Below are 229360 nucleotides of genomic sequence, written 5' to 3' on the forward strand. Positions count from 1 at the left end.
ACAACGAGCAGCGCATCAAGGACCACACCGCGAAGGTGCTCGAGCTGCGGGCCGCCGGCGACACCGACGTGGCGATCTCCGCGACCGGCGACGTGCGCGTCGGCGCGGTCGACAAGGGCCGCCACCAGGGCGCCGCGGCGCAGCCCAAGCGCAAGAACCGCAAGGCCTGATCAGGGGCCTCCGGCGAGGGGGACGATGCGGTGACCGCCGCATCGTCCCCTTCGTCGTCTTTGGGGGCGTGTCGGTGGGCGGGGCCGCCCGGATAGACTGTCCGTCTACCAGCCTCGGAGGTGCGCGTGACTGAGACCCGTCCCTCGACCGGGACGCTCGGGCTCGGGTTCCTCCGCCGGGGGAGCCGGGAGTCGAGCGCGATCGACGGCGTGCTCGACACGTACCGGCGCATGTACCCGCGCGGACGGACCGGCCTCATCGAGCGCGCCTACCGCGTGGCCGAGGAGGCCCACCGCGGCCAGCAGCGCAAGAGCGGCGAGCCCTACATCACGCACCCCATCGCGGTCGCGCAGATCATCGCGGACCTCGGCATGCCCGACTCGGTCATCGCCGCGGCGCTGCTGCACGACGTGGTCGAGGACACCGAGTACCCGCTCGAGCGGATGGAGCAGGAGTTCGGCGACGAGGTCGCGATGATCGTCGACGGCGTCACCAAGCTCGACAAGGTCAAGTACGGCGACGCCGCGCAGGCCGAGACGGTCCGCAAGATGGTCGTCGCGATGGCCAAGGACATCCGCGTTCTCCTGCTCAAGCTGTGCGACCGCCTCCACAACGCCCGCACGTGGAAGTACGTGGCGCCGGAGTCCGCGCGCCGGAAGGCGCAGGAGACGCTCGAGATCTACGCGCCGCTCGCGCACCGCATGGGACTCAACGCGATCAAGTGGGAGCTCGAGGACCTCAGCTTCCAGACGCTGTACCCGAAGATCTACCAGGAGATCGTCGACGTCGTCACGGAGCGGGCGCCCGAGCGCGAGAAGTACCTCGCGCAGGTCCGCGCGGAGATCGAGAAGGACCTCCGCCAGATGAAGATCAAGGCGGAGATCACCGGCCGCCCCAAGCACTACTACTCGGTGTACCAGAAGATGATCGTCCGGGGCCGCGACCTCAACGACATCTACGACCTCGTCGGCATCCGCATCCTCGTCGAGACGGTGCGCGACTGCTACGCGGTCCTGGGCGCGATGCACGCCCGCTACCAGCCCGTCCCGGGCCGGTTCAAGGACTACATCGCGATGCCCAAGTTCAACCTCTACCAGTCGCTGCACACGACGGTGATCGGGCCGACGGGCAAGCCGGTCGAGCTGCAGATCCGCACGTACGACATGCACCGCCGCGCCGAGTACGGCCTCGCGGCGCACTGGCGCTACAAGGAGACGGCGAAGACCGGGCAGCCGTCCAAGGGCGGCGAGATGGGCTGGCTGCGTCAGATCGCCGACTGGCAGCAGGAGACCGCCGACCCGACCGAGTTCCTCGACAGCCTGCGCGGCGAGATCTCCAAAGCCGAGGTGTACGTCTTCACGCCGCGCGGCAAGCTGCTGTCGCTGCCGCAGGGCGCCACGCCCGTGGACTTCGCGTACGCGGTCCACACCGAGGTGGGCCACAAGACCATCGGCGCCAAGGTCAACGGGCGCCTCGTGCCGCTCGACTCCACGCTCGAGAACGGCGACACCGTCGAGGTGCTCACCACGTCGGACGAGAACGCGCATCCCAAGCGCGACTGGCTCGAGTTCGTGCAGTCCACCCGCGCGCGCAACAAGATCCGGCAGTGGTTCACGCGCGAGCGCCGCGAGGAGTCGATCGAGACCGGCCGCGACATGCTCGCTCGCGCGATCCGCCGCCAGCAGCTGCCGATGCAGCGCCTCATGAGCCGTCCCACGCTCCTCGCCCTCGCGAAGGAGATGCACTACGACGACGTCGACGCGCTCTACGCGGCCATCGGCGAGCACAAGGAGCAGGCGGCCGACGTCGTCGCGCGCATGACCGAGGCCGTCGGCGGCCAGGAGGGCGCGGACGAGGACCTCACCGAGATCACCCGCCCCGGGCTGCCCGCCGCGCGTCCGGCCCGCCGCGGCGACCCGGGCGTGTCCGTGCACGGCCTCACCGACGTCGTCGTCAAGCTCGCGCGCTGCTGCACCCCGGTGCCGGGCGACCCGATCCAGGGCTTCATCACCCGCGGCTCGGGCGTCTCCGTCCACCGCGCCGACTGCGACAACCTCGCGCAGCTGCACAACCAGAGCGAGCGCCTCATCGACGTCGAGTGGACCGGCCACAGCGCGGGCACGTTCCTCGTCCAGATCGAGGTCGAGGCGCTCGACCGCAACCGGCTGCTGTCCGACGTCACCCAGGTGCTGTCCGACCACCACGTCAACATCCTGTCCGCCAACGTGTCGACCACCCGCGAGCGGGTCGCGATGTCGAGCTTCCAGTTCGAGATGGCCGACCCCTCGCACCTCGGCGCGATCCTGTCCGCCGTGCGCCGCATCGACGGCGTCTACGACGCGCGCCGCGTCACCGGGGCGAAGCGGCCGTAGCCGGGGCGGGCGCCGCCACCTCGACGACCGCCGCCACCAGGGACGCCAGCCGCGCGTAGCCGCCGCCCGTGGCCGAGTCGTGCGCGAGCGCGTCCGCGAGCCCGCCCGGGCCGATGCGTCCCGCGGCGACCGCGCCGCAAACCGCCGCGAGCGCCTCGGCGGGCGGCTCCCACCGGAGCGCGTCGAGGCAGGCCCGCGCCGGGGGAGCGAGCGCGAGCCCGCCCTCGACCCGCACGCCCAGCCGCGCCGTGGCGCCCGAGTGCAGTGCGACCTCCGTGCCCGGGGGCCGGTAGAGACCCCGCAGCCCGACCGCGTGCCACTCGACCGGTGCATCGTCCACCCACCCGTGCACCCACAGCGCCGCGATCCCCGTGAGGACCACGTGGGACGGGACCCGGGGCGCCGCCGCGAGGGCGCGCAGGCCGGGGGAGTCGGGCACGTCCCGTGGCCGCGCCGCCCCGGGCCCGTGCGGCGCGACGATGCGCTGGCGGGAGAGGCGCGCGAAGGCGGGCCGGCCCACGTCCTCGGCGCGCAGCAGGATCACGGCTCCAGCGTCGCGCGCGGGCGCGTGCCCGGCCAGCCCCTGTGGACGGCGCCCCACCCGGCCGCGTGTACCTCTCCACGCCGGGCCACGCGCCGGGCGGCGGATCCGGGCATGGGGGCGTTCACTTCCGCCGTCCCGTGTGGAGCAGCGACCGGCGCGCGTGGAGAGGTCACCGCGACGAACGAAGCGAAGGGCCCCGCCACCTCGCGGTGACGGGGCCCCTCGGGACGATGCGGCGGCTAGGCCAGTCCCTCGATCTGCTTCAGCCACGCGTTGCGGGCGGCCAGCGACTCCTCGAGCTTCTTGGTGTTCTTGCCGGCGGCCTTCGCCTCGTCGATCTCGTCCTCGAGGGCGGAGATCGCCGAGTGCAGCTGCGCGGCGGCGCCCGAGGCGCGCGCCTCGAGCTCCGGGTTGCGCGAGTTCCACGCGGCGTCCTCGGCGTCGCGGACGGCCTTCTCGACCGCCGCCATGCGCTTGGACAGGCGCGCGATGTCGGCGCGCGGCACGCGGCCGGCGGCCTCGAAGCGGTCCTGGATCGGACGCAGCGCCTGCTTGGTCGCGGCGAGGTCCTTGATCGGCAGGAGCGCCTCGGCCTCGACGACCGCGGCCTCCTTCGCCTCGACGTTGCCCGACAGGGCCTCGTCCTCGGCGTCGGCGGCACCGCGGCGCGCCTCGAAGAACGAGTCCTGCGCGGCCTGGAACCTCTTCCACAGCGCGTCGTCGACCGAGCGGCGTCCGCGGCCGGCGTTGCGCCACTCGTTCATGAGGTCGCGGAAGCCGCGGGCACCGTGGTCCCAGTCGGTGGTCTGCGCGAGCGCCTCGGCGCGGGCCACCAGGTCCTCCTTGCGCGTCGCGACGTCCGCGTTGGAGCGGTCGAGCTCGGCGAAGTGGTGCTTGCGGGCCTTCTCGAAGGCCGAGCGGGCGTGCGTGAAGCGCGTCCACAGGGCACGCTCGACGTCCTTGGGGATGCGGGCGCCGGAGCGCTGCGCCTCCTTCCACTGGTCGAGCAGGCCGCGCAGCGTCGCGGTGTCGTTCTTCCAGTGGACCTTGTCCTCGGGCTTGGCCGCGAGGGCCTCGGCGGTCGAGACGATCTCCTCGCGGGTCGCGATGGCGGCCTCGCGGGCGACGCGACGCTCCTCGTGGATGCGGGTGCGGGTCTCCTCGGCCTCGGCCTTGACCGCGGCGTAGCGCTCGCCCAGCGTGTCGAGGTCGCCCACGACGCTCGGGGGAGCGAGCACGGCCTCGATGGTCGCGATCGACTCGTCGATGTCCTTGGGGGACAGCTCGGCGGAGGCGAGGCGCGCGTGGAAGCGCTCGACGGCGGCCTCCAGCTCGAAGAACGCGTGCGCGTAGGCCTTGAGCGCCTCGTCGTCGTCGGCCGGGCCGACCTCGACGCGCTCCTCCGCCACGATGACGAACGCCTTCCCGTCCTCGACGAGCCCGTGCGCGAGCGCCTCCTCGAAGCGCTCCTCGGGCACCTCGGCGGCGACCGGCACGGCGACCACGGTGTGCGTGGTCTGCTTCGCGACGGCGGCGGGCGAGGGGGCCTTGAACGCGCCGGGCTTCGGGGCCTTCGGCTTCGGCGCCTTGGGCGCCTTAGGCTTCTCGGCCTTCGGCTCGGCGGGCGCCTCCGCGGCGGGAGCCTCGACGGGCTCCTCGGCAGCAGCAGGCTCCTCGGCAGCAGCCTCGGCGGGGGCGTCCTCGGCGACGGGCTCCTCGGCGGGGGCGTCCTCGGCGACGGGCTCCTCGGCGGGAGCCTCCTCGGCTGCCGGCGCCTCCTCAGCTACGGGCGCCTCCTCGGCCGGGGACTCCGCGGCGGGCGCGGACTCCTCGGTCACGGCCTCGGCCGCGGGCTCGGGGGTGGACTGGGACGGGGCCTCGGCGGCCTCGGTCTTCGACGACTGGGCGTCGGGCGACTCGGTCATGAGACGGATACCTCGTTCACGATGAGAGAGATGGCCGGCGAACCGTCGGGGTCCCCGGTGATGGTGCCTCCTTCGGCAACACGGTCCACACTAGCGTTCCCGGACACCACCTGGCCGAGCACGGTGTATCCGCCGGCGGCGTCCGACGGGATGGTGGAGTCCTGGTACACGATGAAGAACTGGCTGCCCATCGACTCCCCGTCGCCGCCCACGCGCGCCATCGCGACGGTGCCCGCGGGGTAGAAGTCGTCCTCGGGAGCGTTCTCCACCGGACCGAAGCGGTAGCCGGGACCGCCGGATCCCGTGCCGGTCGGGTCGCCGCACTGGAGCACGAAGATGCCCGCGGTGGTGAGGCGGTGGCAGCCGGTGCCGTCGAAGTAGCCGTCCCCGGCCAGCGCGAGGAAGCTGGCGACGGCCTGCGGCGCGGCCTCGCCGTCGAGCTCGATCTCGATGTCGCCCTGGTTGGTGGCGAGGGTCGCGGTCCACGTGCGGTCCTCGGCGTAGGACGGGTCCGGCGGCTCGGGGGAGACGGCCCAGCCCGACTCGAGCGTCACCTCGTCGTCCGCGCTGGACGATGCGGTGGCGTCGGTGGTCGACGCGGCCGCCTTGGCCTGGCTGTTGTCGTGCATCGCGATGAGCAGCACCGCGAGCCCGCCGCCGAGCAGCAGCGCCCCGGCCGTGATGAGCGCGGTGATGCGGATGATGCGCTCCCGGTGCCGGCGCTTGGCCGCCGCGCGCGCCTCGTACGCCTGCTGCTTCTTGCGGGCCTGCGCCCGCGCCTGCTTGCTTGTACTCATCGAGCCTTCCCGTGCCGCGGATGTGCCAGGTCAGTCTAGGTGGGGACGATGCGGAACAATGGCGGGCATGGCACGCGTGCAACCCCTCTCCGGATTCCCCGAATGGTCCCCGCAGGAGCGCCTCGTCGAGGCGCACGTCCTCGGCACCCTGCGCGAGGTCTTCGCCCTCCATGGCTTCGGCGAGATCGAGACGCGCGCGGTCGAACCGGTCGAGCGGCTCGCGGGCGACTCGGAGGCCTCGAAGGAGATCTACGCGATCGGCCGCCTCAACGCGGACGAGCAGGCGGGACGCGAGGCCAAGCTCGGCCTCCACTTCGACCTCACGGTGCCGTTCGCGCGCTACGTCGAGGAGAACCAGGGCCGCCTGCAGTTCCCGTTCCGTCGCTTCCAGATCCAGAAGGTGTGGCGCGGCGAGCGTCCGCAGGAGGGCCGCTTCCGCGAGTTCTACCAGGCGGACATCGACGTCGTGGGCCGGGACACCCTGCCCGAGCACCTCGAGGCCGAGGTCGCGATCGTCATGGCCCGCGCGCTGCGCGCGCTGCCGCTGCCGGCCGCCCGCATGCACCTCAACAACCGCGGGCTGGTCGAGGGCTTCTACCGCGGCGTCGGCATCGTCGACGTCGCGGGGGCGCTGCGCAGCGTCGACAAGCTCGACAAGATCGGCCCCGACGGCGTCGCCGACGAGCTCCACGCCAAGGGCGTGAGCCCCGAGGCCGTCCACGCGATCCTCGAGCTCGCCGCGATCCAGACGCCCGACGGCTCGTTCGTCGACCTCGTCGAGGCGCTGTGGGACCACTCGCCGATCGTCGACGGTGCGGACGACGCCCGCGAGCAGTTCGACCGCGGCGCGCGCTCGCTCGCGACGCTCGTCGACGCGGTCAACGCGGCCGTCCCGGAGACCGCGATCGCGGACCTGCGCATCGCGCGCGGCCTCGACTACTACACGGGCGCCGTCTACGAGACGGTGCTCGACGGCCACGAGGACCTCGGGTCGATCTGTTCGGGTGGCCGCTACGACTCGCTCGTCGCCGGCGGCGGCTTCCCGGGCGTGGGCATGTCGATCGGCGTGAGCCGCCTCGTCAGCCGCATGCTCGGCGCGGGCCTCGCGACCGCGAGCCGCGCCGTGCCCCAGGCCGTCCTCGTCGCCGTCACGGACGAGGAGCACCGCGGCGCCTCGTCCGCCATCGCCGACCGCCTGCGCGCCCGCGGCATCGCGTGCGAGGTGTCGCCCAACGCCGCCAAGTTCGGCAAGCAGATCCAGTACGCCGACCGCCGCGGCATCCCGTTCGTGTGGTTCCCTGCGGCCGGCGACGGCACGTCGCCCGACGGCGAGGTCAAGGACATCCGCTCGGGCGAGCAGGTGCCCGCGGACGCCGACGCCTGGGCACCCCCGACCGAGGACCTGAAGCCGCGCATCGTCCGCGGCTAGACTGAGACCCGCTCTTCACAACCCCGCGCGCATCCGCGCGATAGAAAGGCCTTGACTTGCTCCGCACGCATCTCGCTGGAAACCTGCGCGCCGCCGACGCCGGCGCCACCGTCACCCTCGCCGGCTGGGTGGGACGCCGCCGCGATCACGGCGGCGTCGCGTTCATCGACCTGCGGGACGCCTCGGGCCTCGCGCAGGTGGTGCTCCGCGAGGAGATCGCGCACGCGCTGCGCACCGAGTACGTCATCCAGGTGACGGGCGAGGTGCGCCTGCGCCCCGAGGGCTCGGCCAACCCCAACATGCCGTCGGGCGAGATCGAGGTCGCCGTCACCGACGTCGTGATCCTCAACGAGTCCGCGCCGACGCCGTTCCCCATCGACGAGCACGTCACCGTGGGCGAGGAGGCGCGCCTCAAGCACCGCTACCTCGACCTGCGCCGCCCGCAGCCGCGCGCGAACATCGTGCTGCGCTCCGAGGTGAACAAGGCCGCCCGCCGCGTGCTCGAGCGCAACGACTTCCTCGAGATCGAGACGCCGACCCTCACGCGCTCGACCCCCGAGGGCGCCCGCGACTTCCTGGTCCCCGCGCGCCTGTCGCCCGGCTCCTGGTACGCCCTCCCGCAGTCGCCGCAGCTGTTCAAGCAGCTGCTCATGGTGTCGGGCATGGAGCGCTACTACCAGATCGCACGCTGCTACCGCGACGAGGACTTCCGCGCGGATCGCCAGCCCGAGTTCACGCAGCTCGACATCGAGATGAGCTTCGTCGACCAGGACGACGTCATCGCGCTGGGCGAGGAGCTCGTCCGCGAGCTGTGGTCGCTCATCGGCTACGAGGTCCCGCTGCCGATCCCGCGCATCACCTACAACGACGCGATGGCCCGCTTCGGCACGGACAAGCCCGACCTGCGCTTCGGCCTCGAGCTCACCGAGCTGACCGAGTACTTCACGGAGACGCCGTTCCGTGTGTTCCAGGCGGAGTACGTCGGCGCGGTCGTGATGCCCGGCGGCGCCTCGCAGCCCCGCAAGGTGCTCGACGCGTGGCAGGAGTGGGCCAAGCAGCGCGGCGCCAAGGGCCTCGCGTACGTGCTCGTCCAGGAGGACGGCACGCTCACCGGCCCCGTCGCCAAGAACCTCTCCGAGACCGAGCTCGCGGGCCTCGCCGAGGCCACCGGCGCGAACCCGGGCGACTGCGTCTTCTTCGCCGCCGGCAAGGCGGGCGCCTCGCGCGCGCTCCTCGGCGCTGCCCGCAACGAGATCGCGCGCCGCGTCGGCCTCATCGACGAGGACCGCTTCGAGTTCTGCTGGGTCGTCGACGCGCCGCTGTTCAAGCCGGTCGACGTGGACGACGACGACGTGGCCCTCGGCTCGTCGGCCTGGACCGCCGTGCACCACGCGTTCACGAGCCCCAAGCCGGAGTTCATGGACACGTTCGACACCGACCCGGGCCCGGCGCTCGCCTACGCGTACGACATCGTGTGCAACGGCAACGAGATCGGCGGCGGCTCGATCCGTATCCACCGCCAGGACGTGCAGGAGCGCGTGTTCGCGGTCATGGGCATCGGCCACGAGGAGGCGCAGGAGAAGTTCGGCTTCCTCCTCGACGCGTTCCAGTACGGCGCCCCGCCGCACGGCGGCATCGCGCTCGGCTGGGACCGCGTCACCGCGCTCCTCGCCAAGGCCGACTCGATCCGCGACGTCATCGCCTTCCCGAAGTCGGGCGGCGGCTACGACCCGCTGACCCAGGCGCCCGCGCCGATCACCCCGGAGCAGCGCGCCGAGGCCGGCGTGGACTTCGTGGCCGAGGACGAGGCCGCCGAGGCGTAGCCCTCACCTGACGTCGACAAGGGCGGGATCCCCATGCGGGGGTCCCGCCCTCGGCGTGTGTCCTGGGCGTGTCGCGCCGCGTTCGCCATTGACCCTCTCGCGTGTGTCAGCGTGAGCTGAAATGGGGGGCCGGGGCCTCGCGTGCCCAGCGGGAACAGCGTGCCGCCGGGGGTGGTATTTCAGCCAGGGCTGACACACGCATCCGAGGTCATCGCCTGAGCGCGGGTGCGGGCTCCGGTGCGGGTGGTGGCTCGGCGGCAGGCGCCGGGTCCGCCGGGACGATGCGCGCCCGCGCCGGCCTCGACGCCCACAGCACCCCGCCGATCACCAGCGCGCCTCCCGCGAGCTCGAGCGTGCCCGGCCGCTCGCCGAGCGCCGCCCACGCGGTCGCGATGCCCACCACCGGCACCAGCATCGAGAACGGCGCAACCGCGCTCGCCGGATGGCGGGCCATGAGCCACACCCAGATCCCGGAGCCCACGAGCGTGCCGAGCAGCACGGTGTACGCGAGCCCCAGCCACGCCGGGACGGCGGCGGCCGTCAGCGAGGTGGCCAGCGCGTCCCCGATGGTCGACGGCCCCTCGATCGCGAGGGACAGCGCGAGCATCGGTAGCGGCGGCACCACGCTCATCCAGAGCACGAGGTGCAGCGGCCGCTCCGCGCGCGCTTGACGGCTCGCGAGGTTTCCCAGCGACCACCCGAGCGCGCCGAGCAGGACCAGCAGGAACGGCACGAGCGGGGCCGCGGCGCCGTAGCCGAGCCCGACGACGACGAGCCCGGCCGTCGCGACGACGACGCCCGCGATCGCGCGGGCCCCGAGCCGCTCGCGCAGCAGCACCGCGCCGAGCACCACCGTGAACGGCGCCGAGGCCTGGAGCACGAGCGACGCGAGGCCGGTGGGGAAGCCGGCGTGCATGCCGAGGTAGAGGAAGAGGAACTGGAGCGTCCCGAAGCCGAGCCCGTATCCGAGCAGCCAGCGCACGGGCACCCGGGGCCGCGGCACGAGCACGAGCGTCGGGATCGCGATGAGCGCGAAGCGCAGCGCCACGAGGAACAGGGGCGGGAAGTGCGTGAGCGACGCGTGGATCGCGAGGAAGTTGAGGCCCCACAGCACCGCGACGAGGACGGCGAGGGCGGAGTGGCGAGCGGGCATGGCGCCAGTCTCGGTCCGCGCCTCATGTAGGACAAGCGCATCGTCTTGGACTCCATGTTTAGGATGCCTTCATGGAGGTCCGTCATCTCGAGCTGCTCCGCGACCTGCGGGAGCGCGGCACGCTCGGCGCCGTCGCCGCCGCGACCTACCGCACCCCGTCCGCGCTGTCCCAGCAGCTGAGGACCGCGGAGCGGGAGCTCGGCGTCGCGCTCGTCGAGCCCGCCTCGCGCGGGCTGCGGCTCACGTGGGCGGGGGAGATCCTCGCCACCGGAGCCGACGACGTGCTGGCCGCCCTCGCGCGGGTCCAGGCCGCGCTCGACGAGGGTCGCGGCGAGCCCAGCGGGACCGTGCGCATCGGCACCCTGCCGAGCGCGGGCGCGGCGCTCATGCCCGGCCTGCTGGCGGGTCTCGAGGGCACGCGCCTGCGCGTCGAGCTCGAGGACTTCGACCTCGCGGAGGCCGACTACGCGGGCCGCACCCTCGACCACGACCTCGTCATCGCGCACAGCCTCAGCGCCGACGTGCCTGCGGGCGCCGAGGGCCTGTTCTCGCGCGTGGTCGCCCGTGAGCCGATCGACGTCGCTGTGCCCGCCGGTCATCCGCTCGCGAACCGCGCCGCGCTGGCGCCGGCGGACGCGGTCGGCCAGCCCTGGATCGCGGTGCCGCGCGGCTTCCCGTTCGCGACCGTGCTCGAGGGCATCGAGGCGGCGACCGGCGCGACGCTCGACAGGATCGTCGAGATCCGCGACAACCGGCTGGTCGAGTCGCTCGTGGGTCGAGGTCTCGGGCTGGCGCTGCTGCCGCGGTTCTCGACCCCGCCGTCCCAGGACTACCGGCTCGTTCCGCTCGAGGGCGTGCGGGCGGACCGGGCGATCGTCGCGATCGGGCGGCCCGACCGCGTGGAGCGGCGCGCGGTGCGGGCGGTGCTCGACCGCCTCGCCGAGGTGGGAGCGGGCCTCAGCTGAGGGGCAGGGCCTCAGCTCGCCGGTCGCGGCCAGCGGACGAGCGCGAGCGCGCCGATCGCGAGCACCGCGGCCGGGACCCACAGCGCAGCCGCGCTCGAGGTGACCCCGGCGAGGACGCCCAGCCCGGCCGTCGTGACGATCGCCGTGCCCTGCAGCGCCATCGAGTTGAGCGAGAGCACCGTCGCGCGCTGTCCGGACGATGCGGCGGCATGGGTGAGCTCGTCGAGGAGCGGCCCCGCGATGCCGAGCAGCACGTAGAAGCCGACGAAGGCGACGGCCGCCGCGACCGGGGCCGGCAGGGACACCGCGGCCAGCGCGATCGCCGCACCGAGGATCCCGGCGAGCGCGGCGCGTGACGGAGCGCGGGTGAGGCGGGCGACCAGCGGCGCGAGCGCGGATCCCGAGGCCGAGCCGAGGAAGCCCGCCGTGACGAGCACCGCGTACGCGCCGGCGGCCGCGGACTCGCCTCCGAGCAGCGCCGCGAAGCGGGGCGGCGCGAGCAGCTCGAGACCGGACAGGGCCGCGCCCACCGCGGCGGTGACCAGCAGGATGCGGCGGAGCGCCGGATGCGAGCGTGCGAGGCGCAGGCCCGACCCGACGGTCGCGCCCAGCGCGCGCATCGTCCCTGGCTGCTCGGGCGCGGCGACACGGGCGGGGTCGCGCACCCAGACCAGCACGAGCGCGGCGTGCACGACCGACAGGGCCGCCGCGACGAGGAACGGCGTGGACAGCGCGATCAGCCCGTCGCCCTGGTCGGGCAGGGGGGAGAGCGCGACGAGCCCGCCGCCGACGAGGGCGCCGAGCGCGAGCGCGACGGACTCGGCGACCCCGGCGCGCGACAGGCCGGTGCGCAGGGACGCGTCGGGGTCGACCTCGTGGGTGCGGTCGACGAACCACGCCTGGAGGGGACCCGAGTCGAGCGCGCGGGCGATGCCGCCGAGCAGGTAGCCGAGCGCGAGCACGAGGGCGCCGCGTCCGAAGGCGAGGGTGAGGCTCGATGCCGCGGCGACGAGCGCGGCGGTCGCGAGGACCGGGCGGCGGCCCACGACGTCGGCGAGCCCGCCGGTGGGCAGCTCGAGCACGAGCGTCGCGGCGCTGTAGACGGCGACGATGAGGCCGATGGTCGGCAGGTCGAGGCCGCGCTCCCGCATGAGCAGCACCGTCACGGGGATGACGACGCCCGTGGGAAGCCAGCGGAGCGCGGTGAGCGCGACGAAGCGGCGTCGGACGGACCGGAGCGAGGCGGCAGGGGCGGGGGCGGCGGGCATCGCCGCCTAGTGTTGCAGGCTCATGCGCGCGTGGAGGCGACGCAGCGGTCCGGGCGCCCACCAGTTCCAGTCGCCGAGCAGGGTCATCGTCGCGGGCACGAGGAAGAGGCGGACCACCGTGGCGTCGAGCAGCACCGCGAAGGCGAGCCCCACGCCCACCTCCTTGATCATGAGCAGGTCCCCGAGCGCGAAGCCGAGGAAGACCAGCACGATCACGGCGGCTGCGGACGTGATGATGCGGCCCGAGCGCTGCAGGCCCTTGCGGACCGCGGCGTCGTTGTCCTCGCCGGCGTCGACGTACTCCTTGACGCGCGACAGCAGGAAGACCTCGTAGTCCATCGCGAGGCCGAAGCCGAAGGCGGCGATGATGACGGCGACGTACGTCTCGATGCCTCCCGTCGAGGTGAAGCCCAGCGTTCCCTCGAGGTGGCCCTCGCCGAAGATCCACGTGACCACGCCGAGCGTCGCCGCGAGCGACAGCGAGTTGATGACGAGGGTCTTGATCGGCACGAGCAGGGAGCCGGTCATGAGGAAGAGCAGCACGAGCGTCGCGACGACCACGAGGGCGCCCGCGAGCAGCGCGCCCTCGATGATCGCGTCGAGGAAGTCGATCTGGGTGGCCGCGACGCCGCCGACGTGCACCGCGACCGGCGCCTCGATCGCGCGGATGTCCTCGACGGCGTCGACCGCCTGGGTGCCGGACGGGTCCGTGGACTCGATGCGGATGCCGATGAAGGTCTCGCCCTCGCGCACCACGGCGTCGTCGACGGCGCGGACGCCGTCGACCTGGGCGACCTCGTCGAGCCACGCGTCGAGCTCCGACGCCGGCTCGAGCGTGTGGACCCAGATCGCGGGCTCGCCGAGGTCGGGGAAGCCCTCGCGGAACGAGGTGACGAACTCGCGGCGCTCGTTGCCGGGCGGCAGCGCCTCGATGTCGGAGTTGCGGAGAGTGAGGTGGAGGATCGGGCTGGCGAGCACGAGGAGCAGCGCGACCGAGCCGAGCGCGACGAGCCACGGGCGGCGCTGGCCCCACGCGGCCAGGCGCGAGAATGCGCCCTCCTCGCGGTCCACGTTCGACGTGGTCGCGAGGATGCGGCGCAGCCCCGGTACCCGCGACAGGACGCCCGGCCTCGCGATGCGGGGCGCCAGCAGGAAGAGCACCGCCGGCACGATGGTGAGCGCCGCGACCATCGCGGTGGTGACCACGCCGACGGCCGCGCCACCGATGCCCTCCATGATGACGGGGTCGAACAGCAGCATGCCGCCGACCGCGATCGCGACCACGATCCCCGAGAACGTCACCGTGCGGCCGGCGGTGGCCATCGTCGTCTCGATGGCCTCGGCGCGCGCGTCGCGCGGGTCGCCGCCGATCCGATGGAGCTCCTCGCGGAACCGGGACACGATGAGCAGCCCGTAGTCGATCGACAGGCCGATGCCCAGGACGGTGACGACGTTGACCGCGCTCTGGTCGAGGTCGAGCAGGAACGAGAACCCGTAGAGCACCGCGAGCCCGCCCGCGATGGACGCGATCGCGCCGGTGAGCGGGGTCGCGGCGGCGAGGAAGCCGCCGAACACGAAGACCATCACGACGAGCGCCGCCGGCAGCGCGATGATCTCGCCGGTGACGAGGTCCTGCTCGAGCTGCGCGGTGAAGTCGTCGAAGACCAGCGGGTTCGAGGAGGTGGCGACGGTCGCGCCGGGATTGGACGCCCGCATGTCGTCGACCGCCGCCGCGACGATGTCCGCGACCTCCTCGTGCACGGGCAGCGGGTCCTCGTCGCCGAAGTCGGCGAACGAGACGTCGATGAGGAAGCCCGTGCCGTCCTCGTCGACGAGGCCCGCGGCCTGCTCCGCGGCGGCCGCCGGGTCGGCGGACGAGGCGGTGGCCGGGTCGAACGCGGGGCCGGTCGCCGCACCGAAGGGCGACACGACGGTGGTGACCAGGTCGATCTCGGCGATCTGCGCGGCCGCGGCGTCCGTGGCCTCCCGGACCGCCGCATCGTCCAGCGCGACGTCCATGACGTACGAGGTGACGCCGGGGCCGATCGTGTCGTCCGCGGTGCGCTCGAAGGCCTCGTAGACCTCCCACGAGTCCGAGCCGTCGACGAGCGGCGGGCCGGTGGTGACGCGTTGGAAGAGGCCCTCGCCGTTCACCCCGACGGTGGCGAGCGCATAGAGCCCGAGCGTGCCGATCACCGCGAGCAGCACGACGAGGCGCGGCGCGCGGGCGATGAGCCGCCCGACACGGGCGAAACCCCCCATGTGCTCAGGCTAGGCCGCCGCACCGACAGCGGGAAGAGCGTGAGATACCGCACGGCGGCTGGACTCGCCCCATTTGTCTGGCTAGGGTCTCGGGCGCAAGGGCTGGTTGAGGACAGCCGTACGCAAGGCCGCGGGGGAGGGACCCGGGTCGAGACCACGGACGCGCTGCGATCCACGCCGTCCAGGATGAGGAGACCGACCTTGACCATCACGAGCACCCGGACGGGGGCGCGCGCGACCGGCATCGTCGCCGCGATCGTCGCCGCCGCCGTCATCAGCGCGACGCCGGCGACCGCCGCAACGTCCGCGACCACCGCGACCACCGCATCGTCCGTCGAGACGTCCGTCTCCTCGCTGGTGCCCATCCGCACGGAGATCACCCAGGGCCAGGCCCTGTGGGTGACGGGCAAGGCGCTCAAGCTGCGCAACGGCCCGTCGAACAGCAACCGCGTCAAGATCGTCGCGTACAAGGGCGCCAAGGTGAAGTTCACCGGCAAGCGCAAGGACCGCTGGGTCCAGGTCAAGGTCGCCGGTACCACCGCGTGGGCGCCGCGCAAGTACTTCACGACGGACAAGCCGAAGTGGGACGCCGTGCCCGTCGGCACCCTCGGCGCGAACCTCAAGCTGCGCTCGGGCCCGAGCAACGACTACGCGGTCAAGACCACCGCGTCGTTCGGCACGATGGGCCGCTTCACGCGCATCGAGCGCGACGGCTGGTGGCAGGTCAAGATCAACGGCACGTACGCGTGGACGCCCGAGCGCTTCCTCAGCGTCGGCGGCGTGTTCAACACCGACCGGATCCTCGACGTCGCGCACAGCCAGGTGGGCTACCGCGAGCCGTCGTGGCGCAACAACCCGTACAACGACTGGATCGACGGCAACTACGCGTGGTGCCACGTCTTCGTCGAGTGGGTCTTCGACCGCGCCGACTACGCCAACGGCGTGCCCTACAAGAAGCACTTCGACGCGTACGTGTCGACGCTGCGCAAGTCGGGCGTGCTCGACACGACCCCGACCGCGGGCGAGATCAAGAAGGGCGACGTCGTCCTCGTCGACTGGTACCCGTACAACGGGCCCACCCACACGGGCATCGTCGACCACGTCTCGGGCGACTCGATCTACCTGGTCGAGGGCAACACCACGTCCGGCACGGGCGACAACACGCGCGGCGTGTTCTACCGCAAGCGCGCGATGGTCGACATCTACGCGTCGTACCGCCCGTCCGACTTCGCGAAGTGGCGCGAGCTCCGCGTGAGCTGAGCCTCCTTCTCTCCCGGGCGAGTCCCGGACCGACCCCGAGCGCCGGGGCGGGGTGCGCGATGCCCCGCCCCGGCGCTCGTGCGTTGTCGGAGCGGGCGCGCCCGGCAGCCGGTCCGGGCTGTCGGAGGGACGGCCTACGCTGGCCCCATGGATCTGTTCGACGCGGCGCGCACCGACGCGTCGGGCGTGCCGGAGACGCTCGGCAACGCGCCCCTCGCGGTGCGGATGCGTCCCCGCGGCCTCGACGAGGTCGTGGGCCAGGCGCACCTCCTCACCGAGGGGTCGCCGCTGCGCCGCCTCATCGGCGACGACGCGCCCGCGACCTCCGTGGTGCTGTGGGGCCCGCCCGGCACCGGCAAGACCACGCTCGCGTACCTCGTGGCGGGCAACCGGCGCTTCGTCGAGCTGTCCGCGGTGACGGCGGGCGTCAAGGACGTGCGTGCGGTCGTCGACGACTCGAAGCGCCGCATCGCCACCGGCGAGCGCGAGACCGTCCTCTTCATCGACGAGATCCACCGCTTCACGCGGTCGCAGCAGGACGCGCTGCTGCCGGCCGTCGAGAACCGCTGGGTCACGCTCATCGGCGCGACCACGGAGAACCCGTCGTTCTCGGTCGTCGGGCCGCTGCTGTCGCGGTCGCTGCTGCTGGTGCTCCAGCCGCTCGCGTCCGCCGACATCGCGGCGCTGCTCGAGCGCGCCGTCTCCGACGCCCGGGGTCTCGGCGGCGCGGTCACGCTGGACGATGCGGCGGCCGCGCACATCCTGCGCGTCGCCGGGGCGGACGCGCGCAAGGCGCTCACGCTGCTCGAGTCGATCGCGCAGGCCGCCGGGCGGGACGGGGTCATCACTGCGGAGCTCGCCGAGGCGACGATGGACGCCGCGCTGGTGGCGTACGACAAGTCGGGCGACCAGCACTACGACGTCATCAGCGCGTTCATCAAGTCCGTGCGCGGCTCGGACGTCGACGCGGCGCTGCACTACCTCGCGCGCATGGTCGTCGCGGGGGAGGACCCGCGCTTCATCGCGCGCCGGCTCGTCATCCTCGCGGCCGAGGACATCGGCATGGCGGACCCGCAGGGCCTCGTGATCGCCCAGGCCGCCGCGGACGCGGTGAGCTTCATCGGCATGCCCGAGGGACGCATCGTGCTCGCCGAGGCGACCACGTACCTCGCGAGCGCGCCCAAGTCGAACCGCTCGTACCGCGCCATTGACGCCGCGATCGCGGACGTGCGCTCCGGCCGTGCCGGCGTGGTGCCCGAGCACCTGCGCGACGCGCACTACGCGGGCGCCGAGCGCATCGGGCACGGCAAGGACTACCAGTACGCGCACGATGCGCCCCACGGCGTGGCCGCACAGGAGCACCTGCCGGAGACGCTGCGCGGCGCGCGGTACTACGAGCCCACCGAGCACGGCTACGAGCGGGCGCTGGGGGAGCGGCTCGGGACCATCCGGCGGCTGCTCGGGAGGTAAGGCCCGGGGCGCCGAGGCGCTCTCACACGGGCAGGTCAGCGTCGGATCTACGAGGCGCCGGCAACGCATCGATAGGCGGCCGTCGCTCGTCCGCCGAGAACGACACTGGTCTACCCATGGCGCGCGACGATCTCTCGAGACCGACCACCATCTACCCATTCCGCAGGGGGAGAAGCCCTCACCAGTCCGCGGGGCGCGAGTCCTTCCCGTCGAGCCACAGCCGGTCGGAGGCGTCCGCGTGGGTGCCGCCCGAGCCGACGTGCTGGGGGTCGATCCGGTCGCCCTTGGTGATGACGTGGACCATCGCCATCGCGTGACCGCGGCCGAGGCCGTAGTCGTCCTTGAGCCACTCCACGATGGGCGTGGCCTTGGTGCCGGGGCCGAAGCCGCGCTCGGCGGCGAGCTCGACCAGCCGGCGGGGCGTGAGCCCGGTCTTCGTCTCGACCGCGTCGAGGTACGCCTGGAAGGACATAGCTACGATCGTAGGACCGTCGGCAGGCTCCCCGCAGAGGTCGAAATCACCCCGAAAACGTCGGTGCGTCCCCCATAGCAGGAGCGTGGCGGGCCTGCTATCCTTGATGAGCCCTCGCGGACGGTTGGCTGCTGTCGCCGCGAACTCAGCAAATACGATCATTTCTCCGGACGCATCCGCGCGCCCGGGGAGCTGTGAAGGAAATCATGACCTCTGTTCAGAAGGCACGTCGCCAGGTCCGCCTGTCGCGCAGCCTCGGGATCGCCCTGACCCCGAAGGCCGTCAAGCACTTCGAGAAGCGCCCGTACCCCCCGGGCGAGCACGGCCGCACCGCCCGCCGCAAGGAGAGCGACTACGCCGTCCGTCTGCGCGAGAAGCAGCGTCTTCGCGCGCAGTACGGCCTTCGTGAGAAGCAGATGACCTCGACCTACGCCGAGGCCAAGAAGGAGTCCGGTCTGACCGGTGAGGCCTTCGTCGAGCTTCTCGAGATGCGCCTTGACGCCCTCGTGCTCCGTGCGGGCTTCGCTCGCACGATCCTTCAGGCGCGTCAGTCGGTCCTGCACCGCCACATCCTCGTGGACGGCAAGATCGTCGACCGCCCGTCGTTCCGCGTGAAGCCGGGCCAGACCATCCAGGTCAAGCCCAAGGCCGTCACGCTCGAGCCGTACATGGCCGCCGCCGCCGGCGCGCACCGTGACGTGCTCCCGCAGGTGCCCGAGTACCTCAACGTCACGCTTGAGAAGCTCAGCGCGACGCTGGTCCGCCGCCCGAAGCGCGCCGAGGTCCCCGTGACCTGCGACGTGCAGCTGGTCGTCGAGTACTACGCTCGCTAAGGCGCACCCGTGAGGCTCTGAGGAGCCTCGCAAGAAGTGGCCGCGGTGCGCCGCCCTCCGGGGTGGTGCACCGCGGCTTTTTCTGCACGATGGCAGGGTGGGCCTGCGCGCCACGCGCATAGGCCCCGGACACGAGAAGGACCGAAGAACAGGCATGCAGACCTCTGAGATCGCCAAGCGGTGGGTCGACTACTTCGCGAAGCAGGACCACCACATCGCGCCGAGCGCCTCGCTCGTCTCGCCCGACCCGTCGCTGCTGTTCACGGTCGCCGGCATGGTGCCCTTCATCCCGTACATCATCGGCACCGACACGTCGCCGTACCCGCGCATCGCGTCCGTCCAGAAGTGCATCCGCACCAAGGACATCGAGGAGGTCGGCAAGACCACCCGCCACGGCACGTTCTTCCAGATGCTGGGCAACTTCTCGTTCGGCGACTACTTCAAGGAAGGCGCCATCAACTACGCCTACGAGTTCCTCACGGGACCCGAGGCGGAGGGCAACCTGGGCTTCGACCCCGAGCGGTTCTGGGTCACCGTGTGGAACGAGGACGAGGAGGCGATCTCCCACCTCAAGAACGTCGGCGTCGACGAGTCCCGCATCGTCAAGCTCACGCGCGAGGAGAACTTCTGGGACACCGGCCAGCCCGGCCCCGCCGGCCCGTGCGCCGAGTGGCACTACGACCGCGGCCCCGAGTTCGGTCCCGAGGCGGTCGGCGGCACGGTCGACCCGGGCGGCGACCGCTACCTCGAGATCTGGAACCTCGTCTTCGACCAGTTCCTGCGCGGCGAGGGCGCCGGCAAGGACTACCCGCTCATCCGCGAGCTCGACCAGAAGGCCATCGACACCGGCGCCGGCCTCGAGCGCATCGCGTACCTCAAGCAGGGCGTCGCGAACATGTACGAGACCGACGAGGTCTTCCCGGTCATCGCGAAGGCCCAGGAGCTGTCGGGCAAGACCTACGGCGCGGGCGGCGACGACGACGTCCGCATGCGCGTGGTCGGCGACCACGTGCGCTCCGCGCTCATGCTCATCGGCGACGGCGTGACCCCCGGCAACGAGGGCCGTGGCTTCGTCCTGCGCCGCCTGCTGCGCCGCTCGGTGCGCGCGATGAAGCTGCTCGGCGTCGACGAGCGCACGATGCCCGAGCTGCTGCCCGCGTCCATCGACGCGATGAGCGCCACCTACCCGGCGCTTGCCGCGAACCGCGCGAAGATCGAGGCGATCGCCTACAACGAGGAGGACGCGTTCCGTCGCACCCTCGTGGCCGGCACCGCGATCTTCGACACCGCCGTCGCGCAGGTGAAGAAGGCCGGCGACAAGGCGCTGTCCGGCTCCGACGCGTTCACCCTGCACGACACCTACGGCTTCCCGATCGACATCACGCTCGAGATGGCGGCCGAGCAGGGTATCCAGGTGGACGAGGCGAAGTTCCGCGAGCTCATGAAGGAGCAGAAGGAGCGCGCCCGCGCCGATGCGAAGGCCAAGAAGGGCGGCCACGCGGACGTGGGCGTCTACAACGGCATCAAGGAGGCCCAGGGCCTTACCGAGTTCCGTGCGTACCAGGAGCTCAACACCGCCACCGAGATCACCGCGCTCATCAAGGACGGCGTCTCCGTCCCGGTCGCGCAGCAGGGCGAGACCGTGGAGGTCGTCCTCCCGCAGACCCCGTTCTACGCGGAGTCCGGCGGCCAGGAGGCGGACTCGGGCGTCATCCGCTCGGCGCACGGCACGCTCGAGGTCATCGACGTGCAGCGCCCGGTCAAGGGCCTCATCGTCCACACGTGCAACGTGATCGAGGGCGAGGTCGCGCAGGGCGACGCCGTCTCCGCCGAGGTCGACCCCGAGTGGCGCATCGGCGCCCGCCAGGCGCACTCCGGCACGCACCTGCTGCACGCCGCGCTGCGCGAGGTGCTCGGCCCCGACGCGCTGCAGTCCGGCTCGTACAACAAGCCCGGCTACCTGCGCCTCGACTTCTCGTGGCCCTCGGCGCTGTCGTCGGAGACCCGCTCGGAGATCGAGGAGGTCACCAACCGCGCGATCCGTGCCGACCTCGGCGTGAGCGCGCAGTTCATGACGCTGCCCGAGGCGAAGGACTGGGGCGCGGTCGCGCTGTTCGGCGAGACGTACGACGAGACGGTCCGCGTCATCGAGATCGGCGGCCCCTGGTCGCGCGAGCTCTGCGGCGGCACGCACGTCGAGCACTCGAGCCAGGTGGGCATGGTCGCGCTGTCGACCGAGTCCTCGGTCGGCTCCGGCTCGCGCCGCATCGAGGCCTTCGTCGGCATCGAGGCTTTCCAGAAGCTCGCCGCCGAGCGCGCGCTCGTGTCCGAGCTCACCACCACGCTCAAGGTGCAGCCGGGCGAGCTCAGGGGCCGCGTCGAGAAGCTCCTCGAGCGCCTCGCCGATGCGGAGAAGCAGCTGTCGGGCTACCGCCAGCAGGCGATGCAGCAGGTCGCGGGCGAGCTCGTCGGCAGGGCCGTCGACGTCGCGGGCATCCGCGTCGTCACGCACGAGTCCACCAACGCCGCCGACGGCGACGACCTCCGCACGCTCGTGACGGACGTGCGCGGCCGCCTCGGCGACGCCGCGCCGGCCGTGGTCGCGATCGCGGGAGCCTTCAACGGCCGCCCCCAGATCGTGATCGCCACGAACCAGGGCGCGCGCGACGCGGGCCTGCGCGCCGGCGATCTCGTCAAGGCCGCATCGTCCGTCCTGGGCGGTGGCGGCGGCGGGAAGCCGGACCTCGCGCAGGGCGGCGGCCAGGACCCGGCGCAGATCGGCGCGGCCCTCGAGGCCGTGCGCGCCACCGTGGCGGCGCGTGCCTAGGGGCGCGCGTCTGGGGGTCGACGTCGGCACCGTCCGCATCGGCGTGGCGGCGTCCGACCCCGACGGCCTCATGGCGTTCCCCGTCGACACCGTGCAGCGGGGCGACGGGGACGCGCAGGCCGTGGCGGCGATGGCCGAGCAGCGCGGTGCGATCACCGTGTTCGTCGGGCTGCCGCGCAAGCTGTCAGGGCAGGAGGGGACGAGCGCCGAGGATGCGCGCGCCTTCGCCGCCCGCCTCGCGGAACTGTGCTCCGGCACAGTTCGTTTGATCGACGAACGCTTCTCGACCGCCACCGCGTCCCAGGCGATGCGCTCCGCGGGACGCAACGCCAAGAAGCAGCGGCAGGTCATCGACCAGGCCGCCGCCGTGGTGATCCTCGAGAATGCTTTGGATGTAGACAGGAACGGTAACCTCGAGGCTGTGACCATCGAGGTTCCGCGCAAGGGGAATGATGACTGACCTTTTCGAGGCCGAAGCGACCACCACGACGTCGCTTGACCTGCGACGGCTGCAGCGCCAGAAGCGGCGCGCCGCGCGCCGCCGGCTCACGCTCGTCGTGACCGCGGTCGCGCTCGTCGTGTTCGCGCTCGGCGCGTCCGTGACCTGGAACTTCCTCCAGGGCTTCGAGACGTCGACCAACGAGGTCGCCGACTACGAGGGCCCCGGCCAGGGCAACGTGCAGGTGGTCATCGAGAGCGGCGCGACCGGCACGGACATCGCCGCAACCCTGTACGACGCGGGCGTCATCGCGTCGACGCAGTCGTTCATCATCGCGGCGAACGACAACCCCGACTCGGCGTCGATCACGCCGGGCTACTACTTCATGCACAAGGAGATGAAGGCGGAGTACGCCCTCGCCGCGCTGCTCGACCCGTCGAACCGCGACGTGCGCTCCATCACCATCCCCGAGGGCAAGTCGCTCGACTACTACTACCAGTCGATCGCGAACCTCACCGGCACCACCAAGGACGAGGTGATCGAGGCCGCGGAGAACACCGACGCTCTCGGCCTGCCGGAGGAGGCGAACGGCAACCTCGAGGGCTGGCTGTTCCCGTCGACGTACGAGTTCAACCCCGGCGTCACCCCGCAGGAGGTGATGTCGAAGATGATCCAGCAGACCATCACCGTGCTCGACAAGTACGACGTCGCCGTCGAGGACCGCGAGCGCGTGCTCACCGTCGCGTCGCTGGTCGAGCGCGAGGCGAAGCTCGACGAGGACCGCGCGCAGATTGCGTCGGTGATCTACAACCGCCTCGACATCGACATGAAGCTCGAGCTCGACTCGACGGTCAAGTACCTCACGCAGACCGAGGGCGTGTGGACGTCCGACGACGAGCGCGCGACGGACTCCCCGTACAACACGTACATGTACGCGGGCCTCCCGCCTGGCCCGATCTCGGGACCGGGCGAGGCATCGATCAAGGCCGCGGTCAAGCCTGCCGACACGAACTACCTGTTCTTCGTGACGGTCAACCTCGACACGGGCGAGACCAAGTACGCGTCGGAGTACGCGGACCACCTGGCGAACGTCCAGGAGCTGCAGGAGTGGGTCGCCGCCAACCAGAGCGACGACTCCGACTCCTGACGTGACGGCGACCTCCGGCCCGCGTCGCGCGGGCGTGCTCGGGCACCCGATCGCGCACTCGCTGTCCCCGGTGCTGCACCGGTCGGCGTACCGCGCGCTCGGGCTGGACTGGGAGTACGACGCGTACGACGTCGAGGCCGGGGGGCTGTCCGGCTTCCTCGACGGGATGGACGATGCGTGGGCCGGGCTGTCGCTGACGATGCCTCTCAAGGTGGAGGCGGTCCCGCTCATGGACTTCGTCGAGTCGATGGCGAAGCTGGTCGGCGCGGTCAACACCGTGCTCGTGCAGGACATCGGCGGCTCACGGCAGCTCGTGGGCGCCAACACCGACGTGTGGGGCATCCAGGCCGCGTTCCGCGAGGCCGGCGTGACCGACGCATCGTCCGGGCTCATCATCGGCGGGGGAGCGACCGCGACCTCCGCGATGGCGGCGCTCGGCGCGCTCGGCGTCACCACGCCCTACGTGGCCGTGCGGTCCCGCGGACGGGCCGGCGGGCTGCTCCGCGCGGCCACCAAGATGGGCGTTCACCCGAAATTCATCTCCCTCGAGGAGATCCCTTCCGTCATGCCCTTCGTGGAGGCCGTCGTGTCCACGGTGCCGGCCGAGGCGGGGGAGCGGATCGCATCGTCACTTTCCGGAATTCGCGAGGGTTCCGTGCTTCTCGATGTCGTTTATGAACCCCTTGTCACACCATTGAGTATCCGATTTGTAGCATTTGACGGAATTGCGATCGGCGGCGAGCGAATGCTGCTCCATCAGGCCGCTGAGCAGGTACGACTCATGACCGGGCGCACTGCGCCTATTACGGAAATGGGAAATTCCCTGCGCGACGTGTTGAATTAGTAACACTTCAGCCCCGAGCCATCAATGCCGATGGTAGGTTCACGATCGTTCATCGAGCGCGTGAGGGGGCGCCTACATGAAGCAGCTGGGGACCATCCTGTTGGAGGATGGTGCGCTCACCGAGGAGATGCTCGCCGAGGGCATCGACGAGCAGCAGGCGCGGGGTCAGTCCCTGGGCCGCACGCTCGTCGAGATGGGTTTCATCTCCGAGGGTCAGCTGGTGCGCGCGCTCGCCTCGCAGGTCGGCATGGAGTTCGTCGAGCTCGCCGAGTTCCCGGTCGACCGCGCCGCCGTCTCGCTCGTGCCCGACACCGTCTGCCGCCGCCACGCGGCGCTGCCGATCGCGATCGACGGGGACTTCCTCAAGGTCGCGATGTCGAACCCGGGGAACGTGGTCGCGGTCGACGACATCCGGACGATGACGCGCAAGAGCGTCATCCCGGTGGTGGCGGCGCACGACGACGTCATGCAGGCGATCGACCGTTACTGCCGCTCGGACGCCGAGCTCAAGGACCTCCAGGGTGCTCTCGACGAGCAGGAGGAGGTCGACCTCTCGCAGATCGGCGACGTGATCGAGGACGACGCGCCCATCGTGCGCTTCGTCAACCTGCTCATCACGCAGGCGATCCAGGACCGTGCCTCGGACATCCACCTCGAGCCGGGCGAGAAGGACATGCGCGTCCGGTACCGCATCGACGGCGTGCTCCACGAGATGAACGCGGCGCCCAAGTCGATCCAGAACGGCGTGATCTCGCGCATCAAGATCATGTCGGACATCGACATCGCCGAGCGCCGCAAGCCGCAGGACGGCCGCCTCTCCGTCAACCACCAGGGCAGGAAGATCGACCTTCGCGTCGCGACGCTGCCCACGGTGTGGGGCGAGAAGGTCGTCATGCGCATCCTCGACAACTCCACCGCGACGATGGACCTCGAGGACCTCGGCATCCGCGAGCGGAACCTCTCGCTTTATGAGACGTCCTACGTGAAGCCGTACGGCATGATCCTCGTGACCGGCCCGACCGGTTCCGGAAAGTCGACGACGCTGTACGCGACGCTCAACCAGGTGTCGCGACCCGAGATCAACGTCATCACCGTCGAGGACCCGGTCGAGTACCGGATCCCCGGCATCAACCAGGTGCAGGTGAACGTCAAGGCGGGCCTCACGTTCGCCGGCGCGCTGCGCTCGATCCTGCGTTCCGACCCCGACGTGGTGCTCCTCGGTGAGATCCGTGACGGCGAGACCGCGCAGATCGCGATCGAGGCGGCGCTCACCGGTCACCTCGTGCTCTCGACGCTGCACACCAACGACGCGCCGTCCGCCATCACGCGACTCATCGAGATGGGCATCGAGCCCTTCCTCGTGGGCTCCGCGGTGGACTGCGTGATCGCCCAGCGACTCGCCCGACGCCTGTGCTCGCACTGCAAGGAGGCGTACACGCCGACGGGCTACGAGCTCGAGCGGTTCGGGTGGGTGGACGGCCAGCACCTGCCGGAGCTGTTCCGTCCGGCGGGCTGCTCGCGGTGCTCGCAGACGGGGTATCGGGGGCGTCTCGCGCTCCACGAGATCATGCCGGTCAACGAGGACCTCGAGCGTCTCGCGGTGGCGCGGGCGTCGTCCGCGGAGATCGGTCGCACGGCTCGAGACGCGGGCATGGAGACGCTGATCGAGGACGGCTGGGCGAAGGTCTGCGACGGTCTGACTTCCGTCGAAGAGCTTCTGCGAGTCGTGAAATAGGAAAAGTCTTAAGAATGGTAGATTCACGCCGATAGTTGGAGGGAATGCGCAGAATATTGCGCATTTTCGAGGGAGGACGCATGACTTCGGAGTTTCAGCCGGATGGTGGCGCATGGTTCGCGCCCCAGGATGGCGTTATGCCTGAGCGGCCTATCGCGGCCCAGCCGCAGGCGCCGTCTGCGGCGCCCGCCCCGGTGCAGCCCCAGGCTCCCGTGACGCCTCCCGCGGCGCCCGCCGCTCCGGCTGCCGGTGCGCCGGTGGCTCCGCAGGCTCCGGCTCCCGGTGCTCCCGCCGCCGCCTCGCCGGTGTCGCCCTCGCTACACCAGCCGGCCTCGCAGGCCATCCGCCGCGCGCCGTTCCTCGAGGAGCGCCGTCCGTACACGGGCCAGCCCGCGACGCCGCCCGCCGGCGCGCCGCAGGTGCCCGCCGCATCGTCCCCGGTCACGCCGCCCGCCGGCGCCCCGGTCGCCCCGCCCGCGGGTGGGCCCACCGCCATGCAGGCGCCGGTGCCGCCGAGCGACGCCGCCGCCGCGTTCGCCGCGGTCGCCCAGACGCAGGGCGCCTTCATGCCGGCGCCCGAGCCGGCTCAGGGGGCCCCGAAGGAGGAGCCCAAGCCGGCTCCCGCGCAGCAGGCTGCTCCCGGCCCGAAGGCCCAGCCGGTGGGCAAGCGCGTCGGCATGACGACCTCGCGCGATGCCGAGGATCTCGACATCAACGTGGCGCTGCGCCAGATGATGAAGCTCGGCGCGTCGGACCTCCACGTCACGACGGGCGCGCCGCCGATGGTGCGTCTCGATGGCGAGCTCACGCCGCTCGAGGGTTTCGGCAAGCTCAACCCAGAGGGCCTGCAGCGCACGCTGTACTCGATCCTCACGCAGAAGCAGCGCGAGACGTTCGAGGAGCACCTCGAGCTCGACTTCTCGTACGCGGTGGTGGGGGAGGCGCGCTTCCGCGTCAACCTCTACATGCAGCGCTCGTCGCTCGGTGCCGCGTTCCGTGTGATCCCCTACGAGATCAAGCCGCTCGAGGCGCTGGGCATCCCGCCGGCCGTCGCGGGCTTCGCGTCCAAGCCGCGTGGCCTGGTGCTCGTCACCGGCCCGACCGGCTCGGGCAAGTCGACGACGCTCGCGTCGCTTATCGACCTGGTGAACCGCCAGCGCTCCGACCACATCATGACGGTCGAGGACCCGATCGAGTTCCTGCACAAGCACAAGAAGTCGCTGGTCAACCAGCGCGAGGTCGGCGCGGACACGCTGTCGTTCAAGAACGCGCTCAAGCACGTGCTGCGTCAGGACCCGGACGTCATCCTCGTGGGTGAGATGCGTGACCTGGAGACGATCCAGGTCGCGCTGACCGCCGCCGAGACCGGCCACCTCGTGTTCGCGACGCTGCACACGCAGGACACGGCGCAGACGATCGACCGCATCATCGACGTGTTCCCTGCGGAGCAGCAGGCACAGGTGCGCACGCAGCTCGGCACGGCGATCCAGGGCGTGATGTGCCAGGCGCTGTGCAAGAGGTCCGACGGTCCGGGCCGTGCGGTCGCGGTCGAGGTCATGGTCGCCACGCCGGCGATCCGCAACCTCATCCGCGAGGGCAAGACCCACCAGATCTACTCGATGCTGCAGGCTGGCTCGAAGCAGGGCATGCAGACGATGGACCAGCACCTCGCGGCGCTGGTGAAGCAGGGACGCATCTCGTACGACACGGGCGCGGAGATGTGCCACCACCTCGAGGACTTCAACCGCCTGTGCGGTCGTGGTCAGCTGGCCGGGGCGGAGGCGCACTGATGGCTCCGGTGGCGACCGCTCAGGTCAAGAAGTTCAACTACGAGGTCCGCGACTCCCAGGGCAAGATCCAGAAGGGGTCCATCGAGGCGCCCTCCGAGGCTGCCGTTGCCGGTCGCCTGAAGGAGATGGGCCTCGCCGCCGTCTCCATCAACGAGGTCAACACCGGTGGGCTGAACGCCGACATTCACATCCCCGGCATCACCGATCGCATCAAACTCAAGGACGTCGCGATCCTCTCGCGCCAGCTTGCGACGATGATCTCCGCAGGCCTTTCGCTGCTGCGCGCGCTCTCCATCCTGGCGGAGCAGACGGAGAACCAAGCCCTCGCCAAGATCGTTCACGAGGTGCGATCGGACGTCGAGTCGGGATCGTCGTTCTCGGCCGCGCTCGGGAAGCACCCGAGGGCGTTCCCTCCGCTTATGGTCAACATGGTCCGTGCCGGCGAGGTCGGAGGCTTTCTGGACCGAGTCCTGCTCTCCGTTGCGGAGAACTTCGAGTCCGAGGTGGCGCTTCGCGGCAAGGTGAAGTCCGCGATGACCTACCCGGTCGTCGTTTTCGTGATCGCCATCCTTGCGGTCACGGGCATGCTGCTCTTCATCGTTCCGGTGTTCGCGACGATGTTCTCGGACCTGGGCGGCGAACTTCCGTTCCTGACGCAGATCCTCGTCGTGATGTCGGATGGCCTGCGAGTCGGAATCATCCCCTTCATCGTCCTGATCGCGATCGGCGTGTGGCTGTACCGCAAGAACCGGTACAAGGAAGGCTTCAGGGAGAAGGTCGAGCCCTTCTACCTGAAGGTCCCTGTCTTTGGAGGTCTCACCCAGAAGATCGCGGTGGCTCGCTTCACGCGCAACCTGGCGGCGATGCTGCGTTCCGGCGTGCCGATCCTCCAGGCGCTCGACATCGTGGGTGAGGCCAGCGGCAACATCGTGATCGAGCGAGCAGCGAAGGCTGTGCGTGAGTCGGTGCGCACAGGAAACTCGCTGGCAAAGCCACTCGCCGAGCACCCGGTGTTCCCGCCGATGGTCGTACAGATGATGGCGGTCGGCGAAGACACAGGCGCGCTCGACGACATGCTCGACAAGATCGCCGACTTCTACGACCAGGAGGTCGAGGCGACTACCGAGGCGCTGACGTCGCTCATCGAGCCGATCATGATCGCGGTCCTCGGAGGCATCGTCGGCTTCATGGTGATCGGTCTGTACATGCCCATCTTCGGAGTCTTCGACCTCATCCAATAGAGCTTCGCTTCGGCGTTCCTGAGGGAATTCCGAGGAGGAGGGGCCCGCACGGGTCCTCATCAACCCATAGAGATAGAAACTGATCAGGAGAAAACAATGATCGCTCGCATTCAGAAGAGCATGGAGAAGCGTGACGCAGGCTTCACGCTGATCGAGCTCCTCGTCGTCATGATCATCATCGGCATCCTCGCCGCCATCGCGATCCCGCTGTTCCTCAACCAGCGCAAGAAGGCCGAGGACTCGGCTGCAAAGGCGGACGTCTCGACTCTCGGCAAGGAGATCGCCACCTACTTCGTCGACAACGACGACGAGACCTTCACCATCGCTGATGGCACGGGTCGCTACGTGATGTCCGGTGGCGACATCACTGGCACGCAGGACCTTGGCAAGGTCTCCAAGAACGTCGAGCTGACCGACCTCGACGTCACCGACTCGCAGACCTGGTGCGTCGAGGTGACGAACGACCAGGGTGACAAGCAGGTCTTCTCGTACTCCTCGGCCAGCGGCCTGTACGACGGCACCTGCGCTGCCGGCCCGACCACCTGATATACGCGGTGATCGTCGTGTGGGGCGGAGCCGCTCAGGTTTCGCCCCACACGGCACCGTCGCTCGCTCAATCGACGCTCTGAGACACGAGGGGACCACGCCATGGACATGCGACAGCGGCGCGATGTCCGCGACCGCGGCTTCACTTTGGTGGAGGTCGTTGTCGCGATGCTGGTGCTTGCCATCGTGATTCTCGCGATCATCTTCGTCCAGGCGCGCGCCCTCACCACCAACGCAGAGAGCCAGTCGCGCCAGACCGCCACGGCAGCCGCCAATGAGGCGATGGAGCAACTGCGCGCCATGCCGTGGAACTACCTCCGCAAGGGCCTGTCCTCGCAGTGGAACGTCGGCGGCACGGACCCCTTCGTATCCGGCGCCAATGCCATCACGGTCGATGGCAAGACCTACGCGTTGCGCGTCGGGTCGACGGGGTCCGATCAAGATCTGTCCAACCCGTGGCCGCCGCTGTTCGATGCGACTGGATCGAACGTCCAGACGCTCGCGGCAGGATCCGGCAACGGGCGGACGGTGGATCTCCGCGCGTACACCTTTGAAGATGACGTCGCGTCTTCCTCGACAGTCGGCTTGCTCGTCGTGGCGTCGTGGACGAGCGATTCCGACGGCGCCGCCGAGCACACGATTCTGACGTCCACGGCCTACGCCCCCTCGGCGGGCTGCGGTGACCTCAACAACGCGCCCTTCCTCGCGTCCTGCCAGGCGCAGTTCGACGCCACTGCCGCAAGCGCGAACCTTGACATCGCAGCCACCGCGACCACCCTCAACGGCGCGACAGCGAAGCCGCTGCTCAACACTGCGGTGGCCTTCGACTACTACTCGTTCCAGGTGAACTCGAGCACCGCGGCCGTCCAGGTGAGCAGCCAGCAGGTCTCGAACGCGAGCGCCTTCGCGTCGCTCGGCGGCACGCTGTGGGACGACAACATCAACACCACCGCGCCCAGCGTGTGGGGCTGGACCCGTGGCTACACCGGCCTCTCGGTGCGGGCCTCGGACGACACCACCTCCGGTGCCGAGCCGCCGAATCCCGCAGCTGTCACGGGCTCGGGCGCGAACTCGAGCTACAGCTTCACGCGCGGCGACTTCACGCTTTCCGCTCGCTCCGATGACGGCCGTTCCGGCACGATCACGACCAAGACCACTGCCTCGTGCGCCACTGGGCTGTCCTACTCGGTGCCGGCAAACGCGCCATGTGCGTCATCGCTGGTTGGAGGTACGAGCGACACGGTGCCCTACATGTCGTTCTCGATCGACGGGAAGCAGGTGGACTTCACCAAGGTCACCGCGTCGTCGTCGACCGTCTACGACGAGGCCTGGGCCGGGCGGTTCGCCGCAGTCGCCGGCAACTCCTCCGTGGGCTGCACGTCCGTTTCCGGAACGGGGTCCGGGTGCACCTCTGCGGGTGCGCAGCAGGGCTTCGGCACCGTGACCATCGGCGACGTCAAGCAGACGAACACCTGGGACGGGGACGCTGCCAACGGACTCGTCATCATCTCCGGGTACAAGGACTCGGTGCAGGTGCAGCGAGGTGAGAGCGACCTGGCCACGGCACCCGTCTTCTCTCGCTCTGCAACCATCCAGTACTGGAACGGCAGCTCGTACAGCACGGCATCGATCGGTGTCTCCACCGCAGACACGTACGCAGTGCCGGATACCGTCTGGACCACGTCGGATGCAGTCATCACTGCGAGCGGCAACATCCTCGTGACGGGGTCCGTCACGTCGACGGACTCCACGGCGGACTGCGTCGGCGGGGACGGGTGCATCATCGACGCGGCGAACGGCACGATCACCGTCACCATGACCTACAAGATCGAGCCCACCAGCAGCCTCACGGGTTGGAGCATCACCGTCAAGACGACGCTCAACGGCTCGCAGGCGGGCGCCCGATTCGAGGAGTCGCCCAATGCGTAAGGTCATGGATCGCCGCCGCCGCCGTACGGACGAGGGCTTTACGCTCATCGAGCTTCTGGTCTCGATGATCATCTTCTCGATCATCATGGCGCTGCTGGTGAGCGTCATGATCCAGATGACCTACCAGGCGAACGATGCGCTCGGCCGGCAGCGCGCGGTCGAGCAGGCGCGCCTCGGTCTCTCGCAGATCGACCGGCAAATCCGTTCCGGGAACCTCATCCTCGACCCTGCGCTCGACGACGTATCTGTGGCAGGAGTACCTGCCAACTACTCCCTCCGTATCTATACGCAGGAAGGCGACGGGCCCGCCAAGTGCGTCCAGTGGCGCGTCATCTATCCCTCCGACACCGACCGCTTCGGCCAGCTCGAGTACCGGGAATGGGATCCTGCGGACACGAGCACGTCGACCGCGTGGTCGCGGGTGGCTTCGAACGTCGAGCGGCCTTCCGCGACCTTCGCGGCGACAGACTCGACGTCGTGGCCCCCCTTCTGGGTTGACACGACGCTGCCGACCGGAACCGAGGCGCAGAACATCCGAGTCACCCTGCGCATGGGCGACCCGAGCGCACGGGATGATGCCAAGTCGCAGGTGCTGACCTCGGTCGTGACCGGACGCAACACCGTCTTTGGATACTCACCTGACACATGCAACGCGGTACCGGCGCCGTGATGGGGGAATGATGATCAAGCTGAGGAATGCAGCGCGAGGCGACTCGGGTGTCGCTCTCGTGATGGCGATGGGCATCGCGCTCATCGGGATGACGGTGGCGATCATCGTCGTCACCGCTGTGGTGATGGCATCGAACGATTCCGGGCGCGACCGCGTTCGAACCGTTGAGGTGCACTCGGCGGAGGCGGCGATCGATGCCACGATGGCTGAGCTGCAGACGGGCGTGCCCTGCACCCCGAGCTTCTCGCCGGCGTCCTACGGCAGCGGCGTCACCAAGACCACTGTCACCGTCGACATCGAGTACTACGACGACGACGGTGCGGTCACGTGCACCGGGACCACCGCATCGTCCACTCCGACGCGTGCCGTCATCACGGCGACGTCTACGGCCGACAAGACGCAGGTGGGTATCCAGCCCGTGCGCAAGGTCCAGAGCGAGGTCCTCCTCACGCCCATCACGAACCCCGGCGCGAACGCTGCGATCTTCTCGGCGGCGGGATTCGACCCCAAGTCCAACTTCGAGGTCGAGCCTGCCGTCACGGGCGAGTCCGCGGACGTTTGGATCGACACGGGCTCGTGGGAGTGCAAGGGCAACAGCGGCAGCGGCGGCGGCAAGCGCACCGTCGGCTCGGTGTTCGTGCCCGCCGGCAGCCTCACGATCGATCTCGCTTGCGAGATCCAGGGCGACGTATGGGTGCAGAACGACCTCACCGTCACCAGCAACGCCTACGACGCGCCCATCACCGGCACCAGCGGCAACGTCACCGTGCGTAGCGGGACGTTCTCGCTTGCCAAGGCGATCGAGATCCCCGGAGCCGCGAAGCTCGGTGGCGCGGCTCCCTCGGGGCTCACGGCGGTCGGAGGCATCACCGACAACCTTGGCGCGGCCGCGATCCCTACGCTCTCCAGCGTCGGCCTGCCCCAGATCCAGTGGGACACGTCAGCCCAGAACGTGTGGGTGAACGAAGGCTTCACGATCAACTCGGCGGCGACTTTCGCGACGTACCTCAAGACCGGTTGGGGCAAGAGCGGCACCGTGAACGCGTGCTCCTCGTGGAACGACTCTGGGACCGTGACGTTGCCGGCGGGCAAGAACGTCTACGACCTGACCTCGTGCTCGTCGATCGATGCCAAGAAGATCGTGCTTGCCCTCAAGGGCGATACAGCGCTCATCATGAACGACCTCGACATCACGAACCAGTTCCAGGTCTCGTCCTCAGATGGCGACCCCCACCAGTTCTGGATCATCCTGCCGTACTCGACGCTGGCGGCGGGCAAGGGCAACATCGACTCGAACTCCACCTCGTTCGAGATCGTGTCGCCGATCACCTCCTTCATCTATGCTCCTGGCACGATCGACCTCAACCCGCACGGTGACTATCGCGGTCAGATCTACGGCGGTGTGGTCGCTCCCAAGAACAAGTTCACGATGGACTACTCGTTCGTGGGCGTGCCCGGTGTCGACCTGGCTGAGGGCACTAGCGCCATCATCGGGTACGACGTCGAGCTCGTGAACAAGCACGAGGTGTCCTGAGTGCTGATCCTCGCCGCGACGCTGCTGGGCCTGCTCTGCGGGTCCTTCGCCAACGTGCTCATCGCCCGCATCCCCGCGGGCGAGGGCTGGGCGAAGGGCTCTAGCAGGTGCCCGCGCTGCCGTCACGACATCGCCTGGTACGACAACATTCCCCTGTTCTCGTGGCTGTGGCTGCGGCGCCGTTGCCGCCACTGCCAGGAGCGCATCTCCGGTCGCTACCCGCTCGTCGAGGTATCCGTCGGGATCCTGTTCGGCCTGGTCGCCTGGCAGTTCGGCTCGAGCGCGGTGGCATGGCTTCTCGCGTTCAGCGCGCTGCTGACCGTGGCCCTCGCCGCGATCGACTTCGAGCACCACCGGCTGCCTGACCCGCTCGTCTTCGCGATGGCCGGAGCCGTGGTGGTGCTCCTGGTGACCGATGCGGCGCTCACCGGCGACTGGGCCGCGCTGGCCCGCGCCGGCATCGGTGCGCTGGCGTTGGGCGGTTTCTACTTCGTGCTGTGGTTCGCGTATCCCAAGGGTCTCGGCTTCGGCGACGTCAAGCTCGCGGTTCCGGTTGGCGCGGTGCTCGGGTACCTCGGCTGGGGCGCTCTGGCTGTCGGCGCGATCGGCGGGCCGCTCGTCGGTGGTCTGCTCGCCCTGGTGGCGGCGGTCCGCGCGGGTGGGATCAAGGGCGTGCGCTTCGCGTACGGGCCCGCGATCATCGGGGCCTTCTGGATCGCCGTGTTGTGGGGCCCGGTCATCGCGACCTGGTATGTCGACTGGGCTGCGGGGTGGGCCGTGTGAGATATCACCACTCCATTTGAGTTCGAGGCGCCCGGCGCCGATAGAAAGTGCATTCCCGGAGCAAAGGGGGAGAAGTGGCAATCAGGAGAGTCGGAGTCGACATCGGTGACACCCACGTGCGTGTCGCCGAGGTCGAGTTCTCCGGGAAGGGTGCCGCCGCGCGAGGCCGCGGCACGTTGACGGGATACGGAGAGGTGCCGCTTCCGCGCGGAGCCGTACAGGCGGGAGAAGTCGTCGACGTCTCCGGCGTCGGGAGCGCGATCAAGCAGGCGGTGCATGCCGCGGGCGTCTCGGTCAAGGAGGCGCACGTCGGCGTGGGCTCGGCGAACGTGGTGGTCCGTGAGATCGAGCTGCCGTCGTTGCCGATGGCTCAACTGCGCTCGTCCCTCCCGTTCCACGTGCAGGAGACGCTGCCGATGTCGGTCGACGAGGTGCTGCTCGACTTCTACCCGACCGGGGAGAAGGAGCTCGAGAACGCCAAGGTGCTTCGCGGCATCATGGTCGCAGCGCCGAAGGCGACGGTGACGCAGAACCTGCTCGCGGTCGAGGCGGCGGGCCTGCGGCCCAAGATGGTCGACCTGGGCGGCTTCGCGCTGCTGCGCAGCCAGCTGGCCGAGGACGCGATGACGGGAGTGATGGCGTTCGTCGACATCGGCGCACGTCTCACCACTGTGGTCATCACGAGCAACGGTCTGCCGCGCCTGATCCGCACGCTTCCGCAGGGCGGCCAGGACCTCACCGACGCGGTGGCAAGCTCCCTGCAGATCGGTGCGGTCGAGGCCGAGGAGGTCAAGATCCAGATGGGTCTCGGCGGCCGTTCGGCCCCGGGTCAGGAGGCAGCGGTCGAGCCGCTGTCCCAGAGCGCCCGCGCGTTGGTCGAGGGCATCCGCAACACCTTCGTCTACTTCGCGTCGTCGAACCCCGGCGAGGCGCCGGCTCACGTCATCATCACCGGCGGCGGCTCGCTGCTCGCCGGACTGGGCCAGTACCTCGCGTCGTCCACGAGGCTGCCGGTCCGCTACGGCAACTCCTTCGCCCGCGTCTCGCTTGGCAAGAAGGTCCGCCCCGAGGCGGTCCAGGGTCTCGAGGTCCGTGCCGCCACACCCATCGGTCTCGCATTCGGGGAGGCATCGTGAATCCCGTCTCCGCACCGGCGAACGCGCCGGTCATCAACCCGGTTCCCGGCTCGATCGGCGCCCCCGCGGCACCTCAGGTCAACCTGCTGCCACCGGAGATCGCCGCGCGCCGAAGCCAGGGGCGCATCAAGGCCCTGATCGTCATCATCTTCGGTCTCTTCCTCGTCGCCGTCGCAGCGGTGTACTTCCTCGTGCTCGGCATCCGCACCGCGGCGGACAACGAGCTCCAGGCGGAGCAGGATCGCCGTCTCGAGCTCCAGACGGAGCTGGCGAGCTACGGCTACATCAACGTGCTCGCCGACAAGTTCGAGAACTCGATCAAGGCTCGTGAGTGGGCGGGCTCGACCGACATCGACTGGGCGACGCATCTGACTGCATTGCTCAATGCGGTTCCGGAGGGCCTGACTTTCACGGACATGACGATGGCACAGGGCACCCCCGCTGGCGCGGTTGCCGGCGACGGTACGGCGTTCGCGAACGCGGACATGGGTTCGGTGGCCTTCACCGGTCGCGCGGAGAGCCCCGAGCTCACCGCGGACCTGATCGAGGCCTTCGACGCCCTGCCGGGCTTCAGCGACACGTGGGTGGAGGCTAAGCAGATCCAGGCGATCGACGATACGGACACGGTCTACTGGGAGTATTCCGGTGCCACGCGCATCACGTACACCGCGCTGTCTGGACGCACCGAGACCGAGCAGAAGAAGGCCCCTCAGTGGATCCTCGACGAGCTTGAAGCAGCCGACGGCGCAACGACTTCCGATGAGGAGGCCAACTGATGAAGACCAAGCAGCAGACCGGTATCTGGGTCTTCGCCGCGATCGTCCTCGCGATCATCGTGGCGGCCGCCGCGTACTTCACGCTCATCGGACCCGAGCTTGACAAGGCGTCGGCAGCGAAGGAGGAGGCGCAGATTGCCCGCGATGCCAATGATCTGACCGAGCTCGAGATCCAGCGGATGAAAGCCCTCGAGCAGGAGGTTCCGGACTGGCGCGAGCAGATCGCGAAGGTGTCCCTCGACCTGCCGCCGCGCACTGAGCAGCCCGCGCTTGAGCGGCTCATCGCTTCTAGCCTCGAGAAGGCGGACCTCCCGCTGATCGACTTCAGCACCGGGCGGCCCGAGGCGATCGATCCCCTCAGCCAGTCCGGCGCCGAACCGCCGACCGTCGCTTCGGAGACTGAGGAGTCTGACTCGGCCGCGACGACGGAGCCCACGGAATCGGGAACGACCGACGACGACCTCGACACGGACGGCACCACCGGAGGCGTGGCGGGTGACACGACGCAGCCGGCTGCCGAGGCGAGCGCTCCGTTCGAGGGGCTCCTGTCGATGCCGCTCACGATCACGACCGAGGGTGACCCCGGAGCCGTGCTCGACTTCGTCAAGTCGCTCGAGAACCAGCTCACCCGTTTCTACACCGTGACCGGCTTCACGATCGCGAAGGCGTCGCCGGCTGAGGAGACGCCCGGTCGCCCCGAGCTGACCGAGGAGCAGTGGACGGTGCAGATCTCCGGCATGGTCTTCTCGCTGCTCGACGACACCCGGTCGTTCGTCGACGACGAGACCAAGGAGCTCAAGGAGTACAAGTCCGGTTCGAAGGTGGACAACGTCTTCGAGCCGCTCGAGGGCACCGAGCAGGCCGACGCGGCCTGATCCGCTTCGCAGCGAACCACGGAGGGCCGTCCCGACAGGGGCGGCCCTCCTACGCGTCTACCCGGTCCGCGCATCGTCCCGTCTCACCATCCGGACCGACCGTCCACTCATGGAAGAATGACGCCCATGCTTCGATGGCTCACCGCAGGAGAATCGCACGGCCCCGCGCTGGTCGGCACGCTCGAGGGCCTTCCGGCCGGCGTCAACATCACCAGCAGCGAGATCCAGGACGCGCTGGCCCGCCGGCGCCTCGGCGCGGGACGCGGCGCACGCATGTCCTTCGAGAAGGATCAGGTCACCATCCTCGGGGGCGTCCGTCACGGCGTCTCCCAGGGCGGACCCGTCGCCGTCATGGTCGGCAACACCGAGTGGCCCAAGTGGGCGACGGTGATGTCCGCGGACCCGGTGGACGCCGAGGAGCTCACCGGCGCCCGCGCCGCGGCCCTCACGCGTCCCCGCCCCGGCCACGCCGACCTCGTCGGCATGACGAAGTACGGCTTCGAGGACGCCCGACCCGTCCTGGAGCGCGCCTCCGCGCGCGAGACCGCCGCCCGCGTCGCGCTCGGCCAGGTTGCCGAGAACTTTCTCGAGCAGGCCGCCGGCATCCGCCTCGTCGCGCACACCGTCCAGGTGGGCCCCGTCGCCACGCCGGAAGATGCGCCGCTCCCGCCCGTGGACGCCACGCCCGCGCTCGACGCCGACCCCATCCGCTGCTTCCACGCCGAGACCTCGCGCGCCATGCTCGCCGAGATCGACGACTGCCAGAAGGCCGGCGACACCCTCGGCGGCGTCGTCGAGGTCGTCGCCTACGGCGTACCCGTGGGCCTCGGAAGCCACGTGCACTGGGACCGCCGCCTCGACGCGCGCCTCGCGGCCGCGCTCATGGGCATCCAGGCCATCAAGGGCGTCGAGGTCGGCGACGGCTTCCGCACCGCCGCCCGCCGCGGCTCGCAGGCCCATGACGAGATCGAGTACGGCGAGGACGGCGTCCAGCGCCGCACCAATCGTGCGGGCGGCGTCGAGGGCGGCATGACCAACGGCGAGCCGCTGCGCGTGCGCGCCGCGATGAAGCCCATCAGCACCGTCCCGCGCGCTCTCGACACCATCGACACGTCGACGGGCGAGGCCGCCAAGGCGATCCACCAGCGCTCGGATGTGTGCGCGGTTGCCCCCGCGGCGGTCGTCGCGCAGGCCATGGTCGCGCTCACGCTCGCGGACTCGCTGCTCGAGAAGTTCGGCGGCGACTCCGTTGTCGAGGTGCGCCGCAACATCGACGCCTACGTCGCCCAGATCCCGGAGCACCTGCGCTGATGGCACCCCGCGCGGTCCTCATCGGCCCGCCCGGATCGGGCAAGAGCACGGTCTCGAGGGCCCTCGCGCGCCTGTGGGGCGTGCCACGACGCGACACCGATACCGACATCGAGGCGCGCGCAGGCAAGCCCATCCCCGACATCTTCGTCGAGGACGGCGAGGCGCGCTTCCGCGAGATCGAGCGCGAGGCGGTGGACGATGCGCTGCGCACCCACGACGGCGTCCTCGCCCTGGGCGGCGGCGCCATCCTCGCGCCCGAGACCCAGGAGCTCCTGGAGCGCTACGTGCGCGACGGGGGAGCGGTCGTCTTCCTCGACGTCTCTCTCGCGGCCGCTGCGCCGCGTGTTGGACTGAACGCCTCGCGACCGCTGCTCGTGGGCAATCCGCGCGCCCAGTGGGTCGCGCTCATGGACGCCCGCAGGCCCATCTATGAGCGCCTTGCGACCGTGCAGGTGCTCACCGACAAGACCAGCCCGACCGACGTCGCCGCCCGGATCGACGCCGCCGTCAAGGAGCGTGCATGACCGTCCACCGGACCATCACCGTCGCCACCGCCGCGCCCTATGAGGTGACGGTGGGGGAGAACCTGCTGTCGGAGGTGGTGGCCGCCGTCCCGAAGACCGCCGCCCGCGTGCTCGTCGTCACCGCGGCGCCACTGCGCCGGCACGTCGACAACCTCAAGGCGCTCCTCGACGCGCGCGGCCTCACCGTCGTCATCGCCGAGGTGCCCGACGCCGAGGAGGGCAAGACCGCCGAGGTCCTCGCCTTCTGCTGGCAGGTGCTCGGCAAGTCCGACTTCACCCGCTCGGACGTTGTCATCGGCTTCGGAGGGGGAGCGGTGACCGATCTCGCCGGTTTCGTCGCCGCCACGTGGCTGCGGGGCGTCGGCGTCATCCAGGTCCCCACCACGCTGCTCGCCATGGTCGACGCCGCGGTCGGCGGCAAGACCGGCATCAACACAGCGGAGGGCAAGAACCTCGTCGGCGCCTTCCACGAGCCTCTGGCCGTCTTCTGCGACGTCCGGGCGCTCGACACGCTCCCGCGCAACGAGCTGGTGCCGGGACTGGCCGAGGTCGTGAAGTGCGGCTTCATCCGCGACCAGGAGATCCTGACGTTGGTCGAGGGGAACCTCGACGGCCTCCGCGACGCGCAGCTCGATGTGGTGCGCCCCGTGCTCGTCGAGCTGATCTCCCGCGCGATCCAGGTCAAGGCCGACGTCGTCGCCGCCGACCTCAAGGAGTCCTTCCTCCGTGAGATCCTCAACTACGGCCACACCTTCGGCCACGCGATCGAGTACACCGAGCGCTACCAGTGGCGGCACGGCGCCGCCGTGTCGGTGGGCATGGTCTTCGCGGCCGAGCTCGCCCACCTGGCCGGACGCCTCTCGGAGGACGAGGTCGAGCGTCACCGCGCCATCCTGTCCGGCCTCGGCCTCCCGACCAACTACCCGGGTCACCGGTGGGACGCGCTGCTCACCGCGATGAAGCGGGACAAGAAGACCCGAGGCGACCTGCTGCGCTTCGTCATCCTCGCCGGCATCGGCAACCCGATCCGCCTCGAGGGGCCGGACCCGGCCCTCGTCCAGGGCGCGTACTCGGCGATCGCACAGTGATCGCTCGCAGCTTGGCGTTGCTGGAAACCTAGGCGCCGACCAGTTCGAAGGAAATCCTGTCGGACGGGCATAGTGTTCGGACTTGCGATTCTAGGCTGGGTTCCCGAGTGTAGAAGTGGACGGGCCGTTCTGTTGCCGAGACGATGGCGCAAGCAGCACCGGGCGAGTAGTCGTGGATGTGGGACCGCATCGCGGCTCGCAGGCCGTTCTGCCAGTTCGAATGGTGGGCCTCGTCCAGCGGTAGTGCCATCGATTGGAGCCAGCTCACGGCGAAGTCGTAGTCGGGGTCCCGAAGCCAGTCCAGTTTCAGCTCGTCCTCGTCGGACAGTGTGATGGCGCGTCCCGCCAGTGCTTCGTGCGAGCCGAAGTGTTCCCCTGTCGCGAATGCCACGGGAAGCGCTCTCCAAGTGTCGGGCTGATAGGTCGTCGGTAGAGTGACTACCACGATGCCGGTCGCGACCGCAGCCCCGGTCACGATTGCTCTCTGAGGTCCGCCGACGGGTGAGTGCGATCCGAGCACGCCTCCCGCTAGTCCGATGGTGAGCGGCACGATGGCAATGGTTGCCAGCGACACGTACTTCGCCGGGTAATACGGCAGCGCGCCGCTGAAGTCGCTCATTGACAGGGCAAACGGGAGCGCACCGATGATCACGCCCACAACCGTGGCGATACCGGTGTCGGCCGTGCGACGGCTTGCGCGTCGCGCGAACATGGCCGCAACGATGGTGGTGACGAGGATGATCGATGTCAGTGCGAGCGAGTGCGGATTCAACGCCCCTGAGTATGTCTCGACCTGGACGCGGCCTTGGTTGGTCGATCGAGAGCTCTGGGCGACGTTGATCAAGACCGGCGCCGTCCAGCCTGCAAGTGACCACGCAAGGAACAGTGCGCCAGCTCCGATCAACGCGACATCTTGAATCTGCGCCTCCCGCAACTGTGCTCGGAAGCGGAGAATATGCATCGCGAGCAGCGCTCCCGGGATGGCGGCAAACGGGGTCCAGCAGAGTGCTAGCACTGCGATTGCGCAAAGCAGCAGACCGACGGAGGCGCCGGGCGCGGTGCGGGCCGCTACGGCAACCCCGATGGCACTGAGGCTCGCGGCGATCACAAGGTGGCCGTTGATCTGGCCAAGATCGAAGAGCGAACCTGAGACCGGCATGGAAATTGCGCCGATGCTGGTGACCGCGGCGAGCACAACGGCCAGTTTCCTCGAGCCGCCGACTGCCATCGCGACGTGAGCCGCGACTAGTCCTGCGAGCAGTGCGCACAGGGCGACCAGCAAGGCCCATGCCGAAGCATGTGCCGCCAACGCCTCCGCGAGCGCACGGCTTGAACCATCGACGACATGCTCGCGCGGCAACATCGACAGAGACAACGCGTGTTCGATCGGGCGAGGGTTGTATGCGTCGCCCGCGCCGATGCCGCCAGCTACCCAGTAATGCCGGATCGACATGATGTCCACGGACGAGTCGATACGCGCCGCCCACGAGAGGCCGGTGCCTCCCGGAAGCAAGTTTCCCGCGGCCAAGCCCATGAGCCATAACACGACGCCGCTGCTCGCGGCAGCGAAAACGCTCCAGTCTGCAGCCGTTGACTCCCGCGGGTTCCTGCCATGCGCGATTGCACCCGCGAGGACACCGAGCAGCAGGTGCGTGGTCGCAATCGTGGTCCACAAGTCGATTCCGAGCGGAGCAACGACCGAGACCGATGCGAAGATCAGTGTTGGCCATCCGAGGACCGTGGCGGACACCGCGTATAGAAGTGGCGCGCGAATTACCAGTACTGCAATCCAGGATGCGATTCCGAGCGCAGTAGCGATCACGAGCGGTGTGCCGAACCACGCCAAGACAGAGGCGAGCGACGTGAGCGCAGACAGCGTCATCGCCGTACTTCGAAGATTCATGCGCCCCCCTTTGCTCGACTGCCGCGATGCTAGCGGCCCGCGCTCGCGCTTGAGCGCGCCCACGCCGCCCACGCGCGACGTGTGCATCGTCCCGCCGCGCGCCCAATCGCCACCCGCGCAACGTCCCCCGATACGCTGGCCACCATGAACGTCCTGGTCGTCAATGGTCCCAACCTGCGCAGGCTCGGCACCCGCGAGCCCGAGAAGTACGGCACCACCACCCACGACGAGCTCGCCGTGCTCGTCACCCAGTGGGGCGCGGACCTGCACCTCGACGTCGAGGTGCGCCAGTCCGACGACGAGGCCGACCTCGTCCACTGGATGCACGAGGCCGTCGACGCGGGCTGGCACGTCGTGCTCAACCCGGCGGCCTTCACCCACTACTCGTACGCCCTCCGGGACGCGTGCGCGCTCGTCTCCGCGGCGAACCTGTCCCTGGTCGAGGTGCACCTCACCAACCCGCACGCGCGCGAGACCTTCCGCCACACCAGCGTCATCAGCGGCGTCGCGACCGGCACGATCGCGGGCTTCGGGGTCGAGGGCTACCGGCTCGCTCTCGAGGCCGTCGCGCGGCGCGTCGGCTAGAATCGTCTGCGGACTATTCCCAGTTATCTCTGTAAGGACACCCCTGTGGCGACTTCGAACGACATCAAGAACGGCTCCGTGCTCAACCTCGACGGCAACCTCTGGTCCGTCATCGAGTTCCAGCACGTGAAGCCCGGCAAGGGCGGCGCCTTCGTCCGTACCAAGCTGAAGAACGTGCTCACGGGCAAGGTCGTCGACAAGACGTTCAACGCGGGCGCCAAGGTCGAGTTCGAGACCGTCGACCGTCGCGACATGCAGTACCTGTACTTCGACGGCACCTCGTACGTGTTCATGGACCCGTCGTCGTTCGACCAGATCCCCGTCTCCGAGGCGGTCATGGGCGACGCGACGGACTACCTGCTCGAGAACGAGTCGGCCGTCATCGGCTCGCACAACGGCAACCCGATCTTCCTCGAGCTCCCGGGCTCCGTGGTCCTCGAGGTCACCTACACCGAGCCGGGCCTCCAGGGCGACCGCTCGTCGGGCGGCACCAAGCCCGCCACGCTCGAGACCGGCAAGGAGATCCAGGTTCCCCTGTTCCTCGAGGCCGGCACCAAGGTCAAGGTCAACACCTCGACCGGCGAGTACCAGTCCCGCGTCAACGACTAGTGGCCGCCCGTACCAAGGCGCGCAAGCGCGCCCTCGACGTCCTCTTCGAGGCGGACCAGCGCGGCGAGAACATGCTGGCCGCCCTGGATCGTCGCGTCCTCGACTCGGGGCGCGAGACTCCGCTGCCGACGTACTCCATCGAGATCGTGCGCGGCGTCGTCGCGTGGTGGCCCGAGCTGAACTCGATCATCCAGCAGGCCTCGCCCGAGTGGCAGCTCTCGCGGATGCCCGCGGTCGACCGTGCGCTGCTGCGCATCGGCGCGTGGGAGATCCTGTGCAACGACGAGGTCGAGACCGCCGTCGCGATCGACGAGGCCGTGTCGCTTGCGGCCGATCTGTCGACCGACGACTCGCCCGGCTTCGTCAACGGGATCCTCGGGACGATCGCGCGCGAGGCGCCGGCGCTGCGGCACGCGGAGTAGTCCGACTGTTTGTTTGAGGAAGGGCCTGCGCCTCCTTTGGGAGGCGCGGGTCCTTCTTCTTTGCCCGCGCGGCGCCCTGTGGACAACTGTCCGGTTTGTCGGGTTCGTTGTCTGACCTGGATGGTGGACTTGTCGCATGGCCGAGACGACCGCCGCCGATCCGCTCGATGGGCTCCGTGCGCGCGTCGAGGCTTCAGGCGGGCTGCCTGAGTGGGACGCGGTGGCGCTCATGCGTGAGGTCGTCGGTCGGCGGCGCGAGACCGATCTGGTGGTCGCGCAGATGGCCGCCAGGCTCGCCGTGCGGTCCGGTCCGGGGCGCGCGGGGATCGCGAGCCGGCAGGGGTTCCGGGGGATCGACCAGCTGATCGCGTCCGAGACCGGCGGCACGGTGGCCGAGGCCGAGCGGCTGCGCGTCATGGGCACCGCGTTGTACGGCGGTCCGGACGATGCGCCGGGTGGTGCGTCGGTCCTGCCTCACCTCGCGTACGAGGCCAGGGAGGGCCGGCTGAGTGCGGACAAGTTCGTGCTGCTGCGTGAGGTGCTGATGAGGCATCCGGACGCGCGCGACATGGACGGCCTGCCGGTGGACGATGCGGTGCGGGCCACCCCGTTGGGGCAGGTGTCCCTGACACGGGTGGAGAAGATGGCCGTCGACAAGGCGGTGATCTCGCCGCTGAGGACCGTGCGGTCGCTGGTCGCGCAGCTCGAGGCGGGCCTGACGCCGCCCCCGGTGGGGGAGGAGCAGTACGAGGAGCTGTACCGCGCCCGGCTGGCGAGCGTGCGCGAGGAGGCCAACGGCATGGTCCGCCTCACCGCGATGCTCGACCCGCTGACCGCGGCACCCCTGCTCGCGGCGCTGGACGGGTACATGAAGAAGCAGTTCCGTGAGGCACGCGAGGACGGCGCGGACGACCAGCCGACTCCGGGTCAGATGCGTGCGGACGGGCTGGGCTGGCTCGGGCGGCACGCGAACGGGTGCCGCCAGCCCCACGACGCGGTCAAGACCACCGTCAACATCCGCATCTCGCTCGCCGACCTCCACACAGGTGACGGCTACGGAGAGATCGACGGGATCAGGCGTCCACTGCCCGGCAGCCTGCTGCGCTGGTACGCAGCGGACGCGGAACTCATCCCCACCGTGCTGGCCACGTGCGGCGAGGTCCTCGACCACGGGTACGCGGAGCGCCTGTTCACGGCTGCTCAGCGGCGGGCGATCGCGCAGCGCGACCGGGGTTGCGCGTGGTGCGGCGCGCCGCCGAGCCACTGCGACGTCCACCACATCCGCTACTGGGTCGACGGCGGCAGGACCGACCTCGACAACGGCATCATGCTGTGCGTGACCTGCCACCACTGGATCCACCGGGACGGGTGGGCCATCAGGTTCCGCCAGGGCAGCCCCGAGTTCATCCCGCCCGCCTCGATCGACCCCGACACGCGACCCCGACCCGGATATCAGGAACGCATCAGGCTGAACCACGCCGAACTGGTCGCGGCAAGCCGCGCCGGACCACCATGACGCGCCGCCGCGGGCGCCGCGGTCAGGTAGTGTGTGACCCGCAACCCAGACATCCTTTAAGGACCGTCCAGAGAGGCGGGGAAGGAGGTCGCCAGGTGACTGGCACCATCATGGGGGCGGCGGATATCTCGCGCGCCCTGACTCGCATCGCGCACGAGATCGTCGAGCGCAACGACGGCGCCGCCGACGTGGTCCTCATGGGCATCCCGACCCGAGGCCTCCCGATCGCGCACCGCCTGGCCTCCCGCATCGCGGACATCGAGCCCGGCTACGACGCCGAGCACGCCTGCGGGGCCCTCGACATCACGATGTACCGCGACGACCTCTTCAAGAATCCGACGCGCACCATCGGCACCACCTCGGTGCCCGACGCCGGCATCGACGATGCGGTGGTCGTCCTGGTCGACGACGTGTTCCACACGGGCCGCACCATCCGCGCCGCCCTCGACGCCATCCGCGACCTGGGCAGGCCCCGCGCCGTCCAGCTCGCCGCGCTGGTCGACAGGGGCCACCGCGAGCTGCCCATCCGCGCCGACTTCGTGGGCAAGAACATCCCCACCGCCCGCTCCGAGCGCGTCGACGTGCGCCTCGAGGAGATCGACGGCGAGGACGCCGTCATCCTGCGGAAGGGGGAGTGACGATGCGCCACCTCCTTTCCACCAAGGACCTCACGCGCGACGACGCGATCCTCATCCTCGACACCGCCGCCCAGATGGCCGCGACCCAGGACCGCGAGGTCCGCAAGCTCCCGACCCTGCGCGGCAAGACGGTCGTCAACCTCTTCTTCGAGGACTCGACCCGCACCCGCATCTCGTTCGAGGCCGCCGCCAAGCGCCTCAGCGCGGACGTCATCAACTTCTCCGCCAAGGGCTCCAGCGTCTCCAAGGGCGAGTCCCTCAAGGACACCGCCCTCACGCTCCAGGCCATGGGCGCCGACGCGGTCGTGGTCCGCCACTGGGCCTCCGGCGCCGCCTACCAGCTCGCCCACGGCGGCTGGCTCCACGGCTCGGTCCTCAACGCGGGCGACGGCACCCACCAGCACCCGACCCAGTCGCTGCTCGACGCCTTCACCATCCGCAAGCACCTGGTGACCGACCCGACCGGGAACGACCTCACGGGCCTTACCGTCGCGATCGTCGGCGACGTGCTCCACAGCCGCGTCGCCCGCTCCAACGTGCACCTCCTGCACACGCTCGGCGCGAAGGTGGTCCTCGTGGCGCCGGCCACGCTCGTGCCAGTCGGCGTCGAGCCCTGGCCCTGCGACGTGGTGCACACCCTCGACGAGGCGATCGAGACCTACGACATCGACGCGCTCATGATGCTCCGCGTCCAGCGTGAGCGCATGACCGGCGGCGGCTCCGCCTTCTTCCCGAGCCCCGCCGAGTACACGCGCCTGTTCGGCCTCGACGGCGACCGCCTGCGCCGCCTGCCCGACCACGCCATCGTCATGCACCCCGGCCCCATGAACCGGGGCCTCGAGATCTCGGCCGAGGCCGCCGACTCGCCCCGCTCCGTCATCGTGGAGCAGGTCGCGAACGGCGTCGCCGTCCGCATGGCCGCCCTGTACCTGCTGCTTGCCGGAGAGGAGGGCGCCCAGTGAGCCGCCCCATCGTCATCGAGAACGCGTCCCTTTACGGGGACACCACCGCCAGCCTCCTCATCGAGGACGGCGTGATCACCAAGGTGGCCGACGCCATCGACGCACCGGACGATGCGGTGGTCGTCGACGCCACCGGCCTCGTCGCCCTCCCGGGCCTCGTGGACCTCCACACCCACCTGCGCGAGCCCGGCCGCGAGGACGCCGAGACCATCGAGACCGGCTCCCGCGCCGCCGCGCGCGGCGGCTGGACCGCCGTCTTCGCCATGGCCAACACCAACCCGGTCGCCGACACCGCCGGTGTGGTCGAGCAGGTGTGGAGCCGCGGCCGCGAGATCGGCCTGGTGGACGTGTTCCCGGTGGGCGCCGTCACGGTCGGCCTCAAGGGCGAGCACCTCTCCGAGATGGGCGCCATGGCCAACTCGAAGGCGAAGGTCCGCCTCTTCTCCGACGACGGCGTCTGCGTCTACGACCCCGTCATCATGCGCCGCGCCCTCGAGTACGTGAAGACCTTCGACGGCGCCGTCGTGCAGCACGCGCAGGACCTCCGCCTCACCGATGGCTCGCAGATGCACGAGGGCGAGGTGTCCGCCGAGCTCGGCCTCGCCGGCTGGCCAGCCGTCGCCGAGGAGTCGATCGTCGCCCGCGACGCGCTGCTCGCCGAGCACGTCGGCTCGCGCGTCCACGTGCAGCACCTCAGCACCGCCGGCTCGGTCGAGATCATCCGCTGGGCCAAGGCGCGCGGCATCAACGTGACCGCCGAGGCGACCCCGCACCACCTCCTCCTCACCGACGAGAGCGCCCGCACCTACGACCCGTTGTTCAAGGTCAACCCGCCGCTGCGCACCCAGTCCGATGTGGAGGCGCTCCGGGAAGCGGTCGCCGATGGCACCATCGACATCATCGCCACCGACCACGCCCCGCACGCATCCGAGGACAAGGACTGCGAGTGGGCCGCCGCCTCGTTCGGCATGCTCGGCCTCGAGACCGCGCTGGGTGTCATCCAGAAGGCGCTCGTCGACACCGGCGCCCTCACCTGGCGCGACGTCGCCCGCCTCATGTCGGAGACCCCGGCCCGCATCGGCAAGGTCGACGCCGAGCACGGCCGCCCGCTCGCCGAGGGCGAGCCCGCCAACATCACCCTCGTGGACCCGACGGCGGCCTGGACCGTCGACGGCGCCCAGCTCGCCTCGCGCGCCAGCAACACCCCCTACGGCGGCATGGAGCTGCCCGGCCGCGCGGTCGCGACCCTGCTGCGCGGCGTCCCCACCCATCTCGACTCGCAGCTGGAAGGAGCGTTCGCGTGAGCGATCGTGCAGTACTCGTCCTCGAGGACGGCCAGACGTTCGAGGGCCGCGCGTACGGCGCGACCGGCGAGACGCTCGGTGAGATCGTCTTCAACACCGGCATGACCGGCTACCAGGAGACCCTCACCGACCCCAGCTATCACAAGCAGATCGTCGTGATGACGGCGCCGCACATCGGCAACACCGGCGTCAACGACGAGGACGACGAGTCGCGCCGCTACTGGGTCGCCGGCTACGTGGTCCGCGACCCCGCACGCCGCCCGAGCAATTGGCGCGCGCAGCGCAGCCTCGACGAGGACCTCGTCGCCCAGGGCGTCGTCGGCATCTCCGGCATCGACACCCGCCAGCTCACCCGCATCCTCCGCACCGCGGGCGTGATGCGCGCCGGGATCTTCTCGGGTGACGCCCTCGCGGGGGACGATGCGATGGTCGAGAAGGTGCGCCACAGCGCCCAGATGAAGGGCGCGCACCTCGCGGACGAGGTCTCGGTCACCGAGCCCTACACCGTCGAGCCCGAGGGGGAGCAGGTCGCCCACGTCGTGGCCGTCGACCTCGGCATCAAGGCGATGACCCCCCAGCAGATGGCCCAGCGCGGCATCAAGGTGACGGTCGTGCCCTCGACCACCCCCGCATCGTCCATCCTCGAGATGAACCCCGACGGCGTGTTCTTCTCGAACGGCCCCGGCGACCCGGGCGCCGCCGACGCGACCGTCGCGACCCTCCGCGAGGTGCTCGACGCGAAGGTGCCGTTCTTCGGCATCTGCTTCGGCAACCAGATCCTGGGCCGCGCGCTCGGCTACGGCACCTACAAGCTGCAGTTCGGCCACCGCGGCATCAACCAGCCGGTGATGGACCGCACCACCGGCAAGGTCGAGGTCACCGCGCACAACCACGGCTTCGCCGTGGACGCGCCGCTGGCGGGGGAGTCCGACTCCCCGAACGGCTATGGCAAGGTGCGCGTCAGCCACGTGTGCCTCAACGACGACGTGGTCGAGGGCCTCGAGTGCGTCGACATCCCGGCGTTCTCGGTCCAGTACCACCCCGAGGCCGCGGCCGGTCCGCACGACGCCTCGTACCTCTTCGACCGCTTCCTCGACCTCATGAAGGGCCAGCATGCCTAAGCGCGACGACATCAAGAGCGTCCTCGTCATCGGCTCCGGCCCGATCGTCATCGGCCAGGCCTGCGAGTTCGACTACTCCGGCACCCAGGCGTGCCGCGTCCTCAAGTCCGAGGGCATCCGCGTGGTCCTCATCAACTCCAACCCGGCCACGATCATGACCGACCCGGAGTTCGCCGACGCCACGTACGTCGAGCCCATCACCACCGAGGTGATCGAGCGCGTCATCGCCAAGGAGCGCCCCGACGCGCTGCTGCCGACCCTCGGCGGCCAGACCGCCCTCAACGCCGCCATCGCGGCGGCCGAGGCGGGCATCCTCGAGAAGTACGACGTCGAGCTCATCGGCGCCAACCTCGAGGCCATCCACCTGGGCGAGAACCGCGAGCTGTTCAAGGGCGTGGTCGAGCGCTGCGGCGCGGACTCCGCCAAGTCGGTCATCTGCCACACCATGGACCAGTGCCTCGCAGCCGCGGAGGAGCTCAACTACCCGGTCGTGGTGCGCCCGTCCTTCACCATGGGCGGCCTGGGCTCGGGCTTCGCGTACGACGAGGAGGATCTGCGCCGCATCGCGGGCGCCGGCCTCCACTACTCGCCGACCACCGAGGTCCTCCTCGAGGAGTCCATCCTCGGCTGGAAGGAGTTCGAGCTCGAGCTCATGCGCGACAAGCACGATAACGTCGTGGTCGTGTGCTCGATCGAGAACGTCGACCCCGTGGGCGTCCACACCGGCGACTCCGTCACGGTCGCGCCGGCCCTGACGCTGACCGACCGCGAGTACCAGCGCATGCGCGACATCGGCATCGCGATCATCCGCGAGGTCGGCGTCGACACCGGCGGCTGCAACGTCCAGTTCGCGATCCACCCCGACACGGGCCGCATCATCGTCATCGAGATGAACCCGCGCGTGTCGCGCTCGTCGGCGCTGGCGTCGAAGGCCACCGGATTCCCGATCGCCAAGATCGCGGCCCGCCTCGCGATCGGCTACTCGCTCGACGAGATCCCCAACGACATCACCGGCTCGACCCCGGCGTCCTTCGAGCCCACGCTCGACTACATCGTGGTCAAGGTGCCCCGCTTCGCGTTCGAGAAGTTCCCCGCCGCGGACCCGGTGCTCACCACCACGATGAAGTCCGTCGGCGAGGCCATGAGCCTGGGCCGGTCCTTCACCGAGGCCCTCGGCAAGGCGCTGCGCTCGATCGACAAGAAGGGCATGAACCTCCACTGGGACGGCCCCGTGCCCACCGGCGAGGCGCTCGACGAGTTGCTCGCCGCGATCCAGATCCCCACCGAGAAGCGCTTCGTCCAGGTGCAGCAGTGCCTGCGCGCGGTCGAGGCCGGCCACCTCACGCTCGAGGACGTCTTCGACGCGTGCAAGATCGACCCGTGGTTCCTCGACCAGATGCTGCTGATGAACGAGGTGGCGACGAAGGTCAGGACGGCGGCGACGCTCGACGCGGACCTCCTGCGCGAGGCCAAGGGCCACGGCCTGTCCGACCAGCAGATCGCGGACCTCCGCGGCCTCAAGGTCAACGAGGTCTTCCAGATCCGCAAGGCGATGGGCGTGCTGCCGGTCTTCAAGACCGTCGACACCTGCGCCGCCGAGTTCGAGGCCCGCACGCCGTACCACTACAGCTCGTACGACGCCGAGACCGAGGTGCAGCCCCGCGACCGCGAGGCCGTCATCATCCTCGGCTCGGGCCCCAACCGCATCGGTCAGGGCATCGAGTTCGACTACTCGTGCGTGCACGCGGCCCTCACGCTCAAGGACCGCTACGAGACCATCATGGTCAACTGCAACCCCGAGACCGTGTCGACCGACTACGACACCGCCAACCGCCTCTACTTCGAGCCGCTGACGTTCGAGGACGTCATGGCCGTCTACGAGGCCGAGAAGGCCGTGGGCCCGGTCAAGGGCATGTTCGTCCAGCTCGGCGGCCAGACCCCGCTGTCGCTCGCGCAGCGCCTCGAGGACGCGGGCGTCCCGATCCTGGGCACCACGCCCGAGGCCATCGACAACGCCGAGGACCGCGCCGCCTTCGGCCGCGTCCTCGACGCCGCGAACCTCCCGGCGCCCGCCTACGGCACCGCGCACGGCATCGACGAGGCGATCGAGATCGCCGAGCGCATCGGCTACCCCGTGCTCGTGCGCCCGTCGTACGTGCTCGGCGGCCGCGGCATGGAGATCGTCTACGACCGCGAGCAGCTCGAGGACTACGGCACGCGCATGGCCGACGTGGGCGACCACGCCACCGACGCGCCGCTGCTGGTCGACCGCTTCCTCGACGACGCGATCGAGATCGACGTCGACGCGCTCTTCGACGGCGAGGAGATGTTCCTCGGCGGCGTGATGGAGCACATCGAGGAGGCCGGCATCCACTCCGGCGACTCGGCGTGCGTGCTGCCGCCGTTCTCGCTGTCCAAAGCCGAGCTCGAGCGCATCCGCACCTCGACCGAGGCCCTCGCCCGCGGCATCGGCGTGCGCGGCCTCATGAACGTGCAGTACGCGCTCGTGTCCGACGTGCTCTACGTCCTCGAGGCGAACCCGCGCGCGTCCCGTACCGTGCCGTTCGTGGCCAAGGCCACCGGCATCCCGCTGGCCAAGGCCGCGTCCGAGGTCATGGCCGGCGCCACGATCGCGGAGCTCCGGGCCAGCGGCATGCTGCCCGAGCACGACGCCGCGACCATCGACATGGGCCAGCGGATCGCCGTCAAGGAGGCCGTCCTCCCGTTCAAGCGCTTCCGCACCCACGAGGGCATCGCGGTCGACTCGGTGCTCGGCCCCGAGATGCGCTCGACCGGCGAGGTCATGGGCTTCGACGAGACCTTCCCGCTGGCCTTCGCCAAGTCGCAGTCCGCGGCCTTCGGTGGCCTGCCGACCGGTGGCAAGTTCTTCGTGTCGATCTCCGACCGCGACAAGCGCTCGATCACGTTCCCGGTGGCGCGCATGCGCCAGCTCGGCTTCGAGATCCTCGCGACCGCCGGCACCGCCCAGGTGCTCCAGCGCATGGGCATCCCGTCGACCGTGGTGCGCAAGCACTCCGAGGGCCGCGGTCCGAACGGTGAGCCGACCATCGTCGACCTCATCCACGAGGGCCAGGTCGACCTCATCGTCAACACGCCGTCCGGCCAGGGCGCGCGTGCGGACGGCTACGAGATCCGCGCCGCGGCGACCGCGGCCGACATCGCGATGGTCACCACGACCCAGCAGCTGTCGGCGGCCGTCCTCGCCATCGAGGCGCTCCAGGCGGGCCCGTTCGAGGTGCTGAGCCTCCAGGACGCCGCGCGCGTCTAGAAGTGGCACGGCGCGTCGCGCATCATCCCTCGCAGGACGATGCGCGACGCGCCCGGGCGCGCCCGCGCGCCTGGCCAACATCGCAGGTAGAGTGACAACGGCTGCACATTTCGGGCAGCCCATGAGGGAGGTAGGGATGGCGTTCGGCGCCCGTCTCGCGACCGCGATGGACCAGCACGGTCCGCTCTGCGTGGGGATCGATCCCCACCCCGGGCTGCTCGCGGCGTGGGGCTTGGAGGACACCGCGGCATCGCTTGTCGCGTTCGGCGACGCGGTGCTCGAGGCGAGCGCGGGGGAGTGCGCCGCGGTCAAGCCCAACGCGGCCTTCTTCGAGCGGCACGGCTCCGCCGGCGTCGCGGCCCTCGAGCACGTGCTCGGCCGCGCCCGCGAGCTCGGGCTGCTCACCGTGCTCGACGCGAAGCGCGGCGACATCGGCTCGACCATGCAGGGCTACGCCGAGTCGTACCTGCGGCCCGGTGCGCCGCTCGAGTGCGACTCGCTCACGGTGTCGCCGTACCTCGGCTTCGGCTCCCTCGCCCCCGCACTCGACCTCGCCCGCGAGCACGGGAAGGGGATCTTCGTGCTGGCCCTCACCTCGAACCCCGAGGGACCCGAGGTCCAGCACGCCATCACGCCGGACGGCCGAGCCGTCGCGGCCGTGGTCGCCGACGAGGCGGCCGCGCTCAACAGCGGTGCCAGCCCCATGGGCGACGTCGGCCTCGTCGTCGGCGCGACCGTGGGGGACGCGGTGCAGCGTCTCGGCATCGACCTCGACCGGGTCAATGGTCCTATCCTCTCGCCCGGAGTGGGTGCACAGGGGGCCGGACCAGCGGAATTGTCCCTGGTCTTCGGGAACGCGCGGGGTCGCGTGCTCGTCAATCAGTCGAGGGGCGTGCTCAAGGCCGGCCCCACTGTCGAGAAGCTGCGCGAGGCCGTCATCGAGGCCTCGTCCGCGGCGAGGAGCATCCTGCGCTGAACGCGCGGGGGAAAGGGAGAGGCCATGGCCACCCCGGAACTTACTGATGAGCAGCGCGCGGCCGCGCTGGTGAAGGCCACGGCGGTGCGCTCCGCGCGTCGCGTCTTCAAGGAGCAGCTGACGCGCGGCGAGATGAGCCTCGCCGAGGCGATCCGCAAGGCGAAGGCGGACGAGGCCCTCGCGGGCATCCGCGTCCGCGACCTGCTGCAGTGCCTGCCCGGCATCGGGCCCAAGCGCGCGCAGCTGGTGATGGAGGAGATCGGCATCTCCCTCGCCCGCCGCATCCGCGGGCTCGGCCAGCACCAGGTCGAGGCACTCATCGAGCGCGAGCGTCGATGAGTCGACTCGTCGTCCTTGCCGGACCCACGGCGGTCGGCAAGGGCACGGTCGTACGCGCCCTGCGCGACATGGCCCCCGAGGTCTACATCTCCGTCTCCGCGACCACCCGCGCCCCGCGCCCGGGCGAGGTCGACGGCGTCCACTACCACTTCATCGGCCGGGACGACTTCGACCGCCGCATCGAGGCGGGCGAGTTCCTCGAGTGGGCGACGGTGCACGGCCAGCACAAGTACGGCACGCTGCGCGGCCCGGTCGACGAGCGTCTCGCCGAGGGCGAGCCGGTCCTGCTGGAGATCGACCTCCAGGGCGCCCGCCAGGTCAAGGAGACGATGCCCGACGCGCACTTCGTGTTCCTGTCGCCCCCGTCGTGGGACGAGCTGGTCAACCGGCTCGTGGGCCGCGGCACCGAGGACGAGGAGGAGCGCGAGCGCCGCCTCGCCACCGCGCGCGACGAGATGGCGGCCGTCGAGGAGTTCGATCAGGTCATCGTCAACGACACCGTCGAGCGCGCCGCGGCGGAGCTCCTGTCGGTGGTGCGCGGGACCCGGTAGAATGCCGGAAGTCTTTTTGAAATCAGAGGAGTGATTGTGGCCGGAACCGTCGCGAACCCCATCGGCATCACCAACCCGCCCATCGACGAGCTGCTCGAGAAGGTGGACTCGAAGTACGCGCTGGTGATCTACGCGTCCAAGCGCGCCCGCCAGATCAACTCGTACTACGAGGCGCTCGGCGAGGGCCACTTCGAGAACGTGGGCCCGCTCGTCGAGGCCGACACCACCGACAAGCCGCTGTCGGTCGCGCTCCGCGAGCTCAACCAGGGCGACCTGCTCGAGCTGGGCGACTCCGCCGAGCAGCAGTAGCCCGTGCGCGTCCTCCTGGGCGTCACCGGCGGGGTGGCGGCGTACAAGGCCGCCATCGTGCTGAGGCGCCTCAAGGAGGACGGGCACACCGTCCGCGTCGTCCCCACGCCTGCCGCGCTGCAGTTCGTGGGGCGCGCGACGTGGGAGGCCCTGTCCGGCCTCCCCGCCACGGCGGACACGTTCGACAACGTCCCCGCGGTCGAGCACGTGCGGCTCGGCCAGCAGGCGGACCTCGTGCTGGTCGCCCCCGCGACCGCCGACTTCCTCGCGCAGCTCGCCCACGGCGAGGCGCGCGACCTCCTGGGCAACGCCCTCCTCGCGACCCGCGCCCCCGTCGTGGTGGCGCCCGCGATGCACACCGAGATGTGGGAGAAGGCCTCCACGCAGGCCAACATCGCGACCCTCCGGTCGCGAGGCATCACGGTCATCGAGCCCGCCGTCGGCCGGCTCACCGGACCCGACTCGGGCCCCGGCCGCCTGCCCGAGCCCGACGACATCGTCGCGGCCGCCTACGCCGTCGCGCAGGGCGCGCTGCCGCCCGAGACCCTGTCGCCCGGCGGCCCCTGGGGCGACCTCGCGGGCATGCGCATCGTCATCACCGCCGGCGGCACCCGCGAGCCGCTCGACGCGGTCCGCTTCCTCGGCAACCGGTCCTCCGGCCACCAGGGCTTCGCCCTCGCCGAGGCCGCCCGCGAGCGCGGCGCCGACGTCACCGTCGTCGCGGCCAACGTCGCCCTGCCGTTGTCCGAGGGCGTGTCCCGCACCGACGTCGAGACCAGCGCGCAGCTGGCCGATGCGGTCCGTGCGGCTGGCGCCGACGCGGACGTCGTCATCATGGCCGCCGCCGTCGCCGACTACCGGCCCGCCGAGGTCGCCGACGTCAAACTGAAGAAGGACGGCTCGGGCGGCCTCACGCTCACGCTGGTCGAGACCGAGGACATCCTGCGCGGCCTCGTCGAGGAGGCCGTCCCGGGGCGCACCGTCGTCGGCTTCGCCGCGGAGACCGGGGACGATGCGGCGAGCGCGCTCGAGCACGCGCGCGCCAAGGCGCGGCGCAAGGGCGCCGACCTGCTGGTCTTCAACCCGGTGGGCGGGGGCCGCGGCTTCGGCGACGTGCCCAACGAGGTGACGATCCTCGACCGGTCCGGCGCCGAGGTCGCGCGGGCCGCCGGCTCCAAGCTGGCGGTGGCCCACGCGGTGCTCGACGCCGTCGTCGGTGCCCGCCACTAGGCTGACCGGCATGACCTCCCTCCGGCTCTTCACGTCCGAGTCCGTCACCGAGGGCCACCCCGACAAGATCTGCGACCAGGTGTCGGACGCCATCCTCGACGAGATGCTCCGCCAGGACCCGCTGTCGCGCGTCGCGGTCGAGACCATGGTGACCACGGGTCTCGTGCACGTCGCCGGCGAGGTGACCACCGAGGCGTACGTCGACATCCCGGGCACCATCCGCGGCGTCGTCAACGACATCGGCTACACGTCCTCGCACGTGGGCTTCGACGGAGACTCGTGCGGCGTCTCGGTGTCGATCGGCGAGCAGTCGCCCGACATCTGGATGGGCGTGGGCCACGCGACCGACTCCGACGTCGACGAGCTCGGCGCGGGCGACCAGGGGCTCATGTTCGGCTACGCGTGCCGGGACACCCCCGAGCTCATGCCGCTGCCCATCCACCTCGCGCACGGCCTCACCGCGCGCCTCGCGGAGGTGCGCCGCTCGGGCGAGGTCGAGGGCCTGCGCCCCGATGGCAAGGCGCAGGTGACCATCGGCTACGACGGCGACCGCGCCGTCACCGTCGACACCGTCGTGCTGTCGACCCAGCACGCCGAGCACATCGCCACCGCGGACCTGCGCGCCGCGGTCGAGGAGCTCGTCATCGCGCCCGTGCTCGCGCGCTACGACCTCGACGCGAGCGGCCACCGGTCGCTCATCAACCCGACCGGCCGCTTCGAGATCGGCGGTCCCAAGGGCGACGCGGGCCTCACGGGCCGCAAGATCATCGTCGACACGTACGGCGGCATGGCCCGCCACGGCGGCGGCGCCTTCTCGGGCAAGGACCCGTCCAAGGTGGACCGCTCGGCCGCGTACGCGATGCGCTGGGTCGCCAAGAACGTGGTCGCGGCGGGCCTCGCGGACCGCTGCGAGGTGCAGGTGGCGTACGCGATCGGCACCGCCCACCCCGTGGGCCTCTACGTCGAGACCTTCGGCACCGCGACGGTGCCCGAGGAGCGCATCGTCGCCGCGATCCGGGAGGTCGTCGACCTGCGTCCCGCGGCCCTCATCGCCGCCCTCGACCTGCGCCGTCCCATCTACCGCGGCACCGCCGCGTACGGCCACTTCGGCCGCGAGCTGCCCGACTTCACCTGGGAGCGCACGGACCGCGCCGACGACCTCGCCGCCGCGGCCAGCTGACCGTGGCCCGCACCGTCGCGCGCGTGTGCGTCGAGAGCGCCATGCCGCATCTCGACCGGCCGTTCGACTACGCGATCCCCGACGCGCTGGCGGACACCGTCGACGTCGGCTCGCGCGTGCGCGTGCGCTTCGCGGGCCGGCTGGTCAACGGCGTCGTGGTGTCGCTCGCGGGGGAGAGCGAGTTCGAGGGCCGGCTCACGCCCCTGCACTCGTCGTCCGCGGTGCCGTCCTACACCGCGGAGGCGATCGCCTTCGCCGAGCAGGTTGCGCGCCGCTACGGCGGCAGCCTGTGGGACGTGCTGCGGCTCATGGCGCCGCCCCGCGTCGCCGGGGTGGAGAAGCGCGACTGGGCCACCGTCGAGCACGACGAGCAGGCCTTCCGCGAGGCGCACGCGACCCTCGCGCCCGCAGCGGAGGCCGTCGCGCTTCCCGCCGGCGCGGTCGCGAGCGGCGCGCGCGTCGTGTGGGAGGCGGTGCCCGACCCGGCCCTGCGCCACGGGCTACCCGTCGAGGCGCTCCTCGCGCCCGCCGCCGAGGTCGCCGCGCGCGGCCTCACCTCGATCGTCATCCTCCCCGACGCCCGCGCCCTCGCCGCGGCGGCCGACGCCCTCACCCGTGCCGGCCTGTCCCGCTGGACCGCGCGCTCCGGCGGCCACTTCTCGGTGCTGCACGCGGACGACGGCCCCGCCGTCCGCTTCGGCTCGTACCTCGCGGCGATGCACGGGCACGCGCGCATCGTCCTCGGCACCAGGCCCGCGGCGATGCAGCCGGTGCCCAACCTGGGCCTCGTGGTGATGTGGGACGAGGGCTCGACCGTGTACGAGGACCCGCACGCGCCGTACCCGCACGCCCGCACCGTCGCCGCGATGCGCGCCGACGAGGCCGGCGCCGGCGTGCTCCTCGCCGGCTACGCGCCGTCGGTCGAGGCGATGGCGCTCGTCGCGCACGGCTGGGCCGAGCGCGCCGCCGTGCCGCGGGGCGACGTGCGGGCCGCGACGCCGCTCGTGACGATCATCGGCGACGAGCGTCGCGAGGCCGAGGGTGCCTCCGGCTGGCACTGGATGCCCGGCCAGGTGTGGCGACGCGCCCGCGCGGCTCTCGAGGACGGCCCCGTGGGCATCGTCGTACCGCGCGCCGGCTACGTGCGGGCGACCGCGTGCGCACGATGCGGCGAGTGGGCCTCGTGCACCGCGTGCGGAGGACCCCTGCGCAAGGAGTCGGCGACCAGCCCCCTCCACTGCGCGGACTGCGGCGCCGACCATCCCCACTGGCACTGCGCCGAGTGCGGCTCGCCCGCGACCAAGCAGCTGCGCCAGGGCGTCGAGCGCATCGCGGAGCAGGTGCGGGCCATGGCCGGCGACGTGCCCGTCACGCTGTCCGCCGGCGCGGTCGGCACCGTCGCGGACGGCGAGGTGACGTCCGGCATCGTCGTCGCGACCCCCGCCGCGCTCCCCGCCGTGACCGGCGGCTACGCGCGCATCGTCATCGTGGGCGCCGAGGTCCCCGCCGGCGGCGCCCTGGGAGCCGAGCTCCAGGCCATGCGCTGGTGGCTGTCGATCGCCGCCCTCGCGCGACCGCGGGGCGCCGGGGGAGAGGTGATCGCCGTCGGCGAGCTGCCGCCCGTCGTGCGCGAGGCGCTCGTCGGCTGGAACGCCGCCGAGGCCGCGTGGGACGCGTACGGCGAGCGCGCGGACCTCGCGCTGCCCCCGTTCCGGCGTGCGATCCGGCTGTGGGGCGAGGCCCCCGTCCTCACCCTTGCGCTGTCGGAGACCGTCGAGGGCGAGCGGCTCGAGCGCCACCGCGACGTCGCCGTCGTCGACGCGAAGGGCGGCGCCATCCTGCTGGTGACCCGACGGGCCGCGCAGGCCGTCGTCGACACCCTGCGGCGCCGCCAGCAGGAGTTCTCCAAGGCCGGCGACGGCGAGCTGCGCATGCGCGTCGACGCCCCCCTCGACCCCGTCTCCTGAGCGGGCGGGCCCCCGTCCCGCCACTACGATGGAGGGATGCGCCTGATCTTCGCCGGAACGCCCGAGATCGCCGTCCCGACGCTGGCCGCCCTCGAGGGCGCGGGCCACGAGATCGTGGCCGTGCTCACCCAGCCCGACGCCCCCGGAAGGCGGGGCCGCACCCTCCACCCGTCGCCCGTCAAGGCGTACGCCCTCGAGCGGGGCCTCGACGTGTGGACCCCGGAGAAGGCCTCCGCGCCCGACGTCGTGGACCGCATCCGGGACCTCGAGGTCGACGCCGCCGCGGTGGTCGCGTACGGGCAGATCCTCCGCCCCGCGCTGCTCGCGGCCGTGCGCCTCGCGTGGGTCAACCTGCACTTCTCGGTGCTGCCCGCGTGGCGCGGGGCGGCCCCGGTCCAGCGCGCGATCATGGCCGGCGACGACGTCACCGGCGCCAGCACCTTCGTCATCGAGAAGGGCCTCGACACGGGCCCGGTCATCGGCACGCTCACCGAGCGGATCCGCGCGACCGACACCGCCGGCGACCTGCTCGAGAGGCTGGCGACGCTGGGCGCGCCGCTCATGGTGCAGTCCCTCGAGGCCCTCGACTCCGGCATGGCGCGCCCCGCGCCGCAGGGCGAGGAGGACGTCAGCTACGCCCACAAGCTCACCCGTGACGACGCGTACGTCCGCTGGGACCTCGCCGCGCACGTGGTCGACCGCCGCATCCGCGGCTGCACGCCCGCGCCGGGCGCCTGGACCACGCTGCCCGACGGCTCCGTCGCCAAGCTCGGCCCCGTCTCGCCGCGGCTCCAGCGCACCGGCACCGCGCCCGGCCAGCTCCGCTTCGAGGAGGGCGAGGTGCTCGTCGGCACCGGCAGCGAGCCGGTCGCGCTCGGCTGGATCGCTCCCGCCGGCAAGAAGCCGATGGACGCCGCCGCCTGGTGGCGCGGCGCACGCCTGGGCGAGGGCGCCCAGCTGGGGGAGGCATGAGCCGCGCACGGGACGTCGCCTACGACTGCGTGATGGCGGTCTCCACCGAGGGCGCCTACGCCAACCTGCTCATGCCGTCGCTGCTCGAGCGGATGCGGCTCGAGGGCCGGGACGCCGGCTTCGCGACCGAGCTCGCCTACGGCACGCTGCGCATGCGCGGCCTGTACGACGCGATCGTCGAGAAGGCCTCCGGCCGCGACCCGCGCGACCTCGACCCCGAGGTGCGGGTCTCGCTGTGGCTCGGCGCCCACCAGCACCTCGCGATGCGCGTGCCCCCGCACGCCGCCGTCAACGAGACCGTCTCCCAGGTGCGCCGCGAGCGCGGCCAGGGCGCCTCCAAGCTCGCGAACGCGGTGATGCGCCGCATCACCGAGCGCGACGCGGAGGCGTGGCTCGCGCTCGTCGCGCCCGGCGACTCCCGCCACGCGATCGCGACCCGGAACTCCCACCCCGAGTGGGTGGTGCGTGAGCTCGAGGACGCGCTCGCCGCCGACGGCCACCAAGGCGAGGTCGTCGCGCTGCTCGAGTCGGACAACTCGCCGGCGCGGGTCACGCTCGTCGCGCGGCCGGGGCTCGTCGACCGCGAGGAGCTCATCCAGCAGGCCGGCGGAGAGGCGGGCGAGTACTCGCCGTACGCCGTCGTGCTTCCCGGCGGCCGGCCGGGCGACCTCGAGGCCGTCGCCGAGGGCACGGCCGCGGTCCAGGACGAGGGCAGCCAGGTCGTCGCCGCCGCCCTCGTCGCCGCGCAGCCCGTCGAGCCGGGCGAGCGCTGGCTCGACCTGTGCTCCGGCCCCGGCGGCAAGGCCGCGCTGCTCGGCGCCCTCGCCGCCGACGGAGCCGCCACGCTCGACGCCGTCGAGCTCCACCCGCACCGCGCCGACCTCGTGCGCCGCTCGACCCGGGCCGTGCCCGAGGGCGTCGTCACCATCCACACCGGAGACGGCACCACGTGGGGCGACGACGGCACGTACGACCGCATCGTCCTCGACGCGCCCTGCTCGGGCCTGGGCGCGCTGCGCCGCCGGCCCGAGTCCCGCTGGCGCCGCCAGCCCGAGGATCTCGACGAGCTCGTGCCCCTGCAGCAGCGCCTCCTCGCCAACGCCGAGCGCCTGCTCGCGCCGGGCGGGCTGCTCGCGTACATCACGTGCTCGCCGGTGCTCGCCGAGACCCGCGGCATCGTCGCCGACACCACGTTGCGCCAGATCGACGCGCGCGACGCCGTCGCCGCCGTCACCGACACGACGCCGCGCATGTGGGGCGAGGGTCCGCACGTGCAGCTGTGGACCCACATCCACGGCACGGACTCGATGTTCCTCGCGCTGCTCGAGAAGCCGGGCGTCTGACCCGCGCGCTACGCTCGCGACAGGCGCACTGAGGAGGGCGGATGCCGTACATCGACATGAGCCTCGAGCAGCTCGGGTCCTACCGGCCCGAGCTCGAGGCGCCGGCGGACCTCGACGCCCGCTGGGAGGCGACCCTCGCGGAGGCGCGGACCCACGCGCTCGACGTCGAGGCGACGCCCGTCGAGACGCCGCTCGCGCTCGTGGACGTCGCCGACGTGACGTTCTCGGGCTTCGGCGGCGACCGGATCCGCGCGTGGCTCGTCTCCCCCGCGGGCGCCGCCGGCCCGCTGCCCACCGTCGTCCAGTACTGCGGCTACGGCGGCGGCCGGGGCCTGCCCCACGAGCGCCTCTTCTGGGCGAATGCGGGCTACGCGCACCTCGTGATGGACACCCGCGGCCAGGGCTCCGCGTGGGGCCACGGCGGCCACACCCCGGACGCCTCGGGCGGCGGCGACGCGGCCGGCCCGGCCCACCCCGGCTACATGACCCGCGGCATCCTCGACTTCGACACGTACTACTACCGGCGCGTCCTCACCGACGCCGTGCGCGCGGTCGAGGCGGCCCGCTCCCTGGACGTCGTCGACGGCGACCGGCTCGCGGTCGCGGGGGCCAGCCAGGGCGGCGGCATCGCGATCGCCGCGGCCGGGCTCACCGACGTGGGCGCCGCGCTGGTCGACGTGCCCTTCCTGTGCCACATCGAGCGGGGCATCGACATCGCCGACACGGACCCGTACCAGGAGGTCGCCCGCTACCTGGCCGTCCACCGACGCCACGAGGCCGCCGTGCTGCGCACGCTGTCGTACATCGACGGCGTCCACCACGCCGCACGCGCCACCGCGCCGGCGCTCTTCTCCGCCGCGCTGCGCGACCCCACGTGCCCGCCGTCGACGATCTACGCCGCCTACGCGGCCTGGGGAGGTCCGAAGGAGATCGACGCGTACCGCTTCAACGGGCACGAGGGCGGCGAGGGCTACCAGCTCGAGCGTCAGGCGCGCTTCCTCGCGGAGCTGTGGGGCTGACGTGACGCCGGGGGACGCCGCCTACCTCGCCGCGCAGCGCGCGGACCTGCTGCGCTTCGCCCACGGCTCGGCCGCCGACGACGGCTTCGGCTGGCTCGGCGAGACCGGCCGCGTCGACCGCACCCGGCCGGTGGAGCTGTGGATCACGTGCCGCATGACGCACGTCGCGGCGCTCGGCATGCTGGCCGCGGAGCCGCCCGCGCCGGGCGGCCCGGACGCCGCGGCGCTCGGCGCGATGGCGGCCCACGGCGTGCGTGCCCTGCGCCGCCGGCTGCGCGACCCCGAGCACGACGGCTGGTTCGCCGCGATGGTGGACGGCGTGCCCACCGTCACCACCAAGCAGGCCTACGGCCACGCGTTCGTGGTGCTCGCCGCATCGTCCGCCGTGGCCGCCGACGTCACCGGGGCCCGCCAGCTGCTCGAGGACGCCCTCGAGGTGTCGCTCACCCACTTCTGGGACGAGGAGGAGGGCCTCTCCGTCGAGGAGTGGGACGCGGGCTGGCGCAAGCTCGACCGCTACCGGGGCGTCAACGCGAACATGCACACCGTCGAGGCCTACCTCGCCGCCGGGGACGTCACCGGGCAGCGCGAGTGGCACGAGCGTGCCGGACGCATCGCCGGGCGCGTCGCCGGCTGGGCGCGCGACAACGACTGGCGCATCCCCGAGCACTTCGACGCCGCGTGGCGGCCCATGCTCGAGCACCACCGCGACGAGCCCGCGCACCCGTTCCGTCCGTACGGCGCCACCGTGGGCCACGGCCTCGAGTGGGCGCGGCTGCTGCTCAGCGTGGACCTCACGCTGTGGGAGGACGCGCCGCCGGGGCTGCGCGAGGCCGCTGTCGCGCTCTACGACCGCGCGGTCGCGGACGGCTGGGACGCCGACGGCGAGCCGGGCTTCGTCTACACGACGGACTGGTCGGGCGCGCCGGTGGTCCGCGAGCGCATGCACTGGGTGCTCGCGGAGGCGGTCAACGCCGCCGAGGCGCTCCGTCAGGTGACCGGGGAGGCCCGCTACGCCGAGGACTCGGCGACCTGGTGGGCGTACGCGGACCGGCACCTCGTCGACCACGAGCACGGCTCGTGGCACCACGAGCTCGACCCGCAGAATCGCCCCGCGGGCACCGTGTGGCCCGGCAAGCCGGACGTCTACCACGCGTATCAGGCGGCGCTGCTGCCCGCGCTGCCGCTCGTGCCGTCGTTCGCGGCGGCGCTCAGGTCGGGGGGTCTGCGCCGCTAGGCTCGGACCCATGGGCATCCAGATCGCGCCGAGCATCCTGTCCGCCGACTTCGCGAACCTTGAGCGGGACATCCTCGCCGTGAGCGACGCGGACTGGCTCCACGTCGACGTCATGGACGGCCACTTCGTGCCCAACCTCACGCTCGGCCTGCCCGTCGTCGAGCGCCTCGCGCAGGTGTCGCCGCTGCCGCTCGACGTCCACCTCATGATCGACGACCCGGACCGGTGGGCGCCGCGCTACGCCGAGATCGGCGCGACGTCGGTCACGTTCCACCTCGAAGCCGCCGCGGACCCGCGCGCGATCGCCGCGGACCTGCGCAGCATGGGCGCCCGCGCCTCGTGCGCCATCAAGCCCGGCACGCCCGTCGAGGACGTGCTGCCGCTGATCGACACCCTCGACATGGTGCTCGTCATGACCGTCGAGCCGGGCTTCGGGGGTCAGGCCTTCATGGCGGACATGATGCCCAAGCTCACCACCCTCCGCGCGGCCGCCGAGGCCGCGGGTCGCGACCTGTGGCTCCAGGCCGACGGCGGCGTCGCGCGCGACACCATCCAGACCGTCGTCGAGGCGGGCGGCGACGTGCTCGTCGCCGGCTCCGCGATCTACGGCGCCGAGGACCGGGGCGCCGAGGTCGCCGCGCTGCGCGCGCTGGGCGAGGCGGTGCACCATCGCTGAGCCCCTGTCCCGCGCCGTCGAGCTGGCCCTCCGGGGTCCCGCGCACGGCCCCAACCCGCGCGTCGGCTGCGTCATCGTCGGCGCCGACGGCACGGTCCTCGGCGAGGGCTGGCACCGGGGCGCCGGCACGCCGCACGCCGAGCCCGCCGCGCTGGACGATGCGCGCGCCCGCGGCCTCGATGTCGCCGGCGCGACCGCGTACGTCACCCTCGAGCCGTGCTCCCACACCGGCCGCACCGCGCCGTGCACCGACGCGCTCACGGCGGCCGGCGTCGCCGCGGTCCGCTACGCCGTCGAGGACCCCAACCCCCTGGCCTCCGGCGGGGGAGCGGTGCTGCGCTCGCGCGGCATCGACGCCCGCCACACCCCGCTGCACGCGGCGTGGGAGGTCAACCGGCGCTGGCTCGGCGCGGTCGCGCACGGCCGCCCCTGGGTGATCGCCAAGTGGGCGCAGACCCTCGACGGACGCACCGCCGCCGCCGACGGCACGAGCTTCTGGGTCACGGGGGAGGAGGCCCGCGCCCATGCGCACGGCGTCCGCGCCGAGGTCGACGCGATCCTCGTCGGCACCGGCACGGTGCGCGCCGACGACCCGGCGCTGTCCGCGCGGCCGCCGCACATCGCGGAGCCCCACCAGCCGCTGCGCGCGGTCATGGGCCTGTCGGACACCTTCGGCGCCAAGGTGTGGCGCGACGAGAACGCGGTCGCGATCCGCACGCACGATCCGCACGAGGCCCTCGCGGCGCTCGAGAGCCGCGAGGTGCGTACCGTGGTGGTGGAGGGCGGCGGCACGATCACCACGGCGTTCCTGCGCGCGGGCCTCGTCGACGAGGTCCACGCGTACATCGCTCCCGCGATCCTCGGCTCCGGCACGAACGCCGTGGGAGACCTGGGAATCGGGACGATGGGCGGGGCGTTGAGGGGCCAGGATGTGACGGCGACCGCCCTGGGCGTCGATACGCTGGTCACCGCCTTCTTCCAGAGAGGACAGCAGTAGATGTTCACCGGCATCGTCGAGTCCCTCGGCACGGTCACCGCGGTGACCGGCTCCGAGGCGAGCTCGCGGCTCACCATCGAGGCCCCCGGCCTCACCGACCTCGTCCACGGCGAGTCGATCGCGGTCCAGGGCGTGTGCCTCACCATCGCCGACCACGCCGGCTCCACGTGGACCGCCGACGTCATGCGCGTCACGCTCGAGACCACCGCGCTCGGCGACCTGCGCGCGGGCGACCGCGTCAACCTCGAGCGCGCGACCCCCGCGGGCGGGCGCCTCGGCGGCCACATCATGCAGGGCCACGTCGACGGCGTCGCGACCCTCGTCGAGCGCGACTCGCAGCCCGAGTGGACCGACCTCACCTTCGAGATCCCCGCGGACCTCGCCCGCTACGTGGTCCGCAAGGGCTCGATCGCGCTCGGCGGCGTCTCGCTCACCGTCGCGGAGATCGACGGCACGCGCGTGACCGTGTCGCTCATCCCGACCACGCTCGCGGAGACCACCTTCGGCACCATCGCCGTCGGCGACCGCGCCAACGTCGAGGTCGACGTGGTCGCCAAGTACGTCGAGAAGCTCGTGGCGGCGCACGCATGACCGTCGACCCGATCGCCCTCGTCGAGCAGGCGCTCGAGGACATGCGCGCCGGCAAGCCGGTGCTCGTGTCCGACTCGCGCGACCGCGAGGACGAGGCCGACTTCATCATGGCCGCGGAGACCGCGACCACCGACTGGATCGCGTGGGGCATCCGCCACTCGAGCGGCTACCTGTGCGCGCCCATGCCCACCGAGCGCGCCGACGCGCTCAACCTGCCGCTCATGGTGCCCAGCAGCCAGGACCCGCGTCGCACCGCCTACACGGTGTCCGTCGACGCCTCGTCGGGCGTCACCACCGGCATCTCCGCGGCGGACCGCACCACCACGCTCAAGGTGCTCGCCAACCCGGACGCGACCGCCGACGACCTCATCCGACCCGGCCACGTGCTGCCCCTGCGCGCCGTCCCCGGCGGCGTCCTGCATCGTCCCGGCCACACCGAGGCCTGCGTCGACCTGTGCCGCCTCGCGGGGCTCTCGCCCGTGGGCGTCATCGGCGAGATGGTCAACGACGACGGCACGATGATGCGCCAGGGCGACGCCACCGCGATCGCCGAGCGCGACGGCCTCACGTTCCTCACCATCGCGGACCTCATCGACTACCGCCGCGCGGTGGGTGACCAGCCGCCGCCCATCGCGGCGCGTCCCGAGCGCGTGCTCCACGTGGGCGAGTCGCGCCTGCCGACCGCGCACGGCGAGGTGACGATCCACGCCTACCGCGACGCGCGCACGGGCGACGAGCACGTCGCGCTCGTGGTGCCGCCCAAGGACGGCACCGTGCCCGTGGTCCGCGTGCACTCCGAGTGCCTCACCGGCGACGCGTTCGGCTCGCAACGCTGCGACTGCGGCCCGCAGCTCGACGCCGCGGTCGCGCGCATCGTCGAGGACGGCGGCGCCGTCGTCTACCTGCGCGGCCACGAGGGCCGCGGCATCGGCATCGCGGCGAAGATCCAGGCGTACGCGCTGCAGGACGAGGGGCTCGACACCGTCGACGCCAACACGCACCTGGGGCTGCCGGTCGACCGGCGCGAGTACGGCGCCGCCGCGTCGATCCTCCACGACCTCGGCCTCACGCGGATCCGGCTGCTGACGAACAACCCGGCCAAGGTCGAGGGCCTGCGCGCGTCCGGCGTCGACTGCATCGAGCGCATCCCGCACCGCGTGGGCGCGCACCCCGAGAACGAGCACTACCTCCGCACCAAGGTCGAGCGGATGGGACACCTGTTGGGAGACAACGCATGAGCGGCGCCGGAGCACCCGTCGTCGAGGTCGACGCGAGCGACCTCACCATCGAGATCGTCGCGAGCCTGTGGCACACCGAGGTGATGGACGGCCTCGTCGCCGGCGCGATCCGCGCCGCCGAGAAGGCCGGCGCGGCGTACCGCGTCACCCGCGTGCCCGGCGCCTTCGAGCTGCCCGTCGTCGCGGAGGCGCTCGCCCGCAAGGGCGTCGACGCGATCGCGTGCCTCGGCGTCGTGGTCCGCGGCGGCACCCCGCACTTCGAGTACGTGTGCGACGCCGTGACCCGCGGCCTCACCGACGTGGCGCGCACGCACGCGACCCCGGTCGGCTTCGGCATCCTCACCACCGACGACGACGCGCAGGCGCTCGACCGCGCCGGCCTGCCCGGATCCAGCGAGGACAAGGGCGCCGAGGCCGTCGAGGCGGCGCTGGCGACCGCCCTGGTGCTCGAGGGCCTGTAGCGCCGTCGATTCCCAATGACGGAAGTGACGGGCGGGGTCGCCCGTGACGCTCGGGGCGGCCTCGTCCGCCACGCCCGCCACTTCCGTCCCATCCGCCATCGGGAGTCCTCGGGGCCGATAGGCTGGCGGGCGTGAAGACGTTCGAGAGCCTGTTCGAAGAGCTGCAGCGCCGCGCCCTGGAGCGCCCCGAGGGTTCGAGCACCGTCGCGATGCTCGACAAGGGCGTCCATGCCATCGGCAAGAAGCTGGTCGAGGAGGCCGCCGAGTCCTGGATGGCCTCGGAGTACCAGACGCCCGAGGAGGCGGCCGAGGAGATCTCCCAGCTGCTCTACTGGGCGCAGGTGATGATGGTGGCCAAGGGCCTCACGCTCGACGACGTCTACAAGAACCTCTAGGGGAGAGAAGTGCTCCGCATCGCCGTGCCCAACAAGGGCTCCCTGTCCGACCCCGCCGTGCAGCTCCTCAAGGAGGCCGGCTACAAGCAGCGTCGCGACCCGCGCGAGCTCGTGCTCGTCGACGAGCGCAATGACGTCGAGTTCTTCTTCCTGCGGCCGCGCGACGTGGCCGTCTACGTCGGGGCCGGCACGGTCGACGCCGGCATCACCGGCCGCGACCTGCTCATCGACTCGGGCGCCGACGCGGTCGAGCACCTCGAGCTCGGCTTCGGCGGCTCGACGTTCCGCTACGCCGCCGCGCCGGGCGTCGCCTCGTCGATCCTCGACATCGACGGCAAGCGCGTCGCCACCAGCTACCCGCGGCTGGTCGAGCAGCACCTCGCCTCGCACGGCGTGAGCGCGCACGTGGTCCGACTCGACGGCGCCGTCGAGTCGTCGGTGCGGCTCGGCGTCGCCGACGTCGTCGCGGACGTCGTCTCGACCGGCACCACCCTGCGGGCCGCGGGCCTCGAGATCTTCGGCGAGCCGATCCTCGGCTCCGAGGCGATCCTCATCCGCGCGCAGGACGCGCCCGTCGAGGACATCGCGATCCTCACCGGCCGCCTCCGCGGCGTCCTCACCGCGCGCCGCTTCGTGCTCGTCGACTACGACGTGCCGTCCGACCGGCTCGACGCGGCCATCGCGGTGAGCCCCGGCTTCGAGGCGCCCACCGTCACGCCGCTGCACGGCTCCGACTGGCACGCGGTCCGCGTGATGGTGCCGCGCGACGAGATGAACCACATCATGGACGCGCTCTACGCCGTCGGCGCGCGCGCGATCCTCACCACCGAGCTGCTCGCGGTCCGCGTCTGATGGCGGTCCCCAAGCACCAGCGCCTCCTCAACCTCATCATCGGCCTCTCGAGCACCCGGCACCGCCTCACGCGCGATCAGATCCGCGACACCGTCGAGGGCTACGAGCCGCTCCCGATCGGCGCCTCCGAGGAGGAGGTCCGCAAGGCCGAGCAGAGCTTCGAGCGCATGTTCGAGCGCGACAAGAAGGAGCTGCGCGAGCTCGGCGTGCCCGTCGAGACGGTCGAGGACCCGGTCCACGGCGACGAGATCGGCTACCGCATCCGGCCCGCCGAGGCCGCGATGCCGGTGCTCGACCTCACCGCCGCGGAGCTCGCGGTGCTGGGCGTCGCCACCGACTACTGGCGCGGCGCGGTGCTCGGGTCCGACGCGACCCAGGCCGTGATGAAGCTCGCCTCGTCGGCCGAGCACGGCCCGCGCGTCGAGCTGCCGTTCGCGGCCCTGCCCGCGGTGGGGAACGATGCGGTGGCCGCCCTGGTCGAGGCCGTCGCCGACCGCCAGACGGTCCGCTTCGAGTACTCCTCCTCGAGCTCCGGCGCGGGCACCCGCACGATCGAGCCGTGGCGCGTCGTGCTGCGCGCGGGCGTGCCGTACGTCATCGGCTTCGACCGCGACCGCGAGGCCGCGCGCACCTTCCGGGTGCAGCGCATCGGCGGCGCCGTCGTGCCCGTGGGGGAGCCCGGCGCGTACGACATTCCCGACGAGATCCCGCTGGGCGCGCTCGCCGAGAGCGGCGACGTCCGCACCGCGCGCGTCGCCGTGCGCCCCGAGTCGGGCCACGCGCTGCGCCGCCGCGGCACCGCCGCCGGCGTCGACGGCGGCTGGGACCTGTACGACGTCGAGTACGCCCACGCCGACGCGCTCGTCGCGGAGGTGCTGGCCCTCGCCGGGGGAGCGCGCATCGTCTCCCCGGACGAGCTGGCGAAGGCCGTGACGAGGGCCGCGTCCGCGGCGCTGGAGGTGGAGCGTGGCTGAGCAGGCGACCGACCGGCTGGTGCGGATGCTCGGCATCCTCACGTACGTCGAGCGCAACGGCGACACTCCGTTCGCGGAGCTCGCCGAGCACTTCGGCGTCACCGTCGAGCAGGTGCGCGCGGACCTCAACGCCCTGTGGGTCGCGTCCGAGCCCGGCGACTCGTGGTTCCCCATCGACTTCTCCGCCGACGCCTACGACGCGGACATTGCGGCGCTCGTGCGCAACGACGGCGTCTCCCAGGTGCGGCTGTCGCCCCGTGAGGCCGTCGCGCTCGTCGGCGCGCTGTCCACCATGGGAGCCGCGGGCGCGCTGCCCGAGGCCGGCACGCAGGTCCTCGACAAGCTCCGCGACGCGCTCCAGGAGCCGGTGACGGTGCTCGGCGACGACCACGTCCAGCCCGAGATCCGCGAGCCCCTGCTCGAGGCGATGCGGCGCTACCGCCTCGCCGAGGTCGAGTACGTCGACGCGCAGGACCGCCGCACCACCCGCGTCGTCGACCCGCACCGCCTCGTCGTGATCGACGGCCACGCGTACCTCGAGTGCTTCTGCCGCCGCGCGGAGGACTACCGCGTGCTGCGGCTCGACCGCATCGCGTCGGTCGCCGTCCTCGACGCGGCCGTCGAGCACCCGCCGACCGACACCGCGGGCTTCACCCTCACCCCGGCCTACCGCGCCACGGTGCGGATCGCGCGCTCGGGCCGCTACGCGCTCGAGGACATGCCCGGCGTGACCATCGAGGACGCCGAGGAGGACGTGATCGCCACGTTCGACGTCGCGGACGCGGCGTTCGTCGCCGGCCGCCTGCTGTCGGTCGCCCCGCACCTGCGCGAGGTGACCCCGAACCGCCTGGTCGACGAGCTTCACCGCCAGGCGCGTTCCGTGCTCGACGTCCAGGGCTAGACTGTCCGCCAGCACCCCGCCTTAAGGAGCATCATGGGACCCCGCGAGATCCTCATCATCCTGCTGATCGTGCTGCTGCTGTTCGGCGCGCCGAAGCTCCCGCAGCTCGCGCGTTCGCTCGGCCAGTCGCTGCGCATCCTCAAGGACGAGACGAGCTCCCTCACCGAGGACAAGAAGTCCGACTCCGAGAACGGCAACGACAAGCCCGCGACGTCGTCCTCGGACGAGCCGCGTGACGGCCAGAAGTAGCGCGCGCGGAGGCAATCCCGATGCTCGCATGCCGCTGGCCGAGCATCTGAGGGAGTTCCGCAAGCGACTCGTCCTCGCCGCCGCCGGCATCGCCGTCGGCATGGTGGCGGGCTGGTTCCTCTACACCCCCGTCTTCGAGGCGCTCCAGAGCCCCGTCCTCGAGGCCGCGGAGCGTGACGACGCGCTCGTCACCGTCAACTTCTCCGGCGTGGCGACCGCGCTCGACATGCAGATCAAGATGTCGCTGCTCATCGGCCTCATCGTGAGCGCGCCGTGGTGGCTGTACCAGCTGTGGGCGTTCATCGCGCCCGGCCTGCACCGCCGCGAGCGCCGCTACACGTTCGGGTTCCTCGGCGCCGCGATCCCGCTGTTCGCGTCCGGCGTGCTCTTCGGCTGGTGGGTGTTCCCGCGCGCCATCACGATCCTCACGGGCTTCACTCCCGAGGGCGCCGCGAACTTCCTCGACGCGCAGACGTTCATGACGTTCGCGATGCGCCTCATCCTGGCGTTCGGCCTCGCGTTCGTGTTCCCGGTCGTGATGATCGCGCTCACCTGGACCGGGCTCGTCAGCGCCCGCACGTGGCTGCGCGGGTGGCGCTGGGCTGTGTTCCTCATCTTCCTCGCCGCCGCCGTCCTCACGCCCACGCCCGACGCCGTGACGATGCTCTTCATGGCCGGCCCCATGGTGGCGCTGTACTTCGCCGCCGTCGGCGTCGGCGTCCTGCGCGAACGCGCCGTCCGAGGGAGGACGCCCGCGGCATGAGGACCGTCGGCATCATCACCAATCCGACATCGGGGTCGGGGCGGGGCGCCCGCAGGGGAGCCGAGGCGAAGGCCGCGCTGGCGGCCGGCGGCCACCACCTCGTCGACCTGTCGCGCGGCTCGTGGGCCGCGTCCCACGAGGCCGCGATGGCGCATCGTGACCAGCTGGACGCCCTCGTCGTCGTCGGCGGCGACGGCATGGCCCACCTGGGCCTCCAGGTGTGCGCCGCGACGGACCTGCCGCTCGGCATCGTCGCGGCCGGCTCCGGCGACGACATCGCCGCCTCCGTGGGCCTGCCGCGCCACGACATCCCCGCCGCGGTCGCGCGCATCGAGGCCGGGCTGCGGGGCGACGTCCTCCGCACGGACGTGGGCAGGGTGAGCGGCGGGTCGATCGAGGAGCCCGCCAGCCCCCGCTACTTCGGCGCGGTGCTGTCCGCGGGGCTCGACGCCGCCGTCGCGTCCTACGCCCGCGCGATCTCGTTCCCGCGCGGCCCGCTCAAGTACAAGGTGGCGACCGCGCGCGAGGTGCCGCGCTTCCGTCCGTACGGCGTCCGTGTCACCGCGGACGGCCGGGAGCGGACGATGCGCTGCACCCTGGTGGCGGTGGCCAACGCCGGGGTCTTCGGCGGCGGCCTCGTGATCTCGCCCGAGTCGTCCGTCACCGACGGCCGCCTCGAGCTCGTCACCGCCGACGGGATGGCGAAGCGGGACATCGTGCGGCTGTTCGGCAAGCTGCGCGACGGCAGCCACGTCACGGACCCGCTCGTGCACATCGAGCAGGTGGAGTCGGTGACGATCGTGCCGGACGAGTCCTTGGGTGCGCCCCTGCCGCCGGCCTTCGCGGACGGCGAGCTGGTCGGCGCGACGCCCCTCACGATCGCCGTCGTGCCGCGGGCGCTCACGGTCCTGGGAGGCAAGTAGCCTGGCGGCATGACCAGCCCCGCCGAGCGGTACGCGGCCTCGCGCGCGCGTGCCCGCCACGCCGACCTCGCCGAGTTCGAGGCCGAGCTCTCTTTCGCGCTCGACCCGTTCCAGCGGGAGGCCTGCGAGGCGGTCGCCGCGGGGCACAGCGTCCTCGTCGCGGCGCCCACCGGCGCGGGCAAGACGCTCGTGGGCGAGTATGCGGTCCGGCACGCGTACAACCGAGGCGAGAAGGCCTTCTACACGACGCCCATCAAGGCGCTCTCGAACCAGAAGTTCCACGACCTCGCCAAGGTCTACGGCCCCGAGAACGTCGGGCTGCTCACGGGCGACACCACGCTCAACCACGAGGCGGACATCATCGTGATGACCACCGAGGTGCTGCGCAACATGATCTACGCGGGCTCCGACACCCTCGACAGCCTGGGCGTGGTGATTCTCGACGAGGTCCACTACCTCGCGGACCGCTTCCGCGGCTCGGTGTGGGAGGAGGTCATCATCCACCTCTCCGACCGCACCTCGATCGTGTCCCTGTCGGCCACCGTGTCGAACGCCGAGGAGTTCGGCGCGTGGCTCGGCGAGGTCCGCGGCGACACCCGCGTGGTGGTGTCCGAGCATCGTCCCGTTCCGCTGTGGCCGCACGTCCTGCTGCGCGAGGGCATCTTCGACCTCTACGCGCCCGGCGTCGACCCGCAGGACCCGGGCCCGACGCCGCGGCTCAACCCCGAGCTCGAGGCGATCGCCAAGCGCTCGCGCTACGACGACGGGCGCGGGGGCGGCCGGCCCAGCCGCGGCGGGCGACGGCCCGCGGGCAGGCGCGCGCCGCCGCGCTTCGCGGTCGTGGACGTGCTCGACCAGCAGGGCCTGCTGCCCGCCATCGTGTTCGTCTTCTCGCGCGCCGGCTGCGAGGACGCGGTCGACCAGGTGCGCGCGTCCGGCATGGTGCTCACCACCGAGGCCGAGCGCCACGAGATCGCCCACATCATCGAGGAGCGGTGCGAGGGCGTCCCCTCGCAGGACCTCGGCGCGCTCGGCTACCACCGCTGGCGGGACCACCTCGAGGCCGGCATCGCCGCCCACCACGCGGGCATGATCCCGCTGTTCAAGGAGGTCGTCGAGGAGCTCTTCGCCGCCGGCCTCATCAAGGTGGTCTACGCGACCGAGACGCTCGCGCTGGGCATCAACATGCCCGCCCGCTCGGTGGTGCTCGAGAAGCTCGTCAAGTGGGACGGGCAGGCGCACAAGGACCTCACCGCGGGCGAGTACACGCAGCTCACCGGCCGCGCGGGCCGGCGCGGCATCGACGTCGAGGGCCACGCGGTCGTGGTCGAGCACCCGGGCTTCGACGCGCCGCAGCTGGGGCGCCTCGCGTCGCGACGCACCTACCCGCTCATCAGCTCGTTCCAGCCGTCGTACAACATGGCGGTCAACCTGGTCGCGCAGCTGGGCGCCGCGCGGGCCCGCGAGGTGCTCGAGATGTCCTTCGCGCAGTACCAGGCCGACCAGTCCGTGGTGGGCAAGGCCCGCAAGGCGCGCGACCTCGACTCGACGCTCAAGGGCTACGCCGAGGCCGCGGCGTGCGACAGGGGCGACTTCATGGAGTACGCGGCGCTGCGCGAACGCCTCAACCGGCTCCAGAAGCAGGCCTCGAAGGACGCCTCCCGCGCGCGACAGGAGGCCACGGCGTCGACGCTCGCGGCGCTGCGTCGCGGCGACGTGGTCCGCGTCGGCGGCGGGCGCCGGGCGGGGCTGGCCGCGGTGGTGGAGCCCGACGACAACCCGGTCGCGCCGCGCCCCGTCGTGGTGACCGAGCACGCGCGCGTCCACCGGCTCGCGATCTCCGAGCTGCACCACGGGCTCGAGAAGGTCGGGACGGTCAAGCTGCCGCGCCGCTTCGACTCGCGCAACGCCCGCTCGCGCCGCGAGGTCGCGCAGGTCATCGTGGACGCGCGCCGCGAGTTCGACCTCGCGCGCTCCAAGCGGCGCGCGCCGGCCGCCGACGAGGGGGCCGCGCAGGAGCTCGAGGTGCGCCGGCTCATGCGCGAGCACCCGTGCCACCAGTGCCCCGACCGCGAGCAGCACGCCCGCTGGGCCGAGCGCTACCACCGCACGCTGCGCGACAAGGACCGCGTGGTGAACGAGATTCAACGCGCGACGGGGTCGATCGCGCGCGTCTTCGACAAGCGGCTCCAGATCCTCGACGCGCTGGGCTACCTCGACATGGTCGACGGCGAGCCGGAGCTCACCCGCGCGGGCCTGATGATGCGGCGCCTGTACGCGGAGAACGACATCGTCATCGCGGAGGCGCTCCGCACGGGCGCGTGGGAGAAGCTCCACCCTCCGGCCCTCGCCGCGGCCGTCTCGACCCTGCTCTACCAGGGACGACGCGACGACGAGACGCGCCCGCCGCGCGTCCCCGGCGGTCCTGGGGGCGTCCTCGGCGGCGCGCTCAAGGACACGCTGCGGCTGTGGTCCAAGGTCGACGACATGCAGAAGGAGCGCGGCCTGCCCGACCTGCCCGCGCCGCACTGGGGGATCGTGGGGCCCATCCACGGCTGGGCCCAGGGCAAGGGCCTCGACACGGTGCTCAAGGACGCGGAGATCGCGCCCGGCGACATGGTGCGCTGGTGCAAGCAGGTGATCGACGCGCTCGACCAGATCGCGGAGGTCGCGCCGAGCGCGACGGTGCGCGCCGCGGCGCTGCAGGCCATCCAGGGCATGCGCAGGGGAGTGGTGGCCTACTAGCGCCCGGGGACTCCCACTGACAGATGGGGCTCATGGGAGCCGAGCGACGCGTGGTGCGGCCGCATCCGTCACGGGAGATTCCTCGCGTCACAGGTGTCATTGGCAGTCGACGGGCGCGACCTCGCATACCCTTGGCGGGTGCTGACCGGACTGAGGAACCTCCTGCTGGCGGTCGCCGCGGGAGCCGGTCTCAACCTCGCCTTCCCGGACACGGGCTGGTGGTACCTCGCGCCCGTGTCGATCGCGGTGCTGTGGTGGACCCTCGAACGCGTCGGCGCGTGGGGCGGCTTCCTCCTCGGCTGGGCGTACGGCACCGCCTTCATGCTCACCCAGGTGTGGTGGGCGAACGTCGCCGTCGGCCTCGTCCCGTGGATCGCGCTGAGCGTCGCGGAGGGCCTCGCGTGGGCCCTCGTCGGCGCGGCCTGGGCGCACCTGCGACGGTCGGACATCCTCGAGGCGCACCGCTGGGCCGAGACCGTGATGTTCGCCGGCATCTGGGTCGCCGCGGAGCAGCTGCGCAGCATGGTGCCGTTCGGCGGCTTCCCGTGGGGCCGCGTCGGCTACGCCTTCGTCGATGCGCCGGTGGCGCGCCTCGCCTGGGCGGGCGGCGTGCCCCTGGTGTCCTTCGCCGTCGTGCTCGCGGGCGCCCTCCTCGGCCTCGCGTGGGAGTCCGCGCGCCTGCGCCGCGGCATCACGGCGGCCCTCGCCCCGGTGCTCGCCATCGCCGTCCTCGGCACGGGCTACCTCGTGCCTCTCGACAACCGCGCGCAGGAGGGGACGATGCGCGTGGGCGCCGTCCAGGGCAACGTCCCCGACCTCGGGCTGGAGGCGTTCTCGCAGGCGCGGCTCGTCACCGAGAACCATCTCGCGGAGACCCTGCGGATGGCCGAGGAGACGGCGGACAACCCCGTCGACCTCGTCGTATGGCCCGAGAACGCCGCCGACATCGACCCCCGCGTCGACGACCAGACCCTCGCGGCCGTCGAGGAGGCCCAGGACGCGACGGGGGCGCCCCTGCTGCTGGGGACGGTGGACTACACGCCGGTCGACGGTCGTTACAACACCATGCTCCTCTTCGGCGGCAGCGGCGCCATCCTCGACACGTACTCGAAGCAGCGCCCCGCGCCGTTCGCGGAGTACGTCCCGCTGCGCAGCATCGCCCGCCAGGTCGCGCCCGTGGTCGACCAGGTCACGGACATGCTGGCCGGCACCGGCGCCGCCGTCATGGAGGTGCCCGTCGCGTCGCTCGACCGTACCGTGAGGGTCGCGACGCCCATCTGCTTCGAGGTGGCCTACGACGCGATCGTCCGCGAGGCCGTCGCCAAGGGCGCCGAGCTCCTCATCGTGCCCACCAACAACGCGTCCTTCGGCCGCACCGCCGAGAGCACGCAGCAGCTCCAGATGACCCGCATGCGCGCGATCGAGACGGGACGCTGGGCGATCCAGATCTCCACGGTCGGCGTGAGCGCGGTGGTCGACCCCAGCGGTCGCGTCGTGGACGACACCGAGCTGTTCACCGCCGACCACCTCGTCGAGCGCGTCGGCCTGCGCAGCGAGCTCACGCCCGCGGTGCGGGTCGGCTGGTTCGTCGGCTGGGGCATGGTGATCGTGCCCACCGTGGTCGTCCTGCTCGCGGTCCGCCGCCGCATCGCCGAGAGGTACGACTGGTGACCCGCACGCTCGTCATCATCCCGACCTACGACGAGCGGGAGTCGCTGCCGCGCCAGCTCGACGCGGTCCACGCCGCCGCGCCCGACGTCGACGTCCTCGTGGTGGACGACGGCTCGCCCGACGGCACCGGCGACTGGGCCGAGGAGCGGTCGGCCGCCGACCACCGCGTCCACGTGCTGCGCCGCACCGCCAAGAACGGCCTCGGCGCCGCGTACCTCGCGGGCTTCGCGTGGGGGCTCGACCGCGGCTACGACCTGCTGTGCGAGATGGACGCCGACGGCTCGCACCGCGGTGTCGACCTGCCCGCGCTGCTCGAACGCGCATCGTCCGCGGACCTCGTCATCGGCTCGCGCTGGGTGCCCGGGGGAGAGGTGGTCAACTGGCCGCGCCACCGGCTGCTGCTGTCGACCGGCGCGAACACGTACGTGCGCCTCGCGCTCGGCCTGGGCGTGCACGATGCGACGGCGGGCTTCCGCGTCTACCGCGCCGCCATGCTGCGCCGGCTCGAGCTCGACGACGTCGAATCGCAGGGCTACTGCTTCCAGGTCGACATGGCGTGGCGCGTCGTGCGCGCCGGCGGCACCGTGGTCGAGGTGCCCATCACGTTCGTCGAGCGCGAGGTCGGCTCCTCCAAGATGAGCGGCGCGATCATCCGCGAGGCCCTCGTCAAGGTGACGGCCTGGGGCCTCGCGCACCGCGTGCACCAGCTCGCGGAGCTGCTCCCGGGCCGGACCCCGCGCCACGATTGACCGCGCCGCATCGTCCCTCGTAGCCTGGCGGTGACCCCTCGACGACGACGGGAGCCGCCATGGGCAGGGACGAGGACGCGAGGATCGCGCTGAACGACTTCGCCGGCGGGGGAGCGGTGCCGATGCACGTGGGCGACGGGCCCTGCGGGGTCACGGCCCATCCGGGCGCGACCGTGGTGCCGAGCTCGCTCAACCTCGCCGCGACGTTCGACGTCGCGCTCGCCGACGGGTACGGCACGCTGCTGGGCACCGAGTCCCGCGCGGCGGGTCGCAACGTCCTGCTCGCACCCGGGCTCGACATCGCCCGTGCACCCTGGGCGGGCCGGCTCGGCGAGGCGCTCGGCGAGGACCCGCTCCTCGCCGGCACGATCGGCGGCCACGTCGCGCGCGCGGTCCAGTCCTGCGGCGTCGTCTCGGTCCTCAAGCACTACCCGGCGTATCACTTCGAGCGCGGCCGCACGGGCGAGGGGCCCAAGCCCCTGCGCACGCCCGCCCGCGACGTGGTGATCGACGCGCGCACGCTGCACGAGCTCTATGTCGAGCCGTTCCGACGCGTCGTGCAGGACTACGGCGCGCAGGGGATGCTGTGCTGCTACAACCGCGTCAACGGCGAGTACCCGTCGCAGTCGCGAGAGCTCCAGCAGATCCCGCGCCGGCTGTGGGGCTTCACGGGGTTCACGGTGCCGGACCTGGTGTTCGCGGTGCGGGACGCGCGCGCCGCGCTGGCGGCGGGCCTCGACCTGCCCCGGCTCGCGATCGAGGCGCCCGAGGAGCTCGATCCGTACGCGCCCCGGACGGGCGCGATGGTGGACGAGGTTCCCGACGAGGCCCTGGCGGACATCGGCGCCCACGTGCGGGCCGCCGCGGACGCGGTCGGTCTGGAGCCGCCCGAGGCGGGCCTCGACCCCGACGCGATCGGCACCGCGGCGCACCTCGAGCTCGCCGAGCGGATCGCCGTCGAGAGCGCGATCCTGCTGGCGAACGACGGCGTGGTGCCGCTGGCGGGCGGCACCCGCGTCGCCCTCGTGGGCGCCGAGGACCTGGCCCACCGCATCGTCCTCGGCGGCGCCGCCAGCGTGGTCATCACCGACACGCGGCTCGCGCCGGTGCGGGACGCGCTCGAGGCGCAGGAGCTGACGGTGGTGGCGGAGGCCGAGGGCCTCCCCTCGGTGCCGGCGCCGCCGCTGCGGGCCGGCGACGGGGTCGCGCTGTCGTGCGTGCTCACCGATGCCGCGGGCGCCCGCGAGGTCGCGATCGACGAGGCGGTGCTGCCCGCCGACGCCGCGGACGCCGCCGCGCCGTGGGAGGCGACCCTCACCGCCTCGCTGCCGCCGACGGGCGGCGCCCAGGTGATCGCCGTCGAGTTCGCCGGCGAGGTCGAGCTGCTGGTCGACGGCGAGGCGGTCGCGCGGGGCTTCCGGGACGCGTCGCCGCTGCTCGGGGGCCCGCACTACGTCCTCGACGCCGTCCTGGCCGCCGCCGAGCGGCACCGGACGCTGGAGGTGCGCTACCGCACGGGCCCGGCCTTCGTCTCGCCGGGCGTCGGGCTCGTGCCGCACCTGTCCCTCGGTCTCGTGCCCGTCGATCCGGCGCTCGACGCCGCGGTGGCGGCCACGGCGGGCGCGGACGTCGCGGTGGTGATCGTTGGCCGTCCCACCGGCGGCGGCATGGATGCCGAGGACCTCGGGCTGCCGGCGGGCCAGGCGGCGCTGATCGAGGCGCTCTCCGCCACGGGCCTGCCCGTCGTCGCGGTGACGCACGGCTCGGGGCCCATCGACATGCCGTGGCGCGATCGCGTCGCCGCCGTGCTGCACCTGGGCTTGGCGGGCGAGCGGATGCCGCAGGCGCTCGCCGCCCTGCTGACGGGCGAGTCCGAGCCCGGCGGCCGGCTGCCGATGACCTGGCCCGACGGCCCGCCCGACGTGCCCCGGGAGGAGTTCGGCGAGAAGGACCGGTTCGTCTACGCGGAGGGCGTCGACATCGGCTACCGCGGGCACGAGCGCGCAGAGGTCGCGCCCGCGTTCTGGTTCGGTCACGGCCTGGGCTACGCGGACATCGGGCTCGTCGACGCGGTTGCCGCGGGCGAGGGCGTCGAGGTGGTGCTCAAGTGCGGGGACGGGCGGGGCGGCAAGGCCGTGGCACAGCTGTACGCGCGCCCGGCGGACGGGGCGACGCTCAAGCTCGTCGGGTTCGCCGTCGCGCGGCTCGCGGCCGGCGAGCGGCGGGCCGTGCGGATCCCCGTCGACCGCGACGCGCTCGCCACCTGGGACGGCGCGGTGATGACGGCGCCCGCGGGCGTGTACGCGGTTCACGTGGGCTTCTCGCGCGGCGACCTGCGCGCCGAGGTCTCCGTCACGCTGGCCTGACGCGTCCGGGCATGAAGAAGGGACCCCCGCCAGGGCGAGGGTCCCTTCGATTCGAGTCTTAGCGGCGGCTGGCGCGCAGCAGCTCGAGGCGCTCCTCGAGCAGCTCCTCCAGCTCCGGGATCGTCCGGCGCTCGAGCAGCATGTCCCAGTGGGTGCGCTGCGGCTTGACGTCCTTGGGCTCCGGGCGGTCGCCGTCCCGCAGGAGCGCGAGCGCTCCGCAGTGGCATTCCCACGAGAGGGGGACGTCGGCCTCGACCGAGAACGGCATCGCGACCACGTGACCGTTGGGGCAGTCGTAGTGGACCTCGACGCGCTCGGCGAGCTCGGCGTTGTGGATCGACTCCATCGACTGGGTGCCCAGTCGCATTCCTCGAAGCGCACGATCGGCCATGGGCGTCCTCCTTCCGGCAGGCGGGCGCCTGCACGCGGACATAACGAGCGTAGCGCGTGAGTTGTTCCTGGTTCTCGCCGGGAACGGGGCGTTTCGCCCGCGCTAGACGCGCGCGCCGACGAGCACCCGCGGCTCGGGCGCGGCAGGTGCGGGACGATGCGGCGGGCGGCCCGCGTACGCGCCGACGCCCACCGCGACGAGGATGAGCGCACCGCCGGCGAGCTGGAGCGGCGCGAGCGACTGTCCCAGCACCGCCCAGCCGAGCGTCCCGGCCGTGAGGGGCGTGAGGAAGCTCAGCAGGCTGACGCGGCTGGCCGGGAGCCGCAGGATGCCGGAGAACCAGGCGAGGTAGGCGAGCGCCGTGCCGGGGATCGCGAGCCACGCGTAGCCGAGCAGGTTCGCGGCCGTGAGGGCCGGCGGTGGGCCCTCGAGCACGAGCGTCGGGACCGCCAGCACGAGGCCCCCCGCGACCAGCTGCCAGCCCGTGAAGGCGAGGAGCGGCGCGGGACGGCCCCAACGCTTGGTGAGCAGCACGCCGGCAGCGGTCGCGGCGGCCGAGCCCAGGCCCGCGAGCACGCCCCACGCGTCGAGGCGCGCTCCCGGCGTGAGCACCAGCATGGCGACGCCGATCACTCCCGTGCCTGCGGCGATGCGCGCCAGGGGAGCGACCCTCTCGCCGAGGACGCCGCTCGCGAGGGCGGTGACGAGGAGCGGGTGGACGGCCGCGAGGGTCGCGGCGACCCCGCCGGGGAGCGGGTAGGCGGACACGAACATGAGGGCGAAGAACGCGCCGATGTTGAGGGTGCCGAGCACCGCCGCCCTCCACCACCAGCCGCCGCGGGGGAGGAGCCGCGTGACGGCCAGCAGGAGCAGGCCCGCGGGCAGGGCGCGCAGCGTCGCCGTGAGCAGCGGACGGTCGGGCGGGAGGAGCTCGGTGGTGACGAGGTACGAGGTGCCCCACGTGATCGGGGCGAGCGCGGTGAGCGCGAGCGTGCGGTTCATGCGATCCATCCATAAATCTTGATGTCAAGATATCAGACATATCTCGACGTCAAGATATTCCGCTGGCAGGATGGGCCCATGACGGGAGACCAGGGGCGGCGACGGGACGCGATCGACCGGATCCTCGACGAGTGGGCCCATGAGCGCCCGGACCTCGACGTGAGCGCGCTGGCGGTGATCGGCCGGCTGTCGCGCTACGCGGCGCTCGTCCAGGCCCGGCTCGACGCGGTGTTCGCTGAGCACGGCCTGCAGTCGTGGGAGTTCGACGTGCTGTCGGCGCTGCGGCGCTCGGGGTCGCCGTACGAGCTCACGCCGGGCGAGCTCGACCGGGCGCTGCTCATCACCTCGGGCACCACGACGCACCGGGTGCAGCGGCTCGAGGCCCGGGGCTTCGTCACGCGGCGTCGTGACGACGAGGATCGCCGCATCGTGCGGGTGCGGCTCACCGGGACGGGCCTGGCGGCGCACGAGGCCACGCATGACGCGCACGCCGCGAACGAGACGCGCATACTGGCGGGACTGGACCCCGGCGAACGCGACGCGTTGCTGGGAGGGCTCCAGGCGCTCGGGCGCGTCCTCGGGGACGCGACCGACGAGGCGACGGCCCTGGGAGGCGACGCGCGATGAGGTTCCTCATGAACGTGGTGCACGACAGCACCGAGCCGGCCACCGAGGACGAGATGGCGGCGATCGACGCGTTCAACGTCGTGATCGAGGCCTCCGGGCAACGCGTCATGGCCGCGGGCCTGGCGGCGCCCTCGGACAGCGCCGTCGTGGACGCCCGCGGCGCGCGCTCGTCGGTGACGCATGGTCCGGCCGTCGAGGCGGACGACTTCGTCGTGGGCTTCTGGGTGATCGACGCGCCCGACAAGGACGCGGCCATGCTGCTCGCGGCCGAGGCGTCGCAGGCGTGTCATCGCAGGATCGAGCTCAGGGCGTTCCTGTAGCGGCTCACCGGCCTTCTGGGCGGCCGCTTCCGCACGCATCGTCCCGTTCCCGCATAGCGCCGATAATGCGCATTATGTCAGGTTACGTGTGGAGGGCCCCGGAAGGGGCCTCCCCTCGACTGGTCGGCGTGCTCGTCCCCGTCGACGAGGCTGCCGGTCTCACGCGCGCTGCGGCGTCGCCCGTGACGGCCGGCGCGTCACGGCACGCGATCCGGACCGTCCCGAGGCTCGCGCCCGAACGCGCGTCGGAGCGCCCAGCCCGAGCCGGCCACCGTCGCGACCACGATGACGATCGCCTGGACGAGGTCGACCGCGCCGTCGCCGGTGCATGCCGGGTCGCCGGACGCGCACGACCGCTCCGACGCGAGCACGAACGCTAGACAGCCCGCCAGGGCGATCCCCAGCGCGGCGAGCAGCCATCCCCACCGCACCCTCATGCGGCACCTCCTGTCGCCACGTCGATGGTGCCGGCCGTCGCCTCGTCCACGAGCACGCGGTCGCCCACGGGCGCCGCGAGGCCGATCGTGAGGGCGACCTGGCAGTCGGTGCTCCACAGCGCGACCAGCGGCGCCTTCGCCCACGCGTGCACCCGTACCTCCGTGTCGGTCTCGACGACCGCACGCTCGGGCTCGAGGCCGCACGCGTCGCCGAGGAGCACGGTGAGCTCGCGGTCGTCGGCGGACACGTCCGCCTCCATGATCGGCAGGTCCCGCGTCCACCAGGGGCCGAGCAGGACCACCGCGGCGACGCCGAGCGCGGCGACGATGCCGAGGCCCATCTTGACCGCATCTCCCCTGGTCATGACCCCAGGATGCCCGGTGCCGCTCCCCCGCGCCAGCCCCTTCGGAGCACCGGGTTCCGGGGCGCGGCGCACCGGCGGCGGTACTCTCGGGCCACAGGCGCATCCGCGCGACGACGAGGATGGAGGGCCCGCGATGACCGAGGACGACACCCTGACGGACCGCACGGCGGACGTCGTCGACATCTCGTCCCGGTGGCGCGAGCTGGCCGCCACCTTCAGGTCCGCCCGCGTCGAGGCGGGCCGGGACGACCCGGCGCTCCTCGTCGACCGCAGCAGCGCCGTGGTCCTCACGGCGCCGCACGGCACCAAGCACTACCGCGCCGGCGCGATGAAGAGCGCCGACCTCCACACCGGCTCGCTCGCGCTGCTCGCGGGCGAGGTGGCGAACGTGTCGGCCGTGGTCTCCGCGGGCGCGCGCACCGCCTGGGAGACGTGGGACGAGCGGAACGACGCCTTCGCGCGCCACCTGCGGGAGCTGCCCGAGCGCGCGCGGATGCTCATCGACATCCACGGCATGGGCGACCACCACGGGCCCGACTTCTGCCTGGGCACCGGGCCGCACCCGGGCCCGCTCGAGAGCCTCGCGGTCGACATCCTGCGCGCCGAGCTCGATGGCTTCGAGGTCGCGGTGGACGCCCCCTTCGACGCCCGCCCGCACTACACGGTGACCAGCCTCGCGCAGCGCCACCTCGGCATGGCCGGGTTGCAGATCGAGGTCGCCGCACGCTGGCGCAGCCCGCATGACGAGGCGGCCGCGCCCGCGGCGGCCGCGCTCTCGCAGGCCCTCACCGCGGTCGAGGAGCAGGTCCGCGAGGCCGCCTGAGCCCGCGCTACCCTGCCCGGGTGACCTCCAGCAGCCTCCCGAGCACCATCGCCGCGCCCGTGGAGCACACGCTCGAGATCAAGAGGTCGGTCTTCCTCACGCATCTGGCGCCCGCGCGCACCGTCGAGGAGGCGGACGCGGTCATCGCGTCGATCCGCAAGCTCCGATGGGACGCTCGCCACCACTGCACGGCCCTGATCGTGGGCACCCACGCCGACCGGCAGCGCAGCAGCGACGACGGCGAGCCCGCCGGGACCGCGGGCGTGCCGATGCTCGAGGTGCTGCGCCGGCGCGAGATGACCGACGTGGTCGCCGTCGTGAGCCGCTGGTTCGGCGGCGTCCTCCTGGGCGCGGGCGGCCTCGTCCGCGCCTACGGCAACGCGGTCGCTGGGGCGCTCGACGAGGCCGCGATCGTCCACCGCGCCCTCCGCACCCACGTCTCCATGGACGTCCCGCACGCGGACGCGGGCCGCGTACTCGCCTTCCTCCACCAGTGGGTGGGGACCCACGATGCGGTGCTGGACTCCCCCGCCTACGGCCAGGCGGCCACGCTGTCCCTGTGGGTGCCGCAGGACCAGGTCGACGCGCTGAACGCCGACCTCGCGGCCCACACCGGCGGCGCGATCGCCACCGAAGCAGGCGAGATCCGGGTGGTCGACGTCCCGGCTCGATAGGGTGGGCTCCATGCGACGTGTGCTCCTGGTGATCCCGCTGCTCGCCATCGCCGCGTGCTCCCCCACGCCTCCCACCGACATGCCCGACGACGTCGCCGCGCAGTTCGAGGAGCTCGAGACCGCCGTCGAGGACTGGTCCGAGGCGGACACGATCGAGGACGCGCACGCCGCTGCGGAGGCCTCCCGCAACCTCATCATGGGTCCCGGCGGACCTCTCTACGGCGACGCCGACGCCGACGGCGAGATCGCCGGCGCCAGTGAGATGGGGCTGCTGCCCGGCGACGCCGGCGAGCCCGGCCTGGTCCACGACCCCGCCGTCAACCCGTGCGTCGAGCGCGACGTCCTGGGCGGCACGTGGGAGCGCCCGCAGGCGCGGTGGGCCGAGGTCATCGACGCGATCGGCGCGTGGACCGAGTCGAACAACACGTTCCCGTCGCTCGCGTCGCACCCGCAGCGCGTGGTGGGGTGGGCGACGCTCACGCTCGCTACCGACGACCTCGACACCGCGCTCGAGTACTCGAGCCACGCGCAGCTCCACGTCGACGTCACCCGCGCGGCCTACGAGGACTGCGACGCCTGACGTCCCCCCTGGCAGCGGCGCCTCCCGCCGCCCCCGGCGCGCCGCATCGTCCCGCCGTCGCACCCCCGTGGCAAAGTAACAAGATGTAACAAGGCGTCATCAGGAGGCGACGATGGTCAACCCCTTCAAGCCGACCGCGGGCGCGGTCCCTCCCCTGCTGGTGGGCCGCGCCGCGCTGCTCGCGGAGGTCGACGAGGGGATCCAGTCAGGGCCGGGCCACCCGGCGCGCATCACGATCTTCACCGGCGCCCGCGGCACCGGCAAGACGGTCATGCTCACCGAGTCGGGCGACCGCGCGATGACGCACGGCTGGCTCGTCATCGACGAGTCCGCCTCCCCCGGCATGCTCGCGCGCATCGGCGAGGCCGTCGACCGCCTGCTCGAGGGGGTGAGCCCGCGCGCCCGCCGCCGCATCACCGGGATGTCCATCGGCGGTATCGGCGGCGTCGAGACGGAGCTCACACCGCAGCTCGCCGAGGGCGTCCGCCACCGCATCGGCCGGCTGCTCGACACGCTCGAGGCGGACGGCACGGGCCTGCTCGTCACGGTCGACGAGGTGCACGCGCGCTCGGACGACCTGCGCGAGCTCGCCCTCATCACGCAGCACCTCGTGCGCGAGAACCGGGAGTTCGCCATCGTGATGGCGGGGCTGCCGTCGGCCGTCTCGGACCTGCTGCGCAGCGACGCGCAGGGCCGCGTGCTCACGTTCCTGCGCCGCGCGGACAAGCACGTGCTCGCCGACGTGGAGGTCGACGAGGTCCACGACGCGCTCGTGCAGACGGTCACGGAGAACGGCCGCACGATCGACGAGGACGCCGCGCGCGCGGCGGCCGAGGCCACGCACGGCTACCCGTTCCTCATCCAGCTCGTCGGCTTCCACGTCTGGCGCGCCGCGGGCGACGGCGATCGGATCACGCGGGACCACGTCTCGACGGGCGTCGAGGCGGCGCGCGAGAGGCTCGGCACGCTCGTGACCGAGACCGCCCTCGCGGACCTCTCCCCCCGCGACCTCGAGATGCTCCGCGCGATGGCGCTCGACGGCGGTCCCTCCCGCATGGTCGACCTCGCGGAGCGCACCGGCATGGCCCGCCAGAACGCCGACACCTACCGGCGCCGGCTGCTCGACGCGGGCGTGATCGTGCAGGTCGCCCGCGGCCAGGTGGACTTCGCGCTCCCCTACCTCAGGGAGCACCTGCGCGCAGGGCGCTGACGCCCGGCCCGCAGGTCCCGCGCTCGGTCAGCCGCGCCCGCCGGCCTCGTCGTGCGGCACCACGACGTCGTCGGCCGCCTCGCCCGCGTCCGGGTACAGCGCGAGCACCAGGCCGAGCGCGACGGCGAGCCCCACCAGCTGGGCGCCGATGAACGGCGCGACCGACGCGGGAGCGATGCCGGCGAACGTGTCCGAGAACACGCGCCCGATCGTCACCGCGGGGTTCGCGAACGACGTCGAGCTGGTGAACCAGTACGCCGCGCCGATGTACGCGCCCACGGCGGGGGCTGCCAGCGCGCCGCGACCCGAGCGGGCCAGCGCGAAGATGATGAGGACGAGGCCGGCCGTGGCGACCACCTCGGCGAGCAGGTGGGGTCCCGTCGCGCGGTCCTTGGTCGACAGCAGGGTGTCGACGTCGAACATGAGGTTCGCGAGCACGGCGCCCCCGATGCCGCCGACGATCTGGGCCGCCGAGTAGGCGCCCACCTCGCCCAGCGACAGCCCGTGACCCGAGCGGCGGCCGAGGAACCAGTCCGCGAGCGACACCACGGGGTTGAAGTGCGCACCCGACACCGGGCCGAACATGAGGATGAGGACCGTGAGGCCGAGGGCGGTCGCGATCGAGTTCTCGAGCAGCTGCAGCCCGACGTCGTCCGGCGACAGCTCGGCGGCGGCGATGCCGGAGCCCACGACCACGGTGACGAGCAGCGCGGTGCCGAGGAGCTCGGCGAGCAGGGCGCGCAGGCGCGCGGCGGTCATGCGGCGCCCAGGGCGCGCGAGACGCGGTCGAGGGCGCCGGGCACGAGCGCGTAGTACGCCCAGGTGCCGCGCTTCGTGCGGCTGAGGAAGCCCGCCTCCGTGAGCACCTTGAGGTGGTGCGACACCGTCGGCTGGCTCAGCCCCACCGGCTCGGTGAGGTCGCACACGCACGCCTCTCCCCCGGCGGACGCCGCGACCATGGACAGCAGACGCAGGCGCGTCGGGTCCGCCAGGGCCTTCATCGTGTGGGCCAGCTCCTCGGCGGCGCCCTCGGAGAGGGGCTCGCCGACCAGCGACGTGCCGCACGACGCGGTCACGTCCGTGATCTCGATCTCGGTCATGACATCGACGATAGTCGATATTGACAGATATCGATAGAGGCAGGCAGACTCGCTTCCCGATCCGCACCGACGACTCCGGGAGCCCCGATGACCCTGCTCGACCTGACCGCCCGCCCCGCCGCGCGGCTCGCGAACGCCCACCTGCCCGTCGCGGTCGTCGGCGCGGGCCCCGTCGGGCTGGCCGCGGCCGCCCACCTGCTGCGCCGCGGCATCGACTTCGTCGTGCTCGAGTCCGGCGACCAGGTGGGCGCGAGCATCCGTGCCTGGGGGCACACGCGCCTGTTCTCGCCGTGGCGCCACCTCGTGGACCCCGTGGCGCAGGAGCTCCTCGAGGCCACCGGGTGGACGCTCGCCCGCCCCGATCGGGCGCCCACGGGGCACGAGCTCGTCGCGGAGTACCTCGAGCCGCTGGCCGCCGTCCCCGGCATCGCCGAGCGGATCCGACTCGGCGTGCGCGTGACCGACGTCTCCCGCGACGCCATGGACCGCACTCGGACCCGAGGCAGGGCCGCGGCGCCGTTCGTCGTGCGCACCCGCGACGGCGAGGGAGACGTCGCGGACGCGACGTACCGGGCCGTCGTCGATGCCTCGGGCACCTACCTCTCGCCCAACTCCCTGTCCTCGAACGGCCTCGCCCTGCCGGGCCTCGACGCGGTCGCGGATCGCGTGCTGCCCGCGCTGCCCGACGTGCTCGGACGCGACCGCGCCACGTTCGCGGGCCGCCACACCACGGTCGTGGGCGCCGGGCACTCGGCCGCCAACACCGTGCTCGCGCTCGCCTCCCTCGCGCGGGACGAGCCCGGCACGCGCGTGACGTGGGCGATCCGCACCGCAAGCCCCGACCGCGTCACGGACTCGGACGCCGACGGCCTGCCGGGCCGCGCGTCGCTCGGCGCCCGGGCGCGGCGCGCCGTCGCCGACGGCCGCGTCGCGCTGCTCGACGGATTCGAGACCGTGGGCGTACGCCGCGAGGGCGACGCCCTCGAGCTCGTCGGCCGCCGGGGCGACGACCTCCGCGCGCACCGCACCGACCTCGTGGTGAACGCGACCGGCTTCCGCCCGGACCTCGCGCCCTACCGCGAGATCCGGCTCGACGTCGACGAGGTCGTCGAGGCGCCGCGACGGCTCGCGCCGCTCATCGACCCCAACGAGCACTCGTGCGGCACGGTCGCACCCCACGGCTACCGCGAGCTCGCGCACCCTGAGCAGGGGCTGTTCATCGTCGGCATGAAGTCGTACGGCCGCGCCCCGACGTTCCTGCTGAAGACCGGCTACGAGCAGGTCCGCTCGGTGGTCGCGTGGATCGACGGCGACGTCACCGCGGCCCAGGCGGTCGAGCTGGTGCTCCCGGCAACGGGTGTGTGCTCGACGGACGCGGGCGACTGCTGCTGACTACCGGTGACGGCGGCGGTGGTTCTGCACGGCCGTCGTGACGGTCCCGACGATCCCCGCCGCGAGCAGCACCAGCATGAGGTAGAAGCCGGGCGCGAAGGAGCTGGTGGACGTGGTGGCGGCGCTGAGGGTGACGGCCGCCGCGGTAGCGGTGAACATGAACTCTCCATCGAGTCGTTCCGCGAGGACCGATGGATCGCACCGGCCTCGCTGCCAGGTGGGGACCTGACCCCAGCCTAGCCCGCGGCGCGGGGCACGATGGACGCCTCTCCCGGGTGTCGCATCGTCCCCCGCGAGACGCCCGGACACGCGAAAGGGCCGCTCCCCTGCGATGGGGAGCGGCCCTCGTGACGCTGCGTCAGGCGGCGGCGATGGATTCCAGCTGGGTCGCCACGTTCGACGCCCACTCGCGCACCGCGGTGAAGTCGCGGAAGTCTCCCTTGGGCGGGTTGAGCGCGCGGATGAGGGCCTTCTCGCCGACGTTGAGCTTGTCCCAGTCGAGCGCGCCCGGGAAGCGGGCGTGGTCGTGGGCCTCGATGTCCGTGGCGAAGCCGTCGGCCTCGTCGAGCGGCTGGCCGGGCTGGACGACCGTCTCCATGCCGACCGAGAACATCCACACGTCCTTGTCGCGCAGCTCGTCGCGGTGGTCCCGCACGAGCGCGGAGGCGTCGCGGCGCCACAGCCCGCCGTACACGGCCGAGCCGAGGACGACCGCCTCGTAGTAGTGGATGCCCTGCACGTCGCACGCGTCCTGCAGGTCGACCTCGAACCCGTGAGCACGGATCTCCTCGGCGATTCGCTCCGCGACCTCGCGCGTGGCTCCGTACTTCGATCCGACCGCTACCAGCACCTTCATGGTGACCTCCTCCGGGGTGAACGGCACCATCGTCCCGTGACACGGCCTCGCGCCGACAGGACGATGGTCCCCGACCACCTGTCTATTCGACCACGAGCACCAGGTCGCCGCCCGCGAGGGACTGCGATCCGCCGATCGCGAGCCGTGCGACCGTGCCCGCCACGGGCGAGGTGATGGACGACTCCATCTTCATCGCCTCGATGACCGCGACCGTCTGGCCCGCCTCGACCTCGTCGCCCTCGGCGACGCGCGGCGTCACGAGGCCCGTGAACGGGGACGCGATGTGGCCCGGCTTGGTCGCGTCCGCCCGCTCGCGCTCGACCACGTCCACCTTCGCGGACAGGTCGCGCACCTGGATCGGGCGGATGCCGCCGTTGTAGTTGAAGATCACCGTGCGCTCGCCGTGCGAGTCCGGCTCGCCGACCGCCTCGATGGTGGCGATGATCTTGACGCCGCGGTGCAGCTCGATCACGGCCTCCTCGCCCGACCCGACGGACAGGCCGTACAGGTAGTGGAAGGTGTCGATCACCGAGATGTCGCCGTAGTTCTCGACCGCCTGGTCGAAGTCCTTGGCCGGCCCGGGGAACAGCAGGTGGTTGAGGCGACGGCGACGGTCCGTGCCCGGCGTGCCGAGCACCTCCCTGTCCTCGTCGGTCAGCTCGGCCATCTTGCGCTCGACGTCGCGGCCCTGGAGGGCCTTGGTGCGGAACGGCTCGGGCCAGCCGCCGGGCGGGTCGCCCAGCTCGCCGGCGAGGAAGCCGATGACGGAGTCGGGCAGGTCGTACTTGTCCGGGTTCTCCTCGAAGTCCGCCGGGTCCGCGTCGTTCGCGACGAGGTGCAGGGCCAGGTCGCCCACCACCTTCGACGACGGGGTCACCTTGACGAGGTTGCCGAGGATGCGGTTCGCGGCCGCGTACATGTCCTCGATGGCCTCGAACTTGTCCGCGAGGCCCAGCGAGATCGCCTGCTGGCGCAGGTTGGACAGCTGGCCGCCGGGGATCTCGTGGTGGTAGACGCGGCCGGTCGGGCCGGGCAGGCCGGACTCGAACGGCGCGTAGAGGCGGCGCACCGACTCCCAGTACGGCTCGAGGTCCTGCGCGGCCTTGAGCGACATGCCGGTGTCCCGGGTGGTGTGCTCGAGGGCGGCGATGAGCGCCGACATCGGCGGCTGCGAGGTGGTGCCGGCCATCGCCGCGCTGGCGACGTCGACCGCGTCGACGCCGGCCTCGGCGGCGGCGAGCAGCGTGCCGATCTGGCCGCCGGCGGTGTCGTGCGTGTGCAGGTGGACCGGCAGATCGAAGTTCGCGCGCAGCTGCGACACCAGGATCGCCGCGGCCGCGGGGCGCAGCAGACCCGCCATGTCCTTGATCGCGAGCATGTGGGCGCCCGCCTCGACCAGCTGCTCCGCGAGGCGCAGGTAGTAGTCGAGCGTGTACAGCGTCTCGGACGGCGAGATCATGTTGCCCGTGTAGCAGAGCGTGGCCTCGGCGACCGCGGTGCCGGTGCCGCGCACGGCCTCGATCGCGGGACGCATCTGCTCGACGTCGTTGAGCGCGTCGAAGATGCGGAAGATGTCGATGCCGGTGGCGGCCGCCTCCTCGACGAACGCCACGGCGACCTCGTCGGGGTATGGCGTGTAGCCGACCGTGTTGCGGCCGCGCAGCAGCATCTGGATCGCGATGTTCGGCATCTTCGCCCGGAGGTCCTCGAGGCGGATCCACGGGTCCTCGGACAGGAAGCGCATCGCGACGTCGTACGTCGCGCCGCCCCAGGCCTCCATCGACAGCAGCTCGGGGGTCATGCGCGACACGTGGCCGGCGGCCGCGAGCAGGTCGTACGTGCGCACGCGGGTCGCGAGCAGCGACTGGTGCGCGTCGCGCATCGTCGTCTCGGTGACGGCGAGGGCGTTCTGCTCGCGCAGCGCGCGGGCGAAGCCCTCGGGGCCGAGCTCGAGCAGGCGCTGGCGCGAGCCGGCGGGCGGCTCGGCCGACAGGTCGATGTCGGGAAGCTTGTCGCCGGGGCGCACGAAGACCTCGGCGTGCTCGCCGTAGGGGCGGTTCACGGTGGTGTGCCCCAGGAACGACAGCAGCTTGGTCGAGCGGTCCGGCGTGGTCGCGAGGTCGAGCAGCTCGGGGTGCGTCTCGATGAACGACGTGGTGAAGCCGCCCGCCTGGAAGTCGGGGTGCGCGAGCACGGTGCGCAGGAACTGGATGTTCGAGGTGACGCCGCGGATGCGGAACTCGGCGAGCGCGCGCAGCGCACGGCGGTTCGCGGTCGCGAAGTCGTGGCCGCGGCACGTGAGCTTGACGAGCATCGAGTCGAAGTGGCCGGTGATCTCGTTGCCGGCCATGCCGGTCGCGCCGTCGAGGCGGATGCCCGCGCCGCCCGGCGAGCGGTAGGCGACGATGCGGCCGGTGTCGGGCAGGAACCCGTTCGCCGGGTCCTCGGTGGTGATGCGGGTCTGGATCGCGAAGCCGGAGACGCGGATGTCTTCCTGGCGGATGCCCATGCCCTCGAGGGTCTCGCCGGCGGCGATGCGCAGCTGCGAGCTCACGAGGTCGACGCCGGTGACCTCCTCGGTCACGGTGTGCTCGACCTGGATGCGCGGGTTCATCTCGATGAACACGTGCTGGCCGGCGCGCTCGCCCTCGGTGGCGAGCAGGAACTCGACGGTGCCCGCGTTGACGTAGCCGAGGCTCTTGGCGAACTTGACCGCGTCCGCGCACAGCGCGTCGCGGATCGCCGGGTCGAGCGCGGGGGCCGGGGCGATCTCGACCACCTTCTGGTGGCGGCGCTGGAGCGAGCAGTCGCGCTCGAACAGGTGGACCACGTTTCCCTCGCCGTCGGCGAGGATCTGGACCTCGATGTGGCGCGGGCCGAGCACGGCCTGCTCCAGGAACACGGTGGGGTCGCCGAACGCGTTCTCGGCCTCGCGCATCGCGGCGGACAGCATCTCCACGAGGTCCTCGCGGCGCTCGACGCGACGCATGCCGCGCCCGCCGCCGCCGGCGACGGCCTTGACGAAGACGGGGTAGCCGATGCGGTCGGCCTCGCCCACGAGGAAGTCGACGTCGCGCGACGGCTCCGACGAGTCGAGGACCGGCACGCCCGCCTCGCGGGCGGCCTTGAGCGCCGCGACCTTGTCGCCGGCCTTGGCGAGCACCTCCGGCGGCGGACCCACGAACGTCACGCCCTCCTCGGCGCAGCGCTTCGCGAAGTCGACGTTCTCCGACAGGAAGCCGTAGCCCGGGTAGACGGCGTCCGCGCCGGCCTGCTTGGCCACGTCGAGGATCGCGTCGATGTCGAGGTAGGCCTTGACCGGGTGGCCCTTCTCACCGATCTGGTAGGACTCGTCCGCCTTGACGCGGTGCTCGGACATCCGGTCCTCGTAGGGGAACACGGCCACGGTGCCGGCGCCGTTCTCGACGGCGGCCCTGAAGGCACGGACGGCGATCTCTGCACGGTTGGCCACGAGGACTTTGGCGAACATCTGCTTCCCTTCGTCGTTGGGGGACATCCTGCCAGGTTTCGGGACGGCAGTCAGCCGCCGTCCACCTGGTGAGACGGGCCGTGTCGGGGCCCCGTGCGCACGCCACGGCGGCCGTCGCCTCGCGCGCCCGATCCGGGTCGGATCGCGGCCGGGAGACGCGGCGAAGGACGCCACCGGCGCGGCCCGCGTGGCAGCGCGCGGGGGCGGCCGCCCGCCCCGTGGGGACGGGATCGACGGCGTGGCGGGACGATGCGCGGGCACGACCGCGCATCGTGCCCCGGGAATGCGGGAGGGGCGGGCTCAGCCCGCCTGGCTGCGGCGCGCGCGGCGCTCCGCGAGCTCGTCGACGGCCGTGACCCGGGCCGGGTCGTCCGCGCGGTCGGCGGGCAGCGACGACAGCGAGCCCTCGAGCTCGCGCCACACCTTGCCCAGCGCGATGCCGAACACGCCCTGGCCGCCCTGGACCAGGTCGATGACCTCGTCGTCCGAGGTGCACTCGTAGACGGAGGCGCCGTCGGACATCAGCGTGATGCGGGACAGGTCCTCGACGCCGCGCTCGCGCAGGTGCTCGACCGCGGAGCGGATCTGCTGGAGGGACACGCCCGAGTCGAGCAGCCGCTTGACGACGCGCAGGACCAGGATGTCGCGGAAGCCGTAGAGGCGCTGCGTGCCCGAGCCGGTGGCCGAGCGGACCGTGGGCTCGACGAGGCCGGTGCGGGCCCAGTAGTCGAGCTGGCGGTAGGTGATGCCGGCGGCCTTGCACGCGGTGGGTCCGCGGTAGCCCGCGTTCTCGTCGAGCGGCGGGAGGCCGTCGTCGAAGAGGACCCCCTGATCGAGCCGGGGAGGCGTGCGGTGGCCGGGTCCGTCGGTCATCTGTCCTCCTAGGTTCAACCTTCACTCAAACGTTAGGGCTGCCGGGATGCCGGGTCAACGACCGCGCGCCCGTGTCGCGCGACCTTGCCCCTATCCTCCCACCTGGTGGCGCACGACGGCGGAGAACGCGGCGATCGCGGCCTCGCCGAACTCGCCCGCGGCGGCCTCGGCCTCTCCCCCGCCGCGACGGCGCAGCGGCGCGGCATGGGCCTCGGCGCGGTCCGCCTCGCGGCGGGCCGCGAGCACGAGCGTGCGCAACGACCGCACGTCGCCCCCGGCGTTGAGGTACGCGGCGGCCGCCACGACCACGGTGAGCACGCCCGGCTCGTAGCCGTCCGGCACGGACGCGCCCACGATGCCCGCGTCCTCGAGCTCGCGCAGCGTCTCGAGGCTCACTCCCCCGCGCTCCGCGACGGCGGCCGCGGTGAGGTAGTCGTCGGGCGCCTCGCCGATCTCGGTGAGCGTCACCGGCTCGTGGAGCAGGCCGGCGTCGAGGGCGTCGAGCTGCTCGCGGATGACCGTGAGCGGACGGTAGTGGTCGCGCTGCTGGCGCAGCACGAAGCGCAGGCGCTCGACGTCCGCCGGCGAGTACTGCCGGTAGCCCGACGACGTGCGCTCGGGCGTGACGAGCCCGTGCGAGTCGAGGAAGCGCAGCTTCGACGTCGTGAGCGTCGGGAACTGCGGCTGGACCAGCCCGAGCACGTCGCTCACCCGGAGCATCGGCTCGTGCGAGAGCGCGTGGGGCCAGGTGCCGACGAGCACCGGGGACGGCCCGTGGTCACGGGCCTCCGGTGCGTCGACGCTCGCGGGCGCCGCCTGGGGACGTGCGGCCTGCGCCATCCGTCAGGCCTGCGAGCCCGGGTGGAACGTCAGCCGGTACTTGCCGATCTGGACCTCGTCGCCCGCCTCGAGCCTGCGCTCCGAGACGTTCTCCCGGTTGACGTACGTGCCGTTGAGAGACCCCTGGTCGCGCACGTAGAACGCGTGCCCGTCGCGGACGAACTGCGCGTGCTCGCGGCTCACGGTGACGTCGTCGAGGAAGATGTCCGACTTCACCGACCGTCCCGCGGTGGTGACGTCGACGTCGAGCAGGAAGCGCGCGCCGAGGTTGGGACCGTGGTGGACGATGAGCAGCGCGTGGTCGGGACCGAGCGCCTCGACGGCGGCCTGGTCCTGCGCGCTCAGGCGGTGCGGGGCCGCCTCGTCCACGGGGGCTGCGGAGTCGAGCGACATGGTGCGCTCGACGGGGCTCTCGTCATATGTCATGACGCCTCCTTCAGCTCGACCGTTCGCTGCTCATCCTAGGCCCGACGGGCCCTCCGGCGACACCTCGCCACGCCCGGCGTGCAGCGCCATCCGCGCACGCAGATCCAGGACATAGCCCACCCCGGAGTACCAGTAGAAGACCGCGGCGACGGACGCGCCGGCGATCGCGACGCCGTGCAGGTAGCCCCAGTCGGGGAACGCCACGCTCACGAGGTACGCCATGGGCAGGAACAGGTACAGGAGCGCCGTCGCGAGCTTGCCGACGAACGTGACCTGGGGCGAGGCGACGTGGTGGCGGTGCGCGATGAGGAGCACCGTGCCGACCATGACGTCGCGCGCGAGCAGCACCGCGACGAGCCACCACGGGATGATGTCGCGGAACGCGAGCCCGAGCACGACGGCGACCGTGAGCAGCCGGTCCGCGGCGGGGTCGAGGAGGCGCCCGAGGCGGGTGACCTGGCCCCAGCGGCGCGCGAGGTAGCCGTCGAGGAAGTCGCTGATGCCGGCCGCGGCGAGCGCGATGATCGCCCACGTGTCGCGGTCGGCGCTCAGGAGCGCGCCAAACACCGCGATCAGCAGCAGGCGGACCCCGCTGATGGCGTTGGGGATCGTCCACACCGCGGTCGCGGGGACCGGATGGACATGCCCGTGACGGGGGTGCTCGACGGCTTCCACGCCGCACAGTCTAGAGGGATGTCAGGATTCGGGCTCCTGCTCCATGACCTTGTCCACGGTGGCGGCGGCGATGCGGGTGGCCTCGTCCTCGCTGGCGCCGCGCGCGAGCTCCTTGGCCTTGATCTGCTCGAACTTGTAGTGCCGCGTGTCGGTCACCTTGTCGTCGCTCATGATCCACCTCCGTCGCTGGTCCAGGGGACGTCTCCAGCCTAGAACGGGCCCGCGCCCGGCGCGAGGCGCGCGCGGCCTCCGTGACACGGGTGTGGGGCCCCTCTAGCATGGAGGCGTGACCACCCCCGCCCTCGAGCCGCGCGACTGGGCCCTCTGGCGCGCCCTCGCGCTCATGGGCCGGCGCCTCGTGGCGGGCCTCGAGCAGCGGCTCCAGGCCGCCGTGGGCATCTCGGTGCCGGACCTCGACATCCTCATGGCGCTCGACGCCGCCCCCGAGGGGCGGCTGCGCGCGGGCTCGCTCGGCGAGATGCTCGGCTGGGAGAAGTCGCGCATCTCGCACCACGTGTCGCGCATGGAGGCCCGCGGCCTCGTCGCCCGCGTCACGTGCGTGGAGGACCACCGCGGCACGTGGGTGGAGATGGACGATGCGGGCCGCGAGGCCCTCGCCGCGGCCCTGCCGGTCTTCGCGGCGCACCTCAGGAACGGGCTCGTGGACGTGGTGCCCGAGGACGAAGCCGAGGTGGTCGGGCGCGTCGCGCTGCGGGTCCTCGACGCCTCGCCGGCGACCAGCTGCCAGGCCGAGATCGACCGCCTCGGCGTCGAGCTCGGGCTGCGCGCGGCGGATGTCGCCGGCACCGCGTCCTGACGCCGTGCGCCTGCCGTCGCGCGCCCGCTGAGCCCGTACTGTTGAGCCATGCCCGACCCGACGCACCGCACCGCCGACGTCGTCGTCATCGGGGCCGGGCAGGCGGGCCTCGCCGTCGCGTACCACCTCGGCCGGCGCGGCCTCATGAGCGGGCGCGACGTGCTCGTGCTCGACCGCGGCCCCGGCCCGGGCGGTGCCTGGCAGCACCGGTGGCAGTCGCTCACGCTGGGCGGCACGCACCACCTGCACGACCTGCCGGGCATGGCGGAGACCGGCCTGTCGTTCTCGACCGCGCCCGGCGACCGTCCGGCGCGCGACGTCGTGTCCGAGTACTACGGCAGCTATGAGGAGCGGCACGGCATCGAGGTGCTGCGCCCCGTCACCGTGGCCCGCGTCGAGCGCGCCGGCGACCGCTACCGGGTGCTCGCGGCCACCGGCTCCGCGGTGACGTCTGTGGACGCGCGGGTGGTGGTCTCGGCGACCGGCACGTGGACGAGCCCGCGCGTGCCGTTCATGCCCGGGCGGGACCGCTTCGGCGGCCTGCAGGTCACGACGGCCACGTACACGGGCGCCGCCCCGTTCGCGGGCCTCCGCGTCGCCGTGGTCGGCGGCGGCACATCCGCGCTCACGTTCCTCGACGAGGTGGGCGACGTCGCCTCCGAGGTGCTGTGGTTCACCCGGCGCACCCCGACCTTCCACGACGAGGAGGTCGAGCTGTCCCCCGAGCGGGGCCGCGTCGCGGTCGCGATCCAGGACGAGGCGGCGCGGGCCGGACGCCCGCTGCCCTCGATCGTGTCCGTCACGGGGCTTCCCCGGTCGGCGCTCGTGCGCCGCCTCGAGGCCGCGGGCCGCCTCGAACGGCTGCCGATGTTCGCGGAGATGACCGGGACGGGCGTCATCACCCGCGACGACGTCGAGATCCCGCTGGACGCGGTGATCTGGGCCACCGGCTTCCGCCCGGAGATCGCGCACCTGCGCCCGCTGGGCGTGGTGAACGATGCGGGCGGCATCGTCGTCGAGGACGGCCGGGTGCCCGGGGAGCCGGGCCTGTTCCTCGCGGGCTACGGCCCCCAGGCGAGCACGATCTCGTCGAACCGTGCCGCGCGCCTCACCGCCAAGGCCATCGCCGAGGTGCTCGGGCGCTAGCGTCGCACCCGGTACCGCAGGTGCAGCACGCGCTCGCCCTGCACCGCCTCGTCGGGATCCTCGAGGAGGTGCGGCGCCTGCACCGCCCCGAAGAAGCGCCTGCCGGAGCCGAGCACGACGGGGACGACGTCCATGCGGACTTCGTCGACCAGCCCCGCGCCGAGCGCCTGGCCGCCGACGTCGCCGGCGGCGACCTCGACGATGCGGTCGCCCGCCAGCTCCCGCGCCCGCGTCACCGCCTCCTCGATCCCCTCGACGAAGTCGAACGGGGACCCGCGATCCCAGTCCGCGGGCGCGCCCCGGTGCGTCACGACGACGACATGGTCGACGCCGCTCGGCGGGGTGGCGCCGAAGCCGTCCGCGAGGTCGAAGGACCGGCGGCCGACGACGGTCGTGCCGATCCGGTCCCAGTAGGCCCGCGTGTAGTCGTGGGACGCCCGCGACACCTTCAGCACTCCGGCGTCGTCCAACGGCACGTCCCCGGAGACGAGCCAGTCGAACAGCGGTCCGGGCCGGTCGTGCTCGTCGGCGATGAAGCCGTCGACCGACACCGAGCCGTACATGACAACCGCGCCCACGGTGCGCTCCCTCGCCTCGGGACGCCCTCAGGCTAGCCCCGCGCGGGCCGGAGGGGGCGCCCCTCTCGCCGTGCGCCCCCTCCGGTCCGCAGGACCGCTACAGGCCGGCCACCACCGCATCGGCCACGGGCCACGGCGTGCCGAACCGGTGCATCGTCACCGCGACCGCCTGCTCCCGGAGGAACGGCAGCAGCTCGACCTCGGGCGCGCCGGTGACCGGCGCGTCGTAGACGGCGAGGTCGATGCGCTGCGCGGGGGCGGCGCCGACGGCGCGCACGCGCGCCCCGTCGCCGGCGAGCCGCGCGACGAGCGCGTCCTCGGACTCGACGGTCACGGCGAGCCCGGCGTCCTCGAGCAGCGCGCGGAAGCGCGGCGTGAGCTCGACGGCGCTCGACAGGCCGCCCGTGCCGCCGGCGGTGAGCCGGGCCGCGCACACGCGCTGGAGCGCGGCCTTGTCGACGCCGTCCCAGCGGATCTCGGTGGCCGCGGGAGCGTGGCGCAGCGCGTTGCGCTCGGAGACGAGGCGGCTGCGGTCGACCGCGGCGCCGAAGGCCTGCGACCACGCGCGCGCGTCCGCCGCGGCGGCGGCTCGCACCCACGCGGGGGCGTCCTCGAGCAGCGGCATCCGCGCGGCGGTCGGCGGGGCGTCCACGTCGGCGCGCTCCCATCCGGTGAGCTGCACGAGGTAGGACGGGCCGCCCGCCTTCGCGGTCGGGCCCACGACGGACCGCTTCCAGCCGCCGAACGGCTGCCGCTGGACGATCGCTCCGGTGATGCCGCGGTTGACGTACACGTTGCCCGCCTCGACCGCGCCCAGCCACCGGGCGATCTCCGTCTCCTCGAGGGAGTGCAGGCCTGCGGTGAGGCCGTAGTCGACGCCGTTCTGCAGCGCGATCGCCTCGTCGAGGGTCGCGGCGGTCATGATGCCGAGCACCGGTCCGAAGCACTCGGTGAGGTGGAACCACGACCCGGGGGCGACGCCGGCGCGGACGCCGGGCGTCCACGAGCGGCCCTCGTCGTCCAGGCGGCGCGGCTCGACGAGCCACCTCTCCCCCGGCTCGAGCGTGGTGAGGGCGCGCAGCAGCTTGCCCCGCGCGGGCTCGATGACCGGGCCCATCTGCGTGGTCGCGTCGTCGGCGGCGCCGACCGTGAGCGAGCGGACCGCGTCCTCGAGCTGCGTGAGGAAGCGTCGCGAGGTCGCCACGGGGCCCACGAGGATGACGAGCGACGCCGCCGAGCACTTCTGGCCGGCGTGGCCGAACGCGGAGTGGACGACGTCGCGCACCGCGAGGTCGAGGTCCGCGCTCGGGGTCACGACGATCGCGTTCTTGCCGGAGGTCTCGGCGAAGAGGCGCAGGCCGGGGGCGACGCGGTGGAACAGGGCGCCGGTCTCGTAGGCGCCCGTGAGGATGACCTGGTCCACGTCCGGGTGGCCCAGGAGGGCGTCTCCGAGGCCCGCGTCGATGCCGTCGGCGGAGATGTCGACGAGGCGCAGCGCGTCGCGCGGGACGCCCGCCTGCCAGAGGATCTCCGCGAGCAGCGCGCCGCAACGGGCCGACTGCTCGGCCGGCTTCAGCACCACGGACGATGCGGCGGCCAGGGCCGCGAGCGTCGAGCCGGCGGGGATGGCCACCGGGAAGTTCCACGGCGGCGTGACGACCGTGACGTCGCGCGGCACGGGCCGCGCGCCCTCGAGCCGGTGCAGGTCGAGCGAGCGCTCCGCGTAGTAGTGCGCGAAGTCCACCGCCTCGGACACCTCGGGGTCGGACTGGTCGATGGTCTTGCCGGCCTCGGCCATCATCACGGCGACGAGGTCTCCGCGGCGCGCCTCGAGGGCGCGTCCGGCGGCGTGGAGGATCGCGGCGCGGTCCTCGGGGGTGAGCGCCTGCCACGAGGCCGCGCCCACCTTGGCCGCGGCGACCTCCGCGGCGACCTCCGCATCGTCCTCGACCCGCGCGGCCGCGAGGGTGTCGAGCCCGGCCCGCGTGGACGGCGCCGTGGCGCGGATCTCCCGCGCCCAGGCGCGGCTGGAGGCGAGCGACGGGTCGGTGTCGGCGGCGTTGGCGAAGCCCGTCGACGGGGCCGCGCCGCGGGCGGCGTCCCGGTGCGAGGCCGGGACCGCGTCCTCGGCGCGGGCGAGGGACGCGCGGAAGCGCGCCTCCTCGCGGGCGAACGTGGCGTCGTCCTCGAGGTCGTACAGCGCGGACATGAAGTTCTCGGGGCTCGCGACCTCCTCGAGGCGGCGGACCAGGTACGCCAGGGCGACGTCGAACTCGCCGGGGTGGACCACGGGCGTGTACAGACGCAGCGGGCCGGTGTCCTGCGCGACGGCGGCGGCGACGTGCTCGCCCATGCCGAGCAGCATCTCGAAGTCGAGGCCGTCGGTCACGCCGCGCTCGCGCGCGGTAAGCAGCGCGTGGGCGATGTCGAAGAGGTTGTGCCCCGCGACGCCGAGGCGCACGTGCGCGAGCCGCTCGGGGGTGAGCGCGAGGTCGAGGATGCGCTTGTAGTGGGCGTCGGACTCCTCCTTGGAGCCCCAGGTCGCGAGCGGCCACCCGTGCTGCTCGGCGTCCACGCGCTCCATCGAGAGGTTCGCGCCCTTGACCAGGCGCACCTTGATGGGCGCGCCGCCGCGCGCGACGCGGTCGCCGGCCCAGTCCTGAAGGCGGCGCATCGCGCCGAGCGAGTCGGGCAGGTAGGCCTGCAGGACGATGCCGGCGGTGAGGTCCTCGAGGCCGGGGCGCTCGAGCAGGCGGGTGAAGACGGCGACGGTGAGGTCGAGGTCGCGGAACTCCTCCATGTCGAGGTTCACGAACGCGCCGTCCTTGCGGGCGGCGAGCTCGTACAGGGGCGCGAGGCGCTCGACCACGGCGTCGACGGTCGCGTCGAACGCCCACGGCGAGTGCGGCGCGACCGCGGCGGACACCTTGAGGGACACGTAGTCGACGTCGGGCCGCTCGAGCAGCGCGAGCGTGCGCGCGAGGCGGCGGTCGGCCTCGGCGGCGCCGAGCACGGCCTCGCCGAGGAGGTTGAGGTTGAGGCGGCTCCCGCGGGCGCGCAGGCGCGCGAGCGCACGGCCCAGGCGGGCCTCGGTCGCGTCGACGATGAGGTGGCCGACCATCTCGCGCACCACGCGGCGGCACACGGCCACGACCAGCCCGGGCGCCACGTGGGAGGCGAGTGCGCCGGCGCGGAGCGCGACGCGCTGGTAGCCGGGCAGGAAGGCGTGGTCCCGGCGCACCATGCGTCGCAGGCTCGCGGCCGCGACGCCCGTGTCCTCGGGGCGGACGATGCCGTCGACGAAGTCCGTGAGGAACGGCAGGCCCTCCGGATCGCGGAGCATGCGCGCGAGCAGGCGCGCCGAGCCGTCGATCGGGTGGGACCGGGAGGCCTCGAGCCACGTCCGCACCTGCGCGACGGTGTCGTCGGCGGTGTGGGTGCGCTCGGGAGCCAGCGGGGACATGGTCATGGTGCTCCTTCTCTGAAGGCATCAGTGTCGGGCCGCCCAACCCCACAGCACCAGCGACCCAGTCTTACGAATATTCGTCAGTTCTGCTTATGCTTTCGGGGTGCTCGACCTCGTCCGTCTCGTCGCCCTCCGCGAGCTCGCGCTACGCGGCACGATCGCGGCGGCGGCGCACGCGCTGGGCTACACCGCGTCGGCCGTGTCGCAGCAGCTCGCGACCCTCGAGCGCGAGGCCGGGGTGCCGCTGACGATCCGCTCCGGGCGACGTGTGATCCTCACCCCGGCGGGCGAACGGCTCGTGGCCCGCACGCACGAGCTGCTCGACACCATGGAGCTCGCGGAGGCCGAGCTGAGCGCCGGCTCCGGCCGCGTCACCGGGACCGTGCGGCTCGCGGTGTTCCAGTCCGCGGCCCTCACCCTCGTCACCGGCGCGCTGCTGCGCCTCCGCGAGTCGCACCCCGGCGTCCGCGTCAAGGTGACGCAGACCGAGCCCGAGGAGGCGTTCGCCGACACGTGGGCGCGCGAGTACGACCTCGTCGTCGCCGAGGAGTACCCCCAGCACTCGGCTCCCCACTACCCCGGCGTCGTGCGGCGGCCGCTCGTGCGCGACGAGCTGCTCCTCGCGGTCGGCGGCGAGTGGGCCGGCGCCTCGTCGGTCGCGGACCTCGCCGACGCCGCGTGGGTGATGGAGCCCGCGGGCACGGCGACGCGCCACTTCGCGGAGCAGACCTGCCGCGTGGCGGGCTTCGAGCCGGACGTGCGCTTCGAGAGCTCGGACCTCCAGGCCCACGTCCAGCTGGTCCAGAAGGGCCTCGCGGTGGCCATCCTGCCCGGCCTCATGGTGTCCTACGCCGGCATCGACGCCCGCGTGCTGCCGCTCGAGGGCGGGCCCCGCCGCACGGTGTTCACCGCGATGCGCGCGACGTCGCGCCGCGATCCCGCGGTCGAGGCCGTGCGGGCCGCGCTCGAGGCCTCGGCGACCTAGCCCCCCGCGCCGACAGTCCGCACGGATCTCGCGGCGACACGCCGCGGATCCGAGCCGAGCGCGACCGTCAGGTCGGCGTGTCGGGACCGGCTCCGTGCCCGCTGTCGGGGGCGGCGGGGAGCGCGGGGAGGGCGCGGACCAGCAGGGTCGCGCCCGCGACCGCCGCCGGCATGGCCAGCACCGCGCCCAGCGGCAGCAGGAACACGAGGAAGACGGTGGCGCCGAACGCGATCACCCGGAGCCGGTACGGGCGCAGCGCCCGGATCCGGTCGCGGCGCGCGACGATGCCCCGCCGCGCCATCGGGTACGCCGTCAGCTCGATCGCGAGCAGACGGCCGCCGACGAGCGCGCCGAGCGAGAACGCCGTCGCCGAGCCGACGACCGGCAGCAGGCCGATCCCCAGGAGCAGCAGCGACACCCCGATCGAGATCGCCAGCGTCACGACGCCCTCGCCGAGCCCGCGCAGCAGCGCGGGCCACCACGGCTCGTCGTCGGGCGCGGCGCCGAGGTCCGCGTCGAGGCGGCGCGAGATCGCCTCGAAGAAGGGCTGGCCGATCGCGAGCGTGAGCGTCGCGAACAGCGCGACCGCGACGAGGGACGATGCGGCGAGCACGGCCACCGACGCCGTCACCGCGGCCACGGAGGCGACCCAGCCGTCGTCGGCCCCGAGCGCGCCGGCGATCGCCCGCCCCACCGCGCCGAGGTTGACGGCGAGCACGCCGAGCGCGACGCCGAACAGGACGGCGACCAGGAGGCCCGGCAGCACGCCGAGGCCGAGCAGGCGCGGCTCGCGCGCCCACGCGCGCAGCCCGGACACCGCGGTCCGCACCCCGACCGCGACCTCGCGCGCACGGGCGGGCACGGCGCGGGCGGGAGGCATGGCGCCGATGCTAACGGCGACACCCCGCGCGGGCTACAGTGACGCGCATCCGGCCTGCTCGACCCGCCGATCGTCCTCCGAGGAGCACCCATGCACGACCTCATCCTGCGCGGCGCGCGCCTCCGCGGCCACGACGGCCCGCTCGACGTCGCGATCGACGCGGGCGCCATCGCTGAGGTGGGCCAGGAGCTGGGCCGGGGACGGGAGGAGCTGACCCTCGACGGGCGGCTCGTCGTGCCCGGGCTGTGGGACGCCCACGTCCACTTCGGTCAGTGGGCGCGCACGCGGAGCCGGCTGGACGTCGCGGGGGCGCGGTCGGTGGCCGAGGCGTGCGCGGCGGTGCGGGGGGCGCGTCCCGACGGGCTGCTGGTCGGCTTCGGCTTCCGGTGGGCGACGTGGGCCGAGGCGCCGACCGCGGCGGCCCTCGACGCCGCCCGACCCGCGCCCACCGTGCTGCTGTCGGGCGACATGCACACCGCCTGGGTGAACACCGCCGCGGCGCTCGAGCTCGGCTGCCGGCCGGGCCTGCTGCGCGAGGACGAGGCCTTCGCCGCCGAGGTCGCCCTCGACGCCGCTCCCCTCCCCCGCTCCGCGGTCGCGGAGGCGGTGCGGGCCGCATCGTCGCGCGGCGTCGTCGGGATCGTCGACCTGGAGTTCGCCGACACCGTCGAGGAGTGGAGCGCGCGGATCGCCGCCGGGATCGACGGGCTGCGCGTCGAGGCCGGCTTCTACGGCGAACGCCTGGAGGCGCGCGTCGCCTCGCGGGCGCGCACCGGGCTCGCGGTGGACGGCACGCGCGGCCTGCTCCGGCACGGCCCCCTCAAGGTCATCGCGGACGGGTCCCTCAACACCCGCACCGCGCACTGCTGCGACCCCTACCCCGACGGCGGCGTCGGGATGCAGAACGTCGACGGTCCCGCCCTCGGCGAGCTCATGATGCGCGCCACCGGCGCCGGCATCGCGTGCGCGATCCACGCGATCGGCGATGCCGCGAACGCGATCGCGCTCGACGCGTTCGAGGCGACGCGCGCCCGGGGAAGCATCGAGCACGCCCAGCTCCTCGCGGACGCGGACGTCGCGCGATTCGCGCGCCTCGGCATCGTGGCGAGCGTGCAGCCCGAGCACGCGCTCGACGACCGCGACGTGGCGGACGAGCTGTGGGCGGGGCGCACCCGCCGCGCCTTCCCGCTGCGCGCGCTGCTCGACTCCGGGGCGCGCGTGGTGCTGGGCTCGGACGCGCCCGTCGCGCCGCTCGACCCGTGGATCGCGGTCGCGGCGGCGGTGCGGCGCACGCGCGGCGACCGGCCGGCGTGGCATGGCGAGCAGGCGCTCACGGTCGACGAGGCGATCGCCGCGAGCACCCGGTCGACGATCGCGCCGGGTCAGCGCGCCGACCTCGCGGTGCTCGACGCGGACCCGTGGACCGCCGACGGCGACGCCCTGCGGACCCTCCCCGTCGCGATGACCCTCGTGGGCGGACGGGCGACGCACGCAGCCCTCTAGGCGATCAGACGATCGCCTCCTCGAGCGTCGCGCTCTCCAGCGAGATGTCGACGCCCGCGAGGGCCTTGGAGACCGGGCAGTTGTCCTTGGCGTCCTCGGCGAAGCGCGAGAACTCCAGCTGGTCGATGCCCGAGACCTTCGCGTGCACGGTGAGCATGCTCGACAGCACGCCGACGCCGGCCTCGAACTTCACCTCGGCCTCGACCTTGACCCAGTGCGGCGGCGTGCCGTTCTGCTCGAGCGCGAAGGAGAGCGCCATCGAGAAGCACGAGGCATGCGCGGCGGCGAGCAGCTCCTCGGGTGTCACCGCGTTCTCGCGCCCCTCCGAGCGCGCCTGCCAGTCGACCTCGAACTCGCCGTTGCCCGACGCGAGCGTCGCCTTGCCCTGACCGGTCGTCAGCCCGCTGTACCAGTTCGCCGTCGCCCTGCTCGAGACCGTCATCACGTGCTCCTTCGCCCGGTGGGGGTCCGCCGGCGGTCGCCGTCGCACCCGGATCCACCCTCCACCTCCCACGTTAGGGCGCGGGGGCGTTCTTGCGCATGCCGACGCCGAGGCGCGCCGCGAGGCCGCGGCTCAGACCCCCACGCGGTCGCGCGTGGGAAGCGTGCACGCGTACTCGTTCCGCACGCGAGACGTGAGGGCCCAGCCGAGCAGCACGATCGCGCCGACGGCGAGATAGGGCTGGATCGGCTCGAAGAACTGGATGGCGCCCGTGTAGCCGAGCGCGAGCAGGACGAGCTTGTTGCACACGGGGCAGCCGACGGCGAAGAACGTGACGAACGCCCCCGCCATGCCGAGCTTGCCGTCGCGCTGCGCCTTGGCCTCCTCGGGTGTCGCGACGTAGGTCGCCGCGAGCAGGCCGGACAGCACCGCGGAGATCGCGAGGGCCCAGTACGACCACGCGGTGGGCGGGATCTCGCGGCCGAACACGGGGTTCGGGACCAGGTCGGTGGGGAGCGCGATGAAGAGGTACGTGGCGACGGCGGTGCCGAGCGCGACGAGCCACCGGCGCGCGGGCCAGCGGCGCAGCGAGATCAGGACGTCCATCCGGGAAGCATACCCCAGGGGGTATCAGCCGACGGGATGGTCGAGGAGCCGGCGCAGCGTCGTGATGACGCCCGCGTCCTCGTTGGAGGGCGCCCGGTAGCGGGCGCGCTCCGCGACGTCCGGGTGCGCGTTGGCCATCGCGAAGGACAGCTCCGACGCGTCCATCATCTCGAGGTCGTTGAGGTAGTCGCCGAAGACGACCGTCTGCCCCGGCGTGATCCCCAGCGCCTCCTGGAGACGGCGGACCGCCACGCCCTTGTCGACGCGGGCGCCCATGATGTCGATCCAGTGCCGGTCCGAGACCACCACCTTGAGCGCGCCGTCGAAGCGCGCGAGCACCGGCGCCGTGTCGTGCGCCGCGTCCCCGAAGTCGTAGACGGCGACCTTGAGGAACTCGTCCTCGACGGCCGCCAGGTCCTCGACGATCTCGAGCGCCGCGTAGTACGGCTGGGAACGGGACAGGAAGGCCTCGTCGGCGCGCTCGACGTACGCCGAGCGCTTGCCGCACAGGACCGCGCCCACGTCGTAGCCCGCCGCCGCGTGGTCCCTCACGGCCCGGACGATGTCGGGCACGGTCGCCGACGGGATCGGCGACGACGAGATCTCCGCGTCGCCGCGGCGCACGTACGCGCCGTTCTCCGCGATCACGACCAGCCCGTCGCCCAGCCGCGCGAACTGGCGGGCGAGCGTCGCGTGCTGACGCCCCGAGGCGGGGGCGAACAGGATGCCGCGCTCGTGCATGTGCTCGACGAGCGGCCACAGCGCGTCCGGGATCTGCTTGGCGGCGTCGAGCAGCGTGCCGTCCATGTCGCACACGACCAGCCTGATGTCGTGAGGTCCGTCCGGCACGTGGAACGCGTCGGGGTGGGTCATCGTCCCTCCTGGTCTGTCGGCGGCCTCCAGCCTAGCCGCGGACGAGGCGCGGTCGGCCCGGCCCGTCGTGGACGGTGCAATCGGGGCAAGGTGGTCATCGGGCCCTCCCAGGAACGCTAGATTCCTGCACCAGGGGCGGCGGCGCCCCGGGGATTCGGGGGAACCATGGCTGCACCGGTGATCGGCGCGACGTCCTATGTCGAGGAGTCGAGCATGGGCACGTGGCACGACATGCCCGCCGTGTGGCTGCCCGACGACTACATCGCCCCGCTGCGCGCCGCCGGCGCCGTGGTCGCGGTGCTGCCCGAGCAGGACCCCGCGCTCGCCGCCGATGCGCTCGCCCGCGTCGACGCGCTCTACCTCACGGGCGGCTACGACGTCGACCCCGCGGTCTACGGGGCGGACGCGCACGAGCGGTGCGACGCGCCGCGTGCGGGCCGCGACGCGTGGGAGATCGCGCTCGTGCGGGAGGCGACCGCGCAGGGCATGCCGATCCTCGGCGTGTGCCGCGGCGCGCAGGTCCTCAACGTCGCGCGGGGCGGCACGCTCCACCAGCACGTCCCGGACGTCGTCGGCCACGACGACTACCAGATGGGCGACGCGATCTTCCGCGACCTCGGCGTCAGCGTGCTGCCCGACACCCTGCTCGCGACGCTGCACCCGCTCGAGCGCGAGGTGCCCATGTACCACCACCAGGCGATCGACAGGCTGGGCGAGGGGCTCGTCGTGGCCGCACGCTCGGTGCACGGCCTGGTCGAGGCCATCGAGGACCCGGCGCAGGCGTTCTGCCTCGCGCTGCAGTGGCACCCCGAGCACGACGAGCTCACCGCCGTGTGGGACGGGTTCGTCGCCGCCGCCCGGGCGAGCGCGGCACGCTGAGGAGCCGGCCCGCGCCCCGTCAGAGCGCGAGCGCGATCCGCGCGGCCGCGTCGAACTGCGTCTCCCGCTCGTCCGCGGTCATGCTCTCACCCGTCACCAGGTGGTCGGAGACTGTGACGATCGCGAGGGTGCGGATCCGCTCCGCCGCGCCGACCGCGTAGAGCGCCGCGGCCTCCATCTCCACCGCGAGCGTGCCGTGCGCCGTCAGCGCCTCGGTCAGCGCCGGGCGCTCGAGGTAGAAGTGGTCCGAGGTGAACACCGCACCCGCGTGGACCGCGGCGTCCCCGCCGCGCCGTTCGGCCTCCTCGACCGCCGCGCGCGCGAGCGAGAAGTCCGCGAGGTGGCTGAACTGGACGCCCGGGATGCGGCTCGCCGTCATGGTGGAGTCCGTGTGGGCGCCGGTCGCGATGACGACGTCCCGCACCGCCACGTCCGTGCTCATGCCGCCGCACGTGCCGACGCGGACGATCTGCCGGACGCCGTACTCGCGCGCGAGCTCGGTCGCGTAGATCGTGATGGACGGCGCGCCCATGCCGGACGCCATCGCGGTGACGCGGCGTCCCTCCCACGTGCCCGTGAAGCCGAGGATGCCGCGCACGTCGGTGACGAGCTCGGCGTCCTCGAGGTAGTCGCGCGCGATGCGCTCGGCGCGACGCGGGTCGCCCGGCATGATGACGCGGTCGGCGATCTGGCCGCGCTCGGCGCGGATGTGGGGGGTAGCCATGCGGCCACCCTCTCACGCGCCTCGGCGGACGGCCGGCGGCGTCAGCCGGCCTGCTGCAGCGCGAGGAACTCGTCGACGTCGTCGTGGGTCGGGATCGAGTCCGCCGAGCCCGGTCGCTGGATCGCGAGGGCGGCCGCGGCGACCGCGCGCGCCGCGGCGGCCTCGACGCCCGCGCCCTGGGAGAGCCCGGCGGCGAGCGCCCCGCAGAACGTGTCGGTCACCGCGGAGGCATCGAGCGCGTGCGCGACGTACCGCGGCAGCGATCGCACGCCCGCGCCGTCGGCGAGCACGGAGCCCCGCAGCCCGCCGAACACGATCACCGCCGGCACCTTCGCGGCGAGCGCCGCCGCGAGCTCCTCGGGGCTCGCATCGTCCATCCCCGCGAGGGCGGCCGCCTCCTCCTCGTCGGCGACGAGCACGTCGACCAGGTGCAGCATGCCCGCGGCCGTGGCGCCGCGGGGTCCGGCGTTGAGGACCACCGTCGCGCCCTCGTCGCCCGCCAGCGCCGCGGCCTGCGCGGATCCGGTGACGGGGCTCTCCAGCTGGAGCAGCAGCACCGCGGTGTGGGTGACGACGTGGTCGGCGCGGTCGGACAGCACGTCGAGCGTCGCGTTCGCGCCGGGGAGCTCGATCACGGTGATGTCGCCGTCGTCGTCGACCGCGATGAGCGCCGCGCCCGTGGCCCGGCCCTCGACCTCGTCGACGCACGCCTCGACCCCCGCCTCGGCGAGGCAGCGCAACAGCATCGCGCCGTGGTCGTCCGTGCCCACCGCGCCCACGAAGGTGGTGCGCGCGCCCATGCGCGCCGCCGCGACGGCCTGGTTGAGGCCCTTGCCGCCGGGACCCATCTCGAGGTCGTGCGCGACCTTGACCTCGCCGCGCACCGGCGGCGCGTCGACGAGGACCCGCAGATCCGCGTTCGCGCTGCCGAAGACGGTCACTTCGCGGTGCACTGGGCCTCCTGTCGTGGGATCGCGCGCCGTTGCGCGCCCGTGGGAGCCGTCATCTGGACACTAGGCGCGCGGTCCGGCCCGCGCAACGGGACCCGGCGGCACGCGTCAGAGGTCGGCCTTCCAGTGGAAGCCGCCCTCGATGGCCTCGCGCATCGCCTGCATCGCGTTCGCGATCGTGGTCTGGTAGATCCGCGACTCGTCCGACTGCGCGGCCGTGGCCTTGGCCCGCGCGCTGTGCTCGTGGAACGCGAGGTACGCGACGATGCGCGCGCGCTCGATGTCGCGGCCCTCGTCGGCGCCGGCGGTGTGCTCGCTCATGCCACCGCATCGTACGCGCGGACGCGGCACGGGCGCGGGAGCCGCGATACTGGGCGCGTGGCACACCTGCGCTCCGTCCTCTCCCCCGTCCTGCCCGACGCGTCCTCGCCCGCCGTCGCCCTGCTGCTCCACGGCTTCGGCTCGCACGAGCGCGACCTGCCGGGCCTCGCGCGCTGGCTGCCGTCGGGACTGCCGTGGGCGTCCCTGCGCGCGCCCCTCGACATGGGCTACGGCGGCGCGGCCTGGTTCCCGCTGTCGCCCGACGGCGGCATGGAGCAGGCGGCGATCGAGGAGGCCACCGACGCCGTGTGGGCGTGGGTCGACGCCCACCTCGCCGACGACGCGCGCATCGTCCCGATGGGCTTCTCCCAGGGCGGCCTCATGGCGCTCCAGCTGCTGCGCACGCGCCCCGAGCGCGTGGTCGCGCCGGTGGTGCTCGCGGGCTTCGTGCCCGTCGACCCGCAGCCGGCCGACACCCTGCTCGCCGAGGCCCGTCCGGCCGTGTTCTGGGGTCGGGGCGACGCGGATCCCGTGGTCTGGCCCGACGCGGTGGCGCGCACGCGGGCCTTCCTCGCGGACCACGCGACGGCGGAGACCCACGTGTACCCCGGGCTGGGCCACTCGATCTGCGAGGAGGAGATGGACGACGTCCGGTCCTTCCTCGCGGCGCACCTCCCCGTTTGACGCGGGCCCTCCCCCGGGTTCGGATGGGGGGAGGCGGTCGCCCACCGCGGGGCGACGGGGAGGAGCCGGCATGTCACCGCACGCGCATGCCCCGGCGGACGAGTGGGCGGAGCACGTGGTCGGCTCCGCGATGGCGGCCATGGAGACGCTCGCGATCCATCTGGGCGACAGGCTCGGCTGGTATCGCGCCCTCGCGGACTCCGGGCCGCACACGGCCGCGTCCCTCGCGGCGGCCACCGGCACCAACGTCCGCTACGCGCGCGAATGGCTCGAGCATCAGGCGGCCGCCGGCATGGTCACCGCGGCCGAGGCCGACGGCGAGCGGACCTTCGCGCTGCCGCCCGGCGCCGCCGAGGCGCTCACCGACGGCAGCTCGCTCGCGTACGCCGCCCCGATCGCGCGCATGGTCGCCGCGGCGGCGACGCAGATGCCCGCCCTCCTCGAGGCCTACCGCGGCGGCGGCGGGGTGAGCTGGGCGGACCTCGGCGACGATGCGCGCTGGGCGCAGGCCGAGGTCAACCGCCCGTGGTTCGACACCATGCTCGCGCCGGCGCTCGCCTCCGTGCCGGAGCTCGACGGGATCCTGTCCCGCCCGGGCGCCCGCATCGCCGACGTCGCGTGCGGCGCGGGGTGGTCCGCCCTGGCCCTCGCGCGGGCCTATCCCGAGGCGCGCGTCACCGGCATCGACGTCGACGGGCCGTCGATCGTCCAGGCGCGGGCCAACGCCGCCGAGGCGGGCCTGTCCGACCGGGTCGAGTTCCTCGAGCAGGACGCCGGGAGCCTCGAGGGCCCGTACGACGCGGCCTTCGTGCTCGAGGCGCTGCACGACATGCCCCAGCCCGTCGAGGCGCTGGAGGCCATCCGCGGCGCCGTGCGCGAGGACGGCGCGGTCGTGGTGATGGACGAGGCCGTCGCCGAGCAGCCGGCGGAGCCGGGCGACGACGTCGAGCGGCTGATGTACGGCTACAGCATCCTCGTGTGCCTTCCCGACAGCATGTCCGCGACCCCGACCGCCGCGACCGGCACCGTGATGCGCCCGGCGGTGCTGCGGGGCTACGCCGCCGACGCGGGCTTCGCGGACGTCACGGTGCTGCCCATCGAGGACTTCGCCTTCTTCCGGTTCTACCGGCTCCATCACCCGGACTGATCGGCGGCGTCGAGCAGCGCGAGCAGCCAGCCCGCGCCGCGCACCTGGGCGTCGCTCGCGACGCGCTCGCGCAGCCCGCGATCCGACGTGACGACGGTCGCGTGCCACCCCTCCGCGGACAGCGCCCGGGCATGCGCGACCACCGCATCGTCCCCGCTGCCGGGGGCGTCGACCACCCGCACCGCCGGCCCGGACCGCGCGCCTCGCGCGGCCCCCTCGAGGACCGCGGTGACGCGCGGGTACCAGCGGTCGAGCGGGAGCCCGAGCGACCCGGCGTCGACGCCGGTCGAGGCGAGCCGCGCCAGCCGGTCGACGAGCCGCTGCGCCGCGCCCGCGCGGTCGTGCCACCACCCGTCGGGGACCGAGCCCACGACGTTGGCCGCGTCGACGACGAGCACGGGACGATGCGCGAGGGCCTCCCGCAGCACCGGCCACGAGGCGGCGAAGCCCGGGTGGAGGTCGCGCGCGGCCACCTCGTCCACGGGCACCCACGCGAGCTCGAGGCTCTCCTCGTCGCCGGCCACCGGCTCGAAGGCCGCCGTGACCTCGGCCACGACGGTCGTGTAGGTCCACACCTTCCGGTCGAGCACGTGCACGGCGGCAGGCCGGAGCCGATCGGCGGGCGCGCCCGCCTCCTCCGCGGCCTCCCGCAGCGCGGCCGCCAGCGGCGACTCGCCCTGGTGGCGCGCGCCCCCGGGGATGCCCCACGTGCCGCCGTGATGGCTCCACGCCGCGCGATGCTGGAGCAGGATGCCCCGGCCCGGATCGTGCGCGAGCAGCCCCGCGGCGCCGAAGGCGCCCCAGTAGCGCGTGCCGTCGGGCGCGACGGCCCAGCTGTCCCCCGGGTCGCGGTGCGCGGGCAGGCGGGGCGGACGCGTCACGCGGACTCCCCGCGGGCGCGGGCGGATGCGCGAGCCACGAGCTCGAGGTCGCGCGGATCGTCCAGGCGCGCGGTCGCGCGCCGCTCGGCGCGACGGGAGGCCTCGCGGAGCACCGCCGCGTCCTCCGGTGCCGCGATCCCCAGCAGCCCGCCGAGCACGCGCTGCACCCGCAGCCCCACCTCGACGAGGGCCGCGCCGTCGCGGGCGATGGGGCGGATGCCGTCCTCCACGAGGTCGGCGAGCGGGACGGACGGGACGTGGACGTACGGGTGCGCCGTGTCCGGGTCGGGCTCGGTGGTGAGCGCCGCGGTCAGCACCCGCTGGATGGCGTTGAGCGCCTCGATCGCGGTGCCCGGGTCGTTGGTGGACGGCGACAGGGCGCGGCTGCCGATCTCGCCGAGCGCGACGAGCCCCAGCCGCGGGTCCTGGTCGTACGTGCGGTGCCGCTCCACGAGGAACGCGCCGCGCACGGCGTCGGCGACGTCGTCGGCGCGCGGGCCCTCGACGCGCGCGAGCTCCTCGCCCCGCGCGACGGACGCGCCGGCGCGGACGCGCACGTGGACGCGGACCGCCGACGCGTCGGCGGCGGCGGACAGCGCCGCCATGTCGAGGTGGGTGACCACGCCCGGCTCGGCGGCGGTCACGGCCCACGCCTGCGGGGGGACCGCCACCGGCGCCGCTCCTCCCAGATGGGGGTGGAGGGCCGCGTCGGTCGCGGCGTCGCACGCGGCGCGCTCGACGCGGTCGAGCACGTCGGACATGCGGCCGAAGTCGACGAGGTGCTGGATCCAGCGCAGCAGCGTGAGCACGACGATCGCGATGACGACGAGCGTGCCGGCGTAGAGGACGATGCGCCCCTCCTCGCCGTAGTAGCCGGTCGACAGGGCGGCGATGCCCACGATCGAGTAGACGAAGGCGCCGAGGAACGTGGCGAGCGCGTGCTGCGAGGTCTGGTCCTGCACGAGCAGCTGGGTGGCGCGCGGCGTCGAGACCGAGGCGGCCGTGGCGTAGGCCGACACCATCACGGTGAGCGAGAACGTGGTGACCGCGAGCATCGACGTCGCGAGGATCTGCAGCAGCGTCCGCACCGCGCCCTGGCCGAGGTCCACGTCGAGCACCGCGGTGGGCCACGAGCCCGCCGCGCCCGCGAGGAGCGCGACCGCGACGGCGCCGCCGGCGAAGGCCGCGAGCCGGAACCACAGGCGCCGCGTGAGGCGCACGAAGGCCAGGCGCCACCCGCTCGCGTCCATGGCCGCTCCCTCCGTGCTCGCCTCCATCCTGCCTGCCCAGGGTCGCTTCCGCCTACGCACGCGCCGGTGCCAGAATGGACGGATGCCGACGCTCCACGACTTCTCCGCGACCACCCTCGAGGGCGACGAGCGCCCGCTCGCCGACTACGCGGGCCGGGTGGTCCTCGTCGTCAACACCGCGTCGCGGTGCGGCCTCACCCCGCAGTTCGAGGGGCTCGAGGCGCTTCACCGGGAGCTCCGCGACGAGGGCTTGGTGATCCTCGGCTTCCCGTGCAACCAGTTCGCGGGCCAGGAGCCCGGCCCGTCCGAGGAGATCGGCGAGTTCTGCGCGCGGAACTACGGCGTCTCGTTCCCGATGTTCGCGCGGATCGACGTCAACGGCCGCGACGCGCACCCGCTCTACCGGTGGCTCAAGGGCGAGACGCGCGGCCTCACGGGCGGTCGCATCAAGTGGAACTTCACCAAGTTCCTCGTCGGGGCCGACGGGCGGGTGATCCGCCGCTACGCGCCGACGACGGAGCCGTCCGCGATCGCCGCGGACGTGCGGGCGGCGCTGGCCGCCGCGTCGGCTCAGCCGAAGTAGCGGCCCGGGCGGTGGTTGATCGCCACCACGAGGTTGAGCAGGACGCCGCCGACGATCGAGCACACCAGGATCCACGGCTCGACGAGCGCCACGGACGCGCCGATGACGACGATGTCGAGCGCGAGCTGGACGTAGCCGGCGCGCCAGCCGCGGGTCTTCTGGAGGAACTGCGCGAGGATGCCGAAGCCGCCGGCGCTCGCCCCGTGGCGGAACAGCACGATCATGCCGGTGCCGACCGCGAGGCCCGCGAAGATCGCCGCGTACATGGGGTCGAGCGCCGACACGTCGATGAAGTGCGGGTGCAGGCCCACGCCGACCGAGATGAGGGCGACGGCGGACAGCGTCTTCAGGGTGAAGGCCCAGCCCATGCGGCGCACGGCGAGCCAGTAGAACGGCACGTTGACGAGGAAGTAGACGAGCCCGAGCTGCCAGCCCGACACGTAGCTCGTGAGGAACGCGACGCCCGCGAGGCCGCCGGTGACGCCGTCGATCGCGTTGAGCAGGTACATGCCCCACGACATGAGGAACGAGCCGATGAGCAGCGCGAGCACGTCCTCCCAGAGGGCGTGCTTCTTGATGTCGACGGGCGGCTCGATGACGGTCACGGGGGTCCTCCGGTGAAGCGCGGGCGTGCGGTCCGCCCCTGCGGGGGCGGTGCGGCGGCCGCGTCAGGAGCCGGGACGCGCCGCGACCCGGTCGTCGTCGGCCGCCAAGGAGGGTATCGCATCGTCCGCCGGGACCCGGGTGACCGCCCACCCGGCGACGGCGGCGAGGACGCCCGGCACGCACAGCGCGAGCCCCACCCAGGTGGGCGCGAGGTAGCCCCAGCCGGCGGCGATGACGGCGCCGCCGAGGAACGCGCCCAGGCTGTTGCCGAGGTTGAGCGCCGAGTGGTTGACGGCCGCCGCGATGGTCTGGCTGTCGCCGGCGACGTCCATGAGGCGGGTCTGGATGGCCGGGGAGATCGCGGCCGCCGAGGCGCCGACGAGGAAGAGCCCGAGCAGCAGGCCCGGCACGGTGCCGGACGCGAGCGCGAGGATCAGCAGCGAGCCGGCGAAGGCGCCGAAGAGGCGGAACACCGCGCGCATCGCGCCGTCGTCCGCCATGCGCCCGCCGACGACGTTGCCGGCCGTCATGCCGAGGCCGAGCACGACGAGCGCGAGGGGCACGAACGCCTCGCTCGTGCCGGTCACCTGGGTCGCGAGCGGCGACACGTAGGAGTACACGGCGAAGAAGCCGCCGAAGCCGAGCGCCCCGGTCGCGAGGGCGAACCAGACGGCGGGCCTGCCGAACGCGGACAGCTCGCGGCGCACGGTGGCATGCGGGTCGCCGGGCGCGCGCGGCACGAGCAGCGCGATCGCGGCGGTCGTGAGCGCGAAGATCGCGGCGACGCCGAGGTAGGCCACGCGCCAGCCCGCCTGCTGACCGATCCACGTGACGACCGGCACGCCGACGACGTTGGCGATGGTGAGGCCGGACAGCACGAAGGCGACGGCGCGGCCGCGCTTGCCGGGGCCCATGAGGTCCGCCGCTGCGAGGGCGGCGACGCCGAAGTACGCGCCGTGGGGCAGCCCCGCGAGGACGCGCGCCACGACCACCGTCTCGAAGGTCGGCGCGAGGGCCGACGCGACGGTGCCCAGCGTGAACGCGACGGCGAGGACGGTGAGGAGCGCCTTGCGCGGGAAGCGCGCGGCGACGGCGGCGATCGTGGGGGCGCCGATGACGACGCCGATCGCGTACGCGGAGATGACGATGCCCGCCTTCGCGATCGCGGCGTCCGGGTCCTGCGAGTAGAGGGTCGGCAGCAGGTCGCGCGCGATGTCGGGCAGCAGCCCCATCGCGACGAACTCCGTGGTGCCGATGCCGAAGCCGCCGAGGGCCAGGGCGAGCAAGGCCAGGCGCGTGCGCGCGGGGCTGAGCGTGGTCATGGGGCCCGATCTGTGACGAGGAGCTGGGAGTCGCTCGTCGTCGAGCGGGGCGGGGCGCTGAGGGGGGATGGCGCCCCGCCCGCTCAGTCAACCACGCGGGGGCCCGAGCGATTCCCGCCCGCTCCCCCGGCGGCGTGGGGTCTACGCGTCGAGCACGGGGGCGGTCAGCCAGTCGCGCGGGATCCCGAGGCCCTCCACCAGCGCGAGCGCGTGGGGCCGCAGCTCGCGGCACAGCGCGTCGATCTGGTCGCCGATGGCCTTCGAGCGGGCCGCGGTGACACGGTTGTGCTCGAGGAACCAGGCCCGGTCGCCCGCGATGCTCGACAGCGCGTACAGGCTGCACACGCGCTCGAGCACCTCGCGCGCCTCCCCGTCCTCGCACGCGTCCACGAGCGTGACGAGCGCCGCGAGCGTGACCCGCTCCATGTGGGCCCGCGCGACGAACTGCACGTGCGGGCCGAGCTTGTTGAACGCCTCGAACTGGTCGCCTCCGCTCTTGGCGGCGGCCCGCATGCGGCGCGCGAGCGACTCGAGCGCGTGGCGCTCGCGGTCCTCGAACATGAGCGCGTGCCAGCCGCGGTCGACGAGCGTCGTCTCCTCGGGGCGGCGGCGCGCGGTGCTCGCGAGCCGGTCGAGCATGAGGCCCGCGGCGGTGCGCTCCATCACCATCTCCCCGACCGCCTTGGTGGTCGCCTGCACCACGCCCGAGCGGTCGAGCGCGCTCCACGCGTGCTTGTAGTCGGTGAGCAGCGCCTTGGTGACGAGCTGCATGAGCACGGTGTTGTCACCCTCGAAGGTCGCGAAGATGTCGACGTCGCCGCGCAGCGCGGTGAGCTCGTTCTCGCTGAGGTAGCCGGCGCCGCCGCACGCCTCGCGCGCCTCCTGCACCGCGCGGTTGGCGAACCACGTCTGCATGGCCTTCATGCCGGCCGCGAAGGTCTCGAGCTCGCGCTGGTCGCGCTCGGTGCTCTCGTCCTCGCCCTGGACGTGCACGAGCGCGCCGATGAGCTCGTTCTGCGCCGCGCCGTAGGCGTACGCGCGGGCGACGAGCGGCAGCAGGCGCCGCTGGTGCACCACGTAGTCGAGCAGCAGCACGCCGTCGGGGCGGCCGGGCGCCGGGAACTGGCGGCGGCGCAGCGCGTGCCGGGTCGCGATCGACAGCGCGCGGCGCGCCGCCATCGCGCCGCCGCCGCCCACGCAGACGCGTCCCCGCACGAGCGTGCCGAGCATCGTGAAGAAGCGCCGGTTGGGGTCGGCGATGTCCGAGCGGTAGGCGCCGTCCTCGCCCACGCCGCCGTAGCGGTCGAGCAGCATGCGGCGCGGCACGCGCACGCGCTCGAAGCGGAGCGTGCCGTTGTCGATGCCCAGCAGCCCGCCCTTGTGGCCGTGGTCGCCGGTCGTCACGCCCGGGAGCGCGCGCCCGGCGTCGTCGCGGATCGGGACGAGGATGGTGTGGACGCCGTGCCGCTCCCCCGCGACCACGAGCTGGCCGAAGACCGCGGCCATGCGTCCGTCGCGCGCGGCGTTGCCGATGTACGCCTTGGTCGAGGCGTCCGTGGGCGAGTCCACCTCGAACTCGTCCGTGTCGGGCAGGTACGTGATCGTGGTCTCGAGGCTCGCGACGTCGGAGCCGTGGCCCAGCTCGGTCATCGCGAAGCACCCGAGCAGCTCCATCGACGTCACGCCCGGGAGGAAGGTGTCGTGGTGCCACGCGGTGCCGAGGTTCGCGATCGCGCCGCCGAAGAGCCCAAACTGCACGCCCGACTTGATGGTGACCGACAGGTCCGTCTGCGCGAGCGTCTCGAACGTGAGCACGGCCTCGAGCGGATCCGCATGCGCGCCGTGCCGCTCCGGGACCCCGGCCGACCCGAAGCCGGCCGCGTCGAGCGCCCGCAGCCGCGCGAGCGTCCAGTCGCGCGAGTCCTCGATGCCCAGCTCCACCGGCCGCAGCGCACCCTCGGCGGGATACGTCGCACGGTTGACGGCGCGCTCGGCCGCGTACGGACCGTCCAGCGCGGCGCGCAGGGACGCGCCCAGCGTGGTGAGGCGCTCGTCCGCGAGCGGGGCGGGGGTCTCGTCGGTCAACGTCATTGTTGCTCCTTCGATCGGTGGGTGGGGGTCAGGGGGCGATCGCGCCCTTGAAGCCGGGCGTGAAGAGTGCGGTGATGTGGGTGACCACCTCGGCGCGCGGGGGCCGCGGCTCGGTCAGCATCCACTGGTCGGCGGCGGCACGGATGAAGCCGACGAGGCCGTGGCCCCAGATCGTGGCGGACGAGGCGTCGAGCCCGGAGTCCTCGAGCCGCCCGGCGATCGCGGCGGAGACGTGGCGTCCCATGATCTCCGGCAGCGCGCCCGCCGGGTCGGAGTCGGGCGAGCCCTGCGCCGCCGGTGCCGCGAGCACGAAGCGGTAGATGTGCGGGTCGTGCTCGACGAGCCCGAGGTAGGCGTCCGCGAGGTCGCCGGCCATGCGGCCGAGGTCGGCGGGGTCGGTGAGCTCGAGCGCGGCGGTGAGGCCCGAGTGGATGTAGTCGTGCACGGCCTCGACGATCGCGCCGTACAGCCCCGCGCGGTCCCCGAAGTGGCGGTAGATGACCGTCTTCGAGGTGCCCGCCCGCGTCGCGATGTCCTCCATCGCCACGCCGGGCCCGTGCACGCGGATGGCGCGCAGGGCGTGGGAGACCAGCTCGCGGCGCCTGTCGACGCGATGCTGCTCCCAGCGGGTGTCCCTGCCATCGGTAACCATGACCCCACCATAACCAGTACTCGCGGTATCTGCTACCGTCGGTACCGGTTAGTCACCGAGACGCATCGGAGGAGCTATGCACCACAAGGTCGTGGTCGTCGGAGGGAATCGCATCCCGTTCGCCAAGGCGGGAGGACGGTACGCACGGGCGTCCAACCATGACATGCTCACCGCCGCCCTGGACGGGCTCGTCGCCCGCGCCGGGCTCGCGGGCGAGCGCATCGGGGAGGTCGCCGGCGGCGCGGTCCTCAAGCACCCGAACGACTTCAACCTCACCCGCGAGGCGGTGCTGAGCTCCGCGCTGGCTCCCGAGACGCCCGCCTGCGACCTGCAGCAGGCCTGCGCGACGGGCCTCGAGACCACCATGTACATCGCGAACAAGATCGCGCTCGGGCAGCTCTCCCACGGCATCGCCGCGGGCGTCGACTCGGCCTCCGACGCACCCATCGCCGTGAGCGACCCGCTCCGCCGCATCCTGCTGGAGGCCTCCCGCGCCCGCAGCGCCAAGGAGCGCCTCGCCGCCTTCGCGAAGATCCGCCCCGCGCACCTGGCGCCGGCCGCGCCCCGCGTCGCCGAGCCGCGCACCGGCCTGTCGATGGGCGACCACCAGGCGCTCACCACGACGCGCTGGGACATCGACCGCGCGTCGCAGGACGAGCTCGCCGCCGCCAGCCACCACCGACTCGCCGAGGCGTGGGAGCGGGGCTTCTTCGACGACCTCGTCACGCCGTACCTCGGCGTCACGCGCGACGCGGTCCTGCGCCCCGACACGAGCGTCGAGAAGCTCGGCGCCCTCAAGCCGGCCTTCGGCGGCCCCGACGGCACGATGACCGCGGGCAACTCCACGCCGCTGTCCGACGGCGCCGCCGCGGTGCTGCTCGCGAGCGAGGAGTGGGCCGCCGAGCACCACCTCACCCCGTGGGCGCGCATCGTGGATGCCGAGGTCGCCGCCGTCGACCACCCGGGCGGCGCGGACCTGCTGCTCGCGCCGGTGGGCGCGACGGGCCGCCTGCTCGCGCGCCAGGGCCTCACGGTCGACGACATCGACCTGTTCGAGATCCACGAGGCCTTCGCCTCGACGGTGCTCGCGACGCTCAAGGCGTGGCAGGACGAGGACTACTGCCGCTCGCTCGGCCTCGAGGGCCCGATCGGCACGATCGACCGCGCGCGGCTCAACGTCACCGGCTCGTCCCTCGCCGCCGGCCACCCGTTCGCCGCCACCGGCGCCCGCATCGTCCCCACGCTCGCCAAGCTCCTCCACGAGCGCGGGCCCGGCTCCCGCGGCCTCATCTCCGTGTGCGCCGCGGGCGGCCAGGGCGTCGTCGCGATCCTGGAGGCCGTGTGATGAGCATCGTCGAGAAGGCGTACTACTCCCCCGCCGGCCGCAAGGTCGCCGCCAAGGCCGGCCTCGCCGAGCCGCCGCGCCTGCGCCGGGGCCGGGCGTTCCCCCACGGGCCCATCGTCCTCGCGCCGCTAGGCGCGTCCACCCTCGTCGCGGACACCCTGGCCCTGCTGGGCCGGTCCCACGAGGCCCCGGTCGTCGACGCGGGCGGCGACGCCCCCGGCTACGGCGACCGCATCGGCGCGCTCGTGGTCGACGCGACCGACGTGCGCACCGTCGCCGAGCTCGAGGGCCTGCGCGCCGTGCTGCGCCCCGCGGTCCGCGGCATCGAGCGCTCCGGCCGCATCGTCGTGGTGGCGCGCCCGGGCACCGGCCGCGGCTGGGAGGCCGACGCGGTGGCCCGCGCACTCGACGGCATCAACCGCACCGTCGCGAAGGAGCTGCGCGGCGGCGCGACCGCGACCCTCCTCTACGCGCACGACGGCGTCGAGGCGGGCGACCTCGTCTCGACCCTCGGCTTCGTGCTCCAGGGCCGATCGGCCTTCGTCGACGGCCAGTCCTGGCACGTGCGCCCCGGCAGCGGAACGGTCGACCGCCTCGAGGACCGCCCGCTCGAGGGCCGGGTGTGCGTCGTCACCGGCGCGGCCCGCGGCATCGGCGCGGCGATCGCGCGCACCCTCGCCCGCGACGGCGCCACGATCGTCGCGGTCGACATCCCCGCCGCCGGCGAGCAGCTCGCGGCGGTCGCCAACGAGGTCGGCGGTACCGCGCTCCAGCTCGACATCACCGCGGACGATGCGGGCGCGAGGATCGCCGAGCACGTCGCCGCGCGCGGCACCCGCATCCACGCGATGGTGCACAACGCGGGCATCACGCGCGACAAGATGCTCGTCAACACCGACGCCGCGCGCTGGGGCTCGGTCCTCGACGTCAACCTCGCGGCCGAGATGCGCATCAACGCCGTCCTGCTCGATCCCGGCACCGCGGGCGGCATGGCCGACGACGGCCGCATCGTCGGCGTCGCGTCCACGTCGGGCCTCGCGGGCAACAAGGGCCAGACCAACTACGCGGCCTCGAAGGCCGGGGTCGCGGGCCTCGTCATCGCGATGGCCCCCGACCTCGCTGAGCGGGGCATCACCGCCAACGCGGTCGCGCCCGGCTTCATCGAGACCGAGATGACCCAGCGGATCCCGTTCGTCCAGCGCGAGATCTTCCGTCGCGTCAACAGCCTCAACCAGGGCGGGCAGCCCGTCGACGTCGCCGAGACCATCGGCTACCTCGTCGACCCGGCCTCGCAGGGCGTCACCGGCCAGGTCGTCCGCGTCTGCGGACAGAACATGGTGGGCGCCTGATGGGGCGCGACGTCGAGACGCTCGAGGCGCTGCCCGCGATGGGCGCGGCGTTCGCCCGCGCGCTCGTGCCCAGCCGCGCCACCGAGGCCCGCATCCCCGACCACGCGGTGCGGGTCGACGGCGTGGTCCAGGATCTCGACCGGCTCGCGGACTACTCCCGGGTGTGCGGCTACACGCTGCGCGACGCCGTGCCCGCGACGTGGATCCACGTCCTCACGTTCCCGCTGCACGTCGCGCTGCTGGGCGACCGGCGGTCGTCGGTGCGGCTCGTGGGCGCGGTGCACGCGACGAACACCATGACGATGCGCCGGGCCGTGGGCGTCGGCGAGCCCCTCGCGCTGCAGGTGCACGCGGAGAACCTGCGCCCGCACGCGCGGGGCGCGATGCTCGACCTCGTCGGGCGCGCCGAGGTCGACGGAGAGACCGTGTGGGAGGGTGTGAGCACGTACCTCGCGACCGGCATGACCGTGCCCGGCGAGTCCGCGCCGGTCGAGCGCGATCCGTGGGAGCCCGTCGAGCCCATCGCCCGGTGGCGCCTGCCCGCGGACCTCGGACGCAGCTACCGCCGCGTCTCCCAGGACCCCAACCTCATCCACACCAGCCGCGTGGCGGCGCGCGCCTTCGGATTCGCGCGGCCCATCATCCACGGCATGTGGACCCACGCGCGCGCCCTCGCGGCGGTCGAGGGCCGGCTGCCCGCCGCGCACCGCGCCGACGTGGCCTTCCTCAAGCCGATCCTGCTGCCCGGTACCGTGGGCCTTGCGGTATCCCCCAACGTTGAGGGCCTCCGCTTGGCGGTGACCACCAAGGACGGTGCGAAACCCCACGTATTGCTGGATGTCGGTCCCGCGCGTTGATTGGCGCGGGCGAGCGCCCAGGCACCACAATGCACCCCAGCCCTATCCGCCCATCGATGAGGATGACCCGCCCCATGCCATCTGAGATCCCCCCGGCCTACGACCCCGTCAACGGCGACGAGCGTCCCTGGTACCGCTACTACGGTCCCGGCGTGCCGCACGCGATCGAGCCCGCCCACGAGGCGTCGCTCGGCGAGATGGTCGCGGAGGCGGCCCGCAACCACGGCGACAAGGTCGCGTTCTCGAACCTCGGCGGCACGCTCTCGTTCCGCGACGTCGACCGGCTCGCGACGCGCTTCGCCGCGTTCCTCCAGCACGACCTCGGCCTGGTCAAGGGCGACCGCATCGTCATCCAGATGCCCAACCTGCTCCAGTACCCGGTGGCGCTCTACGGGGCGCTGCGCGCCGGCCTCATCGTCGTCAACGCGAACCCGCTGTACACGGCCCGCGAGATGGAGGGCGTGTTCCGTGACGCGGAGCCCCGGGCGATCGTCGTCCTCGCGAACTTCGCGGACAAGGTCGCGGAGATCCTGCCCGAGACGACCCTCGAGCACGTCATCGTCACCCAGGTGGGCGACCTCCTGGCCCAGCCGAAGCGCGCGATCACCAACTTCGTCGCCGCCAAGGTGAAGAAGATGGTCCCGGACTACGATCTGCCGCGGGCGATCCCCTTCACCAAGGCGCTCAAGGCGGGCGCGCACGAGCGCCTCGCGGACCCCGGCCTCACGCACGACGACGTCGCGTTCCTCCAGTACACGGGCGGCACCACCGGCGGCGGCGCCAAGGCCGCCGTGCTCACGCACGGCAACCTCCTGGCCAACCAGGACCAGTTCATGGCGCAGATCCGCAACACGCTCGGCGAGGAGCGCCAGTCGGTCATCATCGCCGCGCTGCCGCTCTACCACGTGTTCTCCCTCACGGTGAACTGCATCGGCTTCTTCCGCTTCGGCTCGCACAACGTGCTCATCACCAACCCGCGCGACCTGGGCGGCTTCGTCAAGACGCTCGGCGCGACGAAGCCCGACGGCCTCATCCTCGTGAGCACGCTCGCGGGCGCGCTGCTCGACGCCGAGGGCTTCGCCGACATCGACTTCGACCGCCTCAAGCTCACCGTCGGCGGCGGCATGGCGGTGCGCTCGTCCGTGTCCGACCGCTGGAAGTCCGTCACGGGCCACGACATCACCGAGGGCTACGGCCTCACCGAGGCGTCCCCGGTGGTGAGCGTCAACCCCACGCACGTGCCGCCGCGCATCGGCACCATCGGCGTGCCGCTGCCGTCCACCGACGTGCGCATCGTCGACGACGAGGCGAAGCCGCTGCCGCTCGGCGAGCGCGGCGAGCTCGCGGTCCGCGGCCCCCAGGTGATGCGGGGCTACTGGAAGAACGAGGCGGAGACCTCCCGCGTGCTCACCGAGGACGGCTGGCTCCTCACCGGCGACGTCGCGATCGAGGACGAGGACGGCTTCTTCCGCATCGTCGACCGCAAGAAGGAGATCATCGTCTGCGGCGGGTTCAACGTGTACCCCGGCGAGATCGAGGACGCCGCGATGCTCCACCCGGGCGTGGTCGAGGCCGGCGCGATCCCGATCCCGAACGAGCATTCGGGCGAGGTGCCCAAGCTCTTCGTGGTGCGCCGCGACGACGCGCTCGACGAGGCCACCCTCCGCGCCTTCCTCAAGGAGCGCCTCACCGGCTACAAGCGCCCGCGCGAGATCGAGTTCATCGACGTGCTGCCCAAGAACAACGTGGGCAAGGTGCTGCGCCGCGAGCTGCGCGAGCTCGAGGCGTCGCGTCACGAGGCGGCCGACGCCCGCTGAGACCCGCGTTCCGGCATCTCCCGGTCCGCCCGCGCCCCTCGGGGTGCGGGCGGACCTGCGTCTGGGGCGCGGCCGGAGGCCGTCGTGCCGGAAACGCGCCGACCGATGCGGGACGCACCGCGCGTCGCGCCCTCGGGGACGACGCGGCCCGACGCCCGCTGTGGGACCATCGTCGGCGTGACCCCGCGCCTCCCGTCCCTGCTCGCCGCGGCGGTTGACGAGGCGCGGGCCGAGCCTGCCGGGCGCGTCACCCAGGTCTACCCGGCCCTCGCCGCGGTGGATCCGGCGCTGCTCGCCGCCGCGGTCCACGCGGGGGACGCCGCGCCCGTGGCGGCGGGTCACGCGGACGCGCGCTTCATCCTCATGTCGGTCGCCAAGCCGTTCGTGCTCGCCGTCGCGGTCGACGCGGTGGGCGCGGCGCGGGTGCGCTCGCTCACCGGGATGCGGGCGACCGGCCTGCCGTTCAACGACCCGGCGGCGATCACCGCCGCCCCGGACGGGCGCACCAACCCCATGGTCAACCCGGGCGCGATCACCGTGTCGAGCCTCCTCGGCGACGGGGACGTGCGCGCGGGCGAGGCGGCCATCCGCGACGGGCTGTCGGCCTTCGCGGGACGGGCGCTCGCCGCCGACGCACCGATGGTGGACGCGATCCACGCGACCAACCAGCGCAACCGGCTCCTCGCCGGCCTGCTCGACGAGCGCGGCCTCCTCGGCTGCGACCTCGAGGACGCGCTGCGCCTCTACACGTACCAGTCATGCCTGGGGATCACCGTCGCCGACCTCGCCCGCATGGGCGCGGTGCTCGCCCACGGCGGTGTCGACCCGGTCGAGGGCACGCGAGTCGTCGGCGCCGAGGCGGCCGCCGTCGCGGTCGAGGCGATGGCGCTGGCCGGGATGTACGAGGCGACGGACGCGTGGATGGGCGCCGTGGGGCTGCCGACGAAGAGCGGCATCGCGGGCGGGCTCGTCGCGGTGGCCCCGGGCGTCGGCGCGATCACGGCCTACTCCCCCGGCCTCGACGCCGCGGGCAACCCGGTCCGCGCCCAGGCGGTCGCGCGGACGATGACGCCGGTGCTCGCGGCCCTCGGCTGACTCAGCCGAGCGACCCCGCCTCGCGCCCCAGCATCGCCTCGAGGGAGCGCAGCAGCAGCGGCGCGTGCTCGGCGCGATCGCGCCAGCCCGCCAGCGCATGCGCGTTGACCCCGTCGACCATGCCCAGGAGCACGCGTGCCACCGGCGCGGGGTCGTCGGCCCCCGCCTCGCGCAGCCGCTCCTCGAGCGTGCGCTGCCACGCGTCCATCTCGGCCCGCACCGCCGCGGCGAGCGCGGCGTTCGCGGGGGCCTGGGCCCAGGCCTGCACCCAGACCAGCGTCACCGCGTCGCGGCTGCCGTCGGTGAGGCTCCGCACGAGCGCGGCGACGCCGTCGATCGACGCGACCTCGGCTCGCTCCTCCCGCGAGATCCGCGTGAAGACCTCGGCCACGAGCGCGTCCATCCCGTCGACGTAGTGCGCCACCAGGCCCGACGCGACCCCGGCCCGCTCGCCCACCCGCCGCAGCGTGAGCGAGGCGAGACCCTCGGAGAGCGCGAGCTCGATCGCGGCCGCGAGGATCGCGGCCCGGCGCTCGGGGCCGGAGAGCCGCGGCGACGCGGCGGAGGTCGTTGACGGCATGGGGACGATTCTGTAGCGTCGCGCCCAGTTGATCAAGTGATCAAGTCGGCGCCCGCGGCGTCGCGGAAGTCGGGAGCGCACGTGTTCGACGTCGTCGAGGCCACCATCGCCGAGCTCCGCGCGGCCCTCGAGTCCGGCGAGGCGACCGCGGTCGGCCTGGTCCGCGCCTACGCCGCCCGCGCCGCGGCCTACGACGCCCCCGGGACGCCCACGTCCCTCAACGCGATCGTCGTGCCCAACCCCGACGCGCTCGCCGAGGCGGAGGCGTCCGACGCCCGCCGCGCCGCCGGCACCACCCGCGGGCCGCTGGACGGCATCCCCTACACCGCGAAGGACTCGTACCTCGTCCGCGGGCTCACGGCCGCGTCCGGCAGCCCCGCGTTCGCGGACCTCGTCGCCCAGCGGGACGCGTTCACCGTCGCGCGCCTGCGCGACGCCGGGGCGATCTGCCTGGGCCTCACCAACATGCCGCCCATGGCCAACGGCGGCATGCAGCGCGGCCTCTACGGCCGCGCGGAGAGCCCCTACAGCGCCGACCACCTCACGGCCCCGTTCGCGTCGGGCTCCTCCAACGGCTCCGGCACGGCCACGGCGGCGAGCCTGTGCGCCTTCGGGCTGGGCGAGGAGACGTGGTCCAGCGGCCGCGGCCCCGCCTCCCACAACGCGCTGTGCGCGTACACGCCGTCGCGGGGCGTCATCTCGGTGCGAGGCAACTGGCCGCTCGTGCCCACGATGGACGTCGTCGTGCCCCACACGCGCACCATGGCCGACCTGCTCGAGGTCCTCGACGTCGTCGTCGCGGACGATCCCGAGACCCGCGGCGACCTGTGGCGGGCGCAGCCGTGGGTCGAGCTCCCGCGCGCCTCCCAGATCCGCCCCGACAGCTACCCGGCCCTCGCCGCCGGCGCGTCCCTCGCCGGCGCCACCCTCGGCGTCCCCCGCATGTACGTCGACGCCGACCCCGAGGCGGGCACCGCATCGTCCCCCGGGATCGGCGGACCCACCGGCACGCGCATCGACACGCACCCCGACGTCATCGCCCTGTGGGAGCGGGCGCGCGCCGACCTCGAGGCGGCGGGCGCGACCGTCGTCGAGGTCGACCTTCCGATGGTGTCCCGCTACGAGGGCGACCGCCCCGGCGCGCCCACCATCAAGGACCGCCCGGAGCTGCCCGCGGGCTTCCTCGAGCGCGAGATCGTCGACCTGTCCGCGTGGGCATGGGAGGACTTCCTCGACGCCAACGGCGACCCGGCCCTGCACAGCCTCGCGGACGTCGACGGCGCGACGATCTTCCCCCACCCCGAGGGCGCGCTGCCCGACCGCTACGACGGCTTCGACGACGACATCGCCGACTATCCCGCGTGGGTGCGCGCGCACCCCGGCACCCGCCTCGAGGACATCCCGACCCTCGCGGAGGGTCTGGCGGGCCTCGAGGCGATCCGCCGCACCGACCTCGAGGACTGGATGGACGGGCTCGGCCTCGACGCGGTCGTCTTCCCGGCCGTCGCGGACGTCGGCCGCGCGGACATGGACGTCGACCCGGCCTCGGCCGACCACGGCTGGCGCAACGGCGTGTGGATCGCCAACGGCAACCTGGCGGTCCGCCACCTCGGCGTCCCGACGGTCACCGTGCCCATGGGGACGATGCGCTCGACGGGCATGCCCGTGGGTCTCACCCTCGCCGGACGCGCCTACGACGACGCCGCGCTGCTGCGCCTCGGCGCCGCCTACGAGGCGGCCGCTCCCCGACGCGTCGCGCCGCCGCGCACGCCCCGCCTGACCGAGACCGAGGAGTCCCGATGAACCGCAGCATGCCCGCCGAGTGGGAGCCGCATGCCCGCTCGTGGATGGCCTGGCCCAGCACCGGCTACACGCTGGGAGCCACCGAGGAGGAGGCCGACGAGGCACGACGCACGTGGGCCGCGGTCGCGAACGCGATCGTCGCGCGCGAGCCGCTGACGATGCTCGTCTCCCCCGAGGCGCGCGGCGCCGCCGACGCCCACCTCGACCCGCGCATCGAGATCCTCGAGGTGCCGCTCGACGACGCGTGGTTCCGGGATGCCGGCCCCACCTTCGTGGTGGAGGACGGCGCCCTCGCGGGCGTCGACTGGGTGTTCAACGGCTGGGGCGCGCAGGACTGGGCGGTGTGGGACAAGGACGCGCTGGCGGCACGGGCCGCGCTCGCGAGCGCCGGCGTCCCGCGCATCGGCTCGCCGATGGTCAACGAGGGCGGCGGTCTCCACACCGACGGCCGCGGCACCTTCCTCGTCACGGAGACCGTGCAGCTCGACCCGGGCCGCAACCCCGGGTGGACGCGTGCGCAGGTCGAGGAGGAGCTCGCGCGCACGGTCGGCGCGCGCACGGTGATCTGGCTCCCCCGCGGCCTCACGCGCGACTCCGAGCGCTTCGGCACGCGCGGCCACGTCGACATCGTCGCGTGCTTCACGCCCGGCGGGCAGGTGCTCGTGCACGAGCAGCGCGACCCGGCCCATCCCGACCACGCCGTGTCGGCGGAGGTCCGGGCCGTCCTCGCGGCGGCGACCGACGCGGACGGCGCGCCCCTCGACGTCGTCGCCCTGCCGGCGCCCGCGACGCTGCGCGACGACGAGGACTGGGTCGACTGGTCCTACGTCAACCACTACGTCCTCAACGGCGCCGTCATCGCGTGCGTCTTCGACGACCCGCACGACGCGGAGGCGCTCGAGGTGCTCGCGGCCGCCTACCCGGGACGGGAGATCGTGCCCGTGGACGCGCGCCCGATCTTCGACCGCGGCGGCGGCATCCACTGCATCACGCAGCAGCAGCCGGCGGTCTAGGGCAGGGTCCGCCTACGCTCAGGCGAGCCCCGCCCACGGCACGGCGCGCCCGGCGGCGAGCGACGCCTGCACGTCGAGCACGCGCTGGTTGCGGCTGCCGCGGAACGCGAGCGTGAGATCGCGGTCCGCCAGCTCGAACGGGCCGTCCACGAGCACGTCGACCTCGGCCAGCAGCGCCCGCTTGTCCTCGCTCTCCGACACGAGCTCCTCGAACGTGTAGCCGGTCCAGCACCACACGTCCTTGCCCGGCAGGTCCGCGCGCATGCGCCGCACCAGCGACAGGCAGGTGCCCGTGTTGAGGAAGGGCTCGCCACCCACGAGCGATACCCCCTGCACCGCGGGATGCGCGAGGTCGGACAGGATCCGCTCCTCCAGCTCGAGCGTGTACGGCTCGCCGCAGCGGAAGCTCCACGCGTCCTCGTTGAAGCAGCCCTCGCATTGGAAGAGGCATCCGCTCACGTACAGGCTGCACCGCACGCCCTCGCCGTCCACGAAGACGAACGGCTTGTAGTCCGCGACGAAGCCCTGGCTGACCCGCGAGGCCAGCCAGGACTCGCGCACGGGAGCGCGGTGCATCGTCAGTCCTCCTGCGTGCGCGCGAGCCGCTCGCAGGGGTCGAGCGCGGACAGCGGCACCCGCACGTCGTCGTCCATGTGCTTGACGCGCGAGGAGATCTCCTGGTGGCGTCCGTGGACCATCGGGCGCTGCTGGGGGTTGCCCAGGTAGCCGCACGTGCGCTTGACGACGTCGCACGTGCGAGGGTCGTCGTTGCCGCAGGCCGGGCACGCGAAGCCGCGCGCGGTCGGGTCGAAGTCGCCCGCGTAGCCGCATGCGTAGCAGCGGTCGATCGGGGTGTTGGTGCCGAGGTAGCCGACCCGGTCGTACGCGTAGTCCCACACCGCCTCGAGCGCCTTCGGGTTCTGCTGCAGCACCGGGTACTCGCAGTAGTGGATGAAGCCGCCGGACGTCAGCGGCGCGTACTCCGCCTCGAAGTCGAGCTTCTCGAACGGCGTGGGGTCCTTGCGCACGTCGTAGTGGAAGCTGTTGGTGTAGTAGTCCTTGTCGGTGATGTTCGTGACGGTGCCGAAGCGCTCCTTGTCGAGCCGGCAGAAGCGGTCCGTGAGGCTCTCCGACGGGGTCGAGTACACGCTGAAGTGATAGCCCGACGCGACCTTCCACTGCACCGCCCGGTCGCGCAGCGTGCGCAGCACGCGCACCGTGAGCTCCTTGGCCTCGGGGTTGGACTCCCACTCGCCGCCGTAGAACGCGGCCGCGACCTCGTAGAGGCCGATGTAGCCGAGCGACACGGTCGCGCGCCCGTCACGGAACAGCGTGTCGACCTCCTCGGCGGGCCCGAGCCGCTTCCCGAATGCGCCGTGGATGTAGAGGATCGGCGCATTGCCCGGCACCGCCTCCTTGCACCGGTCGATGCGGTAGGTGAGCGCGTCGTGCATCGTCTCGAGGCGCTCGTCGAGCAGGCGCCAGAACTCGGCCTGGTCGCCCTCCGCCTCGAGGGCGATGCGGGGCAGGTTGAGCGTGACGACGCCGAGGTTCATGCGGCCCTCGACCACGTCCTCGCCGGACTCGTCCTCCCAGCCCTGGAGGAACGAGCGGCATCCCATGGGGGCCTTGAAGGAGCCGGTGATCTCGACGATCTTGTCGTAGCTGAGCACGTCCGGGTACATGCGCTTGGTCGCGCACTCGACGGCCAGGGCCTTGATGTCGTAGTTGGGGTCGTCCTCCGCGAGGTTGAGCCCGCGCTTCACCGTGAAGAGCAGCTTGGGGAAGATCGCGGTGCGGCCCTCGCGGCCGAGGCCCCGGATCCGGATCTGCAGGATCGCCCGCTGGATCTCCCTCTCGTACCAGCCGGTGCCGAGACCGAAGCCGATCGAGGTGAACGGCGTCTGCCCGTTGGACGTGAACAGCGTGTTGATCTCGTACTCGAGCGACTGCATCGCGTCGTAGATGTCCTTGCGGGTCTTCTCCTGCACGTACTCCTCGCGACGCGCGGGATCGTCGATCCACTCGGCGGCGTCGGCCTCGTGCTTGGCGCGGTTGAGCGCGGCGTACGGCGCGAGCAGCTCGTCGATGCGGTTGACCGTGCAGCCCCCGTACTGGCTCGACGACACGTTCGCGATGATCTGCGAGATCTGCGCCGTGGCGGTCTGGATCGACCGGGGCGGCTCGACCTGCGCGTTGCCGATCCGGAAGCCGCTCGACAGCATCCTCTTGAAGTCGATGAGGCAGCAGTTCGTCATCGGCGCATACGGGTGGTAGTCGAGGTCGTGGTAGTGGATGTCGCCCTTCTGGTGGGCGTTCGCCACGTGCGCCGGCAGCATCCGCAGGCCGACCGCCTTGCCGACCATGCCGGCGGTGAGGTCGCGCTGGGTGTTGTAGACCTCGGCGTCCTTGTTCGCGTTCTCGTGGACCACGCTCGAGTCCTTGGTCATGAGGCGCGTGATCGAGTGGTTGAGGTCCATCGACTTCGAGCGCGAGAAGTCGCGGTCGACGCGGTAGTCGATGTACGCGCGGGCGACGTCGTACTCCCCCGCCTCGAGCAGCTCGTGCTCGACGACGCTCTGGATCTCGTAGATCTTGACGGTGCCGGTGAAGCGCGCGGTCAGCTCGGCGTCGATGCGGGCGACCAGGCCGTCGAGCGCGGCCTCCTGGGCGGGCGTGAGCGCGCCGTGCACGGCGGTGAAGGCCTTGGCGAGCGCCGCGGCGATGCGGCGGTCGTCGAAGATCAGCGTGCGGCCGTCGCGCTTCACCACCCGCAGGACGGGGCGGTCCTCGCCCTCTCCGGTGTGCGTGCGGTCCAGCTCGGTGATGCTCATGAGGGCTCCCCTTCGTGTCCTATGCTCCCGCCGGCGCCACCCACTACACAACATCTAGGGCTTCCGGCCGCACCTGAACACTAGATGTCGTGGTTTCGGGGTTCTGGGCCCTTGGTCCCACACTCGCGCCCCGAGGGACGATGCGGCGACCTGGCGTGCGGGGCGAGCGCGCGGATCCGCCGCAAGGAATCCCACGCCCGTCGGCGTGTCGTGCGGGACACGCGGAGGAATCGCGCGGAGGCCGCGCACCTTAGTGCCACCCGGGACCGACAGGTGACAGATCCGCCATCGTGAGACGGAGATCACACCGGCGGCCCTCCCGATGCCCCCCGGGAGATGTCTGCCCTGCATACGCGGTCGATCGGGGCCTTCCGGCGCATCGTGCCGCCGCCCGACGGGGCGCCGGTGCGGGAATCCTGCCCCGGCATCCCGGGATAGCGCAGTTATGGTCTTACGAGTCCTCGCACCACGAAGCGCCGCTGGCACGGCCGCGGCAGCTCGGCGCGATGAACAGTCCTTGACACCGACCATGGAGACACGTGCGCAAGTTTCACCTGCCCTTCCGATGGCAGACGGCGACCACGTTCGCCGTCTGCTGCTTTCTTGGCGGCGTCGCCGTCGCGCTCGGCGTGCACGAGCAGCGTGTGGGAAGCGCCGTCGAGGAGGCACGCGCGCAGGCACGGCTCCTCGACGCGGAGCGCGAGAAGCTCGAGCTGACGCTCGCCAAGGCGCGTGAGGTCTCCGAGGTCTCCGAGTCCGTCTCCGACGAGGACCTCGTCGCCTCGGCCGCCGCCGAGCTCGCGCAGGCGGCGACGTCCGCCGCGTACGCGGCCGAGCAGCACAACATCCTCGTGAGCGCGACCGCGGTGGTGCCGCCGGTGTGGGCCAACGCGCCCCTCGGCGTCGAGACCGCGCGCGGCCCCTTCGCCGCCACCCCGTCGCTGCAGGTCGACGTGGCCGCCGTCCTCGGCGAGGTCGAGGACGCCGTGGCCGCCGAGCCCGACGTCTCCGCGAGCGCGGAGCCCAGCGCCTCCGCCAGCGCCGAGGCCTCCGCCGAGCCCTCGGCCGACGCGTCCGACGAGGCCTCCGCCAGCGCGGAGCCCAGCGCCTCCGCCAGCGCGGAGCCCACCGCCGAGCCCTCCGCCGACGCGTCCTCGTCCGCCGAGCCGAGCGCCTCCGCCGAGACCGAGCCCACCGGCTCCACCGTCGAGGACGATGCCGAGACCCTGGCCGCCCTCATCGACGACACCGAGGTCGCGCAGGTCCTGCGCGGCGAGGTCGACGATCTCGAGACGGTCGCCGCCACCGTGACCCGCCTCGAGGCGGCTGCCGCCCAGCTCGACGCCGCGACCCGCCGCATCGAGGGCACCACCGCGGTCCTCGAGGCCGCGACCGCCGAGGCCGCGCTCGAGCGCGCGAACCTCACGCTGGAGGAGCGCCTGGAGGCCGTCAAGGCCATCGCCGACTCGGCGAAGGACATGATCGACGCCGTCGACGGCAACGTCGCGCGCAAGGCGACCATCACCGACCTCAGGGAGGCCCGCAGCGCACTGCTCGAGCTGCGCGAGGTCGACGTCGACCGCGACGATCACGACGCCGTCGAGGCCGTGATCTCCGACGTCGCGGACGCGACCGCTGACGTCGAGGCCGCGGAGGAGGCCCTCTACACCTCGCACCACCGGTGGGTGAAGCAGGAGAACAAGCGCCGCACCCAGGTCAACAAGAAGCGCATGGCGACCTACGAGCGCCAGGTCGACAAGGCCTACGCGAACAGCTGGTCCAAGTACGCCGACGCGGCCGCCAACCATCAGGACGGCTGGTCCGGCGCGCCGACGGGCATCAACTACAGCAACGGCCAGATCCCCGGATCCCAGCTGTGCTCGCTGTCCTTCGCCTCGGGCCACCAGCTCCACTGCGACGCCGCCGAGGCGCTCGAGCGGGCCGACGACGACTACTACGCGCAGACCGGCAACCACCTGTCGGTGAGCTCCTCGTACCGCTCGTACGGCGCGCAGGTCGCGACCAAGGCGTCGAAGGGCTACCTCGCCGCCACCCCGGGCACCTCGAACCACGGCTGGGGCATGGCCGCCGACTTCGCGCCGGCCTCGGCCACGTGGATGCGCAACAACGGTGAGAAGTACGGCTGGGTGCACCCGCTGTGGGCGCGCTCGGGCGGCTCCAAGCCCGAGTCCTGGCACCTCGAGTTCGTCGCGCCCGGGATCGCGGTCGACATGCCCGACAAGCCGACCCTCCTCAAGAAGGTCTCGAGCTCGCTCAAGGGCTAGGCGGGAACCGCTCGCACGGCAGCGCCGAGGCCGGCGTCGATCATGGCGCCGGTCGCGCTCATCACGGCGTCCGCGCCGGCGGCGCGGTACGCCCGGTAGTGCGTCGCCGTGAGCACGCCGCCGACGCCCACGATCGCGAAGCCGCGCCCGTCGCGCTCGCGCAGCCGCGCGAGCCTGGCGGTCATCTCGAGACCCGCCCACCGGATCGCGTCGCCGCACACGCCCGCGGTCTCCCGGCCCTCGCCGGGGAGCGCGGGCCGGCCCTCGCGGTCGACGAGCCGGGCGGGGAGCGTGTTGACGGCCGCGTAGCCGTCGACGATGCCCGCGGTGGCGTCGACGAGCCGGGCGAGGGACGCATCGTCCCCGAAGTAGGCGAGCTTGAGCAGCAGCGGCACGTCCCCGACGGCGTCCTTGACGGCGCCCGCGATGCGGGCGACCTGCGGCGCGTCGAAGCACAGCAGCGCGCCGGTGCCCTCGTTGGGGCAGCTGAGGTTCATCTCGAGCACGGGCGCGCCCGTCTCCGCGACGAGGCGCGCGGCGGCGACGTGGTCGGCGACGTAGGCGGTCTCGCGGTCCCCGGTCCCGGCGGGCGGGTGCGTGCCCTGGAACGAGCCCACGAGCAGCTGGCCGTCCCCTGCGGCGGCGATGGCGGCGGCCATGTCCGGCTGCCACGCGTCGGGGTCGCGCGAGGGGACGCCGAACGAGTTGGAGATGCTGGTCGCGTCGTCGAGGTCGGCATCCGCGAGCAGGGGTTCGGGCCGCCCCGCGGCCAGGTCGCCGTCGACGTGCACGGCCAGCGCGTTGGGGAACGGATGCGAGGGCCACGCCCGCGTCCGCACGGTCTTGTAGACGTTGACGTCGAAGCCGTGGCGGAAGGCCGCCGCCGCGAAGGCGGCGTTGACGAGGGGGCCCGCGGGGATGCCGAAGGGGCGCACCACCCGATGGCCGAGGAACGATGCGTCGGCCGGGGGCCCCGGGACGTCGCCCGCGTCCGACGCGAGCGGGCCGAAGGGGCCGTGCGCGTAGTTGTCCTCGTAGCTGCGGCGCGGATCGTAGAACCAGGTCATGGTGGCTCGAGGCTAGCGCCGGGCGGCGCCGCGCGACCGGGACCTCGGGCCACGGCGCGCGCCACGTGCGCGGCCGTGGTGTCCTGAGGTCGTGGCCCCGGAGCTCGACGTCGACTACCTGGTGGTCGGCGCGGGCGCGGCCGGCCTCGCGTTCACGGATGCGCTCGTCGATCACTCGGACGCGACCGTCGCGCTCGTCGACCGCCGCGACGTCCCCGGCGGTCACTGGCGAGACGCCTACCCGTTCGTGCGGCTGCACCAGGCCTCGCAGTTCTACGGGGTCGCGTCGACGGTGCTCGGAGGCGCCGTGCAGACCGACGGCCCGGAGGCCGGCCTGCACGAGCGCGCCACCAAGGAGCAGGTGCTCGCGTACTACGACGCGGTGCTCGCGCGCCTCGAGGGCACCGGCCGGGTGGCGTTCCACGGCGGCGTCGAGCACGCGGGCGCGGGCCGCCTCCTGGATGCCGGCGGCGCCCCGACGGCCGGCGTCCGGCCCGGCACCCGCCTCGTCGACGCGCGCTACCTGTCCCCCGTCATCCCGGCCCGCGGGGCGCCGCCGTTCGCGGTGGCACCCGGCGCGCGGGTGGTGACGGTCGGGCGCCTCGATGAGGCGCTCGACGCCGCGCGCCTCGTCATCGTGGGCTCCGGCAAGACCGCCACCGACGCGATCGTGCACGCCCTCGGGGCGGGCGTCCCGCCCGACAGGCTCACGTGGATCCGGCCCCGCGACCCGTGGATGCTCGACCGCGCGGTGGTGCAGCCCGACCCCGCGGTCTTCCTGGGCCTGGTGGCGGCGACCTGGGAGGCCGCCGCGGCGGCGAGCGACCTCGACGACCTGTTCCTGCGGCTCGAGGACGCCGGCGTGATGATGCGGATCGACCCCGCCGTCACGCCGACGATGGCCAAGACGCCTACGCTGGGGCGCTGGGAGCTCGACCTGCTGCGCTCGGTCGAGCATGTCGTGCGGCGCGGCCACGTGCGCGCCGTGAAGCCCGGACGGATCGTGCTGGACCGGGGCGACGTCCCGGTGCCGCCCGGCACCGTCGTCGTGCACTGCGCCGCGGACGGGCTGCCGCGGCCGCCCCGCGTGCCCGTGTGGGCCCCGGACGCGATCACGCTGCAGCCCATCCGGTCCGGCTTCCCGTGCTTCGGGGCGGCGCTCACGGGCTTCGTCGAAGCGACCCGCACCGGCACCGCCCGGAAGAACGCGCTGTGCCCACCCACGCAGTACGGGGACACGCTCGCCGACTGGGCCGAGATGACGGTGCGCGGCGCCCGGTCGTCCGCGGCCTTCCTGGGGGATCCCGACGTGCGCTCGTGGGCGGACACCGTCGCGCTCAACCCCGCCCGCATCCCGCCCGGTCTCTCCTCCCCCGCGCTCGACGACGCCCGCGCGCGGATCGCTCGGAGCGCGTCCGCCGGCACGGACCGGCTGGCGGCGCTCGCCGGGCTCGCGGCGTAGCGCGGCTCTTGGCAAACCCTGAGCCCGCTGCCAGGGAAAACGCGGAGCCGCCTTCGTAGCGTTCCCTCATGACCTCGACCGCCGCCGCCCGTCCCCACCGCCTGCGCCGCCGCATCGTCGCGTCCGCCGCCACCCTCCTGCTCGTGCTCGCCGCGATCGCGACCTGGGCGCTCGACCGGTACGTGATCGACCACGTCGAGGTCGAGAACGCGTCCGCGTACGAGGCGCAGGTGGCCGAGGAGCAGACGGGCACGGACCTCACGACGACGGCCACCGGCGCCTCCGAGACGGACGACGAGGCCGACCCGTCGATCACCGTCACCGAGCACACCTACGGGAGCGGCTCCGACGCGGCCACCTACTACGTCGCCGACGTCGTCCTGACCGACATCACGCAACTGCGGTCGGCCTTCGCGGACGACGCGTTCGGCGAGAACATCATCGAGGACCCGTCGGACATCGCCGCCGACGTGGGCGCCGCGCTCGCGATCAACGGCGACTACTACGGGTTCCGGACCACCGGCATCGAGATCCGCAACGGCGTGATCTACCGCGACGAGCCGGCCCGCGAGGGCGCCGTCATCTACGCGGACGGCACCATGGAGGTCTACGACGAGACCACGACGAGCGCGCAGGAGCTGCTCGACGCGGGCGCATGGCAGACGCTGTCCTTCGGCCCGGCCCTCGTGGACGACGGCGTCATCGTGGAGGGCATCGACGAGGTCGAGGTCGACACGAACTTCGGCAACCACTCGATCCAGGGCGACCAGCCGCGCACCGCGATCGGCATGATCGACGCGAACCACTACGTGCTCGTCGTCGTGGACGGCCGGTCGAGCACGAGCGCCGGCGTGACCCTCACGGAGCTCGCGCAGATCATGGCCGACCTCGGGGCCACCGAGGCGTACAACCTCGACGGCGGCGGCTCGTCGACGATGGTGAGCGATGGGACCGTCGTCAACGTGCCCGGCGGGCGCGGCGACGAGCGGGGCACGTCCGACATCCTGTGGGTCGGCTGACATGTGGATCCTCATCCCGGCGTACGAGCCCGACGCGCGCCTCGTCGCGCTGGTCAGGTCGCTGAGCGACATCCATCGTGTGCTCGTCGTGGACGACGGCTCCGGCCCGCGCTTCCGCGCGGTGTTCGCCGACGCCGCGGCCCAGGGGGCGACCGTGCTCCGGCACGACGCGAACCGCGGCAAGGCGGACGCCCTGCGGACCGGCTTCGCATGGCTGGTCGGGCACGCGCCGGGCGAGGCGGTCGTCTGCGCGGACAGCGACGGTCAGCACACGCCCGAGGACGTCGCGCGCGTCGCCTCCGCGCTCCGCGACCGCTCCGCCGCGCGCCTGGACGATGCGGTGGTCCTGGGCGCCCGCGAGTTCGCCGGGGACGTCCCGCTGCGCTCCCGGCTGGGGAACCGCGCCACCGCCGCGCTGCTCGCGACCGTCACCGGCCGGCGCCTCACCGATACCCAGACCGGGCTGCGCGGCTACCCGGCCGCGCTGCTGCCGTGGGCCCTCGCGGTGCGCGGCCGGCGCTTCGCCTACGAGCTCGAGCTGCTCCTCGACGCGAGCCGCCGCGGCATCCCGGTGGTCGAGGTCCCGATCCGCACGGTCTACCTCGACAGGAACGCCTCGTCGCACTTCCGGCCCGTGGTCGACTCCGTCCGCGTGCTGTGGCCGCTCGCGATGTTCGCCGCCTCGTCGCTCGCGGCGTTCGCTATCGACGCGATCGCGCTCCTCGCGCTGTCCGCGGCGACCGGCTCGCTCGCCGTCGCGGTGGTCGGCGCCCGGCTGCTGAGCGCCAGCACCAACTTCGCCGTCAACCGGAGGGCCGTGTTCCGCTCGCGCGGACCCGTGGCACGGCAGGCGCTGCGCTACGCCGCCCTCGCGGCGCTGCTGCTGTTCCTCAGCTACGCGTCCATCCGCACGCTCACGGAGCTCGGGGTGCCGCTGCTGCCCGCCAAGCTGGGCACGGATCTCGTGCTCTGGGCCCTCTCGTACGGCGTGCAGCGTGCGATCGTCTTCGCGCCGCCTGGCGCAACGGAATCGCGCCCTACGCCCGGAAATGCACAGGATTCACGCGCCATTACGCACGTATAGCGCCAGTCTCGTGCGCGGCGCGCGCCCTATCCTGACCCGGTGATCCCCAACCCCGGCCCCGAGGACATCCGTCCCGAGCGCATGCACGCCGTCTCCGCGGAGAGCCGCGCCATCGTCGAATCCGTCCTGGACTACTCTCGCAGGCGCGTGCTGTGGGAGGACATCCCGCTCGACGTGCCGGCCACCCCCGACGAGCTGGCGGCACAGGCGCCGGCCTCCATCACGGCCACCGGCATCGGCGCGGTGCGCGCCCTCGCGCTGTTCGGCGACGTGCTCGCCCCGACCTGCCTGTCGACGGACCACCCCGGCTACCTGGCCTTCATCCCCTCCGCCCCCAGCAAGGCCGCGTCGGCCTTCGACCTGGTGGTGTCCGCATCGTCCATCTACGCGGGCTCGTGGCTCGAGGGCGCGGGCGCGGTGCACGCCGAGAACGAGGTGCTGGCCTGGCTCGCCTCGGAGTTCGGGCTGCCGGAGACCGCCGGCGGCGTGTTCGTCCAGGGCGGCACCATCGGCAACCTGTCCGCGCTGGTGGCGGCCCGGGACGCCGCCCGTCGGCGCAACCGCGAGGCCGGCCGGCCCGACCCCGCCCGCTGGGCGGTGGTGTGCAGCGGAGAGTCGCACTCGTCGGTCGAGTCCGCGGCGGCGGTCATGGACGTGGACGTCGTGGGGATCCTGCCCGACGACGACGGCCGCCTGCACGGCCATGCGGTGGCGGAGGCCCTCGCGGAGCACGGGGACGCGATCTTCGCGGTCGTGGCGACGGCGGGCACGACCAACTTCGGCATCGTCGACGACATCGCGGGCATCGCCGCGGTGACGCGTCGCCACGACGTGTGGCTGCACATCGACGGCGCGTACGGGCTCGCGGGCATGCTCGTGCCGCGCATGCGCGCGGCGTACGCCGGCGTCGAGCACGCCGACTCGCTCATCGTCGACCCGCACAAGTGGCTCTTCGCGCCCTTCGACGCGTGCGCGCTGCTCTACCGCGACCCCCAGATCGCCCGGCGCGCGCACACGCAGCACGCGTCCTACCTCGACACGCTCACCGAGGCGCCCGAGACCAACCCGTCCGACCTGTCGGTCCAGCTGACGCGCCGCGCGCGCGGCCTGCCGCTGTGGTTCTCCCTCGCGACGTACGGCACCGACGAGTACCGCTCGGCGATCGCCCACGGCATCGACCTCGCCCGGCGCATCGCCGACGAGATCGAGCGGCGCGACGGCCTCGCGCTCGTGCGGCGACCGCAGCTGTCCGTCGTGGTGTTCCGCAAGGAGGGCTGGACGCGCGCCGACTACGACGCGTGGTGCGCGCGTCTGCTGGGCGACCAGCGCGCCTTCGTGGTCCCGAGCTCGCACCACGGCGAGCCCGTGCTGCGCTTCGCGATCGTCAACCCGCTCACCACGTTCGCGCTGCTGTGCGAGGTGCTCGACACCCTCGACCGACCTGGGGACTCCCACTGACAGATGGGGCGCGTGAGCACCGTGGGGCTCGGGGCGACGGCCGTCGCCGTCCCCCCGAGCCCCACGGTTCACATCCGTCCTTGGGAGTCTCCCCGGTCAGCCGTTGAGGAGCTTCGCCGCGCGGCGCGCACCCTCGCCCAGCGAGTCCAGCTTGGCCCACGCGATCTGCGGGTGGACGCGACCGCCGAGGCCGCAGTCGGTCGACGCCACGACGTTGTCCGGGCCGACGATCTCGGCGAAGCGGACGATGCGGTCCGCGACCAGGTCGGGGTGCTCGACGACGTTGGTGGCGTGGCTGACGACGCCCGGGAGCAGCTTCGTGCCGGCGGGCAGCTCGACGTCGCGCCACACCTTCCACTCGTGCTCGTGGCGCACGTTGCCCGCCTCGAACGAGATCGAGCCGGCGTTGATCTCCGCGACGAGGTCGACGATGTGGCGCAGCTCGAGGTCCGTCGTGTGCGGGCCGTGCCACGAGCCCCAGCACAGGTGGATGCGGACCTGGTCGCGGGGCAGGCCCTCGATCGCGTGGTTGATCGCGTCGATGCGCGTGCGCAGGAACGCGCGGTAGTCGTCGACGGATGGCTCGGGGTTGATCTGGTCCCAGCTCTCCGCGAGCGACGGGTCGTCGAGCTGGACGGTCAGGCCCGCGTCGACGATCGCCTTGTACTCCTCGCGCATGACGTCCGCCCACGCCCAGATGTGCTCCTCCTCGGACGGGAAGTAGGCGTTGCCGATGCGCGCGGCGCTGCCCGGCGCGAGCGACGTGATGAAGCCGGTCTCGAGGCCCGCGGCGTCGAGGCCGCCGCGCAGGTGCGCGATGTCGGCGGCGATCGCGTCCTGGCCGCGGTACGACAGCGGGCCGACGGCGATGGGCCAGAACGGCGGCTCGCCCATGAGCACGCCGGACGTCGGGTCGAAGTACGCCTCCTGGAAGGCGACCCAGTCGCGACGGTCGTTCATCGAGGTGAGGCGGACGTTGCCCGGCGAGGAACGCACCGGCTCCGGCATCGGCGCGTCCTTGGGCGGGAGCGCGAGGCCCGCGGTGCGCTGGAAGGAGTACGACCACCACGCGCCGAAGTCGTGGGACGCGGTCATGGCCTTGCCGTACTCGCCGTCGCCGACGATGGTGATGCCCGCGTCGACCTGACGCTGGACGAGGTCGCGGACCGCCTGGCCGGCGAGCTCCTTGTACTCGTCGGTCTGGACGAGCGTGAAGCCGTCCTCCGCGACCTCGAGGGCGGCGGTGGCCGCGACGAGCTCGGGCGAGCGCGGCAGCGATCCCGCGGTGGTGGTCTGGATGGTCAGCTCGGACATCGAGGCTCCTTGGCGCGCGCGCACGGCGCTCGCATCGAATCGGTGCGCGGGCACACGGCCCGCATGGCGTGCAGTGACGGCCCGCCCGCAATGCCCACCCGTGGTGGATCCGAGGCCTCGTTTGATGCGCGGCGGCGGGGCCATTGTGCCCGGTCGCGCCGCGTGTCGCCAATCGCCGCGCCCACGGTCAGGACCGGACCGGCGCCTCGTCGAGAAGGGCGGGGATCGCCTTCTCGATCGCGTCCGCGGCGGCCGTGAGGCTGAGCCGGAAGTGGGCGGGGCGGTCGAACAGCGTGCCGGGCATGATGAGGACGCCGCGCTCCGCGAGCCGGGCGGCCAGGCCCTCGGCGTCGCCGTCGGGCGCCTCGGCCCACAGGTAGAAGGTGCCCTCGGCCCGCGTGACGCGGAAGCCGGCCTCCGTGAGCGCGCCGTGGAGCCGGTCGCGGCGCCGCTGCAGCTCCGCCACGTCGATCGACACCGTCTCGAGGTCCGGCACCGCGTATTGCATGATCGCGTCGGGGAACCCCCATCCGATCGAGAGCTGCGCGGGCACGAACGCCTCGCGCAGGGCGGCGCGGACGTCGTCCGGCAGGAGCGGGCCGAGCGCCAGGTACCCCAGCCGCTGTCCCGGCGCCAGCAGCACCTTGCCGTAGCTGTAGTCGATGAGGGTCCACGGGTACACGGCGGCGGGGCTGGTGAACGGCACGCCGTCGAAGCGGATGCGCCGGTACGGCTCGTCGGAGAGGACCCAGATGCGCCGGCCGATCGCCGCCGACCTCTCCTCCAGCGCATCCGCGAGCCGCTCGAGCTGGTCGCGGGGGTAGACGCGCCCGGTGGGGTTCGCGGGCGAGTTCACGATGACGATGCGGGTGCGGGGGGTGACGGCGGCCGCGATGGCCTCGACGTCCAGGTCGAACGTGCCGGGCGCGAGCGGCACGGGGACCGGGACCAGCCCGCCGATGCGCAGCATCGGCGGGTAGCAGAACCAGCCGGGCACCGGGTAGATGACCTCGTCGCCCTCGTCGGCGACGAGGTGGAGCGCGAGGTCGATGGCGCCGAACGCGCCCTGCGTGAGCGCGATGTCCGCCGCCTCGAAGGGCAGGTCGAGCTCGGCGCGCAGGCCCGCCGCGATGGCGTCCTGCGCCGGCACCTCGTTGGTCTTGTACGCGAACCACGCCTCCGAGCGCGGCTCGACCTGCGCGCGGATCGCGCCGACGAGTCCCGGCAGCGGCATCTCGTGGGGGTTGCCGAAGGTGAGGTCGGCGATCCCCGGCTCGTCCGCGCGTGCTCCCACCCCCGCGAGGAAGCGGGTCACCGGGCCGATGTCGTCCTCCGCCGCGCGGGCGCGTGCCGACAGCTCCATGACGTCCCCCCTGCGTCCGGCGCGGCGCCGGACCCCCGTCCATCGTCACCGCGGAGGGGGCGCCCCGCAACCGGGACGCCCCCTCCGCGCGGCGTCACGCCGCGGCAGGCACGGGCTCGTGCAAGAAGCGCGCGTATGCGGGCAGCGTGAGGAACGTGGGGAACGCGTCCTCGAGGCAGACCTCGCGCAGCAGCGCGGCGGCGTCGTCGAGGCGGTCGTCCGGGGTGCGCGGCAGTCCGGCCTGCACCTCGTCGACGATGCGGCCGACGTACGACGGGGTGACGAGGATGCCCTCCGCGGTCGCCACCCTCAGATGGATCCACTGCCACAGCTGCGACCGGCTGATCTCCGCCGTCGCGACGTCCTCCATGAGGTTGTCGATCGCGGCGGCGCCGGTCCCCCGCAGCCAGCTCTCGAGGTAGCGCAGGCCCGCGGCCACGTTGGCCCGCACCCCCGCCGCCGTCACCTGGGCGCCGGCAATCCGCACGTCGAGCAGGTCCGCGGCGGTCACCCGCACGTCGTCGCGGAGGCGGTCCCGCTGGTCCGGGCGGTCGCCCAGCACCGTGTCGAACTCGGCGCGGGCGACGGCCACCAGCCCCGGGTGGGCGACCCAGCTGCCGTCGAAGCCCGCGCTGGCCTCGCGGCGCTTGTCGGCCGCGACCTGGGCGAGAGCGCGCTCCGTCGCCTCGGGGTCGCGACGGTTGGGGATGAAGGCGCTCATGCCGCCGATGGCCTGCGCGCCGCGCCGATGGCACGTCGACACGAGCAGCTCGGTGTACGCCCGCATGAACGGCACCGTCATCGTGACGGCCGACCGGTCCGGGAGGAGGTGGGCCTCTCCCCGCTCCCGGAAGCACTTGATCATCGAGAAGATGTAGTCCCACCGGCCCGCGTTGAGGCCGGCGCAGTGGTCCCGCAGCTCGTACAGCATCTCCTCCATCTCGAAGGCCGCCGGGAGCGTCTCGATGAGCATCGTGGCGCGGATCGTGCCGTGGTCGAGACCCAGGTGCTCCTCGGTGAAGGTGAAGACCTGGTCCCACAGCCTCGCCTCGAGGCGGCCCTCCATCTTGGGCAGGTAGAGGTACGGACCCGAGCCGGTCTCGATCAGCGCCCGCGCGTTGTGCAGCACGTAGAGCGCGAAGTCGACGAGGGAGGCCGACGTCGGGTGCCGGTGCCCGTGGGGGTCGACGTGGAGCAGGTGGCTCTCGACCAGGTGCCATCCGCGCGGCCGGAACACGATGGTCGGCGTCTCGTCGCCGAGCCGGTACTCCTTGCCCTCGGGGCTCGTGTAGGCGATCGTCCCGCGGATCGCGTCCGCGAGGTTGAGCTGCCCCTCGATCATGTTGGCCCACGTGGGCGTGTTCGCGTCCTCGTGGTCGGCGAGCCACACCCTCGCCCCGGAGTTCATCGCGTTGATGGTCATCTTCCGGTCGGTCGGCCCCGTGATCTCCACCCGCCGGTCCTCCAGCCCCGGGCCCGGGCCGGCGACCCGCCACGACGGGTCCTCGCGGATCGCGCGCGTCTCCGGCAGGAAGCCGGGATCCGCGCCGGCCGCGATCGCCTCCGCGCGCTCCTGGCGGGCGCGGAGCAGCTCCGCGCGGGAGCCGGCGAAGCGCCGATGGAGGCGGGCGAGGAACGCCAGCGCATCCTCCGTGAGGATCTCGTCGTACCGGTCCCCCATCGGGCCGGCGATCTCGATTCGCGTGTCGCACATGTCTCCTCCTAGAACTGCTCGGCCTCGGTCGAGCCCACGAGTGCGAGCGTCGAGGCGGTCGGGTTGAGGGCGGTCGAGATGCGGTCGAAGTACCCGGTGCCGACCTCGGCCTGATGCTTGGTGGCGGTGTAGCCGCGCGCCTCCGCCTCGAGCTCGGCCTCCTGCAGCCGCACGTAGGCGCTCATCTGGGTGGCGGCGTAGTCCTGCGCGAGCTCGAACATGCCGTGGTTGAGCGAGTGGAAGCCCGCGAGGGTGATGAACTGGAACGCGTAGCCCATGGCGGCCAGCTCGCGCTGGAACGATGCGATCTGCGCGTCGTCGAGGTGGCGCCGCCAGTTGAAGCTCGGCGAGCAGTTGTACGCGAGCCGCTGCTCGGGGTGCTCGGCGTGGATCGCCTCCGCGAAGCGGCGCGCGAGCTCGAGGTCGGGCGTCGAGGACTCGACCCAGAGCAGGTCCGCGTAGGGCGCGTAGGCCAGTCCGCGCGCGATCACCGGCTCGATCCCGCCGCGCACCTCGTAGAAGCCCTCGGCGGTGCGCTCCCCGGTGACGAACTCGCGGTCCCGCTCGTCGACGTCGGAGGTGAGCAGGGTGGCCGCGAGCGCGTCGGTGCGCGCGATGATCACGCTCGGGACGCCGGCGACGTCGGCCGCCAGGCGCGCCGCGTTGAGGGTGCGGACGTGCTGGGAGGTGGGCACGAGCACCTTCCCACCCATGTGCCCGCACTTCTTCTCGGACGCGAGCTGGTCCTCCCAGTGCACGCCCGCCGCGCCCGCGCCGATCATCGCCTGCATGAGCTCGTAGGCGTTGAGCGGGCCGCCGAATCCGGCCTCGGCGTCGGCGACGATCGGGGCCAGCCAGTCGCGCGAGGTGCCGCCGGTCTCGGCGTGCTCGATCTGCGCGGCGCGCAGCAGCGCGTTGTTGATGCGCCGCACCACTGCCGGCACCGAGTTGGCCGGGTAGAGGCTCTGGTCGGGGTACGTCTGCCCCGCGAGGTTCGCGTCGGCCGCGACCTGCCACCCGGACAGGTAGATCGCCTTGAGGCCGGCCCGCACCTGCTGCACGGCCTGGTTGCCGGTGAGCGCGCCGAGCGCGGCGACCCACTGCTCGGGGCGCGTGCGGTTGGTCTCGATCATGTCCCACAGCGCCTCGGCGCCTCGGCGCGCGAGGGTCGCGTCCTCGCGGACCGGTCCCCGCAGCCGCACGACGTCCTCGGCCGTGTAGTCGCGGCGGATGCCGGTCCAGCGCGGGTCCCAGGCCCACTCGGCCCCCAGCTCGGCGGCGGTCTGGTGCTGATCCCCGGGGCGGATCGTCATGTCCATGGTCGGCTCCTGTTCTCTCCACGTCGTCGTGGTAGTGAGACGACCGTAGGCAGCAGAATGGGGACGATGCGGCGGGGTTCCGGGCAGAACTTTGCAGGAAGTTCTGGCGATCGGAACGATCACGTGCCAGGATCGGCGCATGAGCCAGCCGCAGGGGGCGCTCGACGACGAGGTCGGCCCCACTCCCCTGACCATCGGCCGTCGCGTGCGCAGCCTCCGCCAGGCGCGCGGCTTGACCGTCGCCCAGCTCGGCGAGGCGATCGGCCGCGCCGCCTCGCAGATCTCCGTCATCGAGAACGGCCGCCGCGAGCTGCGCGTCTCCGAGCTGAGGACCCTGGCGACCGCGCTGGGCGCCACGCTGGACGACCTGCTGGACCCGGAGCCGCCGTCGCGGCGGGACGCGCTCGAGCTCGAGCTGCAGCGCGTCCAGGAGGGACCGCTCTTCGCGTCGCTCGACCTGCCGCGCCTCGCCGTGCGACGCTCGCTGCCGGATGAGGCGATCGAGACGGTGCTCGCCCTCCATGCGGAGCTCGTGCGGCTCCACGAGCGGCGCGCCTCGACCCCCGAGGAGGCCCGCCGCGCCAACACCGACCTGCGGGCGGCCCAGCGCGAGCGCGCCAACTACTACCCCGAGCTCGAGGCGACGGCGCGCGAGCTGCTCGGCGCGATCGGCCACGGGGGCGGCCCGCTGTCCCACTCCGCCGCATCGTCCCTCGCCCGCCACCTGGGGTTCTCCGTGCACTACGTGCACGACCTGCCGGTCACCACCCGCTCGGTGACGGACGGCCGCCACGGCCGCATCTACCTGCCCATCCGGCACGACGGCGGCGACCGCCGGGTCGTGCTCCTGCAGGCGCTCGCCACCTCGGTGCTCGGCCACGACGAGCCGGACGGCTACGCGGAGCTGCTGCGCCAGCGCGTGGAGGCCAACTACCTCGCGGCGGCGCTCATGATGCCCGAGGATTCCACCGTCGAGCTCCTCGTCGAGGCGAAGGCGGCGCGCGAGCTGTCGGTCGAGGACCTCCGCGACGCCTTCTCGGTGAGCTACGAGGCGGCCGCGCACCGCTTCACCAACCTCGCCACCCAGCACCTGGGACTGCCCGTGCACTTCCTCAAGGTGAGCGCTTCCGGGGTCCTGTCGAAGGCGTACGAAAACGACGACGTGAGGTTCCCGCAGGACGCGCTGGGCAACGTGCTCGGCCAGCGCGTGTGCCGCCAGTGGAGCGCGCGGCAGGTGTTCGAGCGGGACGACCGCTACGGGATCTACCACCAGTACACCGACAAGCCCAACGGCACGTACTGGTGCACGTCCGCGGTCCAGACCGACGCCGGCGGCGACTTCTCCGTCTCGGTCGGGACGCAGTACGCCCACTCGAAGTGGTTCCGGGGACGCGACACCACGACGCGCCGGTACTCGAGCTGCCCCGACCCGGGCTGCTGCCGCTACCCGGCGCCCGAGCTCGAGGACCGCTGGGACGAGGCCGCGCGCCCGTCCGCGCGCATCAACTCGTCCCTGCTCGCCGCGACGCCATCCGGCTCGGCGACGGGCATCGACCGCGTGGCGGTCTACGAGTTCCTCGAGCAGCACGCGCCCGAGGCATGACCTTGACCCCGACGCGGCGCGCCGCCATGTGTGAGCGAAGACACGCGCGAATGTCCTTCAAATCTGCGTAAAGACTTGGTAACGTCCGGTGGCGTGAGCAAGGACGCCACCATCCGCACCCTGCGCCTCATCGGCGCCTCCGTCATCCTGTCCGCCCTCGGCTTCCAGGCCTGGGCCGACCTCACGTACGGCACGTTCACGTGGGGCCAGCTCCCGGGCTACTTCACGCCGCTCGCGAACCTCGCGGGCATCGTGGCGCTGCTGGCCGCGGCGCGCGTGGGCAGGCCCGAGTCCCGCTGGGTCACCGTGCTGCGCGTCAACTCCGCCACCTACCTCGTGGTCGTCGGTGCGGTGTACTGGGCGCTGCTCGCGCCGTTCACCACGCCGTACTTCCCCTGGGCCAACGCGATCCTCCACGGCGGCTCGGGCGTCATCCTCGCGCTCGACTGGATCCTCATCGGCGGGCGCCGCCGGCTCCCGCTGAGCACGCTGTGGAGCGTGCTGAGCCTGCCCGCCATCTGGGTGTCCTACCTGCTCTTCCGCGCGTTCCTGGACGGCTGGGTGCCCTACCCGTTCCTCGATCCCGCGCGCGGGCTCGCCGCGATCCTCGCGACGCTGGGCGCGATCGCCGCGGTCGGGCTCGGGGTGTCGGGCATCCTCCGGGTGCTGGCCGTGCTCCGGCCGGCGACCTTCTGGCCCGCGGCCACGGGTGCGCGGGTCCCCGCGCGCGCGACGCAGCCGCCGCGCGACTGACCGGCGGCCTCAGGCCTCAGGACGATGCGGCGGCTCGGCGGGGAGCCGCGGCGGGCCGGGGGGACGGCGGCGCGAGCGCAGCGCGGTCACGGCGATCACGGTCGCACCCACGAGCGCTAGCCCGCCGAGCAGCATGGCCGCCGCCGCGCCGCCCTCGATCGTGACCTTGGGCGCGAACGTCCCGGAGATCGCGAAGCCGTCCCTCACCTTGGCCGTGGAGTCACGGCGCGCGTCGCTGCTCATGCCCGCCAATGTAGCCGGGCCCACCGCGGACCCGCCCCCTCCGCCGTCGCCCTGCGGACCCGTCCCCTCGGGGCTACGTTGATTCAGGGGGCACGCAGGGCCGAGGAGGGTGGCGATGGCATCCGAGCAGGACGACCGTGAGACGGGGGCCACGAGGCTCCGAGGCTTCACCAACGACTTCGACGACTTCGCCGAGCCGTGGTTCACCATGCCGCCGGACAGCATGCCGCCGGACACGGCCTATCAGATCGTCCACGACGAGGCGATGCTGGACGGCAACGCGCGCCTCAACCTCGCGACCTTCGTGGGCACGTGGATGGACGAGCACGCGAACCGGCTGTACAGCGAGACGTTCGACAAGAACATGATCGACAAGGACGAGTACCCCAAGACCGCGGAGATCGAGACCCGGTGCTGGCGCATCCTCGCGGACCTGTGGCACGCGCCGGAGCCCGAGCACGCGATCGGCACCTCGACGATCGGCTCCTCGGAGGCCGCGATGCTCGCGGGGCTCGCCCTCATGCGGCGCTGGCGCGCGCGGCGGCGGGAGGCGGGCCTGCCTACCGACCGGCCCAACCTCATCATGAGCGCCGCCGTCCAGGTGTGCTGGGAGAAGTTCTGCAACTACTGGGACGTCGAGGCGCGCCTCGTGCCCGTGTCGCTCGCGCACCCCACGCTCGACGGCCACGACCTCGCCTCGTACGTGGACGAGAACACCATCGGCGTGGTCGCGATCATGGGCGTGACGTACACGGGCGCGTACGAGCCCGTGCAGGAGATCGCGCGCGCGCTCGACCGCATCGAGGCCGACACGGGGCTCGACGTGCCCATCCACGTCGACGGCGCCTCCGGCGCCATGGTCGCGCCCTTCATCCAGCCGGACATCGTCTGGGACTTCCAGGTCGAGCGGGTCGTCTCGATCAACACGTCGGGCCACAAGTACGGCCTCGTCTACCCCGGCCTCGGCTGGGTCGTGTGGCGCACGCGCGGGCACCTGCCCGACGACATGATCTTCTCGGTCAGCTACCTCGGCGGCGACATGCCGACGCTGGCGCTCAACTTCTCGCGCCCCGGCGCCCAGGTGCTGCTCCAGTACTACCTGTTCCTCCGGCTCGGCCGCGAGGGGTACGCGGAGGTGCACGGGCACACGCGCGAGGTGGCGCTGTACGTGTCGCGCGAGATCGGGGAGATGGGGCCGTTCGAGCTCGTGAGCGACGGGAGCGACATCCCGGTCTTCGCGTGGCGGCTCAAGGAGGGCCACACCGACAACTGGAACCTCTACAACCTGTCGGACAAGTTGCGTGCGCGAGGGTGGCAGGTCCCCGCCTACCCCCTGCCCGAGGACATGCAGGACGTCACGGTCCAGCGCATCGTTGTGCGTCGCGGGCGCCGCGCGGCCGCGCGCGACTTCCTCGAGGACTTCCGGGCATGCGTCGAGTACCTGGACGGGCTCGACGGGCCGATCCCGACGGAGCGCCCCGGGACCGCCTTCCACCACTGACGGTCAGGCCCGGGCGACCGACGCGGTGGCCCCCGGCCGGACCAGCACCGCGGCCGCAAGGAAGCACAGCCCGCCGAGGACCGTGCCGAGGTTGGCCCAGAACAGGCTCACGAAGGTCGTGGTCTCCGGCACGACGTAGGCGCCGACCGCCGACACCCCGAAGGCGACGGAGCCGATCATGTTGAGCCACGCCGCCTGCGGCGTGCGTGCGCGCACGTGCCAGAGCTCGTGCCGACGCCGCGCCGCCGCCAGCGCGAGCGCGCCCGACACGAGGAACGCGAGCGACCCCCACGCGTTCGACCGCCAGCCCGTGCCCACGGCGTCCGGCGCCGCGACGGCGGCGAGCAGCGCGGCCAGCGTGCTCACGTTGAACAGCACCGTGCCGACGGACTGCACGGCGGCCGACCACCAGTCGAAGCGGTCCGCCGCGGTGGCGCCGCTCCGAGGCACGTGGCGACCGCTGAGGAGCAGCTGGATGGCGCCCGCGACGGTGAAGAGGACCGATCCCGTGAAGAACGTCACACCGGTGGCCACGGCGCCCACCGCATCGGCGTACCAGGGCAGCGCGCCGACGATGAAGCACAGGGAGCCCAGCGCGAACCCCACCGCCTCCGCCCGCAGGCGGATGTACCTGCGGGGAGACACCTCGTCGCGTGCGTCGGCGGCCATGCCTCGACTGTAGGGCGAGCGCCGCCGGAAGGGCCTGCCGACGAGCGCCCCGCCACCCCGCTCGAAGGCGCGCATCGGCCCCGGTTTCCATACCGCATCCGGCCGCCGAAGTTGCCTCCCGTGACCAATTTGTTATCTTCTTTCGAGACATTCCGAGGAGTACCGCTTGTTCTTCACCCGCCTGCCCTTCCCCCGCCGTGCCCAGCGCGCCGCCTCCGCCACCGTCGCGGGCGGCGCGCTCAGCATCGGATACGCCACCGCCGCGCTCGCCTCTCCCGCCGGCACGCCCGCCGACGCCGGCGACCTGTCGGCACAGGCGCAGGAGACCGCGCAGACGGCCGAGCTGACGGTCGCGCCGATCTCCGCGGACACCGAGGCCGCGTGGGGCGGCGCCGAGATCCCCGAGGTCGAGGTCACACCGCTGTGGGAGCAGCCCAAGCAGATCGCCAAGGCCCGCCGCCTCGCGTCGGACCCCGAGGTCGTCGCCACCGCGGCGGTGCACCTGCGCGCGGACGCGTCCGTCGACGCCGAGTCCCTCACCGTCGTGCCCGAGGGCTCCGAGCTCGGCACCGATGCCGACGCCGTGACCAAGGGGCGCTTCACCCGCGTCTACACGGAGGACGGCCTCACCGGCTTCATCGCCACCCGCCTGCTCGAGGACTACGTGGTCGAGGCCGAGACCACCGCGGCCACCACGTCCCCGTCCTCGTCGAGCTCCGCTTCGTCCTCGGCATCGTCGACCGCCGCCTCCTCCGCGACGTACTCGAGCATCGTCACCGCGGCGCTCGCGCAGGTCGGCTCCGCCTACGCCTTCGCCTCGGCGACGCCGGGCGCCTTCGACTGCTCGGGCCTCGTGTCCTGGGCGTACGCCCAGGTGGGCAAGAGCGTCCCGCACTCGTCGAGCGCGATCCGGGCCACCGGCACCGTGGTCTCCGCATCGGCCGCGCAGCCGGGCGACATCATCTGGTCCCCCGGCCACGTGTCGATCTACCTCGGCAACGGCCAGCAGGTCGAGGCGGTCGGCCCCGGCAGCGGCGTCCAGCAGACGAGCATCTGGCAGTCGAGCCCGGTCTTCCTGCGCTTCTGACGCGCGCCGCCGACCGGCACGCGCACCTCGGTCGGCGGTCCCGGCCGGGGCGCGGTACCGTCGCGCCATGAGCCACATCTCCGGTACCCAGATCACCCTCACCCACGGCGACCAGGTCGCCACCCTCGCCACCGTGGGCGCGGCGCTCCGCGCGTACACGGTCGGGGGCCGCGACGTCGTCGTGCCGTTCGGCGCGGACGAGATCGCGCCGGCCTTCCACGGCATGGTGCTCGCGCCCTGGCCCAACCGGATGCGCGACGGCCAGTACTCGTTCGGCGGCGAGGACCTCCAGGTCGCGCTCACCGAGCCCGGCCGCGGCACCGCGCTGCATGGCCTGGTGTGCTGGGAGGACTGGGTCGTCGCGTCGTCGTCCGAGTCGTCGGCCACGCTGAGCCTCGACCTCCCGGCGAGCCCGGGATACCCGTTCCAGCTCGCGCTCGAGACCACGTACGCGCTCTCCGACGACGGCCTCGCGATCACCACGGTGGCCCGCAACCGTGGCAACGCCCCCCTGCCCTACGGCGTGGGCTTCCACCCGTGGTTCGCCCCGGGCGGCACCGCGCTCGACGAGTGCACGCTTCAGCTCGACGCCGCGTCGCGCGTCACGGTCGACGAGCGCCTGCTCCCCGCCGAGGTCGTCCCGGTCGACGGCGACTTCGACCTGCGTGAGCCTCGCGCGCTCCCGGGCGTCGCCTTCGACGACGCGTGGGTGGACCCGATCCTCGACGCGGACGGCCGCTCGTGGGCCCGCCTGGGCTGGGCGGACGGGTCGACCGTCGAGATCTGGGCCGACTCCGAGGCGACCGCGTGGCAGATCTGCACCGGCGACGAGGTGCCGGGCGTGCGCCGCGCGGGCGTCGCCATCGAGCCCATGTCGTGCATCGCGGACGCGTTCCGCACCGGCGAGCGGCTCGTGACGATCGAGCCCGGCGGCACGCACACGCTCGCGTGGGGCATGCGCCTCAGCTGATCCCTCCCCGGTTCGACGACGCCCCCGCGAGCCTCGGCGCCCGGGGGCGTCGTCATGCCACCGTGCGCCGGCGCGTCACGCCCGCGACCACCAGCGCGGTGCCGACCGCCGCGACCACGACGAGCGCGGCGACGGCTCCGGCGCCGGGCCCGTAGCCGAGCGTCGCGCCGAGCAGGCGCCGCCCCGCGACGGTCGGGAGCAGCACGATCGACCCGGACAGCGCGGCCGGCACGGTCGACGACGTGCCCACGGCAAGCGTGACGACGCCGACCACCACCGCAAGGAGGCGTCCGAGGCCGCCGAGCGCGGCCGCGAGACCCACGTTCGCGATGCCGAAGACCGTCCCGATGCCGAGCGCGCCCGCGACGAAGGCGAGGCGCGCTCCTGCGCCGGCGTCGACGAAGCCCACGACGACGACGCCGACGACCGCGCCCTGCGCGAGCCCCACGAGCGCCGCGGACCGCACGGAGCCGCCCGCGATGGCCGCGGTCGACGCGGCGGTCATGAGGCGCCGCCGCGGCACCGCGCGGCGCGCCAGGGCCAGGACGATGCCGCCGACCCACAGGCCCGCGACCGCGAACAGCGGCACCGAGACCACCCCGTCCGGCGCGAGGGCCACGGCCGCGGACACCGGACGCGCGGCGACCGTGGACAGCGTCGCGATGTCCTTCGTGCTGTAGGTCGGGATCTGATCGGCGGCCTCCGCGAGCCCGTCGGAGAGCTGGGACGCGCCCTCGTCCACGGACTCGGCACCCGAGTCGACCGAGCCGGCGCCCTCGGCGACCGAGGCGCCGCCCGCGGCCGAGTCCGCTGCCCCCGATGCCACCTCCTCGCCCCCGGACGCGGAGCGGTCGACGCCGTCGACGAGTCCCGGCATGCCGGCGGCGAGCTCGGCGTTGCCCGCGGCCACCTGGTCCGCCCCGGCCGCGAGGGCGTCCACCTGCTGCTGGGCGGCCCGCAGCCGCCCCACGAGCGCGGTGCCGCGCGCGCACCCGGGCTGGCGCGGTCTCGCGCACAGGTCGTCGACGAACGCGGACACGTCGCCCACGCCCGCGCCGAGCGCCGCGGCCTCGGCGTCGAGCGCCGCGGCCACCTCCGCCGCACCCGCCGCAAGCCGCGCCGTCTCCCCCGGCAGCGCCTGGACGGACGTCGCGAGGCGGGCGAGGCCGGCGGCGAGGGCCGCGGCGCCCGCATCGAGCGAGTCGAGGCCCGCCGCGAGCTCGTCGGCGCCGTCCGCGAGCTCGCCCGCGCCGTCGGCCAGGGAGCCCGCCCCCGAGGCGAGCTGCGCGGCGCCGTCCGCCGCCTGCGCGACCGACGACTGGATCTGGTTGAAGCCGTCGTAGACGTTCGCGAGGTAGCGCGCCGTGAGCTGCTCGTTGAGGCTCGCGACGGCGGCCTCCACGACCACGTCCGTGAGCGCGGGATCGAGGAACGCGGTCGCCGGGGTCGTGGTCACATGGATCGTGGCCGCCACGGCGTCCTTCGCGGGTCCCGACAGCGAGGTGGCGTCGGCGGAGAAGGACGGCGGGATGCGGACGATGGCGGCGTAAGTGCCGGCGTCGAGGCCAGTCTTCGCGTCGGACTCGTTGGTCAGGATCCACGTGAAGTTCGGGCCGGACGGGGCCGGGCTCGCGGTCGCGTCCGGGCCAGGGTCGTCGGGCGCCCCCGTGCCGGCCTGCCCGCCGATGAGCCGGCCCGCGAACTCGCGGCCCAGCGGAACGAGCTGCCCGTCGACCTTCACCGGGTCGTCGGCGTTGACCACGGCGGCGGTGACCCGGTCGAGGTCCTCGGACGGCGCGGCGAGCGCCCACGCGAGCAGGCCGGCGACGGCGACCGGGACGAGGAGGACGCCGAGCAAGCTGCGCCATCCCCAGCGCTCGGCGCCGGCGGTGCCGTCGAACGGACGCGCGCTCACGCGGGCACCCCGGCGGGCGCACCGGCCGCCACGCGGCCGAGGTCGACGGAGTGGATCCGGAGGCCCGCCGGCAGGAGTCCGACGAGGTCCACCTCGTGCTCGCTCGCGAGGACCAGCGTGAGCGGCTCCCCCGTGCGTTCCTGCGCGGCCCGGCGCGTGGAGTCGAGGGCGCGCGCCAGCGCCTGCCGGGCGGCCGCGTCGGGCACCGTCGCCGCGCCGTCGACCGCGAGCACGACGGTGCGCGCGCCGGCCGCGGCCTCGCCCAGGATCTCGCCCGGATCGTCGGCGCCGGTGAGCAGGGCGTACCCCGACCGGCGGCGCAGGGATGCGGCGCGGACGGGCAGCACGAGCCCCGCGACCTTGGCCCGGCCGCTCGACACCGGCGTGCGTCCCGTCAGCGCGAGCAGCACGCGGGTGCGCTCGCCGGCGGATCCGCCCTCGACGACGAGCACCTCGCCCGGTGCGACCGTCGCGGTGAGGCCGCGCGCCTCCTCGGGGACGCCGTCGACCCGGGCCTCTCCGAGCGCGATCGCCGGGCGCGCCCCCGGCGCGGGCCAGTCCGCGAGCGCGTCCTCCGCGGCCAGCCCCGCGCCCTCGACGTCGAAGTGCGGCAGCACCCGGTCGAGGCCGCGCGGGAACCACCACGTGGCACGGCCGAAGAGCGCCAGCACGGCCGGGATCAGCGTCATCCGGACCAGGAACGCGTCGCACGCCACCCCGACGGCGAGGCCGAGGGCGATGGGCTGGATCGAGGCCTCGCCGCCTCGCACGAAGCCGCCGAAGACCGCGGTCATGATGATCGCGGCGGCGGTGACGACGCGCGCCGAGCCGACGAAGCCGTGGTGGATCGCGCGCCGGGGCTCGGGCCGCTCGAGGTAGGACTCCCGCATCCGGCTCACGAGGAAGACCTCGTAGTCCATCGCGAGGCCGAAGAGGACGCCCATCACGATGATGGGCATGAAGCTGATGATGGAGCCGACATGGGCGACCTGGAGGGGCCCGGTCAGGGCACCGTCGACGAAGACGAGCGAGGCCATGCCGAAGGCGAAGCCGATCGACAGCAGGTAGCCGAGCGCGGCGGTCACGGGCACGACGATCGAGCGGAACACCATCGCGAGCAGCACGAGCGACAGCCCGACCACGAGCAGCGCGAACGGCACCAGCGCGCCGCCGAGCTGGGACGAGATGTCGATGCCGACCGCGGTGTACCCGGTCACGGAGAGCTCGACGGCGTAGTCCTCGAGCCAGGTCGGCTCGAGCGCCCGGAGCGCGTGCACGAGCCGCTCGGTGCGCTCGGAGTCGGGAGCGCCCTCCGGGATCGCCTGGATGATCGCGGTGTCCCCGGTCTGGTTGGGCGTCGCGAGGGCGATCGAGGCGACGCCGGGGACGGCGGCGATCTCGTCCGCGAGGTCGTCGACGAGGGTGACGGGGTCGGTGCTCTGGATCACGGAGCCGGTGACGAGCAGCGGGCCGTTGAAGCCGGGGCCGAAGTGCTCGGCGACGAGGTCGTACGTGGTCCGGCCGGGCTCCCCCTGCGGCAGGGAGCCGGCATCGGGCAGCGCGAGGCGCAGGTCCAGCGCCGGCAGGGCCGCGGCGCCCAGCAATCCGACGACGAGGACGACCGTGACGGGCGGCCAGCGCGTCACGGCGCGGACCCATCTCCCGAACACCCCGCCCACCGGCTCCTCCGGCGGGGGCTGGGGCGGGGGTGCGGACGGCTCCTCCCCCGCGCCGCCCGCGTCCCCGTCGTCGTCCCGGCCATCCGCGGCGTCGGCGCGACCCTGGCCGGCGTCGCCCGCACGCACGTCCGCGACCGCCGCATCGTCCATCCCGTCCGCGCCGCGGCCGTCGCCGTCCGCGGGCGGCCCGTGCGCGGGCCGGAACCGCCTTCCGACCGCGCGCCAGCCGGCGAAGCCGAGCAGCGCCGGCGTGAGCGTGAGACCGATGAGCGCGGCGGCGGCCACCCCCGCCGCCGCGGCCACGCCCGTGACGGTGAGGAACGGGATGCCGGCGACGGACAGGCCCAGGAGCGCGATGATGACGGTGGTGGCGGCGAAGGCGACGGCGGAGCCCGCGGTCGCGATGGCGCGCGGCGCGGACTCCTCGGGCGCCATGCCGCGCTTGAGCTGGTCCTGATGCCGGCTGATGACGAACAGCGCGTAGTCGACGCCGACCGCGAGCCCCAGCATCACCGCCAGCAGCGGCGCGGTCGACGTGATGGTGACCCAGCGCGTGACGGCGAAGACGAGCGCGACGGCGATGCCGACGCCGAGCGTCGCGGTGACGAGCGGCATGCCCGCCGCGATGAGCGAGACGAAGGTGATCGCGAGGACCACGTAGGCGAGGCCGAGGCTCGTGACCTCGCTGGCGCCGATGCCGGGGTCCGTCTGGGAGAAGAGCTGGCCGCCGACCGCGACCTGCGAGCCGTCCGGGAGGGCCTTCTCCAGCTGGCGGCCCGCACGCTGGAGCGCCGCCTCGGTCGAGGGCAGCACCTGCGGGACCTGGACGGTGAGCTGGATGGGCACGAGCGCCGCCGATCCGTCGGGCGCGATGTTGCTGCTCGTGGTGCCGTCGTAGGGCGACGTGGCGCCGGCGACCTGGTCGATCTGCTGGATCTGGGCGACGGTGTCCTCGACGGCCGCGCGGAAGGCGTCGCCCGTGACCTTGCGGCCCTCGGGGGCGACCGCGATCAGCTGCGCGGACGTTCCGGAGAACTGCGGGAAGGTGCGGGCCAGGGCGTCGAGCGCGTCCTGCGACTCGGTGCCGGGGAACGTGTAGCTGTTGTTCGTGCCGGTGCCGACGCCGGCCGCGACCGCGCCGGCGAGGACGAGGACCGCGATCCAGCCCACGAGGACGAGACGGCGCGCGCGGTACGCCCAGCGACCCAGGGCGTAGAGCATCGCGGACATCGGCTCACCTCGCTCCGCTCGCACCGGCGGGGAGGCGCTCCAGTGTGAGGAATGGACACGAATGCTGCGCGTTCGTCAGGCTACGCCCGGGCCCGCGGCCCGGCAACGGGAGCCGCCCGGCGACTAGACCTCGGTGAGCGCGAGCCCGTCGATGGCGCGCTGCTCCCACTCGTCGAAGGGATCGTCGGCGACTGCGGCGCGCGCGAGGGGCGCCAGCCGCCGGAAGTCGTCCTCGGACTCGAAGATCGCGAGCCCGACCAGGCGGTCGGAGCCCGCGTCCGCGAGCGTGTGGATCTGCACGAGGCCCGCCTGGCCGCGGATCGCGGCGCCGTAGCGGTGCATCGAGTCGATGAGCGCCTCGCGGTGCTCGGGATGCGGGTGGTGGATCGACATGAGCACGAACATGAGCCCACCCTAGGCGCGCGGCCTCAGTCGCGCTCGACCCACCGGTCGATGGCCCACACCAGGGCGAATGCGAGGCCGGGCGCGACGCCGTCGAGGATGTCGATCGTGTACTTGTCGCGGACGGTCACCCACTTCTGGGTGATCTGCACCGCGACGGTGCCGTCCTCCTTCCGCAGCGTGTAGTCCTTCTCGATCACGTTGCCCTCGAGCAGCCACTCCTCGCCCGATGCGAGGGAGACCTCGATCTTGTCCTTGACGAACTTGAACGGCTGCGCGTGCAGGTGGGCGGCCTGGGTGCCGTCCGGGTCGGTGACGTCCATGCGCTTGGGGATGCCGAACATCCTCCCGGTGACCTCGAACAGCAGGGCGCCGTCGGGGCCCTGCACGTCGGCGCGCGGCCGCGGCCCCACCTTGCCGTCCACGAAGAAGAGCTGCTCCTCGGTGTCGGGCGCGAGGATCTGGAAGTCGCGGCCCATGCCGAACTTGCTCTTCATGAGGTAGCGCGAGTAACCCTCGGGCACGGGAGGCAGGGCCATCGGTCGCTCCAATCGCGTCGTTCCCGCCACCGTAGCGCGCGCCGGAGCGACGGACCAGGAGCGATGCTGCGACCGCCGGCCCTACTCCCGTCCCTCGTCGAGCGGGATGAGCATGGTGCGGAACTCGTCCGCGCCCGCATGGAGGTCCCAGATGCGGTCCGCGACCTCGTCGAGCGTGTACCGCAGCTTCGGGATCGCGCCCGGGATCACGAGCTGCACCACCCGGACGCCCTCGTCGGCCAGCGCATCGTGCAGCATCTCGCCGTACGCGCTCTCGGCGGGGAACGCGACGGACGTGCCCGCGAAGCCGTGCCGCGCCTGCACGGACGTGCCGCCGTTGATGAGGACGATGCTGCCCTCGCCGGCCGCGCGCATGGCCGGGAGCACGGCGCGGGCCGCGTGGATGAGACCGAGCGCGGAGAACCGGAGCGACTCGAGCGCGAGCTCCGGGGTGAGGTCGAGGACGGGCTTGAGGTAGTCGCGCGACGGGAGCGGGCTGTACTGGAGGGCCGCGATGGGGCCGAGCTCCGTGGCGGCCCTCGTCAGCGCGCGCTCGAGCGCGGCGCCGTCGCGCACGTCCGCGGCGTAGCCCCGCGCCGTCACGCCCTCGGTGCCCAGGTCCGCGGCGAGCGCGTCGAGCTTGTCCTGGTCGCGCGAGATCAGGGCGACGGAGAAGCCCTCCCGCGCGAACCTCCGGGCGACGGCGGCCCCGAGTCCGGGTCCTGCTCCGACGATGGCGAGCGTGGGCATGCGTGTCTCCTTCGACTGCGGGGGCTCGCCTCCGACCCTAGCGCCCGCCGGGCATGGCGAGGGCCCCTCGTCGCCGAGGGACCCGTGATGACGGCCGCTAGGCCGCCGCGCGGCCCTCGATGTGGGCCGCGATCCGGTCGAGGCGCGCCTGCACGCGCTTCTCCATGGACTTGCGCCCGAGGCGATAGCTGAGCGTCACCTCCGGCACGCTCACGTGCACGCCGAGGCGTGTGCCGCGGTTCTCCGGCTCGAACGTCCAGGTGAACGTGTCCGGCGGGAACTCGTGGTGAGGCCGGTGGTGGCCCCGCATCCACATCGTCGGCACGGCGTCGAAGACGATCCGCTCGTCGGGGACGACCTCCGTGAACGTGAACTCGACGTCCTCGTCGAACGGGAACGGCGCGTCGTACGTGAGCTCGGCGGTGGTGCCGACCCCCTCCTCCGTGACGTGGGCGTCGACGACCTCGATCGGGTCGCCGGCGTGCAGGTTGCGCGGGTCGCGGCAGTACTCGAAGACCCGGTGCACCGGTGCGTCGACGTGGACCGCCAGGTCGATGTAGGGCTGTGTCGCAGTCATCCTTCTCACCCCCTCTCGTGACCGAGACGGTGGTGGTGCGCCCACCTCTCCAGGGTACGTCCGCGGCACCGCGACCGCGGCGCTTCCGCTAGTGTCACGCTCACCCACGGAGCACTCGCGATGGAGCCACGGCACGCATGGAACAGCTCGACACGATCGTCATCGGCGCCGGCGTGGCCGGCCTCACCGTCGCCCGGCTGCTCGCCGACGCCGGACGGACCGTCGCGGTGCTCGAGGCGCGCGACCGTCTCGGCGGGCGCGTGTGGACCGACCGCTCCGACGGGCGCACCACCGACCTCGGCGCGTCCTGGATCCACGGCATCGACGGCTGCCCGGTCGCGGTCGCCGCCGCGGCGTTCGGAATGCCGACCGCCGAGTTCACCGTGGGCAGCTACCAGCCCGGCGGCCGCCCGATCGCGTACTTCGCCCCCGACGGCACCCGGCTCACGGACGATGCGGCGCGCGCCTTCGCGGATGACGTCCGCGCGGTCGACGCCACGCTCACGGAGGTCATCGCCGCGTCGGGAGCCTCCGATTCGTATCGCGAGGTCTCCGAGCGTGCGCTGGAAGCGCAGGGCTGGGACGACGAGCGCGTCGCGCGGGTGCGCGAGTTCCTCGAGCACCGCACCGAGGAGCAGTACGGGGCCTGGATCGAGGACCTCGCCGCGCACGGGCTCGACGACGATGCGGTCGAGGGCGACGAGGTCGTCTTCCCCGCCGGGTACGACCGGTTGCCGGCCGCGCTGGCGGAGGGGCTCGACGTCCGGCTCGGGCACGTCGTCACGCGCGTCCGATGGTCCCCGGACGGCGTGACCGTGACGACGGATCGCGACGAGCTGACGGCCGCGGCCGCGGTGCTCACCGTGCCGATCGGGGTCCTCAAGGCCGGCGCGCTCGCGATCGAGCCGCCGCTTCCGGAGCCCGTGGCCGGCGCGCTCGACCGGCTGGAGATGAACCGCTTCGAGAAGGTGGTGCTGCGCTTCCCGACGCGCTTCTGGGGCGACGACGTGTACGCGATCCGTCAGCAGGGCCCCGAGGGCCGCCGCTGGCACTCGTTCTACGACCTCACGCCGCTGCACGGGGAGCCCACGCTGCTCACGTTCGCGGCGGGGCCCACGGCTCGGGAGATCGCGGGGTGGGACGACGCGCGCGTCGCCGCGTCGGTCATGGAGCAGCTGCGTCGCCTGTACGGCACGCGGGCGGAGCAGCCGACCGCGGTCCACGTGACGGCGTGGCATGCGGACCCGTACGCCCGCGGCTCGTACGCCTACATGACCGTCGGCTCGGCCACGTCGGACCACGACGACCTGGCGACCCCGATCGGCGGGGTGCTCCACCTCGCGGGCGAGGCGACCTGGACCGACGACCCGGCGACCGTGCCGGCCGCGATGCTGTCCGGGCATCGCGCGGCCGAGCGGATCCTCGACCGCGAGGTGCCGATCGCGGGGCTGTGGGCGAGGGCCTGACGGATCTCCGCCCCTGTCACTCCGCCTCGTAGATCCAGCCCGCGTAGGCGAGCCGGCCGTTCGTGCCCGCGGCGATGTAGCGGTACTCGAGGCCCTCGTAGGCTCCCTCGCCCACGTAGGTCATCTCCGCGTCGTTGAACGGTCGCTCGCCTTCCGCCTGAGGGAGGACGCCGACCGCATCGACCACGCAGAGTGCCGTCCCACGCCACGACCCCTCGTCCGTCGTGAGGGTCGACTCACCCGTGCACAGCCCCGCGAGGTCGCCCTCTCCCGGTGCGAAGGTCGTCACGAACGTCATCGACTCGGTGCCCGTCACCCGTGGGTCGGAGGCCACGGGCACGCACTCGAACTCCTCGGTCACCACCTCGGTGCCGTCGTCCGCGACGCTGTTGCCCCGGCTCAGCACGGTGCACGTCGACGTGCTCATCACCACCTCGGCGCCCGTCGGGAACCCTGTCGGCGCCTCCGCATCGTCACCGCTGCACGCGCCCAGCAAACCCGCGCACGCCCCTGCCGTCAGCGCCGCCGCCGTGCGCACCACCCGACGCCGCGCCATGGCCGACGCCTCCTCCCCACACGCGAGCCCGCCGGGGCTCGTCGAGGACCGTCTGCGGCGCCAGGGACACCAGGCGGGGAGAAGGTGCGCCGCTCGAATCGTGCTTCCCCGCCCAGGCTCCGTCGGCGTCGGCGCGCTGTCAAACCGGGAGGAAAGGGCCCCGAGCTGCGGATCCACGACCCGGTGCGCGAGACCCGTCGCGACTACGATGGAAAGGAAGACATAGGCGCACGATGCCCCTCCGCCCGTGACCCGGACGCTTCCGGACCGGCACCGAGGGAGGAGCCGTCATGAGCGTCCGGATGTCGGGGGCCCGCTGGGCCGTGGTGCTTGCCGTGGCCGTGGGGACGCTGGGCGGGTGCTCGGCGAGCACGACCGGCGAGGGATCGGCCGGCGAGTCGACGGCGACCGTCTCGGCCGGCCCGACGGCCTTCTCAGCCGGCGACGAGGCCACGCAGTTCTGCGCGGACCTCTCCGACCAGGAGATCGCGGTGATCGACGGCTACGTGGAGGCATGGAACACCGGCGACGTCGACGCGCTCCTCGCGCTCATCACGGACCCCGGGCCGCAGGCGGCCTGCCAGTACGGGGCCGCGCTCGCCACCGGCGTCACGCTCCGCGCCGACTACGACGCCTGCGTGCTGCACCTGAGCGACGAGGTCACCGTGCTCGGCGGCGACGTCCTCGACCTCCGGGCCTTCGACATCGAGGCGCCGACAGACGACACCACCATCCTCTGGGCACCGGTGATCCCGCAGCTCGTCGTCGGCTCGTACGCGGGCGACGACGAGGCGGTGCTGGCCTTCTGGGACTGCTACGCGTGCGACTGGAACGAAGACCTGTACACCGCCACCCAGGTCGGGGTGATCGAGGACTACGTCGCGGCGTTCAACGCCCGCGACCTCGAGGCGATCATGGCGACCTTCTCCCCCGAGCCCGACATCGCCTGGCCGACCACCGAGCAGTTCCGCGCGCAGCACGAGGCGCTCCTGGGGAGCGGACTCACCCTGACCGTCGACCTCGACCACGGGACCTTCGCGCTCGCGACAGCCGACGGCCGCGCGCTCCCGCCGGGGGTGAACGGTCCGTGCCTGCTGACGTACGGCCCTTTCTTCACCTTCGGCGAGGGCTACGAGGGCGACACGCTCAAGGGCACGGACCTCGCGAACGAGGTGCTGATGATCGACGAGAGCAGGCACGTGCTGGACGAGGAGACGCGGGCGGCGCTCCAGGACGCCATGCCCGGCTGAGGCACCGGTTGCGCGGGGTCGCCGTGGCGACGAGGTCCGGGCCGCTCTCGCGGCCCGGACGGTGACGCGGCCTAGGCCATCGCCTCGATCTCGCGCTTGTACGTCGCGAGGGCGTCATCGATGTCGCGATCGCTGTGCGTGAAGACGGCGTCGAGCGCCTTCAACCAGCGCGCCGCGTCCCAGTCGAACGACAGCGTCGTGCCCTTGCCTTCGGGCTTCACCGCATACGTGAACACCGGACCGACCGACGAGTGGTCGACGATGCGCTCGCCCGGCACGTACTCCTCCCGGGTGAACACGGCACGCCGGTGCATGCCGACGCTCCGATACTCGACCGTGAAGGACTTCACCACGCCGTCCTCCGTCCTGGCGACCTCCACGAGCTCCGGACGGTTCGCCTCCGGCATGGCGGCGATGAGGTGCGCCGGGTCGGCGGCGTAGGCGAACACCTTCCCAGGGGGCGCGTCGACCCCGATGACGTGGTGGTGCTTGCTGGCGACCATGGTGGTCGTCTCCTCTCCGGGGCGGCGTGCCGCCGGATCGCATGGCGGCATCCGTGCACCGCCCCCTTCACCACACTTCTCCTACAGGTGCAGTCCGCAAGGGACGTTGGTCCCAGCGACGCGAGGCCCGGTGGCGATCGCACGCGGGACCGCTGCGCGCCCCGCGAGGCGCCTACTCCCGCGGCTCCGGCAGCGCACACACCATGCCCTCCGAGAAGCCCGCGGCGCCGAGGTCGAGGGCGACGCCGTAGCGCCCGCGCATGTTCTCGAGCGCGATCTGATGCGTGAGCTCGACGATCTGACGCTCGGAGAACCGCGCGCGCAGCGCGGTGAAGAGCGCGTCGGAGACGACCGCGGGCGTACGCGTCATGCCGACCGCGTAGTCGAGGACCAGGCGGTCGGTCGCGTCGAAGAGCTCGCTCGTCTCGTAGCGGGGAAGCGCGAGCATCTCGGCGTCCCTCAGCCCGAGCGTGCGGGAGATCTGGGAGCCGAGGTCGATGCAGTAGGGGCAGGCGACAAGGGTCGAGGCCTTCAAGGTGGCGAGCGCCATGTAGCGGGTGTCCATCGAGCCGCGTCGGGAGGAGGCCTGCTCGAGCCGCCCGTACGCCCGCAGGAGCCGCGGCGCGTGCGCGTAGACCTCCAGCGGCTCGGTCGCGCGCTCCGGGTTGGTGCCGGCGGCGGCCGCGAGACCGCGCCGTGTGAAGAACAGGAGCACGCGCGTCCCCGGACCGCCGCGTGCCTTGGACAGACGGCTCATGGCTCCCCACCCCCGACCTCAGGCTACGTCCGCCGTCCCCGCCTTGCGGGGGCCACCGGCCGGTGCTGGAATGGTCGGGACGCAGGGATGCCGGCGCACCGACCAGGGGGGACGGGACGCGCATGAGCTGCCACGAGCACGACTCGGATACGAGGGCGATGCCGCCTGCGTCGGTGACCCGTCTCCCCGATCCCACCGAGGAGGCGCAGCGCCCGCCGCGCATCGTCCCCTCGACAGCCGCGCCCGAAGCTCAGGTCACCCGTGACCGCATGCCGGCCTGGGCGCGGATCCCCGGAGACGAGGCCGGCGCACCACAGGAACGGTCCCCACGATGGCCATCGACACGACCCCCGCTTCACCCGCCCCCGCCTTCGACGAGGCGCGGCTGACCGAGCTCGGCGCGCTCTTCCGCGGCGCGCTCGTCGCCCCCGGCGACCCGAGCTACGACGACCTGCGGCGCCTCGAGAACGCCGCGATCGACCGGCACCCCGCTCTCATCGTCCGATGCACCGGCACCGCGGACGTCATGGACGGCGTGAGGCTCGCGCGCGACGAGGGCGCACCGCTCGCCGTCCGCGCAGGCGGTCACCACGTGGGCGGCCACGGCTCGGTCGACGACGGCATCGTGCTCGACCTGCGCGACATGAACGCGGTGCGGGTCGATCCGACGACCTCGATGGTGCACGTCCAGGGCGGCGCGACCTGGGGGCAGGTCGACCGCGAGGCCCAGGCCTTCGGGCTCGCGGTGCCCGGCGGCATCGTCTCGACGACCGGCGTGGGCGGCCTCACGCTCGGCGGCGGCGTCGGCTGGCTGGTGCGGAGGTGGGGGCTCAGCTGCGACAGCCTCGTCTCGGCCCGCGTCGTCCTCGCCTCCGGCGAGCTCGTCACCGCGAGCGAGGACGAGAACCCCGATCTGTTCTGGGCCATCCGCGGCGGCGGCGGGAACTTCGGCGTCGCCGTCGACCTGACGTTCGAGGCGCAACGGCTCGGCCCCGAGATCGCCATGGCGTTCTCCTTCCACCCCCTCGAGGCGGCGGCCGACGTGCTGCCGCGCTGGAGGGACCTCGCGCGCGACGCCGACGACGAGGTCACGTCCCGCGCGATGCTGTGGTCGATGGCGGACCGCGAGGACGTGCCGCCTCCCGTGCGCGGGCGCGACGTGCTCATCATCGGCGCGCTCTACGCGGGCGACCCGGCGACGGGCCGCCCGGTGGTCGACGCGTACCGCGGGCTCGGCGAGACGCTGCTCGACATGAGCGACCTCCTCACCGACTACCGGTTCGCCCAGTCCGCCTTCGACGGCGACGACACCCCGGTGCACTCGTACTGGAAGTCGCTCTACCTCGACGACCTCACCGACGAGGCTCTCGCCTTCATCATCGATCGTGCGATGGACCGTCCCGATCCCGGCGTGCTCGTCCACGTCCCCGCCATGGGTGGCGCGTGCGCGCGCGTGCAGGCCGACGCGACCGCCTTCGGCGACCGCAGCGCGCCGTTCATGCTCAGCTTCGACGGGATGACCGAGGACCCCGCCAAGCTGGACGAGGTCCGCGACTGGGTGCGCGCCTCCGCGGAGGCCGCGCGGCTGCTCGAGGGCGCCGGCGGCACCTACCTCAACTTCGTCGGCGACGATGCGGCGGACCGGCGGGTGGTCGACCAGCAGTTCGGCGGCAACCTGGCCCGGCTGCGGGAGGTCAAGAAGGCGTACGACCCGGGCAACCTCTTCCGGGTCAACAACAACATCCCGCCGGCCTGATCACGGCGCGCGAGCAGGCGCGGCCTCAGTCGTCCGGCGCCGCCGCGGCCGCGGGCACGACGAGCACGGGGATGCGCGCGAACTCGATCACATGGAGCGTGTGGGAGCCGATGCCGGCGATCACGTGGCCCGGGCGCTCCATGCGGCCCAGCACGATCATGGCCGCGTGGCACGCCTCGGCCTCGGCGAGGAGACGCGCCGCGATCCGCCCGCGCCGGAGCACCGGCTCGATCTCCACGCCCGCCTCGGCGGCGCGCCGCGCGACATGGTCGAGCGCCGCGGCGCACGCCCGCTCGTGCCCGCGCACGAGGGCGTCCTCGCCGGGCATGCCCCGCGCCGCTCCCTCGTGGTCGACCACGGCGACGGCGCGCAGCACCGCGCCGTCCCGACGCGCGTGTGCGATCGCGACGTCCGCGGCGGCGAACGATGCGGCCGAGTCGTTGATCCCCACGAGGATGGTGCCGGTCATGACGCGGTCCTCTCCCGGTCCCCGCCCGGGGACCCGCCGCCGCGCGCGCCGGCCGCCCACCGCACCCGGAGGTTCTCCTCGCGCTCGAGCTCGTCGAGCGCCCGTTCGATCCGCGCCAGATCCTCCTCGAGGTCGGGGATCCAGCGGTGCTCGACCGCCCGGCGCCGCGTCCTGGTGGCCACCAGCTCGGCATGGACGGACGCGGCCGCTCGGCGCACGGCCGCGTAGGCGACCGCGGCCTCCACGGCCTCAGCCATCGCGCTCCCCGCGTGCGCGAGCGCTGAGCTGCCACCCGTGCGCGGGCGCCCGAGGACCTCGACCGCCGCGTGCGAGGGGAACTCGACGCCCATCACCTGGCCCGTCTCCACCCGCACGAGCGCGCCGGAGGGCGGGCCCGCCGCCGCGAGCGCGGGCCACCCGTCGATCGCCGCCGCCCGGTCCGCCCACGTGCGCGCCTCGGCCGCTGCGCGCTCCCACGCGACCTGGAGGTCGTCGGCACGCAGCAGCAGCCGCTCGTGCTCGGCCGCCACGATGCGCTGCTTGCGCTCGAGCAGCTCGACCCCGTGGCGGGCGATGAGGAGGAGGCGTTGCACGCGCAGGCGTGCCGCCCGACCGACGTCAGCCATGGTCGTCCTCCTCCCCCGACGGGAGGCGGCGCGCGACCTGCTCCGGCGACACCATCGTGAGCTCGTGGCGCGGCAGGGTCGCGAGCGCCCGCCACGCCCGATCGAGCGTGTCGTCGAGCGTGCGTGCCTCGTCGTCACGCTGGTCGAGCAGGTCGCGCTCGACGGCCTCGCGGTACGCAAGGTAGCTCCGGTCGGTCTCGCCGAGCGCGGAGGCGCCGACGAGCTCCGCGAGCGCGGCCGACTGCCGCGCGTGCGCGAGGGCCGCGAGGACCTGGGCGGCGACGTCGAGGTGGTCCTCGCGGGTGCGGCCGGGACCGGCGCCGTGGCGCATGAGGCGCGACAGCGAGCCCAGGGTGTCGACCGGCGGGTACACGCCGCGCGCGTCGATCTCGGGCGACAGCACGATCTGACCCTCGGTGATGTATCCCGTGAGGTCGGGCACCGGGTGCGTGACGTCGCCCGCGGGCATGGTGAGCACCGGCACGACCGTGACCGAGCCGGCGCGGCCGCGCACGCGGCCGCAGCGCTCGTAGAGGCTCGCGAGGTCGCTGTAGAGATAGCCCGGGTAGCCGCGCCGCGCCGGGATCTCGCGGCGCGCCGCGGACACCTCGCGCACCGCCTCGGCGTAGTTGGTCATGTCGGAGACCACCACGAGGACGTCCGCCCCCTCCTCGAAGGCCAGGTGCTCCGCGACCGTGAGCGCGAGCCGCGGGGTGAGGATCCGCTCGATCGCGGGATCGTCGGCGGCGTTGAGGAACAGCACCAGCTCGCCGGTCGCGGTGCGCCCCTCGAGCCGGTCGCGGACGTACGCGATGTCCGCGTGGGTCAGCCCGAGCGCGGCGAAGACCACCCGGAACTGCTCGCCCGCGCTCGTCGCCTGCGCCGCGATCTGGGTCGCCAGGCGCAGGTGAGGCAGGCCCGCGACCGAGAAGATCGGCAGCTTCTGGCCGCGCACGAGGGTGGTGAGCGCGTCGATCGCGGAGACCCCGGTGACCACGGGCTCGTGCGGCGGCTCGCGGTCCACGGGGTTGAGCGGCCAGCCGGCGACCGGGGCGGACCGGGCGCCCGTGACGGGCGGGCCGCCGTCGAGCGGCGCGCCCCGGCCGTTGCAGACCCGTCCCAGCCAGCCGGTGCCGACCTCGAGGTGCAGGGGCCGGCCGGCGAAGCGCACGTCGACCGCGCCGGGGGCGAGCCCCTCCGTCCCCTCGAAGACCTGGACCGTCGCCCGGTCCTCGTCGAGGTCGAGCACCAGGCCGTGGCGCGGACCGGCGGACGTCGCCACCTCGACCGCCTCGTCCCAGCCCACGCCCTCCACGCCGCCCACGACGAGCAGCGGGCCGCGGATCGCCCGGATGTCGCGGTGCGCGACGCGGGCCGCCGCGAGCACGGCGGGCGCCTCCGTGCCGGCGCGGCTGGGCGCGCGGCCGGTCATGTCAACGCTCCGAGCGTCGCGAGCATCCGGGCACGGATCGCGGCGATCGCGTCCGCGTCCTCCGGGCCGACGTCCTGGGCCGCACGGATCACCGGACCGAAGTCGACGCGCTCGATCGCCGTCGCCGTGACGCCCCGGTCGATGGCGGCGTGGCACGCCTCGACCACCGCGAGCACGAGGTCGAGGAGCGCGGCGCCCTTGGCGTCGGAGCAGGTGGCGTCGTTCGGGCTCAGCGCGTTCTGCGCGAGCACCGCCTCCCGCAGGAGCCGGCCGCCCAGCGCCACCATGCGCTCCCGGCCGGGCAGCGAGTTGACCCCGATCACCTCGGCGAGGGACGCGAGGCGGTCCGCCTCCGCGAGGATCTCGAGCGCGGTCGCGCGACGTGCCGCCCATTCGGCGTCGCCCTGGACCGTCTGCCAGCGCGCCAGCCCGTCGGCGTCCCGCGCGAACGAACCCGCCCAGTGCACCGCCGGATAGTGGCGGGCGTACGCGAGGTCCCGGTCGAGGGTCCACATCGCGCGGACGAAGCGCTGCGTGATGGTGGTCACCGGCTCCGACAGGTCGCCTCCCGGCGGGGAGACCGCGCCGATCACGGTCACCGACGCATCGTGCCCGCCGAGCGTGGTGACGCGGCCGGCACGCTCGTAGAAGGCCGCCAGCTCCGACGCGAGGTTCGCGGGGAACCCCTCCTCCGCCGGGAGGTCGCCGCGTCGGTTCGCGAACTCGCGGAGCGCCTCGGCCCAGCGCGAGGTCGAGTCGGCGATCACCACGGCGTCGTGGCCCATGTCGCGGTAGAACTCGGCGATCCCTATCCCGGTGTAGATGCTGAGCTCGCGTGCCATCATCGGCATGTTGGAGGTGTTCGCCACCACCACCGTGCGGTCGATGAGCCTGCCGCCGGTGCGCGCGTCGACGAGCCGCGCGAAGTCCTCGAGGACGTCCGCCATCTCGTTGCCGCGCTCTCCGCAGCCCACGTACACGATGACGTCCGCGTCGCACCACTTGGCGACCTGCTGGAGCAGCATCGTCTTGCCCGTCCCGAAGCCGCCCGTCACCGCGGCCGCGCCGCCGCGCGCCACGGGGAACAGCAGGTCGAGCACCCGCTGGCCGGTGTGCAGGGGCGCCGGGTCCGACAGGCGCGCGGCGAAGGGCCGCGGGCGCCGCATCGGCCACCGCTCCGACAGGTGCACCGCGCGGCCCCCGACCTCGGCGACGCGTGCCTCCGCGTCCACCTCGCCCTCGTCCGCGATCCACCCGACCACGCCGGAGACGCCGACCGGGACCACGACCCGGTGCTCCACCGCGCCGGCCCCCGGCACCGTGCCGAGCATCGCGCCCTCCCCCACCTCCGTGCCGGGCGCGACCGCCGGCACGAAGCGCCAGCGCGTGGCATCGCCGTCCCGCCCGGTCTCGGCGCGCGCGGGGCTCAGCCACAGCGGCGCGTCGGTGAGGGGACGCATGAGGCCGTCGAACGCCCGTCCGAGCAGTCCCGGCCCGAACAGCCCGGAGAGCGGCTCCCCGGTGCGGACGGCGGGATCGCCGACGCGCACGCCGCCGGTGTACTCGTACGCCTGCATCGTCGCGCGCGTCCCCTCGACGGCGACCACCTCGGCGCTGAGCGCGTCGGAGCCCACGCGCAGGATCTCCCCCATGCGCACGTCGGGCACCCCCTCGGCCTCGAGCAGGGGCCCGCTCACGCGCACCATGCGGCCCGCGCGGGACACCGCCGGGGCCGCGGCGCTCACTCCGTCCACAGGGGCGCCACCTCCTCCGACATCGCGGCGAGGGTCGCGGCGGCGAGGGCCGGGAGCCCGAGGTCGAGGGAGCGCCTCCCGGACGTGGCGAGGATGCCGCCGTCGGGGTGCTCCTCGAGGACGGCGTCCGGCCCGAGCACCTCGGCGGCGCGTCCCCGCAGCGCGTCCTGCAGGTCCGGGTAGGCGGGGTCGGCACGCAGCGCGGCGGCGCGGTCCTGCACGCGCCGCTCGAGCTCGCGCCGCACCGCCTCCCGTCCCTCCAGCTCGAGCTCGTGGGCTCGGCGTCGGGCGCGCGCGGACCTCCTCGCCGCGTCCTCGCGCGCGGCGGCGGTGCCCGCCTCGACCGCGTGGCGGGCGACGGCCTCCGCCTCGCGCTCCCCGTCGTCGAGGAGCGCGCGGGCCCGCCGCGACGCCTCGCCCTCGAGGTCCTCCGCGGCGGCTCGCGCGCGCGCCAGCACCGCGGCTCTCAGCGGTGCGAGCGAGGATTCGGCCTGCGGCGGGAGGGCGGTCATCGCGGCATCACCGCCGTCAGGGGGGCGTCCAGCGCATCGACCAGGTCCCCGAGCGTCGCGGCGGCCGCGGGCCCGAGGATGACGAGGGCGACGCCGGGCCCGAGGGCGCTCCAGGCGCCGCGCACCTCGTCCGGCGTGTCCGCGAGGCGCACCTCGGCGCCGGCAAGGGTGAGGGCGCCCACGTCGCGCCGGGCGCCGATCGCGACGACGGCGCCCGCTGCGGCGGGGCCCGGCCCGGTCATGCCTGTCCGATGAGGATGATCGCGATGATGAGGCCGTAGATCGCGATGCCCTCCGCCAGCCCGACCACGACCATCGCGCGGCCGAACATCTCGGGCCGCTCGCTCATCGCCGCGAGCGCCGCGGAGCCCGTGTAGGCGACGGCGATGGCGGCACCGATCGAGGAGCCGGCGACGGCGATGGCCGCCGCGATGAGCGCGGATCCCGAGGCGCCGCTCGCGGCGGCGTCCGTGGCCGCGGCAGCCGCGGGGGTCGCCTGCGTCGCGGCGCTCGCGGAGGTCTCGGTGAGCAGCACGAGCGCCGCCCCCATGAGCACCGCCACGTTGGCGGCGACGATGGCGTAGATGCCCGCCCGGTGTCGCCGTCGGAGCAGGACTGTCGCGAGGACCGCGACGATCACGAGGACGGGAAGCGCCCCGAGCCAGAGAGTCATGGGTGGTCCTTTCTGTGCGATGCGGGCACCGCGGCGTCGGCCGGCGCCTCATGTCCCGACAGGTCCGGGCGCCACGGGCGGAAGGGCCGCCCCTCGCCGACGAAGACCCGGGAGAACAGCTCGTAGTACTCGAGGCGGAGCGCCTGGATGCCGGCGATCAGCGCCTCGAGGCCGAAGGTGACGATGTTGCCGACGACGAAGACGAGGACCGCGGCCACCGCCCCCCATCCCGGCCCCCAGAGGGCGGTGGTGCCGGTCCAGATGACCGCGAGCAGCGCGGCGTGCGTGAGCCCGAAGGCCGCGAGCCGTGCGAAGGACACGACGTTCGAGGCGAGGCGGCTCACGCTGTCGAAGGACTCGATCCCCGCCTGCAGGATCCCCGACGGGCCACCGCCCGAGGTCGACAGCACGCCCACGAAGATCAGCACGAGCGCGACGAGCGCGAGCACCGCCCCGACCACCACGAGCGGCGTGACGGCCGCGACCAGGCCCCACGTGAGGAGGCCCAGGGCGAGGAACAGCCCGGATCCGGCCACGCCCGTGCGGGCGTACAGCGCGTAGCCCCAGCCGCCCTCGCGGACCCGGTTGACGGTGCCCGTGACGTACGAGCCCGCGAGCAGCACCGCGCCGATGGCGATCGCGGCGAGGAGCAGCGGGACCGGCTCGTCCATCGGGTTCAGCCACAGCACCGGCACGAGACCGGTGGGTCCGAAGGCCTCGCCGTAGAGGAGGCCGAAGACCATCGCCGCGAGGCCCGCCAGCGTGACGAAGCCCCAGGTGCGGCGGATGCGGCGCAGCGGGCGGATCGCGCCGGCGCGGATCAGGAGGCCCACGGCGACGAGCATCGCGCCGTGCCCGACGTCGCCGAACATCATGCCGAACATGAGGATGTACGCGACGAGGGCGGCGCGCGCGGGGTCGACGTCCGCGTACGGGACGGTGCCGTACGTGTCCACGAGTGTCCGCGACGTGTCGCCCGGCGCGTGACGGATGAGGGTGGGCGGCTCCTCGCCGACGGGCGTGCGGAGCGGCACCAGGGCCCCGCCCAGCTCGGCGAGCGACGCGGCCAACGCCGCGTGCTCGTGGCGCGGCATCCACCCGACCCAGCCGACGAGGGGGCCGTGCTCCACGCCCGCGTCGGCCGCCCGGCGCAGCTCGTCGCCCTCGCCCGCGGGCGCCCCCCGCAGGTCGAGCTCGACCGCGCCCGCCCGCGCGACGGCACGCAGGGCGCGCTCGCGGTCCTCGTCGAGCACGACGATCGCGACCCGCTCCATCGGCACCGGTCCGGCGCGTTCACGCGGCGGCATCGAGCACCTCCCTCGCTCCGCCGGCGGATCCGACGGCGGCGACCGCCGCCTGGATGCGCCACGCGTCCGCGGCGAGGAGGCCGATCCCCGCGACCACGACGTCCGGGCCCGGCCTGGCGGACCGCAGCAGCGAGGCCGCCTCGGTGTCGACGAGGCCGTGGTGGCGCGCCTCGGCTCTCCAGAGCCCACCCGCGTCGGTGACGCCGCCGAGCACGACCCGCGCGCCGCGGGGAAGGGAGTCCGCGAACGCCGAGAGATCGGCGGCCTGCTCCCACGCGCGTCCCAGCAGCGGTCGCACGCGCTCGCGGAGCGTGGGCCCCGGCCGCACGCGGTCGACGAAGGCGAGGCGCGCGACGGCCAGCGCGGCCTGCCGGGCGGCCCACCCGCGCGCCGCGGGAGCGACGCGGGCGTAGCGCTGGAGCCACGCGGCCGTGAGAAGGTCCGCCAGCTGGTCCGCCTCATCGTCCGGCACCGCGCCCCACGCGGAGCGCGCGAGCGTCGCCCGGAGCACGTCCGCGCTGGGGGCAAGCCGGAGCATGCTCCAGGACGTGTCGAGCGCACCGAGCTCGTAGGTCCGCTCGGAATGCGCGCCGGAGAGCTCGCGCACGCGCGCCAGGATGTTGTCGCGCTCGAACTCCGCCGCCGCCGCGCGCAGGATCCCCGTGCCGCCCGCGGGCGCCCAGCCGGCGAGCACGCGCAGCTGCCACAGGAGGGTCTCGCGGGTCGCCCGCTGGAGCCCGCCCGGCGTGGCGGCGTCGCGCACCCTCGCGCCGTAGCTCCACCGGGCCAGGAGGTCGCCGGCCTCGGCGAGCGAGCCGGCGCGCGCGAGGCGCGCGGCCCCCTCGGGACCGGCGCGGCCCGCGACGAGGGCGCGGACCCGCACCGCGGCGGCGACCCACGCGGCGCTCATGGCCGCCCCCGCAGGTCCTCGACGAGGCGCGCGACGACGGCGTCCGCCGCGTCGTCGATGCGCGGGGAGCGCTCGGTGGTGAGTGCGGCCGTGCGCTCGCGCGCGTCGCGCAGCGCCGCCTCGTCGCCCGACTCGGCCTCCGCGCGGACGGTCGCCGCCGCCTCGGCCTCGAGGCCGGGCGCCCCCGCGTGCGCCCGCGCGACCCGGGCCGCGGCGTCCCGGCGTGCCTCATCGAGGACGCGCTCCGCGCGGCTCCGCGCCTCCGCGCCTCGTCGTGCCGCGGTCGCGAGGTCCCCGTCGAGCGCGGCGAAGACAGGCGCCAGCTCCAGCGCGACGCCGGTACGGGCGGCGACGTGCTCGGCGGACTCCGCCGCTCCCCCCGGCGCGGTCACCGGGCGGAAGCGGTCGAGGATCTCCTGCCAGCGCATCTCTCTTCCTCGAGGCCGTGGCGACCCGGGCGGAGGGGCCGCCCCTCTCCCTCGAATCTACCCCCGGGGGTCCCCGCGGGCGACGGGTGGAAGCCCTCGTACGAGGCCGAAGGGACGGCTCGGATCGACCGGAGGCGGGCGTCCACGAGGGGGTGCCGCAACCGCGGGTGCCCCAGGTACGATCGTCCACGAGCGCACGCCCCGCCGCTCGGACGTCAGAGCACCCAGCGTCGTCGATCCCCGAGGCCCGGCACCCGCCGGACCGCCCGAAAGGTGATCCCCGTGAGCACTCGCCACCCGTTCGGCCGTCGAGCCGCGTGGCCCGTCATGCTCGGGGTCGGTGCCGCGGCGCTCGCGGTCACCGCCGCCGTCACGCGTGCCGACACCGCCGCGCCGAGCGCCCCCGCGACCTCACCCTCCGCCTCCGCGACGGCCTCCACCCCCGCGCCCACGCCTTCCGCGTCGCCCACCACCGAGGACGTGCTTGCCGGCGTCGAGCTCGACGCGCTCGAGGAGCGGGAGATCGGCGACCTCCGGGACTTCACGGCGTGGCTGGCGGAGAACGACGCCGAGGGCTTCGTGGGCGAGGTCGGCTGGCCGGCCGCGACCGACCCGGGCTGGGACGCCCTCGGCGAGCACTGGTACCTCCTCGCCGAGCAGGAGGGCCTGTGGACCACCGCGTGGGCGGCCGGCAGCCACTGGTCCGACGGCTATCCGCTCGTGACGTACGGCGACGGCGGCAGCGGCTCGCTCGACACCGCCAGCGGCCAGGCGCTCGTGATCGAGGAGCTGGAGGCGTCGCGCGGCACGGACGATGCGGGAGGCACCGGCGCCCGCCACGGCGTCAACCTCGCGGGGCTCGAGTTCGGCACGGAGGACGGCTTCACCAACACCCGTCCGGGCGTGCTCGGCACCGACTACTTCGCGGAGCCCCTGGCGTCGTACGCGTGGCTCGCATCGCGCGGCATCGACCTCGTGCGCCTCCCCGTGCGGTGGGAGCGCCTGCAGCCCGAGCAGGGCGGCGCCCTCGACGCGGCTCAGGTCGCAGCCGTCACGGCGCAGCTCGACGCCGCCGCGGACGCGGGCATCGACGTCGTCCTCGACCTCCACAACTACGGCGCGTACGTCACCGACGCCGGGCCGCTCCTGCTCGGATCTGACGCGCTGCCCGGAACGCGGATGACCGACGTCTGGCTCCGCATCGCCCGGACCTGGGGCGAGCATCCCGCGGTGCTCGGGTACGGCCTCATGAACGAGCCGCATGACCTGGGCGGCGGCGACGAGCGTGGCGCGGCCGCCGCCTGGGAGCAGCTGACGCAGGACACCGTCACCGCGCTGCGCGAGGCGGGCGACGCGCACCTCCTGCTCGTCGCCGGCTACGACTGGTCGAGCCTCGAGCGGTGGCGGACCACGCACCCGACGGGATGGATCGACGACACCGCCGGGAACTTCCGCTACGAGGCTCACCACTACTGGGACGCGTACGGCGAGGGCAAGTACGCGCTGCCGTACGCGGAGGAGCTGGCCGCGGCCGCAGGCTAGGAGGCCGCCGCGTCCAGCTCCGCGGCACCCTCGGCCCCCTCCCGCGCGACCCGCGTGGGCTCGGCGCGGAGCGCCTCCTCCATGAGGGCCGCGACGCGGAGTCCGTCGCGCACCGCATAGTTGGTGCCGCGGTCCTCGGGGAAGACCTGCGAGAAGTTCGCGAGGAAGTAGCCGGGCAGGGGCGTCTCCATCGCCGGGATGCGGGACTCGAAGGTGACGTCGACGATGTGCTGGGCGTTGCGGAAGCGGAACACGTGGGACTCGGTGACGAGGTCCCGGGAGAACTCCGGCAAGAGCTTCTCGAGGCCCGCGTACCAGCGCTCGCGCAGGACGTCCTCGTCCATCGTCATGACCTCGTCGTCGTTCTGCACGTAGTCGCCGATGTAGTAGATGTACCGCCCGCCGGTGTTCTCTGCGCCGATGAGCGAATCGAGGCTCAGGAACACGAGGAACGGCGCGTCGAGGTCGTGGATCTGGTGCCAGTACGTGTCGGTGATCGGCTCGCTGGTCGTGATCACCATGAGCGCGGCGCCCAGGTAGTCGATGTCGGTGAGCTGCTTCGAGTAGGCCGGCGTCATCGCCGGGTGGTCCTTGGCGGCGCGGGCGAGCGCGTTGCTCGGGATCGCGCCGAGGACCGCGTCGAAGCGGCGCTCCTCGCCGTCGATGACGAGCGCGGGCCTGCCGTCGGCCTCCGTGAAGGCCTGGATGGGGGTGCCGGGGCGGAGCACGGCGCCCCGTGCGGCGAGCTCCTCGAGCCACCGGTCGACCATGATGCGGAAGCCGCCCTCGAAGTAGCCGAGGCGCTCCGTCTGCTCGCCCTTGAGCTTCGACGTCTGCCGCACGTGGATGCGCGTCCACAGCCACGCCATCGTGACCTTGTCCCAGTACACGTCGAACTTGCCCATGAGCAGCGGCTTCCACACGATGTCCGTGGCCCGCTTGCCGTTGACCTTGCACAGCCAGTCGTACGCCGTCACGGTGGTGAGCGGCTGCCAGTTCTTCAGCGACAGCGTGCGCAGGCCCGTGAGTCCCGTGCGGACCCGGTCGACGAACGACAGGGGCTTGAACGAGAGCAGCTCGAGCGGCGTGGTGAAGCCGTACCGCCTGCCCTCGTGGAACGCCTTGATGGAGCTCGGGTAGAAGTCGAGCCGGTCGCGGATGCCGAGCTCCTCGGCCATCCCGATCATCCACTCGTCGGTCGTGTAGAGGAAGTGGTACGCGCGCTCGAGCGGGAAGCCGTCGGCGAGCTCGAAGCCGGCGACCAGGCCGCCGAACGTGGGCGCCGCCTCGTACACCTCCACGTGGTGGCCCGCCTTCGCGAGCTCGTACGCGGCCGTGAGGCCGGTGAAGCCGCCGCCGACGACGGCGACGCGCGCGGGCGTGATCTCGTTCATGCTGCGGTCCTTCCCTCAGGGGTGGCGAACGTGGTCTTCTTGTTGAGCGTGTACTGGAGCAGGACGACGACCGGCAGGGTCGCCCCCTTCGAGATGAGCGCGTCGACGTGCAGGCCGTCGACGAGCACCGCGATCATCAGCGTGCTCACGACGTAGCCCGCGCCCGAGACGAGGGTGAACGACAGGAAGCGGGCGACGATGCGGTCGGTCACCTTGAAGTTGAGGAGGCTGTTCGCCGCGAAGCTCACGATCATCGCCACGAACGTCGAGGTCGTGTTGGCGAGCACCGGGTGCATCCCGACGGCGACCGCGAGGAGCGCGTACAGGCCGACGTCGACCACGAGCGCTCCCCCGCCGATGACGACGTAGAGGAGGAAGCGCCGGTACCGCTCCGCGAGGGCGCGCAGGCGGCCGGGTGGCGCGGGAGCGGTGGTGACGGCATCCATGGGGGCCTCCTTGGCGTTTCTCTCAGGCGAGCGGGACGGTGAGGGTCGAGGGCAGGCCCCGCTGGAAGCGGTGCCATGCGTAGGTCCAGGAGAAGTCCGCGAGCGTGCCGTCCCACGTGCCCGTCTCGGGGTCGATCTCCGCGGCGATCTGCGTCAGGTACACCGCCTCCGGGTCGGCGCCGACGTCGCGGACCTGGGCGAGCATCCCGAGCGTCGACCATGCCGGGAGGCCGGGCGTGTCCGCGGCGTACGCGACGATGCGGGGCGCGAGGCCGTCGAGGAGGACGGTCGCGCGCTCCTCGCCGGCGAGCTCCTCGCGCAGCAGGACCGGCACGAGCCGCAGGGTGTCCTCGCCGAGCCTGTCGGCCCCCTTGCCCGTGAGCCGCGAGGCGCGCTCCAGCTCCCCGTCCTGCGTGAGGACCACCCAGTTCGGGAGGGTCCCCCTCTCGTCTAGCACACGGGCCAGGAACGCGTAGCCGTCGTCGATGAGCCGCTGCCAGTTGTGCTCGGGAAGCGCCTCGGCGAGCCGCCGGTAGAGCACGGGGTCGAAGTACGAGGGGTTGAGGAGCTGATCGTCGACCGAGCCGTCCGCGGACGAGTCGACCAGGCGCAGGCCGTCGAGCGTGAAGGTGCACCTCGACCACCAGTCGTCCGCGAGCTCGGACGCCTCGGTGGCGAGCCTCGGGGCGTCCCATGCCTCGGCGGCCTCGACGAGGAGCCCGATGAACCGCTGGTCCGCGGAGCAGACGGTGTCGGAGCTGGCGAGCTCCCCGTCGCCGAGCTCGTCGGTGATCCACTGCCACGAGGTCAGACCGTCGTTCTCGCGGTGGCGCAGGTGGTCGCTCGTCCACTGCCAGACGCCGCGGAAGGTCGCCTCGTCGTCCTGCGCGAGCGCCTGCTCCATGGCGAGCGCCTGGTCCAGCGACGTCGTCGTGCCCGTGTCGCCCTCGAGCACCTGGCCGTAGGACACGAGCCAGTCGTCGCGGAACCGCTCCCACGCGTCCTGGAGCACGATCTCGTTGCGGCTCTTGACCGCCCACACCTGGGCCCAGTCGCCGTTGGTCGAGATGCGCGCATCGAGGTCGATGAAGGACGACGAGCCCTCGGTGTACGAGGCCACCAGCTCGGAGTGCTCGAGCACCTCGGCCATCTTGGGCACCGTGCCCTGCTCGATCTGCTCGAGCACCTCGTGGGTGAGCACGAGGTACTCGATGTCGCGCCAGTCGTCGCCGTAGGTCTGGCGGAGCTCGGGGTCGTACTCCGCGTTGAAGAAGTACATCGTCCCCGTGTACGGGCCCTCCTGGGCGAGCTCGGGGTAGACGAAGTTGTCGGCGGCGATCACCGCGTCGGGCTCGATCTCGTCCTCGATCCACGCGACGGCCGCCTGCTGGTTGCTCGTCTCGTCCGTGACGAGGTGACGGTGGTCGGTGACCGTGACGTATCCGGCGACGATCCCCACCGCCGCCGTCGTCCCCAGCGCGGTCCGGAGGCCGCCCGGTGGCGCGAGATCCGTCACCTTGGCGACGAGCAGGCCGACCGCGAGCGCGAGGAACGGCAGCAGCGGTGCGACGTAGAGGTCGATGACGATGCCGCCTCGGGCGAGGAACAGCACGTACGAGAGCACGAGCACCACGACGGCGATCGTGCCGGCGTCCCGGAACCGCCTGAGCGTGAGCATGAGCAGGAGCGCGAGGGTCGCCGCCGCCCCGAGGACGATGGTGAAGGAGTCCTTGACGAGCCACGAGCCGACCGCCTGCTGGAAGCTCGACGCGGGGTCCCACGGCCACGCGAAGTCGCCGCGCCCGAGCTGGAGCCCGAAGGTGTCGACGAGGCTGACCCGTTCCGGCACGCCGTCGGCGTCGACCGGGGCGGGCAGGAGCTCCTCGTTGAGCATCGCGTAGACGAAGAACAGCAGCACGGTGCCGCCCGCGCTCGCGAGCCAGTGCAGCAGGGCGTGCTTGCGCTGGGCGCCCCTCGCGCCCGCCCAGAGCAGGACCAGGAAGCCGAGCCCGAAGAAGGCCGCGTTGAGCTTGGTGAGCACCGCGACGCCGAAGGCGATGCCGCTGCCGATCGTGGCGCCGAGCGTGAACGGCCTGCGCGCGATCAGCAGGATCGCCAGCAGCACCCATAGCACCATGAGGTTGTCGAGCAGCACGCGGCGCTGGAAGTAGATGCCGAGCGGCGACAGCGCGAACACGAGCGCCGCGACCATCCCGGCGGTGATCCGGCCCCCGGAGAGGCGCTTGCCGATGACGTAGACCAGGAGCGTGTTCGCGACGTGCACGAGCAGCATGAGCACGCGGCCGGCCTCGAGCATGCCGCCGAAGACGGCGCCGCCGCCGGTGATGCCGAGCCACCCGCCCACGAACATCCATCCGAGCGGCGCGTGGTCGTAGCGGTAGGTGTTGACGTCGAGCTGGCCCTCGGTGATGAACGCCCACCCGCGCGACAGGTACGTGGCCTCGTCGTTCTCGAAGTACGGGTAGCCGAGCATGTTCCAGGCATGCACGAGCGCGCTGGCCACGAGCACGGCCACGACGAGCAGGACCTCGACCCGCCGGGGCGTGCGCGGCTTGGCGTGCGCCCGGATCGGGCGCACCGCCAGGGCCGTCATGCGGCCTCCGAGGCCATGACGGGTGCGAGCACCGGACGGGCCTCCTGGGCGCCGATGCGGTGGCGGCCCGTGTGCACCGTCTTCTCCCAGCCGCGCCGGCCGGTGAGCTCCCGGTAGGTCGCGCGCACCGCGCTCACCATGAGCAGGCCCTGGTACGGCACGAAGCTCACGACGAGCGCGAGGTACCGGTAGGGCGAGATCCTGATTCCCTGGTCCTTGCCGAACTCGTAGAGCCCGAGCACGCTCGTGCACAGCATCACGACGGCGAGCATGAGCGGCACGAAGCTCAGCAGGCTCACGAGCACGGGCAGCTTCATCGTCATCCCGATGAGGATGAACAGCGGCGCGCACGCGATCACGACGGCCATGAAGCTGGGCGCGGTCAGCACCGAGCCGACGAGCACCTTCTGACGGAGGGTCGGCAGCCTCCACCAGTCGCCCTTGCGGAGGACCTGGAGGAAGCCCTGGTTCCAGCGCGTGCGCTGCTTGACGAACGCGCGGGTCGAGTGCGGCACCTCCTCGCGCGTCACGTGCTCCGCGTCGTACATGACGCCGAAGCTCTTGCCGGCGATGCTGAGCCGGATCCCCAGGTCGGCGTCCTCGGTGAGGCCGTGCTCGTCCCACCCGCCGACCTCGCGCAGGTCCTCCGCGCGAAAGAACACGGTGTTGCCGCCGAGCGGCACCGCCCCCTCCTTCGCGAAGTAGTGCATGCGCGACTTGAACCAGAAGAAGTACTCGAGCACGTTGTGCGCGCTGAACCAGTGGCTGTCGTGGTCCATCAGCTGGACGCCGCACTGGAGCACGTCGATCCGGCGGCGCTGGTAGAGGGTGTCGACGATCGAGAATATCTCGGGGCTCACGTCGTCCTCGGAGTCGAAGATCGTGACGAGGTCGTGCTTGGCGGCGGCGAGCCCGAGGTTCATCGCGCGGGACTTGCCCGGCGTGCCGTGGAACACGAGCACGGTCACGTTGGTGAGCCCGTGCTCCTCCGCGGCGCGCTCCGCCGCGGCGATCGTCGCCGTGTCGTCGGCGGTGCAGATCACCATGAGCTCCACGAGCCGCGTCGGGTAGCGAGCCTCGCCGAGCCGGCGCAGCGTCTCCCCGATCACGTCCTGCTCGTGGCGCGCCGGCAGCAGGACCGTGAAGCCGTGCCGGGGGCGCGCGTAGGTGGCAGGCTTGCCCGCCGCACGGATCCGATCCGGCGAGTCCCAGATGTAGAGCGTCTGGACGAGGCTCGCGACGGCCTGCACGAGGAGCACGACCGCGACGACCAGCACGAGGCCGGTGAGGATGTCATGCGGCACGGCGGAGCTCCGGTGCGTTCGCGAGGACCGGGGCGGGCGGGCTCGCCGTCCGACGCCGCCAGTCCCAGATGTAATGGCTGCTCACCCAGTAGTTCACGGTGACGGCGATCGCGATCCCGAGCGCCTGGGCGAAGAGGTAGAAGACGCCGAGGTTGGAGAACACCACGAAGGCGCCGAAGATGACGGTCTGGGTGAGCGCGCTCGCGCCCTCGAACTTCAGCAGGTTCACCAGCACCTGCCCCACCCCGAGCCCGCCCCCGGCGCGGCGGTAGCGCCGGAACGTGAAGGCGGTGTGCCAGCAGAAGTTCCACAGGATCGAGATCTGGATCGCGGCCGCGGACAGCAGCCAGATCCCGTCGTCGACCGGGTCCTGCGGCATGAAGATGTGCCGCAGGACCCACAGCGACCCGAGGTTGACGAGGGTCCCGGAGGCGCCCACGAGGAGGAACCGGACGAGCTGCTTGAACGGCGAGTCGTCGTTGAGCTGCAGCGCGATGCGGACGAACTCCACCACGTCCTTGACGCTCGCCTTGGAGACGCCGTGCGCGCGCGTGTGGAAGCTGATCGGCACCTCGGTGACCGCCCACCCGCCGCTGGAGAAGGCGTTGGCGAGGAAGATCTGGAAGCCGTACCCCCGGGCGCGGACGCGGCCGAAGTCGATCGAGTCGAGCACGTGGCGGCGCATCGCCCGGAAGTTCGTGGTGAGCTCCCGCAGGCCCGGGTCGATGCCGCCGACGCCGCGTGCGACGGACCCGGCGACCCTGGTGCGGACGATCTGGCTGAGAGGCCAGTCCCCCGGGATCAGCCCGCCCGGCGTGTAGCGCGAGCCGACCGCGACGTCCGCGCCGTCCTCGATCGCGGCGAGCAGCGGCAGGACGTCGAGGGGCGCGTGCGAGAAGTCGGCGTCCATCGTCATGACGACCTCGTACCCGAGCTCCAGCGCCTCCGCGAACGCGAGCTCGAGCGCCTTGCCCAGGCCCTGCTTGGTGCCGCGGGACAGGAGCAGCCGTCCGCGATAGCGGCCCGCCGCGAGCTCCTCGACGATCTCGCCGGTGCCGTCCGGCGAGCGGTCGTCCCGGACCAGCACGTGCAGGTCCCAGCCGGTGCGCTTGCGCGTCGGCAGGGAGAAGAGCTGCTCCAGCAGCGCGGCGATGTTGCCCGACTCGTTGTAGGTGGGGACGATCATCAGCGCCGTGCGCGGGGGCGCGATCGGCCGGGGGCCGCCGTCCGTAGGGATCGGGGAAGAAGCCATGCCCGTGGTCCTCCTGGTTCTGGGCGCAGGGCCCGTGGTCCTCACCACGGGCTCTTCCGCACAGGGGCACGGCCGAGCGTCAGCAGACCAGGCGGAATCCAGGATGGAGTCGACAGACGCGATGCTCCGATCCTGGCCCCCCCAGGCACCGTGGCAACGCTGACAAGCGACACGTTAGCCAGGGCATTTGCGCTTGTATAGGACGAAACGGATATTTAACCTATACGACACATAGGACGGGCCTACGGATGCCAGGGCGGCCCTCCCCGAGCGGGAATGCGAGCCGACCCCGCCGCGGTTGCCCCTGGAGCACCCGGCGTGGTGGCCGGGAGGACGGGAGGGACCGTGAGCGACAGCACAGGCGGCGAGGCCGACCCCGCGACGCTGAGCAGCCCGACCGGGACCGAGGCCGCGCTGCGCGCGCCGCGCTCGGACGACGGTACCGCCCCGCTGGTGCTGGTGCTGGGAGCCACGGGCTACATCGGCGGACGCCTCGTCCCCCGGCTCCTCGCGGGCGGGTACCGCGTGCGGGCGCTCACGCGCTCGGCCGACCGCATCGCCGCGCTGCCGTGGGCCGGCGACGTCGAGGTCGTCGAGGGCGACGCCTCGGATGCGTGCGCGATGGACCGCGCGATGAGCGGCGTCGACATCGTCTACTACCTCGTGCACTCCATGCACAGCGGGCGCGACTACGGCAGGCTCGACCGCGCCATCGCCCTCACCGCCGCGAAGGCCGCCGCCGCGCATCGTGTCCGGCGCATCGTCTACCTCAGCGGCCTCCACCCGGACGGGGTCGAGCTCTCCGCACACCTCGCGTCGCGCCAGGAGGTGGGCGACATCCTCATCGCGTCCGCCACGCCGACGCTGGTGATCCAGGCCGGGGTGGTGATCGGCTCCGGCTCCGCGTCCTTCGAGATGATCCGCCACCTCACCGAGGTGCTGCCGTACATGCCCGCGCCCAAGTGGGTGCGCAACACGATCCAGCCGATCGCCGTGCGCGACGTCCTCTACTACCTCCTCGCCGCGGCGCGCGTGGACGGCGACGTGCAGGGCACGTTCGACATCGGCGGGCCCGATGTCATGCGCTACTCGGAGATGATGAACGGCTACGCGGCCGTCGCGGGACTCCCCCGGCGCACCATCACCGCGCTGCCCGTCCTCACCCCCGGTCTCGCCTCGCACTGGGTCGGGCTGGTCACGCCGGTGCCGAACCGGATCGCGCGACCGCTCGTGGAGTCGCTGCTCCACTCGTGCGTGGTGAAGGACGATGCGATCGACCGCCTCATCCCCCCGCCCCCGGAGGGGCTCACGGGGTACAGCGACGCGGTCAGGCTGGCGCTGGGGCGCATCGAGATCGACCAGGTCGAGACCAGCTGGGTCGACGCGCGCGTGCCCGACGCCCCGAGCGACCCCATGCCGAGCGACCCCGACTGGGCCGGACGGACGGTCTTCAAGGACGCGCGCCGGAAGGCCACGTCGGCCGATCCGGACGCGGTGTGGGCCGTCATCTCCCAGGTCGGCGGGGCGACGGGCTGGTACTCGGCGTCGGTGCTGTGGGCGGCGCGCGGCCTCATCGACCGGCTCTCGGGCGGCGTGGGCCTGCGGCGCGGACGCCGCACGAGCGCCCAGGTGACGGTGGGCGACGCGATCGACGTGTGGCGCGTCGAGCACGTCGAGCCGGGCCGCCTGCTGCGGCTGCGTGCCGAGATGCGCGTGCCCGGCAGCGCGTGGCTCGAGCTGGGGGTCGAGCCGACGACGGAGGGCTCCGAGTACTGGCAGCGCGCCGTGTTCTTCCCCCGGGGGCTGACGGGACGGCTCTACTGGCTGTCGATGCTGCCGTTCCACGGGCTCATCTTCAGCGGCATGGTCAACCGCATCGTGGCCGAGGCGGAGGAGGACGAGGCGCCCGCGCTCGTGCCGGAGCCGCGACGGGACTGACCGCGCGCGCCCCGCTCAGTTGGCGACCGGCGAGTACGTGTCGTACTGCTCGATCACGGTGCGCACGCGCGCGAGGGCGTCGTCGTCGAGGCCGGCGTCCCCGGTCACCTCGTGGAGCGCGTCGAGCGCGAGGTTCCCGTACTTGTGGCCCGCGTCCTCGGGCACCGCGGTCGACAGGATGAGATCGACGACGCCCTGGAACGCGGTCACCGCCGGGATCCACACCATGTCGTCGCTCACCTGCGCCGAGCGCTGCTCCGGCAGCATCCACTCGGGCTCCGACCAGATCACGCTCGGACCGATCCACACGATGGGGTCGTTGCCGTGCTGCAGGTAGGCGACGCGGGTGTCGTCCCAGGCGCCGGGCAGCGCCTCGAGCCCGCCCCACTCGTCGGACCACCGCACGTGCGCGCCGTCGTCGAGCACCGGGAGCGCGTACGGGCTGCCCGCGTCGCGGCCGTCCTCGAGCTCGTTCCAGATCGGGGTGAAGGACGGGGTGCCGGCGAGGACCGCGCCCTGCGTCGACGCGAGGAGGTCGGCCGCGTCCTCGTATGCGGCGTGGATGCCGAAGCTGCCGAGGCTCAGCCCGTACACCACGAGCTCCGGACGGTCGCCCTCCGGCAGCTCGGTCCACCAGGCGGTCACCGCGTCCACCAGCGCCGTCGTGGCGTCCTGCGACGCATCCGGGGTGAGCAGCGCGGACACGGGGCTACCCGTCGCGGTGTACTGCACGGCCACGAGCGCGGAGTCGCCGGCGTGGAGGAGCTCGAAGCCGTCGATGGCCGCGGGATCCAGCCAGCCCGAACCGGTGGTGCCCGCGATCATCAGCACCGAGCGGTCCGCCGCGCCGGTGCGCTCGAGCTCGGCGACCGCCAGCGCGGCGTGATCCTCGTAGGAGCCGGGCGAATCCATTCCCACGTAGACCCGGATGGGCTCCTCCGCCGGCATGCCGGTGACAAGCTCGATCTCCGTGACGCTCGGACCGCCGGCGACGATCTTCACCCCGGCCTGGCCGAGGTCCTCCCACGCGACGAGGCTGTCCGGGCTGCCCGAGCGCAGCGGGCTCGTCGGCTGCGTGTAGTCGGGGTCGTACGCGCGGTTCTTCTGCGCCGAGGCGACGGTGAGCAGCCACGACAGCACCGACAGGCCGAGGGACAGGACGACGAGCATCGCGACGACGGTCGCGGCACCCGTGGCGAAACCGGCCACGCGGGGCCGGGAGGCTCGGCCGGGCATGCGCGGCCCGATCAGCCGCTGCAGGCGCCGGTAGCCGCCGGCGACGCCGCGACCGATCGCGAAGGCGAGCCACGCGCCAAGCGCGAAGAATAGGACGGCCACGAACCAGTCGAAGCCGTTCGTGGCGGGCATGCCGACGGCCTCCCGCACGGAGTTCTGCCAGCCGAGCGCGAAGGGCATGAGCGCCACGGCGCCGACGAAGCCGATGAGCACGACGACCCAGACGGGCGCGTCCGCGGCATCGGGGAGCCGGCCGCGCGACAGGCGCGCGACACCGCGCCACAGCAGGACGCCCACGCCGTAGCCGACGGCGAACGCCAGGCCGGAGACGAAGCCCTGACCCCACGCGGGCCGCGGCAGCAGCGACGGGGTGAGGGACAGCGCCAGCGCGACGAGCCCGACGGCCGCCCCCGCGACGTCCAGCCGGGATCCGATGCGCACGACCTTGACCATGTACCTCCCCCTTCGTCGCACTCACAGTAGCGGTGACGCCCTCCGGGAACGCGCCCGGCGGCGAGGCTGGCGTGTCACGATGGACGGAGGCTCACCGAGGGGGTCACGTGTCCGCCTACCCGAGCATCGAGGATCACGGGCTGATCGGCGATCTGCAGACCGCCGCGCTCGTCGCGACCGACGGCACCGTCGACTGGTTCTGCGCGCCGCGCTTCGACGCGCCGAGCATCTTCGCGTCGCTGCTCGACTCCGAGCGCGGCGGGCGCTGCCGCATCCGGCCCGCCGACGACGGCTACGTCACGCGCCAGCTCTACCTGCCCGACACCGCGATCCTCGTGACGCGCTTCATGAGCGACGACGGCGTGGGCGAGGTCGTCGACTTCATGCCCGTCGTCGGGTCCGAGCCGACCGACCGTCACCGCCTGGTGCGTCTCGTCCGCGTCGTGCGCGGCACGATGGCGTTCACAGGCGAGATCCAGCCGCGCTTCGACTACGGGCGCGCCGCGCACACGCTCGAGCAGGTGAGCGAGGAGGGCGCGGTCTTCCGTGCGGACGGACTGTCGCTCACGGTGCATCGCATCGGCGGCGTCGTCGTCCACGGCGGCCGCCGCGCGGGGGCCATGGAGGCGAGCGGCGACGGCCTCCGGGTCACGGGGACGCTGCGGGAGGGCGACGTCACCGGCGTCATCCTCGAGACGGGCGGCGGCGCCCCCGCGCGGGTCTCACCCGACGAGGTCGACGCGCTGCTGCGCGAGACGAGCCGCTACTGGCGCGAGTGGAACGGCCGCTCCACCTACCGGGGACGATGGCGCGAGATGGTCGCCCGATCCGCGATGACCCTCAAGCTCATGACCTACGCCCCGACCGGCGCGCTCATCGCCGCGCCGACGGCGGGGCTTCCCGAGCAGGTCGGCGGCGAGCGCAACTGGGACTACCGCTACACGTGGGTGCGGGACGCGTCCCTGTCGGTGCACGCACTGCTGGGACTCGGCTACACCGAGGAGGCGGCGGCGTTCGGCGTGTGGCTCATGGACCGCGTGCACGAGAGCGTCGGCGAGCGGTCCGGACCGCTCAAGATCATGTACCGCGTGGACGGCACGTGCGACCTCGTCGAGGAGAGCCTCGACCACCTCGAGGGGTACAAGGGATCCCGACCCGTGCGCATCGGCAACGGCGCATCGGACCAGATCCAGCTCGACATCTACGGCGAGGCCCTCGAGGCCATCTTCGCCGCGGCGGAGGCGGGGCTCGAGCTCGCCCACGCCGGGTGGGCGCAGCTCACCGCGCTGCTGAACTGGCTGTGCGAGCACTGGGATCAGGCCGAGGAGGGCATCTGGGAGACCCGCGGCGGCCCGCAGCGCTTCACGTACGGACGCGTGATGTGCTGGATCGCGCTCGACCGGGGCATCCGGCTCGCCCGTCGGCACGGCCGCCCGGCGCCCGTCGACGCGTGGACCGAGGCGCGGGACGGGATCTACCGCGAGGTCATGGAGCGAGGCTGGGACGGCGCCCGCGGGGCGTTCGTCCAGCACGACGGGACCGACGTGCTCGACGCGTCGCTGCTGCTCATGCCGATCCTGGGCTTCATCGCCCCGCTCGACCCGATGTGGCTGTCGACGCTACGCGCGATGCGCGAGGAGCTCGTCTCGGACAGCCTGGTGTACCGCTACAACCCGAGCGCCTCCCCCGACGGCCTGTCCGGCTCCGAGGGGACGTTCACGCTGTGCTCGTTCTTCTACGTCGACGCGCTCGCGCGGTCGGGGTTCCTCGAGGACGCGGAGCTGACGTTCGGCAAGATGCACACGTACGCGAACCACCTGGGCCTGTACGCCGAGGAGATCGGGCTCACGGGCGAGCAGCTCGGCAACTTCCCGCAGGCCTTCAGCCACCTCGCCCTCATCCGCGCCGCGATCGTGCTCGACCGGCACCTCGACGCGACGCAGGACCTCGTCGGCCCGACCGTCCGCGAGGCGATGCGACGGCTCGACGAGCCGGGCGACGGCACGGGTTCCTGGCGCGTGCCGGGCGGGGACGGCGACGCCTGATGCCACGCGAGGGACGTTCGACGCCTACGGTGGTCACATGACGCCCGAGGCCGACGAGACCGGCACCACCGACGCACCCACCCAGACCTTCGCCGACCTCGGCCTCGACGGACCGATCCTCAGGTCCCTCAAGGCCGTCGGCTACGAGACCCCGTCCGCCATCCAGGCGGAGACCATCCCGCTGCTGCTCAGCGGCCGCGACGTCGTGGGTCTCGCGCAGACCGGCACCGGCAAGACCGCCGCGTTCGCGCTGCCCATCCTCGCGCGTCTCGACAAGTCCCAGAAGGCGCCGCAGGCGCTCGTGCTCGCGCCCACGCGCGAGCTCGCGCTCCAGGTCTGCGAGGCCTTCGAGCGCTATGCGTCGGACCTCAAGGGCGTCCACGTGCTCCCCGTGTACGGCGGCCAGGGCTACGGCGTGCAGCTGTCCGCGCTGCGACGCGGCGTGCACGTGGTCGTGGGCACGCCCGGCCGCATCATGGACCACCTGGACAAGGGCACGCTCGACCTGTCGGAGCTGAAGTACCTCGTGCTCGACGAGGCCGACGAGATGCTCAAGATGGGGTTCGCGGAGGACGTCGAGACGATCCTCGCGTCCACGCCGGACGACAAGCAGGTCGCACTGTTCTCGGCGACCATGCCCGCGCAGATCCGTCGCCTCTCGCAGCGCTACCTCGACGATCCGGCGGAGATCACGGTCAAGCGCAAGACCACCACCTCGTCCACGATCACGCAGCGCTACCTCATCGTGTCCTACCAGCAGAAGATGGACGCCCTCACGCGCCTCCTCGAGGTCGAGAACTTCGAGGCGATGATCGTGTTCACTCGGACGAAGAACGACACCGAGTCCGTCGCCGAACGCCTGCGCGCCCGCGGTCTCGCCGCCGCGGCGATCAGCGGCGACGTCGCACAGGCCCAGCGCGAGCGCACCATCAAGCAGCTCAAGGACGGCAAGCTCGACATCCTGGTCGCGACCGATGTCGCGGCGCGCGGCCTCGACGTGGACCGGATCAGCCACGTGGTGAACTTCGACATCCCGATCGACACCGAGTCCTACGTCCACCGCGTGGGCCGCACGGGTCGCGCGGGGCGCACCGGCGACGCGATCAGCTTCATCACGCCTCGCGAGCGCCGCCTGCTCACCGCGATCGAGAAGGCCACCCGCCAGCCGCTCACCGAGATGCACTGGCCCTCCGCCGACGAGGTCAACGCCACGCGCCTCGCACGCTTCGACGACTCGATCACCGCCGCGCTCGAGCAGGCCGATCGCATCAGCCGCTTCCGCGACATCATCGCCCACTACGTCGAGCACCACGACGTCCCCGAAGCGGACGTCGCCGCGGCGCTCGCGGTGGTCGCGCAGGGCGAGACGCCGCTCCTGCTCGATCCCGCCGACGAGCCGAAGCGGCAGTCCTTCGCTCCCGACCGGCGCTCTCGTGACGATCGCGGCGACGATGCGCGCGGCGGCGGCCGTGACGACCGTCGCGGCGACCGGCGGTCCAGCGAGGGCTTCACCGCGTACCGCATCGAGGTGGGCAAGCGTCACAAGGTCGAGCCCCGGCAGATCGTCGGCGCGCTCGCGAACGAGGGCGGCTTCTCGCGGGGCGACTTCGGCAAGATCACGATCCTGCCCGAGTTCTCGCTCGTGGAGCTGCCGTCCACGCTGCCGCCGTCGGCACTCGAGCGGCTGCGCGGGACCCGCATCTCCGGAAGGCTGATCGAGATCAAGCCCGACAGCGGAGGCCGGTCCCGCGACGGCGGCTCGCGCGGCGGCCGCTACGGCGACCGCGACCGGGGCCGCCGGGACGACCGCGGGCCGCGCAAGCCGCGGCGGTACTAGTCCGCGGCGGCCCCCGACGCGTTCCGTGCCGCCGCTCGATCGCCGCCCCGCGCCGACAGGCCCTCGCTAGCATCGCGCCATGGGGGATCTGACCGTGTCGGAGGCGGTCGCGGCGACGCCGAGCACGCGCGACCGCTACGTCGACCTGCTGCGCGTGGGGTCGCTGCTCGGGGTGGTGCTGGGGCACTTCGGCATGGCCGCGGTGGTGCTCGACCACGGCACCGGGACGGTCGACATCGGCAACGTGCTCGAGGCGGCCGCGTGGACGCGCCCGCTCACGCTCGTGTTCCAGGTGATGCCGCTCTTCTTCGTCGTCGGCGGCTTCGCCCACGCGACCGCGTGGCGGTCGCTGCGGGCGCGCGGCGGCGGCTACGCAGACTTCGTGCAGGCGCGCATCGGCCGGCTGCTCATGCCCACCGCAGTGTTCGTCGGGGCGTGGATGGCGCTCGGAGCCGCGATCGAGCTCCTCTGGCCCAACTCGCCCGCCACGGCGCCGATGCTGCAGATCTCCGGACAGCTGCTGTGGTTCATCGGGATCTACCTCATTGCGGCGGGGCTCGCTCCGGCGCTGCTGTCCGCGCATGACCGCTGGGGACCGGGCGCGCTCGCGTGCCTCGCCGGCGCCGCGGTCGCGGTCGACGTGGTCCGGCTCGCGGCCGGGATCGACGGCGTGAGGTGGCTCAACTTCGCGTTCGTCTGGCTCGCCGTCCACCAGCTGGGCTTCTTCTATGCGGACGGCGTCGCGGATCGCCTCGGTTCCCGACGGCTCGGGGGGACGATGCTCGGGCTGGGCGCCGCCGCCCTGCTCGCCCTGACGACGTGGGGCCCCTACGGCTGGTCGATGGTGTCGTACGACGGCGAACCGCTGTCGAACCTCGCCCCGCCGACCGTCGCCCTCCTGGCCTTCGCGTGCGCCCAGGCGGGCCTCGCCCTGCTGCTCCGCGCACCGGCCCGGCGGCTGCTCGAGCGGCGCCGGGTATGGACGTTCGTGGTGGCCGGCGGCGCGGTCGCGATGACGGCGTTCCTGTGGCACTTCACGGCGCTCGTCGCGGTGCACGCCGCCCTGTGGGGGGCGGGCGTCGATCTCGCGGGCGACCCGACCGTCGCATCGTTCTGGTGGGCCAAGCTCGCGATGCTGCCCGCGTTCCTGGGGCTGGTCGCGATGCTCGTGGTCGCGTGGAGGCGCTTCGACCGGCCCCCACCCCGCGGCACGCTGGCGGGCCCGTCGTGGCGGAGGGCGACGATCGCGGCAGGTGCGGTCGTGTGCGCGATCGTGGGCACGCTGGGGTTCGCGGTGGTGGGCTTCCGGGGCGTGGTGAGCGGCTACGTGGGACACGTGGCGGTGCTTCCCATGAACGTGTGGGCGGCGGCCGCCCTCACCGCCGCGGCGATCGTGCTGTCGCGGCTCGCGGTGGCACACCTCTCACGGCGGCCGTGACGGGCCGCCCGCCGCGTCCCGCCGCCGTGTCTCAGAGGCGGTCGAGCAGCTCGCAGCCAGAGCCGGGGCAGGTGTCACCTGGTGCCTCTGCGCTGCAGCCGGCCGCGCACAGCGTTGCGGCGATCATGGCTCCCGCCGTCATCTCACGCATCGGCCACCCCCTGCCGGCGGCGCGTCCTCCTCCATGGTCGCCCCGCCGGACCGGCGCGGCACGGCGGGGCGAGACCCGGGGTGCGGGACTACGATCGAAGTGAAGAGCAGCGCGCACGATGCCCCTCCGAGGACGGCCCCGGACACTTCCGGTCAGGCACCGAGGGGGCAGGCCGCGCCTCCCTCCCCAGCGCTCCCCCAGGCGGCGCCGCGCCGCCGGGCCGGGGTGTCGCCGCGACGTGGCGGCGACGGAGAGGAGGCCGCGATGAGCGGCCGGATGAACACGCGCCTGGCGCTCACGATGCTGGCGGCCCTCGCGGTGACGCTCGCGGGATGCACGGCGGCCACCGAGACCGGCACGTCGGACGCGACGACCGGGACGGCGGCGACGACAGTTGAGAGCGTGCCCTGGGCGACGATGTCGAGCGACACCGGATGGCCATGCGCGACCGAGGACAACGCCGGTCGCACCGCCATCGACGAGTACGTCGAGGCCTGGAACCGGGGCGATGCCGACGCGCTCACGGGTATGCTCACGGGCACCTACGAGGGGCATATGGCCTGCAAGTACGAGGCCGCGCTGGCCACCGGGCTCACGCTCGACGCCGACTTCGACGCGTGCGAGCTGACCGCGACGGACTACGGCGACGTCGTCCGCACGTGGGACATGAACGTGTGGATGTTCGACCTGTCGACGTCGTACTACGGCGACGGCATCCTCTCGGGCGCCGAGATCCCGCGCGACCTCGTGGCCGCCTACCAGGGCGACGATGAGGACGCCCTCGCGTTCTGGGACTGCGACGGCTGCGACTGGACCGACGAGGCGTACACCGACGCGCAGGACGCGGTCATCGAGGCCTACGTCGCGGCCTTCGACGCGCACGACCTGGACGCGGTGATGGCGCTCTTCGCGACCGACCCGACATGGGCTCCGACCAGCGAGCAGACGCGAGCCACGCACGAGCTCCTGTTCACGACCGGGCTGACGCTGAGCGTCGACCTCGACGACGGCACGTACGCGCTCACGGACGCGGACGGCACCACGCTCAACCCCGGGCGCAGCGGTCCGTGCCTCCTGCAATGGGCGCCGGTCTTCATGTTCTCGGAGGACGGCGCCGGGGACCTGCTGGTCGACACGGGCCTGGGCCTGATCGTGGTGGAGCTCGACGACGCGCAGCACGTGCTCGACAACGCCACGCGGGAGGCGCTCGACGACGCCCTGGGGCTCTGAACGCCCCTCAGAGATCGGCGAGCAACTCACCCACCTGGGCGACCACCGCCCGCTGCGGCGGGGTGTCCTCCCAGATCTCGATGTGCTCGCCGCCCTCGACGACGACGACCTCGGCGTCGTAGCCCGCCTCCCGCAGCGCGGCCGCGAAATCCTCCGAGACGCTCAGCGGCACGTCGAACCAGGAGAAGTCCTCGGCGTCGCCGTGGAGCAGGCGCAGCACCAGGTCGGGATTGCCGCCGATCTGGGCGTAGGGATCCGCGGCGGCGTCTCCCGGCGGATCCAGGGGAGCGCGGTCGTTCGTGTAGTCGACGGTGGCGTGGTCGTAGGGTCCCTCGTAGCCGACGAACGCGTCCGGCAGGGCGTCGTCCCCCTCGGGGACCGCGCACTCGTCGAGATGCCCGCCTCCCCCCAGGGCGGCCGCGGCACCGATCGCGGCGCCGAGCGAGTGGCCGACGAAGACGACCCGCGACGTGTCGCCGCCGTGAGCCTCCGCGTCGTCGACCGCGACGCTGACCGCACACGCGAGGTTCTGCGCGCTCGCCTCGGCCGCGCCTCCACCGCTCGGCCACGCCACGTTGTAGGTGAGGGCGCCCTCGGCGGCGATGCCGGTCGCCCAGTCGCTCACGGCCGACCGGTGCTGCGACGTGCCGTGGGCGAGGATCACCACAGGCCAGGAACCGTCGAGTGTCGGAGCGATGACCGACATCTCACGCAGCACGGAGGCCGGCTCGGTGTAGGCGAGGGTGCGGGCCTCCGTCAGCTCGCAGCCCTCGGAGGGACACGTCGACCCGGCATCCTGCGCCGAGCAACCCGCGGCGCACACGACGGCGGCGATCATCGCCCCCGCGGACATCGGACGCATCGTCCACCTCCTACCGCCGGCGGACTCCCCCACCTCCATCCTTGCACCGGGGACCTCGGCTCGCCTGTCCGGCGGGACCTGGTGGGCGGTGGCATGCGTCCGACACGGACGCGCGTGAGCACTCCCTGAAGTACGCCGCTCCATCGGAACGCGCGCCATGCCGGAGCGGGGCGACTGGACGGTCCGACCGCGGCGAGCTCTCACCCGTCACGGGCCCGGTCGGCGCGCATCTTTTGACGGTCTGCCAGGGCGCCCGTACGTTGAAGAGAAATCCGCGCGACGCCGCGCCGTTCCAGCGAGGAGCGCCGCCATCCCCGACACCGGCCTGATCCTCATCATCGGAGACGATCCCGCCTGCGCCGCGGAGCTGCAGGAGGTGGTCGAGGCGGGCGGCTACGCGGTCACCACCGCGGCCGGCAGCGCCTTCGCGATCGACGCCGTCATGCGTGTCGCCCCCGACCTCGTCATGGTCGATCCGAGCATCTCGGGCGTCCACCCGTCCACGTTCATCCGGGACCTCAAGGCGAACCCCCGCACGCAGGACACCCCCGTCATCCTCATCGCCAACGCGGACGACCCCACCTCGCGCGCGCTCGGCCTCGAGGCGGGCGACGACCTGATCAGCCGACCCTTCGACCCCCGAGAGGTGCTCGCGCGGGTGGAGCGCCAGGTCACCGTGTCGAAGGTGCGCATGGCGCTGCGCGAGTCGGAGGCGAAGTTCAGGTCCGTGATGGAGTCGGCCATCGACGCGATCATCTCGGCGGACGCCCGCGGACGCATCCGGTCGTGGAACACGGCCGCGGCGGCGCTGTTCGGCTACACCGAGGACGAGGTGATCGGACGCCCGCTCGAGCTCATCATCCCGCCGACCTACCGGCAGCAGCACCGTACCGGCGTGGACCGCGTCTCGGGCGGCGGCGAGACCCATGTGATCGGCAAGACGGTCGAGCTCTCCGGGCTGCGGGCGAACGGCACCGAGTTCCCGGTGGAGCTGTCGCTCGCGACCTGGTTCCTCGACGACTCGCGCTACTACACCGGCATCATCCGCGACATCAGCGAGCGCAAGCAGGCCGAGGAGAAGTTCCGGTCCGTGACCGAGTCGGCGATCGACGCGATCATCTCCGCGGACCACTCGGGCGAGATCATCAGCTGGAACAAGGCCGCCACCAGGATCCTCGGCTACACGGAGGACGAGGTGGTCGGGCACCGCCTCGAGATGATCATCCCGCCACGCTTCCACGAGGCGCATCGCGCGGGCATGGCACGCTTCACGGCGACCGGCGAGGCGCATGTGATCGGCAAGACCGTCGAGCTCGCCGCGATCCACCGCTCGGGCGAGGAGCTGCCGATCGAGCTGTCGCTGTCGACCTGGACGGTGCGGGACACGCGCTACTACACGGGCATCATCCGCGACATCCGCGAACGCAAGCGCGCCGAGGACGCGCTGCGCACCAGCGAGGCCGAGCTGCGCGAGCGCACCGAGGAGCTCGGGCGAAAGAACGATGCGCTGGTCGAGACCCTGGCCCGGTTGAACGAGATGCAGGACCAGCTGGTGATCCAGGAGAAGATGGCCTCGCTGGGCAAGCTCAGCGCCGGGATGGCGCATGAGATCAACAATCCCGCGGCGTCCGCGCAGCGCGGAGCGGCCCAGCTCCGTTCGGCCTTCACGCGGCTCGACCAGATCCACCGGCGGCTGTGCGCCGTCGGCCTGACCGCTCCCCAGCACGCGGAGATCGATCGGCTCGACACGCTCATCGTCGACCGGGCGCTGCGTCCGGCGGAGCTCAACGCCGTCACGCGCAGCGATCGCGAGGAGCAGCTCGAGGAGTGGCTCGATGAGCTCGACGGCGAGGTGGCCGGCGACGTGGCCGCGTCCCTCGTCAGCCTCGGGTTCACCACCGAGGACCTGGAGCGCCTCCGCTCCCTCTTCGACGATGCGGCGATGCCGATCGTGGTGGAGTGGGTCGGCTTCACCTACACCATCCACTCCCTCTTCTCCGAGATCGCGGAGGGGACGAGCCGCATCGTCGAGCTGGTGAAGGCGCTGAAGACGTACACGTACATGGACCAGGCACCGGTGCGGGAGACCGACGTCCGCGAGGGCCTCGACAACACCCTGATCATCCTGCAGAACAAGCTCAAGAAGGGCGTGACCGTGGTGCGGGAGTACGAGGAGGACCTTCCCCGGATCCAGGCCTTCGCGAGCGAGCTCAACCAGGTGTGGACCAACATCGTCGACAACGCCGTCGACGCCATGGACGGCGAGGGACGGATCGTCGTACGAGCGTTCCACCGCGACCCGTGGGTGGTGGTGCAGATCGAGAACGACGGCCCCGTGATCCCCCGCGAGGTGAGGTCGCAGATCTTCGACCCGTTCTTCACCACGAAGGGCCCCGGCGAGGGAACCGGCCTGGGTCTCAACATCTCGAGGTCCATCGTCGTGCAGAAGCATCACGGCGAGATCGACGTCACCTCGCACCCGGGCCAGACCTGCTTCGAGGTCAGGCTCCCGGTCGACTACACGTCGCCGGAGCGCTAGGGGTCCACCATGGCCAAGCCGATCATCCTCGCCGTCGACGACGAGCCGCACGTCCTGAACGCCGTCGCGCGCGACCTCCAGGAGCGCTACCGCGGCGACTACCGCATCGTGAAGGCGCTGTCCGGGCAGGAGGCCCTCGAGGCGGTCCAGGAGTTCAAGCGGCGCGGCAACGCGGTCGCCCTGTTCGTGGTGGACCAGCGGATGCCGGGGATGAGCGGCGTGGAGCTGCTCACCGAGGCCATCACCTTCTACCCCGACGCGAAGCGGGTGCTGCTGACGGCGTACGCCGACACCAACGCCGCGATCGCCAGCATCAACGAGGTCGCCCTCGACTACTACCTGATGAAGCCGTGGGATCCTCCCGAGGAGCAGCTCTACCCCGTCCTCGACGACCTGCTGGATGGCTGGGCCGCGCACGTCCCGGTGCCCTACGACGGCATCAGGGTGGCGGGCACGCTGTGGTCGCCTCGCTCGCACGCGGTGAAGGAGTTCCTCGCGCGGGGACAGATCCCGTACCAGTGGCTCGACATCGAGAAGGACGACGAGGCGCGCGCCCTGGTCGAGGCGTCCACCGGGAACCGGAGCGTGGTCCCCGTGCTCTTCTTCCCCGACGGGACCCTGCTCGAGGACCCCGACCTCCACGTGCTGGCCGACAAGGTGGGGCTGCGGACGCCGGCGCTCAAGCCGTTCTACGACCTCATCGTCATCGGCGCCGGCCCCGCGGGCCTCGCGGCCGCGGTGTACGGAGCCTCCGAGGGACTGCGCACGGTGGTGGTCGAGCGGGAGGTCCCGGGAGGGCAGGCGGGGACGAGCGCACGCATCGAGAACTATCTGGGATTCCCCCAGGGCATCGGGGGTGCGGACCTCGCGAGGCGCGCCGCGACCCAGGCGAGGCGGCTCGGCGCGGAGCTGCTGGTCGCGCAAGAGGTCACCGGGGTGCGGCTGGAAGGGCCGTACCGCATCGTCACGCTCGACGACGGCAGCGAGCTTCGCTGTCATGCGCTGCTGATCGCGACCGGGGTCACCCTCCGGACCCTCGACGTCCCTGGGCTCGAACCGCTGCTCGGCGCATCGGTCTACTACGGCGCGGCCACGTCGGAGGCGTCGAACTACCGCGACCGCGACGTGCTCGTCGTCGGGGGCGCGAACTCCGCCGGGCAGGGCGCGCTGTTCCTGTCGAGATTCGCGCGCAGCGTCACCATCCTGGTGCGCAAGGACTCGCTCCGCCACAGCATGTCCCAGTACCTGATCGACCAGATCGAGCGCACGCCAAGCATCGCGGTGAGGCCGAGCACGGAGATCACCGCCGTCACCGGCGACGCGCGTCTCGAGACCGTGACCCTCGCGGACCGTGGGGCCGGCGAGAGCACGACAATGCCGGCCGACGCGATCTTCATCTTCGTGGGCGCGGTCGCCAGGTCGGATCTGGTCGCGGACCTCGTCGAGCTGGACTCCGCGGGCTTCGTCCTGACCGGACAGGACCTGGTCGCGGGCGGCAGGCGTCCGCGCGGCTGGCACCTGCAGCGCGACCCGCTGCTGATGGAGTCGAGCGTCCCGGGCATCTTCGCCGCGGGCGACGTGCGGCACGACGTGGTCAGGCGCGTCGCCTCCGCGGTGGGCCAGGGCTCGGTCGCGGTGAGCGCGGTGCACCGGTACCTCGAGACCGTATAGGAGGGTGCGCTCCCGGCGCGGCCGCCGGGGCCGGGCCGTGACCGCATCGGCGCTATCGTCGCGCGAGGATGTCCCGCCAGTCCTCCGGTACGCGACCCGCGGGCCCGGGCGCTGGCTGATCCTCCGGGTGGCTCGTGGGCTCGGTGAGCGGCGGTCCCTCGAGGAAGGTCTCGCCCGGGTAGTCCCAGCACCAGTCCTCCCCCGGCTCGTAGCTCTGGACCACGGGGTGGCCCGTCGCGGCGGCGTGCCGGCGGGCGTGGGTGCTCAGCGATCCGTCGCAGCACCCGACATGACCGCATCGGGCGCATCGCCGCAGGTGCCACCACCAGCCTCCGGTCTGCTCGCACTCGAGGCAACCGGGGCCGCTCGGCGGCACGGTGGTGTCGAAGGCATCATCTGCTCCGGACGGCATCGCATCCTCCTCATCGAGCGTCGACCACGGCAGCACACGTGGGCGTCCACCCCGCAGGCGCGGAGCCGGGCGGACCGCTCATGACGAGCGTAGCCAGTCACGTCCTTCCTGAGGCGGCGGGCTGACACGGCGGGACGGCGAGCATCGCGCCGGGTCTCGCTATCTGTCCCCCGCACCGCTGACGGCGGCTCGAACCCGAGGGTCCGAGCCGCCGCAGCAGTCCAGGGTGCGCGAACGCGCGTCAGTCGCAGAATCCGTCTGCGGCCAGGGCGCGCGCCAGCGCGTTCTTGCCCTGACCCTTGTCGTCGAAGGACTGGACCAGCGGGCCGACGTCGACCGCCTTGTGGATCTGGCCGAAGCAGGCGGCGTCGGCGGGCGCGGCGTTCGCGGTGCCGGCGAAGCCGGCCACGGCGAGAGCGGTGATGAATCCGGTGGCGATGATGCGCTTCATTGGGCTTCTCCTTCCATCGGCGGCCACCCGGTGCGACCGCTTCACCCTGTACTTCCGACGGAGGCGGCGTTCTGGATGCGGTCGCGGCAGATTTTCGCTCTGAGCGAACACCCGCGCGATGCCACGGACCCTCACCAGCAGTGCCGCGCCGCGCGGTCGTGCCGGGGGCTGCGAGGACCGCGAGACGGACCGCCGGGGCGCCGCGCCGCAGCAGGCATGCGACCATCGTCAGCAGGGCACGATGCGATGGACCGCCAGGAGGATCCACGTGGCAGCAGTGGGAACGGAGAGCTCTGAGCTCGTGGCGTCGCAGATCTCTCGCGCGCTCGAGGCTCTCGCGGGACGCCGCATCGCGGTCCTCACCGGCGCCGGCGTGTCGACCGACTCCGGCATCCCCGACTATCGCGGCGACGGTTCCCCTCGGCGCACGCCCATGACCTTCCAGGAGTTCACGGGCGACGAGGCGAAGCGGCGACGCTACTGGGTCGGCTCGCACCTGGGCTGGACGTCCTTCTCCTCCACGCGCCCGAACCGGGGGCATCGCGCCCTCGCCGCGCTCGAGGCCGCCGGCACGGTCACCGGCCTGGTCACTCAGAACGTGGACGGGCTCCACCTGCGGGCGGGCTCGCGCGAGGTGGTCGAGCTGCACGGCGACATGCGCGGCGTGACGTGCCTCGCGTGCGGCGCCCGCTTCCCTCGCGAACTGGTTGCCAGGCGGCTCGAGCGCGACAACCCGGCGCTCGCGCGCCCCGACGGCGTCACGCTGGGACCCGACGGGGACGTCACGCCGCAGTCGTGGGAGAACGTCACGGTCCCCGGCTGCACCGTGTGCGACGCGATCCTCAAGCCCGACGTGGTCTTCTTCGGGGAGCTCGTGCCCGCTGCGCGGACGCGCGCTGCCGAGAAGGTCGTCGACGGCGCCGATGCACTCCTGGTCGCGGGATCGTCGCTCGCCGTGAACTCGGGTCTCCGGCTCGTGTCGCGCGCTCGGCGTCGCGGATCGCCGATCGTGATCATCAATCGGGGCGCCACCAAGGGCGACGGCCGTGCCGACGTCAAGATCGACGCTGGCACCACCGAGACCCTCGAGGCCCTCGCGACCGCGTTGGCATAGCCCGGCAGCACCGATCCGGGTACGGCGAGGCGGCGCGACCGGTCGGTCACGCCGGCGGTGCCGCCGGTACCATCGACCGAGTGCCCGACACCCCCGCCCCCGCATCCCTGCCGCACGTCGTCGATCCCGCGGACCTCGAGGTCACCCTGCGGGTGCTGGCGTCGCTGAGCGACGTGGACGAGGACGATCCCGACTTCACCGCCGTGCGCAACGCGACCGCGAACATGATCAAGTCCGTCAAGCGCGCGCGTCGCCGCGAGCGCCGCAACGCCATCAACATCGCCGACTCCGCCATCGTCGCCGCGACCGCGACCGGTGCGGCGGATCGGATCGACGACGAGACGCGCGGGCTGACCCTCACCGCGCGCGCCGCCGCGCCGACGGTCGGCGACTACGTCAAGGCGCGCCCGTGCTACATCTGCAAGCAGAAGTACACGCAGGTCGACGCGTTCTACCACCAGCTGTGCCCCGCGTGTGCGGAGACAGGCCACGCCAAGCGCCACGCACGTGCGGACCTGCGCGGCCGTCGCGCGCTGCTCACCGGCGGTCGGGCCAAGATTGGCATGCACATCGCGCTGCGCCTCCTGCGCGACGGCGCGGACCTCACGCTCACCACCCGCTTCCCCCGTGACGCGGTGCGCCGCTTCGCGGCGATGCCCGATGCGCCCGAGTGGCTGTCGCGCCTCACCGTGGTCGGCATCGACCTCCGGGACCCGGCCCAGGTGGTCGCGCTCGCCGACTCGGTCGCGGCGCACGGACCGCTCGACATCCTCATCAACAACGCCGCTCAGACGGTGCGCCGCTCCCCTGGCGCCTACGCGCCGCTCGTGGACGCCGAGAACGCACCGCTCGAGCCGGGCCTCTGGCCGGAGGGCTCCGGCCCGAGCCTGCTGACGTTGGGTCGCACCCACGATGCGCACCCCGTGAGCATCGAGGCGTCCGCGACGGCTCACCCGCTCCTCGCCTCGGCGCATGCGGCGGAGACCGGCGCGCGCGAGGCGCAGCGGCTCACCGAGCTGGCGCTGGCTCCGGGGTCCTCGTCGCTGGAGCGGCTCGCGGACGGCACGGCCATCGACGCGGGCGGGCTGGTACCCGACACCCACGACACCAACTCGTGGGTGCAGGCGGTCGGCGAGGTCACCCCGCTCGAGCTGCTCGAGGTGCAGCTGTGCAACTCGACCGCGCCCTTCATCCTGATCAACCGCCTACGCCCATCCCTGGCCGCCGCAACCGCCGCATCGCCCACCGGCCGCTCCTACGTGGTGAACGTGTCCGCGATGGAGGGCGTGTTCGAGCGGGGCTACAAGGGCCCCGGCCATCCGCACACCAATATGGCCAAGGCGGCGCTCAACATGCTCACCCGCACCAGCGCCCGCGAGATGTTCGAATCCGACCGGATCCTGATGACCTCCGTGGACACCGGGTGGATCACCGACGAGCGTCCCCACCCCACCAAGGTGCGGCTCGCCGAGGAGGGCTTCCACGCGCCCCTGGACCTGGTCGACGGCGCCGCACGGGTCTACGACCCTCTGGTGCGCGGCGAGGCGGGCGAGGACCTCTTCGGGGTGTTCCTCAAGGACTACGCGCCGTCGAAGTGGTGAACGCATGATCCGCCTCCCCGCGCCGGGTCACAGGGTGGTCGTGCGCTACCTCCTGCCCACGGGCCAGGCGACCGATGCGCTGGGTGACCTCGTGCGCGTGACCGCCGATGAGGTGGTGGTGGAGACCAGGCGCGGCACCGTGCACATCGTCGGCGACACCATCATCGCGGCGAAGGAGGTGCCGCCGGCGCGAGCGGGATCGGGCGTGGTGAACGGATAGGTGACCGGCGGGGCTTGGGCCGCGAGTCTCACGGCGGGCCTCATGGTGGTCTCGAACTCGACGGGGGTCAACCCGCCGAGACGGTCCTGGGGCCGACGGTGATGGCAGGTCCGTTCGATCCAGGTCACGGCGGCGGTCGGGCGCATGCTCGATGCTGGCGAGAAGCGATGCGACGGCGAGCTCGACGAAAGGCTCGGCTCCGGCTGACAACATGCGGCGGCTCGTGCACGGCTACGCCGAGGCCTTCCCGACGGGTCGCGGACGCGGTGGGCTACGGGCCTCCGACGGGAGTGCTGCGGCCCCACGCGCCGGCGTATCAGGGCGGCTAGAGTGAAGAAGGGGAATGGTCCGAGACCCGGAGGTGAGGGCCATGCGCGATTCGGTTCCGCGCGCCCACGACGGTCGCGATCAGCGCCACCCCCGACGATCGGTCGGCTGCATCGCCGCTACGGCGATCCTTCTCGCTGGCTGCGGGTCGACGGAGTGCACCGAGCAGGGTGACTTCCCGACCGGCCGATTCGAGAACATCGACAACACAGGCCACGTGTTCGTCTTCGACGCCGAAGGGAACTACTACTACTTCGAGTCCGACTATGTCGAAGGGGACCCGGATGTGGCGGGTGTCTATGGGATCCGCGGCGATCTCTACACGGAGATGACTCACGACTACGCAGGATCGCCCCAGGTGCCCGCGACCTACAGATGGACGTTCGACGGCGAGCTGCTGACCTTCGAACTCGTCGGGGAGGACGTCATCGCCTCACGGAGGGACGTGGCGTACGACCAGCAGACGTACGAGCGAGTCGCCGACTGACCGTGTCCGAACCGCGACGCCGAGGCGGAGAGGGACGATGCGCGTCGACTGCGCCACCAGGGACTCCCCTGGTGACCCGCGGCTAGGCTTTCTTCGTGATTGTCCCCTCCTCGCGCATCGTCCCTCCTCGCGTCTCCGGCCCCCGGGCAGTCGCGGGTCTCTACGTTGAGCGTGATGTGACGCGGTGAGCGTGATCCTCGATGAGCTGCGGCGCTGGCCCGATGTCGAGGCGCCCGGCCTTGTCGCCGTCGACGCGGCAGATCGATTGATCCTGGACGAGTCCGCGGAGCTGCGCGGGTCTGCCCTGCCAGGCGACATCGTGGTGATCAACGACGCTTACGGCGCGCTCACCCTCGGGGCGGCGCATTCCGGTGCGAGCGGGATACGTACGCATATCGACGCCATCACCGGTGAGCGCGCGCTCGAAGCCAACGCCTCGCGCGTGGGAATCAGCGGCAACTTCCGTGCACTCCCCCTCGACACCGAACTGGTGCGCGGGGCGCGGGTCGTGCTGCTCCGCCTGCCCCGCACCCTCGACGCGCTGCGCGACATCGCGGGCCTCATCGCCGCGCACGCCGACCCCGGCGTGGCCGTGGTCGCGGGCGGGAAGCTCAAGCACATGTCGGTGTCGATGAACACGGTGCTGAGCGAGAGCTTCGGGCAGCTGGACATCAGCCATGCCCGGCAGAAATCACGCGTACTGATCGCCCGTGCGCCACGGGATGGCCGTGATCCCACTCCCGCCGCCGCGCGGGTCGAGGGTCTCGAGGTGCGAGCGTACGGCGGGGCCTTCGCGGGCGCGCGGCTCGACATCGGCACCCGCCTCCTGCTCGAGAACCTTCCCGACGCTCCGGTCGGCGGGACGCCGGACGATCCCCTCATCGATCTGGCCTGCGGCACAGGGATCATCGGCGCGTGGATGGCGACGCGCTATCCCGGCGCACATGTGTACTCGTGCGATCAGTCGTCCGTCGCCGTCGCGTCCGCACAAGCGACGATGCTCGCCAACGGCATCGAGGACCGCGTGACCGTGGTGCGGGACGACATGCTGGGCGCCAGGCCTCCCGCCAGCGCGTCTTTCATCGCGTTGAACCCGCCGTTCCACTCGGCCGCTGCCGTGACCGACCTCATCGCGCCGCGGATGTTCGCGGACGTGGCCAGGGTCCTGCGCCCCGGCGGTCAGCTGTGGTGCGTGTGGAACTCCGGGCTCAAGTATCGGCCGCTGCTCGAGCGCGCGATCGGCCCCACCGAGCAGGTCGCACGCAACGCCAAGTTCACCGTCACCGTCTCGACACGTCGCTGAGCGGTGCCCGACCGGTCGCTCCGGGATGGCGGCGACGGGAGCCCACGCGATCGCGCCGCGTGTATCCGGTGCCCCTCGCCTGGGCCACGGCTCGGACTCAGGTCTGATCGGACAGCAGCAGCACCCACGCCCGACCGGCGTCCAAGCGCGCGAACATGAACGCCGCCTCAGCGCCGTCGGGTCTGTGGATCGCCCAGCCCCCCTGGTGGAGCCACCGCCCGGCGTTGGCGGGAGCGGACTCGAGGAGGTCCGCGAGGGCGTGGTCGCCCGAGTCCCGGAGGATCTCGAGGGCGCTGAGCAGCGGGATCAGACGGGCGCAAGCCTCGATGACATCCTCGATCGCGTCCTCGTCCGCATGCATGTCGAAGCCCGCCACCAGCGAGTCGACCACGGCATCCGCCAGAGCCGGCCGGTCCGGATGCGAGCGCGCGACGGCGCCGTGGACATCGTCCGCGACCGTGGGGTCCTCCGCGTAGAGCTCGCGGAACTCCTCGATCTCGATCCAGAGCGGGTTGTCGTCGGGCTGGGCGGTGCTCACCCCACCACGGTAGACGCAGCTGCTGCGGGCGCGTCACCTCGAACGGCACGTGCCCCGTTCACCGGACCCGCGTGATCGACCGCACCACCGGCGGGATCATCGCCGAGCACGTCCTCGACGAGACCCGCGACTACCACCCCAAGAAACGACAAGAGGCCCTCCCCGAAGGGAAGGCCTCTGTCAACGATGCCCCGACACATCTGTAAACGATGTCCCGACACATCACGCCACGTCGGGCTGACAGGATTTGAACCTGCGACCCCTTGCAGGGACCGGGCTATTTCCGGTCCTTCACGGTCGTCTTGGAATCTCGCAGATTCCCTCGGATTATTCGGGAGCGTGGCGGCTCCCTCATTCCGACTGTACCCGGTCACTTCCGGTTGGTCCCGGTTGAATCTGATGGGTTCTCGATGGGTTCGCGCCCCCAAGTTGGACTCAACGACACGGCCACGACAAGCTCACGGACTCCACGCGAACCAAGACCTCGTCAGCCTTCGGGGTCTCCCCTGACAGCGTCCGGGGCAGCCATCAGAACGAGCGAACAGTCGTCATGGGTCCGCGGCACGATGACGTCCCGGAGCGTAGCCTCGAGCTGTACCTGCATCACATCGCTCGGCAGACTGCGACAAGCCTCGATGAGCTTGGAACACGCCGGCGCCAGCATCCCCGCGCGCTTCTGGTAGAGCGACGCCTCCGGCCCGTCGGACATGAGGATGAATCCTGAGATCGTTTGCGCTTTCGTCGCTAGTCGACCGCGGTAGATGCGAAGAGCGTCAGCGGCGTTGGTCGAAGTGACGAATGTTGTCTCATTCGTGTGCTCGCCATTGTCCGGTCGACCGAGAGGCCGCGCGATAGCAAGCCCACCGCGCAGGAGCGCTTGCACGCCCAGAACACCGTCACCCAAGTGCAGCGCGACGAAGCGCTCACCCTTGACCGCCACGAGCAGGAGCGTCGAGGCCAGCTCTTGAAATTCACACGCCAAGCGAGGATCAGAGTCATGCGGTGGCAGGCCCATTCGGTCACGGTCGCTTGCGGACACATCGAGACCGCCTGCCGCAAACTGCGCCAGCACCGACTGAAGCCGGTCAATCAACTCTACTCGGATCGTCTGAAGGTTATTGGTAGCCCTGAAGATGCGGTCGAATTGCTGCTCGATCAGTTGTGCGGCTGCGCCGAGCGCAACTTCAGCACCGTAGTGCGACCAACGTGCCGACCCCGCGCCATCCGCGAGTGCACCGACCGTGGTGCCACTTGGGAACGTCGACGCCAGCACCTGGTCCTGGCACGGAACACCACTCGCGGCGTGGGATCGCCCCTGATGTCGCGCCCAAGCGGAGCGCCACGAACTAGCAATGGCGGGATCACTCGCATCACGCGGCTCGCAACCGTCGCCCGAGCGCAGGCCAGCCCGGCCAGCTTCTAGAGTTTGAAGGTCGCCCACGACTGGATTCCCGCCGCGTCGAGTTCCACGCCGTCACCTGGAGTCGACTGAGACACTCGCGACACAGATGCGCTAAGCCACGAGAAGAACGCCTGGAAATTGAGGCCCTGGAGCTTAAAGGCTGGTCGACCGCCTGGAGTGAACTTATTCAGCGTCGACATATCAGCATCGTCACCGATGCCGATCGGGAACACTGCAAGCTTGCCAGCCCCGGCGAGGCTCTGCACTCGCGCGACCTGAGCCGCCAAGACTGCGGCCGAACCCCCGAACGGTGCGCCGTCCGTCATGAGAACGAGCCACGGCTGATAGTAGTCAATTCCGTTGTCCTTGTACTCCTGCTTTCGTCGTTCCAGGAGGTCAAGAGAGAGCTCCACAGCTTCACCCAGCGGCGTATTGCCCGCCGCCGTGAGCTTCGGAGCATGGGGCTGAGTCGAAACCGTCTGGAAGTCGGTCTCCTTCTGCACAGGACCGAACGTGACAATGCTGATCTCTGCCGAGTACCGAGCGATCTCATCGCTGCTAATCGCCTTGTAGAACGAGGCGACGCCGGCGTTGAGCTCCTTGATCCGAGCACCCCGCATCGAGGTTGAGCAGTCCAGGCAGAGAATGATGGGAACGCGCGCAGTGGGGTTGTCGACGAGATCGTCGAGTTCGATCAGGTTGGCGGCGACCATGGGAGAATCCTTTCTTGATGTTGAAGCGAGCTATCTGCCAGTGGATGCGATGGCCGAGATGATGGCAATTGCGGCGGCGATGCCGACGCCCCATCCAGCGATCGGCCCCCACGAGGCACCACTCTTCGTGGCGGGTGTCGACACCTTGGAACCAGCGCTCCGGGGCTGCGCCGATGCAGGCACCCGCGCGGAATAACAGTGGCGACAGAGACCGCCTCTCTCGTCATGCATCCACTTGGCGGCAATGTATCCGCACTTCTTGCAGCCGATGTTCTTCCAGCAGTCACTGCAGTACTCATCCTTGCGACCAGGTGAAGGCGTGAAGGATCGTCCGCAGTTCGAGTTCTTGCACCGAACGGCAGCCGTGTTCGTCGCTCGGTATCCCGTCCCGCCCAAAAACTGAGTCGTGCTCTGGCGCGAGCCCACCGACCTAGCGGGCCGTTTGAGGTGCTGGTCGCAAAAGATGTAGAGGTTCTGCTCGGTGGGAATGAAGGGTCGATCGCACCCCTCCGCCTTGCACTTCTTCATCTTTCGCCGTGTCGGGAAGATGTCCATCGCCATGGGATCGTTGCGCAGCATCTTGTCCGCGCTTCTCAGGTAGGCGGAAAACAGCGCGGTCCAATCGGCGGCGGAATAGCGGCGTGGCGGTGGGAAATGTTGCTGACCACGCTTGAACGTCTCAAAGAACGCGCGACGGACCTTGAATGTCGTGTGGTTCCAGATGAAGCCCCAACGCCCTGGGGGAAGGGTGTCGTCTCCGCCTTCGTAGGCAAAGGCGCCCGTCCGAATGTTCTCGACTGGGGTGCCGCCGCCCACAGCAGAGTATGGCGCCTTGCCCGGAAGCATGATCATGAAGAGCAGCGTGGCGATGGCGAAGTTCTCCATCTCCTGCGAGCGCAGGAAGGTCTTAAAGTCTTTGCCACTAACTTCGGGAGGCGTGAAATGAGCCGTTCCGACCGTACAGGGGTAGCCCTCGACTTGGTAGCTGTCGCAGTCAACGAAATACACCTCAGACGGAGACACCACGAGGATGTTCGCGGCGTTGATATCCCCCAGAATCACGTGCCGGTCGTTCAGGTAGCGGACCTTGTCGAGGATGGTGAGACAGAGTTGGATCGTGTCCTTGCGAGTCCAATGCGGAAACTTGGTGAGAAGGAGTTGAGGCACGAATACCGAGCGACTAAGTTCGACACCCTTTGCCTCGGGCATGAGATATCCAACGAACTCATTCGCCGTGTTGTAGAGGATGGCTTCAGGGAAGCAGATCCCCTCGTGGCGGATCGGTCGCGCGATCATGACCTTAAGCTTGTCGAGCCGATCACTTGTCAGCTTGTCGCGCTTGTAGATCTTTGCCACATAGCCATCGACACTGGTCCGAAAGACAGACCCCTCGCCCCCTTCGGCGAGTTTTGTCGTGAGGTCGACCTGCGCACGCTTGTCGCCGTCGTCAGCGACCACTCGCGCTCGGACGCGGTCACCCTTCGCCGCATGTTCGCCCGGCAGTTCGCCCTGCAGATTGAGAGGTCTTCCAGTTGGCGCCAGGCGTGTGGTGCGGGCAAACCGTTGCGTTTCGGGGATGGTCGTGCTCACCGCTCACCGCTCCTTGCTCGTTGCCACCAGGCCTTCGCCGCCGGTGCCCTGTCAGCCTCCCGAGACTCCGTCGTCGTGGGGATACTGCTTCGTGTACGGTCGTCGCTCCGTTGTGCAGGACGCTCATGGTTGCGTACCGCTTCGACGCGACCACTCCGCGCAACTCTGCAGACCTCCATCGTCTGCCCTCCGCGTGGATGAACGGACTCGAAGCTCACAACCTTCAGGAGGTCACGCGCGAGTGCCCGATCCTGTGTGACGAAGACGAGGTTGGCCTGCGTTCGGAACTTCAGAGCCACCGACAGAAGGACTGCATCGGCGAAGGGATCGTTCTGGTCACCGACAACCTCGACGGCTCCGCTCTTGAACAGTGGTGCTAGCTTCGCGAGCACGTACCGTGCGCGCTCCGCCAGTTCTGGATCGCGGCTCGAGTTCGAGTGCTTGACCAGCTCTTCGTGATTCCGTGCTGTCAGTACCAGACGGCCTCGCGCCGAAAGGCTCCTGAGCTCCACGTCCCAGAAGGCTTGCTCCTTGAGGTGGTCGAAGGTGATCGGGATGCCCCTACGCTCGTCGCCGTTCCAGCATGAGTCGAGAAGGCTCGAAGTGTCGACGAAGATCAGTGTGCTCCGCGACCTCACTGGCCGCCTCGCGGATTCGGTGCGACGTTCCAGCCCGCGATCTTGCTGCCCGCGACAGGTGCGCTCGCGGGCGCTTCCACAACGCGCTCGATGGGCGGCGCCGCAGGCTTCGGCTTCGGCTTCGGAGCCGGAGCCGAAACTGGGGCCTTGAGCCTCGGGGACGGCGCGGGTGCTTCTGCGGGCGGAGCCTTCACGCGCGCCGGAGACGCCACCGGCTGGGATGCCTCGTCGGGCTCACCGCTGAAATCACGGATCGCGGTCTTGATCTGATCGATCAGTTCCTTCTTCCTGCTGTCGATCGCGACGCCTGTGTCCTCGGCCAGGATGTAGTCGCGGTACTCGGCGATGAGGCTGCGAACCACCACGTGCTTGAAGTTCTCTTCGTCCTTGCGGTAGAGGAAGTCGTTGAAGAAGGAGATGCTGACCGACAGGTACTCGTGGAACCTGTCGTCATGCTGAAGGAGAGACGCGCGGATCGCGTCGTTTGCCTCGGTGGCGATCCGCGTCAGGTAGTCGTTGAGGCGTCCGAGTTGATGCTCGTAGTTGCCCACCACGCCCAGGACTTCGCGAATGTTCTCCTTGCCTTCCTTCGACGAGCCTGGAACTAGCTTGAACGACTCGCTCGGGTTGGCGAGCTCCTTGAGATGGCTGGAGATCTGGAGGAACACGTTATTGCGGAAGCTGAACGTGACGTCTTTCAGGAGCTCCAGAGCCGACTCTAGGTCTCCGTCTTGGATGGTGCCGGCGAACTCGAACGCGAGCCCGTCGATCGTGGAATTCGGGTCACCATCAGCTGACACATGAAGCTTCTGAGCGAGTCGCCCCGTGTTGTCGAGGAAGATGCGGATGATGTCGTTCTTGAACTGCGTGACCTGGTCGTCATAGAAAACGTCAAGCCCTGTGTACTTCGCGATGATCTCTCGGCGTACGCGTCGCGCTTCGTCGCGGTACCAGTTGTAGTAGTCCTTCTGGCCCCGGGCGGCTGACTCCCACTGGGCGCGGCCCATGAAGAATCCGTCCTGGATACAGTCCGCAGACTCTTGGTGGATGCGATCGACGTCCGCATCGAACGCCGCATACCAATCGCTGTGCTCGTCAGCCTCGTCGTCTAGCTTCTTCTCGAACGCGTTGTACTCATGAATGAGATCGCTGGCGATCCGGTCGATTTGCCGGAGAAGGATCCTCTCCGGGATCGGAATCAGGCGGAGCAGTTCCGTCAGCGTACGGTTCAACGCCTCGAGCGTTTCACGCACGTCCGCTTCATTGGCTGCACTGGCCAGAGCGTGAGCGAGCACCTCGTTGTCCATCTCGGGGAGGCGTGTGCTGATGCGGTCGAGAAGGTCACCGAACAGGGCGGCGACCGACGAGTCGTCGATGGCAGAGTACTCGAGCACCTCGATTCGATCCGAGCTCGCGCTGTTGATCTTGCGCTCGAAGTCGCCGCGGAGAGTGTCGACCGAATCGCCGAGGCCCTCGGTCACGTTGATGCCCGCGGTGATGAGGTCGCCACGTCGCTTGATCCCTGGCTGGATCCGTCGGAGATGGTCGATGTTGCTGGCGATGCCCTGCTTGGCATAGCCCTCGGCCTCGGTCGGGCGCATGATGGGGAAGATCTGGTCGACCCCGTCTTCGAGCCCGTGCAGGTGCATGGCTGCGACTGATGCGCCGATCTCACCTAGTCCAGGCAGGTCGACAAGGCCGATCTTCACGCCCTCAAGCCGAGGAAAACCGCAGAAGATCTTGACCGACTTGACCGCAATGTACGCGCGGTTGGACGGCTTGCCCGTCTCCTGCTCTGCAGCGAGTTCGTCCTTTGACGGGTACGCGACATAGCGCCGGAGCTCGTCGAGCCCAACTTGCCTGACGCCTCCCGTGAGGAGTGCGTCATAGGTGTCGATGCTTCGCTGCGCATCGAGAAGCCTGCTCAAGCTATCGGTGCTCGTCGAGTCGACGTTCGCGCCGAGCTTGTCGGGGAGCGTGACGGAGCGCAGGCCGGCCAGCGAGTCGATCGCGATGGGCATTTCAAGATGCCGGTTGACGAGCTGCAGCAAGGGGTGGATGTACTCGGCGATGAACGTGCTCGGGTCGCGGAACGCCACTTCAGCGCGCTCGTCAGCGCTGTTGAAGATCTCCGACCGGACCGCGGTTACAGGAAGTCCCTTTCCTGTCGGAATCTGCGTATCAGTCAGGCCCGAGAATTTCTGAAGTGTCGTCGACTTGCCGACACGTGCCTCCCCAGAGACCCCGATGTTCACGGTGTCTCGACTGAACCGAACACTGAGCGCGTTGAGTGTCTCAGCGCGGGCCTCAAATGACGAGAGGAGGTTGCCAAGATCGTCCAACGCACCGTCGATGCGCTGCAGCGCGGCCTGGTCCCGTTCCATTTCGCGGAGGTCGCGAAGGAGCGAAACGAGTCGCTCCACGTCGCTCCGGCGGTCCGCTGCCTCGTCAGCTTCGCGCTGCACCGTCGGCAGGAGTCTGCGTCGCGCGGTCAAGATGCCTTCGACCGTGGTCGCAAGCCCGCGCACTTTGTCTTCGTTGATCTCCAAGACGCCCCCAGCGTAGGAATTTGGGCCCAGTATGCCAGCGAGATCTGACAGAACCCGCGAGGTGCGGGAACGGCGTGTGAAATTCCACAGATCCTCACCCGCCGTGGTGCCGAAAGCCGTCTTGGGATCGGTTCCGCGCGGGGCAGCGGGCGGACAGAAACCCAGGTGACTTCATTGCTGCGCCCGATTCTGGGAGACTCTGCGCGTGACTGGGGGAACAAGGCTCGATGGACAAGATGCGCAAGTGGCCTCGAACGGGAAAGAGGTGGCCACGCGCCCTCGCTGGCGCCTAGGCATCGCTGCTGCCGTCGCGGTAGTACTGGTCGCAGTCGCGGGCTTCGTGCTGGTGGACGACCCGAACCGAGACTCCGATTCTGACGGCTTGGCCGACCGGGTCGAGGAGGCAGGCTGGCAGACCGTTGACGGCGTCACGTACGTCACCGATCCGCAGCTCGCAGATACCGACTACGACGGCCTGTCCGACGGCGAAGAAGCCGGCGTGATCGTCTCGGGTCGCGACGAAACGGTGACCTATGCGGGGCTGTCGGATCCCACAAACGCAGACACGGACAGTGACGGGCTCGACGATGGCGTCGAGACACGTGGATGGGCGACGGTACGTGGAGCCACGTTCCACACCGATCCGTCGAACCCAGACACAGACATGGACGGCCTCACCGACGGCGACGAAGCCGGAGCCGCGATCCCGAGCTTCGACGGAGGCATCCGCTACCAGGGCGTGTCCGACCCCTCCAACGTCGACTCCGACGGCGATGGCCTCGACGACGCGACAGAGACGCGCGGATGGACGAGTACCCGAGGTGCGATCTACGTCACTAACCCCATGGACCCGGATTCGGATGACGACGGCCTCACGGATCGGCAAGAGGCCGGCGAGGTCACCTACGTCATCCCAGAGGGGGTTCAATACGTCGCGTTCTCCAGCCCGCTCGTTGCTGACACCGACGACGACGGCCTGACCGATGCCGCGGAGGCCGACCTCTCACTCGACGCGTTTGCCGCGGACACCGACGGCGACGGGCTCGGCGACGAGGTCGAAGCTGACGTCCTGGGAACCGCACCTGACCTTGCCGATACCGACGGGGATGGCTTCAGCGACGGTTTCGAGGTCGCGAACATGGAAAGCCAGGGGCTCGATCCTCTGTGGCCCGATGTCAAGGTCCAGCCGGCGACGTACGCGAAGGACTTCGCCGAAGGTGCGCTCCTTGGGGAGTTTTCGCAGGGAGACTCGATCGCGTGGCTGGCTGGCAACGTCTCGTCCGGTGCGTCGAGCTTCATCCCCGGTGTGGGGTGGGTCATCGGCGGCGCTGCAGATCTCCGCGATGCCGTCGGGTCAGCGATCCACGCGGATTGGGTTGGCACAGGGTTCTCGCTGGTGGGGCTGGTCCCGGCTGCGGGCGACGCTGCCGCAGTTCCCGCCAAAGTCGCCAAGTTCGTTGCCCGGCATCCCGAACTCGCTGCAGCGGTGGGCGCCACGATCGTCGGTCTCAAGTGGCTCCCCGGCCCGACGAAAATCGCCGCTCTCAAGGAAGCGTCGCCCGTCGCATGGGCCACGCTCAGGGATGCGGGTTCCTCGGATGCAGCGCTGGTGAAGTTGTCGGAAGGCAGGGTTGGCATCGCGATCGTCTCCAACGCGATGAGCAGTACCGACCACGTCGCTGGTGTCAGCGCGCCGTTCTTCAAGTACTGGAACGAGGCGGAAGCCTTCCTCGACGACCTCTACGGCGGGACCAGCACAGGCACGACGACCCAGGCAGTGCTCTCAACGTCATCTTGTGCCCTGGTGTGTAATCCCTCGGTGAGGCGTATCGACGTTCTCGCGGACGGCGTGGCGCACGAGTCCAAAGTCGGATACGTGTACATGAGCCCTGGAATCAGGGCACAGATCGAGTCGGACGCGCACCTTGTTAACACTGGTGCGATCGAGTCGGCCCACTGGCACTTCTTCGCGAGCGCGGATTCAAAGACTATCGGTCCGTCCGAGTCGGTCGTGGAACTGCTCGAAGACTACGGAATCCCCTTCACCGTTCACGTGCCCGCCTGAAGTAGTCGGCCGTTCCGGGTTCAAGGGGCTGGTCCAGCGCGCGCCCCGCACACCGAAGCAATGAACCAGCGCCGCCAGCAGTGACGCGGTAGTCCCGGCCGTTTCTCGGAGCACACCAAGCAGTCATCGCCGCATTGGGCGTGCGACGCGGAGTCACACCCCGGGGCCACTGTCGGCCCCTACCCATAAGTTTGTCGCGTGAGCCGCTCCTACCGCCCAGCACGAACCCGACCGCGCCCGAAAGGGCCGTCCGCAATCGCTGCGAGCCCAAAGATTCAGATCGACCCCGCGGCCGTCACAGTCGCCCGCGCGCTGGTGCGTCCTGTGGTGCCGACCCGGTCGGTCGAGCCTCTGAGTGTCACCGCACATCTGGGCCCGACCAACTCCGGGAAGACCTATCACGCGATCGAACAACTCGCCCATGCCCGATACGGCGCATACGTCGCGCCCTTGCGCGCGCTCGCCGTCGAGGTCTACGAGCGTCTCACCGAACGCCTTGGCGCCGACGCAGTCGGCCTCATCACAGGCGAGCAGGTCAAGAACCCCGACGCGGACATCGTGTGCTGCACACCCGAATGCGCACCACGGCAGACCCACACCATGGTGATCGACGAGACTCACTGGCTGGTCGACGAGCAGCGAGGCTGGGCGTGGACCGAGCTGCTCGCTGCCGCCGAGGTCGAACACCTCGTCATTCTCGGCGCACCCGAGCTCGAGCCGCTGGTGCGTCAGGCTCTACCGTCTGCGACTGTGCATCACCACACTCGGCTCTCGACCGTCGAGTACGGCGGCCGTATCGGCGTCGCGAATCTCGAACCGGGAACCGTGGTCGTCGCGTTTTCCCGCGCGAGCGTCCTCGCGATGGCCCGCGAGATCGGCCATGCGACGGACCACGTGGTCGGCACCCTGTACGGCGCGATGCCGCCGTACGCGCGCATGCATACGATCGATGCGTTCGCCGCGGGAGATCTCGATGTGCTCGTCTGCACGGACGTGATCGGCCACGGCATCAATTTGCCCGTCCAGCATGTCGTGATGGCGCAGACCACCAAGCACGATGGCCGAGAGCTGCGGTCGCTGCACCTGTGGGAAGCGGCGCAGATCGTCGGCCGGGCTGGACGATTCGGGCTCTCCGAGATGGGTCGCGCCTACTCGCTCGCGGGCGGACGCTCGACGGCAAGTGCATCGCTTGTCGAACGCGCGGCGCTCGTCGCAGCCGGGAAGTCCAGCGCCGACCTGAAGGTGGTCCAAGGACAGGTCCGGCCCAAGCTCGGAGAACTCGGCGCGCCCGATGCAGCCTCGCTCGCCGCGCACCTGCGCGCGTGGGAGAGCGAGATGCGCGAACTGCTGGCCTCACACCCGTGGATGCGTCCCATGCCCGTCGAGCCGCTGGTCGCACGGTGCGAGGAGATCCGTGGGTACCTCGACCGCCTCACCGTGGAGCAGGCCTGGAAGCTCCTCGCGCTGCCGGTGAAGGACACCACCGCCGTGTTCGCACGTGCACTGGCCCGCGACGAAGCAGTCCGCACACCCGCCGACTACGCGGCCCCGATCGAAGACCTCGAGAGCGCCGAGCGGGCCTCGAAATGGGCCCGCGACCTCATGTCCTTCACCCGCGCCTTCGGTGACGGCCATGGCATCACCTACGCCGACGCCGCTGCCCTCGAGCACGCCGCGTCTGTCCGTCTCACCGACCTGCTGCCGGATCACATTCGCGAGCACACGATGGGCCGCTGCTCCGACTGCGGGCGCCCATGCCCTGCCCGACTCGATCAGTGCCGCAACTGTGAGGCGGACTCCTGGGAGCACTGGACCAGCGAGTCGACGGCCTAGTTGGGCGCGCCCGACGCCATCCACTCAGATGGAAGCCTCGAGCCGGGCACACACCTCGAAGCGCCGTCCGACCCACGCGTTGAAGTAGTCGTCGGTCCACCATGCAAGAGGCTCCCGCCTCCCCGCACCGAGGCCGCACACGACCCCAATCGCGGACTCACGACCCCAACAGCCGGTCGCCCGGCGAATCCTGGCAGGCCCGTCAACAGCCGTGCAGACAGAAGGTGTACCCCTGCGCGGAGGCCGCCGAAGGTGTCACTACTCCTCGGCGCGTCGTCGCAGACGGCGCCGTGCCACAGCGAGCGAGACGACGATGTCGATGGGTAAATGATGACCGGGTCATGTCACTCCATGCAAAAAGTCCTGGCAACCCGTGAGTTGCCAGGACTTTCCGCTTGCTACACGTCGGGCTGACAGGATTTGAACCTGCGACCCCTTGACCCCCAGTCAAGTGCGCTACCAAGCTGCGCCACAGCCCGTGACAGCCCGATAACTATATCGGAATCCGGCGGGTCCGCTGACCACTTCTCGGCCCGAGCACCCGGAATCCCGCCATGACTAAGTGATGAGACCTGCCGCTCCCGCGCATCGTCCGGCCTGGCAGCTGCAGGCCGGAGGTCAGCCCAGGTGCTCGACGAGCACGTCGAGGAACGCGCCGGGCCGCTCGAGGTGCGGCGAATGCCCGCAGCCGTCGAAGGCCACCTCGCGATACTCGCCGCCGTTCGCGACGTAGCGATCGAGCACCGCACGCATCTGCGCGATCATCGGCTGCGCGGGCGCCTCCTCGGCGCCGGGCCAGCCGGGGATCGCCCCCAGCGCGCCCAGGTGGTTGAGGTCGAACAGCGAGGCGTCGGAGACGATCGCGTCCTCGGTCCCGCGCACCCACAGGATCGGCGGCCGCGCCTCCGACTCGGCGATCGCGGACACGTCGAACCAGCACGGCGCCATCGTGTTGAGCACGCCGCGGCGCCCGGGGCCGAAGCCCGGCCAGCCCTCGGCCGGTGCCGCGTCGCCGGGGTAGTTGTCCTCGCCCGTGGCGGTCGTGAGCATCGACTCGACCCAGAGGTCCTCGAGGACGGCGGGCTCCGCCGCGGCCGCCACGTACGCGGTGCGGAACACCGAGCGGGGCGACACCGGCTGGTCCGCGGTGCGGTCCCCCGCGGCCAGGGCCGCCACGAACGCCGGGTTCGCGCCCCCGCCGCCGGTGCCGGCGCAGTCCTCCCGCAACAGACGCCCCTCCGCACCGGCCGTGCCGCCGAAGCCGTACGGCGACACGGGAGCCACCAGGGTGAGCCCCGCGACCAGCTCGGGACGGTCGAGCAGCAGCTGCATCGCGACGCCGCCGCCCATCGACCAGCCGACCACCTCGACGGGGCCGGTGCCGAGCTCGTCGAGCACCGAGGCGACGTCGTCGGAGAAGTCCCGCACCCCGCGGGTCGCGTCGACGGGCAGCGTCTCCGAGGCGCCGAAGCCACGCAGGTCGATGGCGAGCGCCCGCACGTCGGCCGGCAGGCCGAGCATCGTGGGCTGCCAGAACAGCGACGACGACACGTTGCCGTGCACGAACGCGACGGTCCGGCGCGGCGCGGCGGCCTCCCGCTCGAGCACGTGGGCGGCGAGCCGCGGCGTGCGCACGATGCGCGACGTCACCCCCTCCATCGGCGCGGTGCGCTCCTCCTGCGTGGCGGTCATGCGGTGCTCCTCTCCCCTGCCAGGGCGACGGCCACCGTGGGGGCGACGGCGTCGGCGCCCTCCGGGGACATCACCAGCGTGTAATGGTTGACCCCTTCGACCCGCACGTGCCGGATCGCCGGCAGGTCCGCGAGCATGCTCGCGAGCCGCGACTCCTCGTACAGGCCCGGCACCTCGTCGCGCAGGCCGCGCGGCGCGGTCATGAGCAGCGTCGGCGTGTCGAGCGCGGCGAGCGCCTCGCGCAGCGCCGATCCGGTGTTGAGGTCGATCGTGTCGTCGACCGTGGTCGCGTAGCTGGTGGCGGGCCGCAGCCCGCCGTTGTCCGGCACCAGGTCGTACGCGAAGTACGCCTCGAGCTCCCGCGTCCAGTGCCGCGCGAAGGCCGGGTGCTCGCGCCAGAAGTCCAGATAGGCGTCGACGTCCGCGAAGCGCATCGACAGCCGCGCGGCGGTAGGCCCGAGGATCGCGGCGACGGTGTCCTCCGCGGAGAGCCCCTCCGGCACGGCGAGCGGCAGCCCCCCGTCGAGCAGGACCAGGCTCGTCACCCGTTCCGGGGCACGATGCGCGAGCACCACCGCGACGAACGCGCCCATCGAGTGGCCCACGACGGGCACCGCGTCGAGCCCGAACGCGTCGAGGACGGCGACGAGGTCCCGCGCGTGCGCCTCCATGCCCGCCGGGCCGCGCACCGCGTGGCTGCCGCCGCGCCCGCGCAGGTCCGGCGCGATCAGCCGCATGCCCGGCAGCCGCCGCGCGAGGTGCGTGAAGGCGAGGTGCGAGCTGGTGACGCCGTGCACGAGCAGCGCCGTGCCGGAGACCTCCCCCGCCGGCTCCCACACGCCGACCGCGAGGTCGCCGCCGTCGACCGGCACCGTGATGCGCCGGTAGCCCGGGGTGCTCATCGCGCCGTCCAGCCGCCGTCGATCGTGTACGAGGCGCCAGTCGCCATGCCGGCGGCGTCCGACGTGAGCCAGCCGACGAGCGACGCCACCTCCTCCGGCTCGACGAGCCGCTTGACCGCCGTCTCGGTCAGCATCACCTTTTCGACGACCTCGTCCTCGGGGATGCCGTGCACCCGGGCCTGGTCGGCGATCTGCTTCTCGACCAGCGGAGTGCGCACGTACGCGGGGTTGATGCAGTTGCTCGTCACGCCGTGGGGACCGCCCTCGAGCGCCGTCACCTTGGACAGCCCCTCGAGCCCGTGCTTGGCGGACACGTACGCCGACTTGTACGCGGAGGCGCGCAGGCCGTGGACCGACGAGATGTTGACGATGCGCCCCCAGCCGCGTCCGTACATGTGCGGCAGCGACGCCCTGATGAGCAGGAACGGCGAGATCAGCATGATGTCGTGGAGCAGGCGGAACGCGTCGGGGTCGAACTCGTCGACCGGCGACACCCGCTGCAGGCCCGCGTTGTTGACGAGCACGTCGACGTCGAGCTCGAGCGCGTCGAGGTCGCGGGTGCGGGACAGGTCGACGTGCCACGCCTCGCCGCCGATCTCGGCGGCCGCCGCCTCCGCGGCCTCCGCGTTGATGTCCGCGACGACGACGCGCGCGCCGCGCCCGGCGAGCTCCCTCGCGCACGCGAGGCCGATGCCGCTCGCGCCGCCGGTCACCAGGGCCTTGCGCCCCTCGAGATCGGTCGTCATCACCCATCCTCCCCGGCGGTGAGCGCGTTGCGCACCACCCTCATCACGGACTCGAACACGTCGTCGGGCAGCCGCGGCGCGCCCTCCTCGGTGCGCTCCCACAGCAGGTAGCGCATCCCGATGAGCTCGCCGATGCCCATGAGCGTCCACGCGGTCACCTCGGGGTCGAGGCCCGCGTCGACGTCCCCGTCGGCCTGCGCCCGGCGCAGGCCGTCCTCGTACCCGGCGACGATGCGCTGGTAGTGCTCCCGCATCGTCCCCGGCGAGACGTACTCCGCCTCGCGCACCACGCGGTAGAGCGCGGGGTGCTCCGAGGTGAAGCGGAAGAAGCCCGCGAAGCCGGCCCGCTCGGCCTCCATGCGGGACGATGCGCCGGCCATCTCCTCGCTCATCGCGTGGCGGACCCGGCGGTTGAGGTCGAGGACGAGTGCCTCGAAGATCGCCTGCTTGGAGTCGAAGTAGAGGTAGAAGGTGCCGAGCCCGATGCCCGCGCGCTCGGTGATCTTGACGATCGACGCGTCGTGGTAGCCCTGGTCGGCGAAGACGTGCTCGGCGGCCTCGAGCAGGCGACCGCGCGTCTTCTCGCCGCGCTTGGTGAGCGGCTTGCCCGACGTCGACGTGGGCTCCTCGATCTCATCCACGCTCACGGGTCACCTCCTCCGCCATCCGCGCCGCGCGGTCCCTGAGGACGGCGCGCCGCACCTTCTGCGAGCCGGTGCGCGGCAGCTCGTCGACGAGCGCGATCCGCACGGGCACCTTGAAGCCCGCGAGGTGCGTGCGGGCGTGCGCGAGCAGCTCGTCCTCGGACACCAGCGCGTCGCTCCGCGGCTCGACGAACGCGACGCCCCGCTCGCCCCATACCGGGTCGGGGACGCCCACGACGGCGGCGGCCGCGACGAGCGGATGCCGCTCGAGGGCCCGCTCGACCTCCGCGGGCGCGACGTTCTCGCCACCCGAGATGTAGATGTCCTTGAGCCGGTCCACCACGCGGTAGACGCCGTCGGCGTCGCGGGCCGCGAGGTCGCCGGTCCGCAGCCAGCCGGAGTCGAACGCGCGGGCGGTCGCGTCGGGATCGCCGAGGTAGCCGGCGAACACGCTCGGGCCGCGCACCTGCAGCTCGCCGGTCGCCGGGCCGTCGAGGACGAGCCCGGTGTCGGGGTCGACGAGCCGCACCTCGACGTGCGGGTACGGCCGGCCCACCGCTCCGGGGCCCGCGGCGGGCTCGCCGGCCGGCAGGCACAGCACGTTGGGGCCGGCCTCGGTGAGGCCGTAGCCCGCGGTGAGCGCGACGCCCCGCGCGTCCCACGCGGCGAGCAGCTCGGGGTCCGCGGTCGCGCCGCCGACCACGGCGAGCCGCAGCGAGGACACGTCCGCGGCCTGCCAGCCCGGGTCGTCCGCGAGCAGCCGGTACTGCGTCGGCACGCCCATGGCGCACGTGACGCGGCGCTCCGCGATGAGGCGCAGCACGCGGGACGGCTGGAACGTGCTCTCGAGGACCACGGTCGCGCCGCGCCACCACGCGAGCAGCGGCTGCACGTTCCACGCCGCGACGTGGAACTGCGGCAGCATCGCGAGCACGACGTCGTCCTCGTGGACGGGCAGCGCCCCGGCCAGCGCGAGGTTGTTCCAGAAGCAGCCCTCGTGGGTGAGGATCGCGCCCTTGGGCTCGGCCTCCGAGCCGGACGTGTAGACGATGAGCAGCGCGTCGCCGTCGCGCACCGCGCGGGGCGCGGTGTCCCGGCCGGAGTCCGGCACGCGCGCCTCGAGGCCGGCGCTGCCGAGCGTCGCGACCGGCGGGGCCGCGCCGTCCCACGCCGCCGCGGTCATCGCCTCCGCGACCAGCGTCGAGTGCTCGTCGTCGACCGCGACGATCGCGGGCCGCGTCCGCACGAGCAGCGCCGCCAGCTCGGCCGCCGTGAGCCGCCACGACAGCGGCACGAACGCGACGCCCGCGAGGGCGCAGCCGAAGAACAGCACGACGTGGTCCGCGGAGCTCGCCGACACCGTCGCGATGCGGTCGCCGGGACCGTATCCCGCGTCCCGCAGCCGCGAGGCGAGCGCGCCCGCGCGGTCGGCGAGCGTGCGGTAGTCGACGGTGAGGCCGCGGTCGTCGATCGCGATGCGCTCGGGCGAGCGCGCGGCCCGGTCGACCAGCCAGCGTCCGACGGTGTGCGAGGCGGTCACGAGCGCGACTCCTGCCCCGCCGTCTCGAGCACCTGCTCGGCGCCCTCGATCCGCCCGGCCGGCGCATCGTCCGACATCTCCGGCTCCCCGTGCGCGCTGCCGGCGCGGCGCCGGCGCACCCACGAGTCGACCGTGCCGGCGATGCCGCCCGGCAGGAACATCACGACGAGGATGAACAGCGCGCCGAGGATGAACAGCGGCTCCGACAGCGGCACCCGCAGCACCGACGGCAGCGACTCGATCATGTCGGAGCCGGCGAGCACCGTGAGGCGCTGGTCGAGGATCGTGTAGACCACACCGCCCACGATCGCACCCCACCGGTAGCCCACGCCGCCCAGCACCACGATGACGAGCACCGTGATGGTGAGGTCCGCCGACACCGAGCGCGGCACGGTCCCCGACTGCAGCAGCATGTAGGCCACGCCGACGAGCGACGCGCACAGCGCGGCGATGACGAAGACGAGCAGCCGGGCGCGGGCGGGCTCGAGCCCCAGCACCTTGACGCGGAGCTCGTTCTCGCGGGTCGCGCGGGCCAGGTGGCCCAAGCGCGAGCGGTCGACCCACACCGCGACCAGGTAGACGACCACCAGCACGGCCAGCGTCGCCCAGTAGAGGTTGCGCGTGTTGACGACGCCGACCAGGAGGTCCGGCACGCCGTCGGTGTTGAGGCTGAGCCCCTCCTCGCCGCCGGTCACCGACGAGTTGCGGCGCACGAGCACCGAGCCGGCCTGCGCGAACGCGAGCGTCACCATCGCGAACGGGATGCCGGACACGCGCATCGACACCGCACCCGTGACGAAGGCGATGACGAGGCCGCCGACGAGGGCGACGATGACCCCGGGCCACAGCGGCACGCCGAGGTTCTCGAGGCCGATGCCGAGCCCGTACGCGCCGGCGCCGAAGTACAGCGCGTGGCCGAAGGACAGCATGCCCGCGGTGCCCAGCAGCATGTTGTAGCTGAGGGCCAGCGCCGCGAAGATCATCGCGAGCGACAGCAGCGCGAGCGTGCCCGGCTGGTACGTCGGCGTCGGGAGGACGCCCGGGACGGAGATGTTGAGCAGCGGCAGGCACGCCATGAGGATGACGAGACCCACGCCCACGACGAGCGGGACGGGGATGCGGCGCGCGGCCGCGACGGCGGCGGTCATGCGAACCTCCTTCCGAGCAGTCCGGACGGTCGCACGAGCAGCACGCCCGCGAGGGCCACGACGACGATGATGTCGCCCGTGCCGCCCATGTAGTAGTTGGCGAACTGCTGCAGCACGGCGACCATCACGGAAGCGATCGCGGCGCCGGGCAGCGAGCCGAGCCCGCCGATCACGGTGACGATGAACGCGAAGATCAGCAGCGTCGAGCCGAGGTGCGCCGACACGTAGCCGGTGTAGTGCGCCGCGAGCACGCCGCCCACGCCGGCGGCCGACCCGCCGATCGCGAAGACGAGCAGGAACGCGGTGCGGACGTCGATGCCGAGCGCCGTCACCATGGCGCGGTTCTCGACGCCGGCGCGGATGATCGTGCCGAAGCGCGTGTAGCGCAGGAACACGACGAGCGAGATGAGCAGCGCGGTGGCGGCCGCCATGAGCACCCAGTAGGTGTTGGGCACCTGCGCGCCGAGCACCCCGGTGGTCTCCCGCATCCACGCGGGTGCCTGGATGTAGATGGGGTCGGACCCCCAGATCCCCTCGTAGAGCGCGACCGCGGCGAACGCGAGGCCCACGGTGACCAGTACCTGCTCGATGTGCCGCTCGTACAGCGGCCGGATGAGCGCGAGCTCGGTGAGCGCCGCGACGCCGGCGCCGACGAGGCCGCCGACGAGGATCGACACCGCGAAGGCCCACCAGGAGGTCGAGTCGAGGCGGCGCGCCACCTCGAAGCCCATGAACGCGCCGAGCGTGAGGAACGCGCCGTGCGCGAAGTTGAGGACGTGCATGAGGCCGTAGATGAGGCTGAGGCCCGAGGCGACCAGGAAGTACAGCGCGCCGAGGCCGATGCCGGTGAGGAGGACGAGGACGAGCGTGCTCATCGGGTGCCTCCCGTCGCGGGGGCCACGCCGACGCCCAGGAGGCGGTGCGTGAGCTCCTCGTCGCCGAGGATGTCCGCCGCGCGTCCGGTGTGGACCACGCGGCCGCCGCTGATGACGATCGCGTCCGTCGCGAGGCGGCGGACCACGTCGAGGTTCTGCTCGACCAGCAGGATGGGCACGGTGGCGGACGCCTCCTCGAGCGCGTCGGCGACCTGGTCGACGATGAGGGGTGCGAGGCCCTTGGTCGGCTCGTCGACGAGGAGCAGCCGGTTGTCGTTGATGAGCGCGCGGGCGAGCGACACCATCTGCTGCTGCCCGCCGGACAGCGTGCCGGCCATCTGGCGGCGGCGCTGGACGAGGTCGGGGAACAGCGCGTCGACGAGCTCGCGGCGCGGCTTGCGCTGGCGCACGGCCAGCTGGAGGTTCTCCTCCACGGTGAGGCTGCCGAAGACCTCGCGGTCCTCCGGCACGTAGCCGACGCCCTGGCGGACGATGCGGTGGGTGCGCAGGCCGTCGATCCGCTCCCCCGCGAGGCGCACCTCGCCGGAGCGGTCGATGAGGCCCAGGATGGCGCGCAGCGTGGAGGTCTTGCCGACGCCGTTGCGGCCGAGGACCGCGGTGATGCCGGTGGACGGGACGGTGAAGGACACGTCCTCGACGACCTGCTGGCCGTTGATCGAGCCGTGGAGGCCCTCGACCTCGAGGATGGTGCTCATGCGGCGCTCCCCAGGTAGGCGGCCTGGACCCGGGGGTCGGCCATGATCCGTTCCGGCGTGTCGAAGGCGACGATGCGGCCCGCCACCAGGACGGCGACCCGCTCCACGAGGCCCATGAGGACCTCGAGGTGGTGCTCGACCATGAGGACCGTGCAGCCCTTGACCTGGTGGAGGTCGCGGATCCGCTCGACCAGGCCGGGGACGTCGCCGGAGCCGACGCCCGCCATGGGCTCGTCGAGGAGGACGAGCCGTGCGTCGGTCGCGAGCAGCACGGCGATCTCGAGCTTGCGCTTGTCGCCGTGGGAGATGTCCCCGGCCGGGACGTGCGCACGATGCTCGAGCCCCACCTGCGCGAGGGCGTCGCGTGCGGCGGCGGTCGCCGCATCGTCCCCGCGCGGGAAGCGCAGGAGCGAGTAGCTGCCGCCGCGGGAGGCCTGGGCGGCCACCCGGACGTTCTCGAGCACGCTCAGCCGGGGGAAGTTGCTCGAGGTCTGGAAGGTGCGACCGAGTCCCGCCCGCGCCCTCGCGGGGACGCTGGTCCCCGTGATGTCGCGGTCGTCCATCAGCACGCGGCCCGACGTGGGCGTCACCACCCCGGAGATCGCGTTGAAGAGCGTCGTCTTGCCGGCCCCGTTGGGGCCGATGACGCCGACGAGCGAGCCGGGCGGGATGTCGAGGTCGATGCCGTCGAGGATGGTGGCGCCGCCGATCTTGAGGCCGAGGCCCTCGATGCGGAGCGCGGACGGGACTGCGGTGCTCATGCGTCCGGTTACTCCGCCTCGGCCGGCGCCACGTCGGCCGCCGGGACGGTCGCGACGAGCTCGGGCGAGTAGGAGTCGCCGTCGGCGACGAGCTTCACCTGGTACATGTCCTGGAGGAGCGCGTGGTCGCCCTCACGGACGGTGACGGTGCCCTTCGGGCCCTCGAACGAGTACCCCTCGAGCGCTGCGATCATCGCGTCGACGTCGCCGGCGCCCTCGGCGATGGCCTGGACCACCATGAGGGCGGCGTTGAAGCCGTCGGGGCTGAACAGGTCGGCGGTGCCGCCCGCGGCCTCGATGTGCTCGACCATCGCCATGTTGACCTCGTTGTCGGCCGCGCCGGCGAAGTAGTGGTTGAGGAACTTGATCGACTCCGAGGCCTCGCCGTACGCGCCGTAGGTGGCGACGTCGCCCAGGCCGGTCACCACGGGCACCTCGTCGAGGACGCCCTGCTGGCTCATCGACTGCCACATCGCGCCCGAGGTGGCGCCCGCCCACGCGACGAACACGAGGTCCGGCTTCGCGTCGATGACCTGCTGCGCGAAGGTGGTGAACTCGGTGATGTCCTCAGCGACGAGGATCGACGAGACCTCGGCGCCCTGGCCGCCCAGGATGGCGTCGACGGCGGCGAAGTTGCCCTGGCCGAACGCGGTGTCCTGAGCGAACACGAGCACCTTCTTGCCGTCGACGTCGTCGAGGAACGATCCGGCGGTCGCGACGTCCTGCGAGCTCTGGCGGCCCGCGCGGAACGTGTACTCGTTGATGCCGGTGATGGCGTCGGCCGCGGCCGGGCCGGAGATGTAGAGGACCTTGTTCTGCGCGGCCTGCTCGGCGACCGCGAGGGCCACGCCCGAGGACACCGTGCCGGTGAGGATGTTCACCCCCGAGCCGATGAGCTCCTTGGCGGCGGTGACGGCCTTGTCGGCGTCGCCCGCGTCGTCGCGGTTCTCGACGACGATGGTGGTGTCGCCCACCATGTTGGTGCCGTCGGTCGCGTAGTCGAGGCCTGCCTCGAAGCCCGCGAGGAACTGCTCGCCGTAGCCGGCCAGCACTCCCGACTCGCTGGTGATGACGCCGACGGTGACCTCGGTCGCCTGGGACATCCCTGACGACGAGGAGGACGAGCTCGACGGCTCGGTGCCGGGAGACTCGGAGGTGGGAGCACAGGCTGCCAGGATGGTGGTCAACGCGGCTACGGCGCCGATAAGCGCCGCCTTCTCTTTACGCATGGGGACTGCCCTTTCGCCATTGAAAGTTGCGTACCTGAAAGGCGATTCAGGTTATGGCTCACGCTAGGGGTGTCGCGGTCCGGCGTCAAGGGGTGGCGTGTCTCGGAGTGTCGCGGCGTTCCCGTCGGGGCGCTCGACCGGCCGTCAGGCGGCGGGTTCCGGCGCCTCCCCGTGGACCCGCACCGTGTTCCGGCCGGCCGCCTTCGCCTCGTAGAGCGCGGCGTCCGCGCGCGCGATGAGCGCCTCGACCGTCACCCCGTCCTCGACGGCCGCGACGCCGTGGCTCGCGGTGGGTGCGCCCGGCCCGCCGGACTCGAGATCCGCGACGAAGCGCCGTGTCACGGCGTCGGCGCGGGCCGCGGCCTGCGCGGGCGTCGCGTCCACGAGCACCGCGACGAACTCGTCGCCGCCCAGGCGGCCGATGAGCTCGTCCGCGCGCAGCTCCCGGCGCCACGCGCGCGCGAAGCTCACGAGCGCCCGGTCGCCCTCGGCATGGCCGTGCGTGTCGTTGACGCGCTTGAAGAAGTCGAGGTCCGCGACGACGACCGCGTCGGGCCGTCCGTCCGGCCGCCGCGCGACCAGCCGCGCCGCGCGCGCGAGCAGCTCGCCACGGCCGAGGACGCCGGTGAGGTCGTCGGTGGTCGCACGCCGGCGCAGCTCGTCGCGATGCGCCGCGTCCGCGAGGTGCGTGACGGCGAGCGTCACGGCGGTCACCGTCGCGATGAGGATGAGGGTGGTGAGCCCCGTGCCGCCGAGCGCCCCGAAGAGGTCGCTGCCCGGCCCCTCGGTCACGTAGATCGCCCAGCGCAGCCCGTAGAAGGCCGCGTACAGGCTGCCCGCCGCCGCGAACGTGAGGATCGCGCCGCGCTCGGAGGGGCTCATGCGGGAGGCGCCCGGGGAACGGCCGAGGCGCAGCCGCCACGTCTCCCCCGCCGCGACGCCGACGGTCCCGCCCATCGCGGCGAGGTAGTACGCGCCGCCGGCCCACGTGTCGTGGCCGGGGTCCTCCGTGACGGCCGTGCCCAGCGCGCCAGCGAGCACGCCGGCGCTCAGCCACCACGGCAGCCCGCGTCCGCGCAGCGAGCGAGCCGCGCGGAGCACGAGAAGGCCGCCCAGCACGCCGGCGGTGTTCGCGAGCGGCACCGTGAACGCCTGGAAGGCGGAGCCGTTCGCGAGGTAGAGGACGGTGCTCGAGCCGTACGCGGCGAGCGCGCCCGCCCACCATGCCACCACGGGCGCGCGCGACGTGCGGCGCAGGACAAGCAGGGTGTGGACGGCGGCGAGGGCCACGACGACGGCGAGCGCGAGGCGCACGCTCGTCGGATCGATCACGGGGTCACCGTAGGGAACGCGGCGCGCCCGTGGGAAGGGGCGTGTGGGCGTTCTCACATCCGTACGGCGGCGCACCAGGAACGATGCGTCGGGGGCGGCGCCGCGGCACGGAACGTGGGGGCGAACCGCCTAATCTGGACACATGGCCCGCGTCCTCATCACCGCCTTCGAACCGATGCCCGGCGCCACCGCGGAGGCCTCCGCCGACGCCACCCGCATCCTCGCCGAGACGTGGCACGGCAGCGCCGAGATCGTCCACCGCGACCTCGTGCCGGCGTACAAGGAGGCGGCGCGCCGCCTGCGCGCGTCGGTGGCGAAGCACCTTCCCGACGCCGTCCTCGTGGTCGCGACGGCGCCCGGCGCCGACGCCGTCTCGGTCGAGCGTCTCGCGGTCAACCTCGACGACGCCGCGACGCCCGACGCGCACGGCGCCCAGCCGGTCGACGCCCCGGTGGTCGACGGCGCGGCCGCGGCGCTGTGGTCGACGCTGCCCGCCAAGGAGATCGTCGAGGCGCTCGACGCCCGCGGCCTGCCTGCGCGGCTGTCGCTCAACGCCGGCAGCGGCCTGGCCAACCACGTCTTCTACGTGATGCAGCGCGAGCTCGCCGAGTGGGGCGTGCCCAGCGGCCTGATCCAGATCCCCGCGACGCCCGAGATGGGCGCGGCGGGGCCGGCCCTCCCGGCCGAGGTGCTCGCCGAGGCGCTGCGCACCGTCGTCGACACCGTCATGGGCGAGCACTCCGAGCCCGAGATGGAGCCGGAGATCGAGGAGGAGGACGAGTCCGAGGCGACCCAGCCCTTCCTCATGCCGATCACCGCGCCGATCCCGGGCGACACCCCCGCGTACGGCCTCCCGGTCTCCGCGGAGGGCGAGGGCGAGCCCGTCGACGAGCCGCAGCCCGAGCCGGAAGCGGCCCCCGCGTGGTCGCCCACGTCGGGCGAGATGCCGGAGGTCGCGCAGGGCGCCGCCCCCGACGCGGGCGCGGATGCGGACGCGCCCGACGAGGCGGAGCCCGCCGAGGACGACGCTCCCGTGTACCGTCATCCCACCTGGGACGAGATCATCTCGGGGACCCGCACCGACTCCTGAACCGCCCCCGGAGGACTCATGGCCGACGGCCTCGCCACCAGCGTCACCCTGTCCCTGCCCGGCTGGCTCGTCGCGGACCTGCCCGGCCTGCCGGACGCGCTCGCGACCCCGGCCGAGCAGATGGCCCTCGTCCACCGGCTCGCCGACCGCAACTGGCGCGAGGGCGGCGGCGGCCCGTTTGCGGCGATCGTCGTCGACGGCGTCACCGGCGAGCTCGTGTCGGTGGGCGTCAACGTCGTGCTCGGCACCGGCATCAGCGCGGGCCACGCCGAGGTGATGGCCCTCGCGCTGGCGCAGGCGCGGCTGGGCACCTGGGATCTGGGCGCGGAGCGCGATCTCGCCCTCGTGGTCAACTGGCGGCCGTGCGTGCAGTGCTACGGCGCGACCCTGTGGTCCGGCGTGCGACGCCTCGTCGTCGCGGGCGAGGGCCCCGAGCTCGAGGAGCTCACCCGCTTCGACGAGGGCCCGGTCGTCGCCGACTGGGCCGAGCAGTTCGAGGCCCGCGGCATCGCCGTGACGCACGACGTCCTGAGGGACGAGGCGCTGGCCGTCTACCGGGCGTACGGCGAGTCCGCGTCGACCGTCTACAACGCCCGCGGCACCGGACCGGTCGAGCACCACCCGTGAGCGAGCCCGCGAACGCCGACGCCATCGCGCGCGCGACGGGCCGCGCGTGGCCGGCATGGGTCGCCGCGTTCGAGGCGGCGGGCGGGGACGCGCTCGACCACCGCGCGCTCGTGGCCGTCGCGAGGCGCGACCTGGGCCACGTCGACAACCCGGGCTGGTGGGCGCAGATGACGACGGTCGCGTACGAGCAGCACCTCGGCCGCCGTGCTCCCGGGCAGCGCCAGGACGGCAGTTACGAGGCCTCCGCGAGCCGCACCCACGGCGGCACTCTCGACGAGGCGATGGCCGCGTGGCGCGGGATCGCCGACGAGGAAGCCTGCATCGGCGGCATGCCCTTCG

The 229360-nt window shown here is 72.4% G+C and carries 208 protein-coding genes and 1 tRNA gene (2 of these 209 only partly in view); 116 read left to right on the forward strand and 93 right to left on the reverse strand.

The annotated features are described in order from the left end of the window. Positions 1-170 carry the 3' end of a protein translocase subunit SecF gene (secF, locus tag AOM07_RS04770; protein ID WP_062311649.1) on the forward strand. Its footprint begins 919 nt before the window's first position, so 170 of the gene's 1089 nt are visible here — the last part of the coding sequence; its start codon lies off the left edge, out of view; its stop codon occupies positions 168-170. A gap of 126 nt (positions 171-296) precedes the next feature. Further along, positions 297-2543 (forward strand): RelA/SpoT family protein, encoded by a 2247-nt coding sequence (locus tag AOM07_RS04775; protein ID WP_062311650.1) that lies wholly within the window; start codon positions 297-299, stop codon positions 2541-2543. Here AOM07_RS04775 and AOM07_RS04780 read toward each other — a convergent pair. The 3 genes from AOM07_RS04780 to AOM07_RS04790 all read right to left on the reverse strand — a co-directional run bounded on the left by AOM07_RS04780 (position 2521) and on the right by AOM07_RS04790 (position 5809). Next, positions 2521-3087 carry a hypothetical protein gene (locus AOM07_RS04780; RefSeq protein WP_062311651.1) on the reverse strand — a complete coding sequence of 189 codons (567 nt, stop codon included), beginning with the start codon at positions 3085-3087 and terminating at the stop codon, positions 2521-2523. The two genes, AOM07_RS04775 and AOM07_RS04780, sit on opposite strands and share 23 nt — an antisense overlap. A 239-nt stretch (positions 3088-3326) precedes the next feature. Beyond that, positions 3327-5012 (reverse strand): DUF349 domain-containing protein, encoded by a 1686-nt coding sequence (locus AOM07_RS04785; RefSeq protein ID WP_062311652.1) that lies wholly within the window; start codon positions 5010-5012, stop codon positions 3327-3329. Then, positions 5009-5809: a peptidylprolyl isomerase gene (locus AOM07_RS04790; protein WP_062311653.1), complete on the reverse strand. Its 801-nt coding sequence runs from the start codon at positions 5807-5809 to the stop codon at positions 5009-5011. The genes AOM07_RS04785 and AOM07_RS04790 overlap by 4 nt, the downstream gene beginning before the upstream one ends. A gap of 67 nt (positions 5810-5876) precedes the next feature. Here AOM07_RS04790 and hisS point away from each other — a divergent pair, with 67 nt between their 5' ends. Next, complete coding sequence (gene hisS / locus AOM07_RS04795) at positions 5877-7238, forward strand: histidine--tRNA ligase (RefSeq protein ID WP_062311927.1); 1362 nt, start codon at positions 5877-5879, stop codon at positions 7236-7238. 56 nt (positions 7239-7294) lie between these two features. Next, entirely contained in the window at positions 7295-9061 is a 1767-nt protein-coding gene (gene aspS, locus AOM07_RS04800; RefSeq protein ID WP_062311654.1) for an aspartate--tRNA ligase, read from the forward strand. Positions 9062-9269: 208 nt separating this feature from the next. Here the strand turns inward: aspS and AOM07_RS04805 are convergent, their stop codons facing one another. Beyond that, complete coding sequence (locus tag AOM07_RS04805) at positions 9270-10214, reverse strand: EamA family transporter (protein WP_062311655.1); 945 nt, start codon at positions 10212-10214, stop codon at positions 9270-9272. A gap of 71 nt (positions 10215-10285) precedes the next feature. Between AOM07_RS04805 and AOM07_RS04810 the strand changes: the two genes are divergently transcribed. Next, positions 10286-11179 (forward strand): LysR family transcriptional regulator, encoded by an 894-nt coding sequence (locus tag AOM07_RS04810; protein ID WP_062311656.1) that lies wholly within the window; start codon positions 10286-10288, stop codon positions 11177-11179. Positions 11180-11190: 11 nt separating this feature from the next. On the opposite strand, the gene AOM07_RS04815 is transcribed toward AOM07_RS04810, so the two are convergent. Both AOM07_RS04815 and AOM07_RS04820 read right to left on the reverse strand, forming a co-directional pair. Beyond that, positions 11191-12447: an MFS transporter gene (locus tag AOM07_RS04815; protein ID WP_062311657.1), complete on the reverse strand. Its 1257-nt coding sequence runs from the start codon at positions 12445-12447 to the stop codon at positions 11191-11193. A 6-nt stretch (positions 12448-12453) separates the two neighbouring features. After that, on the reverse strand, positions 12454-14709 hold the full coding sequence (locus AOM07_RS04820) for an MMPL family transporter (RefSeq protein WP_062311658.1): 2256 nt from the start codon (positions 14707-14709) through the stop codon (positions 12454-12456). Positions 14710-14910: 201 nt separating this feature from the next. On the opposite strand from AOM07_RS04820, the gene AOM07_RS04825 reads away from it, so the two are divergent. Next, entirely contained in the window at positions 14911-15969 is a 1059-nt protein-coding gene (locus tag AOM07_RS04825; protein ID WP_062311659.1) for an SH3 domain-containing protein, read from the forward strand. Positions 15970-16116: 147 nt separating this feature from the next. Beyond that, positions 16117-17439 carry a replication-associated recombination protein A gene (locus tag AOM07_RS04830; protein WP_062311660.1) on the forward strand — a complete coding sequence of 441 codons (1323 nt, stop codon included), beginning with the start codon at positions 16117-16119 and terminating at the stop codon, positions 17437-17439. Between the two features lie 178 nt (positions 17440-17617). Here AOM07_RS04830 and AOM07_RS04835 read toward each other — a convergent pair whose 3' ends face one another. After that, a complete protein-coding gene (locus tag AOM07_RS04835) occupies positions 17618-17911 on the reverse strand; it encodes a DUF4287 domain-containing protein (protein WP_062311661.1) in 294 nt (97 codons plus the stop codon). A 206-nt stretch (positions 17912-18117) separates the two neighbouring features. Between AOM07_RS04835 and rpsD the strand changes: the two genes are divergently transcribed. The 19 genes from rpsD (at position 18118) to aroB (ending at position 39939) form a co-directional block, all read left to right on the forward strand. After that, complete coding sequence (gene rpsD / locus AOM07_RS04840) at positions 18118-18744, forward strand: 30S ribosomal protein S4 (protein WP_062311662.1); 627 nt, start codon at positions 18118-18120, stop codon at positions 18742-18744. Positions 18745-18898: 154 nt separating this feature from the next. After that, a complete protein-coding gene (gene alaS, locus AOM07_RS04845; protein WP_062311663.1) occupies positions 18899-21571 on the forward strand; it encodes an alanine--tRNA ligase in 2673 nt (890 codons plus the stop codon). 43 nt (positions 21572-21614) lie between these two features. Then, on the forward strand, positions 21615-22031 hold the full coding sequence (ruvX, locus tag AOM07_RS04850; protein ID WP_439644914.1) for a Holliday junction resolvase RuvX: 417 nt from the start codon (positions 21615-21617) through the stop codon (positions 22029-22031). Then, complete coding sequence (gene mltG, locus AOM07_RS04855; protein WP_062311665.1) at positions 22024-23157, forward strand: endolytic transglycosylase MltG; 1134 nt, start codon at positions 22024-22026, stop codon at positions 23155-23157. Before ruvX ends, mltG begins: the two co-directional genes overlap by 8 nt. Position 23158: 1 nt before the next feature. After that, on the forward strand, positions 23159-24001 hold the full coding sequence (locus AOM07_RS04860; protein WP_062311666.1) for a shikimate dehydrogenase: 843 nt from the start codon (positions 23159-23161) through the stop codon (positions 23999-24001). Positions 24002-24077: 76 nt separating this feature from the next. Next, entirely contained in the window at positions 24078-25736 is a 1659-nt protein-coding gene (locus AOM07_RS04865; RefSeq protein ID WP_062311667.1) for a GspE/PulE family protein, read from the forward strand. 257 nt (positions 25737-25993) lie between these two features. Next, on the forward strand, positions 25994-27526 hold the full coding sequence (locus AOM07_RS04870; RefSeq protein WP_304512059.1) for a type IV pilus twitching motility protein PilT: 1533 nt from the start codon (positions 25994-25996) through the stop codon (positions 27524-27526). After that, positions 27526-28767 (forward strand): type II secretion system F family protein, encoded by a 1242-nt coding sequence (locus tag AOM07_RS04875; protein WP_062311668.1) that lies wholly within the window; start codon positions 27526-27528, stop codon positions 28765-28767. Before AOM07_RS04870 ends, AOM07_RS04875 begins: the two co-directional genes overlap by 1 nt. 96 nt (positions 28768-28863) lie before the next feature. Further along, on the forward strand, positions 28864-29313 hold the full coding sequence (locus AOM07_RS04880; protein ID WP_062311669.1) for a type II secretion system protein: 450 nt from the start codon (positions 28864-28866) through the stop codon (positions 29311-29313). A gap of 102 nt (positions 29314-29415) precedes the next feature. After that, the gene (locus AOM07_RS04885) at positions 29416-31242 is read left to right on the forward strand and encodes a prepilin-type N-terminal cleavage/methylation domain-containing protein (RefSeq protein WP_062311670.1); all 1827 of its coding nucleotides are present in this window, start codon (positions 29416-29418) and stop codon (positions 31240-31242) included. After that, positions 31235-31912, forward strand: coding sequence for a PulJ/GspJ family protein (locus AOM07_RS04890; protein ID WP_062311671.1), 678 nt, complete (start codon positions 31235-31237; stop codon positions 31910-31912). Before AOM07_RS04885 ends, AOM07_RS04890 begins: the two co-directional genes overlap by 8 nt. Positions 31913-31919: 7 nt before the next feature. Further along, on the forward strand, positions 31920-33446 hold the full coding sequence (locus tag AOM07_RS04895) for a hypothetical protein (protein ID WP_156171796.1): 1527 nt from the start codon (positions 31920-31922) through the stop codon (positions 33444-33446). After that, positions 33447-34229: a prepilin peptidase gene (locus AOM07_RS04900; RefSeq protein WP_062311673.1), complete on the forward strand. Its 783-nt coding sequence runs from the start codon at positions 33447-33449 to the stop codon at positions 34227-34229. A 74-nt stretch (positions 34230-34303) separates the two neighbouring features. Beyond that, complete coding sequence (pilM, locus tag AOM07_RS04905) at positions 34304-35365, forward strand: type IV pilus assembly protein PilM (RefSeq protein ID WP_169748130.1); 1062 nt, start codon at positions 34304-34306, stop codon at positions 35363-35365. Further along, positions 35362-36141: a PilN domain-containing protein gene (locus AOM07_RS04910; protein ID WP_062311675.1), complete on the forward strand. Its 780-nt coding sequence runs from the start codon at positions 35362-35364 to the stop codon at positions 36139-36141. Before pilM ends, AOM07_RS04910 begins: the two co-directional genes overlap by 4 nt. Further along, positions 36141-37016, forward strand: coding sequence for a hypothetical protein (locus tag AOM07_RS04915; protein WP_062311676.1), 876 nt, complete (start codon positions 36141-36143; stop codon positions 37014-37016). Before AOM07_RS04910 ends, AOM07_RS04915 begins: the two co-directional genes overlap by 1 nt. A 126-nt stretch (positions 37017-37142) precedes the next feature. Beyond that, positions 37143-38327: a chorismate synthase gene (gene aroC, locus AOM07_RS04920; RefSeq protein WP_062311929.1), complete on the forward strand. Its 1185-nt coding sequence runs from the start codon at positions 37143-37145 to the stop codon at positions 38325-38327. Then, a complete protein-coding gene (locus AOM07_RS04925) occupies positions 38327-38851 on the forward strand; it encodes a shikimate kinase (RefSeq protein WP_062311677.1) in 525 nt (174 codons plus the stop codon). Before aroC ends, AOM07_RS04925 begins: the two co-directional genes overlap by 1 nt. Then, positions 38848-39939: a 3-dehydroquinate synthase gene (aroB, locus tag AOM07_RS04930; RefSeq protein ID WP_062311678.1), complete on the forward strand. Its 1092-nt coding sequence runs from the start codon at positions 38848-38850 to the stop codon at positions 39937-39939. Before AOM07_RS04925 ends, aroB begins: the two co-directional genes overlap by 4 nt. A 28-nt stretch (positions 39940-39967) precedes the next feature. Here the strand turns inward: aroB and AOM07_RS04935 are convergent, their stop codons facing one another. Beyond that, positions 39968-41929 (reverse strand): hypothetical protein, encoded by a 1962-nt coding sequence (locus AOM07_RS04935; RefSeq protein ID WP_156171797.1) that lies wholly within the window; start codon positions 41927-41929, stop codon positions 39968-39970. A gap of 57 nt (positions 41930-41986) precedes the next feature. Here AOM07_RS04935 and aroQ point away from each other — a divergent pair, with 57 nt between their 5' ends. The 36 genes from aroQ (at position 41987) to AOM07_RS05115 (ending at position 79962) form a co-directional block, all read left to right on the forward strand. Beyond that, positions 41987-42427, forward strand: coding sequence for a type II 3-dehydroquinate dehydratase (gene aroQ / locus AOM07_RS04940; RefSeq protein WP_062311680.1), 441 nt, complete (start codon positions 41987-41989; stop codon positions 42425-42427). 45 nt (positions 42428-42472) lie between these two features. Next, entirely contained in the window at positions 42473-43036 is a 564-nt protein-coding gene (gene efp / locus AOM07_RS04945; RefSeq protein WP_062311681.1) for an elongation factor P, read from the forward strand. Continuing rightward, a complete protein-coding gene (gene nusB, locus AOM07_RS04950) occupies positions 43036-43458 on the forward strand; it encodes a transcription antitermination factor NusB (protein WP_062311682.1) in 423 nt (140 codons plus the stop codon). The genes efp and nusB overlap by 1 nt, the downstream gene beginning before the upstream one ends. A 136-nt stretch (positions 43459-43594) precedes the next feature. Continuing rightward, complete coding sequence (locus AOM07_RS04955) at positions 43595-44974, forward strand: HNH endonuclease (RefSeq protein WP_062311683.1); 1380 nt, start codon at positions 43595-43597, stop codon at positions 44972-44974. Positions 44975-45084: 110 nt separating this feature from the next. Then, positions 45085-45612, forward strand: coding sequence for a bifunctional pyr operon transcriptional regulator/uracil phosphoribosyltransferase PyrR (gene pyrR, locus AOM07_RS04960; RefSeq protein WP_062311930.1), 528 nt, complete (start codon positions 45085-45087; stop codon positions 45610-45612). Between the two features lie 2 nt (positions 45613-45614). Next, positions 45615-46574, forward strand: coding sequence for an aspartate carbamoyltransferase catalytic subunit (locus AOM07_RS04965; RefSeq protein WP_062311684.1), 960 nt, complete (start codon positions 45615-45617; stop codon positions 46572-46574). Continuing rightward, positions 46571-47878 carry a dihydroorotase gene (locus tag AOM07_RS04970; RefSeq protein WP_062311685.1) on the forward strand — a complete coding sequence of 436 codons (1308 nt, stop codon included), beginning with the start codon at positions 46571-46573 and terminating at the stop codon, positions 47876-47878. Before AOM07_RS04965 ends, AOM07_RS04970 begins: the two co-directional genes overlap by 4 nt. Continuing rightward, positions 47875-48999, forward strand: a complete 1125-nt coding sequence (carA, locus tag AOM07_RS04975) for a glutamine-hydrolyzing carbamoyl-phosphate synthase small subunit (RefSeq protein WP_062311686.1) — start codon at positions 47875-47877, stop codon at positions 48997-48999. The genes AOM07_RS04970 and carA overlap by 4 nt, the downstream gene beginning before the upstream one ends. After that, on the forward strand, positions 48992-52288 hold the full coding sequence (gene carB / locus AOM07_RS04980) for a carbamoyl-phosphate synthase large subunit (protein WP_062311687.1): 3297 nt from the start codon (positions 48992-48994) through the stop codon (positions 52286-52288). The genes carA and carB overlap by 8 nt, the downstream gene beginning before the upstream one ends. A gap of 136 nt (positions 52289-52424) precedes the next feature. After that, the gene (gene pyrF, locus AOM07_RS04985; protein ID WP_228374382.1) at positions 52425-53264 is read left to right on the forward strand and encodes an orotidine-5'-phosphate decarboxylase; all 840 of its coding nucleotides are present in this window, start codon (positions 52425-52427) and stop codon (positions 53262-53264) included. 24 nt (positions 53265-53288) lie between these two features. Further along, the gene (gene mihF / locus AOM07_RS04990) at positions 53289-53603 is read left to right on the forward strand and encodes an integration host factor, actinobacterial type (RefSeq protein WP_062295605.1); all 315 of its coding nucleotides are present in this window, start codon (positions 53289-53291) and stop codon (positions 53601-53603) included. Further along, positions 53600-54154 carry a guanylate kinase gene (gene gmk, locus AOM07_RS04995; RefSeq protein ID WP_062311689.1) on the forward strand — a complete coding sequence of 185 codons (555 nt, stop codon included), beginning with the start codon at positions 53600-53602 and terminating at the stop codon, positions 54152-54154. Before mihF ends, gmk begins: the two co-directional genes overlap by 4 nt. A gap of 36 nt (positions 54155-54190) precedes the next feature. Next, entirely contained in the window at positions 54191-54463 is a 273-nt protein-coding gene (rpoZ, locus tag AOM07_RS05000; protein WP_062311690.1) for a DNA-directed RNA polymerase subunit omega, read from the forward strand. Positions 54464-54466: 3 nt separating this feature from the next. Beyond that, positions 54467-55693, forward strand: coding sequence for a bifunctional phosphopantothenoylcysteine decarboxylase/phosphopantothenate--cysteine ligase CoaBC (gene coaBC / locus AOM07_RS05005; protein WP_062311691.1), 1227 nt, complete (start codon positions 54467-54469; stop codon positions 55691-55693). Between the two features lie 10 nt (positions 55694-55703). After that, positions 55704-56873, forward strand: coding sequence for a methionine adenosyltransferase (metK, locus tag AOM07_RS05010; RefSeq protein ID WP_062311692.1), 1170 nt, complete (start codon positions 55704-55706; stop codon positions 56871-56873). Between the two features lie 23 nt (positions 56874-56896). Beyond that, the gene (locus AOM07_RS05015) at positions 56897-58840 is read left to right on the forward strand and encodes a primosomal protein N' family DNA-binding protein (protein ID WP_156171798.1); all 1944 of its coding nucleotides are present in this window, start codon (positions 56897-56899) and stop codon (positions 58838-58840) included. A 36-nt stretch (positions 58841-58876) separates the two neighbouring features. After that, the gene (gene fmt, locus AOM07_RS05020; protein ID WP_062311694.1) at positions 58877-59812 is read left to right on the forward strand and encodes a methionyl-tRNA formyltransferase; all 936 of its coding nucleotides are present in this window, start codon (positions 58877-58879) and stop codon (positions 59810-59812) included. Then, a complete protein-coding gene (locus tag AOM07_RS05025; protein WP_062311695.1) occupies positions 59809-61155 on the forward strand; it encodes an RsmB/NOP family class I SAM-dependent RNA methyltransferase in 1347 nt (448 codons plus the stop codon). Before fmt ends, AOM07_RS05025 begins: the two co-directional genes overlap by 4 nt. A 41-nt stretch (positions 61156-61196) precedes the next feature. Beyond that, positions 61197-62174, forward strand: a complete 978-nt coding sequence (locus AOM07_RS05030; RefSeq protein WP_062311696.1) for an acetylxylan esterase — start codon at positions 61197-61199, stop codon at positions 62172-62174. 1 nt (position 62175) lies between these two features. Beyond that, positions 62176-63411, forward strand: coding sequence for an AGE family epimerase/isomerase (locus tag AOM07_RS05035; protein ID WP_062311697.1), 1236 nt, complete (start codon positions 62176-62178; stop codon positions 63409-63411). 10 nt (positions 63412-63421) lie between these two features. Continuing rightward, the gene (rpe, locus tag AOM07_RS05040) at positions 63422-64087 is read left to right on the forward strand and encodes a ribulose-phosphate 3-epimerase (RefSeq protein ID WP_062311698.1); all 666 of its coding nucleotides are present in this window, start codon (positions 63422-63424) and stop codon (positions 64085-64087) included. A gap of 4 nt (positions 64088-64091) precedes the next feature. Then, on the forward strand, positions 64092-65084 hold the full coding sequence (gene ribD / locus AOM07_RS05045) for a bifunctional diaminohydroxyphosphoribosylaminopyrimidine deaminase/5-amino-6-(5-phosphoribosylamino)uracil reductase RibD (RefSeq protein WP_267127779.1): 993 nt from the start codon (positions 64092-64094) through the stop codon (positions 65082-65084). Next, positions 65085-65675: a riboflavin synthase gene (locus AOM07_RS05050; protein ID WP_062311700.1), complete on the forward strand. Its 591-nt coding sequence runs from the start codon at positions 65085-65087 to the stop codon at positions 65673-65675. Next, positions 65672-66913 (forward strand): GTP cyclohydrolase II, encoded by a 1242-nt coding sequence (gene ribA / locus AOM07_RS05055; RefSeq protein ID WP_172664126.1) that lies wholly within the window; start codon positions 65672-65674, stop codon positions 66911-66913. Before AOM07_RS05050 ends, ribA begins: the two co-directional genes overlap by 4 nt. Further along, positions 66910-67374 (forward strand): 6,7-dimethyl-8-ribityllumazine synthase, encoded by a 465-nt coding sequence (ribH, locus tag AOM07_RS05060; protein ID WP_062311701.1) that lies wholly within the window; start codon positions 66910-66912, stop codon positions 67372-67374. The genes ribA and ribH overlap by 4 nt, the downstream gene beginning before the upstream one ends. 131 nt (positions 67375-67505) lie before the next feature. After that, positions 67506-67769, forward strand: a complete 264-nt coding sequence (locus tag AOM07_RS05065) for a phosphoribosyl-ATP diphosphatase (protein WP_062311702.1) — start codon at positions 67506-67508, stop codon at positions 67767-67769. 9 nt (positions 67770-67778) lie between these two features. Continuing rightward, positions 67779-68621, forward strand: coding sequence for an ATP phosphoribosyltransferase (hisG, locus tag AOM07_RS05070; protein WP_062311703.1), 843 nt, complete (start codon positions 67779-67781; stop codon positions 68619-68621). Beyond that, complete coding sequence (locus AOM07_RS05075; RefSeq protein ID WP_062311704.1) at positions 68621-69595, forward strand: helix-turn-helix transcriptional regulator; 975 nt, start codon at positions 68621-68623, stop codon at positions 69593-69595. Before hisG ends, AOM07_RS05075 begins: the two co-directional genes overlap by 1 nt. Then, positions 69588-70496 carry a helix-turn-helix transcriptional regulator gene (locus tag AOM07_RS05080; RefSeq protein ID WP_062311705.1) on the forward strand — a complete coding sequence of 303 codons (909 nt, stop codon included), beginning with the start codon at positions 69588-69590 and terminating at the stop codon, positions 70494-70496. The genes AOM07_RS05075 and AOM07_RS05080 overlap by 8 nt, the downstream gene beginning before the upstream one ends. Positions 70497-70529: 33 nt before the next feature. Beyond that, positions 70530-70745 (forward strand): twin-arginine translocase TatA/TatE family subunit, encoded by a 216-nt coding sequence (tatA, locus tag AOM07_RS05085; RefSeq protein WP_062311706.1) that lies wholly within the window; start codon positions 70530-70532, stop codon positions 70743-70745. Between the two features lie 28 nt (positions 70746-70773). Further along, positions 70774-71508, forward strand: coding sequence for a twin-arginine translocase subunit TatC (gene tatC / locus AOM07_RS05090; RefSeq protein ID WP_062311707.1), 735 nt, complete (start codon positions 70774-70776; stop codon positions 71506-71508). Continuing rightward, positions 71505-72431 carry a diacylglycerol/lipid kinase family protein gene (locus tag AOM07_RS05095; protein ID WP_062311708.1) on the forward strand — a complete coding sequence of 309 codons (927 nt, stop codon included), beginning with the start codon at positions 71505-71507 and terminating at the stop codon, positions 72429-72431. The genes tatC and AOM07_RS05095 overlap by 4 nt, the downstream gene beginning before the upstream one ends. Before the next feature lie 9 nt (positions 72432-72440). Further along, complete coding sequence (locus AOM07_RS05100) at positions 72441-75176, forward strand: DEAD/DEAH box helicase (protein WP_062311709.1); 2736 nt, start codon at positions 72441-72443, stop codon at positions 75174-75176. 138 nt (positions 75177-75314) lie between these two features. After that, on the forward strand, positions 75315-76847 hold the full coding sequence (lnt, locus tag AOM07_RS05105) for an apolipoprotein N-acyltransferase (RefSeq protein ID WP_062311710.1): 1533 nt from the start codon (positions 75315-75317) through the stop codon (positions 76845-76847). After that, positions 76841-77596, forward strand: a complete 756-nt coding sequence (locus tag AOM07_RS05110; protein ID WP_062311932.1) for a polyprenol monophosphomannose synthase — start codon at positions 76841-76843, stop codon at positions 77594-77596. The genes lnt and AOM07_RS05110 overlap by 7 nt, the downstream gene beginning before the upstream one ends. Positions 77597-77655: 59 nt before the next feature. Beyond that, on the forward strand, positions 77656-79962 hold the full coding sequence (locus AOM07_RS05115) for a glycoside hydrolase family 3 protein (RefSeq protein WP_062311711.1): 2307 nt from the start codon (positions 77656-77658) through the stop codon (positions 79960-79962). 58 nt (positions 79963-80020) lie between these two features. Here the strand turns inward: AOM07_RS05115 and AOM07_RS05120 are convergent, their stop codons facing one another. Both AOM07_RS05120 and AOM07_RS05125 read right to left on the reverse strand, forming a co-directional pair. Further along, positions 80021-80353 carry an RNA polymerase-binding protein RbpA gene (locus tag AOM07_RS05120; protein WP_062311712.1) on the reverse strand — a complete coding sequence of 111 codons (333 nt, stop codon included), beginning with the start codon at positions 80351-80353 and terminating at the stop codon, positions 80021-80023. A gap of 102 nt (positions 80354-80455) precedes the next feature. Then, positions 80456-81355 carry an EamA family transporter gene (locus AOM07_RS05125; RefSeq protein WP_084830115.1) on the reverse strand — a complete coding sequence of 300 codons (900 nt, stop codon included), beginning with the start codon at positions 81353-81355 and terminating at the stop codon, positions 80456-80458. A 78-nt stretch (positions 81356-81433) separates the two neighbouring features. Between AOM07_RS05125 and AOM07_RS05130 the strand changes: the two genes are divergently transcribed. Together AOM07_RS05130 and AOM07_RS05135 are read left to right on the forward strand one after the other, a co-directional pair. Continuing rightward, the gene (locus AOM07_RS05130; protein ID WP_062311714.1) at positions 81434-81982 is read left to right on the forward strand and encodes a MarR family winged helix-turn-helix transcriptional regulator; all 549 of its coding nucleotides are present in this window, start codon (positions 81434-81436) and stop codon (positions 81980-81982) included. Continuing rightward, positions 81979-82302: a YciI family protein gene (locus AOM07_RS05135; protein ID WP_062311715.1), complete on the forward strand. Its 324-nt coding sequence runs from the start codon at positions 81979-81981 to the stop codon at positions 82300-82302. Before AOM07_RS05130 ends, AOM07_RS05135 begins: the two co-directional genes overlap by 4 nt. Before the next feature lie 197 nt (positions 82303-82499). Here the strand turns inward: AOM07_RS05135 and AOM07_RS05140 are convergent, their stop codons facing one another. Both AOM07_RS05140 and AOM07_RS05145 read right to left on the reverse strand, forming a co-directional pair. After that, positions 82500-82739, reverse strand: coding sequence for a hypothetical protein (locus AOM07_RS05140; RefSeq protein ID WP_062311716.1), 240 nt, complete (start codon positions 82737-82739; stop codon positions 82500-82502). Next, on the reverse strand, positions 82736-83104 hold the full coding sequence (locus AOM07_RS05145; protein WP_156171800.1) for a hypothetical protein: 369 nt from the start codon (positions 83102-83104) through the stop codon (positions 82736-82738). The genes AOM07_RS05140 and AOM07_RS05145 overlap by 4 nt, the downstream gene beginning before the upstream one ends. Before the next feature lie 133 nt (positions 83105-83237). On the opposite strand from AOM07_RS05145, the gene AOM07_RS05150 reads away from it, so the two are divergent. The 4 genes from AOM07_RS05150 to AOM07_RS05165 all read left to right on the forward strand — a co-directional run bounded on the left by AOM07_RS05150 (position 83238) and on the right by AOM07_RS05165 (position 86391). Further along, complete coding sequence (locus AOM07_RS05150) at positions 83238-83927, forward strand: N-formylglutamate amidohydrolase (RefSeq protein ID WP_062311718.1); 690 nt, start codon at positions 83238-83240, stop codon at positions 83925-83927. 20 nt (positions 83928-83947) lie between these two features. Next, positions 83948-84601: an IMPACT family protein gene (locus tag AOM07_RS05155; RefSeq protein WP_062311719.1), complete on the forward strand. Its 654-nt coding sequence runs from the start codon at positions 83948-83950 to the stop codon at positions 84599-84601. A gap of 10 nt (positions 84602-84611) precedes the next feature. Next, complete coding sequence (locus tag AOM07_RS05160) at positions 84612-85181, forward strand: hypothetical protein (protein ID WP_156171801.1); 570 nt, start codon at positions 84612-84614, stop codon at positions 85179-85181. A 112-nt stretch (positions 85182-85293) separates the two neighbouring features. Next, positions 85294-86391: an ATP-binding protein gene (locus AOM07_RS05165; RefSeq protein WP_062311721.1), complete on the forward strand. Its 1098-nt coding sequence runs from the start codon at positions 85294-85296 to the stop codon at positions 86389-86391. 27 nt (positions 86392-86418) lie between these two features. Here AOM07_RS05165 and AOM07_RS05170 read toward each other — a convergent pair whose 3' ends face one another. Together AOM07_RS05170 and AOM07_RS05175 are read right to left on the reverse strand one after the other, a co-directional pair. Next, a complete protein-coding gene (locus tag AOM07_RS05170; RefSeq protein WP_062311722.1) occupies positions 86419-87150 on the reverse strand; it encodes an aquaporin in 732 nt (243 codons plus the stop codon). Further along, positions 87147-87491: an ArsR/SmtB family transcription factor gene (locus tag AOM07_RS05175; RefSeq protein WP_062311723.1), complete on the reverse strand. Its 345-nt coding sequence runs from the start codon at positions 87489-87491 to the stop codon at positions 87147-87149. The genes AOM07_RS05170 and AOM07_RS05175 overlap by 4 nt, the downstream gene beginning before the upstream one ends. An 87-nt stretch (positions 87492-87578) precedes the next feature. Here AOM07_RS05175 and AOM07_RS05180 point away from each other — a divergent pair, with 87 nt between their 5' ends. After that, positions 87579-88883 carry an FAD-dependent oxidoreductase gene (locus AOM07_RS05180; RefSeq protein WP_062311724.1) on the forward strand — a complete coding sequence of 435 codons (1305 nt, stop codon included), beginning with the start codon at positions 87579-87581 and terminating at the stop codon, positions 88881-88883. Here the strand turns inward: AOM07_RS05180 and AOM07_RS14655 are convergent, their stop codons facing one another. The 8 genes from AOM07_RS14655 to AOM07_RS14660 all read right to left on the reverse strand — a co-directional run bounded on the left by AOM07_RS14655 (position 88884) and on the right by AOM07_RS14660 (position 96214). Next, positions 88884-89042 (reverse strand): hypothetical protein, encoded by a 159-nt coding sequence (locus tag AOM07_RS14655; protein WP_156165558.1) that lies wholly within the window; start codon positions 89040-89042, stop codon positions 88884-88886. 199 nt (positions 89043-89241) lie between these two features. Next, positions 89242-89739, reverse strand: a complete 498-nt coding sequence (locus AOM07_RS05185; protein ID WP_169748131.1) for a flavodoxin domain-containing protein — start codon at positions 89737-89739, stop codon at positions 89242-89244. Positions 89740-89821: 82 nt separating this feature from the next. After that, a complete protein-coding gene (locus tag AOM07_RS05190) occupies positions 89822-93256 on the reverse strand; it encodes a pyruvate carboxylase (protein WP_439644862.1) in 3435 nt (1144 codons plus the stop codon). A gap of 273 nt (positions 93257-93529) precedes the next feature. Then, positions 93530-94102 (reverse strand): MerR family transcriptional regulator, encoded by a 573-nt coding sequence (locus tag AOM07_RS05195; RefSeq protein ID WP_062311727.1) that lies wholly within the window; start codon positions 94100-94102, stop codon positions 93530-93532. 90 nt (positions 94103-94192) lie between these two features. Continuing rightward, positions 94193-94942, reverse strand: coding sequence for a transcriptional regulator FtsR (ftsR, locus tag AOM07_RS05200; RefSeq protein ID WP_062311728.1), 750 nt, complete (start codon positions 94940-94942; stop codon positions 94193-94195). 3 nt (positions 94943-94945) lie between these two features. Continuing rightward, positions 94946-95368, reverse strand: coding sequence for an FHA domain-containing protein (locus AOM07_RS05205; protein ID WP_062311729.1), 423 nt, complete (start codon positions 95366-95368; stop codon positions 94946-94948). A 30-nt stretch (positions 95369-95398) separates the two neighbouring features. Beyond that, complete coding sequence (locus AOM07_RS05210; protein WP_062311730.1) at positions 95399-96043, reverse strand: CDP-alcohol phosphatidyltransferase family protein; 645 nt, start codon at positions 96041-96043, stop codon at positions 95399-95401. A gap of 21 nt (positions 96044-96064) precedes the next feature. Further along, positions 96065-96214 carry a hypothetical protein gene (locus tag AOM07_RS14660; protein WP_156165324.1) on the reverse strand — a complete coding sequence of 50 codons (150 nt, stop codon included), beginning with the start codon at positions 96212-96214 and terminating at the stop codon, positions 96065-96067. A 115-nt stretch (positions 96215-96329) separates the two neighbouring features. Here AOM07_RS14660 and AOM07_RS05215 point away from each other — a divergent pair, with 115 nt between their 5' ends. Then, the gene (locus AOM07_RS05215) at positions 96330-96860 is read left to right on the forward strand and encodes a MarR family winged helix-turn-helix transcriptional regulator (protein WP_062311731.1); all 531 of its coding nucleotides are present in this window, start codon (positions 96330-96332) and stop codon (positions 96858-96860) included. A 48-nt stretch (positions 96861-96908) separates the two neighbouring features. Continuing rightward, on the forward strand, positions 96909-98006 hold the full coding sequence (locus AOM07_RS05220) for an FAD-dependent oxidoreductase (protein ID WP_062311732.1): 1098 nt from the start codon (positions 96909-96911) through the stop codon (positions 98004-98006). On the opposite strand, the gene AOM07_RS05225 is transcribed toward AOM07_RS05220, so the two are convergent. Continuing rightward, a complete protein-coding gene (locus tag AOM07_RS05225) occupies positions 98003-98584 on the reverse strand; it encodes a dihydrofolate reductase family protein (RefSeq protein ID WP_062311733.1) in 582 nt (193 codons plus the stop codon). The two genes, AOM07_RS05220 and AOM07_RS05225, sit on opposite strands and share 4 nt — an antisense overlap. A 97-nt stretch (positions 98585-98681) precedes the next feature. Continuing rightward, positions 98682-102053 (reverse strand): bifunctional proline dehydrogenase/L-glutamate gamma-semialdehyde dehydrogenase, encoded by a 3372-nt coding sequence (locus AOM07_RS05230; protein ID WP_062311734.1) that lies wholly within the window; start codon positions 102051-102053, stop codon positions 98682-98684. Positions 102054-102153: 100 nt separating this feature from the next. Here AOM07_RS05230 and AOM07_RS05235 point away from each other — a divergent pair, with 100 nt between their 5' ends. Next, the gene (locus AOM07_RS05235) at positions 102154-103035 is read left to right on the forward strand and encodes a LysR family transcriptional regulator (RefSeq protein ID WP_062311735.1); all 882 of its coding nucleotides are present in this window, start codon (positions 102154-102156) and stop codon (positions 103033-103035) included. Positions 103036-103102: 67 nt separating this feature from the next. On the opposite strand, the gene AOM07_RS05240 is transcribed toward AOM07_RS05235, so the two are convergent. Then, positions 103103-103915, reverse strand: a complete 813-nt coding sequence (locus AOM07_RS05240; RefSeq protein ID WP_062311736.1) for an EI24 domain-containing protein — start codon at positions 103913-103915, stop codon at positions 103103-103105. A gap of 90 nt (positions 103916-104005) precedes the next feature. Here AOM07_RS05240 and AOM07_RS05245 point away from each other — a divergent pair, with 90 nt between their 5' ends. Then, positions 104006-105418, forward strand: a complete 1413-nt coding sequence (locus AOM07_RS05245) for an amidohydrolase (RefSeq protein WP_062311737.1) — start codon at positions 104006-104008, stop codon at positions 105416-105418. 4 nt (positions 105419-105422) lie between these two features. Here AOM07_RS05245 and AOM07_RS05250 read toward each other — a convergent pair whose 3' ends face one another. The 3 genes from AOM07_RS05250 to AOM07_RS05260 form a co-directional block, all read right to left on the reverse strand. Beyond that, on the reverse strand, positions 105423-105860 hold the full coding sequence (locus AOM07_RS05250) for an OsmC family peroxiredoxin (protein WP_062311738.1): 438 nt from the start codon (positions 105858-105860) through the stop codon (positions 105423-105425). A 132-nt stretch (positions 105861-105992) separates the two neighbouring features. Continuing rightward, positions 105993-106466 carry a hypothetical protein gene (locus tag AOM07_RS05255; protein WP_062311739.1) on the reverse strand — a complete coding sequence of 158 codons (474 nt, stop codon included), beginning with the start codon at positions 106464-106466 and terminating at the stop codon, positions 105993-105995. A gap of 24 nt (positions 106467-106490) precedes the next feature. Continuing rightward, positions 106491-107339 (reverse strand): HAD family hydrolase, encoded by an 849-nt coding sequence (locus AOM07_RS05260; protein WP_062311740.1) that lies wholly within the window; start codon positions 107337-107339, stop codon positions 106491-106493. Between the two features lie 165 nt (positions 107340-107504). Here AOM07_RS05260 and AOM07_RS05265 point away from each other — a divergent pair, with 165 nt between their 5' ends. Then, complete coding sequence (locus AOM07_RS05265; RefSeq protein WP_084830116.1) at positions 107505-108218, forward strand: gamma-glutamyl-gamma-aminobutyrate hydrolase family protein; 714 nt, start codon at positions 107505-107507, stop codon at positions 108216-108218. Positions 108219-108237: 19 nt separating this feature from the next. Here the strand turns inward: AOM07_RS05265 and deoD are convergent, their stop codons facing one another. From deoD to AOM07_RS14905, 3 genes are all read right to left on the reverse strand, one after another. Continuing rightward, positions 108238-108942, reverse strand: a complete 705-nt coding sequence (gene deoD / locus AOM07_RS05270; RefSeq protein ID WP_062311742.1) for a purine-nucleoside phosphorylase — start codon at positions 108940-108942, stop codon at positions 108238-108240. A 41-nt stretch (positions 108943-108983) separates the two neighbouring features. Beyond that, positions 108984-109895 (reverse strand): PfkB family carbohydrate kinase, encoded by a 912-nt coding sequence (locus AOM07_RS05275; RefSeq protein WP_082101499.1) that lies wholly within the window; start codon positions 109893-109895, stop codon positions 108984-108986. Between the two features lie 105 nt (positions 109896-110000). Beyond that, positions 110001-110213, reverse strand: a complete 213-nt coding sequence (locus AOM07_RS14905; RefSeq protein ID WP_062311744.1) for a hypothetical protein — start codon at positions 110211-110213, stop codon at positions 110001-110003. Between the two features lie 57 nt (positions 110214-110270). Here AOM07_RS14905 and AOM07_RS14910 point away from each other — a divergent pair, with 57 nt between their 5' ends. Both AOM07_RS14910 and AOM07_RS05290 read left to right on the forward strand, forming a co-directional pair. Continuing rightward, complete coding sequence (locus tag AOM07_RS14910) at positions 110271-110897, forward strand: alpha/beta hydrolase (RefSeq protein ID WP_062311745.1); 627 nt, start codon at positions 110271-110273, stop codon at positions 110895-110897. 70 nt (positions 110898-110967) lie between these two features. Next, entirely contained in the window at positions 110968-112044 is a 1077-nt protein-coding gene (locus AOM07_RS05290; protein ID WP_062311746.1) for a class I SAM-dependent methyltransferase, read from the forward strand. Here the strand turns inward: AOM07_RS05290 and AOM07_RS05295 are convergent. Further along, positions 112032-112925, reverse strand: a complete 894-nt coding sequence (locus AOM07_RS05295) for an NUDIX domain-containing protein (RefSeq protein ID WP_228374383.1) — start codon at positions 112923-112925, stop codon at positions 112032-112034. The two genes, AOM07_RS05290 and AOM07_RS05295, sit on opposite strands and share 13 nt — an antisense overlap. Further along, entirely contained in the window at positions 112922-114175 is a 1254-nt protein-coding gene (locus AOM07_RS05300; protein WP_062311747.1) for a DUF2254 domain-containing protein, read from the reverse strand. The genes AOM07_RS05295 and AOM07_RS05300 overlap by 4 nt, the downstream gene beginning before the upstream one ends. Positions 114176-114257: 82 nt before the next feature. Between AOM07_RS05300 and AOM07_RS05305 the strand changes: the two genes are divergently transcribed. Further along, the gene (locus AOM07_RS05305; protein ID WP_062311748.1) at positions 114258-114758 is read left to right on the forward strand and encodes a glutathione peroxidase; all 501 of its coding nucleotides are present in this window, start codon (positions 114258-114260) and stop codon (positions 114756-114758) included. Here AOM07_RS05305 and AOM07_RS05310 read toward each other — a convergent pair. From AOM07_RS05310 to AOM07_RS05325, 4 genes are all read right to left on the reverse strand, one after another. Beyond that, the gene (locus AOM07_RS05310) at positions 114746-115363 is read right to left on the reverse strand and encodes a YitT family protein (protein ID WP_062311749.1); all 618 of its coding nucleotides are present in this window, start codon (positions 115361-115363) and stop codon (positions 114746-114748) included. The genes AOM07_RS05305 and AOM07_RS05310 overlap by 13 nt on opposite strands. 63 nt (positions 115364-115426) lie before the next feature. Continuing rightward, complete coding sequence (locus AOM07_RS05315; RefSeq protein WP_062311750.1) at positions 115427-116686, reverse strand: MFS transporter; 1260 nt, start codon at positions 116684-116686, stop codon at positions 115427-115429. Positions 116687-116827: 141 nt separating this feature from the next. Next, positions 116828-118777, reverse strand: coding sequence for an acyl-CoA dehydrogenase family protein (locus tag AOM07_RS05320; protein ID WP_084830118.1), 1950 nt, complete (start codon positions 118775-118777; stop codon positions 116828-116830). A 28-nt stretch (positions 118778-118805) separates the two neighbouring features. After that, complete coding sequence (locus tag AOM07_RS05325) at positions 118806-119429, reverse strand: TetR/AcrR family transcriptional regulator (protein WP_062311751.1); 624 nt, start codon at positions 119427-119429, stop codon at positions 118806-118808. 76 nt (positions 119430-119505) lie between these two features. On the opposite strand from AOM07_RS05325, the gene AOM07_RS05330 reads away from it, so the two are divergent. The 5 genes from AOM07_RS05330 to AOM07_RS05350 all read left to right on the forward strand — a co-directional run bounded on the left by AOM07_RS05330 (position 119506) and on the right by AOM07_RS05350 (position 125892). After that, positions 119506-120774, forward strand: a complete 1269-nt coding sequence (locus tag AOM07_RS05330; RefSeq protein ID WP_062311752.1) for an acetyl-CoA C-acetyltransferase — start codon at positions 119506-119508, stop codon at positions 120772-120774. Continuing rightward, positions 120774-122123, forward strand: coding sequence for a 3-oxoacyl-ACP reductase (locus AOM07_RS05335; RefSeq protein WP_062311753.1), 1350 nt, complete (start codon positions 120774-120776; stop codon positions 122121-122123). The genes AOM07_RS05330 and AOM07_RS05335 overlap by 1 nt, the downstream gene beginning before the upstream one ends. Then, positions 122123-122980: a MaoC/PaaZ C-terminal domain-containing protein gene (locus AOM07_RS05340; protein WP_062311754.1), complete on the forward strand. Its 858-nt coding sequence runs from the start codon at positions 122123-122125 to the stop codon at positions 122978-122980. The genes AOM07_RS05335 and AOM07_RS05340 overlap by 1 nt, the downstream gene beginning before the upstream one ends. A 74-nt stretch (positions 122981-123054) precedes the next feature. Next, on the forward strand, positions 123055-124797 hold the full coding sequence (locus AOM07_RS05345; protein WP_062311755.1) for an AMP-binding protein: 1743 nt from the start codon (positions 123055-123057) through the stop codon (positions 124795-124797). A 177-nt stretch (positions 124798-124974) separates the two neighbouring features. After that, positions 124975-125892: a glutaminase gene (locus AOM07_RS05350; protein WP_062311756.1), complete on the forward strand. Its 918-nt coding sequence runs from the start codon at positions 124975-124977 to the stop codon at positions 125890-125892. 1 nt (position 125893) lies between these two features. Here AOM07_RS05350 and AOM07_RS05355 read toward each other — a convergent pair whose 3' ends face one another. Next, a complete protein-coding gene (locus AOM07_RS05355) occupies positions 125894-126472 on the reverse strand; it encodes a TetR family transcriptional regulator C-terminal domain-containing protein (protein WP_062311757.1) in 579 nt (192 codons plus the stop codon). A gap of 81 nt (positions 126473-126553) precedes the next feature. On the opposite strand from AOM07_RS05355, the gene AOM07_RS05360 reads away from it, so the two are divergent. Continuing rightward, positions 126554-128275 carry an amidase gene (locus tag AOM07_RS05360; RefSeq protein ID WP_062311935.1) on the forward strand — a complete coding sequence of 574 codons (1722 nt, stop codon included), beginning with the start codon at positions 126554-126556 and terminating at the stop codon, positions 128273-128275. Further along, positions 128272-129288 carry an agmatine deiminase family protein gene (locus tag AOM07_RS05365; protein ID WP_062311758.1) on the forward strand — a complete coding sequence of 339 codons (1017 nt, stop codon included), beginning with the start codon at positions 128272-128274 and terminating at the stop codon, positions 129286-129288. The genes AOM07_RS05360 and AOM07_RS05365 overlap by 4 nt, the downstream gene beginning before the upstream one ends. Positions 129289-129306: 18 nt before the next feature. On the opposite strand, the gene nrdG is transcribed toward AOM07_RS05365, so the two are convergent. Then, positions 129307-129864 (reverse strand): anaerobic ribonucleoside-triphosphate reductase activating protein, encoded by a 558-nt coding sequence (gene nrdG, locus AOM07_RS05370; RefSeq protein ID WP_062311759.1) that lies wholly within the window; start codon positions 129862-129864, stop codon positions 129307-129309. Between the two features lie 2 nt (positions 129865-129866). After that, positions 129867-132122, reverse strand: coding sequence for an anaerobic ribonucleoside-triphosphate reductase (nrdD, locus tag AOM07_RS05375; protein ID WP_084830120.1), 2256 nt, complete (start codon positions 132120-132122; stop codon positions 129867-129869). 539 nt (positions 132123-132661) lie between these two features. On the opposite strand from nrdD, the gene AOM07_RS05380 reads away from it, so the two are divergent. Further along, positions 132662-134407, forward strand: coding sequence for a M15 family metallopeptidase (locus AOM07_RS05380; RefSeq protein WP_062311760.1), 1746 nt, complete (start codon positions 132662-132664; stop codon positions 134405-134407). Here the strand turns inward: AOM07_RS05380 and AOM07_RS05385 are convergent. Next, on the reverse strand, positions 134404-135474 hold the full coding sequence (locus AOM07_RS05385; RefSeq protein ID WP_062311761.1) for a beta/alpha barrel domain-containing protein: 1071 nt from the start codon (positions 135472-135474) through the stop codon (positions 134404-134406). The two genes, AOM07_RS05380 and AOM07_RS05385, sit on opposite strands and share 4 nt — an antisense overlap. Before the next feature lie 91 nt (positions 135475-135565). Here AOM07_RS05385 and AOM07_RS05390 point away from each other — a divergent pair, with 91 nt between their 5' ends. The 4 genes from AOM07_RS05390 (at position 135566) to AOM07_RS05405 (ending at position 140497) form a co-directional block, all read left to right on the forward strand. Beyond that, positions 135566-136936, forward strand: a complete 1371-nt coding sequence (locus AOM07_RS05390; RefSeq protein WP_062311762.1) for an NAD(P)-binding protein — start codon at positions 135566-135568, stop codon at positions 136934-136936. Between the two features lie 68 nt (positions 136937-137004). Then, positions 137005-137955, forward strand: a complete 951-nt coding sequence (locus AOM07_RS05395) for a phosphodiester glycosidase family protein (RefSeq protein ID WP_062311763.1) — start codon at positions 137005-137007, stop codon at positions 137953-137955. Between the two features lies 1 nt (position 137956). Next, positions 137957-139039 (forward strand): glycosyltransferase family 2 protein, encoded by a 1083-nt coding sequence (locus tag AOM07_RS05400; protein WP_062311764.1) that lies wholly within the window; start codon positions 137957-137959, stop codon positions 139037-139039. Between the two features lie 81 nt (positions 139040-139120). Continuing rightward, positions 139121-140497 (forward strand): pyridoxal phosphate-dependent decarboxylase family protein, encoded by a 1377-nt coding sequence (locus tag AOM07_RS05405; RefSeq protein ID WP_062311936.1) that lies wholly within the window; start codon positions 139121-139123, stop codon positions 140495-140497. 96 nt (positions 140498-140593) lie between these two features. Here AOM07_RS05405 and AOM07_RS05410 read toward each other — a convergent pair whose 3' ends face one another. From AOM07_RS05410 to aceA, 4 genes are all read right to left on the reverse strand, one after another. Further along, on the reverse strand, positions 140594-141811 hold the full coding sequence (locus tag AOM07_RS05410; protein ID WP_172657681.1) for a cobalamin-independent methionine synthase II family protein: 1218 nt from the start codon (positions 141809-141811) through the stop codon (positions 140594-140596). A gap of 187 nt (positions 141812-141998) precedes the next feature. Next, complete coding sequence (locus AOM07_RS05415; RefSeq protein ID WP_062311765.1) at positions 141999-143174, reverse strand: aminotransferase class I/II-fold pyridoxal phosphate-dependent enzyme; 1176 nt, start codon at positions 143172-143174, stop codon at positions 141999-142001. A 94-nt stretch (positions 143175-143268) separates the two neighbouring features. Continuing rightward, positions 143269-144888, reverse strand: coding sequence for a malate synthase A (gene aceB, locus AOM07_RS05420; RefSeq protein WP_062311766.1), 1620 nt, complete (start codon positions 144886-144888; stop codon positions 143269-143271). A gap of 8 nt (positions 144889-144896) precedes the next feature. After that, positions 144897-146207, reverse strand: a complete 1311-nt coding sequence (gene aceA / locus AOM07_RS05425; protein ID WP_062311767.1) for an isocitrate lyase — start codon at positions 146205-146207, stop codon at positions 144897-144899. 139 nt (positions 146208-146346) lie between these two features. Here aceA and AOM07_RS05430 point away from each other — a divergent pair, with 139 nt between their 5' ends. Both AOM07_RS05430 and AOM07_RS05435 read left to right on the forward strand, forming a co-directional pair. Then, the gene (locus AOM07_RS05430) at positions 146347-147810 is read left to right on the forward strand and encodes a helix-turn-helix transcriptional regulator (RefSeq protein ID WP_062311768.1); all 1464 of its coding nucleotides are present in this window, start codon (positions 146347-146349) and stop codon (positions 147808-147810) included. Positions 147811-147903: 93 nt separating this feature from the next. Beyond that, the gene (locus AOM07_RS05435; protein WP_062311769.1) at positions 147904-148563 is read left to right on the forward strand and encodes a Pr6Pr family membrane protein; all 660 of its coding nucleotides are present in this window, start codon (positions 147904-147906) and stop codon (positions 148561-148563) included. Positions 148564-148572: 9 nt separating this feature from the next. Here the strand turns inward: AOM07_RS05435 and AOM07_RS05440 are convergent, their stop codons facing one another. Beyond that, on the reverse strand, positions 148573-148806 hold the full coding sequence (locus tag AOM07_RS05440) for a hypothetical protein (protein ID WP_062311770.1): 234 nt from the start codon (positions 148804-148806) through the stop codon (positions 148573-148575). Positions 148807-148921: 115 nt separating this feature from the next. On the opposite strand from AOM07_RS05440, the gene gad reads away from it, so the two are divergent. Further along, a complete protein-coding gene (gene gad, locus AOM07_RS05445; RefSeq protein ID WP_084830122.1) occupies positions 148922-150307 on the forward strand; it encodes a glutamate decarboxylase in 1386 nt (461 codons plus the stop codon). Between the two features lie 3 nt (positions 150308-150310). Here gad and AOM07_RS05450 read toward each other — a convergent pair whose 3' ends face one another. Next, positions 150311-150976 (reverse strand): hypothetical protein, encoded by a 666-nt coding sequence (locus AOM07_RS05450; RefSeq protein WP_062311771.1) that lies wholly within the window; start codon positions 150974-150976, stop codon positions 150311-150313. Between the two features lie 166 nt (positions 150977-151142). On the opposite strand from AOM07_RS05450, the gene AOM07_RS05455 reads away from it, so the two are divergent. Both AOM07_RS05455 and AOM07_RS05460 read left to right on the forward strand, forming a co-directional pair. Further along, a complete protein-coding gene (locus AOM07_RS05455; protein ID WP_062311772.1) occupies positions 151143-152063 on the forward strand; it encodes a C40 family peptidase in 921 nt (306 codons plus the stop codon). A gap of 67 nt (positions 152064-152130) precedes the next feature. Continuing rightward, positions 152131-153033: an aldose 1-epimerase family protein gene (locus AOM07_RS05460; protein ID WP_062311773.1), complete on the forward strand. Its 903-nt coding sequence runs from the start codon at positions 152131-152133 to the stop codon at positions 153031-153033. A 52-nt stretch (positions 153034-153085) separates the two neighbouring features. Here the strand turns inward: AOM07_RS05460 and AOM07_RS05465 are convergent, their stop codons facing one another. The 6 genes from AOM07_RS05465 to AOM07_RS05490 form a co-directional block, all read right to left on the reverse strand. Beyond that, entirely contained in the window at positions 153086-154948 is a 1863-nt protein-coding gene (locus AOM07_RS05465; protein ID WP_062311774.1) for a YhgE/Pip domain-containing protein, read from the reverse strand. Next, positions 154945-157857 carry an MMPL family transporter gene (locus tag AOM07_RS15035; protein WP_062311775.1) on the reverse strand — a complete coding sequence of 971 codons (2913 nt, stop codon included), beginning with the start codon at positions 157855-157857 and terminating at the stop codon, positions 154945-154947. The genes AOM07_RS05465 and AOM07_RS15035 overlap by 4 nt, the downstream gene beginning before the upstream one ends. A gap of 123 nt (positions 157858-157980) precedes the next feature. Continuing rightward, positions 157981-158262 (reverse strand): hypothetical protein, encoded by a 282-nt coding sequence (locus AOM07_RS05475; protein ID WP_062311776.1) that lies wholly within the window; start codon positions 158260-158262, stop codon positions 157981-157983. 23 nt (positions 158263-158285) lie between these two features. Beyond that, a complete protein-coding gene (locus tag AOM07_RS05480) occupies positions 158286-158798 on the reverse strand; it encodes an LURP-one-related/scramblase family protein (RefSeq protein ID WP_062311777.1) in 513 nt (170 codons plus the stop codon). 81 nt (positions 158799-158879) lie between these two features. Continuing rightward, positions 158880-159548 carry an SDR family NAD(P)-dependent oxidoreductase gene (locus AOM07_RS05485; protein ID WP_062311778.1) on the reverse strand — a complete coding sequence of 223 codons (669 nt, stop codon included), beginning with the start codon at positions 159546-159548 and terminating at the stop codon, positions 158880-158882. A gap of 97 nt (positions 159549-159645) precedes the next feature. After that, the gene (locus tag AOM07_RS05490; RefSeq protein ID WP_062311779.1) at positions 159646-160125 is read right to left on the reverse strand and encodes an SRPBCC family protein; all 480 of its coding nucleotides are present in this window, start codon (positions 160123-160125) and stop codon (positions 159646-159648) included. Positions 160126-160262: 137 nt separating this feature from the next. Between AOM07_RS05490 and AOM07_RS05495 the strand changes: the two genes are divergently transcribed. Then, positions 160263-161591 carry a flavin monoamine oxidase family protein gene (locus AOM07_RS05495; RefSeq protein ID WP_062311780.1) on the forward strand — a complete coding sequence of 443 codons (1329 nt, stop codon included), beginning with the start codon at positions 160263-160265 and terminating at the stop codon, positions 161589-161591. A 16-nt stretch (positions 161592-161607) separates the two neighbouring features. Here the strand turns inward: AOM07_RS05495 and AOM07_RS05500 are convergent, their stop codons facing one another. After that, entirely contained in the window at positions 161608-162147 is a 540-nt protein-coding gene (locus tag AOM07_RS05500; protein ID WP_156171803.1) for a hypothetical protein, read from the reverse strand. A gap of 290 nt (positions 162148-162437) precedes the next feature. On the opposite strand from AOM07_RS05500, the gene AOM07_RS05505 reads away from it, so the two are divergent. Beyond that, a complete protein-coding gene (locus AOM07_RS05505) occupies positions 162438-163397 on the forward strand; it encodes a Cif family virulence factor (RefSeq protein ID WP_062311782.1) in 960 nt (319 codons plus the stop codon). 71 nt (positions 163398-163468) lie between these two features. On the opposite strand, the gene AOM07_RS05510 is transcribed toward AOM07_RS05505, so the two are convergent. After that, a complete protein-coding gene (locus AOM07_RS05510) occupies positions 163469-163900 on the reverse strand; it encodes an SRPBCC family protein (RefSeq protein ID WP_062311783.1) in 432 nt (143 codons plus the stop codon). A gap of 172 nt (positions 163901-164072) precedes the next feature. Beyond that, entirely contained in the window at positions 164073-164657 is a 585-nt protein-coding gene (locus tag AOM07_RS05515) for a carboxymuconolactone decarboxylase family protein (protein ID WP_062311784.1), read from the reverse strand. A gap of 331 nt (positions 164658-164988) precedes the next feature. Between AOM07_RS05515 and AOM07_RS05520 the strand changes: the two genes are divergently transcribed. Further along, a complete protein-coding gene (locus tag AOM07_RS05520; protein ID WP_062311785.1) occupies positions 164989-166413 on the forward strand; it encodes an FAD-binding oxidoreductase in 1425 nt (474 codons plus the stop codon). Between the two features lie 25 nt (positions 166414-166438). Here the strand turns inward: AOM07_RS05520 and AOM07_RS05525 are convergent, their stop codons facing one another. Genes AOM07_RS05525 through AOM07_RS05570 form a run of 10 tightly spaced genes read right to left on the reverse strand, consistent with a single transcriptional unit; the run spans position 166439 to position 174524 of the window. After that, positions 166439-166882 carry a universal stress protein gene (locus tag AOM07_RS05525; protein ID WP_062311786.1) on the reverse strand — a complete coding sequence of 148 codons (444 nt, stop codon included), beginning with the start codon at positions 166880-166882 and terminating at the stop codon, positions 166439-166441. After that, positions 166879-167508, reverse strand: coding sequence for a V-type ATP synthase subunit D (locus AOM07_RS05530; protein ID WP_062311787.1), 630 nt, complete (start codon positions 167506-167508; stop codon positions 166879-166881). Before AOM07_RS05530 ends, AOM07_RS05525 begins: the two co-directional genes overlap by 4 nt. Further along, positions 167501-168940 (reverse strand): V-type ATP synthase subunit B, encoded by a 1440-nt coding sequence (locus tag AOM07_RS05535; RefSeq protein ID WP_082101508.1) that lies wholly within the window; start codon positions 168938-168940, stop codon positions 167501-167503. Before AOM07_RS05535 ends, AOM07_RS05530 begins: the two co-directional genes overlap by 8 nt. Then, a complete protein-coding gene (locus AOM07_RS05540; protein ID WP_228374384.1) occupies positions 168937-170694 on the reverse strand; it encodes a V-type ATP synthase subunit A in 1758 nt (585 codons plus the stop codon). The genes AOM07_RS05535 and AOM07_RS05540 overlap by 4 nt, the downstream gene beginning before the upstream one ends. Next, complete coding sequence (locus tag AOM07_RS05545) at positions 170682-171206, reverse strand: hypothetical protein (RefSeq protein ID WP_062311788.1); 525 nt, start codon at positions 171204-171206, stop codon at positions 170682-170684. The genes AOM07_RS05540 and AOM07_RS05545 overlap by 13 nt, the downstream gene beginning before the upstream one ends. Continuing rightward, entirely contained in the window at positions 171203-171448 is a 246-nt protein-coding gene (locus AOM07_RS05550; protein ID WP_062311789.1) for a hypothetical protein, read from the reverse strand. Before AOM07_RS05550 ends, AOM07_RS05545 begins: the two co-directional genes overlap by 4 nt. Next, a complete protein-coding gene (locus AOM07_RS05555; RefSeq protein WP_062311790.1) occupies positions 171445-171879 on the reverse strand; it encodes an ATP synthase subunit C in 435 nt (144 codons plus the stop codon). The genes AOM07_RS05550 and AOM07_RS05555 overlap by 4 nt, the downstream gene beginning before the upstream one ends. Beyond that, positions 171876-173186: a V-type ATPase 116kDa subunit family protein gene (locus AOM07_RS05560; RefSeq protein WP_062311791.1), complete on the reverse strand. Its 1311-nt coding sequence runs from the start codon at positions 173184-173186 to the stop codon at positions 171876-171878. Before AOM07_RS05560 ends, AOM07_RS05555 begins: the two co-directional genes overlap by 4 nt. Further along, positions 173173-174096 (reverse strand): hypothetical protein, encoded by a 924-nt coding sequence (locus AOM07_RS05565; protein ID WP_062311792.1) that lies wholly within the window; start codon positions 174094-174096, stop codon positions 173173-173175. The genes AOM07_RS05560 and AOM07_RS05565 overlap by 14 nt, the downstream gene beginning before the upstream one ends. Beyond that, complete coding sequence (locus AOM07_RS05570) at positions 174093-174524, reverse strand: hypothetical protein (protein WP_062311793.1); 432 nt, start codon at positions 174522-174524, stop codon at positions 174093-174095. The genes AOM07_RS05565 and AOM07_RS05570 overlap by 4 nt, the downstream gene beginning before the upstream one ends. Before the next feature lie 282 nt (positions 174525-174806). On the opposite strand from AOM07_RS05570, the gene AOM07_RS05575 reads away from it, so the two are divergent. Continuing rightward, complete coding sequence (locus tag AOM07_RS05575) at positions 174807-176066, forward strand: glycoside hydrolase family 5 protein (RefSeq protein WP_156171804.1); 1260 nt, start codon at positions 174807-174809, stop codon at positions 176064-176066. Here AOM07_RS05575 and AOM07_RS05580 read toward each other — a convergent pair. Genes AOM07_RS05580 through AOM07_RS05600 form a run of 5 tightly spaced genes read right to left on the reverse strand, consistent with a single transcriptional unit; the run spans position 176063 to position 183076 of the window. Then, positions 176063-177460, reverse strand: coding sequence for an NAD(P)/FAD-dependent oxidoreductase (locus AOM07_RS05580; RefSeq protein ID WP_062311795.1), 1398 nt, complete (start codon positions 177458-177460; stop codon positions 176063-176065). The genes AOM07_RS05575 and AOM07_RS05580 overlap by 4 nt on opposite strands. Then, positions 177457-177906, reverse strand: a complete 450-nt coding sequence (locus AOM07_RS05585; protein WP_062311796.1) for a GtrA family protein — start codon at positions 177904-177906, stop codon at positions 177457-177459. Before AOM07_RS05585 ends, AOM07_RS05580 begins: the two co-directional genes overlap by 4 nt. Positions 177907-177928: 22 nt before the next feature. Continuing rightward, positions 177929-180520, reverse strand: coding sequence for a glycosyl hydrolase family 8 (locus AOM07_RS05590; RefSeq protein WP_062311797.1), 2592 nt, complete (start codon positions 180518-180520; stop codon positions 177929-177931). Next, entirely contained in the window at positions 180517-181824 is a 1308-nt protein-coding gene (locus tag AOM07_RS05595) for a glycosyltransferase (protein WP_062311798.1), read from the reverse strand. The genes AOM07_RS05590 and AOM07_RS05595 overlap by 4 nt, the downstream gene beginning before the upstream one ends. Next, complete coding sequence (locus tag AOM07_RS05600) at positions 181814-183076, reverse strand: glycosyltransferase (protein ID WP_084830125.1); 1263 nt, start codon at positions 183074-183076, stop codon at positions 181814-181816. Before AOM07_RS05600 ends, AOM07_RS05595 begins: the two co-directional genes overlap by 11 nt. 345 nt (positions 183077-183421) lie before the next feature. On the opposite strand from AOM07_RS05600, the gene AOM07_RS05605 reads away from it, so the two are divergent. Continuing rightward, the gene (locus tag AOM07_RS05605) at positions 183422-185014 is read left to right on the forward strand and encodes an SDR family oxidoreductase (RefSeq protein WP_062311800.1); all 1593 of its coding nucleotides are present in this window, start codon (positions 183422-183424) and stop codon (positions 185012-185014) included. 15 nt (positions 185015-185029) lie between these two features. Here the strand turns inward: AOM07_RS05605 and AOM07_RS05610 are convergent, their stop codons facing one another. Then, entirely contained in the window at positions 185030-186703 is a 1674-nt protein-coding gene (locus AOM07_RS05610) for an alpha/beta-hydrolase family protein (RefSeq protein WP_062311801.1), read from the reverse strand. Positions 186704-186810: 107 nt separating this feature from the next. On the opposite strand from AOM07_RS05610, the gene AOM07_RS05615 reads away from it, so the two are divergent. The 4 genes from AOM07_RS05615 to AOM07_RS05630 all read left to right on the forward strand — a co-directional run bounded on the left by AOM07_RS05615 (position 186811) and on the right by AOM07_RS05630 (position 193404). Next, entirely contained in the window at positions 186811-188748 is a 1938-nt protein-coding gene (locus AOM07_RS05615; RefSeq protein ID WP_084830127.1) for a glycoside hydrolase family 15 protein, read from the forward strand. 37 nt (positions 188749-188785) lie between these two features. Next, positions 188786-190585, forward strand: coding sequence for a DEAD/DEAH box helicase (locus AOM07_RS05620; RefSeq protein WP_062311802.1), 1800 nt, complete (start codon positions 188786-188788; stop codon positions 190583-190585). A gap of 79 nt (positions 190586-190664) precedes the next feature. Further along, the gene (locus tag AOM07_RS05625; RefSeq protein WP_084830128.1) at positions 190665-192023 is read left to right on the forward strand and encodes an acyltransferase family protein; all 1359 of its coding nucleotides are present in this window, start codon (positions 190665-190667) and stop codon (positions 192021-192023) included. Positions 192024-192438: 415 nt separating this feature from the next. Then, entirely contained in the window at positions 192439-193404 is a 966-nt protein-coding gene (locus tag AOM07_RS05630) for a Cif family virulence factor (protein ID WP_062311804.1), read from the forward strand. A 7-nt stretch (positions 193405-193411) separates the two neighbouring features. Here AOM07_RS05630 and AOM07_RS05635 read toward each other — a convergent pair whose 3' ends face one another. Next, positions 193412-194266: an alpha/beta hydrolase family protein gene (locus AOM07_RS05635; RefSeq protein ID WP_062311805.1), complete on the reverse strand. Its 855-nt coding sequence runs from the start codon at positions 194264-194266 to the stop codon at positions 193412-193414. Between the two features lie 157 nt (positions 194267-194423). On the opposite strand from AOM07_RS05635, the gene AOM07_RS05640 reads away from it, so the two are divergent. Beyond that, a complete protein-coding gene (locus tag AOM07_RS05640; RefSeq protein ID WP_084830131.1) occupies positions 194424-196805 on the forward strand; it encodes a PAS domain S-box protein in 2382 nt (793 codons plus the stop codon). Between the two features lie 9 nt (positions 196806-196814). Beyond that, a complete protein-coding gene (locus tag AOM07_RS05645) occupies positions 196815-198476 on the forward strand; it encodes an FAD-dependent oxidoreductase (protein WP_062311807.1) in 1662 nt (553 codons plus the stop codon). A gap of 52 nt (positions 198477-198528) precedes the next feature. Here the strand turns inward: AOM07_RS05645 and AOM07_RS05650 are convergent, their stop codons facing one another. Continuing rightward, positions 198529-198888: a UBP-type zinc finger domain-containing protein gene (locus AOM07_RS05650; RefSeq protein ID WP_062311940.1), complete on the reverse strand. Its 360-nt coding sequence runs from the start codon at positions 198886-198888 to the stop codon at positions 198529-198531. 241 nt (positions 198889-199129) lie between these two features. Continuing rightward, entirely contained in the window at positions 199130-199339 is a 210-nt protein-coding gene (locus AOM07_RS05655; protein WP_062311808.1) for a hypothetical protein, read from the reverse strand. 268 nt (positions 199340-199607) lie between these two features. Here AOM07_RS05655 and AOM07_RS05660 point away from each other — a divergent pair, with 268 nt between their 5' ends. From AOM07_RS05660 to AOM07_RS05680, 5 genes are all read left to right on the forward strand, one after another. Further along, positions 199608-200453 (forward strand): Sir2 family NAD-dependent protein deacetylase, encoded by an 846-nt coding sequence (locus AOM07_RS05660; protein ID WP_228374385.1) that lies wholly within the window; start codon positions 199608-199610, stop codon positions 200451-200453. Between the two features lie 80 nt (positions 200454-200533). Further along, positions 200534-202054: an SDR family NAD(P)-dependent oxidoreductase gene (locus tag AOM07_RS05665; protein ID WP_062311810.1), complete on the forward strand. Its 1521-nt coding sequence runs from the start codon at positions 200534-200536 to the stop codon at positions 202052-202054. Positions 202055-202058: 4 nt separating this feature from the next. Then, positions 202059-202274 carry a putative acetyltransferase gene (locus AOM07_RS05670; protein WP_062311811.1) on the forward strand — a complete coding sequence of 72 codons (216 nt, stop codon included), beginning with the start codon at positions 202059-202061 and terminating at the stop codon, positions 202272-202274. A 343-nt stretch (positions 202275-202617) separates the two neighbouring features. Next, positions 202618-203088: a hypothetical protein gene (locus tag AOM07_RS05675; protein WP_062311812.1), complete on the forward strand. Its 471-nt coding sequence runs from the start codon at positions 202618-202620 to the stop codon at positions 203086-203088. A gap of 184 nt (positions 203089-203272) precedes the next feature. Next, positions 203273-204391 (forward strand): class I SAM-dependent methyltransferase, encoded by a 1119-nt coding sequence (locus tag AOM07_RS05680; protein WP_062311813.1) that lies wholly within the window; start codon positions 203273-203275, stop codon positions 204389-204391. A gap of 97 nt (positions 204392-204488) precedes the next feature. Here the strand turns inward: AOM07_RS05680 and AOM07_RS05685 are convergent, their stop codons facing one another. Next, the gene (locus tag AOM07_RS05685) at positions 204489-204929 is read right to left on the reverse strand and encodes a hypothetical protein (RefSeq protein ID WP_062311814.1); all 441 of its coding nucleotides are present in this window, start codon (positions 204927-204929) and stop codon (positions 204489-204491) included. Positions 204930-205000: 71 nt separating this feature from the next. On the opposite strand from AOM07_RS05685, the gene AOM07_RS15160 reads away from it, so the two are divergent. After that, positions 205001-205135 (forward strand): hypothetical protein, encoded by a 135-nt coding sequence (locus tag AOM07_RS15160; RefSeq protein ID WP_267127778.1) that lies wholly within the window; start codon positions 205001-205003, stop codon positions 205133-205135. A gap of 281 nt (positions 205136-205416) precedes the next feature. Here the strand turns inward: AOM07_RS15160 and AOM07_RS05690 are convergent, their stop codons facing one another. Genes AOM07_RS05690 through AOM07_RS05710 form a run of 5 tightly spaced genes read right to left on the reverse strand, consistent with a single transcriptional unit; the run spans position 205417 to position 211821 of the window. Continuing rightward, entirely contained in the window at positions 205417-206370 is a 954-nt protein-coding gene (locus AOM07_RS05690; protein ID WP_084830132.1) for a PP2C family serine/threonine-protein phosphatase, read from the reverse strand. After that, a complete protein-coding gene (locus AOM07_RS05695) occupies positions 206349-207044 on the reverse strand; it encodes a vWA domain-containing protein (protein ID WP_062311816.1) in 696 nt (231 codons plus the stop codon). The genes AOM07_RS05690 and AOM07_RS05695 overlap by 22 nt, the downstream gene beginning before the upstream one ends. Before the next feature lie 30 nt (positions 207045-207074). Continuing rightward, a complete protein-coding gene (locus AOM07_RS05700; protein ID WP_156171805.1) occupies positions 207075-208634 on the reverse strand; it encodes a hypothetical protein in 1560 nt (519 codons plus the stop codon). After that, positions 208631-209272, reverse strand: a complete 642-nt coding sequence (locus AOM07_RS14665) for a PIN domain-containing protein (protein ID WP_156171806.1) — start codon at positions 209270-209272, stop codon at positions 208631-208633. The genes AOM07_RS05700 and AOM07_RS14665 overlap by 4 nt, the downstream gene beginning before the upstream one ends. Then, positions 209269-211821, reverse strand: a complete 2553-nt coding sequence (locus AOM07_RS05710) for a hypothetical protein (protein WP_156171807.1) — start codon at positions 211819-211821, stop codon at positions 209269-209271. The genes AOM07_RS14665 and AOM07_RS05710 overlap by 4 nt, the downstream gene beginning before the upstream one ends. Before the next feature lie 244 nt (positions 211822-212065). On the opposite strand from AOM07_RS05710, the gene AOM07_RS05715 reads away from it, so the two are divergent. Continuing rightward, entirely contained in the window at positions 212066-213886 is a 1821-nt protein-coding gene (locus AOM07_RS05715) for a hypothetical protein (protein WP_062311820.1), read from the forward strand. 198 nt (positions 213887-214084) lie between these two features. After that, positions 214085-215719, forward strand: coding sequence for a helicase-related protein (locus tag AOM07_RS05720; protein ID WP_156171808.1), 1635 nt, complete (start codon positions 214085-214087; stop codon positions 215717-215719). A gap of 405 nt (positions 215720-216124) precedes the next feature. On the opposite strand, the gene AOM07_RS05725 is transcribed toward AOM07_RS05720, so the two are convergent. From AOM07_RS05725 to AOM07_RS05780, 12 genes are all read right to left on the reverse strand, one after another. After that, positions 216125-216198: transfer RNA gene (locus AOM07_RS05725), tRNA-Pro, on the reverse strand. Between the two features lie 139 nt (positions 216199-216337). After that, entirely contained in the window at positions 216338-217411 is a 1074-nt protein-coding gene (locus AOM07_RS05730; protein ID WP_062311822.1) for an alpha/beta fold hydrolase, read from the reverse strand. Then, positions 217408-218313: an alpha/beta fold hydrolase gene (locus AOM07_RS05735; protein ID WP_062311823.1), complete on the reverse strand. Its 906-nt coding sequence runs from the start codon at positions 218311-218313 to the stop codon at positions 217408-217410. Before AOM07_RS05735 ends, AOM07_RS05730 begins: the two co-directional genes overlap by 4 nt. Further along, the gene (locus AOM07_RS05740) at positions 218310-219059 is read right to left on the reverse strand and encodes a 3-hydroxybutyrate dehydrogenase (RefSeq protein WP_062311824.1); all 750 of its coding nucleotides are present in this window, start codon (positions 219057-219059) and stop codon (positions 218310-218312) included. The genes AOM07_RS05735 and AOM07_RS05740 overlap by 4 nt, the downstream gene beginning before the upstream one ends. Further along, a complete protein-coding gene (locus AOM07_RS05745; protein WP_082101513.1) occupies positions 219059-219706 on the reverse strand; it encodes a TetR/AcrR family transcriptional regulator in 648 nt (215 codons plus the stop codon). Before AOM07_RS05745 ends, AOM07_RS05740 begins: the two co-directional genes overlap by 1 nt. Further along, complete coding sequence (locus tag AOM07_RS05750) at positions 219693-221243, reverse strand: class I adenylate-forming enzyme family protein (RefSeq protein WP_062311825.1); 1551 nt, start codon at positions 221241-221243, stop codon at positions 219693-219695. Before AOM07_RS05750 ends, AOM07_RS05745 begins: the two co-directional genes overlap by 14 nt. Further along, entirely contained in the window at positions 221240-222391 is a 1152-nt protein-coding gene (locus tag AOM07_RS05755; protein ID WP_084830133.1) for a branched-chain amino acid ABC transporter permease, read from the reverse strand. Before AOM07_RS05755 ends, AOM07_RS05750 begins: the two co-directional genes overlap by 4 nt. Next, positions 222388-223266 (reverse strand): branched-chain amino acid ABC transporter permease, encoded by an 879-nt coding sequence (locus AOM07_RS05760; RefSeq protein ID WP_062311826.1) that lies wholly within the window; start codon positions 223264-223266, stop codon positions 222388-222390. The genes AOM07_RS05755 and AOM07_RS05760 overlap by 4 nt, the downstream gene beginning before the upstream one ends. Beyond that, complete coding sequence (locus AOM07_RS05765) at positions 223263-223982, reverse strand: ABC transporter ATP-binding protein (RefSeq protein WP_062311827.1); 720 nt, start codon at positions 223980-223982, stop codon at positions 223263-223265. Before AOM07_RS05765 ends, AOM07_RS05760 begins: the two co-directional genes overlap by 4 nt. Next, on the reverse strand, positions 223979-224743 hold the full coding sequence (locus tag AOM07_RS05770) for an ABC transporter ATP-binding protein (protein ID WP_062311828.1): 765 nt from the start codon (positions 224741-224743) through the stop codon (positions 223979-223981). Before AOM07_RS05770 ends, AOM07_RS05765 begins: the two co-directional genes overlap by 4 nt. Before the next feature lie 8 nt (positions 224744-224751). Then, on the reverse strand, positions 224752-225972 hold the full coding sequence (locus tag AOM07_RS05775; RefSeq protein ID WP_062311829.1) for a substrate-binding domain-containing protein: 1221 nt from the start codon (positions 225970-225972) through the stop codon (positions 224752-224754). 144 nt (positions 225973-226116) lie between these two features. Continuing rightward, positions 226117-227304: a GGDEF domain-containing protein gene (locus tag AOM07_RS05780; protein ID WP_062311830.1), complete on the reverse strand. Its 1188-nt coding sequence runs from the start codon at positions 227302-227304 to the stop codon at positions 226117-226119. Between the two features lie 142 nt (positions 227305-227446). Here AOM07_RS05780 and AOM07_RS05785 point away from each other — a divergent pair, with 142 nt between their 5' ends. The 3 genes in view from AOM07_RS05785 to AOM07_RS05795 are tightly spaced (at most 18 nt apart) and all read left to right on the forward strand, a layout consistent with a single transcriptional unit that may run on beyond the window. After that, positions 227447-228394 (forward strand): pyroglutamyl-peptidase I, encoded by a 948-nt coding sequence (locus AOM07_RS05785; RefSeq protein ID WP_062311831.1) that lies wholly within the window; start codon positions 227447-227449, stop codon positions 228392-228394. An 18-nt stretch (positions 228395-228412) separates the two neighbouring features. Continuing rightward, entirely contained in the window at positions 228413-229021 is a 609-nt protein-coding gene (locus AOM07_RS05790) for a nucleoside deaminase (protein WP_062311832.1), read from the forward strand. Then, positions 229018-229360, forward strand: partial view of a hypothetical protein gene (locus AOM07_RS05795; RefSeq protein WP_062311833.1) — the 5' portion only. The gene runs 197 nt beyond the window's last position; only the first 343 of its 540 coding nucleotides appear in the window; the start codon lies at positions 229018-229020; its stop codon lies off the right edge, out of view. The genes AOM07_RS05790 and AOM07_RS05795 overlap by 4 nt, the downstream gene beginning before the upstream one ends.

This window comes from Demequina rhizosphaerae (assembly GCF_000971255.1).
Classification (GTDB): Bacteria; Actinomycetota; Actinomycetes; order Actinomycetales; family Demequinaceae; genus Demequina; species Demequina rhizosphaerae.

Bases quoted from the DNA above. Each gene is read 5' to 3' on its own strand.
- aceA (WP_062311767.1), bottom strand. From the start codon at position 146,207: ATGGACATGACGATCCGCCCCGGGGATCAGCACCAGACCGCCGCCGAG.
- AOM07_RS05480 (WP_062311777.1), bottom strand. From the start codon at position 158,798: ATGGCCCTGCCTCCCGTGCCCGAGGGTTACTCGCGCTACCTCATGAAG.
- AOM07_RS05250 (WP_062311738.1), bottom strand. From the start codon at position 105,860: ATGACGGTCTCGAGCAGGGCGACGGCGAACTGGTACAGCGGGCTGACG.
- deoD (WP_062311742.1), bottom strand. From the start codon at position 108,942: ATGGCTACCCCCCACATCCGCGCCGAGCGCGGCCAGATCGCCGACCGC.
- AOM07_RS05535 (WP_082101508.1), bottom strand. From the start codon at position 168,940: ATGACCGGCCGCGCGCCCAGCCGCGCCGGCACGGAGGCGCCCGCCGTG.
- AOM07_RS05145 (WP_156171800.1), bottom strand. From the start codon at position 83,104: ATGACCAGGGGAGATGCGGTCAAGATGGGCCTCGGCATCGTCGCCGCG.
- AOM07_RS05775 (WP_062311829.1), bottom strand. From the start codon at position 225,972: ATGCGTAAAGAGAAGGCGGCGCTTATCGGCGCCGTAGCCGCGTTGACC.
- AOM07_RS05555 (WP_062311790.1), bottom strand. From the start codon at position 171,879: ATGACTCTCTGGCTCGGGGCGCTTCCCGTCCTCGTGATCGTCGCGGTC.
- AOM07_RS05610 (WP_062311801.1), bottom strand. From the start codon at position 186,703: ATGGTCAAGGTCGTGCGCATCGGATCCCGGCTGGACGTCGCGGGGGCG.
- AOM07_RS05305 (WP_062311748.1), top strand. From the start codon at position 114,258: ATGCCGACGCTCCACGACTTCTCCGCGACCACCCTCGAGGGCGACGAG.
- AOM07_RS05580 (WP_062311795.1), bottom strand. From the start codon at position 177,460: ATGAACGAGATCACGCCCGCGCGCGTCGCCGTCGTCGGCGGCGGCTTC.
- carB (WP_062311687.1), top strand. From the start codon at position 48,992: ATGCCTAAGCGCGACGACATCAAGAGCGTCCTCGTCATCGGCTCCGGC.
- AOM07_RS05410 (WP_172657681.1), bottom strand. From the start codon at position 141,811: ATGTCCGAGCTGACCATCCAGACCACCACCGCGGGATCGCTGCCGCGC.
- AOM07_RS05290 (WP_062311746.1), top strand. From the start codon at position 110,968: ATGTCACCGCACGCGCATGCCCCGGCGGACGAGTGGGCGGAGCACGTG.
- AOM07_RS05655 (WP_062311808.1), bottom strand. From the start codon at position 199,339: ATGAAGCGCATCATCGCCACCGGATTCATCACCGCTCTCGCCGTGGCC.
- AOM07_RS05485 (WP_062311778.1), bottom strand. From the start codon at position 159,548: ATGCCCACGCTCGCCATCGTCGGAGCAGGACCCGGACTCGGGGCCGCC.
- AOM07_RS04790 (WP_062311653.1), bottom strand. From the start codon at position 5,809: ATGAGTACAAGCAAGCAGGCGCGGGCGCAGGCCCGCAAGAAGCAGCAG.
- AOM07_RS05185 (WP_169748131.1), bottom strand. From the start codon at position 89,739: ATGAAGGTGCTGGTAGCGGTCGGATCGAAGTACGGAGCCACGCGCGAG.
- AOM07_RS05345 (WP_062311755.1), top strand. From the start codon at position 123,055: ATGCCATCTGAGATCCCCCCGGCCTACGACCCCGTCAACGGCGACGAG.
- AOM07_RS05135 (WP_062311715.1), top strand. From the start codon at position 81,979: ATGAGGTTCCTCATGAACGTGGTGCACGACAGCACCGAGCCGGCCACC.
- aroB (WP_062311678.1), top strand. From the start codon at position 38,848: ATGACCGTCCACCGGACCATCACCGTCGCCACCGCCGCGCCCTATGAG.
- AOM07_RS05075 (WP_062311704.1), top strand. From the start codon at position 68,621: ATGGCGGTCCCCAAGCACCAGCGCCTCCTCAACCTCATCATCGGCCTC.
- nrdG (WP_062311759.1), bottom strand. From the start codon at position 129,864: ATGCACCGCGCTCCCGTGCGCGAGTCCTGGCTGGCCTCGCGGGTCAGC.
- AOM07_RS05450 (WP_062311771.1), bottom strand. From the start codon at position 150,976: ATGGCCGCCGACGCACGCGACGAGGTGTCTCCCCGCAGGTACATCCGC.
- ftsR (WP_062311728.1), bottom strand. From the start codon at position 94,942: ATGGCGCAGGCCGCACGTCCCCAGGCGGCGCCCGCGAGCGTCGACGCA.
- AOM07_RS05125 (WP_084830115.1), bottom strand. From the start codon at position 81,355: ATGAACCGCACGCTCGCGCTCACCGCGCTCGCCCCGATCACGTGGGGC.
- AOM07_RS05415 (WP_062311765.1), bottom strand. From the start codon at position 143,174: ATGGAGCTGTCGGCACGCGCCCGCGCGGCGGAGGACGACATCGGCCCG.
- AOM07_RS04890 (WP_062311671.1), top strand. From the start codon at position 31,235: ATGCGTAAGGTCATGGATCGCCGCCGCCGCCGTACGGACGAGGGCTTT.
- gmk (WP_062311689.1), top strand. From the start codon at position 53,600: ATGAGTCGACTCGTCGTCCTTGCCGGACCCACGGCGGTCGGCAAGGGC.
- AOM07_RS14655 (WP_156165558.1), bottom strand. From the start codon at position 89,042: ATGTTCACCGCTACCGCGGCGGCCGTCACCCTCAGCGCCGCCACCACG.
- AOM07_RS05050 (WP_062311700.1), top strand. From the start codon at position 65,085: ATGTTCACCGGCATCGTCGAGTCCCTCGGCACGGTCACCGCGGTGACC.
- AOM07_RS05220 (WP_062311732.1), top strand. From the start codon at position 96,909: ATGCCCGACCCGACGCACCGCACCGCCGACGTCGTCGTCATCGGGGCC.
- AOM07_RS05560 (WP_062311791.1), bottom strand. From the start codon at position 173,186: ATGCCGCCGCGTGAACGCGCCGGACCGGTGCCGATGGAGCGGGTCGCG.
- rpe (WP_062311698.1), top strand. From the start codon at position 63,422: ATGGGCATCCAGATCGCGCCGAGCATCCTGTCCGCCGACTTCGCGAAC.
- fmt (WP_062311694.1), top strand. From the start codon at position 58,877: ATGCGCCTGATCTTCGCCGGAACGCCCGAGATCGCCGTCCCGACGCTG.
- AOM07_RS05115 (WP_062311711.1), top strand. From the start codon at position 77,656: ATGGGCAGGGACGAGGACGCGAGGATCGCGCTGAACGACTTCGCCGGC.
- AOM07_RS05525 (WP_062311786.1), bottom strand. From the start codon at position 166,882: ATGACCGGCACCATCCTCGTGGGGATCAACGACTCGGCCGCATCGTTC.
- AOM07_RS05460 (WP_062311773.1), top strand. From the start codon at position 152,131: ATGAGCCACATCTCCGGTACCCAGATCACCCTCACCCACGGCGACCAG.
- AOM07_RS05150 (WP_062311718.1), top strand. From the start codon at position 83,238: ATGACCGAGGACGACACCCTGACGGACCGCACGGCGGACGTCGTCGAC.
- nrdD (WP_084830120.1), bottom strand. From the start codon at position 132,122: ATGAGCATCACCGAGCTGGACCGCACGCACACCGGAGAGGGCGAGGAC.
- mihF (WP_062295605.1), top strand. From the start codon at position 53,289: ATGGCCACCCCGGAACTTACTGATGAGCAGCGCGCGGCCGCGCTGGTG.
- AOM07_RS05300 (WP_062311747.1), bottom strand. From the start codon at position 114,175: ATGGACGCGAGCGGGTGGCGCCTGGCCTTCGTGCGCCTCACGCGGCGC.
- ribH (WP_062311701.1), top strand. From the start codon at position 66,910: ATGAGCGGCGCCGGAGCACCCGTCGTCGAGGTCGACGCGAGCGACCTC.
- AOM07_RS04810 (WP_062311656.1), top strand. From the start codon at position 10,286: ATGGAGGTCCGTCATCTCGAGCTGCTCCGCGACCTGCGGGAGCGCGGC.
- AOM07_RS05495 (WP_062311780.1), top strand. From the start codon at position 160,263: ATGGAACAGCTCGACACGATCGTCATCGGCGCCGGCGTGGCCGGCCTC.
- AOM07_RS05355 (WP_062311757.1), bottom strand. From the start codon at position 126,472: ATGCCGTCAACGACCTCCGCCGCGTCGCCGCGGCTCTCCGGCCCCGAG.
- AOM07_RS05530 (WP_062311787.1), bottom strand. From the start codon at position 167,508: ATGGCTGACGTCGGTCGGGCGGCACGCCTGCGCGTGCAACGCCTCCTC.
- AOM07_RS05740 (WP_062311824.1), bottom strand. From the start codon at position 219,059: ATGACGACCGATCTCGAGGGGCGCAAGGCCCTGGTGACCGGCGGCGCG.
- AOM07_RS05770 (WP_062311828.1), bottom strand. From the start codon at position 224,743: ATGAGCACCGCAGTCCCGTCCGCGCTCCGCATCGAGGGCCTCGGCCTC.
- metK (WP_062311692.1), top strand. From the start codon at position 55,704: ATGACCTCCCTCCGGCTCTTCACGTCCGAGTCCGTCACCGAGGGCCAC.
- AOM07_RS04830 (WP_062311660.1), top strand. From the start codon at position 16,117: ATGGATCTGTTCGACGCGGCGCGCACCGACGCGTCGGGCGTGCCGGAG.
- AOM07_RS04965 (WP_062311684.1), top strand. From the start codon at position 45,615: ATGCGCCACCTCCTTTCCACCAAGGACCTCACGCGCGACGACGCGATC.
- AOM07_RS05095 (WP_062311708.1), top strand. From the start codon at position 71,505: ATGAGGACCGTCGGCATCATCACCAATCCGACATCGGGGTCGGGGCGG.
- AOM07_RS05165 (WP_062311721.1), top strand. From the start codon at position 85,294: ATGGTCAACCCCTTCAAGCCGACCGCGGGCGCGGTCCCTCCCCTGCTG.
- AOM07_RS05695 (WP_062311816.1), bottom strand. From the start codon at position 207,044: ATGGTCGCCGCCAACCTGATCGAACTCGACGATCTCGTCGACAACCCC.
- AOM07_RS05475 (WP_062311776.1), bottom strand. From the start codon at position 158,262: ATGTTCGTGCTCATGTCGATCCACCACCCGCATCCCGAGCACCGCGAG.
- AOM07_RS05520 (WP_062311785.1), top strand. From the start codon at position 164,989: ATGGCCATCGACACGACCCCCGCTTCACCCGCCCCCGCCTTCGACGAG.
- AOM07_RS04785 (WP_062311652.1), bottom strand. From the start codon at position 5,012: ATGACCGAGTCGCCCGACGCCCAGTCGTCGAAGACCGAGGCCGCCGAG.
- AOM07_RS05320 (WP_084830118.1), bottom strand. From the start codon at position 118,777: ATGACGTTGACCGACGAGACCCCCGCCCCGCTCGCGGACGAGCGCCTC.
- AOM07_RS05120 (WP_062311712.1), bottom strand. From the start codon at position 80,353: ATGGCCGATCGTGCGCTTCGAGGAATGCGACTGGGCACCCAGTCGATG.
- AOM07_RS05640 (WP_084830131.1), top strand. From the start codon at position 194,424: ATGCCGGAGCGGGGCGACTGGACGGTCCGACCGCGGCGAGCTCTCACC.
- AOM07_RS05335 (WP_062311753.1), top strand. From the start codon at position 120,774: ATGAGCATCGTCGAGAAGGCGTACTACTCCCCCGCCGGCCGCAAGGTC.
- AOM07_RS14905 (WP_062311744.1), bottom strand. From the start codon at position 110,213: ATGAGCGAGCACACCGCCGGCGCCGACGAGGGCCGCGACATCGAGCGC.
- AOM07_RS04815 (WP_062311657.1), bottom strand. From the start codon at position 12,447: ATGCCCGCCGCCCCCGCCCCTGCCGCCTCGCTCCGGTCCGTCCGACGC.
- AOM07_RS05440 (WP_062311770.1), bottom strand. From the start codon at position 148,806: ATGAGCAGCGACGCGCGCCGTGACTCCACGGCCAAGGTGAGGGACGGC.
- AOM07_RS05565 (WP_062311792.1), bottom strand. From the start codon at position 174,096: ATGAGCGCCGCGTGGGTCGCCGCCGCGGTGCGGGTCCGCGCCCTCGTC.
- AOM07_RS05395 (WP_062311763.1), top strand. From the start codon at position 137,005: ATGACCTCGACCGCCGCCGCCCGTCCCCACCGCCTGCGCCGCCGCATC.
- AOM07_RS05600 (WP_084830125.1), bottom strand. From the start codon at position 183,076: ATGGCTTCTTCCCCGATCCCTACGGACGGCGGCCCCCGGCCGATCGCG.
- AOM07_RS05365 (WP_062311758.1), top strand. From the start codon at position 128,272: ATGAACCGCAGCATGCCCGCCGAGTGGGAGCCGCATGCCCGCTCGTGG.
- AOM07_RS04925 (WP_062311677.1), top strand. From the start codon at position 38,327: ATGGCACCCCGCGCGGTCCTCATCGGCCCGCCCGGATCGGGCAAGAGC.
- AOM07_RS05245 (WP_062311737.1), top strand. From the start codon at position 104,006: ATGCACGACCTCATCCTGCGCGGCGCGCGCCTCCGCGGCCACGACGGC.
- AOM07_RS04835 (WP_062311661.1), bottom strand. From the start codon at position 17,911: ATGTCCTTCCAGGCGTACCTCGACGCGGTCGAGACGAAGACCGGGCTC.
- AOM07_RS04875 (WP_062311668.1), top strand. From the start codon at position 27,526: ATGGCTCCGGTGGCGACCGCTCAGGTCAAGAAGTTCAACTACGAGGTC.
- tatC (WP_062311707.1), top strand. From the start codon at position 70,774: ATGCCGCTGGCCGAGCATCTGAGGGAGTTCCGCAAGCGACTCGTCCTC.
- AOM07_RS05570 (WP_062311793.1), bottom strand. From the start codon at position 174,524: ATGCGCTGGCAGGAGATCCTCGACCGCTTCCGCCCGGTGACCGCGCCG.
- rpsD (WP_062311662.1), top strand. From the start codon at position 18,118: ATGACCTCTGTTCAGAAGGCACGTCGCCAGGTCCGCCTGTCGCGCAGC.
- AOM07_RS05730 (WP_062311822.1), bottom strand. From the start codon at position 217,411: ATGACCGCCACGCAGGAGGAGCGCACCGCGCCGATGGAGGGGGTGACG.
- gad (WP_084830122.1), top strand. From the start codon at position 148,922: ATGGCATCCGAGCAGGACGACCGTGAGACGGGGGCCACGAGGCTCCGA.
- AOM07_RS05490 (WP_062311779.1), bottom strand. From the start codon at position 160,125: ATGACTGCGACACAGCCCTACATCGACCTGGCGGTCCACGTCGACGCA.
- AOM07_RS14660 (WP_156165324.1), bottom strand. From the start codon at position 96,214: ATGAGCGACGACAAGGTGACCGACACGCGGCACTACAAGTTCGAGCAG.
- AOM07_RS05650 (WP_062311940.1), bottom strand. From the start codon at position 198,888: ATGCCGTCCGGAGCAGATGATGCCTTCGACACCACCGTGCCGCCGAGC.
- AOM07_RS05175 (WP_062311723.1), bottom strand. From the start codon at position 87,491: ATGACCGAGATCGAGATCACGGACGTGACCGCGTCGTGCGGCACGTCG.
- AOM07_RS05170 (WP_062311722.1), bottom strand. From the start codon at position 87,150: ATGACCGCCGCGCGCCTGCGCGCCCTGCTCGCCGAGCTCCTCGGCACC.
- AOM07_RS05140 (WP_062311716.1), bottom strand. From the start codon at position 82,739: ATGAGGGTGCGGTGGGGATGGCTGCTCGCCGCGCTGGGGATCGCCCTG.
- ribA (WP_172664126.1), top strand. From the start codon at position 65,672: ATGACCGTCGACCCGATCGCCCTCGTCGAGCAGGCGCTCGAGGACATG.
- AOM07_RS05160 (WP_156171801.1), top strand. From the start codon at position 84,612: ATGCGACGTGTGCTCCTGGTGATCCCGCTGCTCGCCATCGCCGCGTGC.
- AOM07_RS04885 (WP_062311670.1), top strand. From the start codon at position 29,416: ATGGACATGCGACAGCGGCGCGATGTCCGCGACCGCGGCTTCACTTTG.
- AOM07_RS05265 (WP_084830116.1), top strand. From the start codon at position 107,505: ATGGCTGCACCGGTGATCGGCGCGACGTCCTATGTCGAGGAGTCGAGC.
- AOM07_RS05590 (WP_062311797.1), bottom strand. From the start codon at position 180,520: ATGACGGCCCTGGCGGTGCGCCCGATCCGGGCGCACGCCAAGCCGCGC.
- AOM07_RS04955 (WP_062311683.1), top strand. From the start codon at position 43,595: ATGGCCGAGACGACCGCCGCCGATCCGCTCGATGGGCTCCGTGCGCGC.
- mltG (WP_062311665.1), top strand. From the start codon at position 22,024: ATGACTGACCTTTTCGAGGCCGAAGCGACCACCACGACGTCGCTTGAC.
- tatA (WP_062311706.1), top strand. From the start codon at position 70,530: ATGGGACCCCGCGAGATCCTCATCATCCTGCTGATCGTGCTGCTGCTG.
- AOM07_RS05330 (WP_062311752.1), top strand. From the start codon at position 119,506: ATGCACCACAAGGTCGTGGTCGTCGGAGGGAATCGCATCCCGTTCGCC.
- AOM07_RS05635 (WP_062311805.1), bottom strand. From the start codon at position 194,266: ATGCGTCCGATGTCCGCGGGGGCGATGATCGCCGCCGTCGTGTGCGCC.
- AOM07_RS05630 (WP_062311804.1), top strand. From the start codon at position 192,439: ATGAGCGGCCGGATGAACACGCGCCTGGCGCTCACGATGCTGGCGGCC.
- aceB (WP_062311766.1), bottom strand. From the start codon at position 144,888: ATGTGCGACACGCGAATCGAGATCGCCGGCCCGATGGGGGACCGGTAC.
- AOM07_RS05675 (WP_062311812.1), top strand. From the start codon at position 202,618: ATGGTCCGAGACCCGGAGGTGAGGGCCATGCGCGATTCGGTTCCGCGC.
- AOM07_RS05385 (WP_062311761.1), bottom strand. From the start codon at position 135,474: ATGACCTGGTTCTACGATCCGCGCCGCAGCTACGAGGACAACTACGCG.
- AOM07_RS05255 (WP_062311739.1), bottom strand. From the start codon at position 106,466: ATGGACGTCCTGATCTCGCTGCGCCGCTGGCCCGCGCGCCGGTGGCTC.
- AOM07_RS04805 (WP_062311655.1), bottom strand. From the start codon at position 10,214: ATGCCCGCTCGCCACTCCGCCCTCGCCGTCCTCGTCGCGGTGCTGTGG.
- hisS (WP_062311927.1), top strand. From the start codon at position 5,877: ATGGCACGCGTGCAACCCCTCTCCGGATTCCCCGAATGGTCCCCGCAG.
- aroQ (WP_062311680.1), top strand. From the start codon at position 41,987: ATGAACGTCCTGGTCGTCAATGGTCCCAACCTGCGCAGGCTCGGCACC.
- AOM07_RS05585 (WP_062311796.1), bottom strand. From the start codon at position 177,906: ATGGATGCCGTCACCACCGCTCCCGCGCCACCCGGCCGCCTGCGCGCC.
- AOM07_RS04820 (WP_062311658.1), bottom strand. From the start codon at position 14,709: ATGGGGGGTTTCGCCCGTGTCGGGCGGCTCATCGCCCGCGCGCCGCGC.
- AOM07_RS05400 (WP_062311764.1), top strand. From the start codon at position 137,957: ATGTGGATCCTCATCCCGGCGTACGAGCCCGACGCGCGCCTCGTCGCG.
- AOM07_RS04915 (WP_062311676.1), top strand. From the start codon at position 36,141: ATGAAGACCAAGCAGCAGACCGGTATCTGGGTCTTCGCCGCGATCGTC.
- AOM07_RS05735 (WP_062311823.1), bottom strand. From the start codon at position 218,313: ATGAGCACCCCGGGCTACCGGCGCATCACGGTGCCGGTCGACGGCGGC.
- AOM07_RS04895 (WP_156171796.1), top strand. From the start codon at position 31,920: ATGATGATCAAGCTGAGGAATGCAGCGCGAGGCGACTCGGGTGTCGCT.
- AOM07_RS05025 (WP_062311695.1), top strand. From the start codon at position 59,809: ATGAGCCGCGCACGGGACGTCGCCTACGACTGCGTGATGGCGGTCTCC.
- AOM07_RS05190 (WP_439644862.1), bottom strand. From the start codon at position 93,256: ATGTCCCCCAACGACGAAGGGAAGCAGATGTTCGCCAAAGTCCTCGTG.
- AOM07_RS05315 (WP_062311750.1), bottom strand. From the start codon at position 116,686: ATGACCACGCTCAGCCCCGCGCGCACGCGCCTGGCCTTGCTCGCCCTG.
- AOM07_RS05340 (WP_062311754.1), top strand. From the start codon at position 122,123: ATGGGGCGCGACGTCGAGACGCTCGAGGCGCTGCCCGCGATGGGCGCG.
- AOM07_RS05785 (WP_062311831.1), top strand. From the start codon at position 227,447: ATGGCCCGCGTCCTCATCACCGCCTTCGAACCGATGCCCGGCGCCACC.
- AOM07_RS05230 (WP_062311734.1), bottom strand. From the start codon at position 102,053: ATGACCATGTCCCCGCTGGCTCCCGAGCGCACCCACACCGCCGACGAC.
- AOM07_RS05515 (WP_062311784.1), bottom strand. From the start codon at position 164,657: ATGAGCCGTCTGTCCAAGGCACGCGGCGGTCCGGGGACGCGCGTGCTC.
- AOM07_RS04935 (WP_156171797.1), bottom strand. From the start codon at position 41,929: ATGCACACGTCGCGCGTGGGCGGCGTGGGCGCGCTCAAGCGCGAGCGC.
- AOM07_RS05180 (WP_062311724.1), top strand. From the start codon at position 87,579: ATGACCCTGCTCGACCTGACCGCCCGCCCCGCCGCGCGGCTCGCGAAC.
- AOM07_RS05430 (WP_062311768.1), top strand. From the start codon at position 146,347: ATGAGCCAGCCGCAGGGGGCGCTCGACGACGAGGTCGGCCCCACTCCC.
- AOM07_RS05030 (WP_062311696.1), top strand. From the start codon at position 61,197: ATGCCGTACATCGACATGAGCCTCGAGCAGCTCGGGTCCTACCGGCCC.
- aroC (WP_062311929.1), top strand. From the start codon at position 37,143: ATGCTTCGATGGCTCACCGCAGGAGAATCGCACGGCCCCGCGCTGGTC.
- AOM07_RS05195 (WP_062311727.1), bottom strand. From the start codon at position 94,102: ATGACCGACGGACCCGGCCACCGCACGCCTCCCCGGCTCGATCAGGGG.
- AOM07_RS05765 (WP_062311827.1), bottom strand. From the start codon at position 223,982: ATGAGCACCATCCTCGAGGTCGAGGGCCTCCACGGCTCGATCAACGGC.
- AOM07_RS05100 (WP_062311709.1), top strand. From the start codon at position 72,441: ATGACCAGCCCCGCCGAGCGGTACGCGGCCTCGCGCGCGCGTGCCCGC.
- AOM07_RS05405 (WP_062311936.1), top strand. From the start codon at position 139,121: ATGCACGCCGTCTCCGCGGAGAGCCGCGCCATCGTCGAATCCGTCCTG.
- AOM07_RS05130 (WP_062311714.1), top strand. From the start codon at position 81,434: ATGACGGGAGACCAGGGGCGGCGACGGGACGCGATCGACCGGATCCTC.
- AOM07_RS05620 (WP_062311802.1), top strand. From the start codon at position 188,786: ATGACGCCCGAGGCCGACGAGACCGGCACCACCGACGCACCCACCCAG.
- AOM07_RS05500 (WP_156171803.1), bottom strand. From the start codon at position 162,147: ATGGCGCGGCGTCGGGTGGTGCGCACGGCGGCGGCGCTGACGGCAGGG.
- pyrR (WP_062311930.1), top strand. From the start codon at position 45,085: ATGGGGGCGGCGGATATCTCGCGCGCCCTGACTCGCATCGCGCACGAG.
- alaS (WP_062311663.1), top strand. From the start codon at position 18,899: ATGCAGACCTCTGAGATCGCCAAGCGGTGGGTCGACTACTTCGCGAAG.
- AOM07_RS05205 (WP_062311729.1), bottom strand. From the start codon at position 95,368: ATGACATATGACGAGAGCCCCGTCGAGCGCACCATGTCGCTCGACTCC.
- AOM07_RS05325 (WP_062311751.1), bottom strand. From the start codon at position 119,429: ATGGTTACCGATGGCAGGGACACCCGCTGGGAGCAGCATCGCGTCGAC.
- AOM07_RS05240 (WP_062311736.1), bottom strand. From the start codon at position 103,915: ATGCCTCCCGCCCGCGCCGTGCCCGCCCGTGCGCGCGAGGTCGCGGTC.
- AOM07_RS04865 (WP_062311667.1), top strand. From the start codon at position 24,078: ATGAAGCAGCTGGGGACCATCCTGTTGGAGGATGGTGCGCTCACCGAG.
- AOM07_RS05760 (WP_062311826.1), bottom strand. From the start codon at position 223,266: ATGAGCACGCTCGTCCTCGTCCTCCTCACCGGCATCGGCCTCGGCGCG.
- AOM07_RS05755 (WP_084830133.1), bottom strand. From the start codon at position 222,391: ATGACCGCCGCCGTCGCGGCCGCGCGCCGCATCCCCGTCCCGCTCGTC.
- AOM07_RS05545 (WP_062311788.1), bottom strand. From the start codon at position 171,206: ATGACCGCCCTCCCGCCGCAGGCCGAATCCTCGCTCGCACCGCTGAGA.
- AOM07_RS05645 (WP_062311807.1), top strand. From the start codon at position 196,815: ATGGCCAAGCCGATCATCCTCGCCGTCGACGACGAGCCGCACGTCCTG.
- AOM07_RS15035 (WP_062311775.1), bottom strand. From the start codon at position 157,857: ATGTCCGCGATGCTCTACGCCCTGGGTCGCTGGGCGTACCGCGCGCGC.
- AOM07_RS05670 (WP_062311811.1), top strand. From the start codon at position 202,059: ATGATCCGCCTCCCCGCGCCGGGTCACAGGGTGGTCGTGCGCTACCTC.
- AOM07_RS05260 (WP_062311740.1), bottom strand. From the start codon at position 107,339: ATGACCCACCCCGACGCGTTCCACGTGCCGGACGGACCTCACGACATC.
- pyrF (WP_228374382.1), top strand. From the start codon at position 52,425: ATGGCGTTCGGCGCCCGTCTCGCGACCGCGATGGACCAGCACGGTCCG.
- AOM07_RS04880 (WP_062311669.1), top strand. From the start codon at position 28,864: ATGATCGCTCGCATTCAGAAGAGCATGGAGAAGCGTGACGCAGGCTTC.
- AOM07_RS05510 (WP_062311783.1), bottom strand. From the start codon at position 163,900: ATGGTCGCCAGCAAGCACCACCACGTCATCGGGGTCGACGCGCCCCCT.
- AOM07_RS05625 (WP_084830128.1), top strand. From the start codon at position 190,665: ATGGGGGATCTGACCGTGTCGGAGGCGGTCGCGGCGACGCCGAGCACG.
- AOM07_RS05505 (WP_062311782.1), top strand. From the start codon at position 162,438: ATGAGCGTCCGGATGTCGGGGGCCCGCTGGGCCGTGGTGCTTGCCGTG.
- AOM07_RS05550 (WP_062311789.1), bottom strand. From the start codon at position 171,448: ATGACCGGGCCGGGCCCCGCCGCAGCGGGCGCCGTCGTCGCGATCGGC.
- AOM07_RS05790 (WP_062311832.1), top strand. From the start codon at position 228,413: ATGGCCGACGGCCTCGCCACCAGCGTCACCCTGTCCCTGCCCGGCTGG.